This window comes from Sphingomonas sp. PL20 (genome assembly GCF_017875905.1).
In the GTDB taxonomy this organism is placed as follows: Bacteria; Pseudomonadota; Alphaproteobacteria; order Sphingomonadales; family Sphingomonadaceae; genus Sphingomonas; species Sphingomonas echinoides.
On record NZ_JAGINH010000002.1, the window covers coordinates 4361000 to 4583622 of the forward strand.

Annotated in this window: 233 protein-coding genes, 2 tRNA genes, 1 pseudogene and 1 riboswitch (2 of these 237 running past the window's edge); of the genes and pseudogenes, 119 read left to right on the top strand and 117 right to left on the bottom strand. The window is 65.8% G+C overall.

The window, feature by feature from the left end; translation table 11 throughout:
* The 3 genes in view from H4W01_RS20610 to H4W01_RS20620 are tightly spaced (at most 11 nt apart) and all read left to right on the top strand, a layout consistent with a single transcriptional unit that may run on beyond the window.
* Positions 1-504, top strand: partial view of a tetratricopeptide repeat protein gene (locus tag H4W01_RS20610; RefSeq protein WP_010405919.1) — the 3' portion only. 393 nt of this gene lie to the left of the window's left edge; the window shows 504 of its 897 coding nt (coding positions 394-897); the start codon falls outside the window, past its left edge; the stop codon is at positions 502-504.
* A complete protein-coding gene (locus H4W01_RS20615) occupies positions 501-1139 on the top strand; it encodes an LON peptidase substrate-binding domain-containing protein (RefSeq protein ID WP_209612983.1) in 639 nt (212 codons plus the stop codon). The genes H4W01_RS20610 and H4W01_RS20615 overlap by 4 nt, the downstream gene beginning before the upstream one ends.
* 11 nt (positions 1140-1150) lie before the next feature.
* Positions 1151-1348 (top strand): hypothetical protein, encoded by a 198-nt coding sequence (locus H4W01_RS20620; RefSeq protein WP_209612984.1) that lies wholly within the window; start codon positions 1151-1153, stop codon positions 1346-1348.
* 207 nt (positions 1349-1555) lie between these two features.
* Here the strand turns inward: H4W01_RS20620 and H4W01_RS20625 are convergent, their stop codons facing one another.
* Positions 1556-2773, bottom strand: coding sequence for a UbiH/UbiF/VisC/COQ6 family ubiquinone biosynthesis hydroxylase (locus H4W01_RS20625; protein WP_209612985.1), 1218 nt, complete (start codon positions 2771-2773; stop codon positions 1556-1558).
* Positions 2774-2898: 125 nt separating this feature from the next.
* On the opposite strand from H4W01_RS20625, the gene H4W01_RS20630 reads away from it, so the two are divergent.
* From H4W01_RS20630 to ribA, 4 genes are all read left to right on the top strand, one after another.
* Positions 2899-5202: a DNA translocase FtsK gene (locus H4W01_RS20630; protein ID WP_010405925.1), complete on the top strand. Its 2304-nt coding sequence runs from the start codon at positions 2899-2901 to the stop codon at positions 5200-5202.
* Between the two features lie 62 nt (positions 5203-5264).
* Complete coding sequence (locus tag H4W01_RS20635; RefSeq protein ID WP_010405927.1) at positions 5265-5876, top strand: LolA family protein; 612 nt, start codon at positions 5265-5267, stop codon at positions 5874-5876.
* A gap of 210 nt (positions 5877-6086) precedes the next feature.
* Positions 6087-6881, top strand: a complete 795-nt coding sequence (locus H4W01_RS20640; RefSeq protein ID WP_209612986.1) for an exodeoxyribonuclease III — start codon at positions 6087-6089, stop codon at positions 6879-6881.
* Positions 6878-7939 carry a GTP cyclohydrolase II gene (gene ribA, locus H4W01_RS20645; RefSeq protein ID WP_209612987.1) on the top strand — a complete coding sequence of 354 codons (1062 nt, stop codon included), beginning with the start codon at positions 6878-6880 and terminating at the stop codon, positions 7937-7939. Before H4W01_RS20640 ends, ribA begins: the two co-directional genes overlap by 4 nt.
* On the opposite strand, the gene H4W01_RS20650 is transcribed toward ribA, so the two are convergent.
* Positions 7936-8598, bottom strand: coding sequence for an HAD family hydrolase (locus H4W01_RS20650; protein WP_010405932.1), 663 nt, complete (start codon positions 8596-8598; stop codon positions 7936-7938). The two genes, ribA and H4W01_RS20650, sit on opposite strands and share 4 nt — an antisense overlap.
* Complete coding sequence (locus tag H4W01_RS20655) at positions 8595-9272, bottom strand: YggS family pyridoxal phosphate-dependent enzyme (RefSeq protein ID WP_209612988.1); 678 nt, start codon at positions 9270-9272, stop codon at positions 8595-8597. The genes H4W01_RS20650 and H4W01_RS20655 overlap by 4 nt, the downstream gene beginning before the upstream one ends.
* On the opposite strand from H4W01_RS20655, the gene H4W01_RS20660 reads away from it, so the two are divergent.
* Positions 9265-9810: a thiamine phosphate synthase gene (locus tag H4W01_RS20660; protein ID WP_010405935.1), complete on the top strand. Its 546-nt coding sequence runs from the start codon at positions 9265-9267 to the stop codon at positions 9808-9810. The genes H4W01_RS20655 and H4W01_RS20660 overlap by 8 nt on opposite strands.
* Here the strand turns inward: H4W01_RS20660 and H4W01_RS20665 are convergent.
* The gene (locus tag H4W01_RS20665) at positions 9807-10520 is read right to left on the bottom strand and encodes a porin (RefSeq protein WP_029622748.1); all 714 of its coding nucleotides are present in this window, start codon (positions 10518-10520) and stop codon (positions 9807-9809) included. The two genes, H4W01_RS20660 and H4W01_RS20665, sit on opposite strands and share 4 nt — an antisense overlap.
* 243 nt (positions 10521-10763) lie before the next feature.
* On the opposite strand from H4W01_RS20665, the gene H4W01_RS20670 reads away from it, so the two are divergent.
* From H4W01_RS20670 to H4W01_RS20685, 4 genes are read left to right on the top strand one after another with little or no spacing between them, the layout of a single operon-like run.
* Positions 10764-11213 carry a DUF3576 domain-containing protein gene (locus tag H4W01_RS20670; RefSeq protein ID WP_010405938.1) on the top strand — a complete coding sequence of 150 codons (450 nt, stop codon included), beginning with the start codon at positions 10764-10766 and terminating at the stop codon, positions 11211-11213.
* A 13-nt stretch (positions 11214-11226) separates the two neighbouring features.
* Positions 11227-13782: a leucine--tRNA ligase gene (gene leuS / locus H4W01_RS20675; RefSeq protein ID WP_209612989.1), complete on the top strand. Its 2556-nt coding sequence runs from the start codon at positions 11227-11229 to the stop codon at positions 13780-13782.
* The gene (gene lptE / locus H4W01_RS20680; protein ID WP_209612990.1) at positions 13779-14276 is read left to right on the top strand and encodes an LPS assembly lipoprotein LptE; all 498 of its coding nucleotides are present in this window, start codon (positions 13779-13781) and stop codon (positions 14274-14276) included. Before leuS ends, lptE begins: the two co-directional genes overlap by 4 nt.
* A gap of 21 nt (positions 14277-14297) precedes the next feature.
* Complete coding sequence (locus H4W01_RS20685) at positions 14298-15320, top strand: DNA polymerase III subunit delta (protein ID WP_209612991.1); 1023 nt, start codon at positions 14298-14300, stop codon at positions 15318-15320.
* Positions 15321-15326: 6 nt separating this feature from the next.
* Here H4W01_RS20685 and H4W01_RS20690 read toward each other — a convergent pair whose 3' ends face one another.
* The 6 genes from H4W01_RS20690 to H4W01_RS20715 form a co-directional block, all read right to left on the bottom strand.
* Positions 15327-16238, bottom strand: a complete 912-nt coding sequence (locus H4W01_RS20690; protein WP_010405943.1) for a ParB/RepB/Spo0J family partition protein — start codon at positions 16236-16238, stop codon at positions 15327-15329.
* Positions 16235-17026, bottom strand: a complete 792-nt coding sequence (locus H4W01_RS20695; RefSeq protein ID WP_010405944.1) for a ParA family protein — start codon at positions 17024-17026, stop codon at positions 16235-16237. Before H4W01_RS20695 ends, H4W01_RS20690 begins: the two co-directional genes overlap by 4 nt.
* Positions 17023-17640, bottom strand: a complete 618-nt coding sequence (gene rsmG, locus H4W01_RS20700) for a 16S rRNA (guanine(527)-N(7))-methyltransferase RsmG (protein WP_209612992.1) — start codon at positions 17638-17640, stop codon at positions 17023-17025. Before rsmG ends, H4W01_RS20695 begins: the two co-directional genes overlap by 4 nt.
* Positions 17637-19481: a tRNA uridine-5-carboxymethylaminomethyl(34) synthesis enzyme MnmG gene (gene mnmG / locus H4W01_RS20705; RefSeq protein ID WP_209612993.1), complete on the bottom strand. Its 1845-nt coding sequence runs from the start codon at positions 19479-19481 to the stop codon at positions 17637-17639. The genes rsmG and mnmG overlap by 4 nt, the downstream gene beginning before the upstream one ends.
* A 69-nt stretch (positions 19482-19550) precedes the next feature.
* Entirely contained in the window at positions 19551-20843 is a 1293-nt protein-coding gene (gene mnmE, locus H4W01_RS20710) for a tRNA uridine-5-carboxymethylaminomethyl(34) synthesis GTPase MnmE (RefSeq protein WP_209612994.1), read from the bottom strand.
* A gap of 7 nt (positions 20844-20850) precedes the next feature.
* Positions 20851-21075, bottom strand: a complete 225-nt coding sequence (locus tag H4W01_RS20715) for a DUF6489 family protein (RefSeq protein WP_010405948.1) — start codon at positions 21073-21075, stop codon at positions 20851-20853.
* Between the two features lie 48 nt (positions 21076-21123).
* Here H4W01_RS20715 and H4W01_RS20720 point away from each other — a divergent pair, with 48 nt between their 5' ends.
* Positions 21124-21606: a methylated-DNA--[protein]-cysteine S-methyltransferase gene (locus H4W01_RS20720; RefSeq protein WP_209612995.1), complete on the top strand. Its 483-nt coding sequence runs from the start codon at positions 21124-21126 to the stop codon at positions 21604-21606.
* Here H4W01_RS20720 and H4W01_RS20725 read toward each other — a convergent pair.
* The 4 genes from H4W01_RS20725 to hemE form a co-directional block, all read right to left on the bottom strand.
* Positions 21603-22232: a YjbE family putative metal transport protein gene (locus H4W01_RS20725; RefSeq protein WP_209612996.1), complete on the bottom strand. Its 630-nt coding sequence runs from the start codon at positions 22230-22232 to the stop codon at positions 21603-21605. The genes H4W01_RS20720 and H4W01_RS20725 overlap by 4 nt on opposite strands.
* 111 nt (positions 22233-22343) lie before the next feature.
* The gene (rho, locus tag H4W01_RS20730; protein WP_010405952.1) at positions 22344-23600 is read right to left on the bottom strand and encodes a transcription termination factor Rho; all 1257 of its coding nucleotides are present in this window, start codon (positions 23598-23600) and stop codon (positions 22344-22346) included.
* A 168-nt stretch (positions 23601-23768) separates the two neighbouring features.
* A complete protein-coding gene (locus H4W01_RS20735) occupies positions 23769-24236 on the bottom strand; it encodes a CopD family protein (RefSeq protein ID WP_209612997.1) in 468 nt (155 codons plus the stop codon).
* Positions 24233-25255: a uroporphyrinogen decarboxylase gene (gene hemE, locus H4W01_RS20740; protein ID WP_209612998.1), complete on the bottom strand. Its 1023-nt coding sequence runs from the start codon at positions 25253-25255 to the stop codon at positions 24233-24235. Before hemE ends, H4W01_RS20735 begins: the two co-directional genes overlap by 4 nt.
* A gap of 314 nt (positions 25256-25569) precedes the next feature.
* Between hemE and H4W01_RS20745 the strand changes: the two genes are divergently transcribed.
* The 11 genes from H4W01_RS20745 to H4W01_RS20795 all read left to right on the top strand — a co-directional run bounded on the left by H4W01_RS20745 (position 25570) and on the right by H4W01_RS20795 (position 32499).
* Entirely contained in the window at positions 25570-26397 is an 828-nt protein-coding gene (locus H4W01_RS20745; protein WP_029622753.1) for a pyruvate, water dikinase regulatory protein, read from the top strand.
* Complete coding sequence (locus H4W01_RS20750; protein ID WP_209612999.1) at positions 26394-26990, top strand: Maf family protein; 597 nt, start codon at positions 26394-26396, stop codon at positions 26988-26990. Before H4W01_RS20745 ends, H4W01_RS20750 begins: the two co-directional genes overlap by 4 nt.
* Positions 26987-27799 carry a shikimate dehydrogenase family protein gene (locus H4W01_RS20755; RefSeq protein WP_209613000.1) on the top strand — a complete coding sequence of 271 codons (813 nt, stop codon included), beginning with the start codon at positions 26987-26989 and terminating at the stop codon, positions 27797-27799. The genes H4W01_RS20750 and H4W01_RS20755 overlap by 4 nt, the downstream gene beginning before the upstream one ends.
* Positions 27796-28392, top strand: coding sequence for a dephospho-CoA kinase (gene coaE / locus H4W01_RS20760; protein WP_209613001.1), 597 nt, complete (start codon positions 27796-27798; stop codon positions 28390-28392). Before H4W01_RS20755 ends, coaE begins: the two co-directional genes overlap by 4 nt.
* Positions 28393-28399: 7 nt before the next feature.
* Complete coding sequence (dnaQ, locus tag H4W01_RS20765; protein ID WP_209613002.1) at positions 28400-29089, top strand: DNA polymerase III subunit epsilon; 690 nt, start codon at positions 28400-28402, stop codon at positions 29087-29089.
* 84 nt (positions 29090-29173) lie between these two features.
* Positions 29174-29764, top strand: a complete 591-nt coding sequence (gene hpf, locus H4W01_RS20770) for a ribosome hibernation-promoting factor, HPF/YfiA family (RefSeq protein ID WP_010405963.1) — start codon at positions 29174-29176, stop codon at positions 29762-29764.
* A gap of 113 nt (positions 29765-29877) precedes the next feature.
* Positions 29878-30345, top strand: coding sequence for a PTS sugar transporter subunit IIA (locus tag H4W01_RS20775; protein WP_010405964.1), 468 nt, complete (start codon positions 29878-29880; stop codon positions 30343-30345).
* Positions 30332-30805: a PaaI family thioesterase gene (locus H4W01_RS20780; protein WP_209613003.1), complete on the top strand. Its 474-nt coding sequence runs from the start codon at positions 30332-30334 to the stop codon at positions 30803-30805. The genes H4W01_RS20775 and H4W01_RS20780 overlap by 14 nt, the downstream gene beginning before the upstream one ends.
* Positions 30802-31143, top strand: coding sequence for a DUF1491 family protein (locus tag H4W01_RS20785; RefSeq protein ID WP_209613004.1), 342 nt, complete (start codon positions 30802-30804; stop codon positions 31141-31143). Before H4W01_RS20780 ends, H4W01_RS20785 begins: the two co-directional genes overlap by 4 nt.
* 299 nt (positions 31144-31442) lie before the next feature.
* Positions 31443-31943 carry a cell wall hydrolase gene (locus tag H4W01_RS20790; protein WP_334685390.1) on the top strand — a complete coding sequence of 167 codons (501 nt, stop codon included), beginning with the start codon at positions 31443-31445 and terminating at the stop codon, positions 31941-31943.
* 49 nt (positions 31944-31992) lie between these two features.
* Entirely contained in the window at positions 31993-32499 is a 507-nt protein-coding gene (locus tag H4W01_RS20795; RefSeq protein WP_209613006.1) for an MmcB family DNA repair protein, read from the top strand.
* Between the two features lie 4 nt (positions 32500-32503).
* On the opposite strand, the gene H4W01_RS20800 is transcribed toward H4W01_RS20795, so the two are convergent.
* Entirely contained in the window at positions 32504-33121 is a 618-nt protein-coding gene (locus H4W01_RS20800; protein WP_209613007.1) for an ankyrin repeat domain-containing protein, read from the bottom strand.
* Between the two features lie 73 nt (positions 33122-33194).
* On the opposite strand from H4W01_RS20800, the gene H4W01_RS20805 reads away from it, so the two are divergent.
* Genes H4W01_RS20805 through H4W01_RS20815 form a run of 3 tightly spaced genes read left to right on the top strand, consistent with a single transcriptional unit; the run spans position 33195 to position 34915 of the window.
* A complete protein-coding gene (locus H4W01_RS20805; protein WP_040601655.1) occupies positions 33195-33803 on the top strand; it encodes an SCO family protein in 609 nt (202 codons plus the stop codon).
* A 9-nt stretch (positions 33804-33812) separates the two neighbouring features.
* Positions 33813-34244: a YcgN family cysteine cluster protein gene (locus H4W01_RS20810; RefSeq protein WP_209613008.1), complete on the top strand. Its 432-nt coding sequence runs from the start codon at positions 33813-33815 to the stop codon at positions 34242-34244.
* On the top strand, positions 34241-34915 hold the full coding sequence (locus H4W01_RS20815) for a M48 family metallopeptidase (RefSeq protein ID WP_209613009.1): 675 nt from the start codon (positions 34241-34243) through the stop codon (positions 34913-34915). The genes H4W01_RS20810 and H4W01_RS20815 overlap by 4 nt, the downstream gene beginning before the upstream one ends.
* Here H4W01_RS20815 and H4W01_RS20820 read toward each other — a convergent pair.
* From H4W01_RS20820 to H4W01_RS20855, 8 genes are all read right to left on the bottom strand, one after another.
* Entirely contained in the window at positions 34891-37032 is a 2142-nt protein-coding gene (locus tag H4W01_RS20820; protein ID WP_334685391.1) for a transglycosylase domain-containing protein, read from the bottom strand. The two genes, H4W01_RS20815 and H4W01_RS20820, sit on opposite strands and share 25 nt — an antisense overlap.
* 56 nt (positions 37033-37088) lie before the next feature.
* Entirely contained in the window at positions 37089-37511 is a 423-nt protein-coding gene (gene msrB / locus H4W01_RS20825; RefSeq protein WP_209613010.1) for a peptide-methionine (R)-S-oxide reductase MsrB, read from the bottom strand.
* A gap of 4 nt (positions 37512-37515) precedes the next feature.
* The gene (locus H4W01_RS20830; protein ID WP_209613011.1) at positions 37516-38646 is read right to left on the bottom strand and encodes an NAD(P)/FAD-dependent oxidoreductase; all 1131 of its coding nucleotides are present in this window, start codon (positions 38644-38646) and stop codon (positions 37516-37518) included.
* Positions 38625-39311, bottom strand: a complete 687-nt coding sequence (locus H4W01_RS20835) for a methyltransferase domain-containing protein (protein ID WP_209613012.1) — start codon at positions 39309-39311, stop codon at positions 38625-38627. The genes H4W01_RS20830 and H4W01_RS20835 overlap by 22 nt, the downstream gene beginning before the upstream one ends.
* Positions 39308-40381, bottom strand: coding sequence for a type III polyketide synthase (locus H4W01_RS20840; RefSeq protein ID WP_209613013.1), 1074 nt, complete (start codon positions 40379-40381; stop codon positions 39308-39310). Before H4W01_RS20840 ends, H4W01_RS20835 begins: the two co-directional genes overlap by 4 nt.
* A gap of 197 nt (positions 40382-40578) precedes the next feature.
* Complete coding sequence (locus tag H4W01_RS20845; protein ID WP_209613014.1) at positions 40579-40956, bottom strand: response regulator; 378 nt, start codon at positions 40954-40956, stop codon at positions 40579-40581.
* Positions 40957-41027: 71 nt separating this feature from the next.
* Positions 41028-41648 (bottom strand): response regulator transcription factor, encoded by a 621-nt coding sequence (locus H4W01_RS20850; RefSeq protein ID WP_010405980.1) that lies wholly within the window; start codon positions 41646-41648, stop codon positions 41028-41030.
* Positions 41645-43150: a PAS domain-containing sensor histidine kinase gene (locus H4W01_RS20855; RefSeq protein ID WP_010405981.1), complete on the bottom strand. Its 1506-nt coding sequence runs from the start codon at positions 43148-43150 to the stop codon at positions 41645-41647. The genes H4W01_RS20850 and H4W01_RS20855 overlap by 4 nt, the downstream gene beginning before the upstream one ends.
* 132 nt (positions 43151-43282) lie before the next feature.
* Here H4W01_RS20855 and H4W01_RS20860 point away from each other — a divergent pair, with 132 nt between their 5' ends.
* Positions 43283-43939 carry an OmpW/AlkL family protein gene (locus tag H4W01_RS20860; protein ID WP_010405982.1) on the top strand — a complete coding sequence of 219 codons (657 nt, stop codon included), beginning with the start codon at positions 43283-43285 and terminating at the stop codon, positions 43937-43939.
* A 54-nt stretch (positions 43940-43993) separates the two neighbouring features.
* Here the strand turns inward: H4W01_RS20860 and H4W01_RS20865 are convergent, their stop codons facing one another.
* The 5 genes from H4W01_RS20865 to H4W01_RS20885 form a co-directional block, all read right to left on the bottom strand.
* Positions 43994-44797 carry a universal stress protein gene (locus tag H4W01_RS20865; protein WP_209613015.1) on the bottom strand — a complete coding sequence of 268 codons (804 nt, stop codon included), beginning with the start codon at positions 44795-44797 and terminating at the stop codon, positions 43994-43996.
* A 77-nt stretch (positions 44798-44874) separates the two neighbouring features.
* On the bottom strand, positions 44875-46212 hold the full coding sequence (gene hemN / locus H4W01_RS20870; protein WP_209613491.1) for an oxygen-independent coproporphyrinogen III oxidase: 1338 nt from the start codon (positions 46210-46212) through the stop codon (positions 44875-44877).
* 292 nt (positions 46213-46504) lie between these two features.
* Complete coding sequence (gene cydX / locus H4W01_RS20875; RefSeq protein ID WP_010405986.1) at positions 46505-46609, bottom strand: cytochrome bd-I oxidase subunit CydX; 105 nt, start codon at positions 46607-46609, stop codon at positions 46505-46507.
* Positions 46610-46626: 17 nt separating this feature from the next.
* Positions 46627-47772, bottom strand: a complete 1146-nt coding sequence (gene cydB, locus H4W01_RS20880) for a cytochrome d ubiquinol oxidase subunit II (protein ID WP_209613016.1) — start codon at positions 47770-47772, stop codon at positions 46627-46629.
* 11 nt (positions 47773-47783) lie between these two features.
* The gene (locus tag H4W01_RS20885) at positions 47784-49355 is read right to left on the bottom strand and encodes a cytochrome ubiquinol oxidase subunit I (protein ID WP_209613017.1); all 1572 of its coding nucleotides are present in this window, start codon (positions 49353-49355) and stop codon (positions 47784-47786) included.
* A 136-nt stretch (positions 49356-49491) separates the two neighbouring features.
* Here H4W01_RS20885 and cydD point away from each other — a divergent pair, with 136 nt between their 5' ends.
* The 3 genes from cydD to H4W01_RS20900 are packed head-to-tail and all read left to right on the top strand — an operon-like array spanning position 49492 to position 53719.
* Positions 49492-51156 carry a thiol reductant ABC exporter subunit CydD gene (gene cydD / locus H4W01_RS20890; RefSeq protein ID WP_209613018.1) on the top strand — a complete coding sequence of 555 codons (1665 nt, stop codon included), beginning with the start codon at positions 49492-49494 and terminating at the stop codon, positions 51154-51156.
* Positions 51153-52769 carry an ATP-binding cassette domain-containing protein gene (locus tag H4W01_RS20895; RefSeq protein WP_209613019.1) on the top strand — a complete coding sequence of 539 codons (1617 nt, stop codon included), beginning with the start codon at positions 51153-51155 and terminating at the stop codon, positions 52767-52769. Before cydD ends, H4W01_RS20895 begins: the two co-directional genes overlap by 4 nt.
* A 47-nt stretch (positions 52770-52816) precedes the next feature.
* Positions 52817-53719 carry a formylglycine-generating enzyme family protein gene (locus H4W01_RS20900; protein WP_209613493.1) on the top strand — a complete coding sequence of 301 codons (903 nt, stop codon included), beginning with the start codon at positions 52817-52819 and terminating at the stop codon, positions 53717-53719.
* A 21-nt stretch (positions 53720-53740) separates the two neighbouring features.
* Here the strand turns inward: H4W01_RS20900 and H4W01_RS20905 are convergent, their stop codons facing one another.
* Positions 53741-54358, bottom strand: coding sequence for a TetR/AcrR family transcriptional regulator (locus tag H4W01_RS20905; RefSeq protein ID WP_334685394.1), 618 nt, complete (start codon positions 54356-54358; stop codon positions 53741-53743).
* 129 nt (positions 54359-54487) lie between these two features.
* Between H4W01_RS20905 and H4W01_RS20910 the strand changes: the two genes are divergently transcribed.
* A complete protein-coding gene (locus H4W01_RS20910; RefSeq protein WP_209613020.1) occupies positions 54488-55570 on the top strand; it encodes an MBL fold metallo-hydrolase in 1083 nt (360 codons plus the stop codon).
* Positions 55567-57351: a sulfatase-like hydrolase/transferase gene (locus H4W01_RS20915; RefSeq protein ID WP_209613021.1), complete on the top strand. Its 1785-nt coding sequence runs from the start codon at positions 55567-55569 to the stop codon at positions 57349-57351. Before H4W01_RS20910 ends, H4W01_RS20915 begins: the two co-directional genes overlap by 4 nt.
* Here the strand turns inward: H4W01_RS20915 and H4W01_RS20920 are convergent.
* From H4W01_RS20920 to hisN, 10 genes are all read right to left on the bottom strand, one after another.
* Positions 57348-58934 carry a peptide chain release factor 3 gene (locus tag H4W01_RS20920; RefSeq protein ID WP_209613022.1) on the bottom strand — a complete coding sequence of 529 codons (1587 nt, stop codon included), beginning with the start codon at positions 58932-58934 and terminating at the stop codon, positions 57348-57350. The two genes, H4W01_RS20915 and H4W01_RS20920, sit on opposite strands and share 4 nt — an antisense overlap.
* Before the next feature lie 243 nt (positions 58935-59177).
* Positions 59178-59543 carry an NIPSNAP family protein gene (locus tag H4W01_RS20925; protein WP_209613023.1) on the bottom strand — a complete coding sequence of 122 codons (366 nt, stop codon included), beginning with the start codon at positions 59541-59543 and terminating at the stop codon, positions 59178-59180.
* A gap of 45 nt (positions 59544-59588) precedes the next feature.
* Positions 59589-59846 carry a PepSY domain-containing protein gene (locus H4W01_RS20930; RefSeq protein WP_209613024.1) on the bottom strand — a complete coding sequence of 86 codons (258 nt, stop codon included), beginning with the start codon at positions 59844-59846 and terminating at the stop codon, positions 59589-59591.
* Between the two features lie 105 nt (positions 59847-59951).
* A complete protein-coding gene (locus H4W01_RS20935; RefSeq protein ID WP_209613025.1) occupies positions 59952-60470 on the bottom strand; it encodes a hypothetical protein in 519 nt (172 codons plus the stop codon).
* Between the two features lie 73 nt (positions 60471-60543).
* Positions 60544-61422, bottom strand: coding sequence for an aldose 1-epimerase family protein (locus tag H4W01_RS20940; RefSeq protein ID WP_209613026.1), 879 nt, complete (start codon positions 61420-61422; stop codon positions 60544-60546).
* Positions 61423-61574: 152 nt separating this feature from the next.
* Complete coding sequence (pheT, locus tag H4W01_RS20945) at positions 61575-63938, bottom strand: phenylalanine--tRNA ligase subunit beta (RefSeq protein ID WP_209613027.1); 2364 nt, start codon at positions 63936-63938, stop codon at positions 61575-61577.
* Positions 63935-65107, bottom strand: coding sequence for a phenylalanine--tRNA ligase subunit alpha (gene pheS / locus H4W01_RS20950; protein WP_209613028.1), 1173 nt, complete (start codon positions 65105-65107; stop codon positions 63935-63937). The genes pheT and pheS overlap by 4 nt, the downstream gene beginning before the upstream one ends.
* A 174-nt stretch (positions 65108-65281) precedes the next feature.
* Positions 65282-65647, bottom strand: coding sequence for a 50S ribosomal protein L20 (gene rplT / locus H4W01_RS20955; RefSeq protein WP_010406000.1), 366 nt, complete (start codon positions 65645-65647; stop codon positions 65282-65284).
* Positions 65648-65665: 18 nt separating this feature from the next.
* Positions 65666-65869, bottom strand: a complete 204-nt coding sequence (gene rpmI, locus H4W01_RS20960; protein ID WP_209613029.1) for a 50S ribosomal protein L35 — start codon at positions 65867-65869, stop codon at positions 65666-65668.
* 119 nt (positions 65870-65988) lie between these two features.
* The gene (gene hisN, locus H4W01_RS20965; RefSeq protein ID WP_209613030.1) at positions 65989-66771 is read right to left on the bottom strand and encodes a histidinol-phosphatase; all 783 of its coding nucleotides are present in this window, start codon (positions 66769-66771) and stop codon (positions 65989-65991) included.
* Positions 66772-66946: 175 nt separating this feature from the next.
* On the opposite strand from hisN, the gene H4W01_RS20970 reads away from it, so the two are divergent.
* A complete protein-coding gene (locus tag H4W01_RS20970) occupies positions 66947-67996 on the top strand; it encodes a GGDEF domain-containing protein (RefSeq protein WP_209613031.1) in 1050 nt (349 codons plus the stop codon).
* Between the two features lie 367 nt (positions 67997-68363).
* On the top strand, positions 68364-69830 hold the full coding sequence (locus H4W01_RS20975) for a S41 family peptidase (RefSeq protein ID WP_334685396.1): 1467 nt from the start codon (positions 68364-68366) through the stop codon (positions 69828-69830).
* 3 nt (positions 69831-69833) lie between these two features.
* Here the strand turns inward: H4W01_RS20975 and H4W01_RS20980 are convergent, their stop codons facing one another.
* Entirely contained in the window at positions 69834-70355 is a 522-nt protein-coding gene (locus H4W01_RS20980) for a YciE/YciF ferroxidase family protein (RefSeq protein WP_010406006.1), read from the bottom strand.
* A gap of 227 nt (positions 70356-70582) precedes the next feature.
* On the opposite strand from H4W01_RS20980, the gene H4W01_RS22955 reads away from it, so the two are divergent.
* The 3 genes from H4W01_RS22955 to ung are packed head-to-tail and all read left to right on the top strand — an operon-like array spanning position 70583 to position 71733.
* Positions 70583-70711: a hypothetical protein gene (locus H4W01_RS22955; RefSeq protein WP_260591484.1), complete on the top strand. Its 129-nt coding sequence runs from the start codon at positions 70583-70585 to the stop codon at positions 70709-70711.
* A gap of 2 nt (positions 70712-70713) precedes the next feature.
* Positions 70714-71022, top strand: a complete 309-nt coding sequence (locus tag H4W01_RS20985) for a zinc ribbon domain-containing protein YjdM (RefSeq protein ID WP_209613032.1) — start codon at positions 70714-70716, stop codon at positions 71020-71022.
* A gap of 6 nt (positions 71023-71028) precedes the next feature.
* Positions 71029-71733: a uracil-DNA glycosylase gene (ung, locus tag H4W01_RS20990; RefSeq protein WP_209613033.1), complete on the top strand. Its 705-nt coding sequence runs from the start codon at positions 71029-71031 to the stop codon at positions 71731-71733.
* A 4-nt stretch (positions 71734-71737) separates the two neighbouring features.
* On the opposite strand, the gene H4W01_RS20995 is transcribed toward ung, so the two are convergent.
* Complete coding sequence (locus tag H4W01_RS20995; protein WP_010406010.1) at positions 71738-72106, bottom strand: low affinity iron permease family protein; 369 nt, start codon at positions 72104-72106, stop codon at positions 71738-71740.
* Positions 72107-72287: 181 nt separating this feature from the next.
* Between H4W01_RS20995 and H4W01_RS21000 the strand changes: the two genes are divergently transcribed.
* From H4W01_RS21000 to H4W01_RS21020, 5 genes and pseudogenes are all read left to right on the top strand, one after another.
* Positions 72288-72536 (top strand): type II toxin-antitoxin system Phd/YefM family antitoxin, encoded by a 249-nt coding sequence (locus H4W01_RS21000; RefSeq protein WP_209613034.1) that lies wholly within the window; start codon positions 72288-72290, stop codon positions 72534-72536.
* A complete protein-coding gene (locus tag H4W01_RS21005) occupies positions 72533-72799 on the top strand; it encodes a Txe/YoeB family addiction module toxin (protein WP_209613035.1) in 267 nt (88 codons plus the stop codon). Before H4W01_RS21000 ends, H4W01_RS21005 begins: the two co-directional genes overlap by 4 nt.
* Before the next feature lie 49 nt (positions 72800-72848).
* Positions 72849-73082 carry a type II toxin-antitoxin system ParD family antitoxin gene (locus tag H4W01_RS21010; RefSeq protein ID WP_334685397.1) on the top strand — a complete coding sequence of 78 codons (234 nt, stop codon included), beginning with the start codon at positions 72849-72851 and terminating at the stop codon, positions 73080-73082.
* Positions 73079-73369 carry a type II toxin-antitoxin system RelE/ParE family toxin gene (locus H4W01_RS21015; RefSeq protein ID WP_209613037.1) on the top strand — a complete coding sequence of 97 codons (291 nt, stop codon included), beginning with the start codon at positions 73079-73081 and terminating at the stop codon, positions 73367-73369. The genes H4W01_RS21010 and H4W01_RS21015 overlap by 4 nt, the downstream gene beginning before the upstream one ends.
* Before the next feature lie 31 nt (positions 73370-73400).
* Positions 73401-73613 (top strand): annotated as a pseudogene (locus H4W01_RS21020) (Txe/YoeB family addiction module toxin); the annotation flags it as partial.
* A gap of 50 nt (positions 73614-73663) precedes the next feature.
* On the opposite strand, the gene H4W01_RS21025 reads toward H4W01_RS21020, so the two are convergent.
* The 7 genes from H4W01_RS21025 to H4W01_RS21055 form a co-directional block, all read right to left on the bottom strand.
* Positions 73664-75478 (bottom strand): DUF262 domain-containing protein, encoded by a 1815-nt coding sequence (locus tag H4W01_RS21025; RefSeq protein ID WP_209613038.1) that lies wholly within the window; start codon positions 75476-75478, stop codon positions 73664-73666.
* A gap of 78 nt (positions 75479-75556) precedes the next feature.
* Positions 75557-77470: a phosphomethylpyrimidine synthase ThiC gene (thiC, locus tag H4W01_RS21030; RefSeq protein WP_209613039.1), complete on the bottom strand. Its 1914-nt coding sequence runs from the start codon at positions 77468-77470 to the stop codon at positions 75557-75559.
* Positions 77471-77514: 44 nt separating this feature from the next.
* A riboswitch (TPP riboswitch) is annotated at positions 77515-77660 on the bottom strand.
* Positions 77661-77707: 47 nt separating this feature from the next.
* Entirely contained in the window at positions 77708-78724 is a 1017-nt protein-coding gene (locus H4W01_RS21035; protein WP_033963587.1) for a ferritin-like domain-containing protein, read from the bottom strand.
* A 43-nt stretch (positions 78725-78767) separates the two neighbouring features.
* Positions 78768-79781: a ferritin-like domain-containing protein gene (locus tag H4W01_RS21040; protein WP_209613040.1), complete on the bottom strand. Its 1014-nt coding sequence runs from the start codon at positions 79779-79781 to the stop codon at positions 78768-78770.
* Between the two features lie 218 nt (positions 79782-79999).
* Positions 80000-80872, bottom strand: coding sequence for a MipA/OmpV family protein (locus tag H4W01_RS21045; RefSeq protein ID WP_209613041.1), 873 nt, complete (start codon positions 80870-80872; stop codon positions 80000-80002).
* A 69-nt stretch (positions 80873-80941) separates the two neighbouring features.
* Entirely contained in the window at positions 80942-81346 is a 405-nt protein-coding gene (locus tag H4W01_RS21050; RefSeq protein ID WP_029622763.1) for a DUF2141 domain-containing protein, read from the bottom strand.
* Complete coding sequence (locus H4W01_RS21055) at positions 81303-82103, bottom strand: sterol desaturase family protein (RefSeq protein ID WP_209613042.1); 801 nt, start codon at positions 82101-82103, stop codon at positions 81303-81305. Before H4W01_RS21055 ends, H4W01_RS21050 begins: the two co-directional genes overlap by 44 nt.
* Before the next feature lie 91 nt (positions 82104-82194).
* Between H4W01_RS21055 and crtY the strand changes: the two genes are divergently transcribed.
* The 4 genes from crtY to H4W01_RS21075 all read left to right on the top strand — a co-directional run bounded on the left by crtY (position 82195) and on the right by H4W01_RS21075 (position 86537).
* Complete coding sequence (gene crtY, locus H4W01_RS21060; RefSeq protein WP_209613500.1) at positions 82195-83385, top strand: lycopene beta-cyclase CrtY; 1191 nt, start codon at positions 82195-82197, stop codon at positions 83383-83385.
* Positions 83382-84887 (top strand): phytoene desaturase, encoded by a 1506-nt coding sequence (locus H4W01_RS21065; protein ID WP_209613043.1) that lies wholly within the window; start codon positions 83382-83384, stop codon positions 84885-84887. The genes crtY and H4W01_RS21065 overlap by 4 nt, the downstream gene beginning before the upstream one ends.
* Positions 84888-85011: 124 nt before the next feature.
* Complete coding sequence (locus tag H4W01_RS21070) at positions 85012-85593, top strand: TIGR00730 family Rossman fold protein (RefSeq protein ID WP_209613044.1); 582 nt, start codon at positions 85012-85014, stop codon at positions 85591-85593.
* A complete protein-coding gene (locus H4W01_RS21075) occupies positions 85590-86537 on the top strand; it encodes a phytoene/squalene synthase family protein (protein ID WP_209613045.1) in 948 nt (315 codons plus the stop codon). Before H4W01_RS21070 ends, H4W01_RS21075 begins: the two co-directional genes overlap by 4 nt.
* Position 86538: 1 nt before the next feature.
* On the opposite strand, the gene H4W01_RS21080 is transcribed toward H4W01_RS21075, so the two are convergent.
* Positions 86539-86952, bottom strand: a complete 414-nt coding sequence (locus tag H4W01_RS21080) for a hypothetical protein (RefSeq protein ID WP_209613046.1) — start codon at positions 86950-86952, stop codon at positions 86539-86541.
* A 56-nt stretch (positions 86953-87008) separates the two neighbouring features.
* Complete coding sequence (locus H4W01_RS21085; RefSeq protein WP_209613047.1) at positions 87009-87239, bottom strand: hypothetical protein; 231 nt, start codon at positions 87237-87239, stop codon at positions 87009-87011.
* 95 nt (positions 87240-87334) lie between these two features.
* Between H4W01_RS21085 and H4W01_RS21090 the strand changes: the two genes are divergently transcribed.
* Positions 87335-89158 carry an ABCB family ABC transporter ATP-binding protein/permease gene (locus H4W01_RS21090; protein ID WP_209613048.1) on the top strand — a complete coding sequence of 608 codons (1824 nt, stop codon included), beginning with the start codon at positions 87335-87337 and terminating at the stop codon, positions 89156-89158.
* A gap of 150 nt (positions 89159-89308) precedes the next feature.
* Here H4W01_RS21090 and H4W01_RS21095 read toward each other — a convergent pair whose 3' ends face one another.
* Together H4W01_RS21095 and H4W01_RS21100 are read right to left on the bottom strand one after the other, a co-directional pair.
* Complete coding sequence (locus H4W01_RS21095) at positions 89309-89581, bottom strand: GNAT family N-acetyltransferase (protein ID WP_209613049.1); 273 nt, start codon at positions 89579-89581, stop codon at positions 89309-89311.
* Entirely contained in the window at positions 89553-90587 is a 1035-nt protein-coding gene (locus H4W01_RS21100; protein ID WP_209613050.1) for a sterol desaturase family protein, read from the bottom strand. Before H4W01_RS21100 ends, H4W01_RS21095 begins: the two co-directional genes overlap by 29 nt.
* A 131-nt stretch (positions 90588-90718) precedes the next feature.
* Here H4W01_RS21100 and recQ point away from each other — a divergent pair, with 131 nt between their 5' ends.
* The 6 genes from recQ to H4W01_RS21130 all read left to right on the top strand — a co-directional run bounded on the left by recQ (position 90719) and on the right by H4W01_RS21130 (position 96352).
* Positions 90719-92488, top strand: coding sequence for a DNA helicase RecQ (gene recQ / locus H4W01_RS21105; protein WP_209613051.1), 1770 nt, complete (start codon positions 90719-90721; stop codon positions 92486-92488).
* Between the two features lie 247 nt (positions 92489-92735).
* Positions 92736-93170, top strand: coding sequence for a TIGR01244 family sulfur transferase (locus H4W01_RS21110; RefSeq protein ID WP_209613052.1), 435 nt, complete (start codon positions 92736-92738; stop codon positions 93168-93170).
* Positions 93167-93580: a hypothetical protein gene (locus tag H4W01_RS21115; RefSeq protein ID WP_209613053.1), complete on the top strand. Its 414-nt coding sequence runs from the start codon at positions 93167-93169 to the stop codon at positions 93578-93580. The genes H4W01_RS21110 and H4W01_RS21115 overlap by 4 nt, the downstream gene beginning before the upstream one ends.
* A gap of 34 nt (positions 93581-93614) precedes the next feature.
* A complete protein-coding gene (locus tag H4W01_RS21120; protein ID WP_209613054.1) occupies positions 93615-94535 on the top strand; it encodes a sterol desaturase family protein in 921 nt (306 codons plus the stop codon).
* A 24-nt stretch (positions 94536-94559) separates the two neighbouring features.
* Positions 94560-96146: a GMC family oxidoreductase gene (locus H4W01_RS21125; protein ID WP_209613055.1), complete on the top strand. Its 1587-nt coding sequence runs from the start codon at positions 94560-94562 to the stop codon at positions 96144-96146.
* A 17-nt stretch (positions 96147-96163) separates the two neighbouring features.
* Positions 96164-96352 carry a hypothetical protein gene (locus H4W01_RS21130; RefSeq protein ID WP_209613056.1) on the top strand — a complete coding sequence of 63 codons (189 nt, stop codon included), beginning with the start codon at positions 96164-96166 and terminating at the stop codon, positions 96350-96352.
* Here the strand turns inward: H4W01_RS21130 and H4W01_RS21135 are convergent.
* The 3 genes from H4W01_RS21135 to pabB form a co-directional block, all read right to left on the bottom strand.
* Positions 96342-96485: a hypothetical protein gene (locus H4W01_RS21135; RefSeq protein ID WP_169313332.1), complete on the bottom strand. Its 144-nt coding sequence runs from the start codon at positions 96483-96485 to the stop codon at positions 96342-96344. The genes H4W01_RS21130 and H4W01_RS21135 overlap by 11 nt on opposite strands.
* Before the next feature lie 120 nt (positions 96486-96605).
* A complete protein-coding gene (locus H4W01_RS21140; protein WP_209613057.1) occupies positions 96606-97805 on the bottom strand; it encodes a pyridoxal phosphate-dependent aminotransferase in 1200 nt (399 codons plus the stop codon).
* 51 nt (positions 97806-97856) lie between these two features.
* Complete coding sequence (pabB, locus tag H4W01_RS21145) at positions 97857-99659, bottom strand: aminodeoxychorismate synthase component I (protein ID WP_209613058.1); 1803 nt, start codon at positions 99657-99659, stop codon at positions 97857-97859.
* A 96-nt stretch (positions 99660-99755) separates the two neighbouring features.
* Here pabB and H4W01_RS21150 point away from each other — a divergent pair, with 96 nt between their 5' ends.
* On the top strand, positions 99756-100427 hold the full coding sequence (locus tag H4W01_RS21150) for an MBL fold metallo-hydrolase (protein ID WP_209613059.1): 672 nt from the start codon (positions 99756-99758) through the stop codon (positions 100425-100427).
* A gap of 3 nt (positions 100428-100430) precedes the next feature.
* On the opposite strand, the gene H4W01_RS21155 is transcribed toward H4W01_RS21150, so the two are convergent.
* Positions 100431-100868 carry an MAPEG family protein gene (locus H4W01_RS21155; RefSeq protein WP_010406046.1) on the bottom strand — a complete coding sequence of 146 codons (438 nt, stop codon included), beginning with the start codon at positions 100866-100868 and terminating at the stop codon, positions 100431-100433.
* Between the two features lie 213 nt (positions 100869-101081).
* Here H4W01_RS21155 and rpmF point away from each other — a divergent pair, with 213 nt between their 5' ends.
* The 5 genes from rpmF to H4W01_RS21180 all read left to right on the top strand — a co-directional run bounded on the left by rpmF (position 101082) and on the right by H4W01_RS21180 (position 104078).
* On the top strand, positions 101082-101261 hold the full coding sequence (gene rpmF, locus H4W01_RS21160; protein WP_010406047.1) for a 50S ribosomal protein L32: 180 nt from the start codon (positions 101082-101084) through the stop codon (positions 101259-101261).
* 40 nt (positions 101262-101301) lie between these two features.
* Complete coding sequence (plsX, locus tag H4W01_RS21165; RefSeq protein WP_209613060.1) at positions 101302-102333, top strand: phosphate acyltransferase PlsX; 1032 nt, start codon at positions 101302-101304, stop codon at positions 102331-102333.
* Positions 102330-103289 (top strand): beta-ketoacyl-ACP synthase III, encoded by a 960-nt coding sequence (locus tag H4W01_RS21170; RefSeq protein WP_334685398.1) that lies wholly within the window; start codon positions 102330-102332, stop codon positions 103287-103289. Before plsX ends, H4W01_RS21170 begins: the two co-directional genes overlap by 4 nt.
* Positions 103290-103380: 91 nt before the next feature.
* Positions 103381-103680, top strand: coding sequence for an integration host factor subunit alpha (locus H4W01_RS21175; protein ID WP_029622769.1), 300 nt, complete (start codon positions 103381-103383; stop codon positions 103678-103680).
* Between the two features lie 8 nt (positions 103681-103688).
* Positions 103689-104078 carry a MerR family transcriptional regulator gene (locus H4W01_RS21180; protein ID WP_209613061.1) on the top strand — a complete coding sequence of 130 codons (390 nt, stop codon included), beginning with the start codon at positions 103689-103691 and terminating at the stop codon, positions 104076-104078.
* A 25-nt stretch (positions 104079-104103) separates the two neighbouring features.
* Here the strand turns inward: H4W01_RS21180 and pepN are convergent, their stop codons facing one another.
* Positions 104104-106719 carry an aminopeptidase N gene (gene pepN / locus H4W01_RS21185; protein ID WP_209613062.1) on the bottom strand — a complete coding sequence of 872 codons (2616 nt, stop codon included), beginning with the start codon at positions 106717-106719 and terminating at the stop codon, positions 104104-104106.
* Between the two features lie 97 nt (positions 106720-106816).
* Between pepN and H4W01_RS21190 the strand changes: the two genes are divergently transcribed.
* Positions 106817-108424 carry a M28 family metallopeptidase gene (locus H4W01_RS21190; protein ID WP_209613063.1) on the top strand — a complete coding sequence of 536 codons (1608 nt, stop codon included), beginning with the start codon at positions 106817-106819 and terminating at the stop codon, positions 108422-108424.
* 1 nt (position 108425) lies between these two features.
* Positions 108426-109262 (top strand): NAD(P)-dependent oxidoreductase, encoded by an 837-nt coding sequence (locus H4W01_RS21195; RefSeq protein WP_334685399.1) that lies wholly within the window; start codon positions 108426-108428, stop codon positions 109260-109262.
* On the opposite strand, the gene H4W01_RS21200 is transcribed toward H4W01_RS21195, so the two are convergent.
* From H4W01_RS21200 to H4W01_RS21210, 3 genes are read right to left on the bottom strand one after another with little or no spacing between them, the layout of a single operon-like run.
* Positions 109172-110089 (bottom strand): DMT family transporter, encoded by a 918-nt coding sequence (locus H4W01_RS21200; RefSeq protein WP_209613064.1) that lies wholly within the window; start codon positions 110087-110089, stop codon positions 109172-109174. The genes H4W01_RS21195 and H4W01_RS21200 overlap by 91 nt on opposite strands.
* Entirely contained in the window at positions 110086-111087 is a 1002-nt protein-coding gene (locus H4W01_RS21205) for a threonine aldolase family protein (protein ID WP_209613065.1), read from the bottom strand. The genes H4W01_RS21200 and H4W01_RS21205 overlap by 4 nt, the downstream gene beginning before the upstream one ends.
* A gap of 41 nt (positions 111088-111128) precedes the next feature.
* Complete coding sequence (locus H4W01_RS21210) at positions 111129-113276, bottom strand: transglycosylase domain-containing protein (protein ID WP_209613066.1); 2148 nt, start codon at positions 113274-113276, stop codon at positions 111129-111131.
* Positions 113277-113489: 213 nt separating this feature from the next.
* On the opposite strand from H4W01_RS21210, the gene H4W01_RS21215 reads away from it, so the two are divergent.
* The 3 genes from H4W01_RS21215 to H4W01_RS21225 are packed head-to-tail and all read left to right on the top strand — an operon-like array spanning position 113490 to position 115607.
* Positions 113490-114080, top strand: a complete 591-nt coding sequence (locus tag H4W01_RS21215; protein WP_010406066.1) for an NADPH-dependent FMN reductase — start codon at positions 113490-113492, stop codon at positions 114078-114080.
* The gene (locus H4W01_RS21220; RefSeq protein ID WP_209613067.1) at positions 114073-115266 is read left to right on the top strand and encodes a molybdopterin-dependent oxidoreductase; all 1194 of its coding nucleotides are present in this window, start codon (positions 114073-114075) and stop codon (positions 115264-115266) included. The genes H4W01_RS21215 and H4W01_RS21220 overlap by 8 nt, the downstream gene beginning before the upstream one ends.
* Positions 115263-115607 carry a cytochrome C nitrite reductase gene (locus H4W01_RS21225; RefSeq protein WP_209613068.1) on the top strand — a complete coding sequence of 115 codons (345 nt, stop codon included), beginning with the start codon at positions 115263-115265 and terminating at the stop codon, positions 115605-115607. Before H4W01_RS21220 ends, H4W01_RS21225 begins: the two co-directional genes overlap by 4 nt.
* On the opposite strand, the gene H4W01_RS21230 is transcribed toward H4W01_RS21225, so the two are convergent.
* The 3 genes from H4W01_RS21230 to H4W01_RS21240 form a co-directional block, all read right to left on the bottom strand.
* Positions 115598-116353, bottom strand: coding sequence for a sulfite exporter TauE/SafE family protein (locus H4W01_RS21230; RefSeq protein ID WP_209613069.1), 756 nt, complete (start codon positions 116351-116353; stop codon positions 115598-115600). The two genes, H4W01_RS21225 and H4W01_RS21230, sit on opposite strands and share 10 nt — an antisense overlap.
* A gap of 121 nt (positions 116354-116474) precedes the next feature.
* Positions 116475-117683 carry a 23S rRNA (adenine(2503)-C(2))-methyltransferase RlmN gene (gene rlmN, locus H4W01_RS21235; protein ID WP_209613070.1) on the bottom strand — a complete coding sequence of 403 codons (1209 nt, stop codon included), beginning with the start codon at positions 117681-117683 and terminating at the stop codon, positions 116475-116477.
* Between the two features lie 32 nt (positions 117684-117715).
* The gene (locus H4W01_RS21240) at positions 117716-118681 is read right to left on the bottom strand and encodes an NAD(P)H-binding protein (RefSeq protein ID WP_209613071.1); all 966 of its coding nucleotides are present in this window, start codon (positions 118679-118681) and stop codon (positions 117716-117718) included.
* A 90-nt stretch (positions 118682-118771) separates the two neighbouring features.
* Between H4W01_RS21240 and H4W01_RS21245 the strand changes: the two genes are divergently transcribed.
* A complete protein-coding gene (locus tag H4W01_RS21245; RefSeq protein WP_010406078.1) occupies positions 118772-119662 on the top strand; it encodes a LysR family transcriptional regulator in 891 nt (296 codons plus the stop codon).
* On the opposite strand, the gene H4W01_RS21250 is transcribed toward H4W01_RS21245, so the two are convergent.
* Both H4W01_RS21250 and H4W01_RS21255 read right to left on the bottom strand, forming a co-directional pair.
* Positions 119652-120131, bottom strand: a complete 480-nt coding sequence (locus H4W01_RS21250; RefSeq protein WP_334685441.1) for a hypothetical protein — start codon at positions 120129-120131, stop codon at positions 119652-119654. The two genes, H4W01_RS21245 and H4W01_RS21250, sit on opposite strands and share 11 nt — an antisense overlap.
* Positions 120131-120784 carry a histidine phosphatase family protein gene (locus H4W01_RS21255; RefSeq protein ID WP_209613073.1) on the bottom strand — a complete coding sequence of 218 codons (654 nt, stop codon included), beginning with the start codon at positions 120782-120784 and terminating at the stop codon, positions 120131-120133. The genes H4W01_RS21250 and H4W01_RS21255 overlap by 1 nt, the downstream gene beginning before the upstream one ends.
* Positions 120785-120921: 137 nt before the next feature.
* Between H4W01_RS21255 and H4W01_RS21260 the strand changes: the two genes are divergently transcribed.
* The 3 genes from H4W01_RS21260 (at position 120922) to H4W01_RS21270 (ending at position 123718) form a co-directional block, all read left to right on the top strand.
* The gene (locus H4W01_RS21260) at positions 120922-121599 is read left to right on the top strand and encodes an outer membrane protein (protein WP_010406084.1); all 678 of its coding nucleotides are present in this window, start codon (positions 120922-120924) and stop codon (positions 121597-121599) included.
* A 147-nt stretch (positions 121600-121746) separates the two neighbouring features.
* Positions 121747-122859: a DNA polymerase III subunit beta gene (gene dnaN, locus H4W01_RS21265; RefSeq protein WP_209613074.1), complete on the top strand. Its 1113-nt coding sequence runs from the start codon at positions 121747-121749 to the stop codon at positions 122857-122859.
* 79 nt (positions 122860-122938) lie between these two features.
* Positions 122939-123718 (top strand): Coq4 family protein, encoded by a 780-nt coding sequence (locus H4W01_RS21270; protein ID WP_209613075.1) that lies wholly within the window; start codon positions 122939-122941, stop codon positions 123716-123718.
* 187 nt (positions 123719-123905) lie between these two features.
* On the opposite strand, the gene H4W01_RS21275 is transcribed toward H4W01_RS21270, so the two are convergent.
* Complete coding sequence (locus H4W01_RS21275) at positions 123906-124472, bottom strand: carboxymuconolactone decarboxylase family protein (protein WP_209613076.1); 567 nt, start codon at positions 124470-124472, stop codon at positions 123906-123908.
* Between the two features lie 98 nt (positions 124473-124570).
* Here H4W01_RS21275 and recF point away from each other — a divergent pair, with 98 nt between their 5' ends.
* The 8 genes from recF (at position 124571) to H4W01_RS21315 (ending at position 134524) form a co-directional block, all read left to right on the top strand.
* Entirely contained in the window at positions 124571-125626 is a 1056-nt protein-coding gene (gene recF / locus H4W01_RS21280; RefSeq protein WP_209613077.1) for a DNA replication/repair protein RecF, read from the top strand.
* 159 nt (positions 125627-125785) lie between these two features.
* A complete protein-coding gene (locus H4W01_RS21285) occupies positions 125786-126019 on the top strand; it encodes a hypothetical protein (protein WP_209613078.1) in 234 nt (77 codons plus the stop codon).
* Entirely contained in the window at positions 126012-126851 is an 840-nt protein-coding gene (locus tag H4W01_RS21290) for an SPFH domain-containing protein (protein WP_209613079.1), read from the top strand. The genes H4W01_RS21285 and H4W01_RS21290 overlap by 8 nt, the downstream gene beginning before the upstream one ends.
* An 87-nt stretch (positions 126852-126938) precedes the next feature.
* Entirely contained in the window at positions 126939-129446 is a 2508-nt protein-coding gene (gyrB, locus tag H4W01_RS21295; RefSeq protein WP_209613080.1) for a DNA topoisomerase (ATP-hydrolyzing) subunit B, read from the top strand.
* Between the two features lie 65 nt (positions 129447-129511).
* Complete coding sequence (locus H4W01_RS21300; RefSeq protein WP_209613081.1) at positions 129512-131176, top strand: MFS transporter; 1665 nt, start codon at positions 129512-129514, stop codon at positions 131174-131176.
* A 1-nt stretch (position 131177) separates the two neighbouring features.
* On the top strand, positions 131178-132299 hold the full coding sequence (locus tag H4W01_RS21305) for an HlyD family secretion protein (RefSeq protein ID WP_010406103.1): 1122 nt from the start codon (positions 131178-131180) through the stop codon (positions 132297-132299).
* Positions 132296-133684: an efflux transporter outer membrane subunit gene (locus tag H4W01_RS21310; protein ID WP_209613082.1), complete on the top strand. Its 1389-nt coding sequence runs from the start codon at positions 132296-132298 to the stop codon at positions 133682-133684. Before H4W01_RS21305 ends, H4W01_RS21310 begins: the two co-directional genes overlap by 4 nt.
* A gap of 75 nt (positions 133685-133759) precedes the next feature.
* A complete protein-coding gene (locus H4W01_RS21315) occupies positions 133760-134524 on the top strand; it encodes a class I SAM-dependent methyltransferase (protein WP_010406105.1) in 765 nt (254 codons plus the stop codon).
* Positions 134525-134530: 6 nt separating this feature from the next.
* Here the strand turns inward: H4W01_RS21315 and H4W01_RS21320 are convergent, their stop codons facing one another.
* The 7 genes from H4W01_RS21320 to H4W01_RS21350 all read right to left on the bottom strand — a co-directional run bounded on the left by H4W01_RS21320 (position 134531) and on the right by H4W01_RS21350 (position 141088).
* Positions 134531-135574: a sensor histidine kinase gene (locus tag H4W01_RS21320; RefSeq protein ID WP_010406106.1), complete on the bottom strand. Its 1044-nt coding sequence runs from the start codon at positions 135572-135574 to the stop codon at positions 134531-134533.
* Positions 135571-136014, bottom strand: a complete 444-nt coding sequence (locus tag H4W01_RS21325) for a response regulator (protein WP_010406110.1) — start codon at positions 136012-136014, stop codon at positions 135571-135573. The genes H4W01_RS21320 and H4W01_RS21325 overlap by 4 nt, the downstream gene beginning before the upstream one ends.
* Entirely contained in the window at positions 136011-137537 is a 1527-nt protein-coding gene (locus H4W01_RS21330; protein WP_209613083.1) for a sensor histidine kinase, read from the bottom strand. Before H4W01_RS21330 ends, H4W01_RS21325 begins: the two co-directional genes overlap by 4 nt.
* A 65-nt stretch (positions 137538-137602) precedes the next feature.
* Positions 137603-138325 (bottom strand): 3'-5' exonuclease, encoded by a 723-nt coding sequence (locus H4W01_RS21335; RefSeq protein ID WP_209613084.1) that lies wholly within the window; start codon positions 138323-138325, stop codon positions 137603-137605.
* A gap of 261 nt (positions 138326-138586) precedes the next feature.
* Positions 138587-139984: a phosphoglucomutase/phosphomannomutase PgmG gene (gene pgmG, locus H4W01_RS21340; protein ID WP_209613085.1), complete on the bottom strand. Its 1398-nt coding sequence runs from the start codon at positions 139982-139984 to the stop codon at positions 138587-138589.
* Positions 139985-140042: 58 nt separating this feature from the next.
* On the bottom strand, positions 140043-140294 hold the full coding sequence (locus H4W01_RS21345; protein ID WP_010406117.1) for a molecular chaperone DnaJ: 252 nt from the start codon (positions 140292-140294) through the stop codon (positions 140043-140045).
* Positions 140294-141088: a division plane positioning ATPase MipZ gene (locus H4W01_RS21350; protein ID WP_209613086.1), complete on the bottom strand. Its 795-nt coding sequence runs from the start codon at positions 141086-141088 to the stop codon at positions 140294-140296. Before H4W01_RS21350 ends, H4W01_RS21345 begins: the two co-directional genes overlap by 1 nt.
* Positions 141089-141166: 78 nt before the next feature.
* Between H4W01_RS21350 and panC the strand changes: the two genes are divergently transcribed.
* Positions 141167-142018 (top strand): pantoate--beta-alanine ligase, encoded by an 852-nt coding sequence (gene panC, locus H4W01_RS21355; protein ID WP_010406122.1) that lies wholly within the window; start codon positions 141167-141169, stop codon positions 142016-142018.
* A 73-nt stretch (positions 142019-142091) separates the two neighbouring features.
* Positions 142092-142388 (top strand): SEL1-like repeat protein, encoded by a 297-nt coding sequence (locus H4W01_RS21360; RefSeq protein ID WP_010406124.1) that lies wholly within the window; start codon positions 142092-142094, stop codon positions 142386-142388.
* A gap of 4 nt (positions 142389-142392) precedes the next feature.
* Here H4W01_RS21360 and topA read toward each other — a convergent pair whose 3' ends face one another.
* Entirely contained in the window at positions 142393-144969 is a 2577-nt protein-coding gene (topA, locus tag H4W01_RS21365) for a type I DNA topoisomerase (protein WP_209613087.1), read from the bottom strand.
* 167 nt (positions 144970-145136) lie between these two features.
* Here topA and H4W01_RS21370 point away from each other — a divergent pair, with 167 nt between their 5' ends.
* On the top strand, positions 145137-146006 hold the full coding sequence (locus H4W01_RS21370; RefSeq protein ID WP_209613088.1) for a hypothetical protein: 870 nt from the start codon (positions 145137-145139) through the stop codon (positions 146004-146006).
* Positions 146007-146018: 12 nt separating this feature from the next.
* Here H4W01_RS21370 and dprA read toward each other — a convergent pair whose 3' ends face one another.
* Together dprA and plsY are read right to left on the bottom strand one after the other, a co-directional pair.
* Positions 146019-147116 carry a DNA-processing protein DprA gene (gene dprA / locus H4W01_RS21375; protein ID WP_209613089.1) on the bottom strand — a complete coding sequence of 366 codons (1098 nt, stop codon included), beginning with the start codon at positions 147114-147116 and terminating at the stop codon, positions 146019-146021.
* Entirely contained in the window at positions 147109-147714 is a 606-nt protein-coding gene (gene plsY / locus H4W01_RS21380) for a glycerol-3-phosphate 1-O-acyltransferase PlsY (protein WP_209613090.1), read from the bottom strand. Before plsY ends, dprA begins: the two co-directional genes overlap by 8 nt.
* A gap of 107 nt (positions 147715-147821) precedes the next feature.
* On the opposite strand from plsY, the gene murI reads away from it, so the two are divergent.
* A complete protein-coding gene (murI, locus tag H4W01_RS21385; RefSeq protein ID WP_209613091.1) occupies positions 147822-148616 on the top strand; it encodes a glutamate racemase in 795 nt (264 codons plus the stop codon).
* Positions 148617-148687: 71 nt separating this feature from the next.
* Positions 148688-149929, top strand: coding sequence for a 5-aminolevulinate synthase (hemA, locus tag H4W01_RS21390; protein ID WP_209613092.1), 1242 nt, complete (start codon positions 148688-148690; stop codon positions 149927-149929).
* A 197-nt stretch (positions 149930-150126) separates the two neighbouring features.
* Here hemA and H4W01_RS21395 read toward each other — a convergent pair whose 3' ends face one another.
* The 6 genes from H4W01_RS21395 to H4W01_RS21420 all read right to left on the bottom strand — a co-directional run bounded on the left by H4W01_RS21395 (position 150127) and on the right by H4W01_RS21420 (position 154734).
* The gene (locus tag H4W01_RS21395; RefSeq protein ID WP_334685442.1) at positions 150127-150624 is read right to left on the bottom strand and encodes a DUF3429 domain-containing protein; all 498 of its coding nucleotides are present in this window, start codon (positions 150622-150624) and stop codon (positions 150127-150129) included.
* Positions 150564-151232 carry a class I SAM-dependent methyltransferase gene (locus tag H4W01_RS21400; RefSeq protein WP_209613093.1) on the bottom strand — a complete coding sequence of 223 codons (669 nt, stop codon included), beginning with the start codon at positions 151230-151232 and terminating at the stop codon, positions 150564-150566. The genes H4W01_RS21395 and H4W01_RS21400 overlap by 61 nt, the downstream gene beginning before the upstream one ends.
* Entirely contained in the window at positions 151229-152482 is a 1254-nt protein-coding gene (locus H4W01_RS21405) for a DUF3419 family protein (protein WP_209613094.1), read from the bottom strand. The genes H4W01_RS21400 and H4W01_RS21405 overlap by 4 nt, the downstream gene beginning before the upstream one ends.
* A gap of 264 nt (positions 152483-152746) precedes the next feature.
* Positions 152747-153301, bottom strand: coding sequence for a fasciclin domain-containing protein (locus tag H4W01_RS21410; RefSeq protein WP_209613095.1), 555 nt, complete (start codon positions 153299-153301; stop codon positions 152747-152749).
* Positions 153302-153373: 72 nt separating this feature from the next.
* Positions 153374-154138 carry an anti-sigma factor gene (locus H4W01_RS21415; protein ID WP_209613096.1) on the bottom strand — a complete coding sequence of 255 codons (765 nt, stop codon included), beginning with the start codon at positions 154136-154138 and terminating at the stop codon, positions 153374-153376.
* Entirely contained in the window at positions 154135-154734 is a 600-nt protein-coding gene (locus H4W01_RS21420; protein WP_209613097.1) for a sigma-70 family RNA polymerase sigma factor, read from the bottom strand. Before H4W01_RS21420 ends, H4W01_RS21415 begins: the two co-directional genes overlap by 4 nt.
* Before the next feature lie 145 nt (positions 154735-154879).
* Here H4W01_RS21420 and rpiB point away from each other — a divergent pair, with 145 nt between their 5' ends.
* The 4 genes from rpiB to H4W01_RS21440 are packed head-to-tail and all read left to right on the top strand — an operon-like array spanning position 154880 to position 157869.
* Complete coding sequence (gene rpiB / locus H4W01_RS21425) at positions 154880-155344, top strand: ribose 5-phosphate isomerase B (RefSeq protein WP_209613098.1); 465 nt, start codon at positions 154880-154882, stop codon at positions 155342-155344.
* Complete coding sequence (glyA, locus tag H4W01_RS21430; RefSeq protein WP_209613099.1) at positions 155341-156657, top strand: serine hydroxymethyltransferase; 1317 nt, start codon at positions 155341-155343, stop codon at positions 156655-156657. Before rpiB ends, glyA begins: the two co-directional genes overlap by 4 nt.
* Before the next feature lies 1 nt (position 156658).
* Positions 156659-157135: a transcriptional regulator NrdR gene (gene nrdR / locus H4W01_RS21435; RefSeq protein ID WP_010406145.1), complete on the top strand. Its 477-nt coding sequence runs from the start codon at positions 156659-156661 to the stop codon at positions 157133-157135.
* Positions 157132-157869 carry an RNA methyltransferase gene (locus H4W01_RS21440; protein ID WP_334685400.1) on the top strand — a complete coding sequence of 246 codons (738 nt, stop codon included), beginning with the start codon at positions 157132-157134 and terminating at the stop codon, positions 157867-157869. Before nrdR ends, H4W01_RS21440 begins: the two co-directional genes overlap by 4 nt.
* A gap of 505 nt (positions 157870-158374) precedes the next feature.
* On the opposite strand, the gene H4W01_RS21445 is transcribed toward H4W01_RS21440, so the two are convergent.
* A complete protein-coding gene (locus tag H4W01_RS21445) occupies positions 158375-158680 on the bottom strand; it encodes a chorismate mutase (RefSeq protein ID WP_209613100.1) in 306 nt (101 codons plus the stop codon).
* A 210-nt stretch (positions 158681-158890) separates the two neighbouring features.
* On the opposite strand from H4W01_RS21445, the gene rpsD reads away from it, so the two are divergent.
* Positions 158891-159505: a 30S ribosomal protein S4 gene (gene rpsD / locus H4W01_RS21450; protein WP_010406153.1), complete on the top strand. Its 615-nt coding sequence runs from the start codon at positions 158891-158893 to the stop codon at positions 159503-159505.
* Positions 159506-159643: 138 nt separating this feature from the next.
* On the opposite strand, the gene H4W01_RS21455 is transcribed toward rpsD, so the two are convergent.
* Complete coding sequence (locus H4W01_RS21455; RefSeq protein ID WP_209613101.1) at positions 159644-161614, bottom strand: alpha/beta hydrolase family protein; 1971 nt, start codon at positions 161612-161614, stop codon at positions 159644-159646.
* 132 nt (positions 161615-161746) lie between these two features.
* On the opposite strand from H4W01_RS21455, the gene H4W01_RS21460 reads away from it, so the two are divergent.
* Positions 161747-163396 carry a M28 family metallopeptidase gene (locus tag H4W01_RS21460; protein ID WP_435804011.1) on the top strand — a complete coding sequence of 550 codons (1650 nt, stop codon included), beginning with the start codon at positions 161747-161749 and terminating at the stop codon, positions 163394-163396.
* 3 nt (positions 163397-163399) lie between these two features.
* On the top strand, positions 163400-164374 hold the full coding sequence (locus tag H4W01_RS21465) for an agmatine deiminase family protein (protein WP_209613102.1): 975 nt from the start codon (positions 163400-163402) through the stop codon (positions 164372-164374).
* A 130-nt stretch (positions 164375-164504) separates the two neighbouring features.
* Here the strand turns inward: H4W01_RS21465 and H4W01_RS21470 are convergent, their stop codons facing one another.
* Positions 164505-165785 carry an NRAMP family divalent metal transporter gene (locus H4W01_RS21470; protein ID WP_209613103.1) on the bottom strand — a complete coding sequence of 427 codons (1281 nt, stop codon included), beginning with the start codon at positions 165783-165785 and terminating at the stop codon, positions 164505-164507.
* Between the two features lie 89 nt (positions 165786-165874).
* On the opposite strand from H4W01_RS21470, the gene aguB reads away from it, so the two are divergent.
* Together aguB and H4W01_RS21480 are read left to right on the top strand one after the other, a co-directional pair.
* Entirely contained in the window at positions 165875-166726 is an 852-nt protein-coding gene (aguB, locus tag H4W01_RS21475) for an N-carbamoylputrescine amidase (protein ID WP_209613104.1), read from the top strand.
* Positions 166727-166881: 155 nt separating this feature from the next.
* Positions 166882-167448: a DUF4337 domain-containing protein gene (locus H4W01_RS21480; RefSeq protein ID WP_209613105.1), complete on the top strand. Its 567-nt coding sequence runs from the start codon at positions 166882-166884 to the stop codon at positions 167446-167448.
* A gap of 6 nt (positions 167449-167454) precedes the next feature.
* On the opposite strand, the gene H4W01_RS21485 is transcribed toward H4W01_RS21480, so the two are convergent.
* The gene (locus H4W01_RS21485; RefSeq protein ID WP_209613106.1) at positions 167455-167706 is read right to left on the bottom strand and encodes a hypothetical protein; all 252 of its coding nucleotides are present in this window, start codon (positions 167704-167706) and stop codon (positions 167455-167457) included.
* A 45-nt stretch (positions 167707-167751) separates the two neighbouring features.
* Complete coding sequence (locus tag H4W01_RS21490; protein ID WP_029622786.1) at positions 167752-168414, bottom strand: uracil-DNA glycosylase; 663 nt, start codon at positions 168412-168414, stop codon at positions 167752-167754.
* 23 nt (positions 168415-168437) lie between these two features.
* On the opposite strand from H4W01_RS21490, the gene folK reads away from it, so the two are divergent.
* On the top strand, positions 168438-168914 hold the full coding sequence (gene folK, locus H4W01_RS21495) for a 2-amino-4-hydroxy-6-hydroxymethyldihydropteridine diphosphokinase (RefSeq protein ID WP_209613107.1): 477 nt from the start codon (positions 168438-168440) through the stop codon (positions 168912-168914).
* Between the two features lie 36 nt (positions 168915-168950).
* Positions 168951-169026, top strand: a tRNA-Lys gene (locus tag H4W01_RS21500).
* Positions 169027-169106: 80 nt separating this feature from the next.
* Here H4W01_RS21500 and H4W01_RS21505 read toward each other — a convergent pair.
* Positions 169107-169892: an SDR family NAD(P)-dependent oxidoreductase gene (locus H4W01_RS21505; protein WP_209613108.1), complete on the bottom strand. Its 786-nt coding sequence runs from the start codon at positions 169890-169892 to the stop codon at positions 169107-169109.
* Positions 169893-169999: 107 nt separating this feature from the next.
* On the opposite strand from H4W01_RS21505, the gene H4W01_RS21510 reads away from it, so the two are divergent.
* The 3 genes from H4W01_RS21510 to H4W01_RS21520 all read left to right on the top strand — a co-directional run bounded on the left by H4W01_RS21510 (position 170000) and on the right by H4W01_RS21520 (position 173765).
* A complete protein-coding gene (locus H4W01_RS21510; RefSeq protein ID WP_209613109.1) occupies positions 170000-170896 on the top strand; it encodes a LysR substrate-binding domain-containing protein in 897 nt (298 codons plus the stop codon).
* Positions 170897-170950: 54 nt separating this feature from the next.
* The gene (locus tag H4W01_RS21515) at positions 170951-171451 is read left to right on the top strand and encodes a phosphatase PAP2 family protein (protein ID WP_209613110.1); all 501 of its coding nucleotides are present in this window, start codon (positions 170951-170953) and stop codon (positions 171449-171451) included.
* A gap of 151 nt (positions 171452-171602) precedes the next feature.
* Positions 171603-173765: a TonB-dependent receptor gene (locus H4W01_RS21520; protein WP_209613111.1), complete on the top strand. Its 2163-nt coding sequence runs from the start codon at positions 171603-171605 to the stop codon at positions 173763-173765.
* A 60-nt stretch (positions 173766-173825) separates the two neighbouring features.
* Here the strand turns inward: H4W01_RS21520 and H4W01_RS21525 are convergent, their stop codons facing one another.
* On the bottom strand, positions 173826-174593 hold the full coding sequence (locus tag H4W01_RS21525) for a helix-turn-helix domain-containing protein (protein WP_209613112.1): 768 nt from the start codon (positions 174591-174593) through the stop codon (positions 173826-173828).
* Between the two features lie 78 nt (positions 174594-174671).
* Complete coding sequence (gene galE, locus H4W01_RS21530) at positions 174672-175664, bottom strand: UDP-glucose 4-epimerase GalE (RefSeq protein ID WP_209613113.1); 993 nt, start codon at positions 175662-175664, stop codon at positions 174672-174674.
* A 66-nt stretch (positions 175665-175730) separates the two neighbouring features.
* Between galE and msrA the strand changes: the two genes are divergently transcribed.
* Positions 175731-176273: a peptide-methionine (S)-S-oxide reductase MsrA gene (gene msrA / locus H4W01_RS21535; RefSeq protein WP_209613114.1), complete on the top strand. Its 543-nt coding sequence runs from the start codon at positions 175731-175733 to the stop codon at positions 176271-176273.
* Here the strand turns inward: msrA and aqpZ are convergent.
* Together aqpZ and H4W01_RS21545 are read right to left on the bottom strand one after the other, a co-directional pair.
* Complete coding sequence (gene aqpZ, locus H4W01_RS21540; protein WP_209613115.1) at positions 176270-177001, bottom strand: aquaporin Z; 732 nt, start codon at positions 176999-177001, stop codon at positions 176270-176272. The two genes, msrA and aqpZ, sit on opposite strands and share 4 nt — an antisense overlap.
* A 64-nt stretch (positions 177002-177065) precedes the next feature.
* Positions 177066-178127, bottom strand: coding sequence for an L-threonylcarbamoyladenylate synthase (locus tag H4W01_RS21545; RefSeq protein WP_209613116.1), 1062 nt, complete (start codon positions 178125-178127; stop codon positions 177066-177068).
* A 48-nt stretch (positions 178128-178175) separates the two neighbouring features.
* On the opposite strand from H4W01_RS21545, the gene H4W01_RS21550 reads away from it, so the two are divergent.
* Positions 178176-179897, top strand: a complete 1722-nt coding sequence (locus tag H4W01_RS21550; protein WP_209613117.1) for an acyl-CoA dehydrogenase — start codon at positions 178176-178178, stop codon at positions 179895-179897.
* The gene (locus H4W01_RS21555) at positions 179894-180730 is read left to right on the top strand and encodes an arylamine N-acetyltransferase family protein (protein WP_209613118.1); all 837 of its coding nucleotides are present in this window, start codon (positions 179894-179896) and stop codon (positions 180728-180730) included. The genes H4W01_RS21550 and H4W01_RS21555 overlap by 4 nt, the downstream gene beginning before the upstream one ends.
* 255 nt (positions 180731-180985) lie before the next feature.
* On the opposite strand, the gene H4W01_RS21560 is transcribed toward H4W01_RS21555, so the two are convergent.
* Both H4W01_RS21560 and H4W01_RS21565 read right to left on the bottom strand, forming a co-directional pair.
* Positions 180986-181342, bottom strand: coding sequence for a GntR family transcriptional regulator (locus tag H4W01_RS21560; protein ID WP_010406195.1), 357 nt, complete (start codon positions 181340-181342; stop codon positions 180986-180988).
* A 39-nt stretch (positions 181343-181381) separates the two neighbouring features.
* Positions 181382-181960 carry a nitroreductase family protein gene (locus H4W01_RS21565; RefSeq protein ID WP_209613119.1) on the bottom strand — a complete coding sequence of 193 codons (579 nt, stop codon included), beginning with the start codon at positions 181958-181960 and terminating at the stop codon, positions 181382-181384.
* A 116-nt stretch (positions 181961-182076) separates the two neighbouring features.
* Between H4W01_RS21565 and H4W01_RS21570 the strand changes: the two genes are divergently transcribed.
* Positions 182077-183888: a peptide MFS transporter gene (locus H4W01_RS21570; protein ID WP_209613120.1), complete on the top strand. Its 1812-nt coding sequence runs from the start codon at positions 182077-182079 to the stop codon at positions 183886-183888.
* Between the two features lie 16 nt (positions 183889-183904).
* A complete protein-coding gene (locus tag H4W01_RS21575) occupies positions 183905-184600 on the top strand; it encodes an NnrU family protein (RefSeq protein ID WP_209613121.1) in 696 nt (231 codons plus the stop codon).
* Here H4W01_RS21575 and H4W01_RS21580 read toward each other — a convergent pair.
* Positions 184597-185592, bottom strand: a complete 996-nt coding sequence (locus tag H4W01_RS21580) for an aldo/keto reductase (protein WP_209613122.1) — start codon at positions 185590-185592, stop codon at positions 184597-184599. The two genes, H4W01_RS21575 and H4W01_RS21580, sit on opposite strands and share 4 nt — an antisense overlap.
* Complete coding sequence (locus tag H4W01_RS21585) at positions 185589-186875, bottom strand: dicarboxylate/amino acid:cation symporter (RefSeq protein ID WP_010406205.1); 1287 nt, start codon at positions 186873-186875, stop codon at positions 185589-185591. Before H4W01_RS21585 ends, H4W01_RS21580 begins: the two co-directional genes overlap by 4 nt.
* A gap of 73 nt (positions 186876-186948) precedes the next feature.
* Between H4W01_RS21585 and glmM the strand changes: the two genes are divergently transcribed.
* From glmM to H4W01_RS21620, 7 genes are all read left to right on the top strand, one after another.
* On the top strand, positions 186949-188289 hold the full coding sequence (gene glmM / locus H4W01_RS21590) for a phosphoglucosamine mutase (protein ID WP_209613123.1): 1341 nt from the start codon (positions 186949-186951) through the stop codon (positions 188287-188289).
* The gene (locus H4W01_RS21595) at positions 188289-188534 is read left to right on the top strand and encodes a DUF1272 domain-containing protein (RefSeq protein ID WP_010406210.1); all 246 of its coding nucleotides are present in this window, start codon (positions 188289-188291) and stop codon (positions 188532-188534) included. The genes glmM and H4W01_RS21595 overlap by 1 nt, the downstream gene beginning before the upstream one ends.
* 10 nt (positions 188535-188544) lie before the next feature.
* Entirely contained in the window at positions 188545-189831 is a 1287-nt protein-coding gene (locus H4W01_RS21600) for a bifunctional hydroxymethylpyrimidine kinase/phosphomethylpyrimidine kinase (RefSeq protein ID WP_435804014.1), read from the top strand.
* Positions 189824-190435: a ribonuclease HII gene (locus tag H4W01_RS21605; RefSeq protein WP_209613125.1), complete on the top strand. Its 612-nt coding sequence runs from the start codon at positions 189824-189826 to the stop codon at positions 190433-190435. The genes H4W01_RS21600 and H4W01_RS21605 overlap by 8 nt, the downstream gene beginning before the upstream one ends.
* Positions 190436-190664: 229 nt before the next feature.
* Positions 190665-191804: a site-specific DNA-methyltransferase gene (locus H4W01_RS21610; RefSeq protein WP_334685444.1), complete on the top strand. Its 1140-nt coding sequence runs from the start codon at positions 190665-190667 to the stop codon at positions 191802-191804.
* 107 nt (positions 191805-191911) lie between these two features.
* Complete coding sequence (gene folP / locus H4W01_RS21615) at positions 191912-192982, top strand: dihydropteroate synthase (RefSeq protein WP_209613126.1); 1071 nt, start codon at positions 191912-191914, stop codon at positions 192980-192982.
* Between the two features lie 30 nt (positions 192983-193012).
* Positions 193013-193897: a bestrophin family protein gene (locus H4W01_RS21620; RefSeq protein WP_209613127.1), complete on the top strand. Its 885-nt coding sequence runs from the start codon at positions 193013-193015 to the stop codon at positions 193895-193897.
* 35 nt (positions 193898-193932) lie between these two features.
* Here the strand turns inward: H4W01_RS21620 and H4W01_RS21625 are convergent, their stop codons facing one another.
* Both H4W01_RS21625 and H4W01_RS21630 read right to left on the bottom strand, forming a co-directional pair.
* Positions 193933-194274 carry a hypothetical protein gene (locus H4W01_RS21625; protein WP_010406221.1) on the bottom strand — a complete coding sequence of 114 codons (342 nt, stop codon included), beginning with the start codon at positions 194272-194274 and terminating at the stop codon, positions 193933-193935.
* An 89-nt stretch (positions 194275-194363) separates the two neighbouring features.
* On the bottom strand, positions 194364-195788 hold the full coding sequence (locus H4W01_RS21630; RefSeq protein ID WP_010406224.1) for a sigma-54-dependent transcriptional regulator: 1425 nt from the start codon (positions 195786-195788) through the stop codon (positions 194364-194366).
* 212 nt (positions 195789-196000) lie between these two features.
* On the opposite strand from H4W01_RS21630, the gene H4W01_RS21635 reads away from it, so the two are divergent.
* The 7 genes from H4W01_RS21635 (at position 196001) to H4W01_RS21665 (ending at position 201564) form a co-directional block, all read left to right on the top strand.
* Entirely contained in the window at positions 196001-196129 is a 129-nt protein-coding gene (locus H4W01_RS21635; RefSeq protein ID WP_086010570.1) for an aa3-type cytochrome c oxidase subunit IV, read from the top strand.
* A 2-nt stretch (positions 196130-196131) separates the two neighbouring features.
* Positions 196132-197259 carry an NAD(P) transhydrogenase subunit alpha gene (locus tag H4W01_RS21640; protein WP_010406227.1) on the top strand — a complete coding sequence of 376 codons (1128 nt, stop codon included), beginning with the start codon at positions 196132-196134 and terminating at the stop codon, positions 197257-197259.
* 122 nt (positions 197260-197381) lie between these two features.
* Positions 197382-197690, top strand: coding sequence for a proton-translocating transhydrogenase family protein (locus H4W01_RS21645; RefSeq protein WP_209613128.1), 309 nt, complete (start codon positions 197382-197384; stop codon positions 197688-197690).
* A gap of 110 nt (positions 197691-197800) precedes the next feature.
* Positions 197801-199261, top strand: coding sequence for an NAD(P)(+) transhydrogenase (Re/Si-specific) subunit beta (locus H4W01_RS21650; protein ID WP_209613129.1), 1461 nt, complete (start codon positions 197801-197803; stop codon positions 199259-199261).
* A gap of 53 nt (positions 199262-199314) precedes the next feature.
* On the top strand, positions 199315-200286 hold the full coding sequence (locus H4W01_RS21655; protein ID WP_209613130.1) for a hypothetical protein: 972 nt from the start codon (positions 199315-199317) through the stop codon (positions 200284-200286).
* A 152-nt stretch (positions 200287-200438) separates the two neighbouring features.
* Positions 200439-201404 (top strand): hypothetical protein, encoded by a 966-nt coding sequence (locus tag H4W01_RS21660; RefSeq protein WP_209613131.1) that lies wholly within the window; start codon positions 200439-200441, stop codon positions 201402-201404.
* Positions 201405-201488: 84 nt separating this feature from the next.
* A tRNA-Val gene (locus tag H4W01_RS21665) sits at positions 201489-201564 on the top strand.
* 12 nt (positions 201565-201576) lie between these two features.
* Here H4W01_RS21665 and cobU read toward each other — a convergent pair.
* Positions 201577-202098, bottom strand: coding sequence for a bifunctional adenosylcobinamide kinase/adenosylcobinamide-phosphate guanylyltransferase (gene cobU / locus H4W01_RS21670; RefSeq protein ID WP_209613132.1), 522 nt, complete (start codon positions 202096-202098; stop codon positions 201577-201579).
* A gap of 99 nt (positions 202099-202197) precedes the next feature.
* On the opposite strand from cobU, the gene H4W01_RS21675 reads away from it, so the two are divergent.
* The 3 genes from H4W01_RS21675 to H4W01_RS21685 are packed head-to-tail and all read left to right on the top strand — an operon-like array spanning position 202198 to position 205575.
* The gene (locus H4W01_RS21675; protein ID WP_209613133.1) at positions 202198-203193 is read left to right on the top strand and encodes an aminotransferase class I/II-fold pyridoxal phosphate-dependent enzyme; all 996 of its coding nucleotides are present in this window, start codon (positions 202198-202200) and stop codon (positions 203191-203193) included.
* Complete coding sequence (gene cbiB, locus H4W01_RS21680; RefSeq protein ID WP_334685401.1) at positions 203186-204127, top strand: adenosylcobinamide-phosphate synthase CbiB; 942 nt, start codon at positions 203186-203188, stop codon at positions 204125-204127. Before H4W01_RS21675 ends, cbiB begins: the two co-directional genes overlap by 8 nt.
* Positions 204115-205575: a cobyric acid synthase gene (locus H4W01_RS21685; RefSeq protein WP_209613134.1), complete on the top strand. Its 1461-nt coding sequence runs from the start codon at positions 204115-204117 to the stop codon at positions 205573-205575. Before cbiB ends, H4W01_RS21685 begins: the two co-directional genes overlap by 13 nt.
* Here the strand turns inward: H4W01_RS21685 and cobS are convergent.
* From cobS to cbiE, 12 genes are read right to left on the bottom strand one after another with little or no spacing between them, the layout of a single operon-like run.
* Positions 205555-206274 carry an adenosylcobinamide-GDP ribazoletransferase gene (cobS, locus tag H4W01_RS21690; protein WP_209613135.1) on the bottom strand — a complete coding sequence of 240 codons (720 nt, stop codon included), beginning with the start codon at positions 206272-206274 and terminating at the stop codon, positions 205555-205557. The genes H4W01_RS21685 and cobS overlap by 21 nt on opposite strands.
* Positions 206271-206840, bottom strand: coding sequence for a histidine phosphatase family protein (locus H4W01_RS21695; protein ID WP_209613136.1), 570 nt, complete (start codon positions 206838-206840; stop codon positions 206271-206273). Before H4W01_RS21695 ends, cobS begins: the two co-directional genes overlap by 4 nt.
* The gene (gene cobT, locus H4W01_RS21700) at positions 206837-207853 is read right to left on the bottom strand and encodes a nicotinate-nucleotide--dimethylbenzimidazole phosphoribosyltransferase (protein WP_209613137.1); all 1017 of its coding nucleotides are present in this window, start codon (positions 207851-207853) and stop codon (positions 206837-206839) included. Before cobT ends, H4W01_RS21695 begins: the two co-directional genes overlap by 4 nt.
* Positions 207850-208257 (bottom strand): DUF1636 domain-containing protein, encoded by a 408-nt coding sequence (locus H4W01_RS21705; protein ID WP_209613138.1) that lies wholly within the window; start codon positions 208255-208257, stop codon positions 207850-207852. The genes cobT and H4W01_RS21705 overlap by 4 nt, the downstream gene beginning before the upstream one ends.
* Before the next feature lie 25 nt (positions 208258-208282).
* The gene (bluB, locus tag H4W01_RS21710; protein WP_209613139.1) at positions 208283-208930 is read right to left on the bottom strand and encodes a 5,6-dimethylbenzimidazole synthase; all 648 of its coding nucleotides are present in this window, start codon (positions 208928-208930) and stop codon (positions 208283-208285) included.
* Positions 208927-209553 carry a cob(I)yrinic acid a,c-diamide adenosyltransferase gene (gene cobO / locus H4W01_RS21715; RefSeq protein WP_209613140.1) on the bottom strand — a complete coding sequence of 209 codons (627 nt, stop codon included), beginning with the start codon at positions 209551-209553 and terminating at the stop codon, positions 208927-208929. The genes bluB and cobO overlap by 4 nt, the downstream gene beginning before the upstream one ends.
* A complete protein-coding gene (cobF, locus tag H4W01_RS21720) occupies positions 209543-210307 on the bottom strand; it encodes a precorrin-6A synthase (deacetylating) (protein ID WP_209613141.1) in 765 nt (254 codons plus the stop codon). Before cobF ends, cobO begins: the two co-directional genes overlap by 11 nt.
* Positions 210304-211026: a uroporphyrinogen-III C-methyltransferase gene (gene cobA / locus H4W01_RS21725; protein WP_209613142.1), complete on the bottom strand. Its 723-nt coding sequence runs from the start codon at positions 211024-211026 to the stop codon at positions 210304-210306. The genes cobF and cobA overlap by 4 nt, the downstream gene beginning before the upstream one ends.
* Positions 211023-212339 carry a cobyrinate a,c-diamide synthase gene (locus H4W01_RS21730; protein ID WP_209613143.1) on the bottom strand — a complete coding sequence of 439 codons (1317 nt, stop codon included), beginning with the start codon at positions 212337-212339 and terminating at the stop codon, positions 211023-211025. The genes cobA and H4W01_RS21730 overlap by 4 nt, the downstream gene beginning before the upstream one ends.
* Complete coding sequence (gene cobM, locus H4W01_RS21735) at positions 212336-213121, bottom strand: precorrin-4 C(11)-methyltransferase (RefSeq protein WP_209613144.1); 786 nt, start codon at positions 213119-213121, stop codon at positions 212336-212338. Before cobM ends, H4W01_RS21730 begins: the two co-directional genes overlap by 4 nt.
* The gene (locus H4W01_RS21740; protein ID WP_209613145.1) at positions 213118-213483 is read right to left on the bottom strand and encodes a cobalamin biosynthesis protein; all 366 of its coding nucleotides are present in this window, start codon (positions 213481-213483) and stop codon (positions 213118-213120) included. Before H4W01_RS21740 ends, cobM begins: the two co-directional genes overlap by 4 nt.
* Positions 213480-214700: a precorrin-6y C5,15-methyltransferase (decarboxylating) subunit CbiE gene (cbiE, locus tag H4W01_RS21745; RefSeq protein WP_209613146.1), complete on the bottom strand. Its 1221-nt coding sequence runs from the start codon at positions 214698-214700 to the stop codon at positions 213480-213482. The genes H4W01_RS21740 and cbiE overlap by 4 nt, the downstream gene beginning before the upstream one ends.
* On the opposite strand from cbiE, the gene H4W01_RS21750 reads away from it, so the two are divergent.
* Entirely contained in the window at positions 214699-215454 is a 756-nt protein-coding gene (locus H4W01_RS21750; RefSeq protein WP_209613147.1) for a cobalt-precorrin-6A reductase, read from the top strand. The genes cbiE and H4W01_RS21750 overlap by 2 nt on opposite strands.
* Here H4W01_RS21750 and cobJ read toward each other — a convergent pair.
* The 6 genes in view from cobJ to cobW are tightly spaced (at most 9 nt apart) and all read right to left on the bottom strand, a layout consistent with a single transcriptional unit that may run on beyond the window.
* The gene (cobJ, locus tag H4W01_RS21755) at positions 215424-216182 is read right to left on the bottom strand and encodes a precorrin-3B C(17)-methyltransferase (RefSeq protein ID WP_209613148.1); all 759 of its coding nucleotides are present in this window, start codon (positions 216180-216182) and stop codon (positions 215424-215426) included. The two genes, H4W01_RS21750 and cobJ, sit on opposite strands and share 31 nt — an antisense overlap.
* Positions 216179-216910, bottom strand: coding sequence for a precorrin-2 C(20)-methyltransferase (gene cobI / locus H4W01_RS21760; protein WP_209613149.1), 732 nt, complete (start codon positions 216908-216910; stop codon positions 216179-216181). The genes cobJ and cobI overlap by 4 nt, the downstream gene beginning before the upstream one ends.
* Complete coding sequence (locus tag H4W01_RS21765) at positions 216907-217536, bottom strand: precorrin-8X methylmutase (protein WP_209613150.1); 630 nt, start codon at positions 217534-217536, stop codon at positions 216907-216909. Before H4W01_RS21765 ends, cobI begins: the two co-directional genes overlap by 4 nt.
* Positions 217536-218672: a cobalamin biosynthesis protein CobG gene (locus H4W01_RS21770; RefSeq protein ID WP_209613151.1), complete on the bottom strand. Its 1137-nt coding sequence runs from the start codon at positions 218670-218672 to the stop codon at positions 217536-217538. Before H4W01_RS21770 ends, H4W01_RS21765 begins: the two co-directional genes overlap by 1 nt.
* On the bottom strand, positions 218669-221938 hold the full coding sequence (cobN, locus tag H4W01_RS21775) for a cobaltochelatase subunit CobN (RefSeq protein WP_209613152.1): 3270 nt from the start codon (positions 221936-221938) through the stop codon (positions 218669-218671). Before cobN ends, H4W01_RS21770 begins: the two co-directional genes overlap by 4 nt.
* Positions 221939-221947: 9 nt before the next feature.
* Positions 221948-222623, bottom strand: partial view of a cobalamin biosynthesis protein CobW gene (gene cobW, locus H4W01_RS21780; protein WP_209613153.1) — the 3' portion only. Its footprint extends 362 nt past the window's final position; the window shows 676 of its 1038 coding nt (coding positions 363-1038); its start codon lies off the right edge, out of view; it ends in the stop codon at positions 221948-221950.

Genomic DNA, 222623 nt, shown 5'->3' on the forward strand with positions numbered 1-222623 from the left:
ATGGGCGAGCAAGTGCTGGTCGAAGGCGACGCGGCGCGCGCCGTCAGCGTGTTCGCGCAGCTCGCCGAAATGGCCCCCGAGCATCCCGCCGTCCTGTCGGGCATGGTCCGCGCGCTGGTCGCCGACAAGCAGACCGATGCCGCCGAAGCGGCGATCGCGGCGCTGCCCGAAGAGATTGCCAAGCTGCCCGAGATCGAGCGCGCGCGCAGCGCACTTGCGCTGGCGCGCGAGGCCAGGCCGGTTGACGATCTCGCCGGGCTTGCCGCCGAAGTCGCCGCCAACCCGCAAGATTTCGACAAGCGCTTCGCCCTGGCCGGTGGTCAGATGGCGGCGGGCGACCGCGATGGGGCTGCGGCAACGCTGCTGGCGATGATTGCCGATGATCGCAGTTGGAACGAAGGGGCCGCGCGGACGCAGTTGCTCAAGCTGTTCGAAGTTGTCGGGTTGGAAGATCCCTGGGTGTCGGCGCAGCGGCGCAAGCTATCCGCGATCCTGTTCGGGTGACGACGACGCGGCTCTCGATCTTCCCGCTGGCAGGGGCGTTGCTCTTCCCGAGGATGCATTTGCCGCTGCACATCTTTGAGCCGCGCTACCGCGCGATGATTTCCGACGCGATGGCGCGCGACCGCCGAATCGGCATGGTGCAGCCGCGCCCCAATCTTCCCGCGGGTGCCGGCGGTCGCGCCGACAAGCCCGCTTTGTTCGACATTGGTTGCGTCGGCAAGATCGCCGAGTTCGAGGCGAGCGAGGACGGCCGCTACAACCTCATCCTCGAAGGGCTGTCGCTGTTCCGCATCGTGCGCGAACTGGACGTGGCAACCGCGTTCCGCCAGGTCGAGGCCGAGCTGATCGCTGCCCCCGCCACCCCCGAAATACTGTCGCTCTCGCGCCGCTCCGCGCTGGAGAGCGAATCGCGCGCTTTTGCCGATGCGCAGGGCTATGCGGTCGATTGGGACGCAGTGACGCGGCTCGACGACGAATCGCTCGTCAACGGCATCGCGCAGATCGCGCCCTTCGATGTGGCGGCAAAGCAGGGGTTGCTCGAAGCGGGCAGCATTGAGAATCGCGCCGAATTGATCATCCAGCTTATGCAGTTTTTCGGGCGGCATGACGGCGAGGAATCGGTGACGCTGCAATAGGGGCACGCGCAATGAGCAAGGCCAAGCGCAAAGGCCGCATCGGCGGTGCTGCGATGATGATCGGGATGTTCTTCGCGACGCTGTTCGACCCGAAAAAGGCGGCAGCGGTGGTGCAGATCGATACGCAGCGGCGAATTGGCCGCGAAAGCGAGCGTATCGCAGCTACCGCCAGTGCGCCGCCGACCGGCGCCGGGGATGTGCGCAACTGATCGTCGCGCTGCGGGATATCGGTGGATGTGTGTTCGCGCGGAGGCGCGGAGGACGCAGAGAGGGTGCGCGTCACTTGCCTAACGCTACCCCCGCGAGAGCCTGAGCCAAGGAACGGTATGGGGTAGCAGAGATCTGCTAAGAAGGGGATTCTCTCCGCGCCTCCGCGCCAACCCAATCAACGCACCAGCGTGCGCTGCCGCCTGAAGCTAAACCGTCATCCCCTGGAGCAACTTCGGCACATCGCCGCTCTCGCCACGCGCCTCCGCGATGAAGCGGCGCTTCAGCGGCGGCATGTGCTGCACCGCCGACAGGCCGAAGCGCCGCACCGCATTGGCGGTTTTGCCCGGCACGCCGAACAACCGCGTCAACCCATCGGTCGCGGCGGCCACCATGAAGGTGTCGAGGCTGCGCCAGCGATCATAACGCGCGAGGAGTTGCGGATCGCCGAGATCGAGCCCGGTGCGCTTGCCCTCGACCAGCACTTCGACCAGCGTCGCCACGTCGCGGAACCCGACATTGACGCCCTGGCCCGCGATCGGATGGATCCCGTGCGCGGCATCGCCGACCAGCGCCAGCCGGTTCGACACGATCTTGGCGGCATGGTGAAAGCCGAGCGGATAGCTCATCCGGTTGCCAAGCGGACCGAGCTTGCCGAGAAAGCCACCGATGCGCTTGTCCGCCTCGGCCAGCCAGCCGCGATCGGACAACTTCATCATCCCCGGTGCCTGATCGCGCGTGACCGACCACACGATGCACGAGCGGTGGCCCCGTTCATCATCGTTGAGCGGAAGGATGGCGAACGGACCGTCGGGATAGAAGATCTCGAAGGCGATGTTTTCGTGGGGGTGTTCATGGTGCAGCGACGTGACGATCGCGGCATTGTCATAGCTCCAGCGCGCGACCCGCAGACCCGCTGCCTCGCGCGTCGGCGAATTGCGGCCTTCCGCCGCGATCAGCAATGGCGCGGTGATGACCGCGCCCGAATCGAGCGTGACGGTGACGCCGTGTTCACCGCGATCGACCGCGACCGCGCGCGTTTTCATCCGCACGTCGACCAGCGGGGCCGCCGATGCTGCTTCGAACAACGCCGCGCGCAACCGCCGATTCTCGACCATATGGCCGAGCGCGTCCTCGCCCGCATCAGGCTCGAAATCGAGCACACCAGGCTCCAGTCCATCGCTCACGCGGATCCCCGCAATCGGGCAGGCGAATGCGCCAAGACGATCGGCCACCCCGATCGCGCCGAGCATCCGCCACGGTGCACCGGCAATCGCTGAAGCGCGGCCGTCAAAGCCGGCGGCGAGGATCACCTCGGGATCGGCAATGTCGATGACGATGGCGCTGAGCCCGTGCCGGTCGAGCGCCACGGCGAGCGCGCTGCCGACGAGCCCGCCGCCGAGAATGATGACGTCTGCTTGGTTCATAGCTTGCTGTAGCGCTTCGACCGGGGCGTGCCAACGGCTTCGCCAACCGCTCCAGCCTTGACGCCACGCCCCGCGCGCGCGATGATTCCACGGGACAGACAGCGAACATTTGGGATTTGGAAAGCATGGCGAGCCGCGCGCAGCCACCGTTGTGGCGTGAAACCGTCCGGGCCGGCGCGGTGCGCAGCGGCGCGTTGATCGCCGCGATCACACTGGTCGCGCTGGTCGCGCTGATCGTGGTCGCGCTGGCGAGTTACCATGCCAGCGATCCCTCGCTCAACACGGCGTCGGCTGGTCCGGCGCGCAACTGGCTCGGGCGGGGCGGGGCGGTGGTCGCCGACGCGGCTTTCTGGCTGTTGGGTCCGGGAATCGCGCTGGTGCTGCCGACGGTGTTGCTGATCGCGCTGCGATTGTGGCGCGACGTGCCGGTTGGCCGCTGGCAGCGGATGCTGCTCAGCGCGTTGGGCGGCATCGGATTGCTCGGCACCGCGTTCGCGCTGGTATCGGGCGCGGCGGTGGCGTGGTTGCCGGCCGGGTGGGGCGGGGTGATCGGTCTTGCCGTGTCGGACCTGCTCCGCGCGGCAATCGCGCTGATCGGCAATAGCGCGGCAGTGTTGTGGACGACGCGCGGTGCCGCTGCGATCATCGGCCTCGCCGGGGTCGCGCTATGGGCCTATAGCTTCACCATCGACATGGCCGAACGACCCGTGCGCGCACCGCGCGCGCCGAAGCGGCTGACCGACCGGCGCGCGACCGCCGAAATCGAACCCGAACGATTCGTGCCCGAATCGCCGCGCAAGCTGCCAATGCCACGCGCGGTGGCGACGCCCGACGTTCGACCCGGACCGGTGATTTCGGAACGGCAAATGACGCCGGTCACCACCGCCAAACCCCGCGAGAAGCAGACCTCGCTCGATTTCGGCGACAAATCGCATTTGCCCTCGGTCGATTTGCTCAAGCCGACCCCGCCCTCGGTTGGTGGGCCGATCGACAAGGTCGCGCTCGACCGCAATGCGCGGCTGCTGGAGACGGTGCTGAGCGACTTCCACGTCAAGGGGTCGATCATCAATGTGCGACCGGGCCCAGTGGTGACGATGTACGAGCTGGAACCGGCGGCGGGCATCAAGGCCAGCCGCGTGATCCAGTTGGCGGACGATATCGCGCGCAATATGTCGGCGGTGTCGGCGCGCGTGGCGACCATTCCGGGCCGCACCGTTATCGGTATCGAGCTGCCCAATGCGCGGCGGGAGACGGTGGGCTTGCGCGAGTTGATCGATTCGCTGGACGATCAGCCGGGCGCGTTGTCGCTGGTGCTGGGCAAGAATATCGCGGGCGACCCCGTTATCGCCGACCTCGCCCCGATGCCGCATTTGCTGGTCGCGGGTACGACCGGCTCGGGCAAGTCGGTCGGGCTCAACTGCATGATCCTGTCGCTGCTCTATCGGCTCAAGCCCGAAGAGTGCCGGATGATCATGATCGATCCCAAGATGCTCGAACTGAGCATGTATGAGGACATTCCCCACCTCTATGCCCCGGTGGTGACCGATCCAGCCAAGGCGGTGCGCGCGCTCAAATGGACGGTCGAGCAGATGGAGGACCGCTACCGGCAAATGTCCTCGCTCGGCGTGCGCAGCCTCGCCAGCTTCAACGACAAGGTCCGCGCGGCCAAGGCCAAGGGCCAGCCGCTCGGGCGCAAGGTGCAGACCGGCTATGAACCCGTTACCGGCGCGCCGATCTATGAAGAGGAAACGCTCGATTATCAGGTGCTGCCGCAGATCGTAGTGATCGTCGACGAGCTTGCCGATTTGATGATGACGGCGGGCAAGGAAGTCGAATTCCTGATCCAGCGCCTGGCGCAAAAGGCGCGCGCGGCGGGCATCCACTTGATCATGGCAACGCAGCGCCCGTCGGTCGACGTCATCACCGGCGTGATCAAGGCCAATTTGCCGACGCGAATCAGCTTCCACGTCACCTCCAAAATCGATTCGCGCACCATTTTGGGCGAGCAGGGGGCCGAGCAGCTGCTGGGCAAGGGCGACATGCTGTATATGCCCGGCGGCAAGGGCATCGTCCGCGTGCACGGGCCGTTCGTGTCCGATGACGAAGTCCGCGCGGTCGCCGATCACTGGCGCGCGCAAGGGCGGCCCGACTATAACAATGCCGTAACCGAGGAGCCGGAGGATGGCTTCGCGCTCGACGGTGCGCCGATTGGCGAGGATTCGGCCGAGGATCAGCAATATCGCGCGGCGATCCAGCTGGTGGTGGAAAGCCAGAAAGCCTCCACCTCGTGGCTGCAACGCCAGCTGCGCGTTGGCTATAACAGCGCGGCGCGACTGATCGAGCGGATGGAGAAAGACAATATCGTCGGTCGCCCCGATCATGTCGGCCGCCGCGAAGTGCTGCGCGACCGCGACGGCAATCCCGTCTAAGGCGCGTGTTCAGAGCGGGTTCAAGCCGGTCGCGCTTTAGGTCGCCCGGTCAGGAGATATGTGTGTTCAACCAGTTCAAACCTGCTTTGGCCTTGCTCGCCCTTCCCGCTCTGGTGGCGGCCGCCCCGGTCAACGACTTGGCCCATGTGCAAAACCATTTGCGCGCCGTCGAAAGCATGACCGCGACCTTCACCCAGACCGACCGATCGGGCAAACTGCTGACCGGCGTGCTGACACTGAAAAAGCCGGGCAAGATCCGCTTTCAATATGAAAAAGGCGTGCCGATCCTGATCGTCAGTGACGGCAAGTCTTTGTGGTTTCTCGATTATTCGGTCGCGCAGAAGCAACGCTGGCCGATCGCCGGTTCCCCGCTCGGCATCCTGCTTGATCCCTCGCGCGACATGAGCAAGATCGCCACGGTCGTCGCGACCGACAATCCCAATGTAATCGCCGTCGATGCGGCGGACCCGAAGCATCCCGAATATGGCCGGATCAGCCTGGTGTTCGCGCGCAACGCGACGGCACCGGGCGGGCTGATGCTGCAAGGGTGGGTTGCGCTCGATTCGCAGAACAATCGCACGACGATCCGGCTGTCGAACCAGCGTTTCAACGCGCCCGTCGCCGACAATGCCTTCCAATGGCGCGATCCGGTGCGCCCGACCGGCAAAAAATAGCTTTCATTCATATTGGCGACAGGTTGCGGCGCATAAAGACGGTTTTGCGGATGAGGACGTTCGGGATTTCCCCCTGTTACCCGAACCTTCGCTTCCCGCCTGCGTGACGAACGCTAGGTCGGCCCTCGCTCCATGCCCCCGGAGCGAGGGCCTTTCCATGCCGGGGGATGGCGGCTGGCGTGGCCTGCCGCGCCTCGCTAGAGCAGGATGATGACCGCTTCGCTCAAGATTGTTTCGTGGAACATCAACTCGGTTCGGTTCCGCATCGAAATCGTCGAGAAGTTCCTGCGCGAATCCGCCCCCGATATCCTGTGCCTGCAGGAAACCAAGGTGATCGATCAGGACTTTCCGACTGCGGCGTTCCGCGCGCTCGGCTATCGCCATATCGTGCTGCACGGGCAGCGGATGCACCACGGGGTCGCGATTCTCTCGAAAGTGCCGCTGGTCGAGGACGACCGCTTCGACTGGCAGGCGAACCGCGAGGCGCGCCATGTCGGGGTGCGGCTCGAATCGGGCATGCGGATCGAAAATGTCTATGTCCCGGCCGGCGGCGACGTGCCCGATCGCGAAGCCAATCCCAAATTCGGCCAGAAGCTCGATTTTCTGGAACGGATGACGCGCTGGTCCGAATCGCTTGCGGTGCCGACGCTGCTGGTTGGCGATCTCAACATCGCGCCGCTTGAGGCGGATGTGTGGAGCCACAAGCAATTGCTGAACGTCGTCAGCCATACGCCAATCGAGGTTGCTGCGCTCGAGCGGCTCAAGGCGTCGAACAGCTGGGTCGATCTGGGGCGGCACTTCTTCCCGGCACCGGCGCGGCTCCACACCTGGTGGAGCTATCGCTCGGCCGATTGGACCGTCAACGATCGCGGGCGGCGGCTCGACCATATGTGGGCGACCGCCGATGTTGCCGCAAAGGCCCGGCGGCACCATGTGTATGAAGAGTGCCGTAGCTGGCTGAAACCGTCGGACCATGTTCCGATCATGACTGAGTTCGACATTTGAACGATCCGCACAAGACCGCGCTCGCCATCGATGCCCTGCGGCGGGGCTGGCCGATCGCGCTTGCCGGGCAGGACGGCACCTTGGCGCTGCTGCCGATCGAAACCGCCGACCCTGCTCGGCTGGCCGCGTTTGGCCCAGGTGGAGCGGCAAGCCTGTTGCTGTCCGCCGGACGCGCAGCGACCCTGACGCTCGCCAATCAGCGCGACGCCGCCGCGCCCGATTCGCCCGTGCTGATCGAACGCGCGCCCTGGCTCGATTTCGCGACCGCGACCGCGCTGGCCGACCCGCAATTTGACCTTCAAGTCCCCATGAAGGGTCCGTTCCGCGCGCACTGTCTGGTCGAGCGCGATGCGGGCGCGGCGGCGCTGCGCCTCGCCCGCATCGCCGGGATGCTACCCGCCTTCTTCGTATTGCCGGGCGAATCGGCGGCGCTGGTGCTTACACCGGGCGACATCGACGCCCATGAAAATGCCGCACGCCTGACGATCGCGACGCGCGCGCATCTGCCCGTCGTCGGTGCCGAGGACGCCGAGATCGTCGCCTTTCGGACACCCGAAATGCCCGGCGAACATATCGCGCTGTTGATTGGCAAGCCCGATGGTCGCCCCCCGCTCGTGCGGCTGCATAGCGAATGCCTGACCGGCGACATGCTTGGCAGCCTGAAATGCGATTGCGGGCCACAACTCCATGCCGCGATCGATGCCGTCGCGGCGAGTGGCTGGGGCATGATCCTGTATCTGCGCCAGGAAGGGCGCGGGATTGGCCTGATCAACAAATTGCGCGCCTATGCGCTGCAGGATCAGGGGTTCGATACCGTCGATGCCAATACGCGGCTGGGCTTTGCCGTCGATTCGCGCAATTTCGCGGTGGCAGCGCGGATGCTCGACTTGCTAGGCCAACGGTCAGTGCGGTTGCTGACCAACAACCCGCAAAAGGTCGCGCAACTCGAGGCCGCCGGAATCGCGGTGGTCGAGCGCGTGCCGCACATCCTGCCCGCCAACCCGCATAACGAACGCTATCTGGCGACCAAGCGCGACCGCACCGGCCACCAATTTTAGGCGATCAGCGCCGCGATTTCATCGAAGGTCTCGGCCACATCATGGACGCCGATCGAGCGCAATTTGGCGGCGTGATCGGGGCCACAATGCGTCGCACCGACAAACCCGATGACATGCGCCCCCGAAGCCACGGCACCGGTCGCGCCGACGGGCGAATCCTCGACGATCACCGCCCGCGCAATGTCGATACCGAGCGCCTGGGCGGCGTGGAGATAGATATCGGGCGCAGGCTTGCCACGGGTGACATGCTCCTTGCCCGAAAAGATCCGGTCGCCAAACACGTCGCGCAGACCGATATGCTCGAGGTGCCGCGTGATCCAGGCGGTCGTGCTCGACGAGGCGATCGCCTTGGGCAAGGCGTCGGGCAGGCCAAGCACGAACTTGACCGCACCCTCGACTGCATCAACGCCCTCATGCATCGCGCGTTGATCCTCGATTCGGCGCGCTGCGTGAAAGTCTTCCGGCAGCGACCGGCCGATCCAGTTTTCGACCGCGCCGATGAAGGACGCACCCGACAACCCCATGAAATTGGCAAAGGAATCCTCAGGCGTCGTAGGATGGCCGATGCTCGTCAGATAGGCCGCGATCTGGCGATTGCCGACCGCTTCGCTTTCGATCAGGACACCGTCAAAGTCGAAAATAATGCCATCGAAGGTCATGCACGCGCTCCAAATAAGGCGCTGCCAATGCGAACATGCGTCGCCCCCAGCATCACCGCCGTCTCATAATCCCCCGACATGCCCATGCTGAGACCGTCAAGGCCGTGGTCGCGCGCGAGCTTGGCAAGCAACGCGAAATAGGGCGCAGCCTCGGTGTCGGCCGGCGGCACCGCCATCAGCCCGCCGATCGGCAAATCCGCCGCGCGCGCCGCCTCGAGCAGGGCCGGGAGCTGGTCGATCGCGCAACCACCCTTTTGCGCTTCGTCCCCGATATTGACTTGGACAAAGCAGGTTGGGCGGCGACCCTGCCGCTCCACCGCGCGGGCGAGCGCGGTGATGAGGGAAGGGCGGTCGACCGAATGGATCGCGTCGAACAAGGCGACCGCATCCTCGGCCTTGTTCGACTGCAACTGCCCAACCAGGTGCAGCGCGATGTCCGGGAACGCCGCGCGTAGCGCAGGCCATTTGTCCTGCGCTTCCTGCACGCGATTTTCGCCAAAAACGCGCTGTCCTGCGGCTAGCAAGGGCGCAATCTCTGCGGCGGATTTGGTTTTTGAAATTGCGATCAGCGTCACCGCATCGGGTTTACGGTCGGCAAGCGCGGCGGCGCGGGCGATCGTCGTCTTAACGGAAGCGAGCGCTTGCGCGGGTGCGGTGGGGTCGTCGATGGCCATTGCCGGCGCTATAGGCGGCGACATGGCCCTTCGTCACCCCATAAGCGAACGCGCACTGCCCAAGCTGTGGTTGATGACCGACGAGCGGATGGGCGAGGCGTTATGGGCGGCGCTTGCGGCGCTGCCGCGCGGCAGTGGCGTCGTCTTCCGTCATTTCGCCACCCCCGAGGCAGCGCGGATCGCGACGTTCAACCGCATCGCGACCATCGCGCGGCGGCGTGGCCTGGTGCTGGTGCGCGCTGGAGCCAATCGGCAGCCGGTCCATTTGGGCGCGGCGCATTCGGTGCGCGAAGGGATGGCAGCGCGGCGGGCCGGAGCCCATGCCATTTTGGTATCGCCGGTCTACCCGACGCGCACCCATCCGGGTGCCCGCGCGCTCGGGCCGGTGCGTGCGGCGCAGATCTCGCGCGCGGTTGGCCTTCCCGCGATCGCGCTGGGCGGCGTCACGGTCCGGCGATTCCGGGGCCTGAAACAGCTTGGCTTTGTTGGTTGGGCGGCGATTGACGGGCTCACGCCCCTTCGCCCCGGCAGAGTTTAGAAGCGGAAGGCCGTTCCGATATACACAGCCTGGCTGTCACGACGGCCGCTATCGGTGTTCGGCTGGGTGATCAGGCGCTCGCGCTCATCTTTATACCGAACGCCCGCAGTCACATCGAGACGGCGAGTCAGCGAATAGGAACCACCAACGTCGATCGAATAGGCCGGTGCATCTTCGGTCAGCTTGGGCGTGCCCGCAAGCGGACGATCCGCCCCGGCCTTTACGCGACCGGTGAAACGATTGCCGGTATAGCTGACCCCGACTTCAGCCGACTCACGGCCACCCGGCAGCCCCGCCAGATCGACCTTCGACACATCGCCCGAAAGCGCGAAGCGTTTCCAGCCAACGGCGACGCCGAGATTATAGGCAATTGGCGTAAGATTGACTGTTGCGGCGGGGACAGGTGCGCTGCGATCGACCACCGTCGTTCCGCGCGCCGACCGCGCCCGAATCGCAACCGTCACCGCATGCGATCCATCGCGTCGGCCATCCGACGGGGTGAAGCGAAAGCCGCTCGTGTCCAGCCCGCCACGGGCGAACAAAGCGGCGAGCCTTGGATCCGCCGAGGCTGGCGTAAAGGAACCGATCCCCCGCACTGCCAAAGCGTTATGCTTGGGTGCAGGGCGTACGCCGGGCATGTCGCTTGCGCCAACTGCGGGAGCCACAGCGATGCCGAGGGCGACAAGCGCCCCCGTAGCAATCCCGGACATCCAACGAGCAGAAAACACGCAAGGCCCCTCTTCCAGCGCCTGTTTGGCACCGTCATGTGACAACGCGCCTATCACGATTCAATTGCGTACCGCCACTATCTTGACTCAATTTCTCGAGAGAGTGTCACGAAGGACACACAGCACGGCTCCCCCGGCGGCGCTGGACGTGTCGCTTGCGGCACGCGCGAGACATTCTATAGATACCGACGTCCCCCAACACCCAGTTTTGTTCAGGAACCGCCGATGACCCGCCGCCCACGCACCGCGATCGTGGTTTCGTTCGCTCTTGCCGCCTCTTTGTCGCTGGGGGCCTGCGCCCATAAGCGTGCCCGGCCGCAAAGCGCCGATCTCGCCGCTTCGAAAGTGACCACGATCGGCGTCAACGCCTATCTGTGGCGCGCCAGCCTCGATACGCTGAGCTTCATGCCGCTGCTGCAGACCGATTCCAACGGCGGCGTGATCGTGACCGATTGGTACATCAATCCGGCAGCCCCCGCCGAGCGGATCAAGGTCACCGTCACGATCCTCGACCAGGATCTTCGCGCCGATGGCCTCCGCGTCGCCGCGCTGCGCCAGGTCAATCAAGGCGGACAGTGGGTTGCGGCCCCGGTCGAAGCCTCCACGGTGCAGAAGCTGGAGGATATCATCCTGACCAAGGCGCGTGACCTGCGTCGCGCTGCCGTAGCCCAGTAGGATCCAGCCCCTCATGGCGTCACGCTTCAACGCGCTGAAGGCGGACGCGGCATGGCAGAAGGTGTGGGACGACGCCCGCACCTTCGCCGCACGCGACGATTCCCCCAAACCGCGCTCCTATGTTCTTGAAATGTTTCCGTATCCTTCGGGGCGGATCCATATGGGCCATGTCCGCAACTATACGATGGGCGACGTGCTGGCGCGCTATCGCCGGATGACAGGCATGGAAGTGCTCCACCCGATGGGGTGGGACGCCTTCGGCATGCCGGCCGAAAATGCCGCGATGGAAAAGGGTGTTCACCCCGGCGGCTGGACCCGCGACAATATCGCGACGATGAAGGCACAGCTCAAACGGCTGGGCTTCGCGCTCGACTGGACGCGCGAGCTGGCGACGTGCGAGCCGGATTATTACGGGCACGAACAAGCGCTGTTCCTGGACCTGTTCGCGCACGGCCTGGTCTATCGCAAGGAAAGCTCGGTCAATTGGGACCCGGTCGACATGACCGTGCTCGCCAATGAGCAAGTCATCGACGGGCGCGGCTGGCGCTCGGGCGCGTTGGTCGAGCGGCGCAAGCTGTCGCAGTGGTTCCTCAAGATCACCGATTTCGCCGACGAACTGCTCGAAGGACTGGGCGGCCTCGAACATTGGCCCGACAAGGTCCGGCTGATGCAGGAAAACTGGATCGGTCGCAGCCAGGGGCTGCAATTCCGCTTTGCGCTGTCCGATGGCGGTGCGGTCGAGGTCTTCACCACGCGCCCCGACACGATCTTCGGCGCGAGCTTCGTCGCCGTCGCCGCCGACCATCCGATTGCGCAAGCGCTGGCTGAGCGCGATTCGGCCGCGACCGACTTCATCGCCTTGTGCAAACGCGGCGGGACGACTGCGGCGGAACTGGAGACGCAGGAAAAGCTCGGTTTCGACACCGGGCTGACGGCGGCTCACCCGTTCGACCCGACGATCCAACTGCCCGTCTACATCGCCAATTTCGTGCTGATGGACTATGGGACAGGGGCCGTGTTCGGCGTTCCCGCGCACGATCAGCGCGACATGGACTTTGCGCGCAAATACCATCTGCCAGTCCGCCGAGTCGTGTCCGATGGCGACGACACCGATCCCACCTTCGTCGGCGACACCGCTTATACCGGGCCGGGCACGCTGGTGAATTCCCACTTCCTCGACGGTATGGACATTGAGGATGCCAAGCGCGCGGTGATCCAGCGGGCTGAGGGGGAGGGCTGGGGGACCGGCTCGACCGTGTTCCGCCTGCGCGACTGGGGCGTCAGCCGCCAGCGCTATTGGGGCACGCCAATCCCGATCATCCATTGCGACGCCTGTGGTGCGGTGCCGGTGCCCAAGGACCAGTTGCCGGTGATCCTGCCCGAAGACGTGACCTTCGACATTCCCGGCAATCCGCTCGATCGCCACCCGACGTGGAAGCACGTGGCCTGTCCATCGTGCGGCGCGGCGGCGCGGCGCGAGACCGATACGCTCGACACCTTCGTCGATTCGTCCTGGTATTTCATCCGCTTCGCCAGCCAGCCCAAGGACAAGCCGTTCGATCGCACGGTAGCCGAGCAATGGCTGCCGGTCGCGCAATATATTGGCGGCGTCGAACATGCGATTCTGCATCTGCTCTACGCGCGCTTCTGGACGCGCGCGCTGCGGCACATCGGGATGCTCGACATTGCCGAACCCTTTGCCGGGCTGTTCACCCAGGGCATGGTGACGTACGAAACCTATAGCCGCCAGATCACCGAACTTGGCAGCGACGGCGTCGATTCGATCACCAAGCAGCGCTGGTTGTCGCTCGACGACATCGAAAAACGCGGCGACGGCTATGTCGAGCGCTTGACCGGCGAAGCCGTGACGGTCGGCCGCGTCGAGAAGATGTCGAAATCGAAGAAGAACACCGTCGATCCGACCGGCATTGTCGACCAATATGGGGCCGACGCCACGCGCTGGTTCATGCTGTCGGATTCGCCCCCCGAACGGGATTTGCCGTGGAGCGAATCCGGGATCGAAGGATCCTGGCGCTTTATCCAGCGCCTGTGGCGGTTGTTCGATGGCGACCGCAGCGGGCTTGCGGCCGGAACCGACAACATCGCGCTTGAGCGCAAGCTGCACCAGACGATCGCGGGTATTGCCATCGATATCGAAGCGCTCGCCTTCAACAAGGCGGTCGCCAAGCTGTATGAGCTGGTCAACGCGATCGAACGGGCCGAGCCCTCGGCGTCGCGCGACACCGCGATCGACACGCTGATGCGGCTGATCGCGCCGATGGCCCCGCATCTGGCCGAGGAAGCCTGGTCCGTGGCGGGCAAGCCCGGCCTGATCGCCGATGCCCCGTGGCCAACCGTCGACGCGGCCTTGTTGATCGAGGACGAAGTCACTGTCGCTGTCCAAATCAACGGCAAGCTGCGCGATACGCTCGTTCTGGCCAAGGGCCTGCCGCGCGAGGAGATTGAGGCCGCCGCGCTGGGCTCTGAAAAGATCGTCCGCATCCTTGACGGCAAAGCGCCGCGAAAGGTGATCGTCGTGCCAGACCGTCTCGTGAATATCGTCGCATGAAGCGCGCCCTCGCCCTTGCCGCGGTTAGCCTCGCTCTGTCGGGATGCGGGTTGCATCCGCTCTATTCGGGCGGAAGTGGGGGGGCGGTTGCCACCACGCTGGCCGAAGTCGATGTCGCGCCGATCGAAGGCAAGGCCGGGTGGCTGATGGCCAATGCACTCCGGGATCGGCTGCATTCCTCGGCCACGCCGCGCTATCGGCTTGAGATCAAGCTCGACGACAAGATCGTCGGGCTCGGCGTGCGCCGCGACGACAGTATCTCGCGCGAGCGGCGGACCTTGCGGGCACGCTATCAGCTGATCGATTTGAACAACGGCGCGGTCCTGCTGGATGCGGCATCGGGTTCGGACGCCGGGATCGACGTCGTCAATTCCGAATATGCCACGATCGCGGCCGAGAATACCGCGCTCGAGCGCCTTTCGGGGATTGTCGCCGACCAGATCGTCGCGCGCGTCGCCACCTATGTGCAGCGAACAGCGCCTGAAAAGCCCTGATCCGATGTGCGGGGCGCGCGCATGAAGGCCAACCTCAATCAGTTGACCCGCGCCATCGATGCCGTGGCGACCAACGCCGATATTCGCCTGTATCTTTTGCACGGCCCGGATGAGGCCGGCGCGCGCGACGTCGCCGCACGGCTTGGCCGGATTATGGGACCCGATGCCGAGCGTGTCGATCTCGAACCGGGTGCCCTGAAGAGCAATCCCGGTCGTTTGGCCGACGAAGCAGCCTCCATGTCGCTGTTCGGAACCGCGCGCTATATCCGCATTGCGGGGGCAGGGGAGGACTGTGTCGAAGCCTGCACGCTGTTGCTGTCGGCCGAGCGCGCGGGCAACCCGGTGGTGATGATCGCGCCATCGGTAAAAGGGTCGTCGGCGTTGGTAAAACTGGCGACCGCCAGTCCGCGCGCCATGGCCTGCGTCTTTTATGTGCCCGAAGCGGGGGAAGCCGACAAGATCGCGGCCAGCATCGCGCGGGAGCAAGGGCTGCGGACCACGGGTGGCACTGCCGCGCGTATCGCGCTGGCCGCAGGCGGGGATCGTGCTGTGATGACGCGCGAGCTTGAAAAGATCGCTTTGTATCTCGACGCGGCACCCGAACGCCCGCGCGAAGTCGACGATGCGACGCTCGATGCGGTCGGTGCCGATTTGGGGGATTCGGAAATTTCGCGCGCGATCGATGCTGCGGTGGACGGCGGCCCCGATCGCCTGGCGGACGAGCTCAGTCGCTTGGGGGTTGCGGGGGTCTCGCCGATCCCGCTGCTGCGGCAACTCGTACGCCGGCTGATGACACTCGCCGAACTGCGCGCCGAGATCGATGGGGGAGCGAGCGCCAATGCTGTGATGGAACGCGTGTTCTTTCGCGAACGCGCGACCACCGCGCGGGCGCTGCAGATCTGGTCAGCCCCGAAAATCAGCGAAGCGATCGACCGCGTCCGCCGCGCCGAGCGCGCGACGATGGCGACGGGAAATGCCGGTCCGGTGCTGGCCGATTCCGCCATGGTCGCGGTGGCGCGCATGGCGGCACGTCAGCGCGGATAAGCCGGGCTAAATCCGTTCTCCGGTGAGCCGCTGGCACACCATATCGAGTTGATCGAGCGTGGAATAGGATAGCACGAGCGTGCCGCCCTTCGCGCCATAGGTCACCCGCACCGACAGACCGAGCAAATCCGCAAGCTGATGCTCGAGCGCGGCAAGATCAGGATCGCGTCCGCCGCCATCGCTGCTATGGCTTCGCGGCGCTGGCTTCGCCGCGCGCGCAAGCCGCTCGGTGTCGCGCACCGACAGACCCCGCGCGACCACCTGATCGGCAAGCGCCTCGACATCAGCCGCCCCGATCAGCGCGCGCGCGTGGCCCATGGTCAGCGTGCCGGTGACGACGCGCTCCTGGATCGGGGAGGGCAGTTCGAGCAGTCGCAGCAGATTTGCGATATGGCTGCGCGACTTGTTGACCAGCTTGCCCAGCGCCTCCTGCGTGTGGCCAAAGTCTTCGATCAGCCGATGATAGGCTTCCGCTTCTTCGATCGCGTTCAGATCCTGGCGCTGGATGTTTTCGACCAGCGCGACTTCCAGCGTCTCGGTATCGTCAAACGCTCGCACGATAACGGGCACTTCGTGCAGCCGCGCGCGCTGTGCCGCGCGCCAGCGCCGCTCGCCCGCGACAATCTGATATCCCGTGCCGTGCGGCCGTACAACAATCGGTTGCAGCACGCCGCGTTGTGCAATCGACTGGGCCAGTTCCTCAAGCGCCGCTTCGTCAAAGTGGCGCCGCGGCTGGCCCGGATGCGGTGTCAGCGATCCAACCGGAAGCGAACGAATCCCCGGCGAGGTTTCCTTGCTGCCGCCAACGGGTTCTTCACGGGCCAGATCGCCCATCAACGCGTTGAGCCCGCGGCCCAAGCCGGAGCGCGGCTTCGGACGAGCCTGCGGAGCGTTTTGCGGCGCGGTCGAGTCGGTCATGCGGCCCTTGCAGGTTGAGGTTCGATATTGGGCAGCCGCGCGATCAACTCGCGGGCCAGCGCGATATAGGCTTCCGAACCCGGGCAGCGATAATCGTAGATCAACGCGGGCAGACCATGGCTCGGCGCTTCGGACAAGCGCACGTTGCGCGGGATCACGGTATCGAACACCACCCCGCCCAGCACCGCACGAACGTCATTGGAGACCTGGTCGGTCAGCCGGTTGCGCCGATCGTGCATCGTCAGCGCGACGCCCATGATCGAAAGGCCAGGATTGAACCGTTCGCGAATGCGCTCAACCGTGCTGAGCAATTGGCTGAGGCCTTCCAAAGCGAAAAACTCGCATTGCAGCGGCACTAGCAGCGAGTTCGAGGCAACCATCGCGTTGAGTGTCAGCAAGCCGAGCGAGGGAGGGCAATCGATCAGGACGACGTCCCACCGATGATCGGACCGTGCCAGGGCTCGCGACAAGCGATGCGTGCGTTCTTCATATTCGACCAGCTCAATTTCGGCACCCGACAGATCGACGGTAGCGGGAACGATGTCGAGCTTGGGGACGATCGTTGGCAATGCCGCAGCTTCGATCGTCGTTTCACCCAGCAAAATATCATAGGTGGAATGGTGCCGGTCAGCCCGTGCAATGCCAAGACCCGTCGAGGCATTCCCTTGCGGATCGAGATCGAGCAACAGCACGCGCAATCCCGTCGCGGCCAGGGCGGTGCCGAGATTGATGGCGGTGGTGGTCTTGCCCACGCCACCCTTTTGGTTCGCTACGGCAATGACGTTCATCGGCGTGACACCCCTGATGCGATAACGATCAACGAGTCCGGATCGGTAAGACTATGTTCCACGTGAAACACACCATGCCATTCCTGTTCGGCGGTGGCCACCTCGTCGCGAGCGGACCGCCCCTTGGGCAGAATCCAACGCGTCTCGGGGGTCGAACAATCCCTCGCCCACGCGAACAGTTCGGTCAAGGGGCCAACCGCGCGCGCCGAAATAATGCTCGCCTTCTCGCGCACTTTTTCGATTCGATCGCTTACGATATGGGTCCGATCGGCGATTCCGAGCCGGATCGCGGTCTCGGCCAGAAACGCGGCGCGACGCTTCCGCGGCTCAACCAGCCAGACTTCACGCTCCGTCAGCGCGGCAACGACAAGCCCTGGAAACCCAGCACCGCTACCAATGTCGATCCACCGCCCCCGACTCTCGCCGTCCGCAAACCCAATCAATTGCGCCGAATCGACGATATGGCGACTCCATATCGAGTCGATCGTCGAAGGCGCGATCAGATTCTGTTGGCGGGTTTCGTTCAGCACAATGTCTGCAAGACACGCCATCGCAGCCGCTCCCGCCGCGCCAAAGCGGTCCGCCACCCACGCCTTCGCGTCGTCCTCGGTCACGCCGCTTTCCTCCGGAGATGCAGCAAGATCGCGGTCAAAGCCGCCGGCGTTATCCCGCGAACACGACCTGCAGCGCCGAGCATTGCTGGCCGCGCGCTCGATAAACGCTCAATCATCTCGGTCGAAAGACCCGGAATAGCCGCGAAGTCGAGCGTGGCGGGAATCGCGATATCGTCCTGCGCGCGCAAGCCCGCAATCTCGCTTTCCTGGCGTAGCAGATAGGGCGCGTAGCGCGCGTCTTCAGCGAGCTCGGCCAGCAATGCGGGTTCGATGCTGTCCAGCAGCTCAGGAACCAGCATCGCAATCTCCACCCCGGCCACGCGCAGCCATTGGTCCCCGGAGCGGGCGTGCGGATCCGCTGGCAGCAATGCCCCGCGGGCGATCAAGCGATCACTCGATATCGGCTCGGCGAGTTGGGTTTCCACTATAAGGCGCTGCTGCGCCCGCTGCTCAAGCCGCCGCAATCGGTCCGGCCCCAGACACCCGATATCGGCCGCGAGCGGACCAAGCCGGGTCTCGGCATTGTCCGCGCGCAAGCGCAAGCGATATTCGGCTCGCGCGGTGAGCATCCGATAGGGTTCGGTAATCCCTTGAAGAACGAGATCGTCGACCATCACGCCCAAATAGCTCGACGCCCGATCGAGGATGATCGCAGCCGTACCGCGCGCGCGGGCCGCCGCATTAAGGCCAGCGATCAGACCCTGGCCCGCAGCTTCCTCGTACCCGGTTGTACCGTTGATCTGGCCGCAACAGAACAAGCCCGGCATGGCGCGCACTTCGAGTGTAGGGGAGAGCGCACGAGGGTCGATATGGTCATATTCCACCGCATAGCCGGGAGCGACAATGCGCGTCCGCTCCAGACCGGGGATCGAGGCGATCATCGCCGCCTGAATATCAACGGGGAGGGAGGTGGAAATGCCGTTGGGATAAACCGTCGCATCATCCAATCCCTCGGGCTCCAGGAAAATCTGGTGGCCGTCACGGTCGCCAAAGCGATGGATCTTGTCCTCGATCGAGGGGCAATAGCGCGGCCCCTGACCAGCAATGTCACCGCCAAAGAGGGGGGAGCGATCGAGCCCGCCGCGAATGATGGCGTGGGTGTCCGTGGTGGTGCGCGTAATCGCACAATGGAGCTGGGGCAGGGGACGAGCCCGCGACATCGGCGACATCGTCCACGGATCGGTATCGCTGGGCTGCTGCGCGAGGCGCGCCCAATCGATGGTTCGTCCATCGAGCCGGGGAGGGGTGCCCGTCTTCAACCGCGCCATTGGCAGCTGTGCAGCGCGGAGTTGCTCCGCCAATATCGAAGCGGCGGCCTCGCCAATCCGCCCGCCAACGGATCGCTGCTCACCGCAAAACATCCGTCCACCGAGAAAGGTGCCGGTTGCGAGCACAACCGCCCTCGCCGCAAGGACGCGACCGTCAGCGAGCCGTACGCCTGTTACGGTGCCCTGATCGGCCCCAACCAAGCTCGCGACCTCTCCGGCGACGATTTCCAACCCTTCCTGCGCCTTGAGCATGGATTGGATCGCAGCCGCGTAGCGACGCCGGTCCGCCTGGACTCGCGGGCCTCGCACCGCGGCACCCTTGCTGCGGTTGAGCATGCGGTAGTGGATACCGGCTGCATCGACTGCGCGGGCGATCAGCCCATCAAACGCGTCAACCTCTCGCACCAAATGGCCTTTGCCGAGCCCGCCAATCGCCGGGTTGCACGACATCGCGCCGATCTTGCCGGGCTCAAAGCTGATCAAGGCAACGCGCGCGCCACAGCGTGCAGCCGCCGCTGCAGCCTCGGTGCCGGCGTGTCCGCCGCCCACGACGATCACATCGAATTTGCTCATACGCTGTCGCTAGGTCTTGGGCGACGCGCTGTCAAAGGCGGTGCCGCATGTTCCACGTGGAACGTCCGATTATTTGCCGATGCAAAAACGCGAAAACACCGCGTCCAGCACATTCCCGATTCCGCTTCGCCCGGCGACGGCATCGAGCGCCTTGAGAGCTCCGCGTAGCTCTTCAGCGACGATCAGAAAATCGTCCACGCCCGCCGCCTGAAGATGCCCAAGGCATGCCGCCAACAGCGCCCGTTGTCGGCGATTGGTCGTGAGCATATCTTCCTGCGGCAATACGGCGCGCGCTCTTTCCGCGATGATCGCCCACAGGTCTTCGAGCCCATCCCCGGTTTTGGCCGACAAGGATACCACGCAATCGGCCGGTACCATCATCGCCCGATCCGCCAGATCCGCACGCGCATGCACACGCAGATGATGAGGATCGCTCGGGGCGTCGTCCCCAAGCCACAAAACCACGTCGGCACTTGCGATCGCTGCTGCCGCGCGCTCGATCCCGATGCGCTCGATCACATCGCCCGGCGTGCTGGTGAGCCCGGCGGTATCGGTCAGAAGATAGGCTATCCCACCGCGCTCGACCGGAACGTCGATCCGGTCGCGGGTAGTGCCGGAGATGTCGGACACAATCGCGACCTCGCGACCGGTGAGCGCGTTGAGCAATGTCGACTTTCCGCTATTGGGCGGCCCAGCGATGACAACGCGGATCCCGTCATACAGCCGCTCAACCGGGGGGGCGGCGAGCAAGCGGGCAATTTCCGCCGCCGTGGCCGCGATCGCCGTACCAATCTCCGCGCTGCTTTCCGTGGTAACATCGTCTTCGTCAGAAAAGTCCAGCTGCGCTTCGACCCTGGCAGCGATCTCAATCAAACGGTCGGTCCAGCGATCGACATTGGCGCGCAGGCCGCCTTCGGCGATGCGCAAGGCCGCGCGCCGCTGCGTCTCGGTTTGCGCGGACAGCAAGTCTCCCAGGCCCTCCGCCTCGGTCAGGTCGATCACCCCATTCTCGAGAGCACGGCGCGTAAACTCGCCAGCCTCGGCATGGCGCATACCCGGCTGCGCGGCGAGGGCAGCCTCCACCGCGAGCACCACGGCGCGCCCGCCATGGATCTGCAATTCGACAACATCCTCCCCGGTCGCAGTCCGTGGCCCCGGGAACACCAGGACCAGCGCACGATCGAGCAAGCTTCCGTCTCGCGGATCGTGAAGGGCGCGCAGTGCTGCCCGGCGCGGCAAGGGCAATGGTCCAGCGATTGCTTGCGCAACCGCGAAGGCTTCCGGGCCGCTTAGCCGGACAATTGCAATCGCGGCCGGCGGTGCCCCGCTCGATGTCGCAAAAATGGTGTCGCGCTTGGTCACGGCTGGATTACTTGGTCGCGCTTTCAAACATCTTGCGCCACATCCCCATGCCGGCATCGCTCATCGGCATCCAGCTCCGCACCATATTGTCGAGCAGATCGGGTGCGACCACGCCATCCATCGCGTCGGTGAGCATCGCGACATATTTTTCGTGGACCGGTGCAAGATCGGGCAGGCCCATGAAGCGGCGCGCCTCTTCGGGTGTACAATCGACTTCGACATTGATCTTCATCGCGCTTCTCCGCTTGAGCGGGCCTGCGCCGCGCTGCATACTCTGGCTATGTATGCGCGCGATATGGCCCGGATCGCAACGCCTGTCGGTGTTGTCACGATTTATGGCGACGAGGTCGCAATAACCTCGGTCGAAATCGAGGCGGCGGCGGGGAATCCAACATCGGGCACTTCCTCGCCCGTGCGCGACGCCGCCGATCAACTCCAGGCCTGGTTCGCCGGGGAGCGCACCACATTCCATCTGCCGCTCGCCGTCGCGCGTACCCCACGCGGCCAGATATTGCGCGATGCGATGATCGCGATCGGCTATGGGGAAACGCTGAGCTACGGCGCTCTTGCGGCAACGATCGGGTCGAGCCCACGCGCGATCGGCCAGGCCTGTGCGCGCAACCCGTTTCCGATCATCGTGCCATGCCACCGCGTAACCAATGCCGACGGTTCGCTCGGTGCCTATTCAGCGGGAGCGGGGCCCGCGACCAAAAGCTGGCTGCTCGATTTCGAACGCCGCGACCAGCGCGATCGGCTTCTTTAGAAGAGCAACCGCAGCACGCCGATTTCATGATCGACGATGCCATCGTAAATCATCCGGCCCGCGACAAAGAGGATCACGGCCAAGCCAATATAGGCGATCCAATGATACCGCCCGATGACGCGGGCGATGAAGTTCGCCGCCACCGCCATCAGCGTCACCGACAAAGCCAGGCCAAAAAACAGCACCGCCGGATGTTCGCGCGCGGCACCCGCGACGGCCAGGACATTATCGAGACTGAGCGACAGATTAGTAATTGCGACCTGGATTGCCGCCTGCGCGAATGTCTTGGGATGCTTCGAGGCTGTATGGCCACCACTGGCCGCTTCGGCCGTCGCACCGATTTCGCGATAGAGTTTCCACGCGACCCACAGAAGCAGGATTCCGCCCGCCAAGAGCAAACCGACGACATGCAAAAGTTGCGTCGCAATCAGCGCAAAGCCGATCAGGCACACCATCGCCATCACCACCCCGAGCGCGAGCACTTGCTTGCGCTGCTTGGCGGGGAGGCCGGCGGCGAGGGTGCCCAGCACCATCGCATTGTCGCCGGAAAAGATCAGGTCGATCAGGATCACCTGGCCAAGCGTCGCCAGGCCGGCAGCGGTGAAAACGTCTGCGATGTTGAACATGGGCTGCCCTCACCAAGCGGCATGGAGCACAGCCCACACCATCGACCGGACCTAGCCCGTCGGTCAAACCGATGCGAGTCCGTCGGCACCCCGCCGACGGACTGACATCGCTTACTGGTTCATGCTGTCGAAGAAATCTTCGTTGGTCTTGGAATTCTTCATCTTGTCGAGCAGGAATTCCATCGAGTCGATCGTGCCCATCTGCATCAGGATGCGGCGCAGCACCCACATCTTGGAGAGCTTGCTCTGGTCGACCAGCAGCTCTTCCTTGCGCGTGCCCGACTTGCCGACGTCAAGCGCCGGGAAGATGCGCTTGTCGGCGACCTTGCGATCGAGCACGATTTCCGAGTTACCCGTGCCCTTGAATTCTTCGAAGATCACTTCGTCCATACGGCTGCCGGTATCGATCAGCGCGGTCGCGATAATCGAGAGCGAGCCGCCTTCCTCGATGTTGCGCGCGGCACCGAAGAAACGCTTCGGACGCTGGAGCGCATTGGCGTCGACACCGCCGGTCAGCACCTTGCCCGACGAGGGCACGACGGTGTTGTAGGCACGGCCAAGACGCGTAATCGAGTCGAGCAGGATCACCACGTCCTTCTTATGCTCGACCAGCCGCTTGGCCTTTTCGATCACCATTTCAGCAACTTGTACGTGGCGCGTGGCGGGTTCGTCGAAGGTCGAGCTGACCACCTCGCCCTTGACCGAGCGCTGCATGTCGGTGACTTCCTCGGGGCGTTCGTCGATCAGCAGGACGATCAGGAACACCTCGGGGTGGTTGTCGGTGATCGCCTTGGCGATGTTCTGCAGCATCACCGTCTTGCCGACGCGTGGCGGCGCGACGATCAGCGTACGCTGGCCCTTGCCCTGCGGCGAGATGATGTCGATCACCCGTGCCGACTTGTCCTTGATCGTCGGGTCCGACGGATCGAGCGTCAGCTTCTCATCGGGGTAGAGCGGGGTGAGGTTGTCGAAATTGACGCGGTGGCGCACCGCCTCGGGATCATCGAAATTGACCGCGGTCAGTTTGACCAAGGCGAAATAGCGCTCGCCATCCTTGGGCCCGCGAATTTCGCCCTCGACCGTGTCGCCGGTGCGCAGGCCGAATTTGCGGACCTGGTTGGGCGAAATGTAGATGTCGTCCGGGCCGGCCAGATAATTGGCTTCGGGGCTGCGCAGGAAACCGAAACCATCGGGCAGCACTTCGATCGTGCCCAGCCCCATGATCTGCTCACCCTCTTCGGCCTGGACCTTGAGGATCGCAAACATCAAATCCTGCTTGCGCAGCGTCGAGGCGCTCTCGATGCCGAGTTCTTCGGCCATCGCGACCAGCTCGGCCGGCTTTTTGTTCTTCAGGTCTTTGAGATGCATTGCGGGCGTCCGGGCATAAAGGATGCTGGGGAAGGAGCTTCGGTCGGCGAAGGGTACGCGACGATGCTTGAGGAAGGAGGCCGCGACCGGACGGGTGGACCCGCCGCATTGCGACACGCAGGAGAGATACGAGGCCGGGTCGCGCCCGTCAAGGCGCGACGTGGCTCCTCAGAACGGCTGCACGATCGCCAGTATCACGATGAAGGTGACCAGAACCGCAGGCACTTCGTTGATCAGGCGCAATTGCCGCCCGGTCAGCGTCGGCTTGCCGGCCGCGAGTTTGCGGGCATAGCCCACCGCCCAACCATGATAGCCGCTGAGGATCAGAACCAGCGCCAGCTTCACATGCAGCCAGCCAAGCCCGTGTTGCCCGGAAAACAGACCGGCGTTCGCGGCGAGCGTCAGCCCGAGGATCCACACCACCGTCATCGACGGGGTCAGGATGATCGTGCGGATCTTGCGCTCGCGATCGATCCATAACGCAGCCTCGGGCGACGCAATGCCGCCGCTGGCCAACGCTTCCTGGTGATAGACGAGATAGCGCGGCAGCATGAACAGGCCCGCCATCCAGAACACGACGAAGATGACATGCGCCGCCTTGACCCACAGATAGGCGTTGCCGAGCATTCCAATCATCCAGCGCTCCGAACAAAGGCGAGCAACTGCTCGACATGGGCAATCGGCGTATCCTGCAAAATGCCGTGCCCAAGATTGAAGACATGGGGCCGATCGGCAAAGGCTGCAAGTATGCGTGCGGCGGCCTGTTCCATCGCCGCGCCCCCCGCGATCAGCACCAATGGATCGAGATTGCCTTGCACGGGCAGATCCTTGGGCAGGCTTGCCGCGGCCCATTCGGGATCGATGGTCTCATCGAGCCCGACCGCATCGACCCCGGTTTCCCGGACATAGGCTGGGAGTTTCTCGCCCGCACCCTTCGGAAAGCCGATCACCGGTACACCTGGATGACGATCGTGCAACGCGCTGACGATGGCAGCATTGGGCGCAATCACCCAGCGTTCGAATTGCGCCGGGCTGAGGCTGCCCGCCCAACTGTCGAACAATTGCACCGCCTCGACGCCGGCCTCAATCTGTTTCGACAGATATTCGATGGTGCACGTCGCGATCGCCGCAACGATCTCTTCGAATGCCGCAGGATCGCCATAAGCGAAGCGCCGCGTTTCGCCCTGGTCGCGGCTCCCGTGTCCGGCAACCATATAAGTGGCAACGGTCCATGGGCTTCCCGCAAAGCCCAGGAAGGTGGTCTGGGGGGGTAGCGCCGCCGCGACCTGACGCACGGTCTCGTAAACCGGTTCAAGCCGCTCAGGGACCGCCTGCAGGCCTTGCAGGGCATGATCGAGCAGCGGTGGTGTCAGTGCGGGGCCTTCGCCCACCCCAAAGGTGAGATCCTGACCCAGCGCCGATGGCACCATCAAAATGTCCGAAAACAGAATCGCGCCATCAAAGCCGAACCGGCGGATCGGTTGAATCGTGACCTCTGCCGCAGCGGGGCTGTCGTTTACCAGTGCGAGGAACCCGCCCTTTTCTGCCCGGAGCGCCCGATATTCCGGGAGATATCGGCCTGCCTGGCGCATCAGCCAGACCGGCGGGGTGGGCTGACGTTCACCCAGGAGCGTAGCGAGCAGCGGCTTCTTCATCGTCGGAATCGTCTTACCCTCTTCTATAAGATTCTAGAATCTTGAAAGGATGAAGTGGTTGTAGGCACGTCGATAACGGGGCTTATGCGGTCATCCCCGAAAAGCCAACAGGCTGGCCTTTGTGTAAGGGCGACTCTGGCGTGAGTCGTTCGATCTGTCCCCATTATCCACAGCCTGTTAGCCGAATCGTTGGTTGTGCGCACGCATGTGGATAAGCGGCGGGTTATCCACCAAAGGGATGACGCTTTGCTGGACCGCGAAGTTGCGCTAGCGCTTCTCCCCATGTTGTCCACAGCATCGCCCACCCGGCCTTTTTGATGCGCCTGCATCTCCATTTGCTGTCGGATTCGACCGGCGAGACGCTCGAAAACATCGCGAAAGCGGCGCTTGCGCAATATGACGATGTCGAAACGATCCGCCACTTCTGGCCAATGGTGCGGACCGAGGCGCATCTCGAGCGCATCCTTCAGGAAATTTCGCAAAATCCGGGGCTGGTGCTGTTCACGCTGGTGAATAGCGAAACGCGGCGGACGCTCGAGACACGCTGCCGTGCGCTGGGGCTCCCGGCGGTGGCACCGCTTGATGGCGTGACAGGTGCGTTGTCGGGCCTGCTCGGACAAGCAGCCAAAGCGCGACCGGGGCGCCAGCACGTGCTGGATGCCGCCTATTTCGCCCGGGTCGATGCGATTCAGTTCACCATCGCGCATGATGACGGGATACTCGCAGAAGATTGGGAAGAGGCCGACATCGTCTTGGCCGGTGTGTCGCGGTCGTCGAAGACGCCCACGTCGATCTATCTCGCCAATCGCGGGTTCAAGACCGCCAATATCCCGATTGTGCTGGAAAGCCCGCCACCCGCAAGCCTGTACACGTTGAAAAACCCGATCGTGGTTGGGCTGACCACCAGCGCCGACCGGCTCATTCAGGTGCGGCGCAACCGGTTGCTGTCGCTCAACCAGAAGGTCGAGACGGCTTATGTCGATCAAGAAGCGGTCACGCGCGAAGTGGCGTTTGCGCGCCGGATGTTTGCCGACAATGGCTGGCCGGTGATCGACGTAACGCGGCGCTCGATCGAGGAAACGGCGGCGGCGATCATTGCATTGGTCGGCGAACGCCGCGGCGATGTCCGGGGCGACGCATGAGGGTCGTGCTGGCGTCGCAAAGCGCATCGCGACGCGCGATGTTGGCCGCAGCGGGCGTGCCGTTCGAGGCGGTCTCTGCCGGGGTCGACGAGGATTCCGCCAAAGCGGCCCTCCTCGCGGACGGCTTTGGCGCGCGCGACATGGCCGATGCGCTGGCGGAGCTGAAGGCGATCAAAGTGTCCTCGGGGGATGGCCAGGCGCTGGTACTGGGCTGCGATTCGGTTGTCGCGCTCGAAGACGGCTCGATGCTCGACAAGCCGCGCGACCGGCCTGAGGCGGCCGAGCATTTGCGCAGGCTCTCGGGCAAGCGTCACGAACTGGTCAGCGCGGCGGTGATGGCCGAGGGCGGACGCCCGGTTTGGCGAGTCGTCGATCGTGCGCGGATGCATGTCCGCCCGCTATCGGATGCGTTCATCGAGTCGTATCTCGATCTCGAATGGCCCGAAATCGCGTGGTGCGTCGGCTGCTATCGGATCGAGGGGCCCGGTGCCCAATTGTTCAGCCGGATCGAAGGCAGCCAGTTCACCGTGCTCGGCCTGCCGTTGCTGCCGGTGCTGGATTATCTGCGGGTACGCGGGGTGATGACGTCATGATGTTCGCCGAAGTGATCGGGGATCCGATCAACCATTCCAAATCGCCGCTGATCCATGGCTTCTGGAACGAAGCGCTCGGGCTCGAGGCGAGATACGCGGCCCAGGAGGTGACAGCGGCGGGGCTGGGCGGTTATTTCGCCGAACGCGCGACCGATCCGAACTGGCGCGGATGCAACATCACCCTTCCCCATAAGGAAGCCGTGTTCGATCATATCGCCGATCCGGGGGGCGTGCGCGGGTCGATTGGCGCGGCCAATACCGTGTTTCGTGCCGAGGACGGTACGCTCGCTTGCACCAACACCGACGCGGCCGGCTTTTACGCGCCGATCGCCGAACTCGACCTGGCGGACGCGCCGGTGGTGGTGATCGGGGCGGGCGGGGCGGCGCGGGCGGTGCTGTTCGCACTGTCGCGGCTTGGCGTCGGACCGGTGACGATCCTCAACCGTAATGTGCTGAAGGCGGCGGCCTTGCTGTCGTCCTTCGGATTGAAAGGCAAGGCGCTGCCGCTCGACGCGACGCTGCCGCCGGCGGCGCTGCTGGTCAATGCGAGCGTGCTCGGCATGGTCGGTCAAGCGTCGCTCGATCTTGATCTCGGACCCTTGCCCGACGACGCGCTAGTCTATGACGTGGTCTATGCCCCGCTCGAAACGCCGTTGCTGGCGGCGGCGCGGGCGCGGGAACTGGATACGGTCGACGGTCTGGACATGCTGATCGGTCAGGCGGCATTGGCGTTCGAACTGTTCTTCGGCGTGACGCCACCGCGCAACGAGGCCAGCGATGACCAGCTACGGGCGCTTTTGACGGCATGATTACGATTGGCCTGACCGGGTCGATCGGCATGGGCAAATCCACCGTGGCGGCGATGTTTGCCGAGGCTGGCATTCCGGTGTTCGATGCCGATGCGGCCGTGCACCGGCTGCAAGGCAAAGGCGGGCGCCTGGTCGACGCGATCGAGGCGGCGTTTCCAGGGTCAACCGGTCCCGACGGTGTCGACCGCACGCGGCTTGGGCCGATGGTGCTGAACGATCCCGCCGCCTTCGCGCGACTCGAGGCGATCGTGCATCCGGCGGTGGGCGAAGAGCGCGCTGCCTTTCTCGTTCGCCATGCCGATGCGGCGATGGTGGTCTTCGACATTCCCTTATTGTTCGAAACCGGCGGCGAAACGCGGGTGGATGTCGTCGTCGTGGTGTCCGCGCCCGCGCCGATTCAGCGCGCGCGTGTGCTGGCGCGGCCCGGTATGTCTGTGGAAAAGCTCGATTCCATTCATGCGCGGCAACTGCCCGACGCCGAGAAAGTCGCACGGGCCGATTTTGTCGTGCCGACCGGCGGATCGCATGAGGATACGCGGCGTGCTGTCCATGCCATCATCGCTTGCTTAGCGACCCGCGACGTCCCACTATAATGATCCTATGCGTGAAATCGTCTTCGACACAGAAACCACCGGCTTCAGTTTTGCCGATGGCGATCGCATGGTGGAGATCGGTTGCCTCGAGATGGTCAACCGCGTCGAGACCGGTCGCACCTTCCACGCCTATTTTCACCCGGAGCGGTCCATGCCGCCCGAGGCGCAACGTGTCCACGGCCTGAGCGACGCCTTCCTGGCGGACAAGCCGCTGTTTCCGCATCTGGTCGACGATCTGCTCGACTTTATCGGGGACAGCCCGCTCGTCGCGCACAATGCCAGCTTCGATTTCGGCTTTCTCAACGGCGAGCTGAAGCGCTGCGGGCGCACCACCGTCGCAATGGAGCGGATGGTCGATACCGTCGCGATGGCGAGAATGCGCCATCCGGGTGCAAAGCACAGCCTGGATGCCCTGTGCAGCCGCTATGGCATCGATCGCAGCCACCGCACCTTGCACGGGGCTTTGCTCGACGCGCAACTGCTGGCGCAGGTGTATGTCGAGTTGACCGGTGGTCGGCAGATCGGACTGGGGCTGGTCAGCGAAGCCGTCGAAGAAAGCGTGGTCATCGCCCCGGTTGCGCCAACCGTGGTGCGAGCGCCACGCGTGTTTGCGGTGAGTGACGCAGACCGTGCCCGGCACGCAGCGTTCTTGAAGACCGTGGTCAACCCTTTGTGGGGGAGCGACCACGCAATGTGATTTGGGGGGCCGTGGCACCCGGACGGTGTCAACTGCCAGCTGACGATCGTCACAACGACGCCAGCCTATTGAAGGAGAAGGTTCATGGATATTCGGGTTTCCGGCCATCAGGTCGAGACGGGCGCGGCCCTCAAGACCCATGTCGACGACCGGCTCCAAGCCATCGCCACCAAATATTTCGCGCGCGCCATCTCGGCGCAGGTCACCTTCGGCAAGGGGCCGCACGATAATCGCTTCACCTGCGATATCATCGCCCACGTCATGCAAGGCCTTATCCTGAAAGGCCGCGGCGACGCATCCGAGGCGCACGCCGCATTCGAAGGCGCCGCGAGCAAGATTGAAAAGCAATTGCGCCGTTACATGCGACGTCTGAAAGACCGCAATGGCGGGTCCGTCACGGCCGTGGTGATGGATGCAGGGGGTGCCGCTGATAATGCCGGCTACACCGTTTTCCAGGAAAGCACCGCCGAGGAGGAGGTCGAGGACTATCCGCTGATCGTCGCGGAGACACGTGTCGACGTGCCGGAGGCGTCGGTGTCGGATGCGGTGATGATGCTCGATTTGCGCAACACCACCGCCTTGCTGTTCCGCAACAGCGGCTCTGGCACCTATAATATGGTCTATCGCCGCGGCGATGGCACGATCGGGTGGGTCGAACCGCAGCGCCAGGCCTGATCGCGGTTTCTACGCGAGCATGTCCTAGTGGCATGCTCGCGCTTTCGCGGTTGCAGGATCGGCGCTATGGGCCTGCCACAAGACCCCGCCGTCACGCGGGCATGAGGATCGTAATGACCGACCTGCACGATATTCTGGTGCCCGACGCGGTGCTTGAGCGCGTGAGCGTGGGAACCCGCAAAGCGTTGTTCCATCAACTCGCGGCGGCGGCGGCGGCCGTCTACGGCCTGGATGCCGGGGTCGTGCAAGACGCGGTGGCGACGCGCGAAAAACTGGGATCGACGGCGTTTGGCGGTGGTGTGGCGATCCCGCATGGCAAGGTGCCGGGTTTGACGCAGGTGCGCGGGGTGTTTGCCCGCTTGGCGCATCCGCTCGACTTTGACGCGGTTGATGATCTTCCGGTCGACGTCGTCTTCATGCTGGTATCGCCGCCCGATGCGGGCGCGACTCATCTCAAAGCGTTGGCACGCGTGTCGCGCGCGTTGCGTGATCAGTTGCTGGTCGAAAAGCTGCGCGGTGCGGGGTCGCGCGATGCGCTGGTCGCTCTGTTGACCGCAGAGCAGGTCCGTGACGCAGCCTGAGAGCGCTCCCGGTCCATCCGGGCAAGCCGCGCATTTTCGGGCGTTGGAGGCGCTATATGCGGCGGCGCCGATCAACCGGTTGTTTGAATCGACTCTGGTCATCCCCGAGCCCGGCCTTGCCCGGATCCATTTCACGATCGATCAGCGGTATTTTCACGCAGGCGGGGCCGCGCACGGGACGAGCTATTTCAAGATGCTCGACGATGCCGCTTTTTACGCGGCGAACAGCCTTGTGACCGATCGTTTTTTGCTCACCACCGCGTTCAATCTGCTGCTGACCAAACCCCTGCGCGAAGGGCCGGTGACGGCCGAGGGGCGCTGGATATCCGGGCAACGTCGGGTGTTCGTCGCCGAAGCGCGGTTGATCGACGCTGAGGGCGAGGAAGCGGCGCGCGGCACCGGAACCTTCATGCGATCGCGCATCGCCTTGGCAGGGTTGCCCGGCTACCGCACCGAATGATGGGCACGCTGCCTTCCGGTATCATGGTATCGGCCTTGTTGAAGCGCGTGAACGATTCCGGCGGGATGGGAATGGTGCGCGCCCGCGGCGATGCGGAATCTGGAGCTATCCTGTTATTATTAAATGAAAACGATGGACGCTCCAAAGTGATGGAGCGCGCGCTCGATCCGCGCGGCAAGGTGATTTTGGTTGAGACCGGGCCAGCCGATCCGACCGATGCGATAGCGCGCGAGGCGTATTGGCGCAGGCGCCGCGACCGCGACCCGGATTTGTGGGTGGTTGAACTGGACATCCCGTCGGCGGAACGATTCGCCGCAGAAACGATCGCCTCCGGTTGACCACATTCGATATCCCCCTAGAAGTTGGGGTATTAGCCACGTGCGTTGTGCCGTGTCGGGTGCGATCCGACCAGGTTACGCAGTCGGGGGGCTGTCCGGCGGGGTGACAATCGGGTCGACCCTGTCCGCGCACCAACCGCATTTTTGTAGTGTTCATGTCGTTTTCGAATCGCGTCGCAAGCCTCGCGGCGTTCTCTTTGGCCGTAACCGCTCTCATCGGTCTCGGCACTCCGGGCTTCGCTCAAGACCTTGGTCGTGTCATCAACGCCCAGTCTCAGCCTTCCGTTCCACAGCCCGTTTTGAATCCAGCCGTCGCGACGACGGTAACGAATGCGCCTTCGCTTCCCGACGCCAAGGCCGATGACGAGCAAGACGATGAGAGCGTGGCCTATGGCACGCTGGACGCCGCCGTCGCCGCCCAGGCCATTCCCGACACGATCGATGAAGAATTGCAGTGCATGGCCGGCGCGATTTATTTCGAAGCCAAAGGCGAGCCGCTCAGTGGCCAGCTTGCCGTCGCCGAAGTCATTCTCAACCGCTCCAAGTCGGGTCGCTTCCCCAAGACGGTGTGTTCGGTTGTGAAGCAGCCCGGTCAATTTTCGTTCGTACGCGGTGGTCGCGTTCCCACCGTCGCGCAGAACAAGCAATATCGCACCGCGCTTGCGGTCGCTCGCGTCGCGCTCGCCGATGTCTGGGACAGCCCGGCTTCGGGCGCGATGTATTTCCATGCGCGCGGTGTCGCCGCAGGTTGGCATCGCGAACAGGTTGCCGCGATCGGGAACCACGTCTTTTTCCGGTGAACCAGCACGTCCTGTTTGACGTGTTCGCCTAATGTTCTAAAGTCGGGGGATGCTATCGTCGTCCCCCGACCCCGCGCTCCCAACATCAAGCCCGCTGGATGTGCCGTTCTGCGCCGCCCACGTCGTGCGCGGTACGGTGCGCATGCTGTTGCGCCACGATCTGGTCGCGTTGGCCGAAGTCCCGCTCGACGGCAATCGCCGCGCCGATTTGATGGCGATCGATGCGCGTGGTCAAATCGTGATCGTCGAGGTTAAGGTGTCCCGCGCGGATCTGCTCGGCGACGCCAAATGGACCGACTATCTGGATTGCTGCGATCGTTTTTATTGGGCGGTCCCGCACGGATTCGATGCCACCCCGCTCCACGGAACGGCCTTTTTGCCCGAACGTACCGGGATCATCGTGGCGGATCGCTATGATGCGGCGATCGTGCGCGAAGCGCATAGTGTGCCACTGTCCGCTGCCACGCGGAAACGGGCGACGCTCGCCTTTGGGCGGCGCGCCGGGCGCCGCTTGATCGGGTTGATCGACCCGGAGGCCGATGTCGGTTTGGGGTGAAGCGTTACAGCTTGGGCCCGGAGACGCCGCGGCGTTCCTTTTTGGGCGTGGCGTCGATCATCGTTGTAATCGCCGATCCGCGCTTATCCTGATGCGCATAGTCGCGTGCCGAAAATCCCTGCAGCCGATCGGTCTGGTCGGGATCGGCCCCTAGATCGAGAAGCGCGCGCACCATCGTTGCGTCGCGCCGCTGCACCGCGACGATGAGCGCCGTCTCACCGCTGGCGTTGGCGAGGTTGATGTTGCCGCCACTCTTTGCGAGCACCTGAATCATTTCCAGCCGCCCGAGGCGCGCCGCCAGCAGGATTCCGGATTCCCCGCGACGATCTTTCAGATTGGCATCCGCCCCTTTTGACAGGAGATAATTCAGATACGGCATGTCGCCGCGCCGCACGACAATGTGGATCGCGCCTTCACCCGAATCCACATCGCGGGTGTTGACCACTGTCGCCCCGGGCTTATCGAGAAAGCCGATGACCTCGTCATTCTTCCCATCCTTGATCGCCTGCAGAAATTTATAGCCGGGCGACTGGCCGAGCTGCGCGGCCGCAGGACCGGCGATGATGGCGACGGGGGCGGTGGCGAGCAACGCAAGGGCGATGGAGGCGGTGCGGAGGGTCATCGAAAACGTCCTGGCATGGTCGAGAGACACGAGCGGTTTGGAGCAAAGCTTGCGCCCGATGACCTAACAGATCATGGCTAGTCGCGCTATGAACCAGATCGCCCGTGCGCTTTCCGCGCTGTTTCTTGCTGTTTTACCGGTCGCCTGTAGCGGGCCCGCAACACCGGCGCGCGCACCGCTGGACGGCGTTGCGCTTGGCGGCCCGTTCACACTGACCGACCAGGATGGACGGGTGCGCACCGATCGCGATTTCGCCGGGCGCTATCGCATCATGTATTTCGGCTACACCTTTTGCCCCGATGTGTGCCCGACCGATATGCAGACGATTGGCGCGGGCTTGCGCGTGTTTGAGGGCAAGGACGCCAAGCGCGGGGCAAAGGTGGTACCGATCTTCGTCACCGTCGACCCCAAGCGGGATACCCCCGCCGTGTTGAAGGCATTTGTATCCGCCTTCCACCCGCGCATGGTTGGCCTGACCGGGAGTCCGCAGGCGATCGCGGCGGTCGCCAAGGAATATGGCGCGTATTTCGAAGCGGAAAAGCCCAATGCCGAGGGCGGCTATCTGGTGGCGCACGCGCGGCTTGCCTATCTTATGGATCCGGCGGGTAAGCCCGTCGCCTTGCTGCCGCAGGACAAGACGCCGCAGGACGTCGCGACCGAACTCGACCGATGGGTACGATGAGCCACGCCAATGACTAGCCGTTTCTGGGAAGAGCCGATCGACACGCTCGATCGCGGGCAGTGGGAGGCGCTGTGCGATGGGTGCGGCAAATGCTGCGTCCACAAGCTGGAAGATGAGGAAACCGGCGAGCTGTTGCCGACCAACGTCTCGTGCCGGCTGCTCGACCGCCAAACGGCCTTATGTTCCAATTACAAGCATCGCCATGCCTATGTCAGCGAGTGCGTGCGGCTCAGCCGATCGAATGTGCGAACGATCGACTGGCTGCCCGCGACGTGCGCGTACCGGCTGCGCGCGGCAGATGAACCGCTTTATGACTGGCATTACCTGGTCTGTGGCGATCGCGAGGCGGTGCACCGCGCCGGGCAATCGGTGCGCGGTTGGACGGTGTCGGAGGACGATGCCGGCGAGCTGGAATTCCATCTGGTCGATCGCGAATTGTGAGCGCTCCGCTCGAGGTCGTGCGCAACGCGCGGGCGCGGCGGGCACGGCTATCGGTGGATTCCGCAACGGGCCGGGTGCGCCTGGTCCTGCCGCCGCGGGCACCGCTGAAGGCCGCTTTGGCCTGGGCGGAAGGGAAAGCGGCCTGGATTGCGGCGCAGCGTGCGCGCTTGCCACAGGCGCTCCCCTTCGAACCCGGCGCGCGCATTCCCTTTGGCGATGGCCATGTGACGATCCTGTGGGATGAAGCCGCGCCGCGCCGAGTCGAGCGCGACGGTAGCAATCTGCGCTGCGGCGGCACGCGCGACGGCCTGTCACGACGCGTGGCCCTGTGGTTGAAGCGCGAGGCGCTGCGCGTGTTGAGTGAGGAAACGGCGGAATTCGCCGCGCGCGCCGGGGTCAGCGTGACCAAGGTCGCGATTGGCGACCCGAAGACGCGCTGGGGTAGTTGCGCGTCAAGCGGCACGATCCGCTACAGTTGGCGGTTGATCCTGATGCCCGATTTCGTGCGCCGCTCCACCGTCGCACATGAAGTCGCGCACCGCTTGCACATGAACCACGGCGCGCATTTCTACCGTGTGCTGGCGCTGCTCGACGAACGCGATCCCGACGACTCGCGCCGCTGGCTGCGCGCGAACGGTGCCGCGATTCACTGGGTCGGGCGCGAATCCTGACGGTCAGCCGGCGCGCGCGTCGGGCTCGGGGCCGGGCGCGGGCCGTCGCGACCTAGAACACGATCAAGCCAGGCTTGGTCGAGCTTGTCGCCGTCGCCCTTCTTCTTTTCCACCGGCGGCGCGTCGGATTGCGGCGGCGGGCGCGTCTCAATCGGGTTGCCATCGGCATCGACGCGCTGACCCTGCTGGGCGGGCGGAGCCTGACCGGGATCGATCGGATTGCCATCGGCATCGACGAACAAGCCATTATCGGCTTCGCCGAAATAGGATTCCTGGTCGGGCTCGAGCTCGAATTCGGGCAGAGTCACCTTGGTATCGAACTGCTCGACCGGGCGGTTGGCGACGGCCACTTTCATGAAGGCGGCAAAGGCGCGCGCGGGCGCGGTGCCGCCGTGCAAACCGGCGATCGGCTTGGCATCGTCGCGGCCCATCCATACGCCCGTGGTGAGGCCGCTGGAGAAGCCCAGGAACCAGCCATCCTTGTTGGATGTGGTGGTGCCGGTCTTGCCTGCAACCGGACGGCCGATCTGCGCCGCTTTGCCGGTGCCGGTGTTGACGGTGGTCTGCAACAGATCGGTCATCTCCGCGGCGACATAGGGAGCCACCAGCACATGGCTGGTGTCGACTGACTGGGCGTAGATCGTCTCGCCCGACGCGGTCACCTTGGTGATCCCGTACGGGGTGACGGCGACGCCCTTATTTCCGACACTGGCAAAGGCCCGCGTCATGTCGATCACGCGCACTTCGGAAGAGCCCAGCACCATGGAAGGGTGGGTGTTGACCTTGGTGGTAATACCAAAGCGACGCGCCATATCGGCAATGGTGCTGAAGCCGATTTCCTGCCCGAGCTTGGCGGCGACGGTGTTGACCGAATAGGCGAAGGCGGTGCGGAGCGACATCGCCCCACTATTGTGCCGCGAATCGTTGCGCGGGCTCCAGCCGTCGATCGTCACAGGCTCGTCGACCACCTGGTCCTCGGGCTTATGCCCTGCCTCGAGCGCGGCGAGATAGACGAACAGCTTGAACGCCGAGCCCGGCTGACGCTGCGCCTGCGTTGCACGGTTATAGTTGGAGGTGACATAGTCGGTGCCGCCGACCATGGCGCGCACGGCACCATCGCGGTCCATCGCCACCAGCGCGCCTTGCGCGCCCTTGGGGGCATTGTCGCGGATCGCGGCATCGGCGGCGCGCTGCATATTCAGGTCGAGCGTCGTCCACACTTCCAGCGGGCGCTGCGTCTCGTCGATCAGAAGTTCCAGTTGCGGCAACGCCCAATCGGTGAAGTAGCGCACGCTGTTCTGCCGCGCCTCTGGCACGAACGCGATCTGGCTAACCTGCGCGTCGGCGGCCTGGGCCGCGGTGATCGCTCCCGTTTGCTGCATCAGCTTGAGCACGACGCCGGCGCGGCCGCGCGCGGCATCAATGTCGGCGGTCGGCGAGTAATTGGACGGGGCCTTGACCAGCCCGGCGATCACCGCCGCTTCGGTCAGGCTCAGATGGTCGGCACCGTGCCCGAAGAATTTGCGCGAGGCGGCGTCGATGCCGTAGGCACCGCCACCGAAATAGACCTTGTTGAGATACAGTTCGAGGACCTGATCCTTGCTGAACTTGCGCTCCAGCGCGAGCGCGAGAATGCCCTCGCGGACCTTTCGACCGAATTTCTTGCTGGAATTGAGGAAGATGTTGCGCGCGAGCTGCTGCGTGATGGTCGACCCACCCTGCATCCAGCGCCCCCGTTCGATCCGGACCTGGACCGAGCGCACCATCCCGATCGGATCGACCCCCGGGTGCGAACGGAAGCGGCGGTCCTCGACCGACACCATCGCGTCGCGCATCACGGCGGGGATGCGGTCATAGGGCAGCCACTCACCATAGCTTGGGCCCATCGACACGATCACCGTGCCGTCGGCGGCGTGAACGCGAATCATCTGCCCATTGGGCGACGATTTCAGCTCGTCGAAGCTCGGCAGCTGCCCCTCGGACACATAGACCGTCACGATCAGCGCGATGAGGGCGAGCAACGCCAGACCGCCGCCAAGTTGGGCAAGCAGGACCAGACGCCGACGCCACAGAGGCGCGCGCTTGAGGCGGGGGGCGGGGGAGGAAGAGCGGGCCATTGAGTGCTGCAGCGTTAGGCTTTGCCGGTCATTCCGGCAAGCCGTCGCCGCTGCAATCAGCCATGCGACTCGTCGCTATCAGAACTCCCCCGGGCGCGAAAATCGAGGCTGAGCGAATTCATGCAATAGCGCAGTCCCGTCGGCGGCGGGCCGTCCGGGAAAACATGGCCGAGATGCCCGTCGCAGCGCGCGCAGCGCGCTTCGGTTCGAGTCATGCCGTGCGTGCGATCGGTATGTTCGGTGACGTATTCGGGCGAGATCGGTTGGGTGAAGCTTGGCCAGCCCGAGCCTGAATCATATTTGTCCGCCGAATCGAACAAGGGCTGCGCGCAGCCGCCGCAGCGATAGATGCCGTCGGCCTTGTTGTTGTTATAGCGCCCGGAAAAAGCGCGCTCGGTCCCGGCCTCGCGCAGGACGTGATACGCCTCCGGGCTCAGCTTTTTGCGCCATTCGGTTTCGGACAGGGTAAAATGTTCCATGGCGCTAATGATCCTGTGGCGCGGGGGCGCGGTCAAGTCGGGAATGCCCGATCCGCGTGAATGCGGCAATCGTATCGATGATGCCAGGGAAGCGTCCGAGCATAGGCAGGAGCGCTGCCGTTAGCGCTGGCCATTCGGCTGCGTTGCGCACCGCTCCGGCCAGCCGGATCGGCCGGGCGGTGGCGTTGGCGAAGCGCGTCTGGAAGCGTGGTGCTCCCTCCGGCCCGCCAGTGAGATAGGCATGCCCCGCCCGGATTCCGCTGGCGATGGCGATGCCCATGCCTTCGCCCGCCAGCGACGGGATGACCCCGGCCTGGTCGCCAAGCCGAAACAGACCGGTCACCCCCCGCGTCGCGCGCCAGCCATAGGGCACGTTGGCGATCGCATCGATCGGCACGCTATCGCTGCGATAGGCGAGGCGTTCGCCGAGCCGGGGATGGTCGCGCGCCAGCTGGTCGAGCAAGCCGGCGGGCGAGCCTGCTTCCAGCATCGCCGAGCGATGCACCGCCAGGCAGACATTGGCGCTGCCGTCTTCCTGCCGGACGATCCCGACATAGCCGCGATCGAACAGGTGCAGTTCGATCGCATCGCCGATCCGTCGATCGAGGCCGGGCGTCGGTGCAAGGCGAATGCGGAGCCCCAGGACCGGGTCGCGCCCGCGCGCTTCGGCCGGACGGGCGCTGCCGCGCACGTCGTGCTTGCCGTTGGCGAGGAACAGCGCATCGCCGGCGAGGTCGGCACCATCGTCAAGCCGCGCGGTCAGGCCCTCGAGCGCGCGCACCGTTACGCCGCGCTCCACCGCTGCACCCGCGTCGATCGCACGCTGCAGCAGCACGGTATCAAGCAAGCGCCGCGAGACCCCGTGCGCCGCGCGGCGCAGCGGCGTTTCCACCACGGTGTCGCCCGCGATCAACCGCACCGTGGTGATCCGCGCCGGGCCGAGTGCGGCCGGGGCTACGCCGAGCGCTTGCAAGGATTCCAGCGTGCGCCAGCTCAGAAAGCCGCCGCAAATCGCGTCGCCCGTCTCGCGGCTGCGCTCGACCAACAGATGCGGCGCGCGTGCGCGCGCCAGCACGATCGCAGCGCTCGCCCCCGCAGGGCCGCCGCCGATGATCAGCGCAGGTGTTCGACGCATAACCGAAACGGGAAAGCGCGGTAGACCTTGGCGGTGACGCCCGCCTCCGCCAGAATCGGGGGCCATTCCGCAGGCCGGTAGGAGCGGGCGATCGACAAAGTGCCGTCATGCAGCACCATCGGATGCCACCGCGCCAGCCGCGCCAGGATCGGAAACCCGAAATGCGCGAAGCCGTGGCGATGGAGGTCGTTGATCAGCCATCCCACCGCGCTTTCGCGCTCCATAAAGCGCAGGAACGCGATCAGTTGATCGTGCGTCATATGATGCGCGACCAGGCTGGAGATGACAAAGTCCCAGTCTTCGTCGGCCAGATCGGCATAATCGCCGGTGCTATAGCGGATCGGCAGCTCGGCCGGCGGATGCGCGGTCGCGGCGAGCGCGCTGCGCGGATTGAGATCGACGCCGACCAGTTCGGCGGCAATGCCGCGCCGCGCCGCCCAATGCGCGATCCGCCGCAACATATCGCCATCGCCAAAGCCGACATCGAGCAGCTTGAAGCTGCGCCGCCCAACCGTCGCGCGGCGCAGGAAATCGAGCGTCGGGCGCGGCGCCATCGTCACCACGTTGACCTTGGCGAGGTCGCCGACCACCGCCGCATAGGTTTCCGGCGAGAGGTCGTCGGCGTCCATCAACTCCTCGGCGATGGCGCGTGCGCGCAGGCTCATGCGGCGCTCCGAAAGCCGAAACCCTCAGCCGCCAATCCCGGGCCGAAAGCCAGCGCGACCCCGTTGGTCACTGGTGGCCCGTCGAGCATCCGCGCCAACACGAACATCAAGGTGGCGGAGGACATATTGCCATACTCCGACAGCACCGCGCGAGACGCGTCCAGCGCATCCGCTGGTAGACCCAGGCTGTGTTCGACCGCGTCGAGAATCGACCGGCCGCCGGCATGGACCGCCCATCCATCGATCTCCAGCGGCGGGCGTCCGCCAGTCGCGGCGGCGGCGAAGACGGGGTCGCTTAGGCCTGCGGCGATGCGCGCAGGGACTTCGCCCGACAGATGCATGGCAAAGCCCTGATCGGTGATATCCCAGCGGATCAAAGCGGCCGAATCGGGCAGCGTGGTCGCAAAGGGCTGGTCGAGCGCAAATCCGGCGGGCTCGGCGGTGACGAGCGCGGCTGCGGCACCATCGCCAAATTGCAGCATGGCGAGCAGCGGCTCGAGCGCAGGATTGTCCTGTAGATGCAGCGTCGACAATTCGACACACACCACCAGCACCCGCGCATCGGCATCGGATCGCACGATATGGCGCGCGCTGCGGAGCGCGGCGACCGCCGCATAGCACCCCATGAAGCCGACCAGCAGCCGTTCGACCGAAGGGGCCAGGCCGATCCGCGCCGCGATGATCTGATCGATGCCCGGCGCGATGAAGCCGGTACAACTCGCCACGACCAGATGCGTAATGCCCTCCAGCGCGACTTGCGCGCGCAGCGCCTCAATCGCGGCGATGCTCAGCTCGGGAGCGGCCTGCGCATAGAGCCGCATCCGCTCCGCCGTGCCGGGCAGGACCGACTTGGCATAAAAACCATCCGGGTCGACCGGGGATCCGCCCTGCGCACCCAAGGGCAGGACCGACCAGCGATGCGCAATCGCGGCGCGCCCAGCCATCCGGTCGAAAATGCGCACCGCCCGGCCGTCGGGCAAGCGCGCGCGCGCCCATTCGATGAACGCCGCATGGATATCCTGCGCCGGAACGGCGGCGCCGATCGCGGCAATGTGGGCAGTGCTGGACAAATGGGACCTTTGCGGCGGCGGGCGGGAGCGTCCGGCCCGGGAACAACGCTACGACGGCTGTTCCGATCCGGGAAGACACCCACGTTACGCATTCTCAACCTTCCCTACGTTTGAGCACCGCATTTGGATGCGCCGCCGCACAGGATTTTGGCTGGGGAAGGGGCACCCTACCGAGCTTTGATCGCAAAGGAGGTCGGTTACGCCAGCGCGGCGATCAACTCATGCTGGCGGATTGGCTTATCGAGCACCGCGTGAAATCCGTTCATGCTGGCGACCGCGCGCAGCGTCGGGTCTGGATAGGCCGTGATCAGAATCGATCGGCCATGCCAATCGCGGCGCAGCATGGATCGCAGCACGCCAATGCCGTCGCCATCGGGCAGCCGATAGTCGGTGACCAGCCATTCCGCAGTCGAGACGTCGGTTTCTTCGAGCAGCGCGCCCGCGCTTGCATAAGAGCGCACGTCGAAACCGCGCCAGTGCAGCAGCAGATGCAGCGAACGCCGCACGCCTTCATCATCCTCTACCAGCAGCAGTTGCGGACGCGGCCCGGTGTCGACCGCGTTGTCTTCGTCCATTGGACCGCTCTCCCATGCCATCAGCGTCTAGGGATGCCGATCGCAGGGACGGCTGTCTTTACGTAGACATCCTAGGCTTGCTCCCCGAGCCCGGCGGCAAAGGCGATCCGCAGCGCATCCGACAGTGCATGGACTTCCAGCTTGGTCATCACATTGGCGCGGTGCACTTCGACCGTGCGCGGCGAAATGCCCAGATCATAGGCAATCGTTTTGTTGGGCAAGCCTTGGGCGAGGCGCTCCAGCACCTCCTGCTCGCGCGGCGTGAGCCGGGCGACCCACAGTTTCGCGGCCTCGCTCGATCGCGCAGCGGCATCGGCATGCGCGAGCCGCGCAAAGGCGCGCTCGATCGCCGACAGCAACACCGCCTTTTCGAACGGCTTTTCGATGAAGTCGACCGCCCCAGTCTTCATTGCCTGCACCGCGATCGAGACATCGGCATGGCCGGTGAGGATGATGACGGGCATGGTGATGCCGCGTGCGACCAATTCCTCCTGCACCGCCAGCCCGTCGATTTCGGGCATGCGCACGTCGAGCAAGACGCACCCCGGCTCAGCGGTCTTGATCTCGCGCAGAAATGCGACGCCAGAGGTGTGCAAGCGGACTGCATAACCTGAGGTTCGCAGCAAGAACCCCGCCGAGCGCCGCACCGAATCATCGTCGTCGACGACATGGATCAAGCGCTGGTCGCTCATGCCGCAAACTCCTCTACTGGAAGGGTGAACCGAAAGACCGTTCCGCCGGTCGGGCGCGGCTCGGCGCGGATGTGCCCGCGGTGCGCCTCCACGATCGTGCGGCAGATCGACAAGCCCAGCCCCATACCGGCGGGCTTGGTTGTCGCAAACGCCTGGAACAAGCGCGCGGCGATGTCCGGGGCGAGCCCCGGGCCCGTGTCGGCAACCGAAATTTCGACCATGGCGGGATCCAGCGCCCGCGTGGCAATCGTGATGTCGCGGACCTCCTGTCCCGCGACTGCGTCGATCGCGTTGCGGATCAGGTTCACCAGAACTTGCTGAATCTGGACACGGTCGACGGTAACTGTCGGAATATCCGGCGTCAGTTCGAAAAAGGCGCGCACGCCGCGCTCGCGTGCGCCGATCAGCGCGAGGCGGCTCGCCTCGTCGATCAAGCGCGGCAGATCCTCGACTCGCCGCTCAACCTCACCACGCGCAACGAAATCGCGCAGGCGACGGACAATCTTGCCGGCGCGCAATGCCTCGCTGGTCGATTCCTCAATCGCTTCGCGCAGCAGCGCGGTCGCCTCCGCGCTGTCGGCGTCGAGCAATTCGCGACCGGCTTCCAGATAATTGGCGATCGCGGTCAGTGGTTGGTTCAGTTCATGCGCCAAGGTGGAGGCCATCGTCCCCATCGCGCTCAGCCGCGATACGTGAATCAGTTCCGATTGCAGCTCTTTCAACCGCAATTCGGCGTGCTGCTGCTCGGTCAGGTCGTGGATGAAGCCGGTAAAGATGCGATGTCCGTCGCTATTCGCCTCGCCCACCGACAGCTTCATCGGAAATTCGGTGCCGTCGCGCCGCTGTCCGACGACGATGCGGCCAATGCCGATGATGCGGCGCTCACCCGTTTCGCGATAATGGGCGATATAGCGGTCATGACGCGCGGCATCCGAGGGCGGCATCAGGATATCAACGTTCGCACCCACGACTTCGGCTTCGCTATAGCCGAACAAACGCTCGGCGGCGCTGCTGAACGACAGGATGACGCCGCGCTCGTCGATGACGATCATCGCATCGGGGACGGTGGCAAGGATCGAGCGCAAATGCAGTTCGCTGCGCGCCAGCGCGGCCGCCGCTGCCTGGCGACCGGTAATGTCATAGATCATCTGCCCGAATCCGCGCAGCGTCCCATTGGCGCTGTGGATCGCGGTGATCGCGACGTCTGCGAAGAATTCGGAACCGTCCTGGCGCACCCGCCAGGTGTTTTCGCGCAGGCGTCCGCGCGCGCGCACCTTCGCCATGTCGGACTCTGGCTTTGCCGCCGCGCGATCCTGCACGCTGTACAGTTTGTCGCCGCGTTCGCCGATCACGGCGTCGGGTCGGTAGCCGAACAGGATTTCGGCCCCCGCATTCCATGACCGGATTCGTCCCTCGGGATCGAGCACGAACATGGCGCGGTCGGTCGCACCCTCGACGAAGAGCGCGAGCGTCTCTGGGTCTACCGTGTCGCCGATCGCCATATCCGTGTCTTTGCCGTCCACGCGTCGCCCGTCCCATCCGTGAATTCACCTAGGCCCCTGTTTTGCGCCGGATCAAATCCGCAGGCGTGCCTTGGTCATACCCAGCCTTAGAACTTAAACACGGAGGACCCTATGCGCACATATAGATTTTTGGCGCTCGCAGCTGTTTCGGCGGCGATCGTTGCGTCGCCCGCTTATGCTGAAAAGGGTGATGTCCTGGTGCGCGTGCGCGCCATCGTCGTTGCACCGAATGAACGCAGCAGCGCCGTGACCCCGGCTTTTCCGGGCAGCAAGGTCGGCGTGTCGGATTCGGTGATGCCCGAAATCGACTTCACCTACATGGCGACCAAGCATATCGGTGCCGAGCTGATCCTCGCGACGACCGAACATAAAGCGCAGGGCCGCGGCACCCTGTCGGCCGTTCCGACGCTGGCCAAGACCTGGGTGTTGCCGCCGACGCTGACGCTGCAATATCACTTCCTGCCCGATGCCAAGATCCGTCCCTATGTCGGCGCTGGCATCAACTACACGATCTATTATTCGACCAAGGCGAGTGATGAATTGGTCAAGGCGATCGGGCCAACCAGCGTCCACATGAACGACAGTGTCGGCTACGCCTTGCAGGCCGGCACCGATATCGACATCACCAAGAAAGTGTTCTTGAACCTCGACGTAAAATATATCGGGATGAAGACCACCGCGCGGCTCAACACCGGCGGCGCGATCAACACCGCGCGGATCGACATCGATCCATTGGTGTTCGGCGTGGGCTTGGGCTTCCGTCTCTAAACCGCTCACCAAAAACCCCCCGGGCCGCCGCTGCGACCCGGGGGTTTTTGTTGGTCAATGCGCCAGCAGAATCGGTACCGGGCAATCCTCGAGCAGCCGCCGCGTAACCCCGCCAAACAAGGCCTCGGTCAGGCGCGCATGACCAAACCCGCCCATCACCAGATAGTCGGCGGCCTGATTGCCGATTTCCTTCAGGATCACCGTGCTCGCGCTATTGCCGCCTGCAGATAGCGTGCTGATCACCGGTTTGACGCCATGCCGCGAAAGGTAAGTGGCAGCGTCGTTTGCGGGCAGCGCAACGGAGCCGTCGTCAATCTCAAGCAACGTCACCGATGTGGCGAGCTGCAGCAGCGGGACGGCGGCGCGGAGCGCGGCTTCCGCTTCGGGCGAGCCATCCCATGCCACCACCGCCGTGCCGGTGAGATTGAGGCCGATAGCGCGTTCAGGCACGGCGAGGACGGGCCGGTTGGTGCGGATCAGCAGTTCGCCGGGCAAATTCGCCATGTCATGCGTTGCAAAACTCGGGAGCTTTGCGCTGACCACGATGAGATCGCTGAGCCGCGCCGCCCGCACGACTTGATCGCCGAGATTACCGGCGACATCGATCCAGTCCCAGGGCACGTCCTCATGCGCCAGGCGCGGCTCGATCCGTTTGCGATTGCGCGCTTCGGCCGCGCGCTCGTCTTCCATCAGCAGGGCGGCGCCACCCAGCGAAACGTAATCGTCCATCACCTCGGGCGCGATCGACACGTCGAGACAGGTGAGATGGCCGCGCAGCCCGCGGGCCAAGTCGAGCGCCACTTGCAGGCGGCCTTCTTGCCCGGAATCATCGTGTACCAGCAGTAGGATGCTTTTCATCGATCGGCTCCTCGGATTGAGAGGGGCCAGGATCGGGCGATCACGATTCCCGAACAATGCGTAGCTTTACGGACCGGTCAAACCGCCTTGCTGAAACGCCCTTCGCGCGCTTGGAGGGCTGTGTCGAACACCGAGGCGATCAGCCGCGCATAGGGGCGGCCCACCGGGTTGATCGTGACGGCGGTTCCCCGCCGCTCGACCAGACCCAGGTCAGCGAACGCGATCAGGCGGCCAATATCCCCAATCACGGCGTGGCTGCTTTGGCGGTGTTCGTTGGCGACCTCGGCAACATCGACCCGACCGGTGCAGAGCAGCCGCTCGATCAGCGCGCCGCGCATGCGGTCCTCCGGCGTGCGCAGCAAACCACGCGTCCCCATCAATAATCCGTTGGTGGCACCGACGCGGTAGCTGCCGACATGCTTCTCATTTTGCAGGAACAACCCGTCAAACTGGCTGATCGCGGATGCGCCAAGGCCAATCAACGTGGTCGCGCGATCATCGGTGAAGCCCTGGAAATTACGGCGTAGCGTGCCCTCGTGCGCGGCGCGGGCAAGCGTATCCTCAGGGCGCGCGAAATGATCGAAACCGATCGATTCAAACCCCGCTTCGACCAGCAGATCATGCGCCAACGCGCTTTGCCAGAAACGCGCCTCGGCATCGGGCAGGAGCGAATCATCGATCCGGCGCTGGCGCGGCAGCAGCTGCGGCATATGCGCATAACCGAACATCGCCACCCGATCGGGCGCTAACAACAAGGCAGCAGCGATCGTTGCCGCGATATCGTCGAGCGTCTGGTCGGGCAGGCCATACATCAAATCGAGATTGAAGCGCGTAATCCCGGCACGGCGGGCATCGGCCATCGCCTGGGCAATTTGACGCCAAGGTTGCAACCGCCCGATTTTGGCCTGAACGTGCGGTGAAAAGGTCTGCGCGCCGATGCTGAGGCGGGAGACTCCGGCTGCGGCATAGCTTTGCGCGGTCTCTTCTGAAAAATGCCGGGGGTCGATTTCGACCGCCCATTCGGCGTCGTCCGCGATCGCAAAATGCCGCCGCAAGGTGGCGCTGAGCGCAAGAAAGGCGCTCGGTGCCATCGCGTTGGGGCTGCCGCCGCCGAAATGCAAAGACCCGACCGGGGCGCGGAGCGTGCGGCCGACGCGCGCGATTTCCTGCTCAAGCGCGGCGAGATAGCTGTCCATCCGCTCGGGACGGCCAAGCGCCCCGGTGTTGCAGCCGCAATACCAGCAGATTTCGTGGCAATAGGGGATGTGCAGATAGAGCGAAACCGGCGTCTCGACAGCCACGCTGGCTAGGGCCGCCCCATGCACATCGGGCAGCGGCGCGAACGCGGCCGCGGTCGGGTAGCTGGTGTAGCGCGGGACCGTGCGCGCGGCCAAATCTGGAAAATAGCGGTGCATGGTGGCGGCAGCGTGCATCGGCAATGCCCTTCAGGATTTGACGGCAATCAAGGAAAGCGCAGCTTCCGCGCCGTAGATCGCGTGTTGGATCATTAAGAACAGGAGAGCGCGATGCTGTCGGACACCTGGTTTCTCGCCCTGGTGGTTGGAGCGACCGCCTGTTTCATGGCGGTCATGCTGTTCGCTTCGGTCAGCGATCGCGATCCCAAACCGCCCGGCACCGACTAACTTCATCGATGCGAGCCTCCCCCTGGCCGCTGCGGCATCCCTGCCGCAGCGGCCTTTTTTTTGCTCAGGCGTCGCCATCATCGGGCAAGTGGAATTCATGCCACAAGCCATTGAGGATGCCGAAGCCGACAGCGAGGCCGAGGCCGAGAACCCAGGTGAAATACCACATCGATTGCGGTCCTTATCTTAGTAGAAATCGTGGCTTGCGGCGATCTCGCGTTCGCTCACCCGACCGAACATCACGCGGTACGCCCAGGCGGTGTAAGCGAGCACGATCGGCAGGAAGACGACCGTCACGATCACCATCAGGAACAGCGTCGATTCACTCGATGAGGCGTTCCACACCGTCAGGCTGGAATGCGCATCGATGCTCGATGGCAGGATGAAGGGGAACATCGACAGCCCGACCGTTGCGATGATGCCGGCGGCCGAAAGCGTCGATCCGGCAAAGGCGGCTGGCTCGCTCTTCCCGCGAATGCCGACCAGCGCCAGCGCCGCGCCGACAAAGCCAAGGACGGGGGCCACCAGCATCCACGGATGCGCCGCGTAATTGCCAAGCCATGCGCCGCCGGATGCGACCGATGTCGAGCGCAGCGGGTTGGACGGGCCACTTGGATCAACCGCAGAGGTCAGTTCGAAGCCCATGCCACCGCGCGCAACGAACAGACCGCCCAGCGCGAACAGCACGATCGAGGCGATCGCCGCGCCCGTCCCATATACGCGCGCCCGGTCTTGCACCGCGCCGCGCTCGACCTTCATCGCCAGCCATGCGCTGCCATGCAGCACCAGCATCGCCACCGACAACAGGCCACATAGCAGGGTGAAGGGCGTGAACAGGCCGAGCAGGCCGCCTTCATAGCTGGCGCGCATGTCGCTATCGATGCGGAACGGCGCGCCTTGCAGGACATTGCCGACCGCAACGCCGAACACCAAAGCGGGAACGAAGCCGCCGACGAACAAGGCCCAGTCCCAACCGGCCCGCCACGCGCGGCCTGGCCGTTTTGAGCGATATTTGAACCCGACAGGGCGCAGGATCAGCGCGGCCAGCACCAGGAACATCGCGAGGTAGAAGCCTGAAAAGCTGATCGCATAGACATAGGGCCAGGCGGCGAAGATCGCCCCGCCGCCGAGGATGAACCACACTTGGTTGCCCTCCCAGGTCGGCGCGATGGTATTGATCGTCATGCGACGCTCGCCATCGGTCCGCGCGACAAAGGGCAGCAAGGCGGCAACGCCCAGATCGAACCCGTCGGTCAGCGCGAAGCCGATCAGCAATACACCGAGCAGCGCCCACCAGATCAGGCGCAAGGTTTCATAGTCGAATAGATGCATCATCGTGCTCCTCAGGCAGCGCGGGCCAGGGCGGGCGTGTCGGTGGGTTGCGGTGCGGTCTCGAGCGGGTCTTCGACCGGCCCATGCGCGATCGTCGCCAGGATCAGGCGCACCTCGATCACCGCAAGCGTTCCGTATAGCGCGGTAAAGCCGATGATCGTCGTCCACAGCATCGCTGGGGTCAGCGTGGAATTGGCGAGGAAGGTCGGCAGGACACCATCAATCGCCCAGGGCTGGCGGCCGAGTTCGGCGGTCACCCAACCCAGCTCGATCGCAATCCACGGCAGCGGGATGGCCCAGAGCGCGATCCGCTGGAACCAGCGTGCCGTCATGTGCAGGCGCAGGCTGGCGAGGAGGAAGGCGGTGGCGAACAGCGCGATCATCAGGAAGCCGATTCCGGCCATGATGCGGAACGTCCAGAACATCACCGGCACGCTTGGCACCACGTCCCACGCGGTCGAGGCGATCAGCGCGGGGCTGGCCTTGCCGGGGTCGGCGATATGCGCCTTCAGCAACAAGGCGTAGCCAAGGTTGTTGCGGTGCGCTTCGAACACGGTGCGCGCCGTGCGATCGGTCGGGTTGCGCTTCAGCACGTCGAGCGCGCGATAGGCGATCACCCCGGATTCGATCCGTTCCTGCGCCTTCAGCACCAGCTCGGACATGCCGGTGACTTCCTTGTCGACGCTGCGCGTCGCGATCAGGCCGAGCACCCACGGAACCTTGACGGCATAGCGCGTGGTGCGGGTGGTGGTATCGGGCAAGCCGAACACGGTAATGCCCGCAGGGGCCGCCTCGGTGTGCCACTCGGCTTCGATCGCGGCTAGCTTCATCTTCTGGTTGTCGGTCAGCGTGTAGCCGCTCTCGTCACCCAGCACGACCACCGACAGCGACGACGCGAGACCGAACGCGGCGGCGACGACGAAGGAGCGGCGGGCGACCGCGGTCCATTTCCCGCGCAGCAGATAAAAAGACGAAACCCCCAGTACGACGAGCGACGCGACGACATAGCCCGCGCTGACGGTGTGGACGAACTTTGCCTGGGCGACGGGATTGAACAGCACCGCGCCAAAGTCGGTCACTTCCATCCGCATCGTGTCGGGGTTGAAGGCCGAGCCGACCGGATTCTGCATCCAGCCATTGGCGATGAGAATCCACAGTGCCGAAATATTGGTGCCGACCGCGACCATGAAGGTCACCGCCAGATGTCCAAGCCGGGACAGCCGGTCCCAGCCAAAGAACATCAATCCGACGAAGGTCGCCTCAAGGAAAAAGGCCATCAGTCCCTCGATCGCGAGCGGTGCGCCGAAAATGTCGCCGACATAATGCGAGAAATACGACCAGTTGGTGCCGAATTCGAACTCCATGGTCAGGCCGGTGGCGACGCCGAGAACGAAGTTGATCCCGAAGATTTTTCCCCAGAATCGGGTGATTTCGCGCCAGATCGCGCGCCCCGTCATCACATAGATCGCCTCCATGATGACGAGCATGAAGCTCATGCCGAGCGTCAGCGGTACGAACAGGAAATGATACAGTGCGGTTAGCGCGAATTGCAGCCGCGACAGATCGACGACACCTATGTCCATGCGTGTATCTCCATCATCGTCGGTCGACGGCGCAGCTTCTCGGCACCGACGGGGGCCTTCAACCGGAATGCGGTTTAGCAGAGTATTGGGATTAGTACGTATTCGAGACGGTACGGTCGGGCGTATAGGCGGCGCTATGGCTGCGACGACCCAAAACGCCCGCGCTGGTGCGCACCCCGTGCGGCGGGGCCGACCGACGGCCCTGGCGGTCGGCAGCGCTGCGCGCGGATCGACCGTGCTTCTCTTGGGCGATGCGGTGGCGGCCATTCTGTTTGCCGCCGGGATTGCAGGAGGCGTTGCCGCCCTGGCGCGGGGCATGCCGGCATGGCCCTGGGCGCTGCTGATGGTGGTGGCAGGATCGGCGCGCGCGGCGGCGCTGTGGGGATCGCTGCGGCTGGGCAGTCGCGCGGCGGCGACCGCCAAATCCGCGCTCCGGCGGACCGCCGCACGGGCCGCGCTGCGGCGGCCGAGCGGGAGCGGATCGGTTGGTGCATTGCTCGGCGCGGTGGTGGATGAGGTCGAGGCGATCGACGGCTATATTGCGCGCTTCCTGCCTGCGCGGCAGGCGGCGGCGCTCGCGCCGATGATCGTGCTGGCGGCGATTGCGCTGGCCAGTCCGGTCGCGGCATTGATCCTGCTCGGCACGCTGATCCCCTTTGTCGGGGCGATGGTGCTCGCGGGCGGTGCCGCTGCCGATCAGTCGCGGCGACAGTTCGACGCCTTGGCGCGGCTATCGGGCCTGTTCGCCGATCGCGTCCGCGGTTTGCCGGTGATCCTCGCCTTCCAGGGGGAGGCGCGCGAAACCGAGCGCCTGGGCCAGGCCGCGCGCGAGGTCGCCGCGCGGACGATGCGGGTGTTGCGCGTCGCTTTCCTGTCTTCGGCGTCGCTGGAGTTTTTCGCGGCGCTGTCGGTGGCGTTGGTCGCGGTCTATGCCGGGTTTGCGTTGCTCGGGCAGTTGCCCTTCCACGCTCCCGAACAGCTCGATCTGGTGCGCGCCTTCTTCGTGCTGGCGCTCGCCCCCGAATTCTATGCGCCGATGCGCCGCCTCGCCGCAGCCTATCATGATCGACAGGCGGCAGAGACCGCCAGTGCGCGGCTGGCCGCGCTCGATGCGGCGGCGATGCCGCCTGTCGGGGAAGGTCTTGCGGTGGTGGCAGCCCCGGCGATCGTGTTCGACCACATCACCATCCGCTACCCCGGGGAGGACCGCGATGCGGTCGGCGATGTGTCGATCGAGGTTCGGCCGGGCGAGATCATCGCGCTGGTCGGGCCCTCGGGCAGCGGCAAAAGCAGTGTGCTGCACCTGTTGCTGGGGCTCGTTCCGCCCCACGAGGGCCAGGTCAGGGTCGATGGCGCGCCGCTTAAGGAGATTGGCAGCGTCGCCCCGTTCGCCGCTTGGGCAGGGCAGGCTCCGGTGCTGCTCGCGGGCTCGATTGCGGACAATATCCGGCTTGGCCGCGCCGATGCAGCACCCGCCGAGGTCGCGGCGGTCGCGGCGGCGGTTGGGTTGGAGGATGCCCTGACACGGCGCGTCGGCGGGCTTGAGGAGCGGCTCGATCATCGCGGTGGCGGTTTGTCGGGTGGCGAGCGTCGCCGCGTCGCCTTGGCGCGGGCGCTTTTGAAGGACGCGCCGCTGCTGTTGCTGGACGAACCGACCGCGCATCTCGACGCTGCGGCGGAGGCCGCGTTGATCGCGGTGATTGCGCGCGCCTGTATCGGACGGACCGTTATCATCGCCACGCATAGCACCGCGCTGGCCGCGATTGCCGATCGCGTCGTCGATCTCGGGGCGGCGGCATGAGCGATGCGCTTGCACGCGTGCTGGCGGCGCGCCCCCGCAGCGAAAAGCAACAGATCCGCCGCGCCGCGCTCTATGCTGCTCTGGTGGCGGTCGCCTCGGTCGCCTTGCTCGCTTTGTCGGGCTGGTTCCTGACGGCGGCGGCGCTCGCCGCCGGGGCGGGGACGGCCCTGGCGTTCAACTACATGCTGCCGAGCGCCGCGATTCGCTTGTTCGCGATTGTGCGGACCGGTGCGCGCTATGGCGAACGCCTCGCCAGCCATGATGCGGCGCTGTCGGCAATTGCCCGGGTGCGCCCGGCTTTGTTCGCGGCACTCGCCGCGACGCCGGTTGCGCGCGCGCTGAGCCTGTCGACCGGCGCAGCGTCCACGCGATTGGTGCAGGATGCGGGCGCGGTGGAAACCGCGCTGGTGCTGCGATCGGGCACGGTCGGGGGTGCCGCCGCGCTTCTCTCGGGGGTAGCGTTGGTCGCGCTTGCGGGTCCGCTTGCAGTCCTTGGCGTCATGGGGGTTGCGGTGTTGCTGATGGCGGTCAGCTGGGCTTTGTCGCGCCAGCTTGAGGACAGCGGACGCGCGCTGTTGCGCGAGGCGGAATGGCTGAAGGCCCAAACCGCAGCTCTGGTCGAGGGTTCCGCCGAGCTGCGCTGTTATGCGCTGGAAGATTGGGCAGTGGCGCGCATTGTCGATGGCGGCACGGCCCTCGCCGCGGCACAACAGCGCGACAGCGATGTGCGGGCGGCGATCGAGGTGGCGTCGCCGGTTGCCATCGGCGTTGGGGCCGCATTGGCGTTGGTGTTGGCGGCCCCACACGGGGCGGCGATTGCCGCTTTGGCCGCGCTGGCGGCGGCAATGGCGTTGGATGGATTGGCCCCCGCGATCCGGCACGTCACGCAAGCGCACGCCGCGCGCGCCGCTTATGCACGGCTGGGCGCGTTGCTGGATGAAGCCCCTCCGGCCACCCTGCCAGCGGTGTCGCTCGAGCCGGATCTGGTCCTGTACGGTAGGGCAATTGCGCCGCCAGCGCGGATTGCGCTGCGCGGGGTATCGGGTAGCGGCAAGACCAGCTTGGTCGAGCGGCTGGTGGGCTTGCGCCCCGCGATTGCGGGCGAAGTGTCGCTTGGCGGGGTCGATATCGCTGTGCTGTCCGCGAGCACGTTGCGCGCGGCGTTCGCATGGCTACCGCAGGATGCCGCCTTATTGGCAGGCACCGTGCGCGACATCCTGGTGTTGGGCCGGGCCGACGCCCCCGAAGCGGCGGTGTGGGAGGCGCTGGAGGACGCCGCCTTCGCCGATCGTGTGCGGGCGATGCCGCACGGGCTCGATAGCTGGATCGGCGACAATGGCGCGAGTCTGTCGGGCGGGGAACGGCGGCGGCTGGCGCTGGCGCGGGCGTATTTGAAGCCAGCGCCGTGGTTGCTGCTCGACGAGCCGACCGAGGGCCTCGACGCCGCGACGGCGCAGACCGTGATCGCCCGGTTGGACGATCGGTTGCGGCGGCACGGGCAGGGGTTGCTGATCGTCAGCCATGCGCCTTTGGCGCTGGTGCTGGATGGGGAAATCACGCCGGCTTCGCCGCCCGCCGCAGCCGACCATCACAGCGTGCTGTTCGTCGCCTGAAATCTCGCTACGGTATCGGTCGCGAGAGGATCGATGACGCGATGAGGATGCGGTGGTTGGCGGTGGTTGCGGTGCTGGCGGGGAGCGCCTGCTCGCAGAATCCGGAAAGGCCGCCGCCCCAACACGCGTGCGCCGCGCTCGCGCCCGGCGCGATGCGTTGGATTCCGGCGGGGCACTTCGTCCAGGGGCAAGATCCGCAGTATCCCGAAGAGGGGCCGCCCCGCACCGTGACCGTGCCGGGCTTCTGGATCGACACACACGAATTGACCAATGCTGAATTCGCGGCTTTCGTGAAGGCGACCGGCTATCGCACGATGGCTGAACGGAAGCCCCCGGTGCTGCCGGGCGCTCCGCCCGAAATGCGCGTGCCGGGTTCGGCGGTGTTTGCAGCGCCCTCCGGCGATGACCCGCGCTGGTGGCGCTGGGTGGTGGGGGCGCAGTGGCGGCATCCGTCGGGATCGAACGAGTCGATCATCGGCAAGGATATGACCCCCGTCGTCCAGATCGCCTATGAAGATGCCGAGGCCTATGCGCGTTGGGCGGGCAAGGCGCTGCCGAGCGAGGCGCAATGGGAATATGCCGCGCGCGGTGGCCAACCGGCTTTGCCCGAGCCGATCGACGCGCACGGCACGCCCACCGCCAATTATTATCAAGGCGTGTTCCCGGCGCGCGATCTTGGCATCGATGGCTATCGCGGCCGCGCGCCGGTCGGGTGTTTCCCCGCCAATGGCTATGGCCTGTACGACATGATTGGCAATGTGTGGGAATGGACCAGCGGTGTCGCCGGCTCTGCAGGCGACCGGCGCGTAATCAAGGGTGGGTCCTATCTCTGCGCCGCCAATTACTGCGCGCGCTATCGCCCGGCGGCGCGGCAGTTTCAGGAATTGGGGCTTGGCACCGATCATATCGGGGTACGGCTGGTCGATAATCGCCGCGCGCCACCGCATTAAGCAAAGGCTGCCGCTGGTGCGCTAGTCTTCGATACGCGCGAGGACCGCTTCGATCAGCCGCACCACCACCGCCTGGGCATCGGCAACCGCCAGTTCCTGGTCGTGTCGCAACAGGCGCCATGTCTGAAAGCTGAGCGGGACATTGAGTGCATCGACCAGCGTGGTGTCGGCAAGGACGTGCGGCGGCAGCACCGCTTCGAGCGAGCTGCGCTCCAGCCGCAGCATCCGGCGATAATCCTGCATCAGGAATTCCGACTGGAAGCGTTTGATATTGGCGGAGATCCGGAAGGGCAGGATCGCCTCGAAGACGAGCGCGCGGCGCTGGGTGATTTCCAACAGCCGGTCGCGCCAGCGCGCCCCGGTCAAGGGTTTGAGGGCCATCGGCAACACCTGTGCCTCGATGAGCTGAGACATTTCGCTGTAGAGCGAGTCCATATCGGCAAAGTGCCGGAACACCGATCGCAAGCCGACTCCGGCGGTTTCGGCAACCCGTGCGGCGCTGGGCGCGATGTCGCCTTTGCCCACAAGATCGAGCATTGCCGCCACAATCTTGGCGCGGCTGCTCTCGCTGCGCGCGCGGCGACCGTCGGATGGAGGATTACTCTTTGGCCCGGAGACCGGCGTTATACTGCGCTTCATATCCACTGTGTGCGCTTATCCGTCTGATCCGCCTTGGTCTATTGTCCTCCTAATGTGGCATTGAATGTGCCATAAACTTGTCGCAGGCTCAACCGCATCGACATATGCCGAGGGAAGATGGCGGGGCGAATGCGTACATACGGAAAATGGGTATCGGCGATCGCCCTTATCGGGCTGGCCGGGGGAATCCTGGTCGGTTTCTTCCAGGCACAAATCGCGACCGCCCTGCTCGTGTGGATCGTCGATGCGCGGGTCGGGCGCGACACGACCGCGACCCTGCCCGATGGCCTGCATGTCGCTTTGTGCGGAACCGGATCGCCCTTGCCCGATCCCACGCGGGCGGGACCATGCTCGGTGGTGATCGCGGGGAAGCGTTTGTTCGTGGTCGATATCGGGGAGGGCGGCGCGCGCACGATCGTTGCGATGGGCTTGCCGATCGGGCGAATTGAAGGGGTTTTCCTGACGCATTTCCATTCCGACCATATTGACGGACTTGGGCCGCTGATGTTGCAAAGCTGGATCGCGAGTTCGGCGACGTCTCCCTTGCCCGTGCACGGGCCGACGGGAGTCGAGGCGGTCGTGGCGGGATTCGATGCAGCCTATGCGACGGATTGGGGATATCGCACCGCCCATCACGGCGGCGGCGTGGCCCCCCCCGGCGGGGCGGGCGCGGTCGCGGTTCCGTTTGTGGTTCCCCAGGGTAACGCACGCCAGGTGGTGTACCGACAGGATGGGCTGACGATTACCGCCTTCTGCGTCGATCACGGCCCGGTTCGCCCTGCGGTCGGCTATCGCTTCGATTATAAAGGCCGTTCGGTTGTGTTCAGCGGCGATACCGGGCCAAGCGCATCGCTGGTCGCGGCTGCCAAGGGCGCGGATTTGCTGGTTCATGAGGCGTTGCAGCCGCACCTGGTCGGCTTGCTGACCACTGCGCTTGAGCGGAACCATCGCTACAATCTGGCGCAAGTCACGCGCGACATCCGCAATTATCATGCGACCCCCGAGCAGGCTGCCGATGCTGCGAAAGCCGCCGGGGTGAAACGGCTTGTGCTCAACCACATCGTGCCGCCACTGCCCCTGCGCTTCGCCTATCCGGCGTTTCTCGGGGACTCCGAGCACCACTTCGCGGGGCCGATCACGGTGGGCGAGGACGGGATGCTGTTCAGCCTGCCCGCCGGCACGACCACCATCTCGCAAAGCAGGCTCGAGTGACGCGCGCGGTGCAAAAGGGGCTGGCGCTGGCGCTGGCCTTGATGCCGCTTCCAGCCGCGGGGGCTCCGCCTGCGGCGCGGCCGAATATCGTCCTGCTGGTGGCGGACGATTGGGGCTATTCGGATATTGGCAGCTTCGGCAGCGAGATCCACACCCCCAATATCGACGCGCTCGCCGCGCACGGCGTGCGTTTCGCCAATTTCCACGTCGCGGGTTCGTGTGCGCCAACCCGGGCGATGCTGCAGACCGGCATCAGCAACCACCGCGCCGGGCTTGGCAACATGCCCGAGACGATCCCGCCCGAGCATGTCGGCAAGCCGGGTTATGACACCGTGCTCAACCACCATGTGGTGACGCTGGCCGAGGTGCTGCACCAAGCGGGCTATCGCACCTATCTCACCGGCAAATGGCATTTGGGCAAGGCCAGCGACGGGCTGCCGACCGCGCGCGGATATGATCACGCCTATTCGCTGGCGGATGCCGGTGCCGACAATTTCGAGCAGAAGCCGATTGCCGGGCTGTACGACAAGGCTGACTGGACTGAGGACGGCAAGCCCGCCACCTTGCCCACGCCCTTTTATTCCTCGACCTTCATCGTCGATACGATGTTGCGCTACATCGATGCGGGGCGCGGATCGGGCAAGCCGTTCTTCGCCTCGGTCAATTTCCTGGCCAATCACATTCCGGTGCAAGCGCCCGACGCGTATATCGCGCGTTATGCCCACGCTTATGATGGCGGCTGGAGCGCTTTGCGCGCGGCGCGGCAGGCGCGGGCAATCGCCATGGGGCTGGTTCCACCCGAAACGCGCGCGGCGGTGATGCGCTCGACCGCCGACTGGAACCGGTTGTCGCCCGATCAACGCCGGGCCGCAGCACGCGCGATGGCGGCTTATGGGGGGATGGCAGAGGCGGCCGATCATGAGATCGGGCGTTTGATCGACCATCTGAAGGCGACGGGTGCGTATGACAATACGATCTTCGTGTTCCTGTCGGACAATGGTCCGGAACCGACCGACCCGCGGGGGCGTCTGTTCAACCGGCTGGTACTCGGGCTGCTGCGCGACTTTACGCCCGAGCATCAGGGCGAGCGCGGTACGTTGACCGCGATTGGGCCGAATTGGGCAAGCGCCGCTGCGGCACCGCTTGCCGGATATAAGTTTTCGGCCGGAGAAGGCGGCTTGCGTGTGCCGCTGATCGTGAGTTGGCCCGGCAATCCCGCGATGCGCAGCGGCACGATCGTCGGCGGCTTTACGCATGTTACCGATATTGCGCCCACCTTGCTCGCGCTGGCCGGGGTGCCCGCGCAGACCGGGCACTTTGCCGGGCGGGCGGTCGAGCCGATGGTGGGCTTCAGCTTGGCCGATATGCTGCTCGGCCGACGCACCCATGTGCATGGCGATACGCCGCTTGGCTATGAGCTATCGGGCAATGCTGCGCTATTCCGCGGGGACTATAAGCTCGTCAAGAACTTGCCGCCGCTCGGCGATGGCCGCTGGCAATTGTTCGACATCACGCATGACCCCGGCGAGACGCACGATCTCTCGAAGGAGCAACCCGCGCGCTTCATCGGCATGCGCCGCGATTACGCTGCCTTTGCCCAGCGTGATCAGGTGCTGCCAATGCCCGCTGGCTATACCGCCGACCAGCAGATCAGCGACAATGCCTTTCGATATTGGTTGCCCAGGGTCCTCCCGGCGATGCTCGGGGGCGCAGCGGCGTTGCTCGCGGGTGGCATCGTGCTGTGGCGGCGACGTCGCCGCGCCACGGCCAGGGCGCGCTAGCGCTCGCGCGTCGCCGCGAAGGTGACCTTGGGGTAGCGATCGGCGACATAGCCGACGTCCCAGGCGGTCTTCGCCAGGTAGACGGGGTTGTTGTCGCGATCCTTGGCCATTGACGTGCGATTGAGGTCCATGAACGCCTTGAGATCGGCGGGATCGGCCGCCGACACCCAGCGGGCGGTGTCATAGGGGGCCATTTCGAGCCCGGCATCGACCTTATATTCCGCCTCGAGTCGGCTCAGCAGCACTTCGAGCTGGAGCTGCCCGACCACGCCGATGATCCAGTTCGAGCCGATTTCGGGATAGAAGACCTGCGTCACGCCTTCCTCGGCCATGTCGTCGAGCGCCTTGCGCAACTGCTTGGTCTTGGTCGGGTCCTTCAGCGCGACGCGGCGCAGGATTTCGGGCGCGAAATTGGGCAGGCCCGTGAAGCGCACATCGGCGCGCTCGGACAGCGTATCGCCCACCCGTAATGTGCCGTGGTTGGGAATGCCGATAATGTCGCCCGGAAACGCCTCATCGGCCAGTTCGCGTTCGCGCGCGAAGAACAGGATCGGCGAGTGGATCGCGATCGGCTTGCCGTGGCCGGTCGGCGTCAGCTTCATGCCGCGCTTGAAGGTGCCCGAACACAGCCGCATGAAGGCGATGCGGTCGCGGTGGTTGGGGTCCATGTTCGCCTGGACCTTGAACACGAAGCCGGTGACATCGGCGCGATCGGGCAGCACTTGCGCCGGTTCGGCGGGTTGCGGGCGTGGGCCGGGCGCATGACGGCCGAGCGCGTCGATCAGTTCAGCAACGCCGAAGTCCTTGAGCGCGGAGCCAAAATAGACCGGGGTCTGGTCGCCGGCGCGATAGGCCTCGACATCGAATTCGCCATAGCCGCCCAGCGCAAGTTCGGCCTCGTCGCGCAGCGTCGCGAGGCCGTTTGCGCTCAGCACGCCTTCCAGCGCGGGATCGTCGAGCCCGGTGAAGCGCGTCGCCTTGCCCATGAATTCGCGGCTCGGCCCCTCGGGCTGGCTCAGCGCATTGGCGTGGAAATCATAAATGCCCTCGAAATCGCTGCCCATGCCGACCGGCCAGCTCATCGGCGTGACGTCGAGCTGGAGCATCTCGGCGACTTCATCGAGCAGTTCGAACGGCGGGCGTCCCTCACGGTCGACCTTGTTGACGAAGGTGATGATCGGCACCGAGCGCAAGCGGCAGACCTCGAACAATTTGCGCGTCTGCGCCTCGATACCGCGCGCGGCGTCGATCACCATCACCGCCGAATCGACCGCGGTCAGCGTGCGATAGGTATCTTCCGAAAAGTCCTCGTGGCCCGGCGTATCGAGCAAGTTGAAGGTAAGGCCACCCATCCCCTCAATCTCGCGCTCGAAGGTCATCACCGAGGAGGTAACCGAAATGCCGCGCTGCTGCTCGATCTTCATCCAGTCCGAGCGCGCACGCCGGTTTTGCCCGCGCGCCTTGACCTCGCCCGCCAAATGGATCGCGCCGCCGAACAGCAACAGCTTTTCGGTCAGCGTGGTCTTGCCCGCATCGGGGTGGGAAATGATCGCGAAGGTGCGGCGGTCGGAGGTGTGATTCATCAAAGGGTCTGCTCAAAGGAAAGGGCGAGTCGCGGGCCGGAAGTCCACAAAGTCCACACTACGTCCCCCGTCTTTTGCCCCCGCGCCAAAGATCGGCACGGCAGTATGGCATAAGAGGAAGACGCACGGGTCACCGCGCGCTCTTGGCAGAAGTCCCGCGTGTAGGACAGCCCCGCCCTGCAGAGCCGTTCGAGGGGAAACCTTGCCCACGCTTTACGGAGCGTGACCGGCGTCCGTCGCGGATCACGCGTCCGGCGACAGGGGCGACAAGAAAATGCGCTCATAGCTGTGAAAAGGTGGCTCGACGAAGCGTTCGAGGATCGGTGCGGCTTCGGGATCGAGCGGGACGTTGCGGCGATAGGCGTTGTAGGCCGCTTCGTCGGGAAAGCCGTACAGCGCGATCGCCACATCGCCCGGCCCGGCATGGCCCTTGCCGGGGAAGCTTAGGGTCGAATCGCCGGGTGCGGCGCGTGGTAGGAAGAAGCCATAGTGAAATCCGCCATGGCGCTCGATCAACCGCACCCACGCCCGGCCATAATCCTCGAACGCGGCCCGTTGATCGGGATCGAGCCGGTATCGCACTTCACACACAACGGCTTTGGCGTGCATCCCGATCTTTCCTCTCTGCCATGGGCGACACAGCAGGCAATGGCGCTACGCGCCGAACAGCGTTTGCGATCGTTCGGTGGCGAAGCCTGCGATTCGCCCGGTCGTCGCATCAACGAGATAGCGCATCGGTTTCCAGTCGATTTCGGTCCACTCGGCGGGCGGCGGAGTGACCTGGATGATCCAGACCGTGCGGTCGCCGATCTGGCCGGTGCTTGCCGCGATGGAGGCGCCGATCCATTCGTCCGGGTTCCGCGCCTCGACGAAAGCCCGCGCCGCGGCGATTGCCTCTGTCTTCTCGATCATGATCGAACCATTGGCACTGTGCGCCTCGCTTACTTGCCTGACCTAGGCCGTGACCTCACAAACGGCCGCTGTCGGCAACTCGCATGAATTTCCGGGTGTGGGTGGTTACCGGACGTTCGCCCCCGCCTGCGCCCTCGCCGATAGCGCGCGGCCATATCTCTCAGTGTTTATCACCACGGAGCTGATAGAACTCTGAGATGGGCTGCGGACGCCAAACGCCAGAAAGCCCCAGTCATTGTACGAGTTGAGATACCAACACGGCGCATCACAGCAGCCTTCTTCCAAGACTGTGGTGTTAAAATAAGATTGGACTTCACTTCGCCGGATACGACCGGCGGGCAACTCCGAAAGTTCAAAGATAATGCCGCCATCACTTTGCCTCAGGCTCCCTGCGCCCTTGAAGCCTGTCGCCGCGTCGATGGTAAAATTGCAGTATGCACGAATGCAGACCGGTGGGAGGCCGAAATCCTTCACGATCGATGCTTGAGTGACATTGCCGCTGTGAACGACACGGTCGAGCCGTTCGAATAACCATTTCTCTTCGGCGTTGCTTTGTTGGGCGCGACCGCACCCTTGGCAGGCTAGCGCTGCGAGAAGGATCAGCAGTGATTTTAGAAGCGGCACTACTCCACATACATCGAGAGACCGACGTCCGCTATTGTGCGGTTTAGGTCATTCCGGATTTATGAGTCTAGGACTAGATCTCCAGCGTGACCGCCATGGCGATGTGCTTGGTTTCGCCCGGTGCGAGCGTGAAGATGCCGGGTTTTTCGGTCAGCTCGCCCGCGAAACCGACCGGATCGGCGATGCCGTGCCACGGCTCGATGCAGACGAACGCCGCGCCGGGCTTGGTCCAGATGCCGAGCATCGGCGTGTCGGGGAAATCGACGCGGAGCTGCGGGCCGGTCGACGCGCCATAACGCACGCTTTGCGAATGGACCGGATCCCAGATCAGCGCGTCCTGCGTGAACAGCGCATCGTCGAGCGCGAGCGTGCGCCCGTGCAGCGGAGAGGGGCGACGGCCGCTGGAAACCGCGCTGCCGACGAGTTCGCGCAAAGGGTCGGGCTCGTCCGCGGCAAAGACGATGCGGTGGTCGGTGCGGGGGAGGCCATATGGCAGCGGCCAGGCGAAGGCGGGGTGGAAGCCGAAGCTGGCGGGCAGCGTACCTTCGCTGCGGTTCTCGATCGCTACCGCGACGTCGAGCGTTGCATCGGTGATCGTGTAAGTGACGCGGAGCGCGAAGGCGAAGGGATAGACGGCGCGGGTGTCGGCGCTGTCCTCCAGCAGGAACACCGCGCGCGTATCGGTCTGTTCGGCGAGGGTGAACAGGCTGCGGCGGGCGAAGCCGTGCTGCTTCATCGGATAGTCCGCGCCGTTAACGCGCAGCACGTCGCCACTCAGCCGCCCGACGATCGGGAAGAGCAAGGGCGCGTGGCCGGTCCAGAAGGCGGGATCGGCGTCGGTCATCAACTCGCGGCCATCGGCATCGCGCAGGTGGGTGAGTTCCGCGCCGAACGGGTTGATCGCGGCGGAGAGCTGCGCCGTGGCGATGGTGATCAAATTGGGTTGGGGCATAGCGTCGATCCTCCAATAAAAACCACGACCACCCCGGCGAAGGCCGGGGCCCAGGAGCGGGCCGGGCATGGCGAGCGCCGTGCCCTATTACCTCGACCCGCCCTGCTGGGCCCCGGCCTTCGCCGGGGTGGATGCGGGGTGACGATACGCGCTTACCCCCGCAAGCTCGCGCCCAGCTTCGCCGCCGCCGCGACGACCTTGTCCGCCACCGCCTTCAAGTCCGCCTCGGTGAAGCTCTTTTCGCCCGGCTGGAGCGTGACTTCGATGGCGATGCTCTTATGCCCCGGCTCGACGCCGGTGCCGGTGAACACGTCGAACACGCGCGCGCCAACGATCGCCGCCTTGTCCGCGCCGCGCGCTGCCCGCACCAGTGCGTCGCCCGACACGCTGTCGGGCACGAGGAAGGCGAAGTCGCGCCGCACGGCCTGGAGTGCCGGTGGGGCATAAGCCGCGCGCGCGAAGCTCGATGCGCGTTTGGGCGGAATCGCGTCGAGATACAGCTCGACCGCTGCGACCGGACCATCGACGTCGAACGCGCGCGTGGTCAGCGGGTGGATCATGCCGAACGCCGCCAGCACCGTCTTCGGTCCCAGCCGCAGCGTGCCCGATTGGCCGGGGTGCCAGGCGTCGCCCGCGTCGCCCATCACTTGCAGATTGTCGACCGGTGCGCCCGCCGCCGCCAGCAGCGCCAGTGCCTCGGCCTTGGCATCGAAGGCGGTGAACAGCGTGGCTTTGCCAGTCTGCCACCCGCGCGGCCGCGCCTCGCCCGCCAGCACCACGCTTAGTGTCGGGCGTTCGCCGTCGCTGAGATAGCGCCGCCCGAGCTCGAACAGGCGCACGCCGCCCGCACCCCGCTTCAAATTGCGCTCGGCTGCCGACAGCAGGCCGGGGAGCAGCGACGGGCGCATCACCTTCAGCTCCTCGCTGATCGGGTTGGCGAGCGTCCAGGTGCCGCCGCCGATCGCCTCGGCCTGGGATTCCGAGAGGAAGCTCCAGGTGATCGTCTCGTTGAGGCCGCGCGCGGCGGCGGCGCGGCGGACGCGGCTTTCGAGTCTTTGCGCGGGCGTCGCGGTCGGCTTGGCGACGCCCGCCGCGCGCGGCAGCGGGGTGGCAGGCACCGAATCGATCCCGACGATGCGGATCACTTCCTCGACCAGATCGGCCGGGCCATCGACATCGCGGCGCGCGGGCGGTGGCAGGACGGTCCAGTCGGCCTCGACCGCGAAGCCGAGCGCGATCAGGATCTCGCGCTGACGCTCTGGCACCACCGCCAGACCGCCGAGCGTTTCGGCGCGTGCCGGATCATAAGCGATGCGCTTGCGCGTGGTCGGCGGGGTGCCGGCATGGGTCGGCAAGCTGGCCGTGCCGCCGCACAGATCGAGCACCAGCCGCGTTGCGATCGCTAGGCCCTGTTCGAGGAATGCCGGATCGACGCCGCGCTCGAAGCGCGCGCGCGCGTCCGAGGTGAGCAGCAGCGCCTGGCCGGTGCGGGCAATGCCGTCGGGATCGAAATAGGCGCATTCGATCACGACATCGGTGGTCTCGGGGGTGACGCCCGATTCCTCGCCGCCCATGATGCCGCCAATGTCGTGGACGTGCGCTGCGTCGGCGATGACGGTCATCGTCTCGGCCAGCGTATAGGTCTTGCCGTTGAGCGCGAGGACCTGCTCGCCCGCCACCGCCTTGCGCGCGACGAGGCCGCCCGACAGTTTGGCGCGATCATAGACGTGCAAGGGGCGACCGAGATCGAACATCACGTAATTGGTGATGTCGACCAGCGTGGAAATCGACCGCTGGCCGATCGCGGTCAGGCGGCGGCGCATCCATTCGGGCGCGGTGCCGTTGACGAGACCGGTCACGCTCTGCGCGTAGAAAGCGGGGCAGCCTTCGGGATCGTCGGTGCGCACATCGGGGCCTGCGCCTGTGCCTTCGACCGGCGCATAAGCGAGCGGCCTGGCGGTGCCGAGCCCGGCGGCGACCAGATCGAGCGCGATGCCGCGCACGCCCATGCAATCGGGGCGGTTGGGCAGGACGTTGATCTCGATCACCGGATCATTCAGCCCGGCATAATCGGGATAGGGCGTGCCGATCGGCGCATCGGCGGGCAGCTCGATGATGCCGTCATGGTCCTCGCCCAGTTCCAGCTCGCGCGTGGAACACATCATGCCGTTGGATTCGACCCCGCGAATCGCCGCGACCTTGAGCACCATGCCGTTGGACGGCACCGTCGCGCCGGGGGAGCCGAACACGCCGATGAGGCCGGCGCGCGCATTGGGCGCGCCGCACACCACCTGCAGCGGGCCGTCCCCGGCATCGACCGAGAGGACTTGCAATTTGTCCGCCTGTGGGTGCGGGGCGGCGCTCAGCACTTTAGCGACTTTGAACGCGGCGAGCTTGGCGCCGGGGTTCTCGACGCCTTCGACTTCGAGGCCGATGCGCGTCAGCGTCTCGACGATCGTCTCGAGCGAGGCGTCGGTGTCGATATGCTGCTTCAGCCAATCGAGCGTGACCTTCATGCGCCGACTCCCTGGCTCAGCGTGGGCACGTCGAGTGCCGAGAAACCGTAATGCTTCAACCAGCGCGCATCGCCTTCGAAGAAGGGGCGCAAATCATCCATGCCGTATTTGAGCATGGCGAGGCGATCGACGCCGACGCCGAAGGCGAAGCCTTGCCACTCGTTCGGGTCTAGGCCACACGCGGCGATCACCTTGGGGTGGACCATGCCGCTGCCGAGCAGCTCCATCCAGCCCTCGGACCCGCCGAGCACGCGGCGGCCTTTTTCCATCGTCCAGCCGACATCGACTTCGGCCGAAGGCTCGGTGAAGGGGAAGTAGCTCGGGCGCAGGCGCAGCACGATGTCGTCGCGCTCGAAGAAGGCCTTGAGGAAGGTCTCCAGCGTCCATTTGAGATGGCCGAGCGTGATGCCCTTGTCGATGACGAGGCCCTCGATCTGGTGGAACATCGGCGTGTGCGTGGCGTCCCAGTCCGACCGATAGACGCGGCCCGGCGCGATGATGCGGATCGGCGGTTCCTGGCCCATCATCGTGCGGATCTGGACGGGGGAGGTGTGCGTGCGCAGGACGAACATCTCCCTCTCCCCTTCAGGGGAGAGGGTCGGGGAGAGGGGCTGTGCTGCAGGGTCGAGCGCGGCGCTCGCGGCAGACTTCCCCTCTCCCCGACCCTCTCCCCGGAGGGGAGAGGGAGAAAGATAAAAGGTGTCGTGCATCGCGCGCGCGGGATGGCTCTCGGGCATGTTGAGCGCGGTGAAATTGTGCCACTGATCCTCGATCTCCGGACCGGTCGCGACCGCGAAGCCCAGATCGGCGAAGATCTCCGCCATTTCGTCGAGCACCTGGCTGACCGGATGGATCGACCCGTGCGGTGCGGCCTCGGCGGGGAGCGTCATGTCGAGCGTTTCGCGCGCGAGCCGCGCATCGAGGTCTGCACGGTCGAGTGCTGCCTTGCGCGCGGCGATGGCGTTGGTCACCGCCTCGCGCACGCACTGGATGCGCGGGCCCTGCACCAGCCGCTCATCGGGCGACATGCCGCCCAGCGTCTTGAGCAAGGCGGTGATGCTGCCCTGCTTGCCGAGCGCCTGAACGCGAATGCCATCCAACGCCTCCAGCGTGGCGGCCGCCGCGATCGCGGCGAGCAGGTCCGTCTTCATAGGGTCGAGGTCGGTCATCGCGTGTCCGTTCGTGCTGAGCTTGCCGAAGCACCGGTCTTCGTCAGGGGGCGTTAGAAGAAACAACCGGGCTTCGACAAGCGTAGCCCGAACGGCGAGGCGGCGCCCCCAAAAGAAAAAGGCGCCGGTGTTGCCACCGACGCCCCAATCCTTGTGCCTCGCAGCAGGTCGCCTTTAGGCGGCCTGGGGCAGAGCCGCCTTCGCCTGCGCGATGATGGCGCTAAACGCGGCACCTTCGTGCATCGCGATGTCAGCCAGCACCTTGCGGTCGAGCTGGACACCGGCGAGCTTCAGGCCGTGCATGAACACGCCGTAGGTCAGACCTTCGGCGCGGACAGCAGCGTTGATGCGCTGGATCCACAGAGCGCGGAAGTTGCGCTTCTTAACCTTGCGGTCGCGATAGGCGTACTGGCCGGCCTTTTCGACGGCCTGACGGGCGATACGGATCGTGTTTTTGCGACGGCCATAATAGCCCTTCGCCTGATTAAGGATCCGCTTGTGCTTAGCGTGGGTGGTTACACCCCGTTTGACGCGTGCCATTCTTTAATTCCTTTCCGCTCAGCTCAGACCGTAAGGCGCCCACGCCTTGACGGTTGCCGTATCGGCCTTCGACAGCACCTTGGTGCGACGGTTCTGGCGGATGTACTTGGCGTTGTGGCTCATCAGCCGGTGGCGCTTGCCAGCGACGCCGTGCTTCAGCAGGCCGCTCGCGGTGAGCTTGAAGCGCTTTTTAACGCCGCTCTTCGTCTTGAGTTTGGGCATTTTCGTCCTTTCAGTTGTGCGACGATCTATGAACGGCCACGGCAGCCCATATCAGCCGGGCAGTTCTTCTTACGCGCAGGAAGGCGGGCCCTTACCGATGAGTCGCGCAAAACGCAAGATCAATGGCCGCGACAAGCGAGCAGCTCGAGAATTTCCTCGATCCGCGCGGGGTCGCCCGCAGCGATGACTTCACCAATCGAATCGCCGGTGAGCGGATCGCCCGACCAATCGCACATCCGCCCGCCCGCGCCCTCGACGATCGGGACGAGCGCTGCGAAATCATAGATTTTGAGCTGCGCTTCGACCACCACGTCGAGCCACCCGCTCGCCACGCACCCGTAATTGTAGCAATCGCCGCCAAGCACCGTGCTCATCACCGCCGCATCGAGATGCTCGAACGCATGGAGCTGGGTATCGTCGAACAAAGCCGGCGAGGTGGTCGCCAGCAGCGCCTTGGCGAGATCCGGGCAGCGCCGCGCGACGGCAGGTGCCCCATTGAACACGGTCGGGCGGCCCATCACGCCCAGCCAGCGTTCGCGCAGGATCGGCTGGTCGATCACCCCCATCATCGGCCAGCCTTCGATCATCAGCGCGATCAGCGTGCCGAAGATCGGGCGACCGGAGATGAAGGCGCGCGTGCCGTCGATCGGATCGAGCACCCAGGTCCGCCCCGACGTGCCATCCTTGGTGCCATATTCCTCCCCGATGATCGCGTCGGCGGGAAAGGCGCGTTCGATCAACGCGCGCATCGCCCCCTCGGCAGCCCGATCGGCCAGCGTCACGGGCGAAGCGTCCGATTTTGCTTCCAGGCCGTGGTCGGCCCGGTAATACGGACGAATGGCAGATCCGGCGGCATCGGCAAGGGCCGCCGCAAGGGCAAGATCGGTGTCGGTAACGCGCATCGCGCTTGCGTAAACCGGCCGGTCGCGTTGCGCCAGCCCGCAGGCCTCGGTTTTCCGCTCGAAATGCCCTGATCGCGCGTGCGGTCACGCTATATTAGCAGTTTTGCCCTACCTCCTTCCCGCAGGCAGAGCGGGCTATCAAGCGACGCTCGGCATAATTGAGGCCGATGGAGCGATGGGGGCAGCAAGGGAGGCGAGGCTGATTGCGGTCGAAGAGCGCGCTGAGGCCGTCTTTGATCGCATTCGCGCGTTTTTGACGCTGCACCGGCTGGGCCCAGACCCGGTCCATTATGCTTTTGCTTATCACGTGATGACAAACCCGACGGGCGCGCTGGCGCGATCGGTCGCCACGCTCACCGAGGGTGGTATTCGCCTTTCTACCCGCGATATTGAGGCCTTGGGCGGCGGTCTTGCGCACCAGAACCCGCCGCATTGGGGGGAGACGCTGTCCCACCGGGGCGATGATGACGTCGCCGCCCGGCTGGTCGCGCAGACGCAGATGCACGTCGAAGGCTTTAGCGACATGATGCGCTCGATGCAGGCTGAAACCGCCGATTTCGGGCGGGATTTGGCCGCCAGCGCGAATGCGGTGCGCGGCGCCGCCACCGGGGCCGATGTCGTGCGCTTGGCCACCGTCATGCTGGACCGCGTGCAATCGGCCGAGTCGCGCCTGGCCGCCGCGACTCGCGAAGCCGAGCAATTGCGAGCGAAGCTCGAGGAAGCACGGGGCGATGCGCGGCGCGATCCGTTGACCGGCTTGCCCAATCGCCGCGCGTTCGAAGAAGCGTTTTCCGAACAGTCTCTCACCGGGCAGCGTCTGTGTCTGGCGGTGTGCGACGTCGATCGCTTCAAGCGCGTCAACGACCAATTCGGTCACTCGGTCGGCGACCGCGTATTGCGCGCCATCGCTGCGGCGCTGCGTGAGGCGTGCACTCGCCATTTCGTCGCGCGGTACGGGGGCGAGGAGTTTGTCATTCTGTTCCGAGGCGACGACGTGGAGGACGCCCGCGCGACCCTGGAAACCGCCAGGGTCGCGGTGGCGGCCAAGCGCTACCGGATCCGCGAAACCGACGCTCCGCTTGGTGCGGTGACCTTTTCGGCGGGGATCGCGGTCGCCGAGACGGGCGAGCCGCTTTGCTCGGTTTTCGGGCGCGCCGACCGGTTTTTGTATCTGGCAAAAGAAAACGGTCGAAACCAACTCTGCAGCAACGGTACATTTTACTAACAGTTGGAATTATAGACCAACTGCGCAGCGCGTTGGTAGATCAACGGTCCACTATACTCTATATAAATCAATTATTTATCGAATTGGCACGCTCCCTGCAATTCCCTTTGCGTTGGCGATCGGATGGTCCGCTTCGCCACGAAAAAGGGAAAACTATCATGTCCGTTCGTTTTGAATCGCTGTCGCGCATCGCCTTTTCGCTCGCCGCCGCCGTCGCTTTCACGGTCGTTCTCGCATCCACCGCAGTGTCGCTCTCCCCGATCGCATGATCGGCGGGGGCGGCGCCTGTCGCTAAATCTTTTGATTGGCGCGCTTTACCGCACCCACCGCGCGTGGCACCCTCCCGCGCAACGACAAAGAGGTGGGTATGATCCGTGCGCGCGTCCCAACGGTTCTCTTTAGCCTGATCGCATTGCTGTCCGCCTGCGGCGAGGGGGGCGGCACGTCGAGCGGATCGACCTCAACCCCCACCGCGTCCACCCCGACCCCTACCCCGACAAGCAGCGGAACCTGTTCGTTGCGGGATCGGCAGGACTGGGCGGCGGCGCAATTGCGGGAATGGTATCTCTTTCCAGACACCTTGCCGAGCACGCTCGACCCGACCCCCTATACCACCGTCGGGGATTATATCGACGCGCTGACCGCGACCGCGCGGGCGCAGCGCAAGGACCGCTATTTCACCTATCTGACCTCGATCGCGTCGGAGAACGCTTATTATAATTCGGGGTCCAGTGCGGGCTACGGCTTCCGCCTGACGCTTGACCCCACAGCGGGCCGATTGTTTGTCGCGGAGAGTTTCGAGGGGGCACCGGCGCTCGCCGCCGGGCTGGACCGCGGCACCGAAATCCTCGCCATCGGCACCAGTGCAGGGAACCTCCGCACGGTGTCGGCGATCCTTGCGGCGGAGGGCAGCGCCGGGCTCAGCACTGCGCTCGGGCCGGACACGTCCGGCACGAGTCGCACGTTTCAGGTGACCGACTCCGGCGGCACACGCACCGTCTCGATCAGCAAGGCCGAGTATGCGCTGACGCCAGTGTCCAGCCGCTTTGGCGCGCAAATCCTCAACGACGGTGGGCGGCAAGTCGGCTACATCAATCTGCGCACCTTCATTTCGACCGCCGATCCGGCGTTGCGCAGCGCCTTCGCGTCGTTTCGCGCAGCGGGCGTGACCAATATCATCATCGATTTGCGCTACAATGGGGGCGGGCTGATCTCGATTGCCGAGCTGATGAGCAATTTGCTCGGCGCGAACCGCTCGACCTCGGAGGTAATTGATTACACCACCTTCCGGCCCGAGAAATCGGCGAACAACATCACGGCGATGTTCGCGCCGCAGCCGGAGTCGGTCGCGCCGACCAAGGTTGCGTTCATCGGCACCTCCGGCACTGCGTCGGCGAGCGAATTGGTGATCGCCGCGCAAATCCCCTATCTGCACGCCAATGCCGGGCTGATCGGCACCAACACCTATGGTAAGCCGGTCGGCCAGATCGCGCTCGACCGCTCGCAATGCGACGACCGTCTGCGTGTCATTGCCTTCGCGCTGCAAAACGCCAATCATCAGGGGGCCTATTATAACGGCCTGGCGGGTACGGTGGAGGCGAGTTGCCAGGCCGATGACGACCTGACCCACCCGATGGGCAACCCGCAGGAACGATCGACCCGCGCGGCGCTCGACTATCTGGCGGGGCGCAGTTGTACGGCTGTTACCGCCACGGCCACGAGCGCGTTGCAAAGCGGGCAGGCCGCACGCGTCGCGACGCTGCGGCAACCGATGGAGCTGCTGTCGCCCGAACGCCCCGGCACCATCCAGCGGGAGGTGCCGGGGGCATTCTAGCCACTATTGCGCCGAAACGGCATCCTCGGCGGTAAGGTTCACCCGGCTCGTTGCCAGGTCGGTCAATTTGTCGTCGGTCGCATATTCTTCGTTGAGCGTTTCCTGCAGGATCGCGGCAACATCGGTGCGACCGAGCTGATTGGCCCAGGCAATCAACGTGCCGTAGCGCGTGATTTCATAATGCTCGACCGCTTGTGCCGAGGCGATCAAGGCCGCGTCGAGCACCGCTTTGTCGGCAATGTCGCCGGCAACTTCATTGGCTTCCTTGATGATGCCTTCGATCGCCGGGCAGGTGGCCCCTTTTGGCTGCTCACCGATCAGGTCGAACACTTGCTCCAGGCGGCGCACCTGACCCTCGGTCTCGCGCAGATGCTGGTCGAAGCCCGCCTTCAGCGTCCCGTTGGTCGCCTTCTCGGTCATCTTGGGGAGCGCCTTCAGGATTTGATGCTCGGCATAATAAACGTCCTGCAACTGGTGCAGGAACAAGTCCTCGAAGGTCACAATGTCTTTGGTGAACAATCCCATAGCATGTCTCCTAACGCGTTTTTTGGGGGCGGTACGCCGGGCGCGAAGGGGGGCACGCCCGGCGTCTGCCATCAACGGCGCGCGCGCGCAGAGGTTGCTGGCTGGGCCCGGAAATCATGTTGACTTCGATCAAGCGACGCTCTTTTACGGCGCGCGAATTGATGCGGGTCGCGGCACGGTTTGGGATTAAGGTCGCGCGGGGCCTTCCGCCCCGGTCAGGAACCGCAATGGCCAAGAGCCAGAAGAAGTCGAACAAGGAAGTGCGCAAGCCCAAGGCCGAAAAGGCGCCCAAGGCGAACGCGTCCAACCCAACCTCCAAGGGCCAGCCGGTGGCGATGGTCAACATCAAGGGATGAGCATGACGAACGACGACGACACCTTCGTCTATGACGAAGCCACCGGCGAATGGGTCGCCGCCAGCGCCGCCAGCGCGCGGGCGAGCGACGATGATGCGGTGGTAGTGCGCGATTCGGTCGGCAATGTGCTGGCCGATGGCGACCAGGTGACGCTGATCAAGGATCTGACCGTGAAGGGCGCCGGGCAGACGCTGAAGCGCGGCACGCTGATCAAGTCGATCCGGCTGACCGGTGACGCGCAGGAAATCGATTGCCGCTATGAGGGCATCAAGGGCCTCGTGCTGCGCGCCGAGTTCGTCAAGAAACGCTGAACCGCCGTGGCGGAACGGGCGATCAAGCTGCATCCGAGCTGGCGCGAACCGCTGTCGGCGGAGTTCGAGCAGCCGTATATGCAAGCGCTCAAAGGCTTTCTCGCAGCTGAGCGCGCGGCGGGCACGCCGGTCTTTCCGCCCCCGGCCGCCTGGTTCCGCGCGCTCGATCTGACCCCGCGCGAGGAGGTGCGCGTCATCATTCTGGGGCAGGACCCCTATCACGGCGCGGGGCAGGCGCATGGCCTGTGCTTCTCGGTCCAGCCCGGCGTGCGCCTGCCGCCGAGCCTGCGCAACATCTATAAGGAACTGGAGGCCGATCTTGGCATTCCGCCCGCGCGCCACGGCTTTCTGGAGGCATGGGCCAGCCAGGGCGTGCTGCTGCTCAACGCCGTGCTGACGGTGCGCGAAGGGGCGGCTGCTTCGCATCAGGGGCAGGGGTGGGAACGCTTTACCGACGCCGTGATCCGGCTGGTGGCGGAAAGCCCGGAGCCGACGGTGTTTATGCTGTGGGGCGCGCACGCGCAAAAGAAGGCGGCGTTCGTTACCGACGTGGCGCAGGGCGGGCGGCATCTGGTGCTGAAATCGGCGCACCCGTCGCCTTTGGCCGCCCATAATGGCTTTTTCGGCAGCCGCCCGTTTTCGCGGGCGAACGCGTTCCTGGTGGCGCAGGGCCGCGCGCCGATCGACTGGGCGTTGCCGCCAGCCGCTTGAACGCTCAGCAGGGTTTCCCCTCGGTCGGCACGCGACCGGTGCGGCGCAGCGCCTCCAGCTCGTCCTCGGTCTTGCGCTCGATCCCGGCGAGCTCGTCGCGCGCGCCGCTCTTGGCGAGGATCAGCTCGTCGATCTTCATGTGCAAAGCGGCTTCCGAGCGCTTCTGCTGGTTGAGCACCATCTGCGTCAGCGTGATCGCCAGCACCGACAGGATCAGCGTCAGCATATTCTCGCCCGCCTGGCCACTGACCAGAAACCACACTCCGCAAAACAGCGCGACCGTCGCGATCGCCGCTGGATGCCCCGCGAGATTGGCCCCGCGGTCCGAGACGCGGCACCCGAGCAGATAGAGTTTATGTGCAAATGTCGCCATCGTAACGATCCTCTCGCCGCCTTGAACGCGTCACGCGGACAACGGTGCCATCGGCATGGGGTAGGCGACCGTGGCCAGCACCACCCGACTGGCTGACGAGAGGGCGGGCGCTGATTGGCATGGTCGCTTCGCAGCGGCCGGAAATCTTGACATTGGACAAGGTTTTGTCCATAGTTTGGCGATGCAAGCCGTATCCTATTCCGAAGCGCGCGAGAATTTGAAGGCGATGATCGACAAGGTCGTCGCCGACCGCGCCCCGCTCGCCATCACGCGCCAGCGTGGCGAGGGCGCGGTGCTGGTGTCGGCGAGCGAATGGGCGTCGATCGAGGAGACGCTGTATCTGCTGCGTTCGCCTAAGAATGCCGAGCGCTTGCTGGAGGCGGTGCGCGGATTCGAGGCGGAAGAACCGAAGGCCGTGCCTTTCCCGTGAACGTGGCGTTCTGGCCGACGGCGTGGGAAGATTACCGCCACTGGCAGGAGCAGGACGCGAAGATGCTCGACAAGCTCCACACCCTGATCGAGGAATGCCGCCGCCACCCGTTCAAGGGCACCGGCAAGCCCGAGCCGCTCGGCGGCAATCTGTCGGGCTGGTGGTCGCGGCGGCTCGGTTGGGAGCAGCGGCTGGTGTACCGGGTGGCGGGGACGGGTGCTGCGCAGACGTTGCAGGTGGCGCAGTGCCGGTATCATTACTGAAGCGCTTGTCGGTACTGGCTCGCTATCGTATATTTCGGGTATGGCGCAGATGAACGTCCAGCTTCCCGACGACCTCCAGCGCTGGACCGACGCGCGCGCCGTCGAGGGCGGGTTCGACAGCGGCAGCGATTATGTTCGCGATCTGGTGCGGCGCGACCGGGACTATGCGCAGAAGCTCGCGGTGTTGCAGGCAGCGATCGATGAGGGGCTGGCGTCGGGCGTGAGTGAGCGGACCATCGAAGACATCATCGCCGATCGCAGAAAGCGGGACGGCCTGGCTTGACGCCCGTCACGATCAGTCGTGACGCCGACGCCGATCTCGACGGCATTCTCGACTATGGCATTGCGGCGCATGGTCGTGAGATTGCCGAAGCGTATCTGCGCGCGATCCATGCGGCGTTCGACCGGCTATCCGATTTCCCGGAGTTGGGTGTCGCGCGTGGCGATCTTTCAGCGGGCCTGCGGAGCCTGCCGTGCGGTGGGCACCGGATATTCTATGTTGTGCAGGCTGACAGCGTGCTGATTGCGCGGGTGCTGCACAAGGCGATGGACCCGACGCGGTACTTGTAGCCGCGGGACACTGTAATCCCATTGGCAGGAGCAGGACGCGAAGACGCTCGACAAGCTCCACACCCTGATCGAGGAATGCCGCCGCCACCCGTTCAAGGGCGCCGGCAAACCCGAGCCGCTTGGCGGAAATCTCTCGGGCTGGTGGTCGCGGCGGATCAGCCAGGAACATCGGCTGGTGTATCGAGTGGTGGGGAGCGGGGCTGCGCAGACGTTGCAGGTGGCGCAGTGCCGGTATCATTATTGAGTTGCAGGGGATCCACGCGCCCCCCTGATCCGCAGCTATCCGTCGCCAAATCATCCTGGTCTGGGCCAATACTGAACGGCCAGATCGGCAAGTTCTTTAGACCGAGCCTCTACCTGCTTGAACTTGAACGACGACATTGCGACTAGATTCTGGGTCATCAATATAGCGGACTGTCGGTAGGCGGCTTTCTTCGCCAGGAAAGGATTATTCGAAGCGGCAATATTGAGCTCGCCCGCAAATAGGGTGAGATTTCCGATCCTGGAAACCAAACGCGGATGAAGAACTTCAGCGTTGACTCCAAGATACGCGACCCAATCCCCGAACTCTTGTTTCGACCTGTTAGTCTTTATCTTCTGAGGTATGACGTGCTCGACGTGTACGTCTTCCGCTCCGAGTACCGCTAGTTCTGCATGATCGCCGTGGCTACGGGCCTCAATCTGCTCCAAGCAGTAACGCGCGCGATCGATAATGTTACCGCTGAAATTCGTACTCGCAAAGTCGTCTCTGAACTTATCGTCGGCAGGACATGCATCTCGGTAGGCCCGCTTCACGTCGGCGACGGGATCCACCGGGTCTACCTCGCAGAGTCGAGCGAACAGGGTTTCTGTTTCGTTGGCGCGTTCACGGCATATATGACGACGAAGGACAAAGCTCTCGGTTAGTTTGAGCACGTTGCGAAATGTCTTGTCGTCGATGCCCCCAACGCGCAGATGCATCAGAAAACCGTAGGTCTGCGCCGATTTTATCATTCTCAGATTACGCAGATGACGATCGATCTGCTTGTTGCCTGTCTTGACCAGAACAAGTTCACCGAAAGCCAGCGCGCTGGCGACGATGCGATCCATGAAAGCGGAAAACGGCCTCTGTTCAGAGACAGGAGTCCTTTTTTCTTCCTCACCGATCTCGGGCGCCTCGTCGGGCTCGTCATCCTCGGTCTGCACCTCATCAGCATATAGGTGTCGATCGGGCAGATTCCTCGCCTCGGAAACCTCATTCATAAACAGGGTCTTGAACTCGCCGACAACCTGATTTCCGGTTATCCTGCGACGCGTAGAGGAGATCAGAAAATACCGAAAGAAACTGTCCGCATCAGTACCATCTAGATGTGAAATAAGCGCGGCCCATTGCTTGCGCGCATTTTCCAAATGACCTGCGCCAAATCGTGCCGCATTCCCCAAGACGAAGTTCTTGATGATATCGGTCGGGCTCAAGCGGAGACCACGATTGTTAATCGTCTCGAATAGCTTGAACGCGTCTTTAGAGTCGTTCACGTCGAGGCGGACAAGGAGGGTCTGATTTTGAAGCTTGAACAAAAATGCCGCCAAATCCTCGACCGTCATTTCGGACAGCCAATCACGGATAGTGAGGAACGCATTGAAAAGATTGTGATTTTTATACGCGATGGAATCAATATGATCTCTTGCGGCCATATCACGAAATTCATCGCCGTCGAGCGTGTCGAGCGCGATCTTCGGTAAGATCGCGCCACCAAGCGCCTTAGCTGAAAGCAAGCGAGCAACCTCGCGTGACTGCTCTGCTTCCTCCGCCTGTTCGAAGCGTCGACGGAGGCATTCAAGTAAGATACATATCGTTGTGAGACGCTGCTGACCATCGACCAGCTCGAGTTGATTGATCCCTGGAGTATGGTGACCTGTCAGGCAGACGATGCTGCCAAGCAAATGCACGTCTCCTCCTTCAAGCAGGTGTATGTCTTCCAACAGCTCATATACCTGCTGTTCGCGCCACGAATACCTGCGCTGATATGGAGGAATTACAAATTGTTCATTCGACGAGCCGAGTAACTGGTCGAGCTTCAGCGCAGTAGGCGTTATCCTCATCTCGTAATCCCCCCCGACGAGGTCCACTTCGACCGCGTCCTCTGTATCGACTTGGTCTACCGTGAATAGCAATGCCTATCGGTGAGATACGGACGAATGTCTGCCTCAATCCCGCTCCCGCCCACCAGCGCCAATATACAGCTCGCGCCCTGACGCGTTATAAAGCGCGCTCATCTCCTCCATCCCCTTGATCGCGGCGGCCTTGCTCGCCGCCGCCGTCTCCGCGCCGGTCGGACCGGTGGCGATGAAGCCTTCGACGCCCTGATTCTGCTTGCCGGCAAAATCGCGCACTTCCTGCGTGATCTTCATCGAGCAGAATTTGGGGCCGCACATCGAGCAGAAATGCGCGGTCTTGGCGCCTTCTGCGGGCAAGGTCTGGTCGTGATATTGCTCAGCGGTGTCGGGGTCGAGCGACAGGTTGAACTGGTCGCGCCAGCGGAAATCGAAGCGGGCGCGGGACAGGGCATCGTCGCGCAGCTTGGCGGCGGGGTGGCCCTTGGCGAGATCGGCGGCGTGCGCGGCGAGCTTGTAGGTCACCACGCCGACCTTCACGTCGTCGCGGTCGGGCAGGCCCAGATGCTCCTTGGGCGTGACGTAGCAAAGCATCGCGGTACCATACCAGCCGATCATCGCGGCGCCGATGCCGCTGGTGATATGGTCATAGCCGGGCGCGATGTCGGTGGTGAGCGGCCCGAGCGTGTAGAACGGCGCTTCGCCACACACTTCGAGCTGCTTGTCCATATTCTCCTTGATCTTGTGCATCGGCACGTGGCCGGGGCCTTCGATCATCACCTGCACATCGCTCTTCCACGCGCGGTGGGTGAGTTCGCCGAGCGTGTAGAGTTCGCTGAACTGCGCTTCGTCATTGGCGTCGGCGATCGAGCCGGGGCGCAGGCCGTCGCCGAGGCTGTAGGCGATGTCATACGCCTTCATGATCTCGGTGATTTCGTCGAAGCGTTCGTAGAGGAAGCTCTCTTTATGGTGCGCGAGGCACCATTTCGCCATGATCGAGCCGCCGCGCGAGACGATGCCGGTGACGCGCTTGGCGGTCATGGGCACGTAGGCGAGGCGCACGCCGGCGTGGATCGTGAAATAATCTACGCCCTGTTCGGCCTGTTCGATCAGCGTGTCGCGGAAGATCTCCCAGGTCAGATCCTCGGCAATGCCGCCGACCTTTTCGAGCGCCTGGTAGATCGGCACGGTGCCGATCGGCACGGGGCTGTTGCGCAGGATCCATTCGCGCGTGTCGTGGATGTTGCGGCCTGTCGAGAGGTCCATCACCGTGTCCGCGCCCCAGCGGATCGACCAGACCATCTTGTCGACCTCGGCGGCGACATTGCTGGCGACGGCCGAGTTGCCGATATTGGCGTTGATCTTGACCAGGAAGTTGCGGCCGATCGCCATCGGTTCGGATTCGGGGTGGTTGATGTTGTTGGGGATGATCGCGCGGCCGCGCGCGACTTCATCGCGGACGAATTCGGGGGTGACGTAATCGGGGATGCTGGCGCCGAACGACTGGCCGTCGCGGATCAGCTGTTCCTTGGCGGCGGCGCGGCCGAGATTCTCTCGGATGGCCACGTATTCCATCTCGGGCGTGATGATGCCGCGCCGGGCATAATGCATCTGGCTGACGTTCGCGCCCGCCTTGGCACGCAAGGGGCGCTTCACGACATTGGGATATTGCGGGACGCCGGCCGAGCGATCGGGGCCGGTGAGGCCGTTATCCTCGGGGCGGATTTCGCGGGCGTCATAGGATTCGACGTCGCCGCGCGCGAGGATCCAGTCGCGGCGCAGTTGCGGCAGGCCGCGGTTGATGTCGATCTGCGCCTTGGGGTCGGTGTACGGGCCCGACGTGTCGTAGACGCGCAACGGGGCTTCATTGGCGGAGGGTTCGAGCACGATCTCGCGCATCGCCACGCCCAGACCGGGAATGTTGGGCGAGGGGACGTGGATCTTGCGGCTGCCACGGATGGCGCCGGTGGTGACGCCGATTTCGGTACGGGCGGGGATGTCGGCCATGGTGTCGCTCCAAAGACTCGGAATGGAGCGAAAACGGAAACCCACTGTGGACACCGCTCCCTCCCTCCGCCCGTGCTAACGGGATCAGGTTCAAACGGGTCGTGGCACCCGGCACCCATGAAAGTAGGACTTTCATGGGAACCCTCAGCCACCTCTCAGCTGCTCAGGCGCAGCCCCCCGGGGAATGGTGTCAGTGTAGGCGCATTGGCGGTGGCTGCAAAGCCCCGTAATGCAGGCTTAGTTGGCCGCGCTGGTCTTGATATTGCCGTTGACGCCGCCGGGGAAGAAGCCGCCGCCGACCACCGCATTCTTGTTGAGATACAGCACGTTGAGCACCTGGCCCGCCGTGCGGGCAAGCGCGAGGCCGTTGCTATCGAGCGGGGAAATGTTCGACGTGACCGAATCGCCGACAATGCCCTGGTCGAGATCGGTCGATCCGTCGAAAGCGTCGCGCGCATTGCTGATGAGGCCGGCATTGGTGAGCAGCGACGGGGTCGAGACCGAGCCCTTGGCGTAGAGCACGGTGCGGATCAGCCCGGCGTGATACGACGTGGTGGCGTGAATGCCCGCCGCCGCATCGATCAGCAAGGTGGTCGCGATCGTCGATTGGCGACCGGTATAAGCGGTGACCACCACGTCCTCCAGCATGAACGCCGCCAGCAGGAAGTTCTCGTCGCTGGCATAAGGATCGAACGCCGCGCCTGCCGCGACGACGGTTGCCGCCTGCGCCAGCGCGCTAAAGGCACCGCTCGCGCTGCCGTCGATGTTGATCGCAGGCTGCGCCACCGTCGCCGCACCCAACGCCGAGCGCAGGAACGCGACATGCGCGACCTTGTCGGCGGCGATCTCGCGCGCATATTGCGCGACCAGCGGATCGGTGAAGGTCACTTGCCGCCCGCCCGTTACCGCGCCCTGCACGGTCTGGTTGCCGTCGCCCTTGGCGATCAAGGCGTTGGGCAGGCCAGCACCGGTCACCGCGACGGTGTAGAATTGCGCCTGGAGATAGGCGAGGTTGAGCAGGAAGTTGAAGCTGTCCTGATCGTTCAGCGTGTCGGTCGAGCTTGGGCTTGGCGTCGGCGTCGAGCTGTCGGTCGCGCTCGGGGTCGAAGTGCCCGAACCGCCGCAGGCCGAAAGCAGCGCACTGCCGCCGAAGGCGAGCGTCGCCACGCTCGCGCTGCGCAGGAAGTGACGACGCCCGGCGCGGCGGCGCTCTTTGGCATCGGGGGCTGGCACGAGGATATCGCTGTCGTTCACGGTAACTCTCCCATACGGGCGAAGGCAATAAAGAAGGCGGCGCTCAGTTGGCCGCGCTGGTGACGACCGTGGCATTGAGGCCGTTCGGATAGAACCCGCCCTTCGTCACCGCCAGGCTGTTGAGATAGAAGATGTTGAGCACGTTCGCCACGAGGCGGCCATAGGCGATGCCATCGGTACCGGCGGGCACGATGTTCGATGCGGTCAAGCCATTCAGCGCCGCAAGCTGGCTGTTGGCGATCACTGCGGGCGAAATGCCGACATCGTCCTTGGTCGTTCCATCCAGCGAGTCGCGGACTGTGGAAATGGCATCGGCCTGGGTGCGCAGCGTGGCGGTGGTGGCACCCTTGGTGTACAATACGGTGCGGATCAGTGCGGCGTGATGCGCGTGCGCGGCGAGCAGCCCGGCCCCGGCATCGCGATAGGCTGGGGTGGAAATCAGCTGTGCCGCTGCCTTGTACGCGGTGACCACGACATCTTCCAGGAAGAAGGCCGACAGCAGAAAGTTCTCGTCGCTGGCAAAAGGATCGAACGCCACGCCCGAGGCGACGATGCCCGCGGCGCGCATGGCCAGGCTGAAGGCGCTGGTCGCGGTGCTGCCGAGATCGATCGCGGGCTGGGCGACGACGGCAGTGCCCAGCGTGGTGCGCAGGAAGGCGACCTGCGCTGCTTTCTCGTTGGCGATCTCGCGCGCATATTTCGCGACGAGCGGATCGGTGAAGCTGACTTGCTTGCCGCCGGTCACGGCACCCACGGTGGTGGTGCTGGCGCTGCCGGGGGTAAGCTGGGCGCTGGGCAGGCCTGCTCCGGTGACCGCGAAGGCATAGAATTGCGCTTCGAGATATTCGAAATTGAGCAGGACGTTCAAAAGGTTGGTGTCGCTGGTGGAGTCGGCCATGGCGCGCGAGCCAAGCGTTACCGCTGCGGCACCCACGGCGGCGATGGCCCCGGCACCTAGCGCGGTGCGGAAGAATTCGCGGCGTTCGCTACGCTGTTCGGCACCCGCTTCGAGTCGCTCGTGCAGCTGTGCGCCGGAGTCCTGGGGGAGATCGGTCATGCGGGCGAACCCTCTTTATCGTGAAACGGGCCTTCTGGCGCAGGCTGCGTGGCACCTCGGGCGTGGCGACGCAAGACTGGATTTCGCAGCCTTGATCAAGTTTGCGCCAGTTAGAGCGAGTTACGACCAAGCGAGCGGGCTTTATCGGCCACTCGCAAACCACCCGGCAGACGCGCCACTGCGCCTCTGCCGGGTCGATCAGTCTATCGGGGGCTTGTTCAGAAGGTGTAGGCGAGCCCGACTGCGCCCAGCCATTGATTGGGCGAACCGGCGATGCGGGTGACAGGACTGTAGGAGAAGTCACCCAGTTCGCGCGAATAGCTGCCGCCGGCCAGGACCTTGAAGCCGTGGAGCAAATTTCCGGTAAGCGAATAGGTGACAAACCCGCCCGCCGAATAGCTTTTCCAGCCGCTATGCGCGTTATACGTCGGCAGGCCGCTGGCCAGCGCCTGGGTGGGCGTGATGCTGAAATAGCTGTCGGCATAACCCTGCCCGACATGCTGGGCCGACGCATAGAGACCAACCGCCGCCTTGGTGCTGACCGGGGTGAGATAGGTGAATTGCGGTTCCCAAATGTCGCTGCGGTGGCCGCCGGACACGCCCTTGCGATAGCTGACCGACACCGACACCTTGTCATATTTGCTGGTGATCACCCCGGTCTTGCCAACTCCGACATAGCCGCCAAGCTCGATTGCAGTGCCGCGTTTGCCCAGCGCGCGAATGCGGGGGTCATCGATGCTGGAGAGGCTCGAGCGATCGAAATTGACCACGCCGATCGGGCCCAATTGCAGATCGATCGTCTGGCCGGGGCGGTTTGGGATCACATCCAGGCTGGCCCGGTCGCCGATGACCGAGAAAGCGAAGCCCTTGACCGAACCGATCACCACCGGCGCGGGCGTGAAGCGATAGGTCTTCGACCCTTCATAATCGGGAAAATACGCCCCGCCGATGCCGACCGTGACGCTATCCTTGTCGAAATCCGCAGCGATTTGATCGCGTTCGGATGTCGCTGGACGGTCCTGGGCGATGGCAGGGGCAGCACCGGCGAGCAACAGCGCGGCGGCGGAAAGGTATAAACGGCGGTTGATCACAAGCAGCTCCGAGAAGAAGATTTGGCGGGTTAACGTCCTCGCGACCCGTTTAGCTCCGTTATAGCCCGATCAGAGCAAGTATCGCATGCGCACCTGTTGCCGATCGGCATCACCTGTCAGCGTGAAGCGGGCCGCCGCAAAGCGCGGCGGGCCGAAGCTGATCGGCGGGTTGCGCGAAAAGCCAAAGCCTTCGCGCGGGATACCGGCAAAGGTATCGAGCTTCTTATTGCCATTCTCGTCATGGATCACCGCAAGCGCATAGCCGCCCGGCGGAAGCCCGTCGAAATGGAGGCTGTTGGCGCTCGCCGGGATCGAGCGCGTCACCGCTTTCGCATCGTCGATACAGGCGGGGAAATTGGTGGGGTCGGCGGTCAGGCAGACGCGCACCATGCCTTTGTGCGAGCGCAGGTTGGCGATGTCGACCGCGAGATCAGTCGTCGCGACCGCCCCCGACAAGGAGAAGAGCAGCCCCATCGCCGCGCCGCCGACGCCGGCGAGCCTGCGCATGGGCGCGGGCAAAATCGCCGATGCCCCTGTCGGTACCGCAGAGGCGGTCCCAGAAACGGAAATAAAGCCCATAATTTCCCCGATACAGATCGTGGTGCCGCTGGTGATGGCTCGCGGTAATCACCCAGCCGCCTAATCGACCGGCCCACATGAACCGGGGGAAAATCTCCCACCCCATATGATTGGTTACCCCCATAACCGTCATGATGCCCAGCACCAAGCCCAGTGCGCCGATGTGGATGGGAATCCCTAGCGTCAGTAGCGGAATTATCACAGCGCCGGTGACCGCCTCGATCGGATGGAACGCCATCGCGGCCCAGGCGGTCGGCGGACGGCTGTCATGATGCACCGCGTGCGCGATGCGAAACACGCGCGGCAAATGCATCCAGCGATGCGTCCAGTAGAACCAGGTGTCATGCGCGAACAGGTAGAGCAGCACCGACAGCGGCAGATACCATAATGGATAAGCATGCACGTCGCGGTAAATCCGCGTCCAGCCATGCTCTTGCCAGCCCCAGGCCAGCACGCCGGCGGGCACGCCATAAATGAGCGCAGAGGCCAGGCTCCAGCCGATTTCGCGTCGGATCTGCGGGGAAAGGCCGTCATACAGCCCCGGATGGCGCGCGCGCGTCGCCGCCGCGAACACCCCCGACACGAGCAGGTAGCGCACGCCGACGATCGCCGACATGGCGAGCGCGGAGGCGACGATGGCGAGAGCGATCATGCAACGGCTGTAGCGCGTATGGCGGCCCGCGTCAGGCGGTTTCGGCGTGCAGCGCGCTTGCGCGCTGCGGCGTTTCGGCTATCGCTTGGCGATGCCTTCGATCATCCCCTGCGATATCGCCATCGTCGGCGGCGGGCTGGCGGGCGGGCTGATCGCGTTGGCCTTGGCCAAGCAGCGGCCCGGCCTCGACGTCCGCATCGTTGAGGGATCGGACAGCATTGGCGGCAATCATTTATGGTCGTTCTTCGCCACCGACATCGCGCAGGACGATCGCTGGCTGGTCGCGCCGCTAATCTGTTACGGCTGGACGCATTATGACATCGCGTTTCCGGCGCACCGCCGCACGCTGAAAAGCGCTTATTATTCGATCGAGTCCGAACGGCTCGATGCGGTGGTGCGCGCCGCCCTCCCGCCCGAGGCGGTGATGACCGGGCGCAAGGTGCTTGCCGCCAGCCCGACGGCGGTGGTGCTGGCGGATGGCGACCGGATCGAGGCGAAGGGCGTGATCGATGCGCGCGGGTCGGGCGACCTCGCTTTGCTCGATCTTGGCTGGCAGAAGTTCGTTGGGCTGGAATTCGCGCTGGAGGAACCGCACGCGCTGGCGGGCCCGATCGTGATGGACGCGACGGTGCAGCAGATCGACGGCTATCGCTTCGTCTACACACTGCCCTTGTCGGCGACGCGGCTGTTCATCGAGGATACCTATTATAGCGACACGCCCGATCTGGCGCGGGCGGAGCCCGGAGGGGCCAATGCCGACCCGGTCGCCGAGCGCGTCCGTGCCTATGGCGCGGCGCATGGCTGGGACACGCGCACCGTTACGCGCGAGGAATGGGGCGTGCTGCCGGTGGCGATGGGCGGCGATTTCGAGGCCTATTGGCAATCGGGCGGCAACAAGGTGGCCAAGGCCGGCATGCGCGCCGGGCTGTTCCACCCGACCACGGGCTATTCGCTGCCCGACGCGGTGCGCCTCGCCGCGCTGATCGCGCGGGCGAGTGATCTGTCGGGCGCGGGGTTGCACACGCTGACGCATGATTTCGCCAGAAGGACGTGGCGGGCGCGCGGCTTCTATCGTATGCTCGACAAGATGCTGTTTCGCGCCGCCGGCCCCGATGAGCGCTACCGCATTCTCGAACGGTTTTACCGGCTCGATCCGCAGCTTGTGCGGCGCTTCTACGCAGGACAATCGACGATGATGGACAAGGCACGGATTTTGACCGGGAAGCCCCCTGTGCCGATCACGCGGGCATTGCGCGCGATCCTCGGGGGGAAACCGGCATGAGTTCGGTGGCACCACGCGGCACGCCGCGCCGCGCGATCGTTATCGGGGCGGGGTTTGGCGGGCTCGCGCTAGCGATCCGGCTGCAATCGGCCGGGGTCGAGACGACCATCGTCGAGGCGCGCGACAAGCCGGGTGGCCGCGCCTATGTGTGGGAGAAAGACGGCTTCGTGTTCGACGCCGGGCCGACCGTGATCACCGATCCGCCGTGCCTGCAGGAATTGTGGGCGCTGACCGGGCGCGACATGGCCGAGGACGTGACGCTGGCGCCGGTATCGCCTTTCTACCGGCTCAACTGGCCCGATGGCGTCAATTTCGATTATTCGAACGACGAGCCTTCGCTGCGCGCCGAAATCGCCAAGCTCAACCCCGCCGATGTCGCGGGCTATGCCAAGTTCCTGGACTATTCCGCCGGGGTCTATGAGGAGGGCTATCGCAAGCTCGGCTCGGTCGCGTTTCTCGATTTCGCGTCGATGATCAAGGCGGCCCCGGCGCTCGCCAAATATCAGGCGTGGCGCTCGGTCTATTCGATCGTCTCATCTTATGTGAAGGACGAGCATCTGCGCCAGGCGCTGTCGTTCCACACGCTGCTGGTGGGCGGCAACCCGATGAACACCAGTGCGATCTATGCGCTGATCCACAAGCTGGAAAAAGACGGCGGCGTGTGGTTCGCAATGGGCGGCACCAACCAGCTGATCGCCGGGATGGTCAAGCATTTCGAGCGGCTGGGCGGGGTGTTGCGGCTGAACGATGCCGCGGTCGATATCGCCACGCTGGGCGACCGTGCGACCGGCGTCACCACCGCGAGCGGCTGGCACCAGGATGCCGATATGGTCGCGTGCAACAGCGACATCATGCACAGCTACCGCGACTTGCTCAAATCCTCGCGCAGTGCGCAGCGGACCAAGACCGGACTGGCGCGCAAGCGCTATTCGCCGTCGCTGTTCGTGGTGCATTTCGGGATCAAGGGCACCTGGCCGGGCATCCCGCACCACATGATCCTGTTCGGGCCGCGCTATAAGGGGCTGCTCGCCGACATTTACGATCATGGCGTGCTGCCCGAGGATTTCTCGCTCTATCTGCATCACCCGACCGTGACCGATCCGTCGATGGCGCCCGAGGGACATTCGACTTTCTACGTGCTGGCGCCGGTGCCCAATCTCGGCAAATTCCCGGTCGACTGGAACGAGATCGGCCCGATCCTGGAGAAGCGCATCCTCGATGAGGTCGGGCGGCGGCTGATCCCCGACATTCACGAGCGGATCGTCACCAAATTCCATTATGCGCCCAATGATTTCGCGCAGGATCTGAACGCGCATCTGGGCAGCGCCTTCTCGCTGGAGCCGATCCTGACGCAGAGCGCGTGGTTCCGCGTGCACAATCGCGACGACCATATCCCCAATCTGTATTTCGTGGGGGCAGGCACGCATCCGGGGGCGGGGATTCCGGGCGTGGTCGGGAGTGCCAAGGCGACGGCGGCGTTGATGTTGGAGACGGAACGGTGACGATGCAGAATCTCCCCTCCCTGGAAGGGAGGGGTCGGGGGTGGGTCGGCCCGATGTCGGGCGTGACCGTGCTCCATCACCCCACCCACCCCCAGCCCCTCCCTTCCAGGGAGGGGAGAAAGTCATGAAGCGTCTGGCGGTGTATTGTGGGTCGGCGACGCCGGCGGACCCTGTGTATATTGACTGTGCGAAAGAGGTTGGCCGCACGCTGGCCGAGCGGGGCATCGGCCTCGTCTATGGCGGCGGTCGGCTGGGGCTGATGGGCGCGGTGGCCGATGCGGCGATGGCGGCGGGCGGCGAAGTGATCGGCATCATCCCGCAGGCTTTGGTCGATGCCGAGGTGGCGCATCAGGGCCTCACCGAACTCCATGTCGTCGGCACGATGCACCAGCGCAAACAGGCGTTTACCGACCTGTCCGACGGTTTCATCAATTTGCCCGGCGGCACCGGCACGATGGACGAATTGTGGGAGGCGCTGAGCTGGGCGCAGATAGGCTATCACGCCAAGCCGGTCGGGCTGCTCAATGTCGCGGGCTATTACGACCATCTGATCGCTTTCTATCACCATATGGCGAGCGTCGGTTTCCTGCGGCCGCAACATGCCGGAATCCTGCTGATCGACAGCGCGCTTGACGGGCTGCTGGCGCAGATGGGCAGCCACGAGCCGATCGAGACGATCACCAAGATCGGCGCGCGCGACCTTTGAGCGCGGCTGCGCCTTCGCGCGATGCGATCGTCGCGACCGCGCAAGAATCGATCGCGCGCGGATCGAAGAGCTTTGCCGCCGCCAGCCGCCTGTTTGCGCCGAAGACGCGCGAGCGGGCGTGGCTGCTCTATGCCTGGTGCCGCGCGTGCGACGACATTGCCGATGGACAGGACCATGGCCATGACATGACCGGGGTGAGCGACGGCCCGGCGCGGCTCGCCGAAATCTCGGCGCTGACCGAGGCGGCGCTGGCCGGGATCGTGGTGGGGGACCCGGCGTTCGATGCGCTGCGGATCTTTGCCGCCGAGACCGCTTTGCCCCCGGCGCTGGCGCGTGACCTGATCGCGGGCTTCGCGCTCGACGCGCAAGGGTGGCGGCCGCAGACCGAGCAGGATCTGTATCGATATTGCTATCATGTCGCGGGCGCGGTCGGTTGCATGATGGCGCTGGCGATGGGCGTGCCCGCCGATGACGAGGCGACGCTCGACCGCGCGTGCGATCTCGGGTTGGCGTTCCAGCTCGCCAATATCGCGCGCGACGTGGCCGAGGATGCGCGCGCCGGGCGGTGTTATGTGCCGCAAGCGTGGCTGGAGGAGCTGGGGATTCCGGCGGACGACCTGCTTGCGCCACAGCATCGCGATCGGCTCGGGCAGTTGGGCGAACGGCTGGGCAGGCTGGCGGCGCGCTATGAGGCGAGCGCGCGGCTGGGCACCCCGGCGCTCCCCTTCCGCTCGGCCTGGGCGGTGCTGGCGGCGGCGGGGATTTATGGCGCGATCGGGCGCAAGGTGGCAGCGCTTGGCGCGCGCGCCTGGGATCGGCGGGTGACGACCTCGGGCCTCGCCAAGTTCGGTTTCATCGTGCGGGCATGGCGCGAGGCGCGGCAGCGCGTGACGCTGTACCCGCCGCAGCCGCGCGACCCCGCGCTGTGGACGCGGCCGCGCTGATTCAGCCGAGCAACGGTTCGCCGGGATAGGGCTTGTGGTGCAGCTTTTGCGCCAGCCAGCCGCCGAGCAGCGGCATCACCACCGCGCAGATCTGCATCCACAGCGGATGCGGCAGCATCGCCTGATTGACCAGGCCCGCCGCCAGAAACACCAGGGTCACCACCCAGCCGACCCAATGCCCGTCGGCAATGCGCAAGGCGAGCCAGGCACCGCCGAGCGGCGCGGCCAGCCAGCCCGCGACCATCAGCAGTTTTGCGGGCAGGGGAATGCTGCCGATCAGCGCGGCCAGCGTCGCTGGATCGGCGGCATTGATGTCACCCGACACGGGATAGAGCGCGCTGCCGATAAAATCGAACAAAGCGACCAGCGCGAACGCGACCAGCGACCCGGCGGCGACGGCGAAGAGTTTACGCATGAAAATAGGCCCCGCTTGCGAAGCGCCAGCCTATCACGCGCCGCGCGCGCTGGGAATCATCCGCGCGGCGTGCGCGGGGCTGCCTGGGCCAGGCGCTCGCCGGTGGCGCGGCACGAGGCGGATACCACCGGATAATCGATATCGCTGTTGCGCGCCAAGGCGGCGGGCATCGCCATCTGGCAGGCGCGGATCGACGCGTAATGCGCGGGTTCGACGCGGGCCTGCTGGCAGGCGGTGCTGCCGTCGCCGCAACCCATGATCGCCATGACGTAGAACAGCGGTTCCATGATCGTCTCCGTTCGCCCATTAAAACCGACGAGCCGCCTTGCTTGTTCCATGAAGCGCTTTCGATACGGCTTGACCACGCCTACATGGGAGCAACATGCCCCCGGATACCGCCACCTCCTCGACCGCGCCCGAACGGCCAATGCTGCCGACGCTCAAGCGCTTCCTGCCCTATCTGTGGCCGGCCGATGCGCCGATGCTGCGGCTGCGGATCGTGGGAGCGATGCTGCTGGTCGCGGTGTCCAAGGTCACCCAGGTCTATGTCAGCGCTTACACGCTGAAATGGGCGGTCGACCGCATGGCGCAGGGGGATCGCTCCGCAATGTGGATCGTGATCGCGCTGGTGCTGGGCTATGCCGGTGCGCGCTTCGCCACGACGCTGTTCGACAATCTGCGCAATGCGGTGTTCGAGCGCGTCGGGCAGGATGCGACGCGGCGCCTCGCAGCGAGCGTGTTCCGCCACCTCCATCAGCTCAGCCTACGCTTCCATCTCGAGCGGCGAACGGGTGCCGTAACCAAAGTGGTCGAGCGCGGCACCAAGAGCATCGATACGATGCTCTATTTCATGCTGTTTAACATCGCGCCGACGGTGCTGGAACTGCTGCTGGTGCTCAACATCTTCCGCTCGAGCTTCGGCTGGGGGCTGGTCGCGGCGACGATGGTGATGGTGGTCGCCTATATCTGGTTCACCCGGATGGTGACCGATTGGCGCGCGGCTTTGCGCATGCGGATGAACGATCTCGACACGGGTGCCGTCAGCCACGCGGTCGATTCGCTGCTCAATTTCGAGACGGTCAAATATTTCGGCGCGGAGGAGCGCGAGGGCAAACGCTATGATGCGGCGATGGCGGCCTATGCCAATGCTGCGGTCATTTCCGAAAACTCGCTGGCATGGCTCAACGTCGGCCAGGCGCTGGTCACCAATCTGATGCTCGGCGGCGGGATGGCGTTCGTCGCCTGGGGCTGGGGCGGCGGCAAGTTCTCGGCGGGCGACGTGGTGTTCGTCTCGACGCTGCTGTCGCAACTGTTCCGCCCGCTCGATCTGCTTGGCATGGTCTATCGCACGATCCGCCAGGGCGTGATCGACATGGGCGCGATGTTCGACCTGATCGACACGCAGTCGGAGGTGGTGGATGCACCCGCTGCCACGCCGCTGCTGGTGGCGCGCGGGCATGTCCGCTTCGAGGATGTGCGCTTCGGTTATGATGCGGGGATGCCGATCCTGAAGGGCATCGACTTGGATATCCCGGCGGGCAAGACGCTGGCGGTGGTCGGGCCATCGGGCGCGGGCAAATCGACGCTCGCGCGGCTGATGTTCCGTTTCTACGATCTGACCGGCGGGCGCATCACCATCGACGGGCAGGACATCGCGCAGGTGACGCAGGCGTCGCTGCGCTCGGCGATCGGCATCGTGCCGCAGGATACCGTGCTGTTCAACGACACGATCGGCTACAACATCGCTTATGGCCGCGAAGGGGCCGGGCAGGCTGAGATCGAAGCCGCCGCGCGCGGGGCGGCGATTGCCGGCTTCATCGAGCGCCAGCCCGAGGGCTATGCGACGCGTGTCGGCGAGCGCGGGCTGAAACTGTCGGGCGGCGAGAAGCAGCGCGTGGCGATCGCGCGAACCCTGCTCAAGAATCCGCCGGTGCTGATCCTGGATGAAGCCACCAGCGCGCTCGACAGCCGCACCGAGGGCGAGATCCTCGACACGCTGCAGGCGATCGAACGTGGCCGCACCACGATCGTGATCGCGCACCGGCTGTCGACCGTGGTCCATGCCGATGAGATCGTCGTGCTGGAAGCCGGGCGCGTGGTCGAGCGCGGCAGCCATGCGGTGCTGCTGCGTAAGAACGGGCTGTACGCGGAAATGTGGAACCGCCAGGCGCAGGAGCGGGCGGAGGATTCGGTGGCGGCGGAGTAGGGGTGTTCCATTCCGTCATTCCCGCGCAGGCGGGAATCCATTGCCGCAACGTCGGAAAGGATGCCGAATGTCCGCCACTATGGATCCCCGCCTGCGCGGGGATGACGGATGCTATGGCGATTGCGGCATCCCCTTACCGGATGGCGAGGATTACCCCAGCAATTCGCGATACTCCGGATGCTTCTCGATATAAGCCGCGACGAACGGGCATTGCGGGATGACCTTCAGGCCCCGGTCGCGCGCTGAATCGAGCGCGGCGCGGATTAGCTTGGAGCCGACGCCGCGGCCCTCCAGCGCCTTGGGCACGATCGTGTGGGTGAAGACGATCGTATCCCCCTCCATCTGATAGGCCGCGACGGCGCGCTTGCCGCCGACGGTCAGTACGAATTCGGCCTCAGCCTTGTTGTCGATAACGGTGTCCATGTCCCGCATTTGCACGGGGTGGATCGGGTTGCGCAAGGGGGCGTAGGGTGCGCGGCCGCAGCGCCCAGGCCTTGCCGAAAGGCGCGAACAGCGCGGTGCGCCAGCCATGCGGCCGCACGCCGCCCCCTTCCACGCCAAAGCGCAGTGGCTCGCGGCGTGCGGCGGGCAGGTACAAGGTGCCGAACAGCCGGTCGAACACCGCACAGGTATTGCCGAAATTGCGATTGTGGTGCCGCACGTCGATCGAATGGTGGATCTGGTGGTGCGCCGGGCTCAGCAGCCATCGGCCCCAGCGCGGGCCGAACGTCACCCACAGATGCGAATGCTGCACATGGGTGAGCGTGATCGCGCCGATCATCGTCAGGGCATTGACGCCGCTGATCGTCACGCCGTGTGGTTCCCCCAGCAGCGGACCGGCCAGTCCTTGCGTTACCCCGATCATGATGGCGGTGATATTGGCGAAGACGATCGTGTCGACCGGATGGACGCGAAAGGTCGTCAACAGCGACAGGCTTTCGGCCGAGTGATGCACCGCATGGAACTGCCACAGCAGCGGGACGGCGTGGCTGAGATAATGGTCGAGCCAATAGGCGAATTCATAAGCGAGGTAGAGCAACAGCGTCAGCACCGCGCCCGCCACGATCGGCGGCAGGCCGAGCGGCGCGACCGGGCCGATCATGCCGCGCAGCAGCGCGGCGATCTGCACGCTCGACAGCACTGCCCAGCCGAACAGCAGCCCATAGCCGAACAGGCTGAATGCGAACCACCACAGGTCTGCCCGGCCCGAGGCGCTGGAGAAGATCCGGCGGGGGAATAGCGCGCGCCGCCACACCGCCAGCCGGGGCATCGCCCGCCGCCCGCGCGGCACCGCCAGGAACGCCGCGATCAGCACCGTCACCACCAGCCCGAAAATCGACAGTGTCGACCCCGTGCCGAAGAAGGTTCCGCCGAGTTGATTCGCCCAATAGCCGGCAAGCCAGCCGATACCGTCCCAAACCATCGTCATTGTCGCGTGCACGGCACCCCCAGCCGGTCCGGGTTTCGGGATGCGGTGAGTTTAGGACCGGATTGTGAGCGCCCGGTTAATTGCGTGGGTGTGCCCCTTACGCTTCGGGGCGGGGCACGCTAGATCGGGGCATGACGCTCGACCCCCTCCCCATATTGCAATCCACCTTCGGCTTTCCTGCCTTTCGCGGGGTGCAGGGATCGGTGGTGGAGCGCGTGCTGGCGGGGCAGAACACGCTGGCGGTGATGCCGACCGGGGCGGGCAAGTCGCTCTGCTATCAGCTTCCGGCACTCGCCCTTCCCGGCACCTGCGTCGTGGTGTCGCCGCTGATCGCGCTGATGCACGATCAGTTGCGCGCGGCGACCGCGATTGGGATCAGTGCAGCGACGCTGACCTCGGTCGATACCGACCAGATGGAGACGATCGCGCGTTTCCGGCGCGGGGAGCTCGATTTGCTCTATGTCGCGCCCGAACGCGCTTCGAGCGGCAGCTTTCGCGATTTGCTGGGGCAGGCGCCGCTCGCACTGTTCGCGATCGACGAGGCGCATTGCGTGTCCGAATGGGGGCATGACTTCCGCCCCGATTACCGGCTGCTGCGTCCGCTGCTCGATGCCTTTCCCGAGGTGCCGCGCCTCGCGCTGACCGCGACTGCGGACGCGCATACCCGCGCCGACATTCTCGACCAGCTCGGCATTCCGCACGACGGGATGATCGTTGCCGGGTTCGACCGGCCCAATATCCAGTACCGCATCAGCCCCAAGGACAATGCCACGCGCCAGATCGCCGATCTGATCGCCGAAACGCCGGGGGCGGGCATCGTCTATGTCCAGAGTCGGGCTGGCACCGAGAAGATGGCCGAGGCGCTGGCCAAGACCGGGCGGCCGACGCGCGCCTATCATGCCGGGCTCGATCCAGCGGTGCGCGCGCGCAACCAAGCCGATTTCGTGGCGAGCGAAGACATGGTGATGTGCGCGACGGTCGCGTTTGGCATGGGTATCGACAAGCCCGATGTGCGTTTCGTCGCCCATGCCGGGCTGCCCAAGTCGATCGAGGCCTATTATCAGGAAACGGGCCGTGCGGGGCGCGATGGCGATCCGGCGGTGGCGCATCTGTTCTGGGGGGCGGAGGATTTCGCGCGGGCGCGGCAGCGGATCGGCGAGGTCGAAGCGGCGCGCCAGCCGGGCGAGCGGCAGCGGCTGGCGGCACTGGGCGCGCTCGCCGAGACGGCGGGGTGTCGGCGCAAGATCCTGCTCAAGCATTTCGGCGATGACAGCCCCGACTCGTGCGGGAATTGCGACAATTGCCTCAACCCTCCGGCGGCGGTCGACGCGACGGAGGTGGCGAGGAAATTCCTCTCCGCCGTGTTTCGCACAGGCCAGAGCTTTGGCGCGGGCTATATCGAACAGGTGCTGATGGGACAGTCGAGCGAGCGCAGCCTGATGAACGGGCATGAATCGCTCGGCGTGTTCGGCATCGCCTCGTCGCCGGAGGAAGCGGCGCTGATCAAGCCGGTCGGGCGCGCGCTGCTGCTGCGCGATGCGCTGCGCGCCAATGACTTTGGCGGGCTGGAGTTCGGGCCCGGCGCGCGTGGCATTCTGAAGGAAGGCGAGCGCGTCGATCTGATCGTGCCGCCCAAGCGCACGCGGCGCACGCGCGGCGGCACCGGCGCGCAGCTCAACCCGAGCGGCGATCCCCTGTTCGAGGCGCTGCGCACCAAGCGCCGCGAACTCGCACTGGAGGCGAGCGTGCCGCCTTATGTGATCTTCCACGATTCGGTGCTGCGCGAAATGGCGACGCTGCGCCCCGCGTCCCTCGCGGCAATGGGGCGGATTACCGGCGTCGGCACGCGCAAGCTCGAGGCCTATGGTGAGGCGTTCCTGGCGGTGGTGCGGCGGTTTTAGGGAGAACACAGAGTATCTCGCGCGAAGCCGCGAAGACGCGAAGAGAAGAAGGGGAGGTGGCACGCTGCCAATCGCTTCGCGTCTTCGCGGCTTCGCGTGAAATTTTGTTCGCGCGGAGAGGGTGCGTGTGGGGGCTGGGTGCGGGCGCGATCGATACGGTTTTCAGCGCTTTGCGATTAGCTTTTCTTCTCGGCGCGCGCAAAATCTGTCGCTTTCGCGGTGGCACCGCGCGGGTTAGAGTAACCGCATGACCACACTTCGCACCATCGACGCCACCATCTCCGTTGCGCCGCAGATTTCGCTCGAGGATCTGGCGGCGCTCGCGGCGGCGGGTTTCACCGCCATCGTCAACAACCGCCCCGATGGCGAGGATTTCGGCCAGCCGAGCGGCGACGCAATCGCCGCCGCCGCTGCGGCTGCCGGGCTTGGCTATACCGCCATCCCCATCACCCATGCCGGTTTCTCGCACCCGCAAATCGATGCGATGGCGGCGGTGCTGGCCGAGGCGACGGGACCGGTGCTCGCCTATTGCCGATCGGGCACGCGCTCGTGCAATTTGTGGGCGCTGGCGGCGGTGAAGGCGGGGGCGCATCCCGATGCGGCAATGGCGAAGGCGGCAGCGGCGGGCTATGACCTGACCGGTCTGCGGCCGTTGCTCGATGCGCTTTCCACGGCGGCATGAGCTGGACGCAACTCGGCTATAGTTTTGCGGGCGTGATTGCGCTCGCGCTGATCGCGCGCTGGCTGCGGCTGGGCGAGAGCCGGATTGCGAGCGTGGCGCAAGCCCGCGAAACCGCCGAGCAGATGCTGGCGGGATTCATCGCACATGATGCGGTGATCGGCACCGATGGCGGCGCGGCGCTGGTGGCGGGCAATGGCACGATCGCACTGCTCAAGCGCCACGGTGCCCGAATCGCGGCGCGGCGGCTGATCGCGCCGCTCGCGCTCAGCCAGGGCATTGAGGGCGTGCGGATCGAAACGGGCGAGCGGCTGTTCGGCAGCGTGCTGCTGTTCGGCGTGACCGATGCCGAGGTGCGCGCGATAGAAGCCTCGGCCGGGCGACCGCGCGATGTGGTCGTCACGCTGCATTGACAAAGGGGTGCTGACAAGGGTGTAAGTAGCATCCATGGAGCTGCCCGATCCTGTCCCTTATGCTGTGCCCGGCTTCATTGCGCTGGTGCTGGCCGAGATGGTGGTGGCGCGGCTGCGCGACCGCACCCGCTATGAACCGCGCGATACGTTGACCTCGCTCCTGCTCGGACTGGGCAGCACCCTTGCGGGTGCGCTGTCGGTCGGGCTGGTGTATGCGATGGCATTGTGGGTGTGGCAGTTCCGGCTCTTCGACATTGGCTACCAATGGTATTGGTTCGTGCTCGCCTTCGTCCTCGACGATCTGTCCTATTACGTCTTCCACCGCTCGGCGCACCGCGTGCGCTGGTTCTGGGCGAGCCATGTCATCCATCATTCGAGCCAGCATTATAATCTGTCGACCGCGCTCCGGCAGACCTGGACCGGCTTTGTTTCGATGGGGTTCATCTTCCGCCTGCCGCTGTTCCTGATCGGCTTTCCTCCGGCGATGATCTTCTTCGTGGCGGGGCTGAACCTGATCTACCAATTCTGGATCCACACCGAGGTGATCGACCGCATGCCCGGCTGGTTCGAGGCGGTGATGAACACGCCGTCGCACCACCGCGCGCACCACGCGACCAACCCGCGCTATCTCGACACCAATTATGCCGGGGTGTTCATCGTGTGGGACAAGATGTTCGGCACCTTCGAACCCGAGCGCGCCGACGACCGGCCCCACTATGGCATCGTCAAGAATCTCGGCAGCTTCAACCTGTTATGGGCGGCGTTCCATGAATGGATCGGCATCGCACAGGATGTGTGGCGCGCGCCCGGGCTTCGTGCCAAGCTCGGCTATCTGGTGATGCCGCCGGGGTGGAGCCATGATGGCAGCCGCGACACGTCGGAGACGATCAAGGCGCAGTGGCGCGTACGCTTGGACGGCATGGCAGACGGAAAAAACACAGACGGGGTACGCTAAAGTACCAGGGTGGGGAGAGGTCGAATGGAAGAAGCCGACATCGTCGTCGTCGGGGGCGGATCTGGCGGAGCGGCGGCGGCCGGGCGGCTGAGCGAAGGCGGCAAATTCTCGGTCGCCTTGCTCGAGGCGGGCGGGCGCAACACGGGGTTGCGCACGCGCATTCCGGCCTTCCTCGCTTTTCAGACCGACAAGACCAACTGGAACTACGAAACCGTGCCGCAAGCCGGGCTGAACGGTCGGCGTGGGCATCAGCCGCGCGGCAAGGGGCTGGGCGGGTCGAGCGCGATCAACGCGATGATCTATATTCGCGGCAATCGCTGGGACTATGACAATTGGGCGGCGATGGGGTGTCCGGGCTGGTCATATGACGAGGTGCTGCCCTGGTTCAAACGCAGCGAGCACAATGTTCGGCGCGGCGATGCCTATCATGGCGGCGACGGGCCCTTGTGGGTGAGCGACCAGAAATTCGCCAATCCTGGCAGCCTCGACTTCATCGAGGCGGGGGCGAGCCTGCAAATCCCGCGCAACATGGATTTCAATGGCGAGCGGCAGGAAGGCATTGGCCTGTATCAGGTGACGCAGAAGAATGGCGAACGCTGGACCTCGGCGCGCGCCTATCTGGGGGATCGCCCGGCCAATCCCGATCTGCATATCCTGACCGGCGTCACCGCCGAGCGCGTCCTGTTCGATGAAGGGCGCGTGTGGGGCGTCGCCTATTTGCAGGATGGCCAATCGAAGGTCATTCGCGCGCGGCGCGGCGTCATTCTGGCGGGCGGCGTGTTCGGGACCGCGCAATTGCTGATGCTGTCGGGGATCGGTCCCGGCGCGCACTTGCGCGAGAAGGGCATTGCCGTGCGGGTCGACCGGCCTGCGGTCGGGTCCAATTTGCAGGACCATATCGATTATGTCGCGGCGTTCGAGACGGCGGGAACGGACTTTGTCGGTTCGTCGCTCAAGGGCACGCTGGCGATGGGCAGCGCGTTTTTCCAATGGTTGCGCAAGCGGCAGGGCATGATGACGACGCCCTTTGCCGAGGCCGGGGCGTTCCTGACGGTGACGCCCGATGCACCCGCCCCCGACGTGCAACTGCATTTCGTGATCGCTGCGCTCGAGGATCATGGCCGCACCAAGGTGCCGGGGCATGGCTTTTCCTGCCATGTCTGCGTCCTCCGGCCCGAAAGCCACGGTACGGTGCGCCTCGCCTCGGTCGATGCCCGCGCCGCGCCGCTGATCGACCCCGCTTTCTTCAGCGATTCGCGCGATATGGAGGTGATGAAGCGCGGCGTGCGCGCGATGTACCGCATTCTCGAGACCGCGCCGCTCAGCAACCATAAGGGCCGCGACCGCTACCCGATCGATTTGAGCGACGATGATGCGCTGGAGCGGCTGATCCGTGCGCGCGCCGATACGGTGTACCACCCGGTCGGGACCGCGCGGATGGGATCGGACGACGCTGCAGTGTGCGATCCGCGGTTGCGCGTGCGCGGTGTGGAAGGGCTGTACGTGGCCGATGCCTCGGTCATGCCCAAGCTCATCTCGGGCAACACCAACGCGCCTTCGATCATGATCGGCGAACGCTGCGCCGATTTTGTTACAGCGGATCTGGCATGATCGTCTAAGCGCTCCGGATGGACCGCAAAGACACGAACTGGAACCGGATTGGGCTGGCGGCGGCGGTGGTGCTGGTGCCGGGCGGTTTTCTGCTCGGGGCCGCGCTGGTCGCGCGGCGCTATCGGCAGAAGAGCGGGGGTGATTCGACGCCTATGCCGGCCGCGCGCGACGACGATCCGGCGACCGAGCAGATCATCAGCGAGTAGCGGCAGCCTTTGCCTCGGTCGGGGTGGTTGCCCGCGCGCCTTCGGTCGGGTGCAGCGTTACCAGCGCGATCGCGCCCAGGGCGAAACCACCCGCAAACTGCCACAAGAAACCCGACTTCAAAACGCTGCGCATTGTAGACCCTTTCGCGGTCGGCTCCATGCCGATCGCTGCGACGCAGCAAATCGGCATTGTCCAATCGTTTCGCAAGAGGCTTTTCAGCAACCAATCGTTGCTAAAAGCTGAACCAATGGCTCACCGTACGTTTGCGCAGGCCGTCTGGATGCGTTCGCAGGCTTCGCGCAGCAGCGCATCGGAGGTCGCGTAGGAAATGCGCATCGCTGGCGACAGGCCAAACGCCGCCCCCTGCACGGCGGCGACCTTGGCGTCGTCGAGCAGATAGGCAACGAACGCCTCGTCGCTGTCGATCAGCTTGCCCGACGGTGTGGTCTTGCCGATCAAGGCGGAGAATTCGGGATAGACATAGAACGCCCCCTCCGGCTTCGGGCAGGTGATGCCCTCGGCCGCGTTCAGCATCGACACGACCAGATCGCGCCGCACCTGGAAGGCGGCGGCACGGTCCTTGAGGAAGCTCTGGTCGCCATTGAGCGCCGCAACGGCGGCGGCCTGCGCGATCGAGCACGGGTTGCTGGTCGATTGCGACTGCAGCTTGGACATCGCCTTGATCAGCCACGACGCGCCGCCTGCATAACCGATCCGCCAGCCGGTCATCGCATAGGCTTTGGAGCAGCCATTGACCGTCAGCGTGCGCTCGTACAGCGACGGGCACACTTGCGCGATCGTGGTGAATTCGAAGCCGTCATACAGGATATGCTCATACATATCGTCGGCGAAGATCCACACATGCGGGTGGCGCTCCAGCACTTCGCCCAGCGCCTTCAGCTCGGCGGCGCTATAGGCGGCCCCGGTCGGGTTGGACGGCGAATTGAGGATCACCCATTTGGTGCGCGGGGTGATCGCGGCCTCGAGCTGCTCGGGCCGCAATTTATAGCCCTGCTCCGGCCCGGCCGCCACGAACACCGGCGTGCCCCCCGCGAACAGCACGACATCGGGATAGCTCACCCAATAGGGCGCGGGCACGATCACTTCGTCCCCGACATCGACCGTGGCGACGATCGCGTTGAACAAGGTGTGCTTGCCGCCGACATTCACGCTGATCTGGTCGGGCGTATAGCTCAGGCCATTGTCGCGCGCGAATTTGGCGACGATCGCCGCCTTCAATTCGGGCGTGCCGTCGACATTGGTATATTTGGTCTGGCCGTCGCGAATCGCCTTGATCGCGGCCTCTTTCACGAAATCGGGCGTGTCGAAATCGGGCTCGCCCGCACCCAGGCCGATCACGTCGACGCCTGCGCGCTTCAATTCCTGCACGCGCGTGGTGATCGCCAGCGTCGGCGATGGCTTGATGCGGGCGAGCGCGGCGGAAGGATGCATAAGAAAGAGCCTTGGGAAAAAGCCGTGGCGGCGGGGAACTCGCGCGAGCGCTTATCCCGCTAGCGGCGTTGCCGCAACCGTGTGTCGCGCACGAATCAGTCCGCGCAGGGCGTTGCCGACGAAAAATTCATGCGCCAGATCAGCCTCGGTCAGCACACCCTCGATCGCTCGCCCCTGCGCCAGCAGGTCGGCGCGCAACACCCCCGGTAACAGTCCGTCCTCCAGCGGCGGCGTTACGAGGACATCCCCGCGTGGCACGAACAGCGAGGTGAAACTCCCCTCGGTCAGCCGTCCGTCGGGGCGCACGAACACCACTTCGTCGCTGCCCGCCGCAATACGCGCCTGATCATAAAAGGCACGGTCGCTGGTCTTGTGGCGCAGGCGAAAATCGGCGGGCGTTACCGGCAAGGGAACCACCGCGACCGAGACGGGCCGATCCGGAGCGGGGGGCATTTCGGCGATTTCGATCGCGACTGCGCCGCTCGGTGCCAGCACCAGGCGGACCTTGCGCCGCGTCCGCAGGCGGAAGGTTGCCGCCTGCAGCTCATTGCGCGTGCCGTGCCGGTCGAACGCGAAGCCGAACGCCTGCGCACTCGCCGCAAGCCGCCGGAGGTGGCGGTCCAGCCGCAAGACGCCGTGTTCAGGATCGAACGCCATCGTCTCGATCAGGTCGAACGCGCGCGCGTCGCGGGTGAGGAAGTCGGTCTTGGCGCGCGCTTCATCCCATTCTTCGGCCGCGACCGAATCGGCGACGATGCCACCGCCAGCGCCAAAGCGGGCGTGCTCCGCGCCATACGGCAGCGTCAGCGTGCGAATCGCCACGTTGAACATGGCATCGCCATTGGCATTGAGGCGGCCGATCGCGCCGGTATAAAGCCCGCGCGCGCGCCCTTCGATCGCGGCGATCGCCTCCATCGCCGCGATCTTGGGTGCGCCGGTGATCGATCCGCACGGAAACAGCGCCGCCAACACATCGATCGCGTCGGTGTCGGGCGCGATCGTCGCGGTGACGGTTGACACCAATTGATGCACCGTCGGATAGCGTTCCACCTCGAACAAACGCGGCACCGCGACCGAGCCGGCGCGGGCAACGCGCGCCAGATCGTTGCGCATCAAGTCCACGATCATCAAATTCTCGGCGCGCTGCTTGGGGTCGTCGACCAGCGCCGCGGCAATCGCGCGGTCCGCATCGGCACTATCGCCGCGCCGCGCCGTGCCCTTCATCGGCCGACACAGCAGCGTGTCGCCCTCAAGCGAAAAGAACAGTTCTGGCGAAAGCGAGAGGATCCGCTCCGCCCCGGTATCGATCAGCGCGCCAAACCCGGCGCGCGCCGCCCTGCGCAAGCGCGCGTACAGCGACAAAGGATCGCCGAGGATGCGGGCGTGCGCGCGATAGGTGAGATTGGCCTGGTACAGGTCCCCGGCGACGATACGCGCCTGTACGGCGGCGAAATGCGCATCATAGGTCGCGCGGTCGATCGCAGGTTCGGGCGCGCCGATCCACGCCCCCGCCGGATCGGGCAACATTGTCGGCACCGCGTCGGGCGCGATTTCGGTGTAGCGCTCGAACAGGCCGAACCACAGCAACGGAGCGGCGGCCTCGTCCGGCTCGGCACCTGCGACCGACTCGAACGCGGCTCCGGCTTCGTAGGACAGAAACCCGGCGGCCTGCAGCCCGCTCGCCCGCGCCCCGCGCAGCGCCTCCAGCGCCGGGCGGACCTCAGACACCGATCGCGCCGTGACGAGTCGCACCGGATCGCAATAGAGCCGCGCCGCCGCGCCGCCATCGCGCGCGTCGTCCAGCAGGACGAACGGGCTCCGCAGTACAAGCGGGTTGGGCGGTTGCATTTGCATAATGGCGTGTAACAAATGCCCCGGCGACGCCCCTGTCGGCAACCCTTGGTTTTCGCGCGCTTGGTTTTCCGCCGCACTCACCGTATTTCAGGGGGCATGACCGCTCAGCCCCCCCAGCCGCCGCTCCGCGCCACGATCATCCCGGTGACGCCGCTGCAACAGAATTGCACCTTGCTCTGGTGTACCGCGACGATGCGCGGGGCGTTCGTCGACCCGGGTGGCGACTTGCCCAAGCTGCTCGCCGCCGCCGCGCAGCACAAGGTGACGGTCGAGAAGATCATCCTCACCCACGGCCATATCGACCATTGCGGCGAGGCCAAGCCGCTCGCCGAACAGCTCGGCGTCGCGATCGAGGGGCCGCATGAGGAGGATCGTTTCCTCACCTCGACCCTGTCCGAAAGTGGTGCGCAATACGGCATAACCGGCGTCAATTTCGAGCCCGATCGCTGGCTGGTCGAGGGCGACACCGTCACCGTCGGCAATCTGGTGCTCGATGTCTATGAAACGCCTGGCCACACGCCCGGCCACGTCGTCTTCCACCATGCGCCCTCCAAATTGGCGCTGGTCGGCGACGTGTTGTTCGCAGGGTCGGTCGGTCGCACCGATTTTCCGCGCGGCAACCATCCGCAATTGCTCGACTCGATCGTCACCAAATTGTGGCCGCTGGGCGACGATACCACCTTCATTCCGGGGCACGGCCCAGCCAGCAGTTTCGCGCATGAGCGCCGCACCAACATGTTCGTCAGCGACGCGGCGCTCGCCGCCTAAGGCTCAGCCCGCGCGGACCGCGCTCGGGGCGGTCACGCTGGTTGCTGCGTGTGGCAGATAGGGCAGCACCACCGCATAGCCGCCCAAGCCGAGCAGTAGCAGGAAGGTGATGATGGTCCCGGCCATCCGTCCGCCAGGCAGCCCGTCCATGCCAAGCGCATGGCCGACTCGGCCGAGCAGGAATACGCCGCTCACCGCCCACAGCCACAATGATGTGCCGGTGGTGAATTCGATCAGGCCGATCAGGATCACGATAAAGGGCGTATATTCGACGAAATTGGCATGCGCGCGCATCCGGCGAATCAGTTGGGCGTTGCCGCCATCCCCGATGTCGATTTTGGCCGCTTTACGGATCGAACCGGTGCGCATGGCGAGCCACAAATTGAGCAGGGCGGCGGCGCCTGCTGTCATCACTGTGATCGGCAACATGATCGAACTCATCGTTCTTCTCCCCCAGAAAGTCCGGTAAACCGGGTGATGCGGCCTTGGCATCCATTCCCTGAGCTTGCAACGCCGCGCAGAATCGCTATAGGCCGCCATCTTCGCGATTTGTCTGGCATCGGTGCCGCTTGCGCGGCCAACCTCAGGCGTTGGTTGCGGAGAGCCCGAACCGGGCGTATCGCACCTGTCAGACAAGCATAAGGTTTCGCCGAAATGGCCGTCCCCAAAAGAAAAACCACGCCGTCCAAGCGCGGCATGCGTCGTTCGCACGATTCGCTGACCGTCGCGTCGTTCCAGGAATGCCCGAATTGCGGCGAACTGAAGCGTCCCCACAATCTGTGCCCGTCGTGCGGCCATTATAACGGTCGTGAGATCGTTTCGGTCGAAGGCTGACCTGACGCAACGCTCGGACAGTGAACAGGGGGCGGCCAGCGTGACGAACAGCTCCCGGATCGCGATCGATGCGATGGGTGGCGACGAAGGGCTGGCGGTGATGCTCGCCGGGGTGGCGCGTGCGCGCCGCCGGTTTGAGGATATGCGTTTCATCCTGGTTGGGGATGAGGCGGCGATCCATGCTGGGCTGAAAAATCACCCCAATCTCACTGCCCATTCCGAAATCGTCCACGCGCCCGGCGTTGTCGGTTCGAGCGACAAGCCGAGCCAGGCGATTCGCCGCGCCAAGACGACGTCGATGGGCATCGCGATCGACATGGTGAAGCAGGGTCGCGCCGCCGCGTGCGTGTCGGCGGGCAATACCGGCGCACTGATGGCGATGTCGAAGCTGTCGCTGCGGATGATCCCAGGGATAGACCGCCCGGCACTGGCCGGGCTGATGCCGTCGCTGGGCGATAATGACACGGTCGTGCTTGATCTCGGTGCCAATACCGAATGCGATTCGCGCAACCTCATCCAGTTTGCGGTGATGGGCGCGGCCTATGCGCGCACCACGCTGGATCTCGCCCGCCCGCGAGTCGCGCTGCTCAACATCGGCAGCGAGGACCAGAAGGGCACCGAGACGATTCGCGATGCCGCCACCGCCCTGCGCGCCGCCGCGCATCTTCCACTGGAATTTACCGGCTTCATCGAAGGCGACAAATTGTCGCGCGGTGATGTCGACGTGATCGTGTGCGATGGTTTTTCGGGCAATATCGCGCTGAAAACGGCGGAGGGTACTGCGCGTTTCGTCGCGGATCTGCTGAAGCGCGCGTTCCGTTCCTCGGTCCGCTCGAAGATCGGCTTCCTCATCTCGCGCCCCGCAACCGAATTACTGCGCCATCATCTCGACCCGAATAACCACAATGGTGCCGTTTTTCTGGGGCTTAACGGGCTGGTCGTCAAAAGCCACGGCGGTGCCAATGAAGTCGGCGTGGCGACTGCGATTGCGGCGGCGGCAAAGATGGTGCGCGATGATCTGACGCGGCGTATCGCGGAAGATCTCGGCGATTTCGAGAAAAAGGCGGCATGATGCACAGCGTGATTATCGGCACCGGATCGGCGCTGCCGACGCGGCGCGTGTCCAATGCCGAGCTGGCCGAAACCGTCGATACGTCGGACGAATGGATCGTCGAGCGCACCGGCATCCGTTTCCGCCACATTGCCGGCCCCGACGAAACCACCGCCACGCTCGCCGCCGATGCGTGCCGCGCGGCGCTGGGCTCGGCTGGTCTTTCGGCGCAGGACATCGATTTGATCGTGCTGGCGACCGCCACCCCGGACCAGACCTTCCCGGCCAGCGCGACCAAGGTGCAGGCGATGCTCGGCATCGATGATTGCGTCGCCTTCGATGTCGCTGCCGTCTGTTCGGGCTTTCTCTACGCGCTGCAGGTTGCCGACGCCATGTTGCGCAGCGGTGCCGCCAAGCGCGCGCTGGTGATCGGTGCGGAGACCTTCAGCCGGATCCTCGACTGGGAAGACCGCGCGACGTGCGTGCTGTTCGGCGATGGCGCGGGCGCGGTTGTGCTGGAGGCGCAGGACACCGGCGCACGCGGCATTCTCGCGGTGCGGCTCCACGCGGATGGCCGCCATAACGAACTGCTGTATGTCGATGGCGGCCCTTCGACCACCGGCACCGTCGGCAAGGTGCGGATGAAAGGGCGCGAGGTGTTCCGCCACGCCGTCGTCAATCTCGCTTCGGTGATGACCGAGACGCTGGCCGTGGCCAGGCTTTCGGCGGGCGATGTCGACTGGCTGGTGCCGCATCAGGCCAATGCCCGCATCCTTGATGCGACTGCGCGCAAACTCAATCTGTCGCCCGACAAAGTCGTCGTCACGGTCGACCAGCATGCCAACACTTCGGCCGCCTCGGTTCCGCTGGCGCTCGACACGGCGGTCAAGGACGGACGGATCAAGCATGGCGATTTGATCGTGCTGGAAGCGATGGGGGGCGGCTTCACCTGGGGTGCCGCCGTCATTCGCTTCTAATCCCTTGTTACGAGGAACTAACTAGTACTTTCAGTCAACCACTTCTGTGTGTTAGGTCGGTTCTCTACCATTCTACGGGGAGGGAAAAGGAATGGCATCAGTAGGAACGTTGACACGGGCCGATCTCGCCGAGGCGCTTCACAATAGTGTTGGCCTGTCGCGGGCGGATTCGTCCAAGCTGGTCGAGCAGATTCTTGGCCATATGTGCGGTGCGCTGGCCAAGGGCGACAACGTCAAGATTTCGGGCTTTGGCACCTTCGTGCTGCGCGACAAGGGCGAGCGCGTCGGTCGAAATCCCAAGACCGGCATCGAAGTGCCGATCGCGCCGCGCCGTGTCCTCACCTTTCGCGCCAGCCAGATGATGCGCGATCGCATCGTCGACGCTGACTGACGCTGACCGTGGCGGTCCCGCCCGCGAACGCCGACGCTCCTGCAGCAGCGGAGTCGGGCGGCAAAGCGGCGGGCGCGTATCGCACGATTGGCGAATTGTCGCGGGAAACCGGGCTGCCGCAGCATATTCTGCGCTATTGGGAAACCCGTTTCCCACAGCTGCGGCCGCTCCAACGCGCTGGCAACCGTCGCTATTACCGCCCCGAGGATGTGGCGCTGGTCCGCCGCATCGCCGCGATGCTGGAGCAGGACGGCTATACGATTCGCGGCGTGCAAAAGGCGTTGTTGGCCGAGAGCAAGCCCGTACTGCCGCGCAGCGCAGCGATCGATAGCGACGCGCGCGATGCTGTGCTGGCGGTCCGCACCGCCCTGGCGGCGGCGCTCGCCGAGGACGAGTGAGGGGCGTCGGGTGCGTGCGTGCCCCTCAACCGTCCAGGCTGCGCGACGCTTGCTCCGCCATATCCTTCGATAAGCCCGGCACCGCCACGATCCGTTCGAGCTCGGCGCGCATCAGCGCGGCGCGGTTGCTGTCGAATCGCTTCCAGCGGCCGAGCGGTGGGATCAGCTTGGCGGCGGTTTGCGGGTTCAAGCGATCGAGCGCGATCAACTGGTCGGCGAGGAAGCGATAGCCTGATCCATCGGCGGCGTTAAAGGCGCGCTGGTTGACCCCGAAGGCGCCGATCAGCGCCCGCGCGCGATTGGGGTTGGACAGCGTGAAGTCGCGGTGCTGCGCCAGTTCCCGCACGATTGCGCCGGTATCGTCGCGCGGGGCCATCGCCTGCACCGAGAACCATTTGTCGAGCACCAGCGCATTGTCGCTGTAGCGATTGTAGAAGATGTCGAGCGCGGGCGTGCGCTGCGCCGAATCGCCCGCGACCAACGTGGTCAAGGCGCTTTGCCGGTCGGTCATGTTGTCGGCCGCTTCGAATTGCGCGAAGGCGAGCGCCCCCGCATCGGCCGCACCCGATGCCGCAATATAGCCCAAGGCCACCGATTTGAGGCGCCGCAGCCCCTTGGCCTCGGGCGAATAGACATAGCCGGTGGTGGTGGCGCGCGCGCCATCATAGGCCGCGCGCCAGGATGCTTCGAGCGCACGCCCGATATCGCGGCGCAGCGTTTCGCGCGCGCGGAAGATCGCCTCGGGATCGACCACCGCCATCTGGTCGCCGATGAAGCTTTCGGACGGCAGCAGCACGGCTTCTGCGACGAAGGCGCGGTCGAGCTGCGGGTTGGCGAGCGTGCCGCCAATCGCCGCGATCACGGCCGCGTGATCGACGCGGGCACCACCGGCACTTTCCACCAGCGTGTCGAGCATGAGTTGCTGCAACGCCTCATAGCGCGCGAACGGATCGTCATCCTGCGCGGCGAGGAAGGCGAGATCGGCGGCGCTGCGATCGGTTTCGAGGATCGCCGGGGCCGAGAAGCCGCGGTTGATCGACAGGATCGGGCGTTCGCGCACATCCTCGAAGACGATGCGGTGTTCCGCCTCGGTCAGCAGCACGGTCTGCTCGGGCGCATAGGGCTGTGCGCTGTCGGCCCCGAACAATTTTATCCGGAGTGGCAGCACGACCGGCTGCTTGACGGTCTGGCCCGGCGTCGGGGGCGTGTTCTGCGCCAGCACCAGTTCGGCGCGACCCGAGCCTTCATGGTGCAGCAGCGACGCGGTGATGCGCGGCGTGCCCGCCTGCGAATACCAGCGGCGGAACTGCGTCAGATCGGTGCCGCTCGCGTCTTCGAGCGAGGCGACGAAATCCTCGCAGGTGGCAGCGGTGCCATCGAAGCGATCGAAATACAGGTCGGTGCCGGCGCGGAAGGCCTGCGCGCCCAGCATCGTCGCCAGCATGCGGATGATCTCGGCACCCTTGTTATAGATGGTGGCGGTGTAGAAGTTGGAGATTTCCTGATAGGAATCGGGGCGGATCGGGTGGGCGAGCGGCCCGGCATCCTCGGGGAATTGCGCGGCGCGCAGGCCCCGCACATCTTCGATCCGTTTAACCGCCGCCGAGCCCTGATCGGCCGAGAAGCATTGGTCGCGATAGACGGTGAAGCCTTCCTTCAACGATAATTGGAACCAGTCGCGGCAAGTGACGCGGTTGCCCGACCAATTGTGGAAATATTCGTGTGCGACGACCGCGGCGATACCGTCATAATCGTAATCGGTCGCGGTGTCGGGGTCGGCGAGGATGTAGCGGCTGTTGAAGATGTTCAGCCCCTTATTCTCCATCGCGCCGAAGTTGAAATCATCGACCGCGACGATGTTGAACACGTCGAGATCATATTCGCGGCCATAGGTCTGCTCGTCCCAGGCCATTGCGGCTTTGAGCGCGGCGAGCGCATGGTCGGTGCGCGGCACGTCGGCGGCGCGCACCCAGATGCCGAGCGCGACTTCGCGCCCCGACATGGTGGTGAAGCTGCCGCGATTGACCGCGAGATCGCCCGCCACCAGCGCGAACAAATAGCACGGCTTGGGGAAGGGATCGCGCCATTCGGCCCAATGCTGCCCGTCGGGGAGGTCACCGGAAGCGATCGGGTCGCCATTGGCGAGCAGCACCGGATAGCGGGCTTTGTCCGCTGTCATCCGCACCTGATAGCGGCTGAGCACGTCGGGCCGGTCGGGGAAATAGGTGATGCGGCGGAAGCCCTCGGCCTCGCACTGCGTGCAAAGGTTGCCGCCCGAGGCGTATAGTCCCATCAACTGCGTGTTGCGCTCGGGCGCGATCTCGACCTCGGTTTCGACGACATGCGCCGAGCCGGTGAGCGGCAGCACCAGCGTTTCGCCCTCGATCGTCCAGTCATTGACCGCGACCCCGTCGACGCTGACCGACAGCAGCGTCTGCCCGGCCCCGTCGAGCCGCAAGGGCCGGTCATGCGCATCGCTGCGCTGCACGTGCAGCCTGGCCTTCACGCGCGTGGCGGCAGGGTCGAGGTCGAAGTCCAGCGCGATCTCGGGCACTTGCCAATCTGGCGCGGTGTAATCCTCACGGCGCGTAATATGCGGTGCGATCTGCGGCTGGGCGGAGCTGGTCTGGATATCGAGCATTACTCGGGATGTAGGGCGCGCAACGATGCGGTGCCACCGAAATCGCCCGATTTGCGGGCGGTAATCCCTATGGTAGCGGGTCGGTATGGCAAAAGGGATGACGATGAAGATCTGGATGGCGGGCTTGATCGCGCTGGCAAGCGCAAGCGCGGGGTTTGCGCAGGAGGCACCGCTGCCCGACGATCAGGCGGCGATGAAGGCGCACGTCCTGTTCCTCGCCTCCGACGCGCTGCGCGGGCGCGAGGCGGGCAGCGCCGAATATAGGATCGCCGCCGAATATGTCGCCGCGCAATTCTTTGCCGCCGGGCTGAAGCCGGCCGGGGATGCGGGCAGCTATATCCAGAAGGTGCCGCTGGTCACCTATCGCGCCGCCGACAAGGGCGATGTCGTGCTGACCGGCGCGGGCGCGGGGCCCCGTACGCTGGTCTTTGGCGAGGACTATGTGCCGGGCGCGGTGGCGAGTGCCGCGCAGACCGCGCTTGATGCGCCGGTGGTGTTCGTCGGTTACGGGCTGGTCGCCCCCAATTATCGCCGCGACGATTATGCCGGGGTCGATGTGCGCGGCAAGATCGTCGCGCTGTTCGCGGGCGCGCCGAACAGTTTCCAGAGCGAGGAACGCGCGCATTTCCAGAGTGTGGCGACCAAGGCGGTGATCGCGGCGCAGCATGGCGCGGTCGGCGTGGTCGTGCTGACGCGGGGGCCCCTGCCAGCGAACGGGGAGGGTTTCGACCGGCCGCGCACGACCTGGGCGCGCGCCAATGGCACGGGCGAGACCGTCGGTGCGCCGGTTCTGGCGACGCTGAGCGCGACCGGGGCGGCCAAGCTGTTCGCGGGCGGTGCGACGGCGTGGAGCGACATCGTCAAAAGCGCGGGCGACCGCGAGGCCGTCTTCCGCGCGGAGCCGCTGGGGGTCAGCATGGCGGTGTCGCTGAAGACCGCATTCGAGCCAATGAGCAGCGGCAATGTCGCCGGGATGCTGCCGGGCAGCGACCCCAAGCTCGCCAAAGAGGTGGTCGTGCTGTCGGCGCATCTCGATCATCTCGGCGTCGGGCGGCCCGATGCGAAGGGCGACACGATCTATAATGGCGCGGAGGACAATGCCGTCGGCATCGCCTCGCTGATCGAGGAAGCCAAGCGCTTCAAGGCTTCGGGCAAGCGCCCGCGCCGCTCGATCCTGTTCCTGGCGGTGACGGCGGAGGAAAAGGGGCTGGTCGGCTCCGATTATTTCGCCAAGCATCCGACCGTGCCGATCTCCAGCATCGTCGCCGACGTCAATCTCGACATGCCGATCCTGTCTTATGCCTTTGAAGACATGACGGTGTTCGGGGCGGATCGCTCGACGCTGGGGCCGATCGTCGCGCAGGCGGTGGGGACGTTGGGGGTGACGATGTCGCCCGATCCCGATCCGGCGCAGGGCATTTTCGTGCGATCGGACCATTATCGCTTCGTGCAGCAGGGCGTGCCCTCGGTGTTCCTGTGGCCGGGGCAGAAGGGGCCGGGCAAGGCGGCGACGGCGGAGTTCTTCGCGCATCGCTATCACCAGCCCGCCGATGATCTGTCGCAGCCGATCGACTGGGCGCAGGGGATCCGCTTCGTCGATGCCAATTATGCGATCGCGCGCGCGATTGCCGATGGCGATGCGCGGCCGCGCTGGAACAAGGGCGATTTCTTCGGGTTGCTGTACAATGGCTATGGGGCGAAATGATGTGCGGCTGCTGATCTTCGGGCTTGGCTATACCGCACAAGTGCTGGCGGCGCGGGTGCGTGCTGCGGGCGGGGTGGTGGTGGGCACCACGCGCGATGGGCGCGACGGCACGATCCGCTTCGAAGATACTGCGGCCGTTGCGCTGGAACTCGGCGTGGCGACGCATATCCTGTCCTCGGTGCCGCCGGCGGGCGAGGTCGATCCGGTGCTGACGCGCTATGGCGAGGCGCTGGCGGCGACGCAGGCTTGGCGCGGCTATCTCTCCTCGACCGGCGTCTATGGCGATACCGGCGGTGCCTGGGTCGATGAATCCGCAGCCATCGGCCATGGTCGGCGCAACGCACGCGCTGAGGCCGATTCCGCCTGGCAGGCGATCGGCGCGCGGGTGTTCCGCTTGCCCGGCATCTATGGCCCCGGTCGTTCTCCGCTCGATCGTGTCGCCAGTGGGAGCGCGCACCGCGTCATCGCGCCCGGCCAGATGTTCAGCCGGGCCCATGTCGATGACATCGTTAGCGGCGTGATCGCCGGGTTCGATGCCCCGGCGGGCGCCTACAATATCGCCGACGATTGCCCGGCGAGCCAGAATGCGGTGGTGGAATATGCAGCGCGGATGCTGGGCATGGTCCCTCCGTCGATCGTGTCCCTCGACGCGCTGTCGCCGATGGCGCGCGGTTTCTATGCCGAGAATCGGCGGGTGGCGAACGGCAAGGCCAAGCGCGTGCTCGGCTGGACCCCGCTTTACCCCGATTACCGCGCGGGTCTGCGCGCCCTGAGCGCGATGATGAGCCCGCCGATCACCAAGGCCGCGCCCGCTCCGGTGAGCGGCGACCAGCGATAGCCTTCGAACAGCGTCGACAGGCACATGGCGATGACGGGGACGAGCACGCCTGAATAGGCCGCCTTGGCCGGGCCGATCACCCGAATCACGCCGAAATAGAGCGGAAAGGCGATCGCCGAGGCGAACACGCCGAGATAGAGCGTGGCGGCGAGATAGGGCAAGGTCGGCTCGATCACCGGTGGCCCGGTCGTCACCCAGGCAAAGGCGGCGTCGAAGGTCGCACCGATCAGCATCGCCACCGCCAGGGTCGAATTCATCGGATAGGCGCGCGCGGTGCGCGTGCCTTGCATGACATTGGCGGTCGAGGCGGAGAAGATCGCCAGCGTGGTGAAACCGATCCCGGTCAGCACTTCGCCTGGGCCATGCGGATCGATCCTTATCTCGCGCAGGAACAGCAAGGTGACCCCGATCATCGCCACGCCGACCCCGACGAGCAATTGCCGCCCGAGCCGCTGGCCGAGGAAAATCCGCCCGAACAAGGCATTGGGCAGCAGCATCAGCGCGAACACCACCGCCACCAGCCCGGAGGCGATATGCGCCTCGGCGCGATAGACGAAGTTGAAGTTGAGGCAGAATTGCATCAGCCCGAGCAAGGCGGCAAAGCCCCAGCCGCGCCCATCGAGCCGGATGCGCTCTCCCCGCAGCGTGGCATAGCCGAGCATCACGATGCCCGCGACGAGGAAGCGATAGGTGACCGACCAGCTTGGCGGCACCACGCCCAATTGCCCGCGAATGACCAGCCAGGTCGATCCCCAGATCAGCGTGACGATGCCGAAGGGGATCAGGATCGCGAGGCGGCTGGAATTGGCGGGCGGCGCGTCGCTCAAAGCGCTGCGATCGCGTCGGCCAGCGGGCGGATGTCCTCGGGCCGCTGGTTCCACGAGATCACCAGCCGCGCTTCGCCGGGACCCCAGTCATAGAAATCGAAACCGAGCGCGCGCAGCTTCTCGGCCTCGGCGGCGGTGACGCGCAGGAACACTTCATTCGCCTCGACCGGATTGACCAGCCGGTCGCCCGCCGCCTGCGCCAGCAAGGCCGCCCCGGCATTGGCACCCCGGGCCAGATCGAGCCACAAATTGCCATCGAGCATCGCCAGCAATTGCGCCGCGAGATAGCGACCCTTGGACAGCAGCAGCCCGGCGCGCTTGCGGCGATAGAGCGTCGCGGCGGCGAGTTCGGGCTTGAAGAAGATCAGCGCCTCGGCGCTCATCCCGCCATTCTTGACGAAGCCGAAGCTCAACGCATCGACCCCGGCACGCCACGTCACATCGGCGGGCGCGCAGCCGAGATGCGCGACGGCATTGGCGAAGCGCGCGCCATCCATATGCAGGCCAAGCCCGCGTTCGCGCGCGAGATGGCCGATCGCGGCGACGTCATTGGGGGTATAGACCAGCCCATATTCGGTGGCGTTGGTGATCGAGATGGCATGCGGTTGCACCTGGTGCACGTCGGTGCGCGTCGCATCGAGCACGGCGGCGATCGTCGCGGGTGTCAGCTTCGCGCCATCGCCCTCGGCCAGCAGTAATTTGGCACCGTGGGTGTAGAATTCGGGCGCGCCGGCTTCGTCATTCTGGATATGCGCGTCGCGGTGGCACACGATCGCGCCGTGGGGCGGGCACAGAGCGGCGAGCGCGAGGCAATTGGCCGCGGTGCCCGAGGGCACCCACAAGGCGCGCACCGGGGTTTCGAACAGGTCCGAAAAGCGCGCGTCGAGCTGTTTGCTCCAGCCATCGCCGTCATATGCGGTGTCGAGCACATTGGCGTCGGCCATGGCGGCCATGACGCTTGGATGGACGGGGGCGGCGTTGTCGGAGAAGAAGCGCATCGCCTAGCAATGCGGGTGCGTTTGCCCGGCGTCAACCGGCGCTATTGGCCGTCGCTCGGATCGCTCTGGTCGCGGCGCGGCGCGCGGTCTTCGGGGGCGTCGCGGCGGCGGTCGCGCTGGTCGGGGCGGCTGGGCGCGAAGTCGATTTCACCATTGCGCAAGCGGATCCGCCCGACGCCCGGAATTTCACCCTCGACCGGGGGAATGACGCTTGGGTCGAGGAAGTTTTCCAGCGTGTCGCTGATGCTGTTATCGGCATCTGGGTCGACATCGTCGACCGCTTCGGGCGCGGCGGCGGGGCCGACGCCGAGCGCGGTCTGCATGAAATCGCGCCATACCCGCGCCGGAATGCCGCCACCGGAAAGCCCGGCATTGGGGGTGTTGTCGTCATTGCCGACCCAAACGCCGACCACGAGGCCATTGGCGAAGCCGACGAACAAGGCATCGCGGCTGTCCTGCGTGGTGCCGGTCTTGCCATAGGTTTTGACCGACAAAGCGGCGGCGCGCCCGGTGCCGGTTTCGGCGGAGGCGGAGAGCAAATCGAGCATCTCGTCATGGATCGTGCCGTCGAGCGCGCGCGTGCGATCGGTCAGCGCAGCCATGATGCCGTGCTCCGCCGGAGCGGCCTCCAGCCCGTGCGCGTGGACCGGATAGCGTTCGGCGAGGATCGCGGCATAGGCCGAAGTCAGTTCGAGCAGCGACATGCTCGACGTGCCGAGCGCGATCGTCGCTTCATTGGGAATGGGTGAAGTGACGCCGAGATCGCGCGCCGCCTGGATGACATTGGCGACGCCGACTTGTTGGGTGATCCGCGCCGCCGCGACATTGGACGAGCGCGCAAACGCCTGGCGCAGCGTAATCGGCCCGAGATAGCGGCCATCGGCGTTCTTGGGCGACCAATTGGCGATGGTGACGGGCTTGTCGTCGATCACCGAATCGGGGGTCATGCCGTGGCGCATCGCTGCCAGATAGACGAACAGCTTGAAGGCGGAGCCGGGCTGGCGCTGGGCTTGCGTCGCGCGGTTGAACGGGCTGTCGGCATAGGATTTGCCGCCGACCATCGCGACGACGCGGCCATCGGGGCGCATCGCGACCAGGGCGACCTGCGCCTGACGCAAGCCCGCACGCCGCACGGCATGTTCGGCGGCGCGTTGCAGGCGGCGGTCGAGCGTGGTCTGCACGGTCGTCTCGGTCGCGATCTCGCCGGCGCGGTCGCGCGCCTCGGGCAGCACCCAATCGGCGAAATAGGTGCCGTTGGGCAGCACCTGGGTATGATCGGCAATGGGTCGCGCTGGACGGACTTCGGCCGCGTCGGCTTTGTCGAGGAAACCGGCATCGACCATCGCCGCGACGACCAGAGCGGCACGATCGCGCGCGCCCTTCAGGTTTATCGTGGGGGCGAGCTTGGACGGGGCCTTGACCAGCCCGGCCAGCATCGCCGCCTGGCCGATCGACAGATTTTCCGGCGTCCGCCCGAAATAATGCCGGGCGGCAGCGCGCAGGCCATAGACGTTGTCGCCGAAATAGACGTTGGACAGATAGCGCGACAGGATCTGGTCCTTGGTCAGCCACGCCTCCAGCCAGAAGGCGATCATCACTTCGCGGATCTTGCGCGCGGCGGTGCGATCCGAATCGAGAAAGGCGTTCTTGGCGAGCTGCTGCGTGATCGTGCTGCCGCCCTGATCGCGCCCCTTGGAGGTGATGTTGTGGAAGAAGGCGCGGGTGATGCCGCGCGGATCGATCCCCCAATGCGTGCGGAAGCGGCGATCCTCGATTGCGAGGAAGGCGTTGGTGACATTCTTGGGCAGCTTGGCGGCATCGACCGGCGCGCCCAGGATCGCGCCGCGCCGCGCGATCGGCGTGCCGTCATCGGCGAGCAGCGTGATGCTGGGCGGGGTCGGCGGTTGCAGCGATTTCGACAAAGGTGCGGTCACCGCCAGCCAGCCGACCGCGAACACGAACAGCACGATCAGCGCCGCGATCCCGCGCATGACCCAGCGCAGCCGGCTGGTCCGCTGTATCGTCGACAGGTCGGCCGCATACCCCTCTGCGCCATAGGCGTCCTCATCGCCATCGAGCGAGTCACCGCGCGGCGCAGGGCGTTCGGGCGGCGGCATACCGCCGGTCAGTTCGAGCGCATCGTCCGCGCGCTGCGGCCGATCGGCCGGATCGAAGGGATAGGAACGCATGGACTAGATCCCGCTACACCGAAAGCGTGTGTTATTCATATAAAACAGATCGTGCAAGCAAGGGTCACGCATCGGCGTCGGATGTAGCAGTGTGACGCGCAGCGCGCGAGGGGCAGCGCTCGGCGCGCGAGTTCGCGATTGAGCCCGGCGCGCGTGAGCGCTATCGAACGCGCATCGCGGCCGCGTGCCGTCCTGATCCGAAAGATGTCCCCGATGGCCGATTCCGCGTCCGATCTGCCCCTTGTCGTCGGGATTGGCGGCACGATCGGCGGCGTCTCCTCGACCGAGCGCGCGCTGGCGATCGCGCTGGAGGCGGCGGCGCGCGAGGGGTTCCGCACGCGTATGTTCGGCGGGGCCGACATGGCGCAGCTGCCGCTTTATGACCCGAAGGCGACGACGCGCACAGCGCAGGAACGCGACTTCGTCGATACCGTGCGGCAGGCATCGGCGCTGATCATCGCCTCGCCCGGCTATCACGGCAGTATTTCGGGCGTGGTCAAGAATGCGCTCGATTTGCTGGAGGAAACCGCGCGCGATCCGCATCGCCCGTATCTGGCCGACATGCCGGTCGGGCTGATCGCGACGGCCTATGGCTGGCAGGCGACGGGCAGCACGATCGCGGCTTTGCGTTCGATCGTCCATGCGCTGCGCGGCTGGCCGACGCCGTTCGCCGCCGCAGTCAACACGCAATTGACCAAATTCGATGCCGAGGGCGGCGCGAGCGACCCCGCTGTGATCGAGCAGCTCTCGCTGGTCGGGCAGCAAGTCGCACGCTTTGCGCCGATTGCGGTGCCGCATGGCTGAGTGGCTGCGACAGCCGATCGCGCGGCGCAGCGCACTCACGCTCGGCGCGGGCGCGCTGGCGAGCAGCCCGCTCTGGGCGCAGTCGCTGGTTGATCTTGGGTTTTCGCAAGGCGATGGCCGCCGTCCGCTGACCGATGCCTTTCCGGGCAAGCGCGGCATGATCCTGCAGCGCACGCGTGCGCCCTTGCTGGAAACGCCGATGGCGGCGTTTGACGGGGAATTGGGCGCATCGACCTTCACGCCCAACGATCGCTTCTTCGTGCGCTGGCATTATGCCGACATTCCGTTGTCGGTCGATGTCGACGCCTTCCGGTTGCAGGTCGGTGGTGCGGTCAAGCGGCCTTTGTCGCTGAGCCTCAAGCAAGTGCAGGCGCTGCCGCAAGTCGAGATCGCGGCGGTGAATCAGTGCTCGGGCAATTCGCGTGGGCTTTTCGGCCCGCGCGTGCCCGGCGCGCAATGGGGCAATGGCGCGATCGGCAATGCGCTGTGGACCGGCGTGCGCTTGCGCGATTTGCTCGAGCGCGCGGGCGTCGCGCCGGGGGCGGTGCAAGTGCAGTTTGCCGGGCTTGATCGGCCACCGGGCGATGCGCCGTGGTTCGCCAAGTCGCTCGCGATCGACCATGCGCGCGCCGATGAGGTGATTGTGGCGTATGGCATGAACGGCACGCAACTGCCCATGCTCAACGGCTTTCCGCTGCGCTTGATCGTGCCGGGCTGGTTCTCGACCTATTGGATCAAGGCGCTCGACCGCATCACCGTGCTGAGCGCGCCCGATACGGGCTATTGGATGGACAAGGCCTATCGCATCCCGGCGAAGCCGCGGGCGAGCGTGGTGCCCGGCGCCAAGGACTTCCCGACCGAGCCGATCAACCGGATGCCGCCGCGCGCGTTCTTCACCCGCGCCGATGCGGGCGGCGTGCGCGGGATCGCGCTGGGCGGGGATGCGGGCGTGGCCAGGGTCGAGTGGTCGATCGATGGCGGCAAGAGCTGGCACGCGGCGCAGCTTGGGCCCGATGCGGGGCGCTATGGTTTTCGGCGCTGGGCGGCGTCGGTGCCGCCGGGCGCACAGACGGTGGCGGTGCGCACCACCAACAGCCGTGGCGAAACGCAAAGCTTCGACCCGATCTGGAACCCCGGTGGCTATCGGCGCAGCAGCATCGAGACGATGACGGTGGGGGCGGCATGACCCGCGCCGTCATCGCCCTGGCCGCGCTCGTCGTGCTGGCGGGATGCCAGCGCTATCCGACGCCGCAGGATTATCGGAGCGGAGGCGCGTCGACGCCGATCGTGCTGACCTCGCAAAGCATCACCTTGCCGGATGAGACGGTGACGCTTCCCGCCAGTGCCGAAATCGTGACGATCAATTGCACGGCGTGCCATTCGCCCGATTTGATCCTCGCGCAGCCCAAGCTCAAGCCCGAGCAATGGCAGGCCGAAGTGACCAAGATGCGCGGTGCCTATAAAGCGACGATCGATGAGAAGGACGACGGCAAGATCGTCGCGGCCTTGCTCGCACTTCAGAAATAGGCGCGCCAGAAAAACACCAAAGTGGTCGCGCCGGTGACGAACAAGGTCCAGCCGCGCACCACGCCGTGTGGCAAGCGCTTGCCGATATGCGCGCCGATCCAGCCGCCGAACACCGCGCCGACCAGCATCGGCAGGCACGCCGCCCAGGCGATCAGCCCGGCGAGGATGAAAATGATCGCGGCGGCGGCATTGGCGATGGCGAGCATCAAGGTGCGCGGCGCGAAAAGGGCGCGCGGCGAGACGTTTGCAAGCAGGCCATAGACGGCGGTGGTCATCAGCCCGACCCCGCCGCCGAAATAACCGCCATAGATGCCGAGCGCGGCTTGCACGACGACCAGCATGTGCGGCGTGATGGTGACGCGGCTGTGCAGCGCATCGGCGGCGCGCTTGCCGAAGGTGATGACGACGAAGGCGAACAGCAGCAGCCACGGAATCAGCAAGTCGAACACATGCGTCGGCGTCGCCCAGAGCAGCGCGCTGCCGACCAGCCCGCCGCCAAAGGTGATCGCGGCGAGCAAGCGGATGCGGACCCCGCCGATCGGCTGCAATTCGTCGCGAAACGCCCAGGCGCTGGTCGCGGCGCCTGGCAACAAAGCGAGGTTGGAGGTGGCGTTGGCGGTGTTGGCGGGCAGGCCGAGCGCGATCAGCGCGGGCAGCGTGGCGAAGGTGCCGCCGCCCGCCAGCGCGTTCATCGCGCCGCCAAGGATGCCAGCGCCCGCTGACAGGGCGATCGTCGTCAGGTTCACGCCAATTCCGTCATGCCGGGCTTTGTCCCGGCATCCACCGTGCCGCACATTCCGCCGACCCGACTTCTGGCGTGCGCGGCACAGCGAGGCAAGGTGCCTGGGTGGGCAGAAAGACGGGGGGTCAGCCCAGCGCTGCCTGCTTTTCCTCGGCCAGCCGGTCGAGTTCGGCGCGGCTTCGCTTTTCGCTCGCGGTTTTCAACTGACCGCAGGCGGCATCGATGTCGCGTCCGCGCGGGGTGCGCACGGGTGCGCTGATCCCGGCATCGAACACGATGTTGGAGAAGGATTTGATCCGTTCCGGCGTCGAGCATTCATAGGGCGCGCCGGGCCAGGGGTTGAACGGGATCAGGTTCACCTTGGCGGGCAGATCATATTTCTTCAGCAGCCGCACCAGCTCGCGCGCATCGGCGTCGCTGTCATTCTTGTCCTTCAGCATGACATATTCAAAGGTAATGCGCCGCGCATTGTTGGCGCCCGGATAATCGGCGCACGCCTGCAACACCTGTTCGAGCTTATATTTGCGGTTGATCGGCACGATCTCGTCGCGAATCTCGTTGGTGACGGCATGGAGCGACACGGCGAGGTTGACCGAGATTTCCTCGCCGGCGCGCGCCATCAGCGGCACCACGCCGCTGGTCGACAGCGTGATGCGGCGGCGCGACAGACCGATGCCGTCGCCATCCATCACGATCTTCAGGCCATCGCGGACATTGTCGAAATTGTACAGCGGCTCGCCCATGCCCATCATCACGATGTTGGTGAGCATCCGCCCCTCGGGCTGGCTCGGCCATTCGCCCAGCGCATCGCGCGCGAGCATCACCTGGCCGACGATCTCGCCCGGCGTCAGGTTGCGCACCAGCCGCATCGTGCCGGTGTGGCAGAAGCGGCAGTTGAGCGTGCAGCCGACCTGGCTCGACACGCACAAGGTCCCGCGATCGGCATCGGGGATGAACACCATCTCATAATCATTGCCGTCATCGGTGCGCAGCAGCCATTTGCGCGTGCCGTCGGTCGACACTTGCGCTTCGACCACTTGCGGGCGGCTGATGGTGAAACGCTGTTCCAGCCAGGGCTGCATCGCCTTGGAAATATCGGTCATCAGCGCAAAATCGGTGACGCCGCGATTGTAGATCCAGTGCCACAATTGCTTGGCGCGCAATTTCGCCTGTTTGGGGTCGAGCTGCGAGGTTTCCAGCGCCATCCGCAGATCGGCCTTGGACAGGCCGAGCAAATCGATTCGCCCGTCGCTGCGCGGCACCAGCGCGCGTGGCACGGGTACGGGATCGATATGCCCCGGAATGGGCATGGAGAGGGCTGGAGCTGTCTGCATCCGGGGCACATAGGCTAAAATGCCCGCTTTTTCTACTCCCGCCGGTTTTCGTGCGGCAGGCAGCCCAGCGCGCGCAGCGTCGTGGCCATCGCCTGGTCGAGCGGAGTGTGCGGTTCCAGGCCCAGCAGGGCCACCAGATCGCGATTGTCGAGCGCGAGCGGGTGACGCCAGAAGGGGCGCATCTCGATCAACTCGCGCATCGTCGCGTTGAACGGCGCGATCAGCGGCAGCAGCGCCCAGGGCATCCGCCGCAGCGGCAACGCCGGATCGCCGGCGGCGTGGCGGATCGCATTTGGGAACAGCGTGCCGTGGGGATCGTAATAGCCCGCGAAATGATAGTGCGCGAAGGCGGGCAGAGTCGCATCGCGGTTCAGCAGGCGGGCGAAGGTTTCGCCGACATCGGGCAGATAGGCCCAGCTATGCCCGACTCCGCGGTCACCGGGATAGAGGATCGATCGCACCGGCTTGCCCGGCGTGACCATGCCCTGCGACAGCCAGCTGCCACCGGCGCGCGGGCCGAAATAATCGCCCGCGCGCAGGATGAGGCCACGCATTCCGCGGCGGCAGGCGGCTTCGATGCGCTGCTCCATCGCGACGCGGATCGCACCCTTGCGGGTCGTTGGCTGTTGCGGTGACTCGACCTGCGCGACGGTGATGCTGCGAACGTCGTAATTGTAGATCGTGCCGGGCAAGGCGAGCCGCGCGCCGACAGCCTCGGCGGCGGCGATGCTGTTGTCGAGCATCGGCAATACCAGCGTGTTCCAGTTGCGATAGCCGGGCGGGTTGACGGCATGGACGATCGCATCGACGCCGCGCGCTGCATTCAACACCGCAGCGGCGTCCAGCGCATCGCCGTCGATCCAGCTAAAGCCCGGCTGCGGCGCTCGTGGTGTCCGTGTCAGCGCGCGCACCTGCCAGCCCTGCGCGACCAGCGCCCGCGCGGTTTCCCCGCCGACGCCGCCATTGGCACCCAAGATCAAAGCCATTTTGTGGGTCATTTTTCGCCTCCTGCTGCGATGCCCCGGAGATACGCGCACGAGAGGGTGTCGAAAATTGTCAGGAACTGGCAGGCAGCCTATACAAAAAGAATGAGCATCGACTCGATCGACTGGGAACGCCAGCGCGCCTTTCTCGCCGTGCTGCGCACGGGCAGCCTGTCGGGGGCGGCGCGGCTGCTCGACATTGCGCAGCCGACGGTGCGGCGACGGATTGCCGAACTGGAGGTGGCGACGGGGGCGGCGCTGTTCACCCGCACGCCCGGTGGCCTGCAACCGACCGAGGCCGGGCGAGCCGTCGCAGGCCATGCCGAGGCGATGGACCATGCCGCCGCCGCCTTTGTCCGTGCGGCGAGCGTTTCGGCCGAGGTCGCCGGGCGCGTGCGCATCTCCGCGAGCGAGATCATCGCGGTCGAAGTGCTGCCGCCGATCCTCGCGGGGTTACAGCGCGCGCATCCCGGTTTGATGATCGACTTGTCGCCGACCAATCGCAACGAAGACGTCCTGCGGCGCGAGGCGGATATTGCGGTGCGCATGGTCCGCCCGACGCAGGAGGCGCTGGTCGCGCAGCGCATCGGCGATGTGCCGCTCGGCCTGCATGCGCGGCGCGACTATCTGGCCGAGCACGGCGTGCCGCACAGCATTGCCGAGCTCGCGCAGCATCGCATCATCGGCGTCGAGCATGACAATGCCATCCTGCGCGGAATGCGCGCGCAAGGCTGGCCGATCGATCTCGAGCGCTTCGGCTTTCGCAGCGATCATGACCTCGCCCAGCTTGCGGCGATTCGCGCGGGCTTGGGGATAGGCTTTTGCCAGATCGGGCTGGCCATGCGCGACCCCGAGCTGGTGCGGGTGTTGCCCGATACCGTGGCGGTGGCGCTGGAAACCTGGGTCGTCACGCATGAGGATCTGCGCAGCGTTGCCAGGATCCGCGCGACCTTCGATCATCTGGTCGCGGGCTTGCGCGGCTATATCAGCGCCTGAGGCACCCCAGCGACGCTGCGTCGATCGCGGTGGCGGCCCCGCGCAGCGCATAGACATCGGCGAACGGCGCGCCGCTTTTGGCGAGCGTCTCGACGCTCATGCTGCGGCTGGAGCGAATCGCGGTGACGATCGCGGCGTCGGTGCGCGCATCGGGGGCCCAGGCATCGGCATTGCCCGCGACCAGATCGAAGCGCCGTTCGCCGACCGACAGCGTGACGCGCGATTGCGGGTTGCGTTCGCGGCTGAGGCGGATGTGGAGCTGGTTGCGCACGCCTTGCCCCGGCCAGGTGGCGATGCTGGCGAACGGTCGCCAGGCGGACGCCCCGCCCGACTGCGCCGGGGCGGCGATCGCGTAGCAGCGCAGCGGAGACGGATCGGTAAAGGCCCCCCAGCGATCGAACACGCCGAGCGATTCGCGTGCGGCGGCAGGAGCGGCGAGCAGGACCAGCAAAACCGCCACCCGCCGCATCATGCAGGGGCGTGCCCCAGGCCGAGATGCACAACGCTTTCGATCCCGCGATCGATCATCACCACCGACCCTTGTGGCAATCCCGGAGCGGCGGGGGCGTCGAAACCGGGCACGTCCGCCGCGCCCGTCATCACCCCGCGCAGCACCCGGCTGGAAATGCCGTGCATGATGACGAGCCGGTCGCCCTCGTCATCGGTCGTGTCCGCCAGCCAGCCTGATACGCGCGCCGCAATCTCGGGATAGGTTTCACCATCGGGTGCTGGAAACAGCAGCCCCGCCGTCCGATCGACCACGCGCGCGCCCTCGGCGGCGAGATCGGCATAATAGCGCCCGCCCCAAGCGCCCGTCTCGATTTCGACCAGCCGCGAATCGGTCTGCGCCGTGTGCCAGTCGAGGTCGAGATGCTCGGCGATCACCGCGAGCGTCTGCAGCGCGCGTCCGGTGGGGGAGGCCCATAGCGTCAGTGCCGGTTTGGCCCCGAGATTTTTGCGCAGCGCCCGCCCCATTTCCTCGGCCTGGGCAAAACCGGCGCGGGTCAGCGGGGTGTGAACATGGTCGCCCTGCAACCGCCCGACCACATTGAACACCGTTTCGCCGTGACGCGCGATGAAATCGCGGCCCTTTCGTGGCGGCATCTGGGCGTTGGAATCCATGGCCTGCCTTTCAACCCCGTGTGACGCAAAAGCAACGGTTTTCCTCGTTGTCTGAGGTTCATGCAACTCCCGGCCGGGCTGCCTATTTGAGGGTTCCCCACACAGTATCCGTGGGATGTACCAACGGAGTTACCCCAATGCGTAAGCTAGCCCTCACCGCCACCGCCGCCGCTTTCGGCCTCGGCCTGGCCGCCCCCGCCTTCGCTCAGGACGGACCCCCGCCGGCGCGCGACGACGCGACCTTCACCGGCCCGCGCGTCGGCGTCATCCTCGGCTATGACAAGCTGCAGCCGGGCCGCGGTCCCAATTCCAGCATCAGCAGCGATCGCAAGGCCGACGGCCTGACCTATGGCGGCGATTTCGGCTATGACGTGGCGCTCAACCGCTTCGTGATCGGCGCCGAAGGCGAAGTTACCGGCTCGACCGGCGATGTCAGCAACGCGCCGACCAGCGCCGCCGCGCTCGGCTATGGCCGCGTCAAGCAGGGCCGCGATCTGTATGCCGGTGCCCGCATCGGTTATGTCGTTGCGCCGAAGACGTTGATCTACGCCAAGGGTGGTTACACCAATGATCGCCTCGATCTGACCGCGAACAACGGCACCACCACCACCGGCGCGCACTATAACCTCGATGGCTACCGCGTTGGCGCGGGTGTCGAGCAGAAGATCGGCCGCACCACCTACGCCAAGCTCGAATATCGCTATTCCAACTATGGCGATGCGCGGCTGGAATATGCCAATGGCGGCAACACCAACAATTTCAGCGTCGACACCGACCGTCATCAGGTCGTTGCCGGGCTGGGTGTCCGCTTCTGATGCAAGCTGCCTGTTTGCAGGCGTAAAACGGGGGTCGGGGCGCTTGCCCCGGCCCCTTTTATGTTTAAGGAAAGAGACACGGCGAATTGCCCCCGACGCATGCGCGTCCGGCGGGAGTGAAGTGGGCGTTGGGCCCGGGGGAACGACATGAAGGCGACGATCGAACGGGCGACTCTGTTGAAGGGCTTGAGCCACGTCCAATCGGTGGTGGAACGGCGCAACACCATTCCGATCCTCTCCAACGTGCTGATCGAGGCGACCGCCGAGGGCGGCCTCAAGCTGATGGCGACCGATTTGGACTTGCAGATCAACGAGACGGTCGCAGCCGCAGTTGACCAGCCGGGGTCGACCACGGTGTCGGCGCACACGCTGTTCGACATTTGCCGCAAGCTGCCCGAAGGCAGCCAGGTGTCGCTCGCCGCCGCTGACGGCAAGCTGACGATCATGGCCGGGCGCGCCAAATTCCAGCTCGGCACGCTGCCGCGCGATGATTTCCCGGTGATCGCCGAGGGCGAACTGCCAGTGTCGTTCGAACTGCCCGCCGAGACGCTCAAGCAGATCATCGACAAGACGCGCTTCGCCATCTCGACCGAGGAAACGCGCTATTATCTGAATGGCATCTTCTGGCACGTGTCGGAAGACCCGCTGCCGGTGCTGAAGGCCGCCGCGACCGATGGCCATCGCCTGGCGCGCATCACCATGCCGCGGCCCGAGGGGGCCGAGGGCATGCCCGACATCATCATTCCGCGGAAGTGCGTGGCCGAACTGCGCAAGCTGCTCGACGAAGTCGATGGGTCGGTCGGCGTGTCGATGTCGGCGACCAAGATCCGCTTCGATCTGGGCCAGGCGCTGCTCACCTCCAAGCTGATCGACGGCACCTTCCCCGATTATTCGCGCGTCATCCCGACGGGCAATGACAAGATCCTCAAGATCGATCCGCGCAGCTTCGAAGAGGGCGTCGACCGCGTCAGCACGATCGCGACCGAAAAGACGCGCGCGGTGAAGATGGCGCTGGACCGTGACAAGATCATCCTGTCGGTGACCAGCCCCGAAAACGGTACGGCGGCGGAAGAAGTGCCGGGCGAATACACCTCGCTGGGCTTCGAGATCGGCTTCAACAGCCGCTATCTGCTCGACATTCTCGGCCAGCTCCAGGGCGACACGATCGAAGTGCATCTGGCCGACGCCGCCGCACCGACGCTGATCCGCGAGAATGACAAATCGGCCGCTTTGTATGTGCTGATGCCGATGCGGGTGTGAGGGACGCCTCCACCTAAAGGCCGATTGACGTAGCGGCACCCGATCTTTATTGACACTCGTGTCAGCAAGGATCGAATCGATGGCCAAGCTTCCGCCTTTTCCGGGTACGACCGGGCGTCGCGACTGGCGCACGGCGTTTGACGCCATTCGCAAGCTGCTCGCCAATGGCGATGACACCACGCAAGTGTTTCGCATCATGCGCGCGCTGAACATCGGCAATGCGCCAATGAATTACGCGCGGCTGATCGCGACCACGCAGGGCGGGCGGCTGGCGTCGGAACAGGTCGAGCTGGCGGCGCGCTTTTCCGATCCGGCGTTCGTTGCGCGCTTCGCGCCCGGTACGGTCGGTGCGGCCTATCGCCATTTCCTCGAGACGACGGGCTATTCCGCCGACGGGCTGGTCGCGGTCAGCAAGGTGATCAGCGAAGATCAGGTCCAGCATCCCTATGCCTGGTTCGGCCGCCGTGTGCGCGACACGCATGACATCTGGCATGTGCTGACCGGCTATAAAGCCGACGAATCGCTCGGCGAGGCGTGCCTGGTCGCGTTCAGTTATGCGCAGGTCGGCGGGCTCGGCTGGGCGTTCATCGCGGTGGCAGCGGCGCTGAAGAGTTTGAAGGCGACCGGCAACACGCTGTTCGCCCGCGCGGTGTGGGAAGGCTATCGCCACGGCCGCCGCGCGCAGTGGTTGTCGGGCGAGGATTATGAGGCGCTGCTGGCGGAGCCGATCGACACGGCGCGCGCGCGGTTGGGGATCGCCACGCCGACCGCCTATCTGAAGGCCCAGCGCGAGCTGGGGCCGGAAATGGCCTCCTACCTCAGCCAGCGGCGCGCGGACGCGGCCCCGGCTGCCGCCTGATTCGGTCACGATCTCGTTCAAGCGAATCGTACCCCATCCCCATCCCCATCCACGTCCACGTCCACGTTCGCCCTGAGCCTGTCGAAGGGCTCCCTCCGCAGGCGACATCCTCGCTTGTGGGGGGCGGGGCTTCGACAGGCTCAGCCCGAACGGGATTGCGGTTATCGCTGTGTAAGAGACATTGACTCTACTCGCGCTCGGGCACCGGCACGTTGAAGCCGTTGAGCGTCATCGACACCAACGCATACAGCCCGACCAGATAGATCAATTCATTGGTGCCGTGCTGGCCGAACGTGTCGAGCGCGAGGCGGTAGCACGGCTCGGGCAGCACCCCGCCATTGACCAAAGCGAAGGCCACATCATAGGCGACGCTTTCTTCCGGCGAGAGGTCGCGCGGCTTGATGTTGGCGCACAGCTCCGACAGCCGCTGCGGCGACATCTGCTCGTGCTCGGCCACCGCGATATGCGCATAGATCTCGTAAGCGGCATCGAAATGCGCGCCGCACACCAGGATGGCGATCTGGCGCGGCTTGTCGTCGAGCGTCGCTTGCGCCGTCATCGCCTTGGTCAGTTCCCACACCGCCTTGCCGATCACGGGTTCGTGCAGCCACGGATTCCACGGTCCGATCAGCGCGCCATTGGCATCGACCGTCTTGAACACGTTGAAATTGGAGGCGATGCCCGCCTTCATATCCTCATAAAGCGGCTTTTGCTGCTCGGTCAGGTCGGCGGGGGTGATCAGGGGCAAGCGCATCGACGGTCTCCTTCGGCGCGGCAGCGCATCAGCGCCGCCTTGGTTCCTGAATGTGCGCGGAAATTGCGAAAGCTGCGCGACAGGGTAGAGCGGATGCGATGCTGACGCGCCTGGTCCTGACCGATTTCCGCAACCATGCCGATCTGGCGATCGCGCCGGGGCCGGGCTTTGTCGTGCTGACGGGCGAAAATGGCGCGGGCAAGACCAATGTGCTCGAAGCCGTATCGCTGCTGGCACCAGGGCGGGGCTTGCGCCGTGCGAGCCTCGGCGAAATGGCGCGGCAAAGCGGGCGCGGCGGCTTCGGCGTAGCAGCGGAGCTGGTCGGCGACGTGGCGATCGCGACGGGGACGCAAGCCGCCGCGCCCGAGCGCCGGATCGTGCGCGTACAGGGCGCAGCGGTGGCGGCGACGGCGCTGGCGGAATGGTTGACGGTCTTGTGGCTGACCCCGGCGATGGACCGCTTGTTCGTCGAGCCACCGGGCGAGCGGCGGCGCTTTCTCGACCGGCTGACGCTGGCGCTCAGCCCCGGTCACGCCGTCCATGCCAATCGCTACGAAGCGGCGATGCGCGCGCGCAACCGTCTGCTGGGGGAGGAGGGCCCACCCGACCGCGACTGGCTGGCCGCGCTGGAAGCGCAAATGGCAGACCATGGCGCGGCGATCGATGCGGCACGGCGTGCGACGGTGGCGGCGCTCGGCGAACGCCTGGCCGATCAGCCCGAGGGGCCCTTCGCGCGCGCCGGGCTCCGCCTCGAAGGGTGGACCGGCGATGGCGCGACATTGGCGGCGGACCTGGCGCAAAGCCGCGCGCGCGATGCAGCGGCGGGCCGCACGCTGGTCGGGCCGCACCGCAGCGATCTGGCGGTGACGCATCTCGGCAAGGGCCAGGCGGCGGCCTTGTGCTCGACCGGGGAACAGAAGGCGCTGCTGCTTGGGCTGATCCTCGCCCATGCCGGGCTGGTCGCGGAACGCACCGGCGCGCCACCGATCCTGCTGCTCGACGAAGTAGCCGCTCATCTCGATCCCGTGCGCCGCGCCGCGTTGTTCGAGCGGCTGGCGGGGACGGGGCAAGTGTGGATGACCGGCACCGAGCCTGCGCTGTTTGCCGAGCTTGATGGAGCGGCGTTGCGGCTGACGCTTGGGGCGGGCGGATAACGGTACGGCAGGCCCAGCGGCTGCATCCACGATTGCACGCCGTGCATCCCGATTGTCATTGTGTCGCACCCGTAACAGGCAGATATTCCCACTCGCGCTTCCGATGAAGCGCTGCGGCCCCGGCATCCTATCGGGGGCGTTCCGGGGCAAAGCTCTTTCATGAAATCGCTGGATCTGTGGCTCGTCGGCTTCGGCTTGCGCTGCGCAGGGCTGCTCGTGTGCGAGCTTGCCTGTTTCGCGTTCGTCATCCCGACGCTGTTCAATTTGCATAGCGACGCGGCGGATGCCGCGGCCGCGCTGATCGCGCTCGTTGCTTTGGTGGCAGGCTTTCTGTCGGGCACCGCGCTGACGCGCGAATTCACTCTCCTCTTGCTGGACAAGGACCATGACTAAGTTCGTTCGTTTCGTGCCGCTACTGGCGATCCCGCTGATTGCGATCGTGCCGATGAGTTCGTGCAGCCGGGTCGAGCCGGGGCATGTCGGCATCAAGGTGAGCAATTTCGGCAGTTCGGCGGGCGTGTCCGACCATGCGCTGGGCGTGGGCTGGTATTTCACGCCGGTCGGCACCAACATTTATGAATATCCGATCTACACCTCGACCTATGCCTGGACCAAATCCTCGACCGAGCAGAGCCAGAGCGATGAGGAATTTCCGTTTCAGGATCGCAACGGGCTCAACCTGTCAGCAGATGTGTCGGTCGCGTATCGCGTCGATCCGGTGAAGGCGCCGATCCTGTTCCAGAAATACCGGATCGACATGGCCGGGATCGTCGCCGGGCCGCTGCGCAATGCCGTGCGCAGCGCGCTGAACGAGGAAGCGGCGGGGCTGGGAATCGAGGAGATTTACGGCCCCAAAAAGGCGGCGTTGCTGTCGGCAGTGCAGCGCGATGTCGCGCGCTATTTCGAGCCGGTCGGGCTGCATGTCGAGCAGCTGTATTGGGCGTCGAACATCCGCGTGCCCGACCAGGTGCTGAGCCAGATCAACACCAAGATCGCCAATGAACAGGCAGCGCTTGCGGCGCAGGCCAACGTGGCGACGGTCAAGGCCAATGCCGATGCGCGCATTGCCGATGCCGACGGCAAGGCCAAGGCGTCGCAGATCGAGGGCGATGCGCTGCGCGCCAACCCCGCGATCCTGCGCCAGCGCGCGATCGAGAAATGGGACGGCAAGCTGCCGACCTATAGCTCCGGCAGCGGGCAATTGCCGTTCATCACCGAAAAATAGCCGTATCCGGCCCGGGGCTCTGCGCGTCCCGGGCCGGGAAACGCCATTTTGCTTCCGTTTTCTTAGCCGTGACCCTATAGGCTTGGCATGGCAGAAGACCCCAATACCAACGATTATGGCGCGGACTCGATCAAGGTGCTCAAAGGCCTTGACGCGGTGCGCAAACGCCCCGGCATGTATATCGGCGATACCGACGATGGCTCCGGCCTCCACCACATGGTGTTCGAGGTGTCGGACAATGCGATCGACGAGGCTCTGGCCGGGCATTGCGACCGGATCGACATTACGCTGAACGCCGATGGATCGGTGTCGGTCGAGGACAATGGCCGCGGCATTCCGACCGGCATCCATACCGAGGAAGGCGTTTCGGCAGCCGAGGTCATCATGACCCAGCTTCATGCCGGTGGTAAGTTCGAGAACACCTCCGACGACAACGCCTATAAGGTGTCGGGCGGTCTGCACGGCGTCGGCGTGTCGGTGGTCAACGCGCTGTCCGAATGGCTCGATCTGACGATCTGGCGCGACGGGCAGGAACATTATATGCGCTTCGCGTTCGGCGATGCGGTGGCACCGCTCAAGGTCGTCGGCCCCGCGCCGGGGCGCAAGGGCACCCGCGTTACGTTCTTTCCGAGCCCTGCCACCTTCAAGATCACCGAATTCGATTTCGACAAGCTCGAGCATCGCTATCGCGAGTTGGCGTTCCTCAATTCGGGCGTGCGGCTGTATCTCAACGATGCGCGCCACGAAGAGGTAAAGACAGTCGAGCTCTATTATGAGGGCGGCATTGCCGCGTTCGTGAAATATCTCGATCGCAACAAGATCCCGCTGATGCCCGAGCCGGTGGCGATTGCGGGCACGCGCGACGATGTGACGATCGACGTCGCGCTGGAGTGGAACGACTCCTATTACGAGAACGTCCTCGCCTTCACCAACAACATCCCGCAGCGCGACGGCGGTACGCACATGGCGGCGTTCCGCGCGGCGATGACGCGCACGCTCAACAATTATGCCGAAAAGTCGGGGCTCCTGAAGAAGGAGAAGGTCACGCTGACCGGCGACGACATGCGCGAGGGGCTGACCGCGATCGTCTCGGTCAAGCTGCCCGACCCGAAGTTCAGCAGCCAGACCAAGGACAAGCTCGTCTCGTCCGAAGTGCGCCAGCCGCTCGAAAGCCTGATGGCGGACAAGCTCGCCGAATGGCTCGAGGAGAATCCGGCGCATGGCAAGGCGATCGTCGCCAAGATCATCGATGCTGCCGCCGCCCGCGAAGCCGCCAAAAAGGCGCGCGAGCTGACGCGGCGCAAGGGCGTGATGGACATCGCCTCGCTGCCGGGCAAGCTGGCGGATTGCCAGGAGCGCGATCCGGCCAAGTCCGAACTGTTCCTGGTCGAGGGCGATTCGGCTGGCGGTTCGGCCAAGCAGGGCCGCGACCGGCATTTCCAGGCGATCCTCCCCTTGCGCGGCAAGATCCTCAACGTCGAGCGCGCGCGCTTCGACCGGATGCTGTCGTCCAAGGAAATCGGCACGCTGATCCAGGCGATGGGCACTGGCATCGGCCGCGACGACTTCAATGTGGAAAAGCTGCGCTACCACAAGATCGTCATCATGACCGACGCAGACGTGGACGGCGCGCATATCCGCACGCTGTTGCTGACCTTCTTCTATCGCCAGATGCCCGACATCATCACCAACGGGCACCTCTATATCGCGCAGCCGCCGCTCTATAAGGCGACGCGCGGGCGCTCCGAGGTGTATCTGAAGGACGATAACGCGCTCGACGACTATCTGGTCGAGAATGGCGTGGCGAGCACGGTGCTGGAAAGCGCTGGCGGATCGCGCTCGGGTGCCGATCTGCGCTCGCTGGTCGACCATGCGCGGCGGATGCGCACGCTGATGCGCTATGTGCCCAGGCGGTATGAGCCGACGATCGTCGAGGCGCTGGCGATGGGCGGTGCGCTCGATCCGGCGCTCGACCCCGAGGCGCGGCGTGCGGTGGTGGTGCAAGTGGTGCGCGGGCTCGATGCCGGCGACCCCGAGGCGCGCTGGTCGGCGCGGCTTGCCGACGATAGCGGCTTCCATGTCGAGCGCGTGTGGCGCGGCGTGACCGATCGCCACACGATCGAGGGCGCGTTCCTGGGCTCGGCCGAGGCGCGCAAGCTCCATGCGCTCGCGGTCGAGCAGCAAGAAGCGTATGAACAGACCGCGCGGATCGTGTCGAGCAAGGCCGCAGCGGCGGTCCAGGCCGAAGCCGATGCCGCAGCGGATGCGGCGGAAGAGGAACCCGTAGCGCAGGCAACGGTCGCCCCGGCGAAGGGCAGCGCGATGGTCGCGCGGCCCTCGCAATTGCTTGAGGCGATTCTGGCGGCGGGGCGCAAGGGCCTCGCGATCCAGCGCTATAAGGGCCTGGGCGAAATGAATGCCGAGCAATTGTGGGAAACCACGCTAGACCCGCAGAACCGCTCGATGCTGCGCGTCGAGATCGAACAGGCCGATGTCGCCGACGAGATCTTCACGCGGCTGATGGGTGATGTGGTCGAGCCGCGGCGCGAATTCATCCAGGAGAATGCGCTGAGCGTCGCCAATCTCGACGTTTGAGAGGCGGAACCCGCGCCGTGCGGCGGGTGTTTGGGCGAGCGATCGGGCAGGGAGCAAGACGAGACGTGGCGGAATACGTCTTCAAACCCAATGAGCGCCCGACGCTGCCCGGCTCGCCCGCCAACCCGGAACATCCGCTGTCGCGCCATATCGGCTATTTCGCGGTCGGGTGCCTGATCGGCATTACCGGCGGCCTTGGCAATGCGCTGGTCCAGGTCAACCTCAACTTCGCGCAAGGCACGCTCGGGCTCAACACCAATGAGAGCGCGTGGCTGACGGCGGCCTATTACATGACCAACGTCACCGCGAATTTGCTGCTCGTGAAATATCGCCAGCAATTCGGCCTGCAGCCGTTCATTCGCTACATGCTGCTGGCCTATGCCGCGACCACGCTGATGCATTTGTTCGTCCACGGTTTCTGGACCTCGGTTGCGGTGCGCGCGATGAGCGGGATCGCGGCGAGCGGCCTGTCGACGCTGACGCTGCTGTATCTGATGCAATCGATGCCCGCTGCACGCCGCCTGACCGGGGTGATGATGGGCATCAGCATCCCGCAACTGGCGATGCCGCTGGCGCGCGCGCTGTCGCCGCGGTTGCTCGAATCGGGCGATTGGCACCATTTGTATTGGTTCGAACTGGCGCTCGCACTGGCCACGCTGGCGGCGGTGATGGCGCTGCCCTTGCCGCCGAGCGAACGCAGCAAGGCGTTCGAGCCGCTCGACTTCCTCACCTTCGCCTTGCTGGCCCCCGGCTTGTGGTTGCTGATCGCAGTGCTGTCCGAGGGGCGGATCGAATGGTGGACCGAGCGCGCCTGGATGGGCTGGGCGCTGGCGGCGAGCGTCGCGCTGGTCGCGGCGGCGCTGATCGTCGAACACCACCGCGCCAGCCCGCTGATCAACACGCGCTGGCTCGGCACGCGCGAAATGCTGCGGCTGATGGCGATTGCCGCCTCGGTGCGCGTATTGCTGTCCGAACAGGCGTTCGGCTCGATCGGGCTGTTGAATGCGGTGGGGTTGATCAACGACCAGATGGTGACGCTCAATCTGATCGTCGTGGTCGCGTCGATCGCCGGGTTGGCGGTGGCGGTGTTCACCTTCGATCCGCACAACGTGACGCGGCCGATCACGATTGCGGTCGTGCTGGTGGCGATCGCGGCGTTCATGGATTCGGATGCGACCAACCTCACTCGACCGAGCAACCTGTATCTCAGCCAGGCGATGATCGGCTTCGCCTCGCTGTTGTTCCTCGGGCAAGCGATGGTGATCGGGATCGCGCGCACCTTGCTCGCTGGGGGACGCAATTTCGTCAGCTTCGTCGTGCTGTTCAGCCTTAGCCAGAGCGTCGGCGGGCTGGTCGGCACGGCATTGCTGTCGACCTTTCAGGTGATACGCGAGAAATTTCATTCGAACACGCTGGTGCAGCATATCGTGGCGACCGACCCGCTGGTTGCGGCGCGGCTGCGCGCCGGGGCCGGGCGGGTTGCCGGGGTGGTTGGCGACCCGGCCTTGCGCAGCGCCGAAGGGGCCGCGCTGCTGGCGCAACAGGTGGCGCGCGAAGCCAATATCCTGGCGTTTAACGACGTTTTCCTGCTGGTCGGCGTGCTGGCTGCGCTGACGGCGGTGTGGGGTTATGCGATCCGCTGGTCGATCCGGCGGCGCGGCGAGATATCACCGATTCTGCTGTTGCAACAAAGACAGATCCAGGCAGCTCAGGGTCACCAGGGGCAATGAGATGAGCGACACTCCACCACCGACACCGACCCCCGCCACCCCCGATCCGCAAGTCGCGGCCCCGCGCGGCTGGGCCCCGCCGGTCAAATCGCGCCCGGCGACCATCACCATCGTGGCGCTGGCGGTGCTGGCGATCGTCATCATCCTCTATGCATGGCAATTGCCACCGTTTGCGGGCTGGGCCGAGGAGACCGACAACGCCTATGTGCGCGGCCGCGTGACGATCATCAGCCCGCAGGTGAGCGGCTATGTGATGAGCGTGCCGGTGCAGGATTTCGCCGAGGTGAAAGCGGGGCAAGTGCTGGCGACGATCGACGAGCGCATTTACCGCGCGCGCGTGGCGCAGGCGCAGGCCAATGTCGCGGCGCAGGAAGCGGCGCTGGCCAATTCCGCGCAAGCGCGGCGGTCGCGCGAAGTCGCGATCCTGAGCCAGGACGCCGGGATCGAGAATGCCAAGGCGCAATTGACGCGCGCCGAGGCCGACATGAAGCGCGCGCAGGCGCTGGTCGCCGATGGATCGATCTCGACTCGTGAGTTCGACCAGACCCGCGCGACCCTGCTCGCGGCGCGCGCAGCGGTGCAGCAGGCGCAGGCCGGTCGGGCGATCGGTACGCAGGATGTCCGCACGGTCGCGGTCGGGCGGAGCGGGCTGGAAGCGGCGGTCGATGCCGCCAAGGCGCAATTGCGGCTCGCCCAGATCGATCTCGACAACACCATCATCCGCGCGCCGACCGACGGGCAAGTGTCCGAAATCGGCGTGCGGCAGGGTGCCTATGTCACGGCGGGCACGCAATTGCTGTTCCTGGTGCCGCACAGCGTATGGGTCGTCGCCAATTTCAAGGAAGCGCAGACGCATCGCATGGTGCCCGGCCAACGCGCCACATTCCGCGTCGATGCGCTGGGCAATGCGAGCCTCACCGGCCATGTCGAAAGCCTGTCCCCGGCGGCAGGATCGGAATTTTCGGTGTTGAAGCCCGACAATGCCACCGGCAATTTCGTCAAGGTGGCGCAGCGGATTGCGGTGCGCGTGGCGATCGATCCGGGGCAGGCGCTGGCGGCGCGGTTGCGGCCGGGCATGTCGGTGGTGGTCAGCATCGATACCGACGGGACGCCCCGGCGATGAGCCGCCGCGCAGCGGTGCTGCTGGCCCTGTCGCTCTCGGCCTGTGCCGGGCCGACGGTGAAGACGGCGGCGGTGGCACCGCTTGCTCCGACACCGGCGTGGCGCACCGACACCGGCCCAGTCGCGCCGCTCGATCGGGCATGGTGGCAGGGTTTTGGCGATCCGGTGCTGACCGATCTGGTCGAGCGCGCGCTGGCCAACAATCCCGACATCGGCGTTGCGGTGGCACGCGTGCGCGAGGCGCGCGCCAATGTCGCGGTCGCCCGGTCCCAGGTGCTGCCGACGCTCGATGCCAGTCTCAGCGGTGCGCGCACGCGCGAGGTCGATGCGTTTGGCCAGCCGGAGAAGCAGACGGCCGGGGAACCGAAGGTGCAAGCGGCCTATGAGGTCGATCTGTTCGGGCGTCTGGCCGATCAGCGCTCCGCCGCGCGCGATGCCTATCTGGCGAGCGCGGCGGCGCGTGATGCGGTGCGGCTGTCGGTCGCGGGGGCGACGGCCAGCGGATATCTCACGCTGCGCGGGCTCGATGCCCGCCTCGAGGTCGCGCGATCGACCCTGGCGGCGCGCGCGGAATCGCTGCGGATCGCGCGGTCGCGGGTCGATCACGGCTATTCGCCGAAGCTCGAGCTGCAACAGGCGCAGGCCGAATATGACGCGACCGCGCAGATCGTGCCGCAAATCCAGTTGGCGATTGCGCGCGCCGAGGATGCGCTGAGCGTGCTGACCGGTGCGCTGCCAGCGGGGACGGCGCGGGGTGTGGCGCTTGATCGACTGGAAGTGCCGCCAGTGCCCGATGGCCTGCCCTCGGAATTGCTACGCCGTCGCCCCGATGTCGCGCAGGCCGAATATCAACTCGCCGCGAGCGACAGTTCGCTGGCAGCGGCGCGCAAGCGGTTTCTGCCGCAATTGCGGCTGAGCGGGTCGGCGGGGGCGGTGTTCTCGACGCTGCTCGCCAATCCGATCACGGTCTGGTCGGCGGGGGGGAGCATCCTTGCCCCGCTCTTCCAGGGTGGGCGCTTGACGGCGCAGGCTGACGCGGCGGGTGCGCAGCGCGACCAGGCGGCGTTCGCGTATCGTCGCGTCGCCTTGGCGGCATTCCGCGATGTCGAGGATGCGCTGGCGGCGGTACGACGGCTCGACGAGCAAGTCGCGCTGGGCGAGCGGCAGCGGGCTGCGCTCGCCGAGGGGTTGCGCTTGGCGACGAATCGCTACCGGGAAGGCTATTCCCCCTATCTCGAACAGCTTGATGCGCAGCGCGGGTTGCTCGGCGCGCAATTGGCGCTGATCCAGACACGCAGCGATGCGTTGGCGGCGCGCGTCCAGCTCTATCAGGCGATGGGCGGCGGCTGGTCCGGTGTCGTCACCGACCGGGACGGTCCGGAGTAAGCGCGGCACCGCGCTTTCGCGTGACTCGGGGTGGGCTGTTGGCGTAGCTTTGCGCAAACGGTGAGGGGAAACAGCATGCGCGGTGTTTTGACAGGGTTGGCGATGACGGCGCTGGTCGCAACGGCCGCAGTGGCAGCGGTTGAGCCCGCCTCCAAACATTCGCCGAAGGAGACGCAACGGGCCGTCGCCGCCGGGCTCGCCAATGCCGAGCGCGCCGATCAGGCCGGCGATGACGCGCGGCGCAAGGCCGCCGAAGTGCTGGCCTTTTCGGGCGTCGGACCGGGCGACGAGGTGATCGATTTCTTGCCCGGTGGCGGTTATTGGACGCGCATCTTCACAGGCGTCGTTGGCAAGGCCGGGCATGTCTATGCCATTTGGCCGGCGGCGGCGGCGGACCGTGCCGCCAAGGCGGAGGCGGCGCTCGACGCGCGCCATCTGCCCAACCTCACTGCCAAGGTGCTGACGTCGGGGATTGTCGCGGCCTCGGAACCCGTCGACCTTGTGTGGACAGTCCAGAATTATCACGACATCGCCAATAATGGCGGCGAAGCCGCGCTCGACCAGTTCAATGCCGAAGTGCTGAAAGCGCTGAAGCCGGGCGGCAGCTATATCGTGATCGACCATGCCGATGCGGCGGGCACGGGCATCACCGGCACGTCCACCAAACACCGGATCGACCCTGCTGCGGTAAAGGCCGAAGTGGTCAAGGCCGGTTTCGAATTCGTCGGTGAAAGCGACGTGTTGCGCAACCCCGCCGACGACCATAGCGGCAATGTCTTCGACCCCGCCATTCGCGGCCATACCGACCAGTTCGTCTACAAATTCCGTAAGCGGCGCTGAGCGACCTCAGTCGAGCGCGGCGCGCAGCGTCGCGCGGACGCCGCTGCGCGCGCTGGTGTCATATTCGATGATGGTCTGCAGGCTCTGCGCCATCGCGCGGATCAGCTTGGTGCCAACGCCGGTGCCGCGCGGCGCGGCGTCGGCGACCATGCCGATGCCGTCATCTTCGACCTCCAGCCGGAAATGCGCATCGCCATCGCCGTGGAGCGAGACGCGCACTTCGCCGCCATTGGTGGGATAGGCATATTTGCAGGCGTTGCTGACGAGCTCGGTGACGATCACGCCAAGCGACACCGCGCGATCGGTCGACAGCCGGATCGGCTCGGCGGCGAGGCGTAGCGTGCGCGGCGCGGCCGGGGTCGACCAGGTCTCGCCCAGTTCATCGACCAAGGCACCGAGATATTCGCGCATGTCGACCTGCTCGACATCGTTGCTGGTATAGAGGCGGCGATGCACTTGCGCGATTGCGGTGATGCGGCGCTGCGTGTCCTCGAGCGCGAGCCGCGCATTGTCATCGTCGAGCGCGGTCGCCTGCATCCGCACCATCGCCGAGACGAGTTGCAGGCTGTTGGCAACGCGGTGGTTGACCTCGCGCAGCAGCGCCTCGAGCCGGGCGTTGCTGGCGCGGAGTTGATCCTCGGCGGCGGCCTTGCCGCGTTCGAGCGCGGCGCGTTCGAGCACCTGCGCGAAGGCGCTGGCGAGCAAATCGAAGAAATCGACGCCGACGGTCTTCACCACATAATCGGCGGCCCCGGCCTTTAGCGCGGCCACCGCGATGCGGCCTTCCTCGGAACCGGTGACATAGACCACCGGCGGCATCACCGGCAGCGTGTGGAGCTGCTCGAGCGTTTCCAGCCCGTCCATGCCGGGCATATAATGGTCGACGGCGATCAGGTCGAAGGGCTGGCTGCGCGCCAGCGCGACGCCCTCTGCACCGCCTTCGGCAACGGTCACCGCATAGCCGTGCCGCGCGAGCGTGCGGGCGGCGAGCCGCCGCAACCCCGCATCGTCATCGATATACAGGACCGCAGGTGGGGCGGTTCGGTTCACCCCTCGGTCTCGGGGACCTGAATCACCGACAGGAACAAGCCAAGCTGGCGGATCGCCTGGGCGAAGCTTTCGTAATTGACCGGTTTGGTGATGTAGACGTTGCAGCCGAGATCGTAGCAGCGCTGAATCTCGACCTTGTCGTCGGTCGTCGTCAGCACCACGACGGGCGTGCGGCGCAGCGGGCCGTCGGCGGCCTTGATCTTGGCCAGAATATCGGTCCCGCTCATGTCGGGCAGGTTGAGATCGAGCAGCACCAGCGCCGGGCCGTTGCGCTGCGGTCCGGCGGCGGCGTTGAACAGATAGTCGAGCGCGGTGGTGCCGTCGGTGAAATGGGTGATGTGGTTGAGGATGCCCGCACGGCGGATGTTCTTTTCGATCAGGCGCGCATGGCCTTCATCATCCTCGATCATGATGATGCTGACGCTTTGGTGGTCGTTCATGTTCCGCTTTCCCGCGTATCGGCGTTGGTCGTGTCGAGCTTGGTCGGCAGGTTGAGCCGGAAGGTGGTGCCCTGGCCCAGTTCCGACGCCATTTCGATCACGCCGCCCAAGCGATACGCCAAGGCACGGACATGGGCCAGACCGATTCCTTCGCCCGGTTGGTCCTGGTTGCCCGAGCGGCGGAACAGGTCGAACACGCGTTGATGATCGCTGGCGGCGATGCCGCGGCCATTGTCCTCGACCTCGATCGTAACGCGCTGCCCCTCGCGCCGACCGCGCACCGTGATCTGCCCGGCCCGGTCGGGGCTGAGATATTTCACGGCGTTTTCGATCAGGTTGGACAGGATCTGCTCGATCGCAAGCCGGTCGCTGATGATCGCCGGGAGCGGGCGCGCGACCGTGAGCGTCGCGCCGCGATGGTCGAGTTGCTGGGTCAGGCTCGCGCCGATCGTATCGACCATCGTGTCGAGATCGAGCGGCTCGGGCGCGATGACGCGCCGCCCTTCGCGCGACAATTTCAGGATGGCGTTGATCAGCCGGTCCATTTTCTGCGTCGAGGTGCGGATGAACTTGATCGCCTCGGGCAAATCCTCGCGCGCGGCGAGGCGGTCGTCCGGCGTGACGATGTCGGGCGCGCGCGCCTCGGCGCGATCGATCAATGCGCCGATTGTGGCGGTTGCGCTTTCCAGTTCGGCGGTAAAGCCCATCACATTGACCAGCGGGCTGCGCAGATCGTGGCTGACGATATAGGCGAAACGCTGGATCTCGTCATTGGCGCGAGTCAGGTCGGCGGTGCGTTCGTTGACCAGATCCTCGAGCGTATCGGCGAAATCGCGCAAGCTGTCGCGCGACGCGGCGAGATCGCGGGTGTAGCGTCGTACGGTCAGCAGCGAGACCAAGGCGACCAGCACCAGCAACAGCCCGGCGAGCGCGAGCGTCGCATAAAAGACGCGGACGCTGGCCTGCTGCTCGGCATCGCGGATGGCGAGCAAGCGTTGCTCCTCGGCGACCATGGCATCCGCCAGTTTTCGCACGGCGCGCATCCGGCGTGCGCTGGTTTCTTCCCTGAACAGCGTTCGCGCAGCGACATGGTCACCCCGCAGCGTTACCGCAATCGTGCGCTCGCGCTGTTCCGCCAGATCGGCGATCATCTGACGTAAGCTCGCGATCGTGCGTTGCTGGCGGGGATTGTCGCGCGTCAGCGTCGCGATCCGCGTCAGCAGCGTGGGCAAGGCCGCCATGCTGGTGCGATAGGTGTCGAGATAGACGTGCTCGCCCGTCAGCACGAAGCCGCGGCGCGAGGTTTCGCTTTGTTCGATCAGGATGCGCGCACGGTCGATCGCGAGTTCGACTTCATAGGTGTGGTTGACATCGCGCGTATGGCCTTCGTTGCGCGCGGTCGACCAGCCCGCCGCAATGCCCACTGCAACCAGCGCCGCGAAGCCCAGCCCCATGCAGGTCAGCAAAAAGCGCTGCATGCGCCCTTCGCTAACACCAAATCCCAGCACGATGCGTTCGAACATAGCGGCTGCCCTAAGCACGCGGTGCCGGGAATACCAGTGACTGCGTGTTGACTTAGATCAAGCGGTTAGGCTGCGCGGCGGCGCGCGCGTTCGGTTTCGGCGGTGAAGCGGACATCCTCGTCGCGGTCTTCGAGCATTGTGGCGATGGTTTCGTCGCTCGCCTCGCTCCATTCCTTGCCGCGATCGGGGCCCTGACGCACGCGCGGCAGCAAACCGGGCAGGCTCGACCAGGCGAGCAACTGGTCGATGCCGACCGCGTTCAGCATGTCGCGCAAGTGGAAGGCGGTGACATAGGCATCGGGGAAGGCGCGGTGTGCGGGCAGCCCGCGTTCGTGAATCAGCCCCTCGGGCTTGCGCCAGTAGCGCAGCATCTGGTTGGAGAAGGTCGGGCTGTCGGGCCATAGCCGCAACGCGCATTTCCAGGTGCAGATCCACGGAGCATTGCGGGTGAGCGCCGGGCTGCAGAATTTCTCTTCATAGATCGAGCGATGCGCGGCGAGCGCGACGCGCTTGGGATAGGGATCGAGCACCGCGCGCGCGACATCATGCCAGAACGGCGCATCGGCGACCTGTTCGTCGAGGATATGATGGATCGTCTGCGTCAGCGGCGGGATCGGGCGACCGGGATTGACGAGGCGCGCGCCGCCCTCTCCGTGGATTTCCCAACGGCCATTGGGGCCGAGCGCGACGTCCTGCCAGCCGATTTCGCACACGCCGTGGACGGGCGGGGCCTCGCCGGTGGTCTCAAGGTCGATGACGCGGATGATCTGGGGTGGGGGCGGGGGCATTGGGACTAGGTGGCGTGTTCTGCTGCGGATTGCGAGCGAAGAAGACAGGTTTGTTCGCGCGGAGGCGCAGAGGACGCGGAGAAGGAGAAGAAGGATTTTTCACGCGAAGGCGCGAAGGCGCGAAGGCGCCCTGTGTCTGGCGGCGCGCGCCGGACACAGGGTAATAAACCGCTTCGCGGAAAATCCATCTTCGTGGCTTCGCGCCTTCGCGTGAAAACCCTCTTCTCTGCGTCCTCCGCGCCTCTGCGCGAACAAACTGTCTCAGTGCGCCGCCTGCTCCCCACGGACGAGGCCGCTCAATGCGAGCTGGTCGTCGATCATCCCGAGCAACCGATCGAGCCCCGCCTGATCCTTCGCCTCGGCGCGCGCGACGAGCACGTCCTGGGTGTTGGAGGCGCGCAGCAGCCACCAGCCGTCGGGCGTGTTGACGCGGGCACCATCGGTGCGGTTGACGTCGGCGCCGGACGCTTCGAGCCGGTCGAGTACTTCCTCGACCACCGCGAACTTGCGGCTTTCATCGACCTGGAAGCGCATTTCGGGGGTGTTGACCAGGGCCGGCATCGCGCCGCGCAAATCGGTGATCGATTTGCCGATCATGTGGGCTGCGCGGATCAGGCGGACGGCGGCATAATGCGCGTCGTCGAACCCGTAAAATTCGTGCGCGAAGAAGATGTGGCCGCTCATCTCGCCCGCCAGCGGGCTGTCGGTTTCCTTCATCTTCATCTTGATCAGGCTGTGGCCGGTCTTCCACATCAGCGGCTTGCCGCCGAGCTCGCTAACGCGGTCGAACAGCATTTGCGATGCCTTCACATCGGCGATGATCGTCGCACCAGGCAGTTCCTTCAGCACAGGTTCGGCCAAAATGGACAGAATCTGGTCGCCCCAGATCACGCGGCCCTGCCCGTCAATCGCACCGATGCGGTCGCCATCGCCATCGAAAGCCAATCCGAAATCGAGCTGCTTCTCGGCGACGAGGCGCTTCAGGTCGGTCAGATTCTTTTCATCGGTAGGATCGGGATGATGGTTAGGAAAATTGCCGTCGACATCGGTGAACAGCACATGATGCTCACCCGGCAGGAGCTTGACCAGCTTCTCGATGATCGGGCCCGACACGCCATTGCCCGCGTCCCAGCCGATCTTGTAGCTGCCCCCGGCATAGCCCGCGACGAGGCGACCGACATAATCGTCCTCGATGTCGGCGGTGGAGACGGTGCCACGATCGGCCTCATCGGCGACGACATCCCAATCGCCCTCCGCCGCCATGCGGCCCAAGTCCTGAATGTCCGCGCCGAAAAACGGCTTGTGCTGCAGGACCATCTTGAAGCCGTTATACTCGGCGGGATTATGGCTGCCGGTTATCTCGATGCCGCCATCCACTTCTAGCGTGGCCTCGGCATAATAGAGCATCGGCGTCGGCCCCATGCCGATCCGCACGACATTCACGCCGACGGCGGTGAGGCCGCCGACCAAAGCCGCTTCAAGCTCGGGCGAGGACAAACGACCGTCATAGCCGACGGCGACGCGGGTGCCGCCCGCGCGGCGCACGCGCGTGCCGAAACCGCGACCGATCGCGTCGGCGTCGGCGGTGCCGAGCGTCTTTCCGACGATGCCGCGGATGTCATATTCGCGCAGGGACGTCGGGTCGAAACGGTACGTCATGGTAGCTCCTGTTGGTTGGATGCGTGCCTAATCGGTGAAACCCGCGAAAGTTCAATGTCTAGGGTCGGAGCAGCAGATCGCGCGCGGCGTTGATCCGCCGGGTGAGATCGGCCGAGCCCCCTCGGTCGGGATGGACCGCGCCGACCAAGCGCCGATGCGCCGCGCGAATCGCCGCAGCATCGGCATCGGCCGCCACCCCGAGCACGGCGCGCGCTTCGGCTTCGTCGAGCCGCAGCGTCGGTTTCGGTCGCGCGCGCAGCAGCCACCAGCCACCGAGCAGGACCGCCGCAAAGAAAAGAAGCTTGCCCATTATGCGAACAGCGGCGGGACCGGCTCCGGCAGCGCAAGCGCGCCCATCATCTCGCGCAACTCCTGGCGTGCGGCGACGTGCGCCAAGCCCATGGCACCGAATTCGCCCGAATCGAGCATGGTCAGGCCGTTGGGGAACAGTTCGCGGTAGATGACGCGTTCGCCCAGGCCCGGCACGATGCGGAAGCCGACGCGCTTGGCGAGCTGGTCGAGCGCTTCGGACACGCGGCGCATGTTGCGCGCCTCGATATGCTGGACGCGGTTGCGCAGCACCACCCAGTCGATCGTCGAGCCGTCGGCCTTGGCGCGCGCCTTGCGCGCTTCCCAGATCATTTCGGCGTAAAAGCTCGGGCGGGTGACCTTGTAGCTTTCGGGATCGACCTGGCCGATCAGATCGAAATCGACGAAACTGTCGTTCATCGGCGTGACCAGCGTGTCGGCGCGGGCGGCGGCCATGCGCGCGAAGCGATCATCGCGGCCGGGCGTGTCGATCACCAGAAAATCCGCACCGTCGGCCAGCGCGTCGAAGCTTTCGGTGAAGCGTGCCAGGCTTTCGCCGTCATGCGTGATGTGGCGCGGGATCGGCAAGTCGCGACCGGTGCGCTTGATCGTCGCGGTACGATTGTCGAAATAGCGCCCCATCGTGCGCTGGCGATGGTCGAGATCGAGCGCCGACACCTGCGCGCCGCGCGCCGCCAGCGCGATCGCGACATGCACCGCGGTGGTCGACTTGCCTGTGCCGCCCTTTTCATTGGCGAAGACAATAATGTGTGGCTTTCGCGCAGCAGTCGCCAACGTGTTTGCTTCCCGTCTTGTCCGGTTGGATCACGCCTCATAGAAGGCGCGCCCGTCCTTACCGAAGGCCACACATCCGTGCAAACCATCCGTTCCCTCGAAGCGCTCCGTTCTGGGATCGCCGATTTCCGCAGCGGAGGCGCGAGTATTGCGCTCGTGCCGACGATGGGGGCGCTGCATTCCGGGCACCTCGCGTTGATCGAGGCGGCGAAGCGGCCGGGCCGCAAGGTGGTGGCGTCGATCTTCGTCAACCCACGGCAATTCGGCCCGAATGAGGACCTGTCGCGCTATCCCCGGCGCGAGACGGCGGATGCGCGGCTGTTGACCGAGGCGGGCTGTGACCTGTTGTGGATGCCGCCGGTCGAGGTGATGTACCCCGACGCGTTCGCCACCACGATTTCGGTGGCGGGGGTGAGCGAGGGGCTCGATGGCGCATCGCGGCCCGGCCATTTCGACGGGGTGGCGACCGTCGTCGCGAAATTGTTCAACCAGGTCCGGCCCGACATCGCCTTGTTCGGCGAAAAGGATTTTCAGCAGCTCGCGGTGATTCGGCGGATGGTTGCCGATCTCGATTTCGGGATCGAGATTCAGGGCGTGCCGACGCAGCGCGATGATGACGGGCTCGCGCTGTCGTCACGCAACATCTATCTGGATGAGGCGCAGCGGGCAGCAGCGGTGGCCTTGCCGCGCGCGCTCGGCGTGGCGGCCAAGGCGATTGCGCGGGGCGATGATCCCGAAGGCGCGCTGGCAATCGCGCGCGACGCCTTGGTAACTGCGGGATTCTCGGTCGATTATGTCGAACTGGTCGATGCCGCCACGCTGGCCACAGCGACCGACCCCAGCCGCGAGCGGCGTTTGCTGGCAGCGGCGCGGATCGGCACGACCCGGCTGATCGACAACCTCGCGATTCCGCCCGCCGATCATGCCTAATGGCCGTTAACCTTTTGTTGACCCCAATCCGGCAAGGTGTTGCCGGTAGGGATGGTTAACGGGGGTTAAGAGCATGGGCAGCAGCCTGAAGAATGCGCAGTTCCTGATCGACAGCCGAATCGCCGACGCGGCGCGCGGAGACGCCGATGCGTGTTTCGACCTTGGCATGGTCTATTCGAGTGGCTCGGCCGGTATCGGCGTCGACCTGATCGAGGCGCACAAATGGTTCAACCTCGCCGCAGTCGCGGGCAGCGAGATTGCCAAGGATTGCCGCCGCGACATTGCCGAGGACATGACCGCGCGCGAAATCGCCACTGCTCAGGCGGCGGCGCGGGCGTTCCTGGTGTCCACCCAGCGCCGCGCCGCCTGATCCTTTACTCTGCGGCGACCGCCTTTTTGGGTGCCGCCTTTTTCGCGGCCGGTTTCTTGGCCGCCGGTTTCTTTGCAGCCGTCTTCGCGGCGGGCTTTTTGGCCGCTGCCTTCTTCTTGCCCTTGGCGGGTGGTGCTGCGGCGGCTCGCGCGTCGATCAGTTGCGCGGCCTCTTCAAGCGTCAGCGCATCCTTCTCGATCGATTTGGGCAAGGTCGCGTTGGTCGTGCCATCGGTGACATAGGCCCCGTAGCGGCCCTCCATCAGCTTGATCTCGGCCTCGGTGCGCGGATGCAAGCCCAGCACCTTGAGCGGGGCCTGGGCTCCACGTTGCGGCCGCCCGGCACCTGCGGCGGCTTCGGCGAGCTTCACCACCGCTGCGTTCATCCCCGTTTCGAACACATCCGCCGTCGAGCTAAGCCGCGCATATTTGCCGGCATGCTTTAGATACGGGCCATAGCGACCGATGGCCGCCGTGATGGGCTCGCCGGTTTCGGGGTGCGTGCCGATGGTGCGCGGCAGCGACAGCAGTTTCAACGCCCATTCGAGATCGAGCTCGCCAATATCTTTCGGGATCGACGCCATCTTGCGCGTCTCGCCCTCGCCGATTTGGATATAGGGGCCGAACCGTCCCGACTTGCGCTCGACCGGCAAGCCGCTTTCCGGATCATTGCCGAGCGTCTCGGGCGTGGCGTCGGCCTCGCCTTCGCCGCCGGGCTGGCCGAAGCGGCGGGTATATTTGCACTCAGGGTAATTGGAGCAGGCGACGAACGCGCCGAACTTGCCGCCGCGCAAAGCGAGCTGGCCCTTGTGGCAGAGCGGGCACAGCCGCGGATCGCTGCCATCGGCCTTGGCCGGGAAGAGATAGGGTTCGAGGAACTTGTCGAGCGCGGCGGTCACTTCGGACGGCTTTTGCTCCATGACCTCGGTCGTGCGCGGCTTGAAGTCCTTCCAAAAGGCTTCGAGCACGGCTTGCCACTGCGCGCGGCCGCCCGACACTTCGTCAAGCTCGTCCTCAAGCCCGGCGGTGAAGTCATAGCCGACATATTTCTCGAAGAAGCGTTCGAGGAACGCCGTCACCAACCGGCCCGATTCCTCGGCGAAGAAGCGGTTCTTCTCGACGCGGACATAGGCGCGGTCCTTCAGCGTCTTGATGATCGAGGCATAGGTCGATGGGCGCCCGATGCCGAGTTCTTCGAGGCGCTTGACCAGCGACGCTTCCGAGAAGCGCGGCGGCGGCTGGGTGAAATGCTGTTCGGCGGTGACGCCCAATTTGGCCGGGGCATCGCCCTCGCGCAGGCGCGGCAAGCGCTTGGCGTCTTCATCCTGCGTGTCGTCCGACCCTTCCTCGTACAGCGCGAGATAGCCGGGGAAGAGCATCACCTGGCCGGTGGCGCGCAGGGCCGTGTCGCCAGTCCCGTCGGCCAGTTCGACCGTGGTGCGCTCCAGCCGGGCCGACGCCATCTGGCTGGCGAGCGCGCGCTTCCAGATCAGATCGTACAGCCGCGCATGGTCGCCGCCGCCGGCTTTATCCTTGCTGAAATCGGTCGGGCGGATCGCCTCATGCGCTTCCTGCGCGTTCTTGGCCTTGGTCTGGTAGACGCGCGGCTTGTCGGGAACGTAGCTCGCATCATAGCGATCGGCGACGGCATGGCGCGCGGCCGAGATCGCGCTCGAATCCATCTGCACGCCGTCGGTCCGCATGTAGGTGATCGCGCCATCCTCATAGAGGCCCTGCGCGATCCGCATCGTGTGGTCGGCGGAGAAGCCGAGCTTGCGCGAGGCCTCCTGTTGCAGCGTCGAGGTGGTGAAGGGCGGTGGCGGGTTGCGCGTCGCGGGCTTCACTTCGACGGTCTGGACGGTGAACAGCCCGCTTTCGACCGCGGCCTTGGCGCGCTTGGCAGTGCCTTCCTCGCCGATCGACAGCCGATCAAGCTTCTTGCCCTCGAAGGTGACGAGGCGGGCCTGGAACGGCGTGCCGTCATGCTCCATGTCGGCGGCGACCGACCAATATTCCTGCGGGCGGAAGGCCTCGATCTCGCGCTCACGGCTGACGATCAGGCGCAGCGCGACCGACTGCACACGGCCCGCCGACTTGGCACCGGGCAGCTTGCGCCACAAAACGGGTGAGAGCGTGAAGCCGACGAGATAGTCGAGCGCACGGCGCGCGCGATAGGCGTCGATCAGATCCGTATCGAGCTCGCGCGGATGCTGCATCGCCTCGGTCACCGTCGCCTTGGTGATGGCGTTGAAGGTGACGCGCTGCACGTCCTTGGGCAGCGCCTTGCGGTTGCGGAGCACTTCCTGCACGTGCCACGAAATCGCTTCGCCCTCGCGGTCAGGGTCGGTTGCGAGGATCAGGCGGTCGGCGGTCTTGGCGAGATCGGTGATCGCCTTCAACTGCTTGGCCTTGTCGGCGTAATTTTCCCATTCCATCGCGAACCCGTCCTCGGGATCGACCGAGCCGTCCTTGGGCGGCAAGTCGCGGACATGGCCGTAGGAGGCGAGGACGCGGTAATCGCTGCCCAGATATTTCTCGATGGTCTTCGCCTTGGCGGGCGATTCGACGATGACAAGCTGCATGGGGTGATCGAGGTCCTTACGTGTACGCGCGAGGGTGGCGGGGTCTGGGGCGGCTCGTCAAGCGGGGCAGAGGCAGCACTCCTGGGCGGAGTTTCGCCCTATCCGCCCTTCTCGCCCTCGCGCAAGTGGGGTAAGCGCCCCGGCGAGGATGAAGCGGAGTGCGCGAGATGGCCCGATCCCAAACGCTGGCGACGCTTTTCGTCGCGAGCATTTCTCTCGGCGTGGCGCTCCCGGCAGCCGCGCAGCAGGTCGTCGCGCCGCAACAGGACGGGGCGACGCTGCGCGCGGCCCTTGCCCCGACCATGGCGCTTCCGGGGAAGCCGATGCCGACCGACGCCAGCGCGCTCGACGCGATGTTCGGCCAGCGCGACTGGACCCGGCTCGCCGCGCGGCTCCATTCCGCGCGTAGCGCGCCACAGACTCTGCTCGACATGAACTGGGAGCAGAAGCGCATCTATGACGGTGCCGGCTTCCTTATCTCTTATGCCTATATGAACGACCTGTGGCGCATGGGGGCATCATTGCCGCCGCAGAACGGGGCGGGCCTGCAACAGACCGCAGCGATGATGTTTCTGTACAGCCTGGATTTGACCGTGATCGACGGGCCGAAATGCGCCGATGTGACCGCTGCGGGCCACCGGCGTGAGCAATTGTCCGCACAAAACCCGGCATTGGTCGCGTACATCAAGACATTGTCGCGCGCCGAGCGGATGAAGCTCGGGACGATCTCGCTGTCGATCGAGGCGGCGACGGCGGCGCTGCGCCCCAATGATGAGATCCTGTGCAGCGGCGGCCTGTCGGAGATGCAGGCAGGCCTCAAGGCGCAGGGTAACACGCCATTGCCGCAAGTGCCGAACGCGCCGGGCACGATCGGCAAAAGCTATGCCGTTCCTTCGGCACCGGGGTATGCGCCGCAGTTCGTTGCGGAGAGTGTCTGGCGGCCGAAACAAACCGAAGCGCGCGCTGCCATGCCGAAGGCGTTGACGCGGATGCTGACTTTGCCAACCGATTCGCAGCCACCAGTGTCGGCAAAATAGCCGCCGACGCGCTTACACCAGCGCCACCCGCCCCCCGGCGTGCCGTTCCAACCGCCCGGCCAGTTCCAGTTCGAGCAGCACCGTCTGCACGATCGCCGGGCTGTGTCCCGACTGGCGGATCAGTTCGTCGATCGCTACCGGCACCGGGCCAAGCAGATCGCGCACGTCGCGGCGTTCGGCGTCGCTCGCATCTTCGGGCGGGGGTGCGCGGAAGCTGTCGCGGCTGGTGCGGACCATGCGCTGGTCGATCGGGCGCACCGTTTCCAGCACATCGGCGGCGGATTGCACCAGCGTCGCGCCGTCGCGGATCAGTCCGTTGCACCCCTGCGCGCGCGGATCGAGCGGGCTGCCGGGGACGGCCATCACCTCGCGGCCCAGTTCGGCGGCAAGGCGCGCGGTGATGAGCGACCCCGATTTGGGTGCGGCCTCGACCACCACGGTGCCAAGCGACAGCCCGGCGATGATGCGGTTGCGATAGGGAAAGTGGCGCGCGCGCGGCTCGGTGCCGGGCGGTTGCTCGGCGATGAGCAAGCCGTCGCTGGCGATCCGCTCCTGTAGCGCTGCGTTCTCCGGGGGATAGACGACGTCGATGCCGCCGGCGATCACGGCGATCGTGCCCGTCTCGATCGATCCGACATGCGCGGCGGTGTCGATGCCGCGCGCCAGGCCCGAGACGATGCTCACCTCCTCGCGCCCAAGCTCTGCCGCAAGCTGCCGCGCGAAGCGGCACGCCGCTGCGGAAGCATTGCGCGCGCCGACCATCGCAATCGAAAGCCGCGTGAGCAGATCGGTCTGCCCGCGCACGATCAGGGCCGGTGGCGCATCGTCGAGTTCAGCGAGCATGGCCGGATAATCGGGGTCGTCAAGGAACAGGTGTCGCGCACCGAGGCGCGCCACCAGCGCCAGTTCGCGCTCGGCCAGCGCGACCGGTGCCAGCACTGGCGGCTTCCCGCCGCCGCGCGCGGCGAGTTGCGGCACGGCGTCGAGCGCGGCCTCAGCGCTGCCGAAGCGCGTGATCAATTGGGCGTAGGTGACCGGGCCGATCTGCGCGGTGCGGATCAGGCGCAAGCGGGCGATTGCCCGGCGCGCGTGATCCACCGCCTCAGCCATGTTTCCGGCCGACGCGCGGTTCGGTGCCGCTGATCAGGCGATCGATATTCTCGCGGTGCTTCCACAGCACGAGCAAAGCGAGCGCGAGCAGCAGCAGAACCAGGTCGAACCGACCGAGAAAGGCCGCGCTGAGTGGCGCGGCCACCGCCGCCGTCATGCCGGCAAGCGAGGAAATGCGCAGCAGCGCCAGCATCGCGATCCACACCACCGCGTAAACCAGGCCAATCGGCCAATGCAGCGCCAGCACCACGCCGAGCAGCGTCGCCACGCCCTTGCCGCCACGGAAGCGCAGCCACACCGGATAGAGGTGGCCAAGGAACACCGCCGCCGCCGCAACCACACCGGTTTCGCCCAGATAGTGATCGGCGATCCACACCGCGACGAAGCCCTTCGCCGCATCGAGCAGCAGCGTCGCCGCCGCCAGCCCCTTGCGCCCGGTGCGCAGCACGTTGGTCGCGCCGATATTGCCCGACCCGATCTGCCGCAAATCGCCCGCGCCCGCCATGCGCGTGAGCAGCACCCCGAACGGAATCGACCCGAGCAGATAGCCGAGCACCAGCGCCGCCGCTGGTGCTTGCCAGAGATAGTCGGTCGGCACGTGAAATCCCCCTTTGGTCGATGTGAACATAGCGTGCACACGGCCCGTCGCCACAATCTCCATCAAGCCGGTTTTGTCAAATGCGCTGATCGCGTTATGGGGGCGTTATGGATCAGCGACCCGTGTTGTTTTTTGATTCCGGGGTTGGCGGCTTGTCGGTGCTCGGCGCGGCGCGGGCGTTGCTGCCGCAGATGCCGGTGGTCTATGTCGCGGATTCGGCGGGCTTTCCCTATGGTACCAAGACCGAGCGCGAGATCGCCGCGCGCGTGCCCGCGTTGCTCGGGCGGCTTGCCGAACGCTATCAGCCGCGCCTGATCGTGATCGCGTGCAACACAGCCTCGACGATTGCGCTGGCCACGGTACGCGAGGCGCTCGATCTGCCGGTGGTCGGCACCGTGCCCGCGATCAAGCCCGCCGCGCTGCTCAGCCAGACGCGCGTGATCGGCGTGCTCGGCACCGATGCCACGGTGCGCCAGCCTTATGTCGATGATCTGGCCGCGCGCTTTGCCGGGGATTGCACGGTGTTGCGCCACGGTTCGGCCGAACTGGTCGCGCTCGCCGAAGCCAAATTGCACGGGACGCCCACCGATCCGGCGCGCTATGCCGCGATCCTGGACGGGTTGTTCGGGCAAGCGGGCGGCGCGCGCATCGATACGATCGTCAATGCCTGCACGCATTTTCCGCTGGTGGCGGACGAACTGGCGGCGGCGGCACCGCATCCGGTGCGCTTCGTCGATGGCAGCGCCGGAATCGCGCGGCGGATCGCGCATCTGACCGAGGGGCAGAGCTGGCCGGATAGCCCGGGCGAGGGGCGGGCGGTGTTCACCGCGCGCGACGCCGGAATCGATCGGCTGGCCCCGGCGCTCGCCAGTTTCGGGCTCACGCGACTTGATGCTCTGTGAGTGATACGTAACATCACTTAGATCGGGGAAAGTCACTGGAAATCGGCGGGATGCAGGCGTAGGGGCCGGATATGGACGTAGACTCACCGCATCCCGGGGTCGATTACTCCCGGATTTTCGCGCAGGCGATCGACCGCCTGCATGTCGAAGGGCGTTATCGCGTCTTTATCGACATCCTGCGCAACAAAGGGGCCTTCCCCAATGCGCGGTGTTTTGCCGGGCATAACGGCCCCAAGCCGATCACGGTGTGGTGTTCGAACGATTATCTGGCGATGGGCCAGCACCCGGATGTGATCGCGGCGATGGAATTTGCGCTGCACGATGTCGGTGCCGGTTCGGGCGGCACGCGCAATATCGGCGGCAACACGCATTATCATGTCGATCTGGAAGGCGAGCTGGCCGATCTGCATGGCAAGGAAGGCGCATTGCTGTTCACCAGCGGCTATGTCTCGAACGAGGCCACGCTGGCGACGCTGGCCAAGGTGCTGCCCGGCTGCATCATCTTCTCGGACGAACTCAACCATGCTTCGATGATTGCGGGCATCCGCAATTCGGGCTGCGAAAAGCACGTCTTCCGTCACAACGACCTGGCACATCTCGAGGAACTGCTGGCGGCGGCCGATCCGGCGGCACCCAAGCTGATTGCCTTCGAAAGCGTCTATTCGATGGATGGCGACGTGTCGCCGATCGCCGAGATTTGCGATCTGGCCGATACATATCATGCGTTGACCTATCTCGACGAAGTCCATGCGGTGGGCATGTACGGCCCACGCGGCGGCGGCATTTCGGACCGCGATGGCGTGGCCCACCGGCTGACCATCATTGAGGGCACGCTCGGCAAGGCGATCGGCGTGATGGGCGGCTATATCAGCGCTGACCAGACGATCATCGACGTGATCCGCTCTTATGCGCCGGGCTTCATCTTCACCACCTCGCTGTCGCCGGTGCTGGTGGCGGGTGCGCTGGCGAGCGTGCGGCATTTAAAAGCATCGAGCGTCGAGCGCGACGGCCAGCAAGCCGCCGCCACGATGCTGAAGATGCTGTTTGCAGACGCCGGTTTGCCAGTGATGAACTCGACCACGCACATCGTGCCGCTGATGGTGGGCGATCCGGTCAAGGCCAAGAAAATCAGCGACATTCTGCTCGCCGAATATGGCGTGTATGTGCAGCCGATCAATTACCCGACCGTGCCGCGCGGCACCGAGCGGCTGCGCTTCACCCCGGGCCCCGCGCATGACGAAGCGATGATGCGCGAACTGACCGGAGCGCTGGTCGAAATCTGGAGCCGCCTGGAATTGCGCAAGGCGGCCTGACGCCCGACCGGGAACCGCGACGCCGCTGACCCGTTACGCCCCCCACATCAGGGAGACGGTATCATGGGTAAAGGGTGTATCTTGTGGCTGCTGGGTGTTCCAATCCCGGTCATTCTGCTGCTGTGGCTGGTGTTTCACCACTAATTTTCGGTGCCGCGCGCGGGCCTGGTGCCGTGCGCGCGGCCACCGCCTGCCGTTTAGAACAGCCCGAGCAGGAGCGTCAGCCCGCCGAGCCCGAGCGATAACGGAAGGCGCAGGCTCATCCACCACGGCGGCGTCAGCTTGCGCTGGTTCAACGCCACGTCGACCGCGAGCGCCGCGACCAGCGCGACGCCTAGTACGAGCAGCGACGGGCCCGGCCACGGATCGCCCAGCGCCCATGGCACGGCGGAGGCAAGGGCGATCAACGAGGGCGTGACGGCAGCGACCCACAGCCATTCGGGCGGGTTTGCGTGGCTGGCACCGATGCCCCACCATATCCCACCCAGAAAGCTGAGGATGATCGCTGCATACGCATAGCCGAGCGCGAGCGCATTGAAGCGATGCGCGGTGTCACCACTTAGCACCACGGCAGCGACGGCAATTTGCGGCAGCAGCCCGGCCAGGCCCAGCCAGCGCGGCAGGGGTGGCGGTGTCAGGCGGCACCTCTGGTGATGCGCCCCGACCAGGCATAGCCGCGATATAAAGCGGTAAATTGCGGGGTGCCGCCAATCTCGCTGGCAATTTCGATCAAGGCCGGCTGCAAGGCGGCACGCGGTGCCACGTCGAACTTTGCCAGCCATGCGAACAGCAGTGTCTTGAACGCGCCCGGCAATCCCTCCTGCTGCCCGAAATCGACCACATCGAGGCGCCCTGCCGGGGCGAGTTTGACGGCGGCTTCGCGGATCGCTTCATGCCAGCCGGGGATCATCGACAGCGTATAGCTCTGGAAGATGCGGTCGAAGGTCGCGGTGCCGAACAGCGTCTCGGCGTTGAAGGCGGTGGCATCGCCTTGCGCGAGCACGATCCGGTCGGAAAGGCCTGCCTTGGCGACCTTGGCGCGCGCCGTCTGCAGCATCGCTTCCGAAATATCGATGCCGTAGAAGCGCGCATCGGGCCAACGCCGGGCCGCCGCGATCAAGTTGCGCCCAGTGCCGCAGCCGATTTCCAGCACGCTGCCGCCGGGCGGCGGCGCGATGCCTTCGATCAGCGCATCGCGTCCGAGCAGATAATATTTGCGGGTCAGATCATAGATATGGCGCTGCGACCGATAGATCGCATCCATATGTCCGGCATGGCCCGTGTCGATCGAGGCTGCGTTCATCCGAGCACGTAGAGATGGACGCCGCCGTAAATCGAGGAGCGGTCGCGCTTGGTATAATCGAGCGACTCCTCGGCGCGGTAGGTCCATTTGCCCAGGATCGCATCGGGCACGCGGCCGGGCAGGATGCTGGGCTCGCCCGCCGTGCGGAACAGCACGCGCGCGCCGGGCTTGGCGGTACGCGTGATTTCGCTCCACAAATCGGTCAACTGTTCGTCGGTCATCCAATCCTGCGCGTCGAGCAGGATATAGCGGTCGAGCGAGGCATCGCCGTGCGTGCGCAGATAATCGGTGAAGTTGGTGTGGCGCACCTCGATCCGGCTCGCGCGCTCGACAATCTCGGCATAATGCTCGCGCTGGAGATAGGGCGGCAACGGTGCCGAGGGCCCTTGGCCATAGCCGCGGCCAAAGGCCTGCCACGCGAAATAATTGTCCTTGATGTCGAAATCGCAGGCGAGCTTTTCGAGCCGTTCGCGCAGCACCACCGCCATTTTCTCGTCGCCAGCCAGCGCTTCATATTGCGCGGGCGGAATGCCGAGGCCGAACAGCGAGGCGGGCTGATCGGTGATCCACTTGACGAAGCCCTTGTCGAAGAAGGGCGCGAATTCGCGGTCGAAAATCTCGCGCTGTTCCTCGATCGACTGCGCCTTGAGCAGGATCTTGGGGTTCACGCCGTTCAGCCGCGCGAGCAGATGCGCCACGCCGATGAAATTGCCGAGCAGGCCGCGCTTGTAGACGTTCTTGGCGAAACCGCTGATCCGCCGCCGGCCGATGATGTCGCGGCCTTCCCAATATGCCAGCGTCGTCTCGTCGAGATGCGGGCGGATATAGGTGCGATAGGCGAGCACGTTGGCGCGGCTATTGGCCTGGGCGAAGAAGCGGTGAAAGGCATCGTAATCGGGCAGATGCCGCGCCGCGACCAGTTTCAGCTTGTTGAGCGCGATGTGCGCGGTGTTGAGGTCGACCGCGGTGATCGCACGCGGATTGGCGGTGAGATAGCTCAGCACGTTGCACCCGCCCGAGGCGATCGTGACGACATGCGAATCCGGCGTGATCGCCAGCGCTTCCATGTCGACCGCCGGATCTTCCCAGATCTGGGCGTAGACCAGGCCGCGAAAGGCGAAGGTGAAGGCGCGTTCGAGCAGCCCTTGCTTGGAGAGATGTTTGTGCTGATGCACGGCGCTCCGAACCGCGCGATTCTTTGCAGCGGTCTTGCGGGGGCGATCCTGAGGCGGTCGAATGGCAAGGGCCATGGCAAGCTTCTCCGGCCGGACATCGCGTTGTGGAAAAGACGCAGGCGGCAGCCGTGCGTTACGACGATCCGGTGACGCTTCCATGACGCGCTTGTGGCGAAATGAAAAGGACCTGCCGACGCGGGGGGCGTCGGCAGGTCTGTTTTTGCAACCACTCGCCGCAAAGGAGGGGACCCGGCGAGCGGTCTTTGTGTCCCCTGCGGAACGGGGACAGTCTATTATACGCGCGAACGCAGCGCCGGGATGCGACGCTGCACAGAATTTTTACGGCAGCATCACGGTGTCGATGACATGGATCACACCGTTGGACTGCATCACATTGGCGATGGTGATCCGTCCGGTATGGCCCTTGGCGTCGGTGATGCTCCAGCCGCGCCCCGCTTTTGCGAAGGTCAGCGTTCCGCCCTGGACGGTGGTATAGGTGGCCTTGCCGCCATGCGCCTGCGCGGCGGCAGCGATGTCGGCGGCGGTCACCCGGCCGGGGACGACATGATAGGTCAGCACGGCGGTCAGCGTCGGCTTGTTTTCCGGCTTCAGCAAGGTCGCGACCGTGCCCTTGGGCAGCTTGGCGAAGGCGGCGTTGGTCGGGGCGAAGACGGTGAACGGCCCCGGACCAGACAGCGTCTCGACCAGGTCAGCGGCCTTGACGGCGGCGACCAGCGTGGTGTGGTCCTTCGAATTGACGGCATTTTCGATAATGTTCTTGGTCGGATACATGGCGGCACCGCCGACCATCGGGTTGGTCTGGGCGGAAGCGAGCGATCCTGCGCTCATCGCGACGGCGGCTGCGGCGATCGCGGTACGGAAGATGCGGGTCATAAGCGTTTCTCCTGCGGGTGCGCCCGGCATGGACGCGGCGGAGATACGGGGCAGCCCGCTCGATGGATGCACTCAGACGCGCGAAAGAACGCCTTTGGCGACGACAGGGCCGGTTGGCAGGCCAGTCGGTGACCCACCGACCGGTTCGACCGTAACGGCAAGCACCGCGCCCGCCGCAATACGCTGCCGGTTTTCGGGACGCAGCGTTAGTGCGGTCGCCCCCTGGGTACGCAAGACGCCCAGTGAATGCGGCGTGCCGTCGGCCGGGATCACCCACAATTCCGCGCTATGGTCGGCACTGGTCAGGCTCGCCTCGGTCAAGCGGATCGTCCCCGCAGTCTTGTCATAGACCGCCGTGACCGGGGTGCCTTTGCCCTCCGGCGTGATCGAGGCGACCAGCGTGGGGGCGAGCGGCGCGACTGACGGTGCGGGCTGCGGCGGCGATAGGGGCGCGAGCGGGCGCGTGACCAGCACGATGAGCAACGCCGCTGCCGCAATGCTCGACAGCGCGGCCACGCCGGGCCAGATCGCGCTCCGCGGACGCGGCTTGGCGATCAGGTTCGCAACCGGTGCTGCCGGTGCCTGATCGAGCGAGCGCTCAATGCGCGCGAGAATATCGGGGGCCGCGATCGCGGGCCATTGGTCGAACCACGGTGCCAGATGCCCGCGCCAGCGCTCGACCTCGCGCGCGAAATCGGGGTCGGCGAGGACGCGGCGGAGCGCGACGGCGCGCTCCTCGCCATCCAGCACGCCGAGCGCGAGTTCGGCCGCCGTCATGTCCGGCGCTTCGTCGAGACCATCGGGACCGACGCCTTCAGGAGGGGGCAGGTCGCTCATCCCTCAAGGCACTCCTTCAATTTGGCGAGGCCGCGCCGCACCCAGCTCTTCATCGTGCCAAGCGGGATCGACTGGCGCTCGGCCAGTTCGGCATAGGTTACGCCGTCGAAAAAGGCGGTGCGGATCGCGTCGCGCTGGCGCGCCTCGAGGCCTTGCAGGCAACCGTGCAACAGGTCGCTGGCTTCGTCCTGCAGCATCGTCTCGCTCGCCAGCGGTGCCGTGTCGATCACCGGCGGCGCATCCTCGATCGGCGTGGCGCGGCGGATCTTCTGCGCGCGCTGCCAGTCGATCGCACGGTTGCGCGCGATCGTGGCGAGCCACGTGATCGGGCTGGCGCGCAGCGGGTCATAGGCACCGGCGCGCCGCCAAATCGTCAGATACACATCGTGCAACACGTCTTCCGCTGCCTGCCTTTCGCCGCAGATACGGTAGCAGACGCCAAATAGTTTCGCCGAGGTGAGCGCATAGAGATCGCGAAAAGCGGCGCGGTCCTCCTCGCCGGTGCGCACCAGCGCGTCCACCAGCCGCGCACGCGCCACCGCCTCTGGCGAGGGCGTGCCGGATGGAGCCGGAGCGTCGAGCGGGTGATCGGTCACGGGGGCAGTGCCTAGCTTGGCGCGCGGTCCACGGCAATATCGGCGTGCGATTGCGGTGTCGGTGCGTGCGCTTGGGTGTGGCAATCGCGCGCGGGCTTGGCTAAGGGCACGCCATTCCGCTTCACCTTTTGGGAGCGCGCCCGCTTTGCGCATCGCCATCGCCTCCGATCACGCCGCCTTTGCGTTAAAGGCCACGCTTGCCGCATGGCTTGCCGCCGAGGGGCATGACGTGCTCGATCTCGGCCCGGACAGCGACGCGCGCGTCGATTATCCCGATTTCGGCTTCAAACTGGCCGAGGCCGTCGCCTCCGGTGCCGCCGAGCGCGGCGTTGCCCTGTGCGGATCGGGCATCGGTATTTCGATCGCGGTCAATCGCCATCCGGCGCTGCGCTGCGCGCTTGTCTCCGAACCGCTCTCCGCCGCCCTTGCGCGCGAGCATAACGATGCCAATGTCGTCGCGCTCGGCGCGCGGCTGACGGGTGAGGATATGGCCAAGGCCTGTATCACCGCGTTCCTGACCACCGATTTTGCCGGTGGCCGCCATCAATCACGCGTCGAAAAGCTCGGCGCACCGTCCTTTGCGCCAGTTACAAGTGGGAATCCGGCATGAGCACCAATCCAACAGAGCTTCACGACGTCCAGCCCGACGGCTTTTTCACGCGCGGCCTGGCCGAAGCGGACCCGGCGGTGTTCGGCGGAATTCGCCATGAGTTGACGCGCGAGCAGACGCAGATCGAACTCATCGCCAGCGAAAACATCGTGTCGAAAGCGGTGCTGCAGGCGCAGGGCAGCGTCTTCACCAACAAATATGCCGAAGGCTATCCGGGCAAGCGTTATTATCAGGGTTGCCACCCGTCGGACGAAGTCGAGACGCTGGCGCTCGAGCGCGCCAAGCAGTTGTTCGGCTGTTCCTATGCGAACGTTCAGCCGCATTCGGGCGCGCAGGCCAATGGCGCGGTGCTGCTGGCGCTGGTCAAGCCCGGCGAGACGATCCTGGGCATGAGTCTCGATGCCGGTGGTCACCTGACGCACGGCGCGCGCGCGGCGATGTCGGGCAAGTGGTTCAACGCCGTGCAGTACGGCGTCGATCCGGTCACGCATTTGATCGATTTCGACGAAGTGGCCAAGCTGGCGCGCGAGCATAGCCCCAAGCTGATCATCGCGGGCGGCTCGGCCTACCCACGCCAGATCGATTTCGCCAAGTTCCGCGAAATTGCCGATGAAGTCGGCGCTTATTTCATGGTCGATATGGCGCATTTCGCCGGGCTGGTCGCAGCGGGCCTCCATCCCTCGCCCTTCCCGCACGCCCACATCGCCACCACCACCACGCACAAGACGCTGCGCGGGCCGCGCGGCGGCATGATCCTCAGCGATGACGAGGCGCTGGGCAAGAAGCTCAACTCGGCGGTGTTTCCGGGCCTGCAGGGCGGCCCGCTGATGCACGTGATCGCGGCGAAGGCGGTCGCCTTCGGCGAGGCGCTGCAGCCGGGGTATAAGAGCTACATCGCCGCCGTGATCGAGAATGCCAAGGTGCTGGCGGCAACGCTCAAGGAGCGCGGCGCGGAGGTCGTTTCGGGCGGCACCGACACGCATCTCGCCTTGATCGACCTGACCCCGCTCGGTGTGACCGGCAAGGATGCCGATGAAGCGCTGGAACGCGCCGGCATCACTTGCAACAAGAACGGCATCCCCAACGATCCGCTGCCGCCGACCAAGACCAGCGGCATCCGCGTCGGCAGCCCGGCGGGCACGACGCGCGGCTTTGGCCCCGCCGAATTCCGCGAAATCGGCAATATGGTCGCCGACGTGCTCGATGGCCTGCGCAAGAATGGCGAGCAAGGCGATGCGCAGGTCGAGGCCAATGTGCGTGAGCGCGTGCTGGCTTTGTGCGCGCGCTTCCCGATCTATCCGGAAGGGGTGTGATTTGCGCTGTCCGTTCTGCGGCCATGAAGACAGCCAAGTAAAGGATTCGCGCCCGACCGAAGATGCGGGCGCAATCCGGCGACGGCGGCAATGCGAGGCCTGCGGCGCGCGTTTCACCACCTTCGAGCGCATTCAACTGCGCGAATTGACGGTGTTGAAGAGCGAGGATGCGGGCGGCGGTTTCAAACGCGAGCCGTTCGACCGTGAGAAGCTGTTGCGCTCGGTCTCGATCGCCGCGCGCAAGCGCCCGATCGAGGCGGCGCAGCTCGAAAAGCTGGTCTCGGGCATTCAGCGCCAGCTCGAGACGCTGGGCGAAAATGAAGTGCGCTCGGGCAAGATCGGGGAAATGGTGATGGAGGGGCTGAAGGGCCTCGATTCGGTCGCCTATATTCGCTTTGCCAGCGTTTATAAGGACTTCCGCGAAGCGCGCGATTTCGAGGAATTTGCCGGTACGGTGAGCGAGGTCGGCAAGGGGTGAGCACGCCTGCGATCATTCCACCGCCCGTGCTCGTTCTCGTCCGCCCACAGCTTGGTGAAAATATCGGCAAGGCCGCGCGCGCCATGCTCAATTTCGGGCTGGTCGAGATGCGGCTGGTGTCCCCGCGCGACGGCTGGCCCAACCCCAGCGCAGGCCCCGCCGCGAGCGGTGCCGATGTCGTGCTGGAAGAGGCGCAGGTGTTCGAAACCGTGTCCGAGGCCGTGTCCGATTGCAGCCATGTCTATGCGACCACGGTGCGCAAACGCGGCGTGACCAAGCCGGTGGTAACGCCCGAGGGGGCGGCGCGCGCGATCCATGCCGGTCCGGGCCGATCGGCGATTTTGTTCGGGCCGGAGCGTTCCGGCCTGGAAACCGACGATATCGCGCTGGCGCGGACCATCATCACCGTGCCGATCAACCCGGAATTCGGATCGCTCAATCTGGCGCAAGCGGTGATCCTCATCGCCTATGAATGGTCGAAGGCCGAACGCCTGGCGAGCCCGCCGCACGTCGATCTGCCGCCGCCGGCATTGCAGGAAGAGCTGGACGGGATGATCGCACAGCTCGACGCGATGCTCGCCGAGACCGATTTCTTCTTCCCGCCCGAACGCACGCCGGTGACGCGGCGCACCTTGCGCACCCTGCTGACCAAGCCCGGCTGGTCGGCGCAGGAAGTGCGCACCGTGCGCGGCGTGCTCAGCGCACTGGCAGGGAAACAGCCGCGGGGAAGGTAAGCGCGCGGCACAGATTATTCTGCTTTGACGGCATCTTGCGGGCTGGTTACACCGGCGCATCGCTCACGTCGGAGATCTTCATGCTGGTCCGTTCTGCCTCGATGATGGCTGCCATCGCGCTTGTTGCGTCCCCGGTGCTTGCCCAAACCTCCGCTGAGGGAACGTCGTCGACTCCTACGCCGACGGCAAAGCCCGGCAAGCCGCCCAAGCCGCGCAAAATTTGCCGTTCGGAGGCAACGACCCCGTCGCGGATACGGTCCAGCGTCTGCAAAACGGCAGAGGAATGGGCGCGCGAAGAGGGCGGCGGCGATCATATAGCTGGCGTTTTCGGCCGTTAAATCTCGGCAGCGGACGGCGGTCGGCATCCCGATCGCCGGTTCGCTGAACGTGCTCGGCGTTGCGAGGCCTCGATAGCGGTGCCTACCCGCGACATCGCGCAGGAGGCTCGCCACCGCCATGATTATGGATCGAGGAATCTCGATCTATATCATGGCGGCGTGGCCCGTCAGCGCCGATCGAACGCCACGAGTTCATAGGCGATTGACGCCTCGACCAAGCGTTCCCACAGATCGGCGATGACGCTCTCGGGAATCCCTGCGGCGCGCGCCTCGGCGCACGCATTCGCAATGACTTGCGCCTTGCGCCCCTCGTCACGCACTGCGCCGCGTTCGGGTTTGATCCGCGCCGCTGCGTCCATATAGGCAAAGCGCTGGGCGAGCAGCGCGATCAGCGCGCGGTCGACATGGTCGACGCCGGCGCGGACCTCCGCCATATTGGTGCAATCGGGGCCGGGGAGGATCGCGTTCGTCATGCGCTCCCCCTTGGCGAGCCGCGGCGCGCCTGTCCAGCTTGACTCATGCGACCGGTGCCGCTAACCGCCCGCCTTCGCATTTGGCCCCACACCCCGGTGAAGTGGTGGCCCTGCCCGCATCCCTTACAGGTTCGGATAGAGCGATACCGGGTATCGATCGCAGGCGCAGGCAGGCGGTCTTGTCACGAAGCATTTGCCAAGGAATATCTCATGTCGAAGCGTTCATCCGCAAAGTACAAGCTCGATCGCCGCATGGGCGAGAACATTTGGGGTCGCCCCAAATCGCCCGTCAACAAGCGTGAATACGGCCCCGGCCAGCACGGCCAGCGCCGCAAGGGCAAGGTCAGCGACTTCGGCATCCAGCTGCGCGCCAAGCAGAAGCTCAAGGGCTATTATGGCGACGTGACCGAGAAGCAGTTCCGCGCGTGCTACACCGAAGCCGCACGCATGAAGGGCGATACCGGCCAGAATCTGATCGGCCTGCTCGAGCAGCGTCTCGACATGATCGTCTATCGCGCCAAGTTCGCGCCGACCGTGTGGGCTGCGCGTCAGCTCGTTTCGCACGGCCATGTCCGCGTCAACGGTGTGAAGTGCAACATCGCATCGCGTCGCTGCTTCGTCGGTGACGAGATCACGCTCGGCACCAAGGCCAAGGAAATGGCGCTGGTGCTCGAAGCGCAGCAGCTCGCCGAGCGCGAAATTCCCGATTATGTCGCTCCGGACGGCGCGGCCAAGGTCACCTTCACGCGCGTTCCGACGCTCGACGAAGTGCCCTATCCGGTGAAGATGGAACCGAACCTGGTCGTCGAATTCTACAGCCGCTGAGGCGAGGCTCCAGCGAAGCTGGAGCCAGCCACGGTCAGAGGCTCGGTCGGCGGTGCCAAAGCACCGTCCGACGACGTGGCTTTGCCACGGCGCGATCCGAAACAAGAAGGGCGGCCCCGCGGGGCCGCCCTTCTTCGTTTATTTGATCCCCATTTTCTCGCGCAGGAAGGCGTCGCTGCGGTCGAGCATAGCGATGCGCGCCTCGCTGTCGTCGAGCTGGTGCGCAAGGCCCTTGAACTCGATCAGCTCGACCGATTTGCCCGCGCCGCGCAAGCGCGCGGCCATCAGGCGCGATTCGCCGATGCCGACATTCTGGTCCATGTCGCCGTGGAACAGCAGCACCGGCGCGGCGATCCGCCCGGCATTCTGCGCGGGCGAGCCCTCTGCGACGTGCGGCCCTTTGCCGATGAAGGTATCGACCAGCTTGAAGTCCATGTAATTGTCATGCTCGTGCCGCAGCGTGTCGAGATCGGTGACGGGCGCGATCGCGACGATCGCCTTGAACAGATTGGGATCGAGCACGGCCGATTGCAGCGCGGCGTAACCGCCATAGGACCAGCCGACGATCGCCAGCGTGTTGGGTGCGGCAATGCCCTGCTTCACCAGCCAGCGGCCGCCGTCATTGACGTCGCCAATCGCGGTGCGCCACGATTTGAAGCCGTTTTCGCGGAACCAGCTTTCGCCATAGCCGGTCGAGCCGCGATAATTGGGCTGGAGCACGGCATAGCCGCGTGCGGCGAAGAACTGAACGAGCCAGTCGAACCCCCATTCGTCCCGGTCGCCGGGGCCGCCATGCGGCATCACGATCGCCGGGAGATTCGTGCCGTTCTTGCCCACTGGCAAAGTGAGATAGGCGGGGATCGGGGTGCCGTCTGCGGCGGGGAAGGTTACCGCCTTGACTGGCGCGAGCGTTACCCCGTCGAGTTGCGGGCGGACGTGCAGCAATCCGCCAAGCTGGTGGGTCTTCTTGTCGAACAGCATATATTCGCCGGGGTCGACATCGCTGCCGGCCCACAGCAGCAGCATGGATTCGTCGGCGCTGGCATCGACGAACTGGATCAGCGGGCGCTGGGGGATCGCTTTGGCCAGGCTGGTGCCGAGCTTCTTGAGTTCGGGATCAAAGAATTCGGTCTTGCGGCGATCGGTGACGTAGCTGACGCCGACGACGCGGTGCTGCCGCCCGATGCGGACGAGGCCACCTAGGTCGACATCGGGCCTGGCATAGACCAGATCGCGCTTGAGCGTGCCGTCGAGCGCGATCTTGAACAGTGCGCGGCGGCCGTCCTGCACGTCAAAGCCATAGGCAATGTTGAGCGTGGGATCGACCGCATAAGGATCAAATCCGCTGACGGTCTGCGCATCCCCGGTGACGGTGCCGAGCGGAGACCAGCCGGTCGAATCGGCCTTGCGGTAGAGATAGTCGATATGAGTCGCGCTATAGCCCGCGCTGGTGGGGCGCAGGCCGATGATGCGGACCTTGCCGCGCCCGTCGGAGATATATTCGCGCGCGGTCGGGCGTGGTGGTTCGATCGTCTGACGGCGCAGCGTGACCGGATCGACGCGCTCTACGCCAAGCCCTTCGGCCGAGACCGCCAGATTGGTGCCGGTCGTCACGGAGGGCACGAACTGGCGTGTCATCAGCACAGCATTCCCGCTAGCGTCACCTTGCCAGTCGATGATGCGGCCGCCATCCTGCATGATGCCAAGCGCGTCGTAGGACGGCGCGGCGCTCAGCGTCTTCAAATCCTTGCCGTCCACCCCGACAGTGACGAGCCTGTCGAAACCGACGATGTCGCGCACGCGACCTGCGGTGAAGCTGAGTCCGCAGATCAGGCGATCGTTGCTGCTCCATTCGCAATAATCGATTTGCTCCTTCTCGCCGGCCGAAGCGAACAACGGAAGCGGGGGCTCCGCACTGTCGATCGTGTACACCATGGCGCGCGTGCCGCGCTTGGCATCGGCGAGGAGCACGACGAAACGCTTGCCGTCTGGGGACAGGCTGATCTGCTCGATCGCCGCGCGCGCACCGAAGCGGGTGGCAGCATCGCTGGCAGCGTCGACCGGCGCGGCGGTGGCGAGCAGGGTCGCCAGCACAAGATTGCGTGTCATCATGTCCAAAATTCTCCCCTTAAGTACGCACGATAAGGAGATCACGCGCGCCTGCAAGACCCAGCGCACCGGTTGCGCGCACCGCGTGACGATGCCAGTACAGGCCACGCCGAAGCTGGGGAGTGCGCGCCGATGACCGTGTTCAGAATGATCACCTTGGGCATTCTGGTCGCCGCAGCACCGACCCATGCCGAGCCGGCACGGTCACTCGCGCCGATCAGCGTCGAGACGCTGAAGGACGTCACCAAGACGCTCTCCTCCGATGCGTTCGAGGGGCGCAAGCCGACCACGGCGGGGGAGACCAAGGCGACCGACTATATTGTCGAGCGCTTCAAGGCGGCGGGGCTCAAGCCCGGCAACAATGGCGGGTGGTTTCAGGATGTCCCGCTGGTCGAACTGACCGCGAAGAATGTGACACCGCTAAGCTTCTCCGGCGGCAAGGCCCCGGTCAGCCTCGCCTATCGCAGCGATGTTGTGATCGCCAGCTATCGCGTGACGCCCCGCATCGAGATCAAGGACAGCCCGGTGGTGTTCGTCGGCTACGGCATCACCGCGCCCGAGCGCGGCTGGGATGATTATGCGGGCGTCGATGTGAAGGGCAAGACCGTCCTGATCCTGGTCAACGATCCCGACTGGCAGACGCCAACCAACCAGGGCCTCTTCGAGGGGCGCGCGATGACCTATTATGGCCGCTGGCCCTACAAGTTCGAGGAAGCCGCGCGCCACGGGGCTACTGCTGCGATCATCGTGCACGAGACGGCACCTGCGGCTTATGGCTGGGGTGTGGTGCAATCGAGCTGGACCGGGCCGCAATTGGAACTGGACGAAGCGGGCGACCACGCCGACCAGAGCCAGGCGATCGGCTGGATGCAATTGGCCAAGGCGCGCGAGCTGTTCGCGAGCGCGGGCCAGGATTTCGATGCGCTGAACGCGGCGGCCAAGGTCAAGGGCTTCAAGGCGGTTCCGCTGGGCGTCACCGCCTCGGTGTCGTTCGACAACGCGATTAAGCGGCAGGCATCGAAGAATGTGATCGGCATCTTGGCCGGTACGACGGCACCCAACGACTATGTCTATTACACCGCGCATTGGGACCATCTCGGACACTGCGACGCGGTCAATGGCGATGACATCTGCAATGGCGCGCTCGACAATGCGAGCGGGGTCGCCGGGCTGGTGGCACTCGCCGAGGCCAATGTGAAGGCAGGCCCGGCACGGCGCTCGCTCGTATTCCTGTCGGTGACCTGCGAGGAATGCGGGCTGCTCGGCTCGCGTTATTATGCGCAGCACCCGATCTACCCGATCGCGCAGACCGTGGGCGGGGTGAACATGGACGGGCTCAACACCGTTGGCCGCGCGAAGGATTTCGTGGTGACGGGGGCTGGCAAGTCGGAGCTCGAGGACCGCATGAAGTTGCTGGTCGAGGCGCAGGGCCGTGTGGTGAAGCCCGAACCCAACCCGGAGCGCGGCAGCTATTTCCGTTCCGACCATTTCAGCTTCGCCAAGCTCGGCGTGCCGATGTTCTATGGCAAATCGGGCGAGGATCTGCGCGTTGGCGGAGAGGCGGCAGGCCATGCCGCGACGCTCGATTATATCGAGCATCGCTATCACAAGCCGCAGGACGAATATAATCCGGCATGGGACTGGTCGGGCGCGGTCGAGGACGTCCAGCTTTATTATGGGCTGGGGCGTGCGCTGGCGGATGGTTCGGATTGGCCGAACTGGTACAACGCCGCCGAATTCCGCGCGATTCGTGACAAGAGCCGCGCCACCGCAGGAAAGTAAAGCATGACCCGTCCCTTGCCGCCCGCCGAATGGGCCCCGCACAAAGCCGTCTGGATCGGCTTCCCGAGCCATCCCGAATTGTGGGAAGCTGACCTTGAGCCCGCGCAGGAAGAGGTGGCGGCGTTCGCGCGCGCGGTCCATGCCGGGGGACGCGGCGAGCGCGTGCTGCTGGTTGTCGCCAATGATGCGGCGGCGGTGGCGGCCGAGCGGCTGGCGGGCGATGTGGCGACGATCGTGGTCGAGCCGTTCGGCGACATCTGGCTGCGCGACACCGGCCCGATTGTGCTGTCCGACGGCAGCGCGCGGGATTTCGGCTTTAACGGCTGGGGCGGCAAATATGATCTGCCGGGCGACGACGATATCGGGCGGCGGCTGGCGGCGCGCAAGAAACTGCCGGTCGAAAGCTGCGACTGGGTGCTGGAAGGCGGCGCGATCGATGGCGATGGCACCGGGCTGGTGGTGACGACCGAGCAGTGCCTGCTCAACCCCAATCGCAACCCGTCCTTGACCAAGAGCGAGATCGAGCAGCGCCTGCGCGACGATCTCGGCTTGGTCGACGTGCTGTGGCTGGGCGACGGGTTGATGCACGATCATACCGACGGGCATGTCGATAACCTCGCGCGCTTCGTCGCACCGGGCGTGCTGGTGATCCCGGAAGCGGCCGAGAATGATCCCAATTGGCTGGTCTATCAACGTGCCGCACAGGCCGCCGCGGCCAAGGACGGCATCGAACTGGTGCGGATCCCGTCGCCCGGCCGGGTGCTGCGCGACGATGAGATCGTGCCCGCCAGCTATATGAACTTCTATATCGGCAATGCCGCCGTGGTGGTGCCGCTGTACGGTGCGCCCAGCGACGATGCGGCGGTGGCGGCGGTGCAGGCGCTGTTCCCGGATCGCACGGCAGTGGGCCTGCGCGCCGATGCGATCCTGACCGGGGGCGGGAGCTTCCACTGCATTTCGCAGCAAGTGCCGGCGTAAGCGCGTCTCCGTTCGCCCTGAGCCTGTCGAAGGGCACCTCTCCCCGCGCGAACGCTGCGCCTGCGGAGAGCAGGGCTTCGACAGGCTCAGCCCGAACGGGAGGGAGCAGGGGTGAACCTCCCGTTTGCCCCTATTGCAGCACGAAAAACGCGAGCGACGCCACCGCCATCACGGCGGTGGCGAGCCAGCCGATGACGATCATCGGCCAGGGCAGCGTCAGGCGGCCCATGATGCGGCGGTTGGTGGCGATCAGCATCATCACCGCCATCAGCGGTGCAGCCAGCACGCCGTTGACCACCGCGCTCCAATAAAGCGCCTTGATCGGGTCGATCGCGGTGAAGTTGAGCGCGACCCCGCCCAAAGTGGCAGCGGCAATGGTCGCGTAAAAGGCACCGGCCTCGCGCGGTTTGCGGCGCAGGCCCGTGGTCCAGCCGAACATTTCCGACACGCCATACGCCGCCGACCCCGCCAGCACCGGCACCGCGAGCATGCCCGTCGCGATGATCCCGGCGGCGAACAGCGCGAAGGTGAACACGCCTGCGATCGGACGCAGCGCTTCGGCTGCCTGGGACGAGGTCTTGATGTCGGTCACGCCGTGGGCGTGGAGCGTGGCGGCGGTAGCGAAGATAATGAAGATCGCGATCAGGTTGGAAAAGCCCATGCCGATGATCGTGTCCTTGCGGATGCGCGCGAGCTCGGGGCCGGCCGCGCGCGGGGTGATGCACAGCGGCTTGGCCCCCCGGCGGTGCATTTCCTCCACTTCCTGCCCGCTTTGCCAGAAGAACAGATAGGGCGAGATGGTGGTGCCGAGGATCGCCACCAGCGCCATCGCATGGTCGGCATCCCAGGTCATTTTGGGCAGGACCGTGCTGCTCAGCGCGACCGACCATGGCACCTGTGCCGCAAACACCACCGCGACATAGGCGAACAGCGACAGTGTCGCCCATTTCAAAATCGCGGCATAGCGCGGGTAACTGAGAAAGGTTTCGAGCGCGATGCAGATGATGCCGAAGGCGATCGTATAAAGCTGCTCCGGCCCACCGAGCAGCAGCCGCAACGCTGCGCCCATCGCGCCCAGATCGGCCCCGAGGTTGATGATATTGGCGATGACCAGCAGCAGCACGACCGCGCGCAGCACATGCCGGGAATAATGCCGTCGCAGATTCTGCGCGATGCCGACGCCGGTGACGAGGCCGATGCGCGCCGCGATCTCCTGCGTCACCGCCATCAGCGGGTAACTGAACAGCATCGTCCAGGCGAGGCCATAGCCGAATTGCGCGCCGACCTGACTGTAGGTGGCGATGCCGCTGGGATCATCATCGGCGGCCCCCGTGACCAGGCCGGGGCCGAGGGCTGCCAGGATGCTCGCGGGGGGCGTATCGTCGGGGCGACCGTGGGGCGGGTTTGGCATGGCCGAGGGCTAACAGGTCGCGGGCATGGAAGCGAGGATGTGCGTTTGAAGAGTGGCAGCGCGGTGCACGCTCGCCTATATGGCGCGGCATGACCGAAATCACCGTCGCCGCGCTGCAACTCGCCTTCACGTCCGATCTGGACGCCAACATCGCCCATGTCTCCGAACTCGTGCGCGAGGCGGCGGGCAAGGGCGCGCAGGTGATCCTGCCGCCCGAACTGTTCGAGGGCGAATATTTCTGCCGGGTCGAGGATGAAGGGCTGTTCGCGACCGCCAAGCCGGTGGGCGAGCATAAGGCGGTGCTGGCGATGCAGAACCTTGCGCGCGAGCTTGGTGTGACGATCCCGACCAGCTTCTTCGAGGCCGATGGCCCGCACCATTACAATTCGCTGGCGATGATCGGGCCCGATGGCGCGGTGCAGGGCGTGTATCGCAAGAGCCATATTCCCGATGGGCCGGGCTATGAGGAGAAATTCTATTTCCGGCCGGGCAATACCGGCTTCAAGGTGTGGCCGGGGCCAGATGCCACGACGCTCGGCGTCGGCATTTGCTGGGACCAATGGTATCCCGAAACCGCGCGCGCGCTGATGCTGATGGGGTCGCACGTGCTGTTCTTCCCGACCGCGATCGGCAGCGAGCCGCATGACACCTCACTCGACACCGCGCGGCTGTGGCGCCGCGCGATGGTGGGGCATGCGGTGTCCAACGTCGTGCCCGTGGTTGCCGCCAACCGCGTCGGCGTGGAGCATGGCCAGACCTTCTACGGCACCAGCTTCATCACTGACGAGCGCGGCGACATCCTGGCCGAACTGGGCCGCGAGGAGACCGGCGTGATCGTGGCGACGCTCGACCTCGACCGCATCAAGCGCCACCGCGCCGCCTTCGGCTTCTTCCGCGACCGGCGGCCCGAGCTGTATGGGCGGTTGGTGCAGGATATCTGAGGGAGCCGCACGCCCGTTATCGCGCGGTGCCGCGCCCCCGCTTCCGTTCGTTTCGAGCCTAGTCGAGAAACAGGCGGCGAGCGCTGTGCTAGGTTTTTCGACTACGCTCGAAACGAACGGCTTGCTACACAGGCTTTTGCGTCAGGACCTGCCTCATGGAAATCGAAGTCAGCGCCGAAGCCAAGGACAAGCGGCTCAACCGCTGGGTGGCGATGACCGTCGTCATCCTGTCTGTGTTCATGGGGCTGGGCAACATCAAGGACGGCAACATCGTCCAGAACATGGCGCAGGCCAAAGCCGATTCGGTCGATCATTGGGCGCAGTATCAAGCGACCAAGACCAAGATCCACATCAACGAAACCGCGCGCGCCGAGTTGGTGGTGCTCTCCACCACCCCCGCCGCGCGGGCGGCAGCGGCCAGCGCGATCGCCGGGCTTGACCGCGACATCGCCAAATATCGCGCCGAAGTGCCGGTGCTGGCCAGGCAGGCGCAGGGCTTTTCCGATTGTTACGACGCGCTCAACGTCCATGACGACCAGTTTGACGCGAGCGAGGCGCTGATCGCCACCGCCATTTCCATGGCGGCGGTGGCGGCGCTGGCCGAGAGTTTCTGGTTGCTGGTGGCCGGTTGGGTGTTCGGCAGCTTCGGCCTGTTCATGGGGGTGTGCGGCTTTGCCGGCTGGGCGTTCCACCCCGATGTGCTGAGCAATTTCCTCGGCTGAAAGGTTTCAGTGGCGCGGCGTCCCCACTTCGGCGCGCACGACCAACGGTTTCTGGCAGCCATCGACCGTGCGCAGCACTGCCGCGATTTGCTGCGCGGGCGGTTCCTGCCCGAGCGGGCGAATGCTGGCGGTGGGCATGGGGCCACCAGCCACGATGGCACCGTAATGTTGACACATCGGCTTGATCGCGGCCGTTTTGGCGTCTGGCGCAGCCGCGATCATCATGGGTGCCAACACCATCAAAGGGACAATCCGCATTGGAAGCCTCCGTTCAGAAGGCGGTATTCTAACCCCAAAACGCCGTTACTGCGAGTCCCGCAGTTCCAGCGCCCGCGCGAACACCGCTTCGAACATCTCGGTCGTCAGCCGCCCGGTATTCTGATTGTAGCTGGAACAGTGATAGCTATCGATCAGGATACGGCCATCGGGCATGCGGTGTTCGGCGAGGTGGCCGAAGCGGCATTTGGGCAGCTTGCCGCCGAGCATCTTGACCGCTGACTGGTGCGCGGTCTGGCCCAGTGCGACGAAGATGCGCGCGTGCGGGAGGGCCGCCGCCTGCCCCTCCAGGAAGGGGCGGCAGGTGCGGATTTCCTCGGGCGTCGGCTTGTTCTCGGGCGGCAGGCATTTGACCGCGTCGAGGATCATCGCGCCGTCGAGTGCCAGCGTATCGTCGGGCTTGCCTTCATACTCGCCGCTGGCGAGGCCGAATTTGGCGAGCGTGCCGAACAGCAAGGGGGCGGAGCGATCGCCGGTGAACGGGCGACCGGTGCGATTCGCGCCATATTGCGCGGGTGCGAGGCCGATGATGCCGAGCCAGGCGGCGGGATCGCCAAAGGCGGTGACGGGGCCGTTCCACCAATCGGGATGCTCGGCCTGCAGGCTTTCGCGCAGGGCGACGAGGCGCGGGCAGCGCGGGCAATCGCGCGGGGGTTCGGTTTGTGGGATGGGGCTGGGTGCGAAGTTCATCAAGGTGCGATAGGCGTGTTTCGGTGCAAAGCTCAACCTATGCCATCGCGCTCGGCTCCAACCGGCGTGGCCGCCATGGCGGCCCGGTCGCCGAAGTGCGCGCCGCGATCGCCGCTTTGGGCGGCGTGGTCGCGGTCTCGCCGATCATCGCCAGCGCGCCGCTCGGACCCTCGATCCGGCGCTTTGCCAATGCCGCGGTGCTGCTGGAGAGCCCGCTCGCGCCGCCCGCGATGCTCGCGCGGCTGAAGGCGATCGAGCGCGCGTTCGGGCGGCGGCGGGGCGCGCGCTGGGGCGCGCGGGTGATCGACCTCGACATCGTGCTGTGGTCGGGCGGTTCGTGGGGAACGGCAGCGCTCACCGTGCCGCATATCGCCTTTCGCGACCGCGGCTTCGTCCTCGATCCGCTCCGCACGATTGCCCCCGATTGGCGCGATCCGGTGACGGGTCTGAGCATCCGCCAGTTGCATGCGCGGTTGCACAAGCGTGCACCCCTGGGTTGACCGCGCCCGAACGCGCTCCTAACGCAAGCGCCGAGTGGGCCCGTAGCTCAGTTGGTAGAGCAACGGACTTTTAATCTGTAGGTCTCGGGTTCGAGTCCCGACGGGCCCACCATTCCCAACGATCGGTCGCCGTTCCTCGCACCGCTGCCCGCGCTGCCGACGGTAAAGCGCCGTCGGCAGCGGGACTGGACATTAGGCGATCGTCGGAATGATCCCGCCCTCGGCGCGGATCGCAGCACCATTGGTAACGGCGGCCAGCGGGCTGGCGAGATAGGTCACGATCGAGCCGATTTCGTCGGCCTCGATCAGGCGGCGGATCAACGAAAGCGGGCGCAGCTTTTCGAAGAACTCGACTTCCTGCTCGGCAGCCGAGGCTTGCTTATGCTCGACCACCGACTGGATGAAATCGACGATCCCTTCCGACCGGGTCGGCCCCGGCAGCACCGAATTCACGGTCACCCCGGTGCCGCGCGTTTGCTCGGCCAGGCCGCGCGCAATCGACAATTGCGCGGTTTTGGTCATGCCGTAATGGATCATCTCGGCTGGCGGCAGCAGGCCGCTTTCGCTGGCGATGAAGATCACGCGGCCCCAATCGCGCGCCAGCATGCGCGGGAAATACTGCCGGGCAAGGCGGATGCCGCTGACCACGTTGACCTCGAAAAAGCGATGCCATTCCGCATCGCTCACCTCGACGAAGGGCTTGGCCTCGTAAATGCCGAGATTGTTGACGAGGATGTCGACATCGGGCGCGGCGGCGATCAGCGTGGCGGCTCCCTCGGCAGTGGCGACATCGGCGAGCACGCCGCGCACCGTGCCGAGCGCGGCGACTTCCGCGACTGCCGCGTCGAGCTTGGCCTGGTCGCGCCCGCTGACGATGACCTCGACGCCTTCGGCCGCCAGCCGTTTGGCGATCGCCAAGCCTATGCCGGCGGTCGATCCCGTTACGATCGCGGTTTTGCCGTTCAGTTGCAGGTCCATCGTAATTTCCTCGCGTTGTCTTGGATGCAGCGAAGATAAGGCGACCGGCCATTCGTGATTAGAAGGCAGGATTACAATTCAGAAGTGATTCGATATCATGAAAGGCGATGGACAATCGGCTTGGCGATATCGAGATTTTCCTGGCGGCAGCGCGCGCGGGCAGCCTGGCGGCTGCGGCCAAAGAACTGCGGCTGACACCGTCTGCGGTCAGCCGCAGCGTCGCCCGGCTCGAGGCGCGGCTGGGGGTCGTGCTGTTGCGCCGGACGACACGCTCGCTGGCCTTGACCGCCGAAGGCGAACGCTATCGCGAGCGCATGGCGCGACTGGTCGCCGACATGGCCGAGGTGGAAAGCGGGCTGGGGCGCGAGACGCAGGAGCCGCGCGGAACGCTGCGCGTCAACGCATCGGTGCCGTTCGGAACGCAGTGCCTGCTGCCGCTGCTGCCCGCCTTCACGGCGCGCTATCCGCATGTCCTGGTCGATCTCGCTTTGTCGGATGCACTCGTCGATCTGGTGGAGGAACGCGCCGATATCGCGATCCGAATCGGGCCGCTGCGCGACACCCGCTTGCGCGCGAAGAAGCTTGGGCACAGCAAGATGCTGCTGGTCGCCAGCCCGTCCTATCTCGCGCATTATGGCATGCCGCAAACGCCAGACGATCTTGATGCGCATCGCTGCTTGCAGTTCAGTTTTCGGCGATCGATCGATGGTTGGCCGTTTCGGCTTGGGCAGCGCGTGGTGCATCGCGCGGTTGAAAGTGCCTTTCTCGGCAATTCGGGCGATGTCGTCCGTTTGATGGCGGTGGCCGGCGGCGGAATCGCGCGCCTCTCGCGGTTTCACGTCGCGGGCGACCTGCAAGGCGGGCGGTTGGTCGAAGTGTTGGCCGCCTATAATCCGGGCGACGGCGAGGATATCCATGCGCTGTATTCGGCGCAGGACCGGCTTGCGCCGCGCGTGCGCGCGCTGCTCGACTATCTCGACGAAGCGCTCGTCCTGCCCGATTGACGGCGCTCTGCCACCCAAAGCCAAGCTGCGGCGTTCCACCCGCAGGGAGCGACAATGATGACCCAGATGATGGTGGATATAACGGCGCTGGGCGGCGGCACGGTGCTGTTGCTGGCGGTGGTGCTGGCGGGCGGGTTCCTCGCGGTGCAGCGGCGCTGGGTAACGCTTGCGCTGGTGGTCGCGGGAACGGCGTCGGGGTCGATGGTGGTGACGCTGATCAAGGGACTGGTGGCGCGAGTACGACCGCCGCTCGACGAACGGCTCGTTGCGGTGTCCTCGGCTAGCTTCCCGAGCGGCCATGCCGCCAACAGCGCTATCGTCTACCTCACCTTGGCGTTGCTGCTGGTGCAGACGGTGCATGGCCACGCCGCGCGTGTCTATATTCTCGTGGCAACGGCGGTGCTGGTGGTCCTGATCGGGGTCAGCCGTCTCTATCTGCATGTGCATTGGCCGAGCGACGTCGTCGGCGGCTGGGTGTTCGGTACGATTTGGGCGCTGGGCTGGTGGGCGCTGGGCCGCAAATTGGGGGCGGACACCCGCGCTCGGCGGCCGTAAACCTGCCGTTCCATTCATCGCCCAGCAATCTTGCCCGGCGCACCCGCCTGCATGGCCGAATCGTTTCCGGGAGACGACGAATTGGCCTTGATATAGTATTACATAACATCTATCGCACTGCAGCATCGTTCTCTGAAAGGCCGTCCCCCGCATGTTTCGAGCCACCTTGTTGTCCAGCGCCGCTTTGCTGTTTTTCGTGCCCGCCACCGCTTATGCCGATTCGGTAGCCGCTCCGGCGGCGACGGCGGATGCGCCGGGTGCCGCGACCGACAAGACCAACAGCGGACCGGATATCGTCGTGACGGGGCGGTTGGATGCCGCGCGCGCGTCGATCCAGCCCAGCCTCGGTGCGACGACCTACACCATCACCAGCGAAACGATCCGCGCTTTGCCCGGCGGGGACAATCAGCAGCTCAACCAGATCCTGCTGCAATTGCCGGGCGTGGTGCAGGATGGCGGCGGCCAGTTTCACGTGCGCGACGACCATAACAACCTGCAATATCGCATCAACGGCACGATCCTGCCCGAAGGCGTCGCCGTATTCGGGCAGACGCTGAGCCCGCGGCTGGTCGAACGGTTCGATCTGCGCACCGGCGCATTGCCCGCGCAATATGGGCTGCGCACGGCGGGCATTATCGACATCACCACCAAGAATGGCTTCAAAAATGGCGGCGAAGTGTCGCTTTATGGTGGCACCAACGACACGATCCAGCCGAGCTTCGATTATGGCGGCTCCACGGGCAAAACCAATTATTTCGTCACCGGCAGCTACAAGCACAGCAATATCGGGATCGAGGCGGTCGATGGTGGCCGCACCCCGCTGCATGATGAGACCAACCAATATCAGGGCTTCGTCTATGTCGACCACACGCTGAACGAGAATAATCGCGTGTCGTTCATGGGCGGCTATTCCGACCAGAGCTTCCAGATTCCCAATCCCCGCGGCCTGACGCCCAGCAAGGGCTATACTGTCGGCGGCGTCAGCAATTTCCTCAGCGACACCCTCGATGAGCGGCAGCACGAGCGCACCGCCTTCGGCCTCGCCAGCCTGTTGCACGATGCTGGCCCCGTCACGCTGCAGGCATCGCTGTTCGCGCGCTATTCCAGCTTGCGTTACACGCCCGATACGCTTGGCGAATTGCTGTTCAACGGCATCGCGCAAAAGGCGTTCAAGCAGGACTTCACCTTTGGCGGCCAAGTCGAGGGCGTGTACCGCGCCAGCGATGCGCACACCCTGCGTGGCGGCGTGATCGTGTCGCGCGACCGCAGCAACAGCCAGACCTCGAGCCAGGTGTTCCCGGTGGATGGCACGGGCGCGCAAATCGGCCAGCCGTTCACGGTCGTCGACAATGGTGCCAAGACCGAGATGACCTATAGCGTCTATCTGCAGGACGAGTGGAAGATCGCCGAGCCGCTGATCGTCAATTTCGGCGGCCGGTTCGATCATTATGACGGCTATCGTTCCGAATCGCAGTTTTCGCCGCGCATCAACGCGGTGCTCACGCCGTCAAAGGGGCTCACGCTCCATGCCGGCTACGCGCGCTATTTCTCGCCTGCGCCGTTCTCGAACGTCGCCACCACCAGCGTGCTGAAATACCGTTTTACCAGCGCGCAGGCACCCGGTGACGATGGCGTCAACACCCCGCTCGCCACCGTGCCCTTTGCCGAGCGGCAGGACTATTTCGACATTGGTGCCGAACAGAAGATCGGGCGGTTCACGCTCGGCATCGACGCGTATCACCGGCGTTCGAAGAATCTGGTCGATGAGGGCCAGTTCGGCGCGCCGATCATCTTGACGCCGTTCAACTATGCGCGCGGGCGGATCGACGGGATCGAAGGCAATATTTCGTATCAGCATGGCCCGTTGCTGGCCTATGCCAATTTCTCTTACGCCAAGGCCAAAGGGTTTTCGATCGCCTCGGGCCAGTTCAACTTCTCGCCCGATGATCTCGCTTATATCGCCAAGAACTACATCTATCTCGACCACGACCAGACCTATACCGGGTCGGCGGGCGTGTCGTACCGGTTCGATCAGGGCTTTCTGCGCGACAGCCGCGTGGGCGGTAGCATGATTTACGGCTCGGGCCTGCGCAAGGATGGCGACGTGCCCAATGGCGGCAAGCTGACGCCCTATGCCGTGTTCAACCTGACCGCGAGCCATGAGTTCAAGGGCCCGGGCGTGACGATCCGCGCCGACATCATAAACGTGGCCGACCGCGTGTATGAAATCCGCGACGGGTCCGGCGTTGGCGTGGGCGCGCCGCAATTCGGCGCGCGCCGCGGCTTCCTGTTCGGGATCAGCAAGGCGATCTGATGCGGCGTCCCCCTCCCGTGTTCGGGAGGGGGGAGCGCACCAAGCGCCCAGGCTCTGGGCTCAGCCGATCGTCACCCCGACGATCTGCCAGCGGCCATCGACGCGATCGAGCGTGACCGTTTCGATCGCGTCGGCCTTGTTGGCGAAGCTGGTGCGGAACTTGACCATCGTGTAGCCGGCCGGCGGTGCCGGGACCTCCTCCGCACTGACGACTCCCCGCGAGATCACCGCGCCAAGCGGCACGCGAACGCGCTGCGACGTCCGCGACCAGACCTGCAACGTGTTGAGCTTGCGGAACGCCGGGCCGGTGCCGCGATAGCTTGCGTCCCAGTCATACCGATCGACAAGGTCGAGCCAGTTGAGCGCCGCCGCCACCGCCTCTGCATTGGCCGGTGCGGTGGTCGCGGTTGGCGGCGCGGTCGTGGGGTTCTGCGGCAGCGCGACCAGGGCCAGGAGGGACAGGACAAGCGTCATGAGAACGACTCCGATCAGACGTGAGGAGGGGCGGTAGGCACGCCCCGCGCCGACCACCGGCGTGCCGTCCTGATCGTCGAGGGAGTCGATCGCGTCGTCCCCGATTCGCACGTCCCCTAAGAAATCGGGGTGCGCTAACCCCGCGCCGCCTTCGGCGTCGAGCAACAGGCGCGCGGCCTCGCGGCTGCTCGAAACCGCCATCTTCCGCCGCGCATCGCGCAGGCGTTCGTTGATCGTATGGACCGACAGGCCAAGGCTGCGCGCGACCGACTTCGCGTCGTGACCGCGCACGATCAGGCGGAGCGTCTGCTTTTCCTTTTCGGTTAGCGCCCAACAGGCGTCTTTCCCCGGCATCTCCATACCTTGGCCTAAGTCGGGGACGGGCACGCGACTACCCCCAAAAATTCGTAGGTGCGCGCGGGGGGGGGGGGGCTAGCGTTCGCTCAGCTTGCGCTCCCACGCCAGCGCATCGCGCACGATGAGATCGAGATCGGCACGCTGGGGCGTCCAGTCGAGCGTTGCCAGGATTGCGCGATTGTCGGCGACCAGTTCGCCCGCATCGCCCGCGCGGCGGCCCTCAATGACGCGGTTGAGTTTGCGGTTGGTGACGCGGTCGACCGCGTCGAGCACTTCGAGCACCGAGAAGCCCTTGCCATAGCCCGCGTTGAGCGTGTGGCTCTTGGCGGGGTCTGCGATCAGCAGGTCGAGCGCTGCGACATGCGCCGCCGCCAGATCGCTGACATGGATATAGTCGCGCACGCCCGTGCCATCGGGCGTGTCATAATCGGTGCCATAGACCCCGACCGTCTCGCGCTTGCCCAGCGCCGCCTCGACCGCGATCTTGATGAGGTGAGTGGCGCCGATGGTCGATTGGCCGGCGCGCTGCTGCGGATCGGCACCCGCCACGTTGAAATAGCGCAAGGCGGCATAGTTCATCGGATGCGCGGCGGCGACATCGCGCAGCATCGCCTCGGTCATCAGCTTGGAGGTGCCATAGGGGTTGATCGGCACGGTCGGGTCGCTCTCGGCGATCGGCAAGCGCACCGGCGTGCCATAGGTCGCGGCGGTCGAGGAAAAGATGAAGTGCTTGACGCCCGAGACGACCGCGCTTTCGATCAGCGCGCGGCTGGCGACGGTGTTGTTGCGATAATATTTGAGTGGATTGCTGACCGATTCGGGCACGATGATCGATCCGGCAAAGTGCATCACCGCTTGCACCTGATGGTCGCGCATCGTCGCGCGTACGTGCGCATCGTCCTCGATTTCGCCGCGCACCAGCGTCGCACGAGGATCGACCAGCCAGTCAAAGCCGGTGCTGAGATTGTCATAGACCACGACGCGGTGCCCCGCATCGAGCAGGGCCAAGACTGCATGGCTGCCAATATAGCCCGCACCGCCCGTTACCAGCACCGATCCGTCCAGCATTCTACCCTCGCTCTTTTTGTCCGGGCCCCGCGTCCCTATCTTGCAGCCCTAAACGAGGAGCGAATGATGGCAAGCGAAGTCGCAACCCTGGCAGGCGGATGTTTCTGGTGCACCGAGGCGGTGTTCAAGGATGTGATCGGCGTGGAACGCGTCGAGAGCGGCTATATTGGCGGCAGCGTGCCCAACCCGACTTATAAGCAGGTGTGCGGCGGCGATACCGGCCATGCCGAGGCGATCCGCGTGACCTTCGATACCGATCAGGTGTCTTATGGCGACATTCTCGACATGTTCTTTGCAACGCATGATCCGACGCAGCTCAACCGTCAGGGCAATGACGTGGGCACGCAATATCGCTCGGCGATCTTCCCGGCGGACGATGCGCAGCGCGCCGAGGCCGAGGCCGCCAAGCTGCGCGCTGCGGCGGACTGGCCCGCACCGATCGTCACCACGATCGAGCCGATGGCCGAATGGTATCCGGCCGAGGATTATCACCAGCAATATTGGGAAGGCGAAGGCCAGCGGAACCCCTATTGCCTGGCGGTGATCCCGCCCAAGCTCGCCAAGCTGCGCAAGAGCTTTGCGGCGCGCTCGAAGGCGGTCGCGGCTTAGAGCGCCTCGCCAGAGATGGGCGGTTTGGTCTTCGAGTCCGCACCCAGCGCCTTATAGGCAAAGCCGCCAAACGCGCCGCCGACCAGCGGTGCCAGCCAGAACAGCCATAGCTGCTGCAGCGCCCAGCCGCCGACGATCAGCGCCGGGCCGGTGCTGCGCGCAGGGTTGACCGAGGTGTTGGTGACCGGAATGCTGATCAAGTGGATCAGCGTGAGCGCGAGGCCGATCGCGATTGGCGCGAAACCGGCGGGTGCGCGCGTATCGGTCGATCCCATGATGACGAGCAGAAAGAAGAAGGTCAGCACGCCTTCGATGACAAGCCCGGCCAGCAGCGAATAGCCGCCGGGCGAATGATCGCCGAAGCCGTTGGCGGCGAACCCGCTCGCAACGGGATCGAACCCGGCCTTGCCGCTGGCCACCACACACAACAACAATGCCGCCAGACACGCGCCGACCACTTGCGCAATGACGTAGAGCGGGATGTCCTTGGCGGGGAAGCGCCCGCCCGCCCACAATCCGACCGTTACCGCCGGGTTGAGGTGACAGCCCGAAATGTGGCCGATCGAATAGGCCATCGTCAGCACGGTCAGCCCGAAGGCAAGCGACACGCCGACGAACCCAATGCCGAGCGTGGGAAACCCCGCCGCGAGGATGGCGCTGCCGCAACCGCCAAACACCAGCCAGAAAGTGCCAATCAGTTCCGCCAGACCCCGTTGCGTGTTGCTCATTGCGCGCCCCCCACTGTGTCCGCGCGATCATAGATATCGTTTCGCAATCGTAAAGAGTGCTCGGCTAATCCCGATGCGCTGCGCGGCCGAGACGGTCGTTGATGGCGGTGCCGATGCCCTCGTTCGGAATCGGCGCGATTGCGATGCGCGCGCGGTCGCTGGCGTCGGCGCGGTGGAGTGCGTCGAACAAATTGGCGGCGGCTTCTGTCAGATTGGCGGAGGGGGAGAGCGACTCGATGCCGACGGCGGAGCCGAAGCCGATGAGATATTCGTCAGAAGCGGCTTTCGTCGCGTTCAGGCGGAGCGGCTTGCGCGGCGCGTAATGGCTGGCGAGCTGGCCGGGGGCGGTGATCTCGCGGCTTTCCCCTTCTTTCCACCCCGGCGAAGGCCGGGGCCCAGCTAAGATGGCGGAAATGGCGTGCGCAGCGCCCGATGATTCTCGGCTCGCGACTGGGCCCCGGCCTTCGCCGGGGTGGTCGTCCGGGGTTGGGAGGGTGCCAAGAAACCCAGCCAGCGCCTCCGCCGTGATCGGCCCCGGCCGCAAAATCTCCCGCCCCACCACGATCGTCGATTCCAGACCCGCTTCGGTCGCGCCGTCGTCCACCACCAGCGGGATACGCCCGCCGAGACTGGCGACGACATGCTCGGCGCGGGTCGGGCTGATCGCGCCGCTGGCATTGGCCGAGGGCGCGGCGAGCGGTTTTCCGGTGGCGGCGAGCAGCGCGCGCATCGCGCGGTGCGCGGGGACACGGATCGCAACCGTCGGCAGGCCGGCGGTGACCAGCGCGGCAATCCCGGCATCGGCGCGGAGCGGCAGCACCAAAGTCAGCGGCCCCGGCCAGAAGGCCGACGCCAGCGCCAGCGCCGTCTCATCGAACGTGGCGATCGCCTGCGCGGCTGCCAGATCGAGCACATGCACGATCAGCGGGTTGAAGCTCGGTCGCCCTTTTGCCGCATAAATCCGCGCGACGGCGTGCGAATCGGTGGCGTCGGCGGCGAGGCCGTAGACCGTCTCGGTCGGGATCGCGACGGGCTGGCCCTCAGCGATCAGCGCGGCGGCGGCGGCGATTGCAGCCGCGCCGTAGCGTAAGGTCTGCGTCGCAAAAGGCGGGTTTGGCGTGGTCATTATCGCGGGCTATAGCCGGGCAAAGCCTGTTGCATAAGAGGATGCCCGATGTTCACCCCCGCCACCGCCGATCAGCGCTTCGTGCTCGATCATGTCGTCGGCATTGCCGATCTCGCCGCCACCGACCGTTTCGCCGCCGCGAGCGATGACGTCGTCGATGCCGTGCTCGAAGGCGTTGGGCAATTGGCGGCGGGCGAATGGGCGCCGCTGCTGCGCGCGGGCGACACCGTCGGTGCGAAATGGACGCCCGAAGGCGTGGTGATGCCCGAGGGTTTCGTGAAGGCCTATCAGGATTATGTCGAGGGTGGCTGGGGCACGATCGGCGTGCCGGAGGAATTCGGTGGGCAGGGCCTGCCCTTTGCGATCCAGACCGCGGTGCTCGATACGCTCGGCAGCGCCAATATGGGCTTTGCGCTGGCCCCCACGCTGACGGTCGGCGCGATCGAGGCGCTGGCGCATCATGGCAGCCCCGCACAGCAGGCGCAGTATCTGCCGCATCTGGCGACCGGTGCATGGACCGGGACGATGAACCTGACCGAGCCGCAGGCGGGCTCCGATGTCGGCGCTTTGCGCACCCAGGCCAAGCCGCTCGGCGATGGCAAATGGAGCATCAAGGGCACCAAGATCTATATCTCGTTTGGCGACCATGACATGGCCCCCAATATCGTCCACCTCGTGCTCGCGCGCACGCCGGGGGCACCTGCCGGGACCAAGGGGATTTCCTTGTTCCTGGTGCCGAAATATCGGCTGAACGCCGATGGCACGCCGGGTGCGTTCAACGATGTCCGCGTCGTTTCGATCGAGCATAAGATGGGGCTGCACGCCTCGCCGACTTGCGTGCTGAGCTTTGGCGACAACGATGACTGCATCGGCGAGCTGATCGGCGGCGAATTCGGCGGCATCCGCGCGATGTTCACGATGATGAACAATGCGCGGCTCAATGTCGGTTTGCAGGGCGTGCAGGTGGCGGAAGCCGCGACGCAGGCGGCGGTCGGCTATGCGCTGGAGCGTGTGCAATCGCCGCGCGCCGGATCGGGCAGCGCCGAGCCGGTCAAGATCGTCGAGCATCCCGATGTGCGCCGGATGCTGCTTCGGATGAAAGCCCAGACCCAGGCGGCGCGCGCGCTGGTTTATTATGCCGCGTCGCAGGTTGATCGCGCGACGCTGGGGCAGGCAGGCGGGCAGGAGCGGCTCGATATCCTCACCCCGCTCGCCAAGGCGCATGGCACCGATATCGGCAATGAAGTCGCCAGCCTCGGCATCCAGGTGCATGGCGGCATGGGCTATATTGAGGAGACGGGCGCGGCGCAGTTCTTCCGCGATGCGCGCATCACCCCGATCTATGAAGGCACCAATGGCATCCAGGCGGCCGATCTGGTCGGGCGCAAGCTCGGGCTCGACAATGGCGGGGTGTTCGCCCGCCTGATCGCCGATATGCGCGCCGAGGCCGAGGATGCGGCGCTCCGCACGCTGATCGACACCTGTGACGAGATCGGGCGCGGCATGGCGGGGCTGTCCGCCGACGACAAATTGGCCGCGAGCTATCCGTTCCTGACGATGCTGTCGGTCGCGGTGTGCGGCTGGCTGATGGAGCGGTCGGGCCGCATCGCAGCCACCGCCGAGGGCGATCGCGCGTTTCTGAGCATGAAGGTGGCGGCGGCGCGTTTCTATGTCGCGCAGATCGTGCCCGAGGCGCTGGGGCTAAAGGCGGCGGCGACGGCCACGGCGGATGTGCTCTATTCGGTGGCGGCCGAGGCGTTTGCCGCATGAGCGACGCTGCTTTCGATCTCGACGCCTATCTCGCCCGTATCCGCCTGCCAGCACGCCCGACCGTCGATTCCTACGGTCTGGCGGCGCTGCAGCGCGCGCACCGGCTGGCGATCCCGTTCGAGAATCTCGACGTGCTGCTCGGGCGCGGGATCGCGATCGACAGTGATTCGGTGTTCGCCAAATTGGTGATTGCGGGGCGCGGCGGCTATTGTTTCGAGCATAACCGGCTGTTCCTCGATGCGCTGGCGGCGTTGGGCTTCGTTGCGAGCCCGGTGCTCGCGCGGGTCTGGCTGGGGGCGAACGACGTGCCGCCGCTGACGCACACTTTCAGCCTCGTCACGCTCGGCGAGGAAACCTGGATCGCCGATGCCGGATTCGGCGGCAGCTACACCCCGCCAATGCCGCTGATCGCCGGGGCAGAGGTGACCGCGCCCGATGGTGCGACCTTCCGGCTCGAGCAGCACGACGCGCATGGCTGGATGCTGCTGCGCGACGGCGACCCCGCGACCACCGATGGGCGCGGCACCGGCAGCGGGTTTCAACCGCAATATAGCTTTGCGGCGGTGCCGGTGCATCCCGTCGATCTCGCGCTCAGCAACCATTGGACGTCGACCGCGCGCGAGAGTCGTTTTCGCCAGATGGGCGTGGTCAGCGTCGTGCTGCCCAACGGCTTGGCGTCGCTGACCGACGCGCGCTACCGCCGCCGCGCCGGGGGCGAGGAAACGCAAGCGACGATCACCGATCCGCGCGTCTACCGGATGCGGCTGAGCATGATGTTCGGGATTACGCTGAGCGCCGAGGAGGTGGCGGCGCTGGGGGTGGTGGAGGCGTAGCCAAACCCGGCGCTCTTCTCCAGATCCGTTCGGGCTGAGCCTGTCGAAGCCCCTGCGCACGGCTTGCGACGGTGCTCCCTTGCGGAAAGGTGCCCTTCGACAGGCTCAGGGCGAACGGAGCGGGGTTGGCCTTCAATGGTTATCACTCGCCGTTCGGGCTGAGCCTGTCGAAGCCCCGCTCTCCACAGGCGCAGCGTTCGCGCGGGGAAAGGTGCCCTTCGACAGGCTCAGGGCGAACGGAGGGGGTGTGGGCGCTTAGGCCTTTTCGCGCTCCAGCAGATCCGCCGCATCGAGCCCGAGCAGGTCGATATGCGCGGCGATGCGTGGCCAGCTGGTCTTGACGAAATGCTCGCGCTCGGCCGCGCGTAGCTTTTCGGCGGCGCCGGGCAGCACGAACATGCCGACGCCGCGGCGCACCTCGACATAGCCATCGTCCTGGAAGCTCTGATAGGCCTTGGCGACGGTCAGCGGGTTGGCACCGTGTTCGGCGGCAAGCGCGCGGACCGAGGGAAGCTGGTCGCCGGCGCGGAAGTCCCCGCGCAGGATCGCCGCGGAAATGGTGCCGCGCAGCTTGATATAGACCGGGCTGTCTTCGCTGTTCAGGGCTGTCATGCTACCCTAATACAGCAAGCGACGTTTTTGTCCAGTGCTTCACACCTCCCACTTTGTGATGATCGCGCTCAGATCGGGGCGGGGGCGTTCTTCCAGCGGGCGGGCGGGCGTGCCGAGAAAGAAGAATCCGGCGATGCGTTCCGGCGCTGCGCCGAACGCATCGCGCACCGCGTCCGAATAGCTCGGCCAGCCGGTCAGCCAGCCCCCGGCAAAGCCCAGCGCATGCGTGGCGTGCAGCAGGTTCATGCCGACTGCGCCCACCGACAGTTCCTGCTCCCACAAAGGAATATGGCTGGTGGTGCGCGGCGAGAAGAGCAGGACGACGAGCGTGGGGGCCTGCTGCGCGAACTGTTCGAGCGCGACGATCTCGGTCGCGGCGGCCTGCGGGCGTTCGGCGCGATAGGCCGTGGTGATCACCGTGGCGAGCGCGTCGCGCTGTTCGGGCCCTACCACAACGAAGCGCCACGGGGCGATCTTGCCATGATCGGGCGTGCGCGCGGCGATTTCCAGGATCTGGTCGAGCTGCGCTGCATCGGGGCCGGGCGCGACCAGATCGCGCGGGCGGCCCGAGCGGCGGGTGGCGAGGAGCGAGAGCGGGCTGGTGCGGTCGTTGAGCATGGCTGTGCCATAGCCGCGACGCTCGCATATTTACACACCCGCGATTGGCGTTAGTCTCTGCGGTAACCAATGGGGCCGACCATACAGGCACCACGCATCTCAGGGAGCTTTCGTACATGGTGGACACCCCGACCGCGGATACCCCGCGAGAGCCGGATATTTCGCACGTGAATCCGGCCGATGGGAAAACGTGGTTCGGCCACCCCAAGCCGCTGTTCTGGCTGTTCGGCACCGAAATGTGGGAGCGTTTCGGCTATTATGGCATGCGCGCGCTGCTCACCATCTATTTGACCAAGCATTTCGTGCTCGGCGATCGCGCATCGACCGGGCTTTATGGCGGCTATACCGCCTTGGTCTATCTCACGCCGCTGGTCGGCGGGTTCCTGGCGGACCAATATCTCGGATCGAAACGCGCGGTGCGCTTTGGCGCGCTGATCATGGCGATCGGCTATTTCACGCTCGCCTTCGGTGGGCAACCGGCCAAGCCTTATGCGGTGATCGACGGTCAGCGGTATGAGGTGGTGGTCGAGCGTTTCCGCGATGCGCCGAGCAGCGACCCCAAGGAAGCGCGCTATGTCGTCGATGGCACGCGCAAGCTGAAAATTCGCGGCAATGACGATGGCAGCCTGGCGCTGCTCGCCGCCGATGGCAGCGTCGCGCGCAGCGTGCCCGCCGGCCATTATAGCGATGGTGCCGATCGCGACCCGGTGCTGACGATGGTGCTGCTGATCGCCTTGTCGCTCATCTCGATGGGCAACGGCTTCTTCAAGCCCAACATCTCGACGATGGTTGGCGAACTCTATGCGCAGGGCGACCGCCGCCGCGATTCGGGTTTCACGATTTTCTATATGGGGATCAATACCGGCTCGTTCCTCGGGCAGATCCTCTGTCCGATCCTGGCCGACATGTTCGGCTGGCCGATCGGCCTTGGCTTTGCGGGCGTGGTGATGCTGGTGTCCTGGGCGATGATCAGCTTCCATGGCGGGCGGTTGAGCGATGTCGGCAATCCGCCGGCGCGCACCGGCCGTGACCCGGCGCTGCTGATCTATGGCTGCGCGCTGCTGGCGGTGCCGGTCTTCTATCTGTTGTTCGTCAATCTGATGGCGGCCGAGCCGCCGGTCGCGGGATCGGGCTTTATCGGCTATCTCGAATCGCTGTCGGTGATGGGGAAATTGCTGTTCGGCACCTTCCTCGTTTCGGTCCCTGGCATCATCCTCTGGTCGTGGTTCGCGGGCAACCGCACCGAATTCCAGATGATGATGGCGGCGATGGTGCTGGTCACCTTCAACGTGATCTTCTGGACGCTGTTCGAGCAGGCCGGATCGAGCCTGACGCTGTTCGCCGACCGCAACACCAATCTCAGCGTGTTCGGGCTGTTCTCGCTGTCCGCGCCGCAGACGCAAAATTTCAACTCGATCGCGATCATGCTGCTGGCGCCGGTGATGAGCGTGCTGTGGGGCGCGCTGGCCAAGCGCAATCTGGAGCCGTCGATCCCGATCAAGTTCGCGATCGCGCTGATGGGTGTGGGTGCGGGCTTCCTGTTCCTGGTGCTGGGCACGCGCTTTGTCGGGCCCGACTTCAAGGTCGGCCTGTGGTGGCTGGCCGGGCTCTATGTGATCCATTCGCTGGCGGAATTGTGCATCTCGCCGGTCGGCCTCTCGATGATCACCAAATTGTCGATCGCGCGCGTGGTCGGCTTGATGATGGGGGTGTGGTTCCTGTCGATCTCGGTCGCGCAATATGTGGCGGGCGTGATCGCCCAATTCGCCAGCGTCGACACGGTCGGCGGACAGGTGACCAACCTCAAGGTCAGCCTCGACACCTATGTCGGCGTGTTCACGACGATCGCCGAAGTGGCGATCGGGCTCGGCGTGCTGCTGTTGCTCTTGTCGTTGCCGCTGAAGAAGTGGATGAACGGAGTCAAATAAGCGGGGAGAAGCGCGAGTGGACGGTCTGGAACAGGTGGCCGCGGCGGCGGTGGCGTTTGTGGGGACGCATTTCCTGCTGTCGCATCCGCTGCGCAGCCCGATCGTCAAGGCGGTCGGTGCGAACGGGTTCATGGGGATCTACGCGCTGGTCGCCTTCGCCACGCTGGGCTGGCTGGCGCATGCCTATCGTGCCGCCCCCGCCACCGCGCCCTTATGGGCGGTGGGCGAGGGGATTTGGGGGCCGGTGACGCTGGTGATGCTGCTGGCGAGCGTGCTGCTGATGGGATCGCTGCTCGGCAATCCCGCGTTGCCCGGGCCGCCGGTTGCCGCCGCGCCCGCCACGGCGCGCGGGGTGTTCAGCGTCACGCGGCACCCGATGCTGTGGGCGTTCGCCTTATGGGGGCTGTGCCATATTGCGGTCTACCCGATCGCCGCCAACATCATCGTCGCAGTGGCGATTATCGTGCTCGCCTTGGTTGGTGCCGCGTTGCAGGACCGCAAGAAGGAAGCGCTGCAACCCGAGTTGTGGCGCGATTGGGAGCGCAAGACGAGCTATTGGCCGTTCCTCGCCATCGCGCAGGGGCGCGCGCGCTTCGGCGGCTTTCGCCCGCATGACCTTGCGGGCGGGGTGGTGATCTGGCTGGCCGCGACCTGGGCGCACCTTCCCATCGCCGGGGTGGCGGCGGGGCTGTGGCGCTGGGTCTATCGCTAGAGCCGGACCATCTTCATCATTGGGCCCCCATAACGCGGCCCCGCCGTGCCGCCGCGCGGCGCGGCGCGATCGAGCGCGGTCAGGTCTTCGGCGGTTAAGCTGACCTCCACGGCCGCCATACTGTCCTCGAGCGTCGCGCGGCGCTTGGACCCGGGGATCGGCACGACATCCTCGCCCTGCGCCAGCAACCAGGCGAGCGCGACCTGCGCGCCGCTGACACCGTGGGCGGCGGCGATCCGCTTGACGACATCGACGATCTTGAGGTTTTCGGCGAAATTCTCTTCCGAATAGCGCGGGTCGTTGCGGCGATAATCGCCCTCGGGCAGGTCATCGCGCGACGTGATCTGACCCGTCAGGAAACCGCGCCCGAGCGGGCTGTAGGGTACAAAACCGGTGCCGAGCTCGCGACACGTGGGCAGGATCTCTTCCTCGATATCGCGCTCCCACAGCGAATATTCGGATTGCAGCGCCGCGATCGGATGCACTGCCGCGGCCTTGCGCAGCGTGGCGGCGCTCGCTTCGGACAGGCCGAGGAAGCGCACCTTGCCCTCGCGCACCAGCTCGGCCATCGCGCCGACGGTGTCTTCGATCGGCACGTTCGGATCGACGCGGTGCTGGTAGAACAGGTCGATCGTGTCGATGCCGAGCCGCTGGAGCGAGCCTTCGCACGCGCGGCGGATGTTGGCGGGGGTGCTGTCGACGCCGGATACTTTGCCATCGTCGCCAAAGCGGAAGCCGAATTTGGTCGCGATCACCAGGCGATCGCGCTTGCCGCGAATGGCGCGGCCGACCAGTTCCTCGTTGATCAGCGGGCCGTAGACTTCGGCGGTGTCGAACAGCGTCACGCCCAGCTCGATCGCGCGGTGGATGGTGGCGATGCTCTCGGCTTCGTTCGCAGCGCCGTACATATTGGCACCGACGCCCGCCATCGGCATGCAGCCGAGGCCAAGTGCGGAAACCGTGAGATCGGGCCCAAGCGTGCGATATTTCATGAATGGTGTTCCTGCAGCAAGGTGTCGGCGGCGGATAGCGGGACCTTGTCACCCCGCGCTGCCACGGTCAGCGTAACCGCCAGATCGAAGATGACGTTCCCAAGGGTTCGGAAAATATCCGGCATCGTCTCGACCGCGACCAGCAGCCCAAGCGGGGCGACGGGCACGCCGAGGGTCACCGCGATCGGCGCGATTGCGCTGATGAAGCTGATTTGCCCGGGCAAGCTGACCGAGCCAAGCGAGGTGAGCACGGCGACCACGGTGGCGGCGGCGAGCGTCGCGAAGGTCAGCGGCACGCCGAACCAGGCCGCGACATAGATGGCGACCGCCAGGTTCATCGCCGGGCCGGTCGCGCGCATCATCGCAACGGCAAGCGGCAGCACCACGCCCGAGGTTGCGACGGGCACGTCCATTTCCTCCGAACTGCGCAGCATCGCGGGCAGGCTGGCGAGCGAGGATTGCGTGCTGAGCGCGACCGCCAGCACCGGCAGCGAAGCGCGTACGAACCGCCCCAGCGCGATGCCGCCCCCCCAGACGGCGACGGGCACCGCAAACAGGCTGACCACGATCCCGACCGAGGACACCGTCACGATATAGTGGAACAGCGCGCCGACCGCCGCCGTGCCCGTCTTGGCTGCGACCGTCAGCGCCAGCGCAAACACGCCGATCGGCGCGATCCAGATGATCCAGCCGATCATCACCAGCATCGCATCGCGGATCGCCGAAAAGAAGGTCAGCAAGGCGGTGCGGCCCGTGGCGTCGATGCGGGTGAGGGCAAAGGCGAAGATCAACGCGAACAGAATCAGCGACAGGAACCCGCCATTGGCAGCGGCGGCGATGACGTTATTGGGCACCATGCCCGCCAGAAACTCACCGAGCGGCGGCACCGCGCCGGGCGGGCCGACATTCACCAGCGCGCCGCGCAAGGCGGCGGCAGAGGCGGCGGGCATCGGCACCAGGCCGAGGAACAGCGGGGTCAGCAGCGCCGCCGCGACCGCGCTGCTGACCATCACCACCAGAATGATGCTGATCGCGCGCGCCGCGACTGCGCCGCTGCGTGCGGCCTCGGCGGTCGACGCGATGCCGGTGACCAAAAGCGAGAAGACCAGCGGAATCACCGTCATTTGCAGCGCGTTGAGCCAGGCCGAGCCGATCGGTTGCGCCACTGCGGTCGCTCCGGGCACCGCCGCCGGCAGCCAGGTGGCAAAAGCGATGCCAAGGAGTAATCCAGCGCCCAGCGACACGAGGATCCGTGTCGACGGGCTATTCAACGTTGCAGACATACTCGCCCTTATCCGTAAGCGGCGCTATCAGGCACCTCTGAAGATACGGGCATAACCCAATGGATGAGGGCTGATGGCAAGAAAATATTTCGGCACCGATGGGATTCGTGGTCTGACCAACAAAGCCCCGATGACCGCGGCGATGGCAATGCAGGTCGGCATGGCGGCCGGCGCGCATTTCCGCCGCGGCGACCACAAGCACCGCGTGGTGATCGGCAAGGACACGCGCCTGTCGGGTTATATGCTCGAATCGGCGATGGTGGCGGGCTTCACCAGCGTTGGTATGGACGTAGTGCTGTTGGGGCCGATGCCGACGCCGGCGGTGGCGATGCTGACCCAGTCGATGCGCGCCGATCTGGGCGTGATGATCTCGGCCAGCCACAATCCCTTCTTCGACAATGGCATCAAATTGTTCGGCCCCGATGGCTATAAACTGTCCGACGCCGACGAAGCCGCGATCGAGGCGTTGATCGATGGTGAGATCGCGCTGTCGCCCGCTGCCGAAATTGGCCGCGCGCGGCGCGTGGACGACGCGCAGGGTCGCTATATCCATTTCGCCAAATCGACTTTCCCGGAAAATCTGCGGCTCGACGGCATGCGTATCGTGGTCGATTGCGCCAATGGCGCGGCGTATCGCGTCGCGCCGACTGCCTTGTGGGAATTGGGGGCCGATGTCGTTGCGATCGGCGTGACGCCCAATGGCCGGAATATCAATGACGGCGTCGGCTCGACCGCGCCGCAGACCTTGTGCGAGACGGTGGTGGCGAGCGGCGCGCAGCTCGGCATCGCGCTCGACGGCGATGCCGACCGGCTGATCGTGGTCGACGAGAAGGGGCATGTCGTCGATGGCGACCAGTTGATGGCGACGATCGCCAGTGGCTGGGCGCGCAGCGGGCGATTGAAGAATGGCGGTCTGGTCGCGACGGTCATGTCCAATCTCGGGCTTGAGCGGCACCTCGCGGCGCAGGGCATTGGCCTGGTGCGCACTGCGGTCGGCGATCGCCATGTGCTCGAGGCGATGCGCGCGCAGGGCTATAATGTCGGTGGTGAGCAATCGGGGCATATCATCCTGTCCGATTATGCGACGACCGGTGACGGCCTGGTCGCGGCGCTGCAGATCCTCGCCGAACTGGTATGGGCAGGCGCACCGGCGAGCGAGCTGCTGCACCGCTTTGAGCCATTGCCGCAATTGCTGAAGAATGTGCGGTTCGCAGGTGGCAAGCCGCTGGAAGCCGAGGCGGTGAAGGCGGTGATTGCCGAGGCTGAGGCTGAACTGAAGGGCAAGGGGCGGCTCGTGATCCGCCCGTCTGGCACTGAGCCCGTTATCCGCGTGATGGCCGAGGGCGATGACCCGGCGCAGGTGGAGGCGGTGGTTGACCGCATCTGTGACGCCGTCCGTGTGGCGGCTGGCTGATGCTCGAAATGCGCCCCGATTGCGAACGCTGCGGCGTGGATTTGCCCGCCGATGAAGCGGGCGCGTTCATTTGCTCGTTCGAATGCACCTTCTGCGCCGAATGCGCCGAAGCGCTCGATGATCGCTGCCCCAATTGCCGGGGCGAATTGATGGACCGTCCCGCGCGTGTCGATGACGCGCTGGCGCGTCACCCGGCGAGCACCGTGCGCCGGTTTAATTCCCCTCCCGCTCGCGGGAGGGGTTAGGGGAGGGCCTGTGACGAACCTTCCCGACCAAGACAGCCCCTCCCCCAACCCCTCCCGCCAGCGGGAGGGGCGCTTTGTCCCGCGCATCCTGATCATCGCCGGCTCGGATTCGGGCGGGGGCGCTGGCATCCAGGCCGATATCAAGACGGTGACGATGCTCGGCGGCCATGCGATGACCGCGATCACCGCGATCACCGCGCAGAATACTTTGGGGGTGCAGGCGGTGCTGCCGGTGCCGACCGAAATGGTGATCGCGCAGATCGAATCGTGTGTGTCGGACATTGGGATCGATGCGGTGAAGATTGGGATGATCGGGTCGGCCGAGACGGCGCATGCGGTGGCGGATGTGCTGGAGACGATCGATGCCCCGGTGGTGTTCGATCCCGTAATGGTTGCGACCAGCGGCGATGTGTTGGCCGATGCCGATACGATTGCGGCGTTCGAGCGACTGATGCGGATTGCTACCGTGGTGACGCCCAATTTGCCGGAATTGGGTGTGCTCGTCCCCGCCGTTCGCCCTGAGCCTGTCGAAGGGCTCGCCCCCGCAGGCGGGACGTCTGGTGCGGACGGTGCTTCGACAAGCTCAGCACGAACGGGCGAGGGGGCAGAATTTCTCGCTCAAACGTTTGGCACGACCGTGCTTTTCAAGGGCGGGCACTGCGAGGGCGATACGCTCACCGATCGGCTGATCGGCCCCGACGGCGAAATCACGCGCTGGTCGTCGGACCGCATCGTCACGAGCTCAACCCACGGCACCGGGTGCACGCTGGCGTCCGCGATCGCGACCTTGCTGGCACAGGGGCAGTTGCTAACCGCAGCGATTGCTGGCGCGCGCCAGTTCGTTCGCCTCGCGCTCCACGAGGCCCCCGGCCTTGGCGGTGGACATGGGCCGATGGGGCATCAGAACGTCCGGCTGGATCTCGGGCCCGAGCGGCGGCTCAATCAGATCACGCTCGGCCTGTCCGATTATGCCGCCTCCTGCGATTTCTACCGCACGCTCGGCCTCACCCAGATCGTCGCCACCGAGGACGCGCATTATGCGCGCTTCGAAGCACCCGGCGGCGCAACGCTCTCGATCGAGCAAGGCGCGGAACCGACGGTGTTCTTCGAATGCGCCGATCTCGACGCCGAGGTCGCGCGGCTCCAGGCGGCGGGGCTGGTGTTCGATCAGCCGCCGACCGACCAGCCCTGGGGCTGGCGCGAAGCGCGGCTGCGCGATCCCGCGGGCAATGCGGTGTGCCTCTACCAGGCTGGCGAGAACCGCCGCTATCCGCCATGGCGCTTGGACGATGCCTAGCCTGAAACACGAAAAGCTCTGCCTTGCGCCCGTCGCAGGGGTGGATGAGGCCGGGCGCGGGCCGCTGGCCGGGCCGGTAGTGGCGGCTGCCGTTATCCTGCCGCCCAAAGGTATCCCGCGCGGGATCGACGATTCGAAGAAGCTCGCCCATGCCGACCGTGCGCGCCTGCATGACCGGTTGCGCGCCTGTGCGATCGTCGGAATCGGGATTGTCGAGGCCGAGGAGATCGACACGCTCAACATCTATTGGGCGACGATGAAGGCGATGACGCTCGCGGTGGAGGCGCTCGGCTGTGCGCCGGGGCATGTGTTGGTGGATGGCAATCGCCTGCCCAAATGGGGCTTTGCCGCGACGCCGATCGTGAAGGGCGATTCGATCAGCCTGTCGATTGCCGCCGCCTCGATCATTGCTAAGCACACGCGCGACACGATCATGCTCGCCCACGCCGAGGCGCATCCGCAGTATGGCTGGCACAGCAACAAGGGCTATGGCGCGCCCGACCATTTGCGCGCACTGCGCGAGCATGGCCCGTGTCCCTTGCACCGGCGCAGTTTCGCCCCGGTCGCAGCGGCCTATCGCTCGCGCGAAACGCTGCTGGTGTGATCGCGGCCCCGAATTCGTTCCGGGGCCATCTTTTTTCTCGCGAGTGAGTCCTCGCGGCGACACCCCAGCGGTTGGGCCTGTGGATAACTCTGGACTCAACATCTGGCCAGCTTCCCGAAATGTTCCGTCTTGTTAACGATTTGGCAGAGGTTTTCGTTAACCAATGTTCGCTTGACGGGAGTCCCCACATTCGCAGGGATGCGCGCGACAGCGAATAAAGGCGGGCATGATGGGCGTTTTGGAAAAGATCAGGGTCGGGACGAAGCTCGACACGGGGCCGCGCGCGCCGATGGCCGAGCTGCCGCTCGACCAGATCCTGCAGGGGGATTGCATCGCCGCGATGCGCGCGCTGCCGGCCAAATCGGTCGATCTGATCTTCGCCGATCCGCCGTACAATTTGCAGCTCGGCGGCGATCTGTCGCGGCCCGATGGCAGCCATGTCGATGCGGTGACCGACGCATGGGACAAGTTCGATTCGCTCAGCGCCTATGACAAGTTCACGCGCGAATGGCTGGTCGAGGCCAAGCGCATCCTGAAGGACAATGGCGCGATCTGGGTGATCGGCAGCTATCACAACATCTTCAAGGTCGGTGCTGCGATCCAGGATCTGGGATACTGGATTCTCAACGACATCGTCTGGCGCAAGGCCAACCCGATGCCCAATTTCAAGGGCACGCGTTTCACCAACGCGCATGAGACGCTGATCTGGGCATCGATGGGCGAAAAGGCGCGCTACACCTTCAACTATCGCAGCATGAAGACGCTCAACGACGAGTTGCAGATGCGCAGCGACTGGGAATTCCCGGTGTGCGGCGGGCAGGAGCGGCTGAAGAAGGACGGGGTCAAGGTGCACCCGACGCAGAAGCCCGAAGCATTGATCTATCGCATCCTGCTTGCCTGCACCAAGCCGGGCGACGTGGTGCTCGATCCGTTCTTCGGCACTGGCACGACCGGTGCGGTGGCCAAGCGCCTCGGGCGGCGCTGGATCGGGATCGAGCGCGAGGACGACTATATCGCCGCCGCGCGCGAACGCATCGCTGCGGCGCTGCCGCTCGACGAATCGTCGCTGAAGACGATGCAAAGCCCCAAGGCCGCGCCGAAAGTGGCGTTCGGCGTGCTGGTCGAAAACGGGTATCTGACGGCCGGGCATGTGCTGTGCGACGCCAAGCGCAAGCACCGCGCGCTGGTGCGTGCCGATGGCAGCCTGGAAAGCGTATGCGGCGCGGTCGGGTCGATCCACAAATTGGGCTCGACGCTGCAGAATGCGCCTGCGTGCAACGGCTGGACCTTCTGGCATTATGAAACACCCGAGGGGCTGAAGCCGATCGACGTGCTGCGCCAGACCTATCTGCTGGCGACGCAGCCTTAAGCGCAAACCGTCATGCCGGACTTGTTCCGGCATCCACGGTGCCGCAAAGAACATCGCGCGGGGATGGCACCACGGTGGACCCCGGAACAAGTCCGGGGTGACGTACCATGACCCTCCACCTCCGCCCGATCCAGTTCGTCGATACCCCGGTCGATCGCGACGGCGAGGTCGCGCGGCTGGCGGGCGGGATGCTGTGGTTCTCCGCTTATGAAGTGATCGAGGACGGGCGGCGGCGCACCGTGCCCGTGGCCGAGCTTGGCCCGTTGCTGCGCGACGAGCGCGCTGCCTCGCTCCACGCCGCGATCACCGCGCCGCGCCCGCCTTTGGTGCTGGGCGAGCGGACGCTGCGTTTCGATCAGCCGATGGTTGCGGGCATCCTCAACGTGACGCCCGACAGTTTTTCGGACGGCGGTGCGGTGCATGACGATCCGGCCGCGGCCGCCAGTGCGGGTGTGACGATGGCGGAGGCCGGTGCCGCGCTGATCGACGTCGGCGGCGAATCGACCCGCCCCGGGGCCGCGACGGTGTGGGAAGGCGATGAGATCGCGCGGGTCGTGCCGGTGATCGAACGCCTCGCGCGCAGCGGAACGCTCGTTTCGATCGACACGCGCAAGGCTGGCGTGATGGAGGCGGCGCTGGGCGCAGGCGCGGCGATCGTCAACGATGTCGCGGCGCTCTTGTGGGACGATCGCGCGCTGGAGGTGGTGGCGAAGGCGGGCTGCCCAGTCGTGCTGATGCATTCGCCCGATCCGGCCAAGGGCGGCCATGGCGGGGTGGGCTATCACGATGTGCTGGTCGAGGTGTTCGACTGGCTGGAGGCGCGGATTGCGGCGGTCGTCGCGGGTGGGGTCGACCGGGCAAGGATCATCGTCGATCCCGGCATCGGCTTTGGCAAATCGCTGTCGGACAATCTCGCGCTGATCAACGGCCTAGCGCTGTTGCACGGTCTCGGCTGCCCGATCCTGCTGGGTGCGAGCCGCAAGCGCCTGATTGGCGCGCTGTCCAATGAAGCGCCCGCGCGCGAGCGCCTTGGCGGATCGATCGCGCTGGCGATGGCGGGGGTGGCGGCGGGCGTGCAACTGCTGCGGGTGCATGATGTCGCGGAAACGGCGCAGGCGGTGCGCGTCTGGCGTGGCTTGCGCGATCGGGCACTGGTCGGACGCCAGCAGCACGGGTAACCCAGCCATCAGGTTGGAGGGAGGACGCCCATGATTATCGATTCCGGCCCGCGCCTGCGCCAGATTTTCGCCGAGGTGTGGCGACCGCTGCTCGTGCTGTTCGTGTGGGATGTGGTGGTGACGGGCGGCTATTACCTGCTCCCCTTCCACGCGCCGTCGCTGCCGTTGACGCTGTTCGGGTCGGCACTGGCGCTGTTTCTGGGCTTTCGCAGCACCTCGGCCTATCAGCGCTGGTGGGAAGGGCGCGTCCTGTGGGGCGCGATGATCAACGCCTCGCGCAGCCTGTCGCGCACGGTGCGCAGTTACCTGCCCGATGCGGAAGGCCGCGATCTGCAACGCGCGATTATCCTGCGGCAGATCACGTATGTGAACGTGCTGCGGTGTCAGTTGCGGCGGCAGGACCCCAAGCCCGAGGTGGAGCGCTTCCTGTCACCGGACGAAGCCAAGCCTTCGCTTGCGCGCACCAACACCGCCAATGGCATCCTTGATGGCACCGGCCGCCGGATCGACCATGCGCGCACGCTCGGCTGGATCGACACCGTACAACAAGCGGCGATCGAGCGGATCCTGGTCGATATCACCAACGCACAGGGCGGCATGGAGCGGCTGAAGAACACCCCTTTGCCCAATCAATATCGCTTCTTCCCCGAGCTGTTTACCCGCTTGTTCTGCGTGCTGCTGCCGATTGGGCTGGTCGAAACGCTGGAATTTGCCACGCCGATCGGGTCGACCGTGGCGGGGGCGATGTTCCTTGCGGTGCTGCGGATTGGCGACGATCTGGTCGATCCCTTCGCCAATACCGTGCACGACGTGCCGCTGAGCGCGATGTGCCGCACGATCGAGATCGACCTGCTGCAAGCGCTGGGCGATCCTGCTCCCGAACCGATGCGTCCCGTCAAAGGGATCCTCTGGTAGCGGAGGGGCGGCAGTCGCCTACCGCCCACCGCAAATCAGCAGCCGTTCTTGCGATTCTGCGCCGCGTCATGCTTCTTGTCGAGATGCTTGCCGAGCAGGGCACCGCCAACGCCGCCCGCCAGCGTGCCGAGCACGCCGCCGCCCAGTACATTGCCCGCGACCGCGCCGCCGACGCCACCGGCGATCGCGCCGGTTGTGCCGCTGCTGCGCTTGCAGCGATAATAACGGCCGTCTTGCCCGCGATAGGTGCGTTGGTCGTCCTGGCGCTCATAGCGGCGGTCGCGGTCATCGCGATCTTGCGCGGCGGCCATGGTCGGCAGGGCCGCCGGGATCATCGACAGCACGGCCAGCGCCGCGAAAACGGATTTCTTCGACATGGGTAATCTCCTCCACACTGTAACAGACAGCGCCGCAGATATTTCCGCATCGGCCCTGAATTTGCGATGAAGCGATCGTACAGCCGCAGTTAGGCCGCAGCGTTATCGATCCCCAATTCGCCGAGCTTCCTATACAGGGTCGAACGCCCGATGCCGAGCCGACGCGCCACTTCGGTCATGCGCCCGCGATAATGGCCGATCGCAAGCCGGATGACATCGGCCTCGATTTCCTCCAGCGCGCGCAAATTGCCATCGGCATGGAACAGCGTGACGCCGCCGCTGGTCGCCATCGGCACCGGGGTCGGCGTGGTGTGGCGTTGCCCGCCGAGCGCCGCGATCTGCGGGAAATCCGCGCGGGTGAGCGCTGAGCCGTCGCACAAAACGGCGGCGCGGAACAAGGCGTTCTGCAGCTGGCGGACATTGCCGGGCCAGTCATACCGTCCCAGCAAGGCGAGCGCATCGTCGGTAATGCCAAGCTGGCGCAAGCCCGGCTGCTGCGCGATGCGGGCCAGCAAATGGCGGGCGAGCGCGGGAATGTCGCCGGTGCGCTCGCGTAAAGGCGGGATCGTCACCTGCACGACGTTGAGGCGATAATAGAGGTCTTCGCGGAAACGCCCGGCCTCGACTTCCTCGATCAAGCGCTTGTTGGTGGCGGCGATCACGCGAACATCGACTTCGCGAACATGGCGTGCGCCGATCGGCTGAATCTCGCCCGATTGCAGCACGCGCAGCAATTTGACCTGCGCCTCCAGCGGCATTTCGCCGATTTCGTCGAGGAACAAAGTGCCGCCATCGGCCAGCTGGAAACGCCCGATCTTGCGTTCGAACGCGCCGGTAAACGCGCCCTTTTCATGGCCGAACAGCTCGGATTCGACGAGATTGGGCGGCAGCGCGCCGCAATTGACCGCGACCATCGGCTTCTTGTTGCGCGGCGAGGCGGCGTGGATCGCCTCGGCGACGACTTCCTTGCCGACGCCGCTCTCTCCCTCGAGCAGCACCGGCACGCGCGCGCGCGCGGCCTTGGCGGCGATGGCGAGGGCGGCGCGGAAATCGGGGGCCGAGCCAACGATCTCGTCAAACGCCAGCAGCGCCGGGATCTTTTCGGTGAGCGGCCGCAATTCGCCCGCCGCCTTGCCCGCGACCGCCGCATCGAGCGCGCCGAGCAGCCGTTCGGGCGCGAGCGGCTTGACCAGGAAATCGGTGGCACCACTGCGCATCGCCGCGACCGCTTGCGCGACCGAGCCATTGGCGGTGAGCAGCAACAACGGCAGATCGGGGCGGCGCGCGCGAATTTCGTCGATCAGCGCGCTCGGATCGGCCTCGGGGGCCCATTGGTCGAGCAAGACGGCATCAAGCTGCATCCCGTCGGGCGTGCCGAGCATCGCGATCGCCATTTCGCCGTCGGCCGCGAACACCGCGCGCCAGCCACGCCGCACCGCGATCGCCGCGACGAGGCGGCGCTGCGCGGGTTCGTCGTCGATCAACATCAGCAGGCGCTGTCCGTTGCGCGTCATGCTTTACCCCAATGCGTGCCAAATCCAGCCGCCTGCCATAGCGACAAGGTATGAAAGCGGGCTTAAACGCCCCGTCCTGGGACGGATGGGACAAAGCGGCACGATGGCACGCGCGCCCTGTAACAAATGTAAGGGGGGTTGAGGGGTCAGGCTGTGCGGGCTAAGCACGGGTCCGAAGCGGGGGTAACCCCGGATCTTCGAGGGGAGAAACGATGGCTGCCGATAGCGAGCTGCAAGTTCACCGCGCGACCTATGAAAAGGTCATTGCCGTCCTGAAATATGGTGCGATCGCGTGCTTCATCATCGCGTTCGTGGTGGTGTGGCTGATCTCGGGCAAATAAGCGTGAAGATCGCTGTCCTGCGTGAAACCGCCGAGGGCGAGCGCCGCGTTGCCGCCACCCCCGAAACCGTCAAGAAATTCGTGGGCCTTGGTGCCAGCGTCGCGGTCGAAAGCGGCGCTGGGCTGACCGCCTCGATCGCCGATGCCGATTATGCCGCCGCCGGTGCGAGCGTTGCCGACCGCGCCGCGACGCTGGCGGGTGCCGAAATCGTGCTGGGCGTGCAGGGGCCTGCCGCCGATACGCTGAGCGGTGTCGCGCCCGGCGCATGGCTCGCCGCCGCGCTCAACCCTTTTGCCGACCGCGCGCGGATCGAGGGGTATGCGGCAGCCGGTCTTGAAGCGCTGGCGATGGAATTCATGCCGCGCATTACGCGCGCGCAATCAATGGACATATTGTCGTCGCAGTCGAACCTTGCCGGGTATAAAGCGGTGCTTGATGCGGCCAGCGTCTATGGCCGCGCCTTTCCGATGATGATGACGGCGGCGGGCACCGTCTCCGCCGCGCGCGTGTTCGTAATGGGCGTGGGCGTTGCCGGATTGCAGGCGATCGCCACCGCACGGCGGCTGGGCGCGCAAGTCTCGGCGACCGATGTGCGCTCGGCGACCAAGGAGCAGATCCTGTCGCTCGGGGCCAAGCCCGTCTTCGTCGAAAGTGTCGCGGGGATCGAGGGCGAAGGCTCGGGCGGGTATGCTGGGGAGATGAGCCCGGAATATCAGGCGGCGCAGGCCGAACTGGTATCGTCGCACATCGCCAAGCAGGACATCGTGATCACGACCGCGCTGATTCCGGGGCGGCCTGCGCCACGGCTGATTTCGGCGGCGCAGGTGGCGAGTATGCGGCCGGGCTCGGTGATCGTCGATCTCGCGGTCGAAAGCGGCGGCAATGTCGAGGGCGCGGTCGCGGGCGAAACCGTGGTGGTGAACGGCGTCTCGATCGTCGGGCATCGCAACGTCGCGTCGCGGCTGGCGGCGGACGCCTCGGCCTTGTTCTCGCGCAACCTGTTCAATTTCCTCAGCGCCTTTTGGGACAAGGAGGCGGGCAAGCCCGTGCTCGATGCCGAAATCGGCGATGCGATCCGGCTGACGCAAGGCGGCAAGATCGTCAACGCGCGGTTGCTCCCGGCGGCATGAGCGCTGCTGTCCTACACGCCCCCGTTTCGCTACCCTTGATCGGGTGCAAGCCCGTCCGCATTTTTTCTTTTTTCTCTGCGATACGGGCGAGCATCCTGAAATTTGAGAGGTTCTGATCGGCCATGGACTTTATCTCGATCCTTTCGATCTTCGTTATGGCCTGCTTCGTCGGCTATTATGTCGTCTGGTCGGTCACTCCCGCCCTGCACACGCCGTTGATGGCGGTGACCAATGCGATTTCCTCGGTGATCATCGTTGGCGCGCTGATCGCCTCGGCGGCGGCGGGGATTGGTGGTGGCGGGGCGACCTCGAAATGGCTTGGGCTGCTCGCGGTGGTGCTGGCGAGCGTCAACATCTTCGGGGGCTTTGCGGTCACCGCGCGGATGCTGGCGATGTATAAGAAGAAGGCGCCTGCTGGGGCTAGGCACTGAATTTCGTCGCCCCGGCCTTGTGCCGGGGTCCACTCATCCACTGACGCTAAGGCTATTGGCGCGGTGGACCCCGGCACAAGGCCGGGGTGACGGCAAGGGGTTGAAGACACGTGGAACACATAACCGTCAATCCCTGGGCATCGCTGGCCTATCTCGTCGCGGGGGTGTGCTTCATTCTCGCGCTTCGCGGGCTGTCCAGCCCGGCGACGAGCCAGCGCGGCAACCGCATGGGCATCCTCGGCATGACGATTGCGGTGGTGACGACGCTCATCACGCATGTGCCTTTCAAAGATTATCAAGACTTCGGTCAATTGGGCTTCATCGCGCACGTTGACGGCCTGACATTGATCGAAATCCTCGCCGCAATCGGGATCGGTGCCGCCATCGGCATCACCACCGCGCGGCGCATCGCGATGACCGACATGCCGCAGCTCGTCGCCGCCTTCCATTCGCTGGTCGGGCTGGCGGCGGTGCTGGTGGCGTGCGCGGCGTTCCTCAATCCGGGCGCGTTCGGCATTGCCGAGGGCGGCGTGATCTTCGCGCAAAGCCGCATCGAAATGGGGCTGGGCGTTGCGATCGGCGCGATCACCTTTTCGGGCTCGGTGATCGCCTTCCTCAAACTCAACGGCAATATGGGCGGCGCGCCGATCCTGTTGCCGGGGCGGCATGTGATCAACCTCGGCGTGCTCGCCGCGATCCTGGGGCTGGTCGGCTATTTCACCATCGACCAGAGCGCGTGGGTGTTCTGGACGATCACGGTGCTGAGCTTCGCCATCGGCTTCCTGCTGATCGTGCCGATCGGTGGGGCGGACATGCCGGTCGTGGTGTCGATGCTCAATTCCTATTCGGGCTGGGCGGCGGCGGCGATGGGCTTCACGCTGCACAATACGGCGATGATCATCACCGGCGCATTGGTCGGGTCGTCGGGCGCGATCCTCAGCTACATCATGTGCAAGGCGATGAACCGCAGTTTCATCAGCGTGATCGCGGGTGGCTTTGGCGGCGAAACCGCGGCGGCGGGCGGTCCGGCCAAGGAACAGCGGCCGTGGAAGCGCGGATCGGCGGAGGACGCCGCCTTCCTGCTCGAACAGGCCGAACAGGTCATCATCGTGCCGGGATACGGCATGGCGGTCAGCCAGGCGCAGCACGCGTTGCGCGAAATGGGCGACAAATTGAAGGCGCATGGCGTGCGCGTGAAATATGCCATCCACCCCGTCGCCGGGCGTATGCCGGGGCATATGAACGTGCTGCTGGCCGAAGCGAACGTGCCCTATGACGATGTGTTCGAGCTGGAGGATATTAACAGCGAATTCGCGCAGACCGATGTCGCTTTCGTGATCGGCGCGAACGACGTGACCAACCCGGCGGCCAAGACCGACAAGACCTCGCCGATTTACGGGATGCCCGTGCTCGATGTCGGCAAGGCCAAGACCGTGCTGTTCATCAAGCGCTCGATGGGGGGCGTCGGCTATGCCGGCGTCGACAATGACGTGTTCTATATGGACAACACCATGATGTTGCTGGGCGACGCCAAGAAGATGGTTGAAGAGATCGTCAAATCGCTGGACTAAGCCGGGCTGATCCGCTCAACCTGCTGATCGAACACGCAAATGGGGGCTGAGCGATGGCGACGAATGGCGCGGCATATGAGGGCGCGAGCTATGACGGGCGGACGGCAAATGGCGTGACGGTCGGCGGCATTGTCGCCGGTGGGTTTCGCCTGATCCGCGAGCGCATTGCCGCAGTTTCGGCCTGGGCCTTGCTGTATCTGGTGATGAACGTGCTGGTGGTGCTGGCGATGCGCCAGATACTGGCAGGGGTGGGGGCTGAGACGGTGACGGCGCAGACGACCGGCGTCGCGCGCGATCCCGCGCTGATGATGGCCCATATGAGCCAGATGTTCGGCGTCTACCTTATGCTGATGATCGGGCTGCTGGTGCTCTATACGGCGGGCCTGCGCGCAGCGTTGCGGCCGGGCGAGGGGCGCTTCGCCTATCTGCGCCTGAGCATGGACGAAGTGCGCATGCTGCTGGTGGCGTTGCTGCTGTGGGTCGGCTTCTTCCTGCTGTATCTGGTGCTGGCGCTGGTGGTTGGCCTGGTCGGCGGGGTGGTGGCGGTTGCCGCGCGCGGGGCGATGGTGCCGGTGTTCATCCTGCTCGGCCTCGCCGCCTTTGCGGTGCTGATCTATTTCTATGTGCGCTTCTCGCTCGTCTTCGCGCTGACGATGCAGCGCGGCAAGGTCATCATCGGTGAGTCGTGGAACCTGACCAAGGGACGGTTCTGGACGCTGTTCGGGGCCTATCTCGTCGTCGGGCTGATCGTGACCGTGGTATCGGTGGTTTTGCTTGGGCTTACCCAGGGCAGCTACATTGCGGAGATGGCACAGGGCGGTTTCCGGCCCGAGGCGGTGCAGGCGGCGCAGCGCCACCAGATGGAGCAGCAATTCGGCGCGATTACCGGCCTGACCGTGGTGGGTTGGGTGCTGGGCGCGGTGCTGATGACGTTGTGGATCACGCTGGCGGCGGGCGTGGCGGGCGCGGCGACGACCGGATTGCGCGACGATGCCTTTGCCGACATCGGTGCCGTCTACGAATGAACGACGCGACTTTGCTCCATTGCGGAGCAAAGACACGCATTCGCGTACCTTATCGCTGCCGAAACGGCGCGGCTTTCGCTGTTCCGCCTTTGGGAAATACGTACTTTGCGTACTCAGCCGCGGCCCTAGCCCGGCGTAGCGGAGCGGCAGCGATGGACAAGCACGGGCAAGCGACAGGCGGGGCGTTTCCGATCGGCGGAGCAAGACGACAGGCCCCGGACATTCTGGCGATCGTCGCGGACGATCGGCGCGCGATGGTGGCGGAGGTGTGCGACGCCGTGCGCGGGGAACGCTGGGCGTGGACCGACTGGCACGGCGCGACCGAGCGTTTGGACCATGCCGGGTCGGTCGGGATTGTCCTGGCCGACACGCGCGGGGTTAGCGAGGCGCAGCTTGCACCCGTCCTGCCGCAGCTCGACGCCTTCGCCCGCGGCGCGGGGCAGCGGGTGATCGTCGCGCTGGATTTCGAGCAGATCGACCTCATTTCCGCCGCGCTCGCGACGCCAGGGATCGAATTGTTGTGCGCGCCGAGCCTTGCCGAATATGTCGCGGCGTTGTTTGTGGCGGGGGGCGGCACCGGCGGCGTGCGCGACAGCGGACGGGAGGCGGAGGCAGAGCGGTTGCGGCAATTGCACGAACAGGTCGCGCGCATCGCCGAAACGCTCGCCCGCTTGACCGGCGAAGCGACCGACCCGCCGGCGCGCGAAAGCGGCCATGTCGGCGAACACGGCATGTCCTATCGCGGCGGGCCTGCCCCTGCCGCTGCCAGCCCCATCGCCGCGCGCGACATTCGTGATGCGATCCGCGCGCGGCGCATGCGCGACCAGCATTTCGGGAGCGGGCTGTTCGAGGATCCGGCATGGGACATGCTGCTCGATCTGTTCGCCGCCGAGCTGGAGCGGTCGCAGGTTTCGGTCTCCAGCCTCTGCATTGCCGCAGCGGTTGCGCCGACCACCGCGTTGCGCTGGATCGCCAAGCTGACCGATGCCGGGCTGTTCGAGCGCCAGCCCGACCCGTTCGATCGCCGCCGCGCCTTCATGGCGCTGTCCGCCCGCGCAAGTGCGGCGATGCGCGCCTATTTTGGGGCGGTGCAACGGATCGGCGCGCCGATCGCGTAATTGCGCGCCGCGGCGGCGCAGAGGCTTGCAGTGTCGGCCCGGTGATGGCACAGGGCGCTTCTTCGTTCCCGCAAGCGGGTTCGCGGGCGATTAGCTCAGTTGGTAGAGCGTCTCGTTTACACCGAGAATGTCGGCGGTTCGAGCCCGTCATCGCCCACCATGCCCTGCACGGCTATTTCAGCACCAACGGCAAACCGGCAGCGACGAACACCACCGAATCGACGGTGCGTGCGATTGCCTGGTTGATCGTGCCCGCCATATCGCGAAAGCGGCGCGCCAGCGCATTGTCGGGCACGATGCCAAGGCCGACTTCATTCGATACGAGCAGGATTTTCCCCGGCGCAGCGGCGATGGCGGCGGTGAGGTCGTCGATTGCCGAGGTCAGATCAGCCTCTGCGAACAACAGGTTGGACGCCCATAGCGTCAGGCAATCGACCAGCAGGACGGTTTCGGGGCGGCTGTGCGCGGCAATCGCCTCGGCCAGCGCGAGCGGTGCCTCGAGCGTTTGCCAGCGCGCGCCGCGTTCGGCGCGATGCCGCGCGATGCGATCGTCCATCTCGCCATCGAGCGCTTGCGCGGTGGCCAGATAGAGCAGCGCCCCCGGCAGGCCCTCCGCCTGGCGCTGGGCAAAGGCACTTTTGCCGGAGCGCGCGCCGCCCAGGATCAATTGTGTCCGTGTGAATGCAATCGACATCGCTTTGGCGGTTCCAACAGAGTCGCGTTGCCCTATAGCGCGGACGCGGCACTCTGCACCGTTCGATCGAGCGCGGGTGGGGCCAGACGACGGGATACTGTGCGCTTGCGGGAATGGACCATACATGGCGGTCGGCTTGTGGAGGCGCAGCTTTATTACCGCGAAGCGCCGACACCGTGGCTGGATCTGTCGACCGGGATCAATCCAGAGCCGTGGCCGGGAGCCGACGCGCTGACCTTCGACTGGGCGCGCTTGCCGGACGACGCCGCGCTTCGTCAGCTTGAAGCGGTCGCCATGGCCTATTTCGCGGCGCGGGGGCCGCAGGTTCTGGCGCTGCCCGGCACCGAATTCGGCTTGCGCGGTTTGGCGACGCTCGGCCTGCCCGCGCCCTTCCGCCACGTCTGGCCGGGGTATCGCACCCATGCCGAAGCGTTGCCGGGGAGCGTCCCCGTTTCCTTCGACGCCGCGATCGAGCTGGCGGGGCAGGGCGGCACGATCGTGTTGGCCAACCCGTCCAATCCCGATGGGCGCTTGCTTGCGCCTGCCGATGTGATGGCGCTGGCGGCGGGGCTGGCGCGCAGCGGGGGGTGGCTGGTGGTCGATGAGGCGTTCATCGATGCGCAGGACGGCGGCAGTATTGTGCCGTTGCTGGACGGGACCGAGCCCGTGCTGGTCATGCGCTCGTTTGGCAAGTTCTTCGGTCTGGCGGGCGTGCGTTTGGGCTTTGCGGTGGGGCCAGCCGCGATGATCGCACGTTGGCGCGCGACGGTCGGCAGTTGGCCGCTCTCCGCCGCCGCGATCGCGATCGGCACGGCGGCTTATGGTGACAGCGGCTGGATCGCCAGCACCCGCGCGGCCCTGTTGGAGCGGGCAGCGGCGCTGGACCGGGTGTTGCGGAGCCACGGACTGGAGCCGATCGGCGCTTCGCCGCAGTTCCGGCTGGTGGCGTGCGATGCGAGCGCGTTGTTCGACCGCTTGGCGCGCGTCGGTATCCTGACGCGACCCTTCGACTATGATCCGCGCTGGTTGCGGCTGGGTGTGTCCGCATCGCGCGGAGATCTCGCGCGTCTCGATCGGGCTCTGGCCGGTGGCTGAGCCGGTCGCGCTGGTCGCGCTGGCCCTGGACGCGGCGATCGGGTGGCCCGCTTGGCTGTATCGGCGGATCGGTCACCCGATCGGGCTGTTCGCCGGAATCCTCGACATGAGTGAACAGGTATGGAACCGGCCCGACCGTTCCTTTGCGGCGCGCCGGGCGCTCGGGGTTCTCACGATGGCGCTGCTGATCGGGACGGTCGGCGGGGCGAGCTGGTTGCTGCAACGCGCGGTGCTGGAGGGGCTTCGCCCAATCGGGTGGCTGGTGTGTGCGCTGCTCGCCTTTCCCGCGCTGGCGCAGCGGAGCCTGGACGATCACGTCCGCGCGGTTGCGCTGGCGTTGCAGCAAGGCGACCTGCCCGCCGCGCGTACCGCCGTCGCGCAGATCGTGGGGCGCGACCCCGACGCGCTCGATGTCGCCGGGGTCAGCCGTGCCGCGATCGAAAGTCTGGCGGAAAGCTTTTGCGACGGGGTTGCCGCGCCGTTGTTCTGTCTGCTGGCGTTGGGGCTGCCGGGCGTGTGGGTGTATAAGGCGATCAACACCGCCGACAGCATGATCGGCCACCGTGAGCCGCGCTGGCGCGCGTTCGGCTGGGCGGCGGCGCGGATCGATGATGGGGCGAACCTGATCCCGGCGCGCCTTGCCGGGATCGCGATTTGCCTTGCCGCAGGCAAAGGGTGGCGGACGATGGCGCGCGATGCGGGCAAGCACGCCTCCCCCAATGCCGGATGGACCGAGGCGGCGATGGCGGGCGCGCTCGATCTGCGGCTGGTCGGGCCGGTCTGGTATGATGGCGTTCTGCACGACAAGCCTTGGATCGGCGCGCACGGGCGCAACGATGCGGGGGCCGTCGACATTCGGCGCGCGCTGGTGATCTATCGCCGGGCGTGCCTGTTGCTGTGGGCAATCGCTGGGGGGCTGGCATGGGCGCTGTAATGCTGCAGGGGACCGGCTCGGATGTCGGCAAATCGGTGCTGGTCGCCGGGCTGTGCCGCGCGCTTGCCAATCGCGGGTTGCGCGTGCGCCCGTTTAAGCCGCAGAATATGTCGAACAACGCCGCCGTCACCGCCGATGGCGGCGAGATCGGGCGGGCACAGGCGACCCAGGCGATTGCCTGCCGCACCGAGCCGACCACCGACATGAACCCGGTGCTGCTGAAACCGCAGGCCGATCACACATCGCAATTGATCGTCCATGGCCACGTGCGTGGCACCTTGCGCCCGGGCAATTACCGGCAAGCGCGCGGGGCCCTGCTGGAGGATGTGCTGGCGAGCTATCGCCGGCTGCGCGCCGAATGCGATGTGGTGGTGGTGGAGGGGGCGGGGTCGCCTGCCGAGATCAACCTGCGCAGCGGCGACATCGCCAATATGGGGTTTGCGCGCGCCGCCGGGGTGCCGGTGGTGCTGGTCGGCGATATCGATCGCGGCGGTGTGATCGCGGCGATCGTCGGCACGCGCGCGGTGATCGACCCCGACGATGCCGCGATGATCCACGGCTTTCTGATCAACAAGTTTCGCGGTGATCCGGCGCTGTTCGAGGACGGGTATCGCCAGATCGAGCAACTGGCGGGCTGGCGCGGCTTTGGCGTGGTGCCGTGGCTTGCCCCGGCGGCGCGCTTGCCGAGCGAGGATGCGGTCATTCTCGAACGCCCGATCGTCAACGAAGCGCAACGGATCGTCATTGCCTGCCCGATCACGCCGCGTATCGCCAATTTCGACGATCTCGATCCGCTGAAGCTGGAGCCGGGCGTGGAGGTGCGGATGATCGCGCCCGGCCAGCCGATCCCGGCCGAGGCCGCTTTGGTGGTGCTGGCCGGATCGAAGGCGACCATCGCCGACCTTGCCTTCCTGCGTGGCCAGGGGTGGGACATTGACATCCTGGCGCACCACCGGCGCGGCGGGCATGTGCTGGGCCTGTGCGGCGGGTATCAGATGCTGGGGCGCTCTATCAGCGATCCGCAGGGGGTCGAAGGGCCGCCGGGCAGCGTGGCCGGGCTGGGTCTGCTCGCGGTGGACACCGTGCTTGCCGGGCGCAAGACGCTGGCGCGGGTGCACGGCACCGCGCTTGGTGCGGCGTTCCAGGGCTATGAAATTCATATGGGCGAGACCGCCGGCCCCGATACCGCCCGCCCGGTTGCCCATATGGCCGATGGACGGAGCGACGGGGCGATCAGCGCCGACGGGTGCATCGCGGGCAGCTATGTGCACGGTCTGCTCGATCTTGCCGGTCAGCGCGCGGCATGGCTCGCGCGGATCGGGGGGACGGGCAGCGGCATCGACCAGCAGGTGGCGGTCGATCAGGCGCTGGACGAAATTGCCGCTTTGCTCGAACGGCATCTCGACATCGACGCGTTGGTCGCGCTGTCACAGATGGCGCAGGGCTAACACCGCGAGCAGCAAGCCGGTTTCGACCAGTTCGATTCCCGCGCCGTGGCAATCCCCCGAAACACCGCCGAGGGTTCGCCGCAGCCACACGCCCCACAGGGCAATCAACGGCACCGCGATCAGGATGGCGGGCACCACCATCGCCCCTGCCGCCAGCACGACGGACCATCCGACGATATGCGATACGCGCACGTGCTCGACGAAGCGCGCGCCAAGCCCCGCATGCAGCGGTGGCAGCCACAGCGTCCACACCAGCGGCCCGATGCGCGCGGCAAAGGGCAGCAGGATCAACGCCGGGAAAGCACCTCCCGCCGCGATCACGGCGTGGACCAGCACCAGCTTGGCGAGCAGTTGCAGCACGATCGCGACCACGCCGAAGCTGCCGACATGCGGATCGGCCATCACCGCCAGCAAGCGCGCGCGGTCCTTATGTGCGGCACCGCAGCCATCGGCGAGGTCCGCCAGCCCGTCGAGATGGAGCGCCCCGGTCCCCCCGACCCAGACCGCCACCGCCGCCAGCGCCGCCACCCAGCCATCGAGCTGTGCGCCGAGCCACGCGCCGCCCGCGACCAGCGCCCCGACGATCAGCCCGACGGCGGGAAACCAGCGCATCGATCGGGCAAAGTCGCGCTCGGTCGCCTGCACTTGCGGCGTTGGCAGGCGGGTGAGGAACTGGATCGCCAGGAGGACGCTTTTCATCGGCGCAGGCCAATAATCTGCGCAGCGGGCGTTTCGCCCCGCCACACGCGCAACGACAACAGGCTGGCATACGGCAGATCGATCGCCCAACTCTGGCGCGAATCGAACCCGCACAGCACCGCCAGCGCCGCCCGCATCGCCCCGGCGTGCGTCACCACGAGCGTTGGCACCGCAGCCAGATTGGCGAGCGCCTCTGCCACCCGCCCGACGAGATCGGACCAGCGCTCGCCGCCTGGCGGCGCGCAGCCATCGGGGTCGTCCCAGAAGCGCGCGAGCGTGGCACTGTCCACCGCGTTGGGGGGCAGGCCGTCCCACTGCCCGAAGTCCAATTCGCGCCAGCGCGGATCGATCGCCAGCGGGATCCCTTTCACCGTCGAGATCGCCGCGCCCGCGCACCGGGCGCGCGACAGGTCCGATGCGATCAGCGCCGCGACATCCAGCTCGCGCGCCTGCGCCACGCACGCGGCGATGCCCGACGCCAGCGGGGTCGCGTCGGTGTGGCCGATCAAGCGCCCCGCGCCTTCCGGCGCGCCATGCCGCAGGAGATGCAGGACGACGCTGCTCACAACGCCCCCGCCACCCCCGCCTCGGCAAAGGTCGCCATGCCGTTATGCGCGGCGAGCGCGCTGCGGATGACCGACACGGCCACGGCGGCACCGCTGCCCTCCCCCAGCCGCATCCCGAGCGACAGAAGTGGCTCCAGTCCCAAATGGGCGAGGAGGCGGACATGCCCCGGCTCGGCCGAACAATGCCCGGCGATACAGTGATCGGTAATGGCAGGGGTGTGGGCGGCCAACGGCGCGAGTGCGGCACAGGTGATGAAGCCATCGAGCACCACTGGCACGCGCTGTCGCCGCGCGGCCCGCACTGCGCCCGCAATCGCCGCGATCTCGCGCCCGCCCAGCCGCCGCAGCGTTTCAAAAGGGGTGTGCGGTGCGCCCGCGTGAAAGGCGAGCGCCCGTTCGACCACCGCGATCTTGCGGGCGATGCCGTCCGGATCGACACCGGTTCCCGGCCCGACCCACTCCGCCACTGCGCCGCCAAAGCTGCGCGCGCACAAAGCGGTGGCGGCGGTGGTGTTGCCGATGCCCATCTCGCCGACCACCAGCACATCGAGCTCCGGCGTCACCACTGCGGCCCCGGCGGACAGCGCGGCCAGGCATTCGTCCTCCGTCATTGCGGGGCTTTGCGTGAAATCGGCGGTCGGACGATCGAGCTCCAGCGCGACCACCGAAAGCTCCAGGCCCGCCGCCGCCGCCAGGGCGTTGATCGCCGCGCCGCCATTCGCGAAATTGGCGACCATCGCCTCCGTCACGCTGGCGGGAAAGGCGCTGACGCCGTGGACGACAAAGCCGTGATTGCCCGCGAAAATGGCGGCGCGGCCTTGGGCGATGCGCGGTCGTGCGGTGCCCTGCCACCCGGCCATGAACAGCGCGATATCCTCCAGACGACCGAGCGAACCCGGCGGTTTGGTCAATGCCGCTTGCCGCGCGCGCGCAGCGCCTGTCGCCGCCCCATCGGGTTCGGGCAAATCGGCCAGCGCGGCATCGAACGCGGCGCGCGATGCAAAACCGTTCATTGCGCGACAAAGCCCGGTGGCGGCGTGCGGGTGATGAAATGCCCCTTCACGCCCTGCGGCCACTCTTTGAAGGGCACGCGGCCATGCTCGCTCTCGGCATAGGCGAGTGCATAGTCGAGCAAGGCGGTCGCGGCATCGGCATCGGGCGTGAAGCGCCCCAGCACATAGCCGACCTTGCCCGGCGCACGCAGATGCACGGTGCAGAATTCGGTGCAGGCGAACAGGCACGGCATTTCCTGGACGGCGATGCCCGCATAGCGTGGGTCACCGGCCTGCACTTCGCGCAACGCCGCGACCAGCCGCGCGCCGCCGCGCAGCCCGGCCGCATCCTCTTTCGCGTCGCCGCTGTGGCGACAGGTGTTGCAGGCGACGATGGCGGGGCCATCCTCCACGGGGGTCAGCATAAGGTCGGGGTCTTTCCTGTGGCGGTCATCGTTCAAAAATCCGGTCGTCGACGGGCTCGCGCGCTTGCCAGCCGCGCCGTTCCAGTTCGGGGGTAAGGGAGTCCTCGCTCGGATAGCCGACGCACAGCAGCGCGATCAGCGACCAATCCGTCGGCACGTCGAGCAGTGTGCGCACCGCGGGCGGGTCCACGATCGACACCCAGCCCATGCCGATGTCGCGCAGCCGCGCCGACACCCACAGCGTGTGGATCGCCATCACGCACGAATAGCGCAGCATTTCGGGCATTGTCGCGATGCCGAGGCCGTGCCCGGCAGCGGGTTGTTCGTCGCAGAACACCGCCAGCACTTCGGGGGCCTCGCGCAGGCCATGCAGTTTCAGCGCGCGATAGCGATCGTGCCGTTCGGTGCCGGTATAGCGCGCTGCGGCTTTTGCGTTTTGCGCGTCGACATGCGCGGCGAGCGCCGCGCGCAAGGCGGGCGTGCGGAGCCGCACGAAGCGCCATGGCTGCGCATTGCCGACCGACGGTGCAAGGGCGGCACAGTGCAGGATGTCGTGCATATCGGCTTCCGCCACCGCGCGCGGATCGAAATGCCGCACGTCGCGCCGCCAGCGCAGCACATCGACGAAGCGCGCCTGAAAGGCGGCATCGAAGGCGGGCGGCCCCTCGGTCAAAACTCGATGCCCGCCTGCGCCTTCACGCCCGCGCGGAACGGGTGTTTGACCATCGTCATGTCGGTGACGAGATCGGCCGCGTCGATCAACGCCTCGGGCGCATTGCGGCCGGTGACGATGACGTGTTTCATCGCGGGCTTGGCGGCGAGCACCGCCAGCACTTCGTCGAGCGGCAGATAGTCATAGCGCAAGGCGATGTTCATCTCGTCGGCCAGCACCATGTGATAGGCGGGATCGGCGATCATGCGCTGCACTTCGTCCCACGCGCGGCGCGCGGCGGCGATGTCGCGTGCCCGATCCTGCGTGTCCCAGGTGAAGCCCTCGCCCATCGGCTTGAACTCGACATTGTCGGGAAAGGCGGCGAAGACGCGCGCTTCCCCGGTCTGCATCGCGCCCTTCACGAACTGGACGACGCCGACCTTCATCCCGTGGCCGATCGCGCGGACGACCATGCCCAGCGCGGCGCTGGTCTTGCCCTTGCCTTTGCCGGTGTGGACGATCAGCAGGCCCTGTTCGCGGGTCTTGTCGGCCATGATCTTGGCTTGCGCGGCCTGCTTCTTGCGCATTTTCTCGGCGTGGCGGGCCTCGATTGCCGCTGCAGCGTCTTCGGGTTCAAGCGACATCGGCGCCGTCCTTTCGCAAGAGGTAGATATCCATGATCCAGCCATGACGGGCGCGCAGCGCGGCTCGTGCGGCGGCAATGCGCGGCGCGACGGTGGCGAGTGGGCCGTGGAACAGCGTTTCCTCCGCCATCCCCAGGTAGGCCCCCCACCAGATCGAGATGCCGTGCGGCTCCAGCACGTCGAAGGCGCAGCCGCTATCGAGCATGACGACAACCGTGTCGGCGGCGTCGGGCCAGCCACAGGCGCGCAACAACCGCCCGGTGGTGATGGTGACGGCACCCGCCAGGGCATTGAGCGGGATGGCGTGGGCGGCGGTGAGCAACTGCAGGCTGGTCAGCCCCGGCACGACCCGCACGCGAAGCGGCAGGCCGCCGGCCTGCAACCGTTCGGCGATACGCAAGCTGCTGTCGTAGAGCGCGGGGTCGCCCCAGACGAGCAGCGCCAGCCGCCCGCCGTCGGGCAAATGCACGGCGATTTGCGCGCGCCACGCGGCGGCAATGGCGTCGTGCCAGGCATCGACGGTGTCGGCATAGTCCCCACCGGCATCACGCACCGGCATGTCGAAGGCGACCATCCGCGTCGGCCCGGTCAGCACCCGCGCGCAGATCGCGCGGCGCAGGTCGATCAGGTCGGATTTCGCCTCGCCCTTGCGCGGCAGCAGGATCAGATCGGCGCTGTTCATCGCCTGCACCGCTTGCGCGGTCAGATGGTCGGGATTGCCGGTGGCGATGCCGATCAGGTCGAGATCGATCATGCGTCCTCCATCAACGGGCCATAGAGGATCAGCGCGGGGGCCGACCCGGCACCTGTGGCCAGCGCATCGGCCAGCGTGGCGACCGAACCGCGCGTCATCCGCTGATCGGCATGGCCGACATTTTCGGCGAGCAACGCCGGTGTCTGCGGCGGCAGGCCAGCGGCGATCAGCCGCGCGGCGAGCGCCGGGAAGGTACGCTTGGGCATGAACACGACGGTCGTCGCGTCGGCATCCGCGAGCGCGGCCAGATTGAGGTCCTGCGGCAGCGCCCCGGTTGCGTCATGGCCAGTGATGAACTGCACCCGCCGCGCCCGCATTCGCCGCGTGAGCGGGAGGGCGGCGGCGGCAGCGGCGGCGCTGGCCGAGCTGACCCCGGGAATGATCTCGAAGGGGATGCCCGCCAGCCGCAAGGCTTCGATCTCTTCCTCCAGCCGACCGAAGATTCCGGCATCGCCCGATTTCAGCCGCACCACCCTTCCGCCGGTGGCGGCATGGGCGACGAGCAAGCGGTTCACGTCGCTCTGGCTGGGGGAAGGGCGACCCGCGCGCTTGCCGACATCGACCAAGGTTGCCCCCGCGCGGACGTGGTCGAGCATCGCGCCCGCAGCGAGATCGTCGAACAGCACGGCATCGGCCTGTTGCAGCCGCGACAGGCCCTTCAGCGTCAACAACTCAGGATCGCCGGGGCCTGCGCCGACAAAGGAAACGAAGCCGGTCATGGCGCGGTGGCGATCATGTGAAAGTAGCTGCCGGTGACGCGGCCACGCTGCGAGCCGGTTTCCGCGACCGCTGCGCCATCGGCGTCGGTCACATGCGCGAGCGGTGCATCGGTCTGCTCGATGACGGTGGAATAATGGAATTCATGCCCGCGCAGCCGCGTGCCCGCCGCCAGGGCACCCACCGGTGCCGACAGTTCGGCCAGGCGATAGCCCAGATGCATCCGGCGCTTGGCATGGCTGGTGACCAGCCTGAGCAGCCCCGCCATGCGATGCGCCGTGCCGTCTTTGTCGATCAGCGCTGTGCCCAGCACCATATAGCCGCCGCATTCGCCGTGGACCGGGCGCGTCTCGGCATGGCGGCGAAGGCCATGGAGAAAGGTCGTGGCGGCGGCGATCGGTCCGGCGTGCAGCTCGGGATAGCCGCCGGGCAGCCACACCATATCTGCGGTGGCATCCGGCGCTTCGTTCGCGAGCGGGGAGAAGGGGAGGATTTCCGCGCCGCCGCGCCGCCACCCCTCCAGCACATGCGGATAGACGAAGGAAAAGGCGGCATCGCGCGCGATCGCGATGCGCTGGGCGGGGGGCGGGGGCAGTCCCGCCCCGTCGCGCGTGTCGGCATGTTCGTGCGAGCGCGCTGCGGCGCAGATCGCGTCGAGATCGGCATGGTCGCGCAGGAAGGCGGCATAAGCGGTGATGGCGGCGTCCAGCGCGGGATGTTCGATTGCCTGCACGAGCCCCAGATGCCGCTCGGGCAAGGTCAAGTCGCCACGGCGCGGCAAGGCCCCCAGTACCGCAATCCCCACCGCTTCCAGTCCGCGCCGTACCAGCCGTTCATGGCGCGGGCTGGCGACGCGGTTGAGGATGACCCCGGCGAGCGGTACAGTGGGATCGAGCAGCTTGAACCCAAGCGCGATCGCTGCCGCAGACTGCGCCTGGCCCGATACGTCGATCACCAGCACGACGGGCCAGCCCATGCGGCGCGCGATGTCGGCGCTCGCGCCATTGCCGGTGGCACCGGGTTGGGCAACGCCATCGTAAAGCCCCATTGAGCCTTCGGCGAGGACGAGATCCGCGCCCGCCGCTTCCCCCGCGATCGTATCGAGCAAACCGCCCGCCATCGCCCAACTGTCGAGGTTGAACGAGGCGCGCCCACTCGCCGCGCGGTGAAAGGCGGGATCGATATAATCGGGGCCGCTCTTAAAGGGTTGGACCACCAGCCCGCGCTCGCTCAGCGCGCGGAGCAGGCCCAGCATCACCGTGGTCTTGCCCGTGCCCGAGGCCGGGGCGGCGATCATCACGCCCGGCACGCTCATTCGGCGGTTCCCGCAAAGCGCGACGTGGCATCCTGCGGCCGGAAGCGCCGGTCATAGCCGTGCGCGTACAGGCGACTTTCGGCGAAATCTTCGGCTGCCAGCACGCGACCGACCAGGATCAGCGCGGTGCGTTCCATGGTGCCCGCGACCGCCTCCGCGATCGTGGCCAGCGTGGCGCGCACGATCCGCTGATCGGGCCAGCTCGCGCGCCAGACCACCGCCACCGGACAATCCGCGCCATAAGCCGGGGTGAGATCAGCGACGACGCGATCGAGCGCGTGGATCGACAGATGGATCGCCAGCGTCGCGCCCGTCACCGCGAAATGGGTGAGGCTTTCCGCAGGCGGCATGGTGCTGGCGCGGCCGGGCGTTCGCGTCAGCACCACCGACTGGGCGAGCGCGGGCAAGGTCAGTTCCGCCTCCAGCGCGGCGGCAGCGGCGGCAAAGGCGGGCACGCCGGGGGTGATGGTGACGGGAATGTCCAACGCGCGCAGGCGGCGCAGTTGCTCGCCCATCGCCGACCATAAGGACAGATCCCCCGAATGCAGCCGCGCGACATCCTGCCCCAGCGCATGGGCGGCGGCGATTTCGGCGATGATCGCGTCCAGCTCCATCGGCGCGGTGTTGATGATCCGCGCGCCCGGCGGGCAGTGGCGGAGCACCGCTTCGGGAATGAGCGACCCTGCATAGAGGCATACCGGGCTGGCGGCGATCAGATCGCGCCCGCGCAGCGTCAGCAAATCGGGCGCGCCGGGGCCGGCCCCGATGAAATGAACGGTCATGACAGGGGTCCTTCAGCGATCGCGCAGATGGCCAGGCGATCGGGCGAAATATGGCGGGGGGCGAGCAGGCGTGCGCCGTTACCCGCGGCACAGAGCGCACTCGCTTCGGCGACGCTGCCGCAGGCGTACGCGGCCAGGCTGGCGGCGGAGTGGGTGGGCGTGATGACGCCGGACAGGGCATCGGGCGACACGGCTCGTAACGGCAGCTCCAAGGCTTCGGCCAGCGGTAACAGCTCGGCGAGCTTGCCCTGCACCGTGGCAAGGTGCGTTACCGCCGGATGGCCCTGCTGCGCCAGCATCAGCGCGGCGCGGAGCGATTCCAACGGTGCCTCGGCGCGAAAGCCGAACCCGGCGACGATCACAGCACGACACTCCATTGCACGACGGGATATTGCGACCGCCACCCGCGCCGATCGCCGAGCGGCGCTGCCTGGGCGAGCTCGATCCGCAGGAGGGTGCCGCCTTTGGCGCGCTGCCAGGTGGCGAGCAGTGCCTCCGATTCCAGCGTCACGGCATTGGCGACCAGCCGCGTGCCGACTGGCAGCCGCGCCCACAGCGCCTCCAGCAAAGCGTGTGACAGGCCGCCGCCGATGAACACCGCATCGGGGCTCGCGCCTTCGGGCAGAGCGGACGGCGCGGTGCCGATGAGCATGTCCAGCCGGTCGACGCCCAGCGCCCAGGCATTGGCGCGGGCGCGTTCGGCGCGGACCGGATCCGCCTCGATCGCCAGTGCGCGATTGGCCGGGTGTGCGAGCAACCATTCGATCGCGATCGAGCCTGATCCAGCGCCAATGTCCCACAGCGTTTCGCCCGGCCGGGGGGCCAGCGCCGACAGCGTCAGCGCCCGGATCGGGCGCTTGGTGATTTGGCCATCATGGTCGAACAGCGTGTCGGGTACGCCCCACGCGCGCGGTATTCCGTCGCCGGTGCCCGCGCATTCCACCGCCACCGCGACCGGATGGGCGATATCGGTGAAATCGAGCGTATCGGCCTGCGTTGAACGGACGCGTTCGTCGGGTCCGCCCAATGCCTCCAGCACGTGCAACCGCGACGCGCCGAAGCCATAGCCGCGTAGCATAGCGGCCAGCGCCGCAACCGCAGTGCCGTCGCGGACCAGCACCACCAGGCGTGCGCGCGCGGCGAGGTGCGGGCGTATCCGTTCCAACGGCGCGGCATGGAGACCGAGACAGACAGTGTCCTGCACCGCCCAGCCCAGGCGCGCGGCGGCGAGACTGAAGGTGGAGGGCGTTGGATGCGCCACCCATTCATCGCGCGACAGGTGCCGCGTGATGCTGCTGCCCGCCCCGAACCAGAACGGATCGCCCGAGGCGAGCATCACCACCTTTCGACCGCGATGCGTCAGCAACGGCGCAATGCCGTCGGCAAAGGGCACTGGCCATTCGATTACGGGGCAGCTAATCCCCGGGAAGAGCGACAGATGCCGGGCCGATCCGATGACCAGCTCGGCCTCTGCCAATGCCATCTGGCTGGCGGGCGAAAGGCTATCCGGGCCTGCCGCCCCGACGCCCACAATCGTCAACCACGGCTGGTGCCGAAGCTGCGGAGCCGTTTCAGCCATGCGCAATGTCCTTTTGCTGGGCGGCACGACCGAGGCGAGCGCGCTCGCGGTACTGCTGGCGGCAAACGGCATTGCGGCCACGCTCAGTTACGCCGGGCGGACGCAATCCCCCCGTCCGCAACCCGTGCCGGTGCGTGTCGGCGGCTTTGGTGGGGTTGCCGGGCTGGTCGCCTATCTGCGCGCGCAGCGGATCACGCATCTGGTCGATGCGACACATCCGTTTGCCGCGACGATGAGCGCCAACGTCATCGCCGCGGCGCGTCTGGCGGGAATTGCCCATATCGCGCTGACCCGGCCCGCCTGGGTGCCGGGCGACGGTGATCGCTGGAGCCATGTCGCCGATAGCGCCAGTGCGGTGGCAGCGCTGGCCGGGCCGCCCCGCCGCATCCTGCTGGCGCTGGGGCGGATGCACGTCAACGCCTTCGCCGCGCAGCCGCAGCACCACTATCTGTTGCGCTTCGTCGACGTGCCGGATCAGCCACCGCTGCTGCCGCACCACAGCCTGATCGTCGATCGCGGGCCGTTTAGCGTCGATGGCGATACCGCTGTGCTGCGCGATCAGGCGATCGACCTGGTGGTGTGCAAGAATGCGGGCGGAAGCGGGGCCGAGGCCAAGCTGATCGCCGCCCGACATCTGGGCGTGCCGGTGCTGATGATCGATCGCCCGGTCCTGCCCGAACGACGCGAAAGCTGCGATCCGGCGGCGGTGCTGGACTGGCTGCTTCATGACAGCGCCGCCGAACGCGGGGTGTAGAGAAACGCGCCGTCGGGACGCGCGATCGTCCGCGTCTGGCTCGACCCGACGATCACCATCGTGCGCATATCGGCCATATCGGCGCGCGCCTGCCCGAGCGGCACGATCTGCAGATGTTCCTCTGGCGTCGCGACCGCGCGGGCGAACAGCACCGGGCGCGCATCGCCACATGCCGCGCGCAACACCGCCAGCACGCGGGCAAACCCCTCGGGTCGGGCTTTCGAGCGCGGGTTGTAGAAGGCCATGGCGAAATCCGCCTCTGCCGCCAGCCGCAGCCGTTTTTCGATCAGCGCCCAGGGCTTGAGATTGTCCGACAGGTTGATCGCGCAGAAATCGTGGCCAAGCGGTGCCCCGGCGCGCGCGCTGGCGGCGAGCATGGCGGTAATCCCCGGCAGGACGCGGATATCGAGATCGCGCCAACTTGTCGGGCCTGCTTCGACCGCCTCGAACACGGCCGATGCCATGGCGAACACGCCGGGGTCGCCCGAGGACACCACCACCACCCGCCGCCCCTGCGCCGTCAAGGCCAAGGCGTGTGCGGCGCGGTCCAGCTCCACGCGATTGTCGGAGGGGTGCAGCGTCAGCCCGGCGCGTGGCGCGACGCGCGCGACATAGGGGAGATAGCCGATCACATCGCTTGCGCTGGCCAGCGCCGCCGACACTTCCGGGGTGATCAGCGCCTCGTCGCCCGGACCCAGGCCCGCGATGCAAAGCCAGCCGCCGCTCATGGCCTGCGCCCCTGTCCGTGGATCAGCAAAATCGAGAAATAGGGCGTGACGCTGTCGGCCTCGGCCAACCGCGTGACTTTCTGCCCCGGCATGGCGGCATGTTCGACCAGCCACGCCGCCTCCGCGCGCCCGGCGGCGGTGACGGCGCGGCGCAGCTTGGCCAGATTGCGCCCGATCTTCATCACCACCAGCGCATCGGTATCGCGAATGCGGCGGACCAGTTCGTCCTCGGGCAAGGTCGCCATCGCGACCGTCAGCACATCGTCGCCCCAGGTGATCGGCACGCCCGTCGCGGTCCACGCCCCGGCCATGCCGGTAATCCCCGGCACCACCTCTACCGGCACCACGCCCGACAGACGCGCATGCAGATGCATGAACGATCCGTAGAAAAACGGGTCGCCCTCGCACAGCACGACCACGTCCGCGCCGGTTTGCGCCAGCGCGGTCAGGCGCGTGCTGCAGTCGGTATAGAAAGCGGCCAGGCAGGCATTGTAGCGCGGGTCGCTCAGCGGGATTTCGGTCGTTACCGGATATTCCATCGCCAGCTCGATCGCGTCGGGGCGCAGCATCCCCTCGACGATGCGGCGGGCCTGTCCGGGTCGTCCGGCCTTGCGGAAATAGGCGACATGGCTCGCGCCGCGCACCAGCCGGTCGGCGCGCACGCTCAACAGGTCGGGCGCGCCGGGGCCGAGCCCGACGCCGTGGATGGTACCCACCCGCGCGCTCATTCGGCGCGGCTCGCGAGAGCGTTGAGCGCGGCAACGGTGATCGCGCTGCCGCCGAGCCGCCCCGCCACCACGCAGCACGGCACCGGCTGTACCGCCCATAAGGCCGCCTTGGATTCGACCGCGCCGACAAAGCCGACCGGGCACCCGATGATCGCGGCGGGACGCGGACAGTCCGGGTCTTCCAGCATGTTGAGCAAGTGGAACAAGGCGGTCGGGGCATTGCCGATCGCGACCACCGCGCCTGCCAAATGCGGCCGCCACATCTCCAGCGCTACGGCCGAGCGCGTATTGCCCATCGCCCGCGCGAGATCGGGCACATGCGGATCGTGCAGCGTACACAGCACCGGATTGGAGGCGGGCAAGCGCGCGCGCGTAATACCCTCGCTCACCATGCGCGCGTCGCACAGGATCGGCGCGCCCTCCGCCAGTGCGGCGCGGGCTGTTTGGACAAAGCTGCCCGAAAAACGGATGTGGGGGGCGAGGTCGACCAGGCCCGAGGCGTGGATCATGCGCACCGCGACCGGTTCTTCCTCGGCGGTAAACCGGGCAAGGTCCGCCTCGGCGCGGATCGTGGCGAAGGACTGGCGATAGATTGCCGCGCCGTCGGTTTCATAGAGGTGCGGCATCACGTGTTTCCAAAATAAGCGAGCAGCGCGTCATGGTTGAGCGCCGTGCGCACCGCCGGAGCCCCGGCGCGCGCGTTGAGGGAAAGATCGTAAAGGCCGTCGCGCCCGGTCACCGTGACGTCGGCGGCGCGTTGCGATGCGCAGCCCTTGGCGCAGCCCGACACATGCAGCCGACCGCCGATCAAAGGGGCCAGTCGGGCGGCGAGGCTGCGGGTTTCGACGCTTGCTTGCGGGCAATATGGGGCACCGGGGCAGGCATCGGCGCGCAGCACGGGGTCGTCCGGGTCCGCCAGCATGGAGTGCGGTGGCGGCAGGTCACTCGGTCCCTCAACCAGCAGCAGCCGCCACGGCGTAAGGCGGAGCGCGGTGACCTCCGACCCCGGCGCGACAAGATCGGCAAGGCTCTCCGCCGTGACTTGGCCGAAGGGCAGGCCCCAGGCCACGCCCCGCATCCATGACCCCGGCGCAAGCGGCGCGCGCGAGGGGGAGGGCGGCACGGTGCCGATCGCCCAGTCCGGCACTGCCGCCCTGTGCCGCGCCATCCGTCCGGCCGCCGCACCGCCACTGTCGACGAACCACTGCGCCAGCGCGATCAACGCGGCGGCCTCGCCACCGCGGGGCACCGCAACCCCGGTTGCACGGCCATCGGCGCGTAGGATCAGCGCCCCATCGACGGCGCGTTCGATGCGGAAATCGCCGGTCTCCACGCCGAGCGCGCGTGCGGCTCCGGCATCGATGACGAACCCGACCTTGCCCGGCAGCTCGGGTAGGGAGCCCAGGCGCGCGATCAGATCGCAGGCGATGCGGTGGGTGTCGTCGTTCTCCTGCCACTGCGGCGCGACCAGGATCGTCCGCCGCTGTTCCCGTGCGGCATCGGCATCGACCAGATCCAGCGCGATCAGGGCCTGCAAGAGCGGCTGCCAGCCATCTTCCGACACACCGCGAAGCTGGAGGTTGGCGCGCGACGTAAGGTCGATCACGCCGCTGCCATAAGCGATCACCGCCGCGCACAGCCCGCGCACCTGATCTGCCGTCAACCGGCCAAGCCGGGGCTTTACCCGCACCAGCAGTCCATCGCCCGAGCGCATCGGTCGCCACGCATCGGGGCACCAGCCCTTGATGGTGAAGGCGCTCATGCGACCCCCTGCAATTGCGCGAGGATCGAATTGCGGCGCGTCGGCCACAGCCCGGCGGCATGCAGGGCGGCGAAGCGCGCCTCCATCGCTGCCAGCGCGCCCGGATTGTCGCGCTCCAGAAACGCCCGCACCTCGGCTTGGCCGAGCGTCGCATCGTAATAAAGGTCGAACAGATGTGGCGGCACGCTGGCCGAGAGGTGGGCGAACGTGCCCAAATGATCGAGCGTCGCCGCCAGTTCCGCCCCGCCGCGAAAGCCGTGCCGCAGCATCCCCGCCACCCAGCCCGGATGCGCGGCGCGCGCGCGGACCACCCGCGCCAACTCCTCGGTCAGCGTGCGCGCAGTCGGGCGGGCCGGATCGCGATGATCAAGATGATAGAGCGCGACAGAGCCCTGCGTGAGGGCTTTGGCAGCGGCGAACCCCGCCATATGCGCGGCATAGTCGGCGGCCAGCAGCAGGTCGGTTTCGGGCAGGTCCTGGAGATGGACAAAGGCATCCGCTTTCGCGATCCGATCGCGCAACCCGTCCGCATCGGCCCGCGTCTGTCCGTTGGGCAGATCGAGCGGATGCGACGATGCAGCGAGCCACGCCTCGCCCGCCGCGCGACGCGCATCGTCGGTATAGTGATCGACCGTATCGCCGAGCCCCACGCCATAAACGCCTGGCTGCGGCCCATAAACTCGCGCCGTCGCGGTTCGGCCGACAAACGGATTCCAGTCGGCGGGCTCCTCGCGCTCGGCCAGCGCGCGCACGGTTTGCCCGAACAGCACCGGCAGCGTGGGGAAGGCATCGCGGAACAGCCCGGACACGCGCAAGGTCACGTCGATGCGTGGATGGTCGAGCAGCGCGAGCGGCACGATCTCGATCCCGCTGACGCGCTCGGAAGTGGAATCCCAGACCGGCTTTGCCCCCAGCAGATGCAGCGCCATGGCGAATTCCTCGCCCGCCGTGCGCATTGTCGCCGATCCCCACAGATCGACGATCAGTCCGCGCGGATAGTCGCCATGGTCCTGCAAGTGGCGGCGGATGAGTTCTCGTGCCAGCACCACGCCCTGGTCGTGCGCCGACCGCGACGGGATCGCGCGCGGGTCGATCGTGTAGAGGTTGCGCCCGGTCGGTAGTACGTCGCTGCGCCCGCGATACGGGGAGCCGGACGGCCCCGCCGCGATGCGCCGCCCGGCCAGCGCCGCCAATAGCCCGGCCCGCTCCGCCGCCCCCTGCGGCCCGCGACCGAATATGTGCAGGCCATCGGTGAACTGGCTCTCCTTCACATCGCAGACAAAGCGATCGATCCGGGTGATCGCCTCGGACAGCGTCGTCGCCCGATCCAGGCCAAGCTCGGCCTCGAGCCCCAGCGCTTCCGCTTCGGCGCGAATATCGGTCTGCAAGCGGTCGCGCCGCGCCGGGTCGAGCCCGTCGGCATTGGAAAATTCGTCGAGCAGCGCCTCGATCCGCCCGAGCCCAGAGCCTGTACCGGACGGGGCCAAAGGCGGCGGGACATGGCCGATCGTGACCGCACCGATGCGTCGCTTGGCCTGCGCTGCCTCGCCGGGATCGTTGACGATGAACGGGTAGATGCAGGGCACAGGCCCGACCAGCGCCTCGGGCCAGCACGCATGCGACAGGGCAACGGATTTGCCCGGCAGCCATTCCAGCGTGCCGTGCGCGCCGACATGCACGATCGCATCGGTCCCAGCCGCGCGCAGCCACAGATAGAAAGCGACATAGCCATGGCGCGGGCAGCGGGTGAGGTCGTGATAGTGCTGATCGCGATCCGCATTATCCCCGCGTTCCGGTTGCAGCGCCACCAGCGTGCGCCCGGCGCGTACCGCCGCGAACTGGAATACCCCGTCCACCAGTGCCGGATCGGCTTCGGGTTCGCCCCACGCTGCGGCCAGATTCTGTCGCAAAGCCTCGGGCAACGCCGCCAGCGCGCGGCGATACTCGGTCAGCGGCCAGGTCAAAAAGTCGGAGGGAAGCACCGCAGCTAGGTCGTCGCGCGTCGCTGCGTCATATCCCGCGCTGGCCAGATCGGCCAGAATCGCCTCGGCCGATGCCAGCGCATCCAGCCCGACGGCATGCGCCATTTGATAGGCCTTGCCGGGATAGGTGGAGAGGATCATCGCCACCTGCCGTTCGCTGGCGGCCTTAGCCGCCAATGCCGTCCAGCCAGCCACTCGGTCTGCAATCGCCGCGATCCGTTCGGGTTCGGCACAATGCGCGGTGCGGGCAAATTCGAGCAGCGGATCGCGCGTGCCCGCTTGCTTGAAACTGGCGACGCCCGCGAACAGCCGACCGTCGATTTCGGGCAGCACAACATGCATGGCGAGATCGGCTGGGGACAGTCCGCGCGTGCCGTCCGCCCAGGCCGCCCGCCCGGAGGTGGCCAGCGCCACTTGAAACACCGGCACCCCCGCCGCGTCGAGCGGGGTTTCGCCAGCCTCGTCCCGCGCCGAAAACGCCGTCGCGTTGAGGATCGCCACGGGTGCCAGCGGAGCAATCCATGCCGCGATCTGGTCGCGCGTCTGCGGGTGCTTGAGCGACGGGCCGAACAGCGACAGCGTCGCAAAGCCGCGCTGTTCCAACGCGCTATGCAGTGCCGCGAAGGGGGCAAGGTCCTGCGCCGCCAGATAGGCGCGGTAGAAGACGAGCAGCACCAGCGGCCGATCAGGATCGCGCGCAAACATTGCTGGATCGACCACACCCAAATCGGGGTGCCAGCCGCCCGCCATCGGCAAGGGCCTGGGCGCGACCGTGTCGTCCCAGCACAACCCTGCGGCGCGCGCCAGCAGCGCCAGCGCGGCACCGCTCGCCTCAGGCCCGCCCTCATCGCAGAGGCGCGCAAGATCCCGCAGAGTTTGCGCCGGCACCGTGGACACAGCGTCCAATCGCGCATCAGGTCGGCCATCGGCGGGCAACACCGCGAATGCGATCCCCTGTGCCCGCGCGATCCGTTCGACCTGTTGCAGGCCGTAACTCCAATAGGGCATGCCGCCGATCAGCCGGACAAGGACCGCCCGTGCACTGCTCAGCGTCCGCTCGACATAGGCATCGACCGAAAGCGGATGCCCAAGCGCGGCGAGGTTGGCCAGCCGCAGCGATGGCACCGCCTGGCCGGACCTTCGCGCGCTGTGCCACGCGCCCGCGAAGGCACCAAGGTCGCTGTCCGAAAAGGACAGGATGACCAGGTCAGCCGGGCTCTGCCCCAGATCCTGCGGGATCGCGGCTTCCTCCAGACCGTGGCTTTCGCGGAACAGGATGTGCACGGTCTGGCCTCAGCCGACCAACACCGTACGCAACGCCTCGCCATCGATATGGTCGCGCTCGGCAATGACGACCAGCGTGGTGCGGCGCGCTTCGCCTGCCTGCCACGGACGATCATAATGATAACGCACGCGCGCGCCGACCGCCTGCACCAGCAGCCGCATCGGCTTGCCTGCGACCGCAGCATAGCCCTTCACGCGCAAGATCTGGTGTTGTTGCGCGATTCGTTCGATCCGCGCGGCCAGATCGGCGGGATCGGCGATTTCGCCAATGTCGAGCACTATGCTGTCAAAGTCGTCATGCTCATGATCGTCGTCGCCATCGTGATGCGACGGGCGCGCGGCGATGTCGTCTTCGGCGGCGGCACCGAGCCCCAGAATCACGCGCGGATCGACGACGCCGTCGCTCAGTTCGAGGATGGGCACCGGTCGCGGTGCCTCCGCCATGATGACCGCACGCGCCGCCGCCACGCCGTCTGGGCCGGCCAGATCGGCCTTGGTCAGCAGGACGATGTCGGCACAGGCCAATTGGTCCTCGAACACTTCGGACAGCGGCGTTTCATGGTCGATGCCGGGGTCGGCGGCGCGCTGCGCCTCCAGCGCCGCCAGATCCGGCGCGAAGCGGCCTGCCGCCACCGCCTCGGCATCGGCCAGCGCCACCACGCCGTCGACGGTGATCCGGCTGCGG

Bases quoted from the DNA above. Each gene is read 5' to 3' on its own strand.
- H4W01_RS21325 (WP_010406110.1), bottom strand. From the start codon at position 136,014: ATGAACGACCACCAAAGCGTCAGCATCATCATGATCGAGGATGATGAA.
- msrB (WP_209613010.1), bottom strand. From the start codon at position 37,511: ATGGAACATTTTACCCTGTCCGAAACCGAATGGCGCAAAAAGCTGAGC.
- aqpZ (WP_209613115.1), bottom strand. From the start codon at position 177,001: ATGAGCAACACGCAACGGGGTCTGGCGGAACTGATTGGCACTTTCTGG.
- H4W01_RS20930 (WP_209613024.1), bottom strand. From the start codon at position 59,846: ATGATCGAGAAGACAGAGGCAATCGCCGCGGCGCGGGCTTTCGTCGAG.
- hemA (WP_209613092.1), top strand. From the start codon at position 148,688: ATGGACGTAGACTCACCGCATCCCGGGGTCGATTACTCCCGGATTTTC.
- H4W01_RS21100 (WP_209613050.1), bottom strand. From the start codon at position 90,587: ATGACGATGGTTTGGGACGGTATCGGCTGGCTTGCCGGCTATTGGGCG.
- H4W01_RS21240 (WP_209613071.1), bottom strand. From the start codon at position 118,681: ATGACCCACAAAATGGCTTTGATCTTGGGTGCCAATGGCGGCGTCGGC.
- H4W01_RS21445 (WP_209613100.1), bottom strand. From the start codon at position 158,680: ATGACGAACGCGATCCTCCCCGGCCCCGATTGCACCAATATGGCGGAG.
- rho (WP_010405952.1), bottom strand. From the start codon at position 23,600: ATGCATCTCAAAGACCTGAAGAACAAAAAGCCGGCCGAGCTGGTCGCG.
- H4W01_RS21125 (WP_209613055.1), top strand. From the start codon at position 94,560: ATGGAAGAAGCCGACATCGTCGTCGTCGGGGGCGGATCTGGCGGAGCG.
- cobM (WP_209613144.1), bottom strand. From the start codon at position 213,121: ATGACCGTTCATTTCATCGGGGCCGGCCCCGGCGCGCCCGATTTGCTG.
- H4W01_RS20995 (WP_010406010.1), bottom strand. From the start codon at position 72,106: ATGGCGACATTTGCACATAAACTCTATCTGCTCGGGTGCCGCGTCTCG.
- H4W01_RS21190 (WP_209613063.1), top strand. From the start codon at position 106,817: ATGACGATGAAGATCTGGATGGCGGGCTTGATCGCGCTGGCAAGCGCA.
- cydD (WP_209613018.1), top strand. From the start codon at position 49,492: ATGGCTGCGACGACCCAAAACGCCCGCGCTGGTGCGCACCCCGTGCGG.
- H4W01_RS20975 (WP_334685396.1), top strand. From the start codon at position 68,364: ATGATCCGTGCGCGCGTCCCAACGGTTCTCTTTAGCCTGATCGCATTG.
- rlmN (WP_209613070.1), bottom strand. From the start codon at position 117,683: ATGCAGACAGCTCCAGCCCTCTCCATGCCCATTCCGGGGCATATCGAT.
- H4W01_RS21570 (WP_209613120.1), top strand. From the start codon at position 182,077: ATGGTGGACACCCCGACCGCGGATACCCCGCGAGAGCCGGATATTTCG.
- aguB (WP_209613104.1), top strand. From the start codon at position 165,875: ATGACCGAAATCACCGTCGCCGCGCTGCAACTCGCCTTCACGTCCGAT.
- recQ (WP_209613051.1), top strand. From the start codon at position 90,719: ATGACGCTCGACCCCCTCCCCATATTGCAATCCACCTTCGGCTTTCCT.
- H4W01_RS21140 (WP_209613057.1), bottom strand. From the start codon at position 97,805: ATGCATCCTTCCGCCGCGCTCGCCCGCATCAAGCCATCGCCGACGCTG.
- H4W01_RS21485 (WP_209613106.1), bottom strand. From the start codon at position 167,706: ATGCGGATTGTCCCTTTGATGGTGTTGGCACCCATGATGATCGCGGCT.
- H4W01_RS20625 (WP_209612985.1), bottom strand. From the start codon at position 2,773: ATGAACCAAGCAGACGTCATCATTCTCGGCGGCGGGCTCGTCGGCAGC.
- H4W01_RS21490 (WP_029622786.1), bottom strand. From the start codon at position 168,414: ATGAACTTCGCACCCAGCCCCATCCCACAAACCGAACCCCCGCGCGAT.
- H4W01_RS21625 (WP_010406221.1), bottom strand. From the start codon at position 194,274: ATGTCGAAGAAATCCGTTTTCGCGGCGCTGGCCGTGCTGTCGATGATC.
- H4W01_RS21315 (WP_010406105.1), top strand. From the start codon at position 133,760: ATGCGCGGTGTTTTGACAGGGTTGGCGATGACGGCGCTGGTCGCAACG.
- H4W01_RS21205 (WP_209613065.1), bottom strand. From the start codon at position 111,087: ATGCGCTTCTTCTCCGACAACGCCGCCCCCGTCCATCCAAGCGTCATG.
- H4W01_RS21305 (WP_010406103.1), top strand. From the start codon at position 131,178: ATGAGCGACACTCCACCACCGACACCGACCCCCGCCACCCCCGATCCG.
- rpmI (WP_209613029.1), bottom strand. From the start codon at position 65,869: ATGCCCAAACTCAAGACGAAGAGCGGCGTTAAAAAGCGCTTCAAGCTC.
- H4W01_RS21525 (WP_209613112.1), bottom strand. From the start codon at position 174,593: ATGCCGGGGAAAGACGCCTGTTGGGCGCTAACCGAAAAGGAAAAGCAG.
- H4W01_RS21260 (WP_010406084.1), top strand. From the start codon at position 120,922: ATGCGTAAGCTAGCCCTCACCGCCACCGCCGCCGCTTTCGGCCTCGGC.
- H4W01_RS20905 (WP_334685394.1), bottom strand. From the start codon at position 54,358: ATGAAGCGCAGTATAACGCCGGTCTCCGGGCCAAAGAGTAATCCTCCA.
- H4W01_RS20925 (WP_209613023.1), bottom strand. From the start codon at position 59,543: ATGCACGCCAAAGCCGTTGTGTGTGAAGTGCGATACCGGCTCGATCCC.
- H4W01_RS20715 (WP_010405948.1), bottom strand. From the start codon at position 21,075: ATGAAGATCAATGTCGAAGTCGATTGTACACCCGAAGAGGCGCGCCGC.
- murI (WP_209613091.1), top strand. From the start codon at position 147,822: ATGGATCAGCGACCCGTGTTGTTTTTTGATTCCGGGGTTGGCGGCTTG.
- H4W01_RS21120 (WP_209613054.1), top strand. From the start codon at position 93,615: ATGGAGCTGCCCGATCCTGTCCCTTATGCTGTGCCCGGCTTCATTGCG.
- H4W01_RS21645 (WP_209613128.1), top strand. From the start codon at position 197,382: ATGGACTTTATCTCGATCCTTTCGATCTTCGTTATGGCCTGCTTCGTC.
- H4W01_RS20900 (WP_209613493.1), top strand. From the start codon at position 52,817: ATGCGGTGGTTGGCGGTGGTTGCGGTGCTGGCGGGGAGCGCCTGCTCG.
- H4W01_RS21460 (WP_435804011.1), top strand. From the start codon at position 161,747: ATGACCGTGTTCAGAATGATCACCTTGGGCATTCTGGTCGCCGCAGCA.
- H4W01_RS20690 (WP_010405943.1), bottom strand. From the start codon at position 16,238: ATGACCGACTCGACCGCGCCGCAAAACGCTCCGCAGGCTCGTCCGAAG.
- H4W01_RS20735 (WP_209612997.1), bottom strand. From the start codon at position 24,236: ATGATTGGAATGCTCGGCAACGCCTATCTGTGGGTCAAGGCGGCGCAT.
- H4W01_RS21065 (WP_209613043.1), top strand. From the start codon at position 83,382: ATGAGTTCGGTGGCACCACGCGGCACGCCGCGCCGCGCGATCGTTATC.
- H4W01_RS21310 (WP_209613082.1), top strand. From the start codon at position 132,296: ATGAGCCGCCGCGCAGCGGTGCTGCTGGCCCTGTCGCTCTCGGCCTGT.
- H4W01_RS21110 (WP_209613052.1), top strand. From the start codon at position 92,736: ATGACCACACTTCGCACCATCGACGCCACCATCTCCGTTGCGCCGCAG.
- pheS (WP_209613028.1), bottom strand. From the start codon at position 65,107: ATGACCGACCTCGACCCTATGAAGACGGACCTGCTCGCCGCGATCGCG.
- H4W01_RS21170 (WP_334685398.1), top strand. From the start codon at position 102,330: ATGATGCACAGCGTGATTATCGGCACCGGATCGGCGCTGCCGACGCGG.
- cobI (WP_209613149.1), bottom strand. From the start codon at position 216,910: ATGAGCGCGCGGGTGGGTACCATCCACGGCGTCGGGCTCGGCCCCGGC.
- hemN (WP_209613491.1), bottom strand. From the start codon at position 46,212: ATGCACCGCTATTTTCCAGATTTGGCCGCGCGCACGGTCCCGCGCTAC.
- crtY (WP_209613500.1), top strand. From the start codon at position 82,195: ATGCCTTCGATCATCCCCTGCGATATCGCCATCGTCGGCGGCGGGCTG.
- H4W01_RS20685 (WP_209612991.1), top strand. From the start codon at position 14,298: ATGAAGGCCAACCTCAATCAGTTGACCCGCGCCATCGATGCCGTGGCG.
- cydX (WP_010405986.1), bottom strand. From the start codon at position 46,609: ATGTGGTATTTCACCTGGGTTCTCGGCCTCGGCCTCGCTGTCGGCTTC.
- H4W01_RS21480 (WP_209613105.1), top strand. From the start codon at position 166,882: ATGGAAATCGAAGTCAGCGCCGAAGCCAAGGACAAGCGGCTCAACCGC.
- H4W01_RS20845 (WP_209613014.1), bottom strand. From the start codon at position 40,956: ATGGACGAAGACAACGCGGTCGACACCGGGCCGCGTCCGCAACTGCTG.
- H4W01_RS20895 (WP_209613019.1), top strand. From the start codon at position 51,153: ATGAGCGATGCGCTTGCACGCGTGCTGGCGGCGCGCCCCCGCAGCGAA.
- thiC (WP_209613039.1), bottom strand. From the start codon at position 77,470: ATGGCCGACATCCCCGCCCGTACCGAAATCGGCGTCACCACCGGCGCC.
- H4W01_RS20970 (WP_209613031.1), top strand. From the start codon at position 66,947: ATGGGGGCAGCAAGGGAGGCGAGGCTGATTGCGGTCGAAGAGCGCGCT.
- H4W01_RS20865 (WP_209613015.1), bottom strand. From the start codon at position 44,797: ATGAAAAGCATCCTACTGCTGGTACACGATGATTCCGGGCAAGAAGGC.
- H4W01_RS20775 (WP_010405964.1), top strand. From the start codon at position 29,878: ATGACCGACCTGCACGATATTCTGGTGCCCGACGCGGTGCTTGAGCGC.
- H4W01_RS20910 (WP_209613020.1), top strand. From the start codon at position 54,488: ATGCGTACATACGGAAAATGGGTATCGGCGATCGCCCTTATCGGGCTG.
- cobT (WP_209613137.1), bottom strand. From the start codon at position 207,853: ATGAACGGTTTTGCATCGCGCGCCGCGTTCGATGCCGCGCTGGCCGAT.
- topA (WP_209613087.1), bottom strand. From the start codon at position 144,969: ATGCAGCTTGTCATCGTCGAATCGCCCGCCAAGGCGAAGACCATCGAG.
- H4W01_RS20820 (WP_334685391.1), bottom strand. From the start codon at position 37,032: ATGGCCCGCTCTTCCTCCCCCGCCCCCCGCCTCAAGCGCGCGCCTCTG.
- gyrB (WP_209613080.1), top strand. From the start codon at position 126,939: ATGGCAGAAGACCCCAATACCAACGATTATGGCGCGGACTCGATCAAG.
- H4W01_RS20805 (WP_040601655.1), top strand. From the start codon at position 33,195: ATGGCTAGTCGCGCTATGAACCAGATCGCCCGTGCGCTTTCCGCGCTG.
- hpf (WP_010405963.1), top strand. From the start codon at position 29,174: ATGGATATTCGGGTTTCCGGCCATCAGGTCGAGACGGGCGCGGCCCTC.
- pabB (WP_209613058.1), bottom strand. From the start codon at position 99,659: ATGCAAATGCAACCGCCCAACCCGCTTGTACTGCGGAGCCCGTTCGTC.
- H4W01_RS21610 (WP_334685444.1), top strand. From the start codon at position 190,665: ATGGGCGTTTTGGAAAAGATCAGGGTCGGGACGAAGCTCGACACGGGG.
- H4W01_RS20665 (WP_029622748.1), bottom strand. From the start codon at position 10,520: ATGTCCGGGATTGCTACGGGGGCGCTTGTCGCCCTCGGCATCGCTGTG.
- H4W01_RS21115 (WP_209613053.1), top strand. From the start codon at position 93,167: ATGAGCTGGACGCAACTCGGCTATAGTTTTGCGGGCGTGATTGCGCTC.
- H4W01_RS21080 (WP_209613046.1), bottom strand. From the start codon at position 86,952: ATGCGTAAACTCTTCGCCGTCGCCGCCGGGTCGCTGGTCGCGTTCGCG.
- H4W01_RS21765 (WP_209613150.1), bottom strand. From the start codon at position 217,536: ATGCCGCACCTCTATGAAACCGACGGCGCGGCAATCTATCGCCAGTCC.
- H4W01_RS21510 (WP_209613109.1), top strand. From the start codon at position 170,000: ATGGACAATCGGCTTGGCGATATCGAGATTTTCCTGGCGGCAGCGCGC.
- cobA (WP_209613142.1), bottom strand. From the start codon at position 211,026: ATGACCGGCTTCGTTTCCTTTGTCGGCGCAGGCCCCGGCGATCCTGAG.
- H4W01_RS21770 (WP_209613151.1), bottom strand. From the start codon at position 218,672: ATGAGCGCCTTCACCATCAAGGGCTGGTGCCCCGATGCGTGGCGACCG.
- H4W01_RS21215 (WP_010406066.1), top strand. From the start codon at position 113,490: ATGGCCGATTCCGCGTCCGATCTGCCCCTTGTCGTCGGGATTGGCGGC.
- H4W01_RS21085 (WP_209613047.1), bottom strand. From the start codon at position 87,239: ATGGAACCGCTGTTCTACGTCATGGCGATCATGGGTTGCGGCGACGGC.
- H4W01_RS21415 (WP_209613096.1), bottom strand. From the start codon at position 154,138: ATGAGCGACCTGCCCCCTCCTGAAGGCGTCGGTCCCGATGGTCTCGAC.
- H4W01_RS21335 (WP_209613084.1), bottom strand. From the start codon at position 138,325: ATGCCCCCGCCCCCACCCCAGATCATCCGCGTCATCGACCTTGAGACC.
- H4W01_RS21465 (WP_209613102.1), top strand. From the start codon at position 163,400: ATGACCCGTCCCTTGCCGCCCGCCGAATGGGCCCCGCACAAAGCCGTC.
- cydB (WP_209613016.1), bottom strand. From the start codon at position 47,772: ATGCATCTATTCGACTATGAAACCTTGCGCCTGATCTGGTGGGCGCTG.
- mnmG (WP_209612993.1), bottom strand. From the start codon at position 19,481: ATGAGCAAATTCGATGTGATCGTCGTGGGCGGCGGACACGCCGGCACC.
- H4W01_RS20920 (WP_209613022.1), bottom strand. From the start codon at position 58,934: ATGAATCACACCTCCGACCGCCGCACCTTCGCGATCATTTCCCACCCC.
- H4W01_RS20885 (WP_209613017.1), bottom strand. From the start codon at position 49,355: ATGGACATAGGTGTCGTCGATCTGTCGCGGCTGCAATTCGCGCTAACC.
- H4W01_RS22955 (WP_260591484.1), top strand. From the start codon at position 70,583: ATGGCCAAGAGCCAGAAGAAGTCGAACAAGGAAGTGCGCAAGCCCAAG.
- H4W01_RS21470 (WP_209613103.1), bottom strand. From the start codon at position 165,785: ATGCCAAACCCGCCCCACGGTCGCCCCGACGATACGCCCCCCGCGAGC.
- dnaN (WP_209613074.1), top strand. From the start codon at position 121,747: ATGAAGGCGACGATCGAACGGGCGACTCTGTTGAAGGGCTTGAGCCAC.
- H4W01_RS21750 (WP_209613147.1), top strand. From the start codon at position 214,699: ATGCGCAATGTCCTTTTGCTGGGCGGCACGACCGAGGCGAGCGCGCTC.
- H4W01_RS21040 (WP_209613040.1), bottom strand. From the start codon at position 79,781: ATGACCGATCTCCCCCAGGACTCCGGCGCACAGCTGCACGAGCGACTC.
- H4W01_RS20830 (WP_209613011.1), bottom strand. From the start codon at position 38,646: ATGCGTCGAACACCTGCGCTGATCATCGGCGGCGGCCCTGCGGGGGCG.
- H4W01_RS21595 (WP_010406210.1), top strand. From the start codon at position 188,289: ATGCTCGAAATGCGCCCCGATTGCGAACGCTGCGGCGTGGATTTGCCC.
- cobU (WP_209613132.1), bottom strand. From the start codon at position 202,098: ATGTCGATTGCATTCACACGGACACAATTGATCCTGGGCGGCGCGCGC.
- H4W01_RS21250 (WP_334685441.1), bottom strand. From the start codon at position 120,131: ATGCGGCGGGTGGCGGTTTTGCTGGTCCTGCTCGCCGCTCCTGCCGCC.
- rpmF (WP_010406047.1), top strand. From the start codon at position 101,082: ATGGCCGTCCCCAAAAGAAAAACCACGCCGTCCAAGCGCGGCATGCGT.
- H4W01_RS21515 (WP_209613110.1), top strand. From the start codon at position 170,951: ATGATGACCCAGATGATGGTGGATATAACGGCGCTGGGCGGCGGCACG.
- glmM (WP_209613123.1), top strand. From the start codon at position 186,949: ATGGCAAGAAAATATTTCGGCACCGATGGGATTCGTGGTCTGACCAAC.
- coaE (WP_209613001.1), top strand. From the start codon at position 27,796: ATGATTACGATTGGCCTGACCGGGTCGATCGGCATGGGCAAATCCACC.
- H4W01_RS21360 (WP_010406124.1), top strand. From the start codon at position 142,092: ATGGGCAGCAGCCTGAAGAATGCGCAGTTCCTGATCGACAGCCGAATC.
- H4W01_RS21585 (WP_010406205.1), bottom strand. From the start codon at position 186,875: ATGTCTGCAACGTTGAATAGCCCGTCGACACGGATCCTCGTGTCGCTG.
- H4W01_RS21400 (WP_209613093.1), bottom strand. From the start codon at position 151,232: ATGAACGCAGCCTCGATCGACACGGGCCATGCCGGACATATGGATGCG.
- cobJ (WP_209613148.1), bottom strand. From the start codon at position 216,182: ATGAGCGGCGGCTGGCTTTGCATCGCGGGCCTGGGTCCGGGCGACGAG.
- H4W01_RS21225 (WP_209613068.1), top strand. From the start codon at position 115,263: ATGACCCGCGCCGTCATCGCCCTGGCCGCGCTCGTCGTGCTGGCGGGA.
- H4W01_RS20860 (WP_010405982.1), top strand. From the start codon at position 43,283: ATGCGCACATATAGATTTTTGGCGCTCGCAGCTGTTTCGGCGGCGATC.
- H4W01_RS21150 (WP_209613059.1), top strand. From the start codon at position 99,756: ATGACCGCTCAGCCCCCCCAGCCGCCGCTCCGCGCCACGATCATCCCG.
- cobO (WP_209613140.1), bottom strand. From the start codon at position 209,553: ATGTCGCTTGAACCCGAAGACGCTGCAGCGGCAATCGAGGCCCGCCAC.
- H4W01_RS20940 (WP_209613026.1), bottom strand. From the start codon at position 61,422: ATGCCCCAACCCAATTTGATCACCATCGCCACGGCGCAGCTCTCCGCC.
- H4W01_RS20835 (WP_209613012.1), bottom strand. From the start codon at position 39,311: ATGAGCCTGCGCGCACGCGCCATCGCCGAGGAGTTGATGGACGCCGAC.
- leuS (WP_209612989.1), top strand. From the start codon at position 11,227: ATGGCGTCACGCTTCAACGCGCTGAAGGCGGACGCGGCATGGCAGAAG.
- H4W01_RS21130 (WP_209613056.1), top strand. From the start codon at position 96,164: ATGGACCGCAAAGACACGAACTGGAACCGGATTGGGCTGGCGGCGGCG.
- H4W01_RS21505 (WP_209613108.1), bottom strand. From the start codon at position 169,892: ATGGACCTGCAACTGAACGGCAAAACCGCGATCGTAACGGGATCGACC.
- H4W01_RS21285 (WP_209613078.1), top strand. From the start codon at position 125,786: ATGAAATCGCTGGATCTGTGGCTCGTCGGCTTCGGCTTGCGCTGCGCA.
- H4W01_RS21705 (WP_209613138.1), bottom strand. From the start codon at position 208,257: ATGCTGACCCCCGTGGAGGATGGCCCCGCCATCGTCGCCTGCAACACC.
- H4W01_RS21095 (WP_209613049.1), bottom strand. From the start codon at position 89,581: ATGGACACCGTTATCGACAACAAGGCTGAGGCCGAATTCGTACTGACC.
- H4W01_RS21220 (WP_209613067.1), top strand. From the start codon at position 114,073: ATGGCTGAGTGGCTGCGACAGCCGATCGCGCGGCGCAGCGCACTCACG.
- H4W01_RS20980 (WP_010406006.1), bottom strand. From the start codon at position 70,355: ATGGGATTGTTCACCAAAGACATTGTGACCTTCGAGGACTTGTTCCTG.
- H4W01_RS21175 (WP_029622769.1), top strand. From the start codon at position 103,381: ATGGCATCAGTAGGAACGTTGACACGGGCCGATCTCGCCGAGGCGCTT.
- H4W01_RS21560 (WP_010406195.1), bottom strand. From the start codon at position 181,342: ATGACAGCCCTGAACAGCGAAGACAGCCCGGTCTATATCAAGCTGCGC.
- H4W01_RS20620 (WP_209612984.1), top strand. From the start codon at position 1,151: ATGAGCAAGGCCAAGCGCAAAGGCCGCATCGGCGGTGCTGCGATGATG.
- H4W01_RS21655 (WP_209613130.1), top strand. From the start codon at position 199,315: ATGGCGACGAATGGCGCGGCATATGAGGGCGCGAGCTATGACGGGCGG.
- H4W01_RS20725 (WP_209612996.1), bottom strand. From the start codon at position 22,232: ATGTTCAACATCGCAGACGTTTTCACCGCTGCCGGCCTGGCGACGCTT.
- H4W01_RS20695 (WP_010405944.1), bottom strand. From the start codon at position 17,026: ATGAACGTCATTGCCGTAGCGAACCAAAAGGGTGGCGTGGGCAAGACC.
- H4W01_RS21330 (WP_209613083.1), bottom strand. From the start codon at position 137,537: ATGTTCGAACGCATCGTGCTGGGATTTGGTGTTAGCGAAGGGCGCATG.
- H4W01_RS21620 (WP_209613127.1), top strand. From the start codon at position 193,013: ATGATTATCGATTCCGGCCCGCGCCTGCGCCAGATTTTCGCCGAGGTG.
- cbiE (WP_209613146.1), bottom strand. From the start codon at position 214,700: ATGGCTGAAACGGCTCCGCAGCTTCGGCACCAGCCGTGGTTGACGATT.
- pepN (WP_209613062.1), bottom strand. From the start codon at position 106,719: ATGCTCGATATCCAGACCAGCTCCGCCCAGCCGCAGATCGCACCGCAT.
- H4W01_RS21070 (WP_209613044.1), top strand. From the start codon at position 85,012: ATGAAGCGTCTGGCGGTGTATTGTGGGTCGGCGACGCCGGCGGACCCT.
- H4W01_RS21660 (WP_209613131.1), top strand. From the start codon at position 200,439: ATGGACAAGCACGGGCAAGCGACAGGCGGGGCGTTTCCGATCGGCGGA.
- H4W01_RS20755 (WP_209613000.1), top strand. From the start codon at position 26,987: ATGATGTTCGCCGAAGTGATCGGGGATCCGATCAACCATTCCAAATCG.
- cobS (WP_209613135.1), bottom strand. From the start codon at position 206,274: ATGAAAAGCGTCCTCCTGGCGATCCAGTTCCTCACCCGCCTGCCAACG.
- H4W01_RS21565 (WP_209613119.1), bottom strand. From the start codon at position 181,960: ATGCTCAACGACCGCACCAGCCCGCTCTCGCTCCTCGCCACCCGCCGC.
- H4W01_RS20855 (WP_010405981.1), bottom strand. From the start codon at position 43,150: ATGGCGATCGGCGACACGGTAGACCCAGAGACGCTCGCGCTCTTCGTC.
- H4W01_RS21210 (WP_209613066.1), bottom strand. From the start codon at position 113,276: ATGCGTTCCTATCCCTTCGATCCGGCCGATCGGCCGCAGCGCGCGGAC.
- pgmG (WP_209613085.1), bottom strand. From the start codon at position 139,984: ATGACGTACCGTTTCGACCCGACGTCCCTGCGCGAATATGACATCCGC.
- H4W01_RS21545 (WP_209613116.1), bottom strand. From the start codon at position 178,127: ATGACCACGCCAAACCCGCCTTTTGCGACGCAGACCTTACGCTACGGC.
- H4W01_RS20750 (WP_209612999.1), top strand. From the start codon at position 26,394: ATGAGGGTCGTGCTGGCGTCGCAAAGCGCATCGCGACGCGCGATGTTG.
- H4W01_RS20785 (WP_209613004.1), top strand. From the start codon at position 30,802: ATGATGGGCACGCTGCCTTCCGGTATCATGGTATCGGCCTTGTTGAAG.
- H4W01_RS21370 (WP_209613088.1), top strand. From the start codon at position 145,137: ATGGCCCGATCCCAAACGCTGGCGACGCTTTTCGTCGCGAGCATTTCT.
- H4W01_RS21155 (WP_010406046.1), bottom strand. From the start codon at position 100,868: ATGAGTTCGATCATGTTGCCGATCACAGTGATGACAGCAGGCGCCGCC.
- H4W01_RS20850 (WP_010405980.1), bottom strand. From the start codon at position 41,648: ATGAGCGACCAGCGCTTGATCCATGTCGTCGACGACGATGATTCGGTG.
- H4W01_RS21055 (WP_209613042.1), bottom strand. From the start codon at position 82,103: ATGATCGCTCTCGCCATCGTCGCCTCCGCGCTCGCCATGTCGGCGATC.
- H4W01_RS20670 (WP_010405938.1), top strand. From the start codon at position 10,764: ATGACCCGCCGCCCACGCACCGCGATCGTGGTTTCGTTCGCTCTTGCC.
- H4W01_RS20985 (WP_209613032.1), top strand. From the start codon at position 70,714: ATGACGAACGACGACGACACCTTCGTCTATGACGAAGCCACCGGCGAA.
- H4W01_RS20630 (WP_010405925.1), top strand. From the start codon at position 2,899: ATGGCGAGCCGCGCGCAGCCACCGTTGTGGCGTGAAACCGTCCGGGCC.
- H4W01_RS21000 (WP_209613034.1), top strand. From the start codon at position 72,288: ATGCAAGCCGTATCCTATTCCGAAGCGCGCGAGAATTTGAAGGCGATG.
- H4W01_RS20640 (WP_209612986.1), top strand. From the start codon at position 6,087: ATGACCGCTTCGCTCAAGATTGTTTCGTGGAACATCAACTCGGTTCGG.
- H4W01_RS21580 (WP_209613122.1), bottom strand. From the start codon at position 185,592: ATGAAATATCGCACGCTTGGGCCCGATCTCACGGTTTCCGCACTTGGC.
- H4W01_RS21405 (WP_209613094.1), bottom strand. From the start codon at position 152,482: ATGGCCCTTGCCATTCGACCGCCTCAGGATCGCCCCCGCAAGACCGCT.
- H4W01_RS21290 (WP_209613079.1), top strand. From the start codon at position 126,012: ATGACTAAGTTCGTTCGTTTCGTGCCGCTACTGGCGATCCCGCTGATT.
- H4W01_RS21010 (WP_334685397.1), top strand. From the start codon at position 72,849: ATGAACGTCCAGCTTCCCGACGACCTCCAGCGCTGGACCGACGCGCGC.
- H4W01_RS21050 (WP_029622763.1), bottom strand. From the start codon at position 81,346: ATGGGGCTGCTCTTCTCCTTGTCGGGGGCGGTCGCGACGACTGATCTC.
- msrA (WP_209613114.1), top strand. From the start codon at position 175,731: ATGGCAAGCGAAGTCGCAACCCTGGCAGGCGGATGTTTCTGGTGCACC.
- H4W01_RS21730 (WP_209613143.1), bottom strand. From the start codon at position 212,339: ATGAGCGTGCCGGGCGTGATGATCGCCGCCCCGGCCTCGGGCACGGGC.
- H4W01_RS21605 (WP_209613125.1), top strand. From the start codon at position 189,824: ATGCCTAGCCTGAAACACGAAAAGCTCTGCCTTGCGCCCGTCGCAGGG.
- H4W01_RS21255 (WP_209613073.1), bottom strand. From the start codon at position 120,784: ATGGATTCCAACGCCCAGATGCCGCCACGAAAGGGCCGCGATTTCATC.
- glyA (WP_209613099.1), top strand. From the start codon at position 155,341: ATGAGCACCAATCCAACAGAGCTTCACGACGTCCAGCCCGACGGCTTT.
- H4W01_RS21245 (WP_010406078.1), top strand. From the start codon at position 118,772: ATGAGCATCGACTCGATCGACTGGGAACGCCAGCGCGCCTTTCTCGCC.
- H4W01_RS21520 (WP_209613111.1), top strand. From the start codon at position 171,603: ATGTTTCGAGCCACCTTGTTGTCCAGCGCCGCTTTGCTGTTTTTCGTG.
- H4W01_RS21270 (WP_209613075.1), top strand. From the start codon at position 122,939: ATGGCCAAGCTTCCGCCTTTTCCGGGTACGACCGGGCGTCGCGACTGG.
- H4W01_RS20660 (WP_010405935.1), top strand. From the start codon at position 9,265: ATGGCCATTGCCGGCGCTATAGGCGGCGACATGGCCCTTCGTCACCCC.
- H4W01_RS21550 (WP_209613117.1), top strand. From the start codon at position 178,176: ATGTTCACCCCCGCCACCGCCGATCAGCGCTTCGTGCTCGATCATGTC.
- cobF (WP_209613141.1), bottom strand. From the start codon at position 210,307: ATGATCGATCTCGACCTGATCGGCATCGCCACCGGCAATCCCGACCAT.
- H4W01_RS21410 (WP_209613095.1), bottom strand. From the start codon at position 153,301: ATGACCCGCATCTTCCGTACCGCGATCGCCGCAGCCGCCGTCGCGATG.
- H4W01_RS21345 (WP_010406117.1), bottom strand. From the start codon at position 140,294: ATGGGCAAGCTTCTTTTCTTTGCGGCGGTCCTGCTCGGTGGCTGGTGG.
- H4W01_RS21135 (WP_169313332.1), bottom strand. From the start codon at position 96,485: ATGCGCAGCGTTTTGAAGTCGGGTTTCTTGTGGCAGTTTGCGGGTGGT.
- H4W01_RS20650 (WP_010405932.1), bottom strand. From the start codon at position 8,598: ATGACCTTCGATGGCATTATTTTCGACTTTGACGGTGTCCTGATCGAA.
- H4W01_RS21630 (WP_010406224.1), bottom strand. From the start codon at position 195,788: ATGACGCGCAACGGACAGCGCCTGCTGATGTTGATCGACGACGAACCC.
- H4W01_RS21275 (WP_209613076.1), bottom strand. From the start codon at position 124,472: ATGCGCTTGCCCCTGATCACCCCCGCCGACCTGACCGAGCAGCAAAAG.
- lptE (WP_209612990.1), top strand. From the start codon at position 13,779: ATGAAGCGCGCCCTCGCCCTTGCCGCGGTTAGCCTCGCTCTGTCGGGA.
- H4W01_RS21635 (WP_086010570.1), top strand. From the start codon at position 196,001: ATGGCTGCCGATAGCGAGCTGCAAGTTCACCGCGCGACCTATGAAAAG.
- recF (WP_209613077.1), top strand. From the start codon at position 124,571: ATGCTGACGCGCCTGGTCCTGACCGATTTCCGCAACCATGCCGATCTG.
- H4W01_RS21555 (WP_209613118.1), top strand. From the start codon at position 179,894: ATGAGCGACGCTGCTTTCGATCTCGACGCCTATCTCGCCCGTATCCGC.
- H4W01_RS20810 (WP_209613008.1), top strand. From the start codon at position 33,813: ATGACTAGCCGTTTCTGGGAAGAGCCGATCGACACGCTCGATCGCGGG.
- folP (WP_209613126.1), top strand. From the start codon at position 191,912: ATGACCCTCCACCTCCGCCCGATCCAGTTCGTCGATACCCCGGTCGAT.
- H4W01_RS20795 (WP_209613006.1), top strand. From the start codon at position 31,993: ATGCTATCGTCGTCCCCCGACCCCGCGCTCCCAACATCAAGCCCGCTG.
- H4W01_RS21685 (WP_209613134.1), top strand. From the start codon at position 204,115: ATGGGCGCTGTAATGCTGCAGGGGACCGGCTCGGATGTCGGCAAATCG.
- rpsD (WP_010406153.1), top strand. From the start codon at position 158,891: ATGTCGAAGCGTTCATCCGCAAAGTACAAGCTCGATCGCCGCATGGGC.
- hisN (WP_209613030.1), bottom strand. From the start codon at position 66,771: ATGCGCGTTACCGACACCGATCTTGCCCTTGCGGCGGCCCTTGCCGAT.
- H4W01_RS21090 (WP_209613048.1), top strand. From the start codon at position 87,335: ATGCCCCCGGATACCGCCACCTCCTCGACCGCGCCCGAACGGCCAATG.
- rplT (WP_010406000.1), bottom strand. From the start codon at position 65,647: ATGGCACGCGTCAAACGGGGTGTAACCACCCACGCTAAGCACAAGCGG.
- hemE (WP_209612998.1), bottom strand. From the start codon at position 25,255: ATGAAGAAGCCGCTGCTCGCTACGCTCCTGGGTGAACGTCAGCCCACC.
- dnaQ (WP_209613002.1), top strand. From the start codon at position 28,400: ATGCGTGAAATCGTCTTCGACACAGAAACCACCGGCTTCAGTTTTGCC.
- H4W01_RS21455 (WP_209613101.1), bottom strand. From the start codon at position 161,614: ATGACACGCAATCTTGTGCTGGCGACCCTGCTCGCCACCGCCGCGCCG.
- galE (WP_209613113.1), bottom strand. From the start codon at position 175,664: ATGCTGGACGGATCGGTGCTGGTAACGGGCGGTGCGGGCTATATTGGC.
- H4W01_RS20655 (WP_209612988.1), bottom strand. From the start codon at position 9,272: ATGGCCATCGACGACCCCACCGCACCCGCGCAAGCGCTCGCTTCCGTT.
- H4W01_RS20720 (WP_209612995.1), top strand. From the start codon at position 21,124: ATGTATGCGCGCGATATGGCCCGGATCGCAACGCCTGTCGGTGTTGTC.
- pheT (WP_209613027.1), bottom strand. From the start codon at position 63,938: ATGAAGGTCACGCTCGATTGGCTGAAGCAGCATATCGACACCGACGCC.
- H4W01_RS20800 (WP_209613007.1), bottom strand. From the start codon at position 33,121: ATGACCCTCCGCACCGCCTCCATCGCCCTTGCGTTGCTCGCCACCGCC.
- dprA (WP_209613089.1), bottom strand. From the start codon at position 147,116: ATGGCTGAGGCGGTGGATCACGCGCGCCGGGCAATCGCCCGCTTGCGC.